We start from the raw sequence: 228,151 nt of genomic DNA on the forward strand, positions 1-228,151 counted from the left end.
CAGCCGGTAGTACGAGTGCAGCAGGAAGTACGGGGGCCGGATGATCTGCATCCGGGCGTGGTGGGTGCCGGTGGAGAGGACGAATTCCGCCTCGCCGGCCTCCAGCGCCGCGGCCAGCCGGGGCGTCATCCAGTTGTCCGGGAAGCCGCGCGCGATCTCCGGCTTGTCGAGCAGGGGGAAATGGCCCTTCGCGAGCGACTCACGGTAGATCGGAATGTCGCGTATCTGCTCGATGACCTCGGCGGTCGGCTGACCATCCATGGATTCCTCGTCCTTGGTCGAAGGAGGTGCCCCGCACGGGAATTCGGGGTGCGGTGCCCGGAGCGGCCGGTGACCGCGGCGGGCCGGCGGCCCGGGAACGGAGGGTGGTGGCCCGTTCCCGGTGATCGCCGGCCCGCCGAGGGCCCCTGAGGGCGTGAGGGTCAGGAGATACAGCCGGCCTTCGGCGCGGCGCTGATGCAGCCCGCCTTCGGTGCCGCGCTGATGCAGCCGTTCTTCGCCGCCTGCTGTGCGGAGTTGGCGGCCAGCCAGTTCTGCCAGACCTGGTCCTGGGCCATCTTCTTGATGAGCTGCTCCATGGGAACCTCCGGTGTGAATGCGGAAGACGAACCGGGCATACGGCGCTGACCTGCGCTGATGCCGCTGCACCGAAGGTAAAAGTATGACCAAGTGAATGTCAATTAAAGGCAATGTCATCGACGGCGGATGCGTGCGGGGCGCGCCAACTTTGGCGGGATTTCGTCAAGATGATCTACCGCCGGAACCAATTGACGGCCAGTCAGACGACCTGTGGGGCGGACGTTGGGCCGCCCGGCGGCCGTCGATCGGGTGACCCCGGGCGCGGCTCCGGCGCCGGACCGCCGCCCGTGGGGAACGATCACGACCGATCATCCGCCGACCGGTTCCGGCCCCAGGGGAGTCCGCAGTGCGCATTCTGCTCATCGCCGGCGCGTTCAACAGCCTGACGCAGCGCGTCTACGCGGAACTCGGCGAGCGGGGGCACCACCTGGGCGTGGAGCTGGTGACGCGCGACACGCCCCTCCTCGACGTGGTGCGCCGCCACGCCCCCGACCTGATCGTGGCGCCGATGCTCACGACGGCCGTGCCCCGCGAGGTGTGGTCGGCCTGCCCCTGCCTGATCGTGCACCCCGGCCCCGTCGGCGACCGGGGCCCCTCCTCGGTGGACTGGGCGGTGCACCTGGGCGCCGACCGGTGGGGCGTCACGGTCCTGCAGGCCAACGACGAGATGGACGCCGGCGACATCTGGGCCGCCGCCGACTTCCCCGTCCCCGCCGTGGGCAAGAGCGACCTGTACCGCAACGAGATCGCCGACGGCGCGATCGAGGCGGTGCTGACGGCCGTGGCCCGCGTCGCGTCCGGCACCCACCGGCCGCGGCCGCAGGCCACCCTGCCCGCCGCCGCACGGCCCGGCCGCCCCCGGCCGCCCTTCCGCCAGGACCTGCGCCGGATCGACTGGCACGCCGACCCCACCGACACCGTCGTGCGCAAGCTGCGCGCCGCCGACTCCCGGCCCGGCGTACGCGATGAACTCCTCGGCGTCACCTGGTACTTGCACGGCGGCCACCCCGAGGACACCCTGACCGGCAGGCCGGGCGAGCTGCTCGCCACCCGGTGCGGCGCGATCTGCCGGGCGACGGCCGACGGGGCGGTATGGATTCCGGAACTACGGGCGCCCCGTGCCCCCGGGGAGCCCGCTTCCCCCAAACTGCCCGCCACGCTGGCGCTCGGCGCGCGTCTGCCGCGGCTCCCGGAGGTGCCCGCCCCGCTGGACCCCGGCGGCGGCCCCCGTACCTGGAGCGACATCCGCTACCGCGAGGACGGCCCGGCCGGCTTCCTGGAATTCTCCTTCCCCGGCGGCGCGATGAGCACCGACCACTGCCGACGCCTGCTCGCCGCCTACCGCCACGCCTGCTCCCGCCCGACCTCCGTGCTGGTGCTCGGCGGCCGCCGGGACTTCTTCTCCAACGGCATCCATCTCCACGTCATCGAGGCCGCCGCCGACCCCGCCGAGGAGTCCTGGGCCAACATCCAGGCCATGGACGACCTGGTGCACGCCGTCCTGACCACCACCGACCGGCTGGTGGTCGCCGCGCTCGGCGGCAACGCGGCGGCGGGCGGGGCGATGCTGGCCCTCGCCGCCGACGAGGTGTGGTGCCGCTCGGCCGTGGTGCTCAACCCCCACTACCGGCTGATGGGGCTCTACGGCTCGGAGTACTGGACCTATACGCTGCCCCGCCGGGCGGGCCACGAGGCGGCCGGGCGGCTGATGGCCCGCGCCCTGCCGATGACCGCGGCGGCCGGAGCGCGGCTCGGCCTGGTCGACCGCATCATCGACAGCACCGCGCAGGACTTCACCGCACGGACCGCCCACCTCGCCCGGAGGCTGGCGTCGGCGGCCGCGACCCAGGCCCGTATCGCCACGAAGAAGGCCGCCCGGGAGCGCGACGAGGCACAGCGGCCGCTCGCCGCCTACCGGGAGGAGGAACTGGCCCGGATGCACCGCACCTTCTTCGACCCGGACGAGCCCTACCACGCCCTGCGCCGCGCCTTCGTGCGCAAGGAACCCGGGCCCGGCACCCCCGCGCACCTGAACACCCCGGCCGCCGGGGCCTGAGGTGACCGGACCCGGCCGGGTGCGTGCCCGCCGGACCGGCGGATGGACGGCGGGGGGCGCGGTCCGCAGGAGCACGGCCGGGGCCCGGCCACCGACAGGCGCCCCCCCCCGCGGCCGAGCGGTGCCGCCGGCGGTGCCTCAGCCTCGGCCGTCGCCCGGTGCGGCCGGCAGGTACTTGTAGCCGATGCCGAAGACCGTGCTGATGGTGTCGCGCAGGCCGGGCCCCAGACGCCGCCGCAGCCGGGCGATGTGGACGTCGACCGTGCGGGTGCTCGACTGGCAGTTGGGCCAGACCGCGGCCATCAGCTGCTCACGGGTGAAGGCGCGCCGGGGATGCAGCACGAGATGGGCGAGGAGATCGAATTCCAGTCGTGGCAGGTCGCGTTGGCGTCCCGCGATGAAGACCGTCCGGGCCGCGGTGTCGATACGGATCGGCTCCGGCCGGGCCTGGCCCGCCGGTGGCTCGCCGTGAGGGGGCGGCTCCTCGCCCGGCGGCGCCAGGATGATGTGGACCTCGTCGGACGGCAGCCGGTGCACCGACACGGGTTCCAGGTCGTGCAGGGTCAATTGCCACTTTCCGTCGGGTAGCCGGTCGACCGCCAGGGGTGGCCCTTCGTCGGACCCGGCTGTCGGCGTCCGGACGAAGTCGGCGTCCGGACGCAACGCAAGCGGGGTCGTCGAGGGGTTCATAAACATGATCTGGGCCCATTCCTCTTGCAAAGCAGGCGTGTACGGACAGACATGGCGGTGCTCGACGTTCACATGCGCGGTGGTGCTGTGCAGCGATCGTGGGCGGGCCGGTGGTGAGGCGGGGCGGCGGCCCGGCACTTGTGGTGCAGGTGCGCCCATCGGGGGCGATCGCTCCGCTCGTACCGCAGGAACGCGCGCTCCCGTGCCTGTACCCAGCCATGACGTGGTGTGAAGTCACGGCCTCCGGTCCAGTCGAACGCTACATGTGATCGCGTGGTTCCGGAAAGTAGCGTCCGCTAATTCGGTTGCTCTTGAGCCGACTTCGTGATTGTGCGGTCCCTACTCGGGCGGCGCACCGGCCCGTTGCCTCCGGCTGCCCGCTGTTCCGTTTCGCACGCGCGTCAGGAATTCCTTGAAAGTTGACGGTTCGGGGCGTGGGCGGTGCCCGGTAAGGGCCCGGCGGGGACGGCGGTGGTGACGGCGTCGGCGCCGCGGGGCGGGTCACGCCTCTTCGGGGCTCCGCGGGCCGGCGCCGCGTGTCCGTCCGGCCCGTCGCGCACCCCTCGAAGTCGCCCCTGGAGGGCTTGGCCGGAAAGCGCCCTGAACTGGCCGAAAGTGGTGAGCGGTGGTGAGCGGGTCCGGTTCGGCAGGTGGGGTGACGTGGGATTCCTGTCTTTCCCGGGCCGGGGCGAGCGAGATGCGGCGACCTCGGGGGCCGGGCCGCTCTCCCTCCATGGAAACGATGGATACGGAGGAGTAATCGGGGATGATGTCCGGTTGTGAAGGGCTCGTGGACGGGTGAATATGCCAAATAAATGCGCGGAGTGGAACGGGATCGCAATGTGGAGAGGTGTGGGAGGGGGTGTGCGAGAAGTTGTTTCTTTTTCAATTTCATCGAGACTAAAAGGTGCGGAACCAGATATTCCAGGCGACTTGTTTTCGCAATGAGTTGAGGGTGAGTAGGGTGTGCCCGCTGTCACTTGACCGGTGGCAGCGGCCCGGCTGAATTCGGCTCGGCTGGAATGTGGTGTGGGGGATGATGCCTTCGTGACCGGGAGGGGACCATGGCGGCCGGCTCATTCGAGGGGCAGTACGTGTGGAGTCCGGCTGCCGATGACCGGGCGCTGGCGCGCGCGTGTATGGACGTACGGGCCGGACGGTATCTGGGCGCGCACGAAGTTCTGCGGGAGGTCCGGGAGGATTTCGAGGTGCGCGCCCACCGGTCGCTGGTGCTGGCCTCCGTGGCGGCCGACTCGGACCTGGCCGAGCGCTGGCTGGACGAGGAGCCGGGGCCGGAGGCGGCGCTGCTGTGGGCCCGGGTGGCGATGCTCCGGGCCCTGCGCATGGCCGATGCCGGTGACCGGCGGCAGGGCGCCCTGGCGCGGATAGCGCAGTCGGCGTGCGAGCGGGCGGCGAAGCTGCTCCCCGGAGACCCCACGCCCTGGGTGGCGCAACTGGCGCTGACGCGCCTGGACCGCCCGCAGGACCCGGCGCCGCAGGGGTTGCTGACCGCGCCGGCCGGGCCCTGGTACCTCTTCGCCCACATCCTCCGGCTGGACCCCTGGCACCGCGAGGCGCACCACCGCTTCCTGTCCTTCTTCTTCACCCGCTACGGCGGCTCGTCCAGCGCGAGCTGGGACGTTGCCGCGTTTCTGAGCCAGCGGGCCCCCGCCGTCTCGCCGCTGCGGCTGCTGCCGCTGGTGGCCCTCGTCGAGGACTACAACCCGGCCGAACTGCTCGCCGACCACACCTGGGAGCAGCCCCAGTGGGTCACCACCGCGATGGGCATTTACCGGAACTGGCTTCCGCGGGTGGCCGGATACCGGTTCACGCCGGTGCTGGATCTGGCGTATCTCGCCCATGCGCTGTTCATGGCGAAACGTGAATTCGAGGCGCGGGAGGTCTTCACGGCCATGGGGCCGTATGCCTCGCGCATGCCCTGGAGCGCATTCGGCGATCCCGAGGAGCAATTGACCAGAGCGCGACGTTCCTGCGGACTTCCCGTGCCCTATGGCGGCTGACTTCGCAACGGTGACCGATTCCGCAGGAAGTATCGTCGCGCCGCATTCGCCACCGTAAAGACCCGCCCGTCCTTCTCCGCCCGTTCGATCAATTCGACCTGGTCCGTCCTTCCCCCGGTTTCCCCCCAGAAAGGTTGCGGTTGTGTCCGAGCGTACGTCTCCAGCTCGCTCGAAAAACCCCCACCCGGCAGACCCCGGAACACTCGACGACGACGCCACGCTCCATGCCATGGGCTACCCGCGGAAACTCACTCGCAGATTCCGCGCGTTCGACAATTTCGCCATTTCTTTCACCATCATCAACATCATCTCCGGGATCTTCTCCTCCTTCGGCTTCGGCATGAACGCCGGCGGCCCGCGGATCCTGGTCTTCGGCTGGGTCGGCGTGTCGATCATGGTGCTCTTCGTCGGCGCCGCGATGGGCGAGATCGCCTCCGCCTACCCGACCAGCGGCGCGCTCTACTTCTCGGCCGGCAAGCTGGCCAAGCGGCACCAGGGCGCCTGGTCCTGGTACACGGGCTGGCTGAACTTCGTGGGCCAGGTCGGCGGGACCGCCGCCACCAACTTCGCCGCCGCCACCTTCATCCAGGCGTTCATCGCCATGCAGTGGCCGTCCTACGAGCCGACGGCGCAGCAGACGGTCGGGATCACCGCGGCCATTCTCCTCGTGCAGGCGCTGGCCAACACGTACACGGTGCGGCTGGTCGCCGTGGTGAACCGCATTTCCGTGTGGTGGCTGCTGATCGGCATGGTGGTGATCGTCGGCGCGCTGGCCCTGGTCCCCGCTCATCACCAACCGCCGTCGTTCGCAATGCACTTCGTCAACAACACCGGCTTCACCCACGCCCTTTACGGCGGAATGCTGGGACTCCTCGTCACCAGTTGGACCTTCACGGGCTTCGACGGCAGTTTCCACATGTCTGAAGAAACGGTGAAGGCCACCGTCAACGCCCCCCGCGGCATCATGCGGGCGATCACTTACTCCGCGATCACCGGACTGATCCTCATGCTGGCGCTGGTGTACGCGATCCGCGACTACGGCCACGCCGCGAGCGCCGAGGCACCGCCGGTGCAGATTCTCGTCGACGCACTCGGCCAAAGCACCGCGAAGTTCCTGCTGTTGATCGTTATCGGCGCGATGCTCTTCTGCGGTCTGGCCAACATGACCAGCAATACCCGGCAGATCTTCGCCTTCTCCCGGGACGGTGCGATGCCCGGTTCCCAATGGTGGCATTCGGTGTCCGCACGCACCCGGACCCCCGTCAAGGCCGTCTGGCTCGCCGCGGCCTGCCCCCTGGTGCTGGTGCTGCCCGGCTGGTGGTCCCACACCGCCTTCACGGCCGTGGTGAGCGTCAACGTCGTCGGCCTGTTCCTCGCCTACGCCGTGCCCATCTTCCTGCGACTGCGGCTCGACGACTTCCAGGCCGGACCGTGGAACCTCGGCCGCTACGGCAAGCCCGTCGCGGCGATCGCCGTGGCCTGGATCCTGATCAGCAACGTGCTGTTCATGCTGCCCCAGGCGTCCCCCATCACCCCCGCCTCGTTCAACTACGCGCCCATCGCGCTGGCGGTGGTCCTGGTCATCGCCACCATCTGGTGGTTCGCCACCGCCCGCCGGCGCTTCCAGGGACCGGTCAGCTACGGCCGCCCCGATGAGGTCGCCGCGATGGACCTGATCTAGCGCACGCCCGCCCCCTGCCCCCACCAGAAGGGACGTACATCCGGCATGCCTCCCATCGGCAACGCCCCCGACCACCGGCCCGCCGCCGGCGAACTCGCCGTCACCACCGCCACGTCGGAGGAGTGGCAGCACGTCGCCCAGTGGGCCGCCGACGAGGAGTGGAACCCCGGCCTCGGCGACACCGCCTGCTTCCACCCCACCGACCCCGGAGGCTTCTTCCTCGGACGCCGCGACGGACATCTGGTCTCCGCGGTCTCGATCGTCAACTACTCGGACGCCTACGCGTTCCTCGGCTACTACCTCGTCCACCCCGACCACCGCCGCCAGGGCCTCGGACTCGCCACCTGGCGCGCCGCCTTCCCGCACGCCGGCGTCCGGACCGTGGGCCTGGACGCCGTCCCCGCCCAGGAAGCGACCTACCGGCGCGCCGGGTTCGCGCCCGCCCACGACACCGTCCGCTACGGCGGCCGCCCCCCGCGCCCCAGCACCCCGACGCCGGCCGGGGTCGTCCCCGTCACCGCGGCCCACCTCGACGCGATCGCCGACTACGACCGGCGCTGCTTCCCCGCCGACCGCCGCGCCTTCGTCACCCGCTGGCTCACGGCCCCCGGCCACACCGCGCTCGCCTTCGTGCGCGACGGCACCCTCACCGGGTACGGCGTGCTCCGCCCGGCCAGCACCGGCCACCGCATCGGGCCGCTCTTCGCCGACACCACCGAAGCGGCCGAGGCCCTCTTCGACGCCCTCGCCGCGTCCGCCGGTCCGGACGACGAGGTCTTCCTCGACGTCCCCGGGCCGCGGCACTCCGCCCACGCCCTGGCCGAGGACCGCGGCCTGACCGCGCGGTCGCACACCATCCGGATGTACACCGGCCCGGTCCCGCCGGCGGAACAGGAGCGGACCTTCGCGGTCACCAGCCTGGAACTCGGCTAGGGACACCCGCCAGGGAGTGTCATCGGCGGCCGAGGGCGCCCCTCAGGCGCCGACCGTGCCGTCGACGGCCTCCCGGAGCAAGTCCGCATGGCCGTTGTGGCGGGCGTACTCATGCATCAGGTGCAGCATCACCAGGCGCAGCGAGACATGTTCGCCCCAACGGGGCTGGTAGCCCGTGACCTCCAGGGATGCCGCCTCGCGTTCGATACGGCGGGCGTGTGCCACCTCGGTCCGCCAGGCGTCGAACGCCTCCGCACCGGTGGCCGCGGTCGCGTCGTACGCCGCCTGGAAGTCGCCGTCGGCCGACCAGACGAGCCCGATGTCCTCGCCGTTGATCACCCGGCGGAACCAGGTGCGCTCCACCTCCGCCATGTGCCGCACCAGGCCGAGCAGGGAGAGCGTGGACGGCGGGCTCGCCGGGCGCCTGAGGTCCTCGTCGGAGAGGCCCTCGGTCTTCATGGCGAGCGTGGCCCGGTGGAAGTCCAGGAAGGTCCGCAGGGTCTCGCGCTCGTCCGCGCGTACGGGCGGGGAGGGGCGTTCGGTGGTCACGGTGGGTTCCTTTCCGCGGCGAGGGGCGGGCCCCGGGACGCCGCGGTGCGTGCCGGGGCGCCGGCAGGGCGGCGTCCGGGGCCCGCTGTCGAGGGGATCTTCCTGGGCACGACGGGCCGCCGCAAGCGGTTTTGGCGGGACGCGCGGTGGGGGAGGGGCACGGACGGGCGAGGGCAGGGGCGTGGCCCAACCCTCTGGGGGCGAGGGCTGGTTGCTGCGGGGGCGAGGGCGCCGGTGGAGGCTCCGATGGCACGTCCGTGCCGCGCGAGCGGGCCGTGCTCCGTGCGACGGCCCGCGCGCGGCCGTCGGCCGTCGGCCGTTACGGCAGGTAGCGCTCGATGGCGCCGGGTCCCTCCTCGGCCATCAGGCGCCTGGCCCATTCCAGGGTGGCGGGGGTGGGTTCGCGCCCGGACGCCTTCACCAGGTCCTCCGGGTCGTAGGGCCGCTCGCTACCGGTGTACAGCTCGAACGGCTGCTGCTCGGCCGACTTGTCGCTGCCATTGGTCGTCACAGGTCCTCCTCTGTCCGCGCCCGCCGAGTCGCCGGGACCTCGTTTGATATCCATGATGGGACCGCCTGTGAACAGCCGCACGCCATGCGCCGGAACGACGGGTGTCAGACCTCCCCACCGGGCCGGCCGGCCGGGCGCGGGGCGCCGGGATAGTGCGGCGGGAAGCTCTGTTCCGTCCAGATCGTCTTGCCGTACGGCGTGTAGCGGGTGCCCCACCGCTGCACCAGTTGCGCGACGATGAAGAGACCCCGCCCGCCCTCGTCGTCGCTGGCGCTGTGCCGCAGATGGGGCGAGGTGTGCCCGGTGTCCGACACCTCGGTCAGCAGGGTCCGGTCGCGCAGCAGCCGCAGGTGCAGTGGCCCCGCCGCATGCCGTACGGCGTTGGTGACCAGCTCGCTGACCACGAGCTCCGTCACGTAGGACAGCTCCTCCAGGCCCCACTCCCGCAGCTGGCCGGTCGCCAGCTCACGGGCCCGGCCCGCCGCGGCCGGCTCGGCGGGCAGCTCCCAGGCCGCCACCTGCCGGGCGTCCAGCTCACGGGTGCGCACCAGCAGCAGGGCCGAGTCGTCGACGGCCGGACCGTCCGGCAGCAGCTCCGCCAGGGTGTGGATGCACAGCTCGTCCAGCGGCCTGCGGTGATCGCTCAGCACCCGGCCCAGGATGGCCAGCCCGTCGTCCACGTCCCGGTCAGGGCTCTCGACCAGCCCGTTCGTGAACAGCGCGAGCAGGCTGCCGACCGGCAGCTCGATCTCCAGGGACTCGAAGGGCAGGCCTCCCAGGCCCAGCGGCGGACCGGCCGGCAGGTCAGGGAAGTACAGGCCGCGCTCGGTGTCGACGACGGCCGGCGGCAGATGCCCGGCCCGCGCCATGGTGCACCGCCGCGACACCGGGTCGTAGACCGCGTAGAGGCAGGTCACACCGGTGGCCACATCGTCCGGGCCGGCGTCCGGGCCGCCGACCGTGGCGGCCTGTTCCTCGGCGGTCTGGCCCACCAGGTCGTCCAGCCGGCTCAGCAGCTCGTCGGGGGAGAGGTCCAGCCGGGCGAGGGCGCGGACGGTCGTCCGCAGCCGCCCCATGGTCGCCGCCGCCTGGAGGCCGTGGCCGACCACGTCCCCGACGACCAGGCCGACCCGGGTGCCGGAGAGGCCGATGACGTCGAACCAGTCGCCGCCGACCCCGGCCCGGTCGTCGCTCGGCAGATAGCGGTAGGCCAGGTCGACGGCGGACTGGCCGGGCAGATGCTGCGGCAGCAGGTGGCGCTGCAGGGTCAGTGCGGCGGTGTGCTCCCGGGTGTAGCGGCGGGCGTTGTCCAGGCACACCGCCGTCCGGATGACCAGCTCGTCGGCGAGTTCGATCTCTTCCTTGTCGAAGACCGCCGAGCCGGCCCGCAGGAACGTGACCAGCCCCAGCAGGGCGCCGCCGGCCCGCAGCGGCACGACCATGGTGCCCTCCTCGCGCACCATGCCGCCGGAGGACAGGCTGCGGTACTGCAGCGAGCCGGGCGGGTAGTCGACGCGGTGCGGGCCGCGCACCGGGCCGTCCGCCGTGTGATCGGCGGAGCGGGTGGCCACCCGCACCAGGCGCGGCAGGGCGCCGTCGACGGTCTCCGGCTCCCCGCCGTCCAGGACGGAGCGCACCAGGTCGACGATGACCATGGAAGCGAAGTCCGGCACCGCGACCTCGGAGACCTCCCGCGCGGTGACGGCCATGTCGAGCGTGGTGCCGATCCGGGCGCCCGCCTCCACCAGCAGGTTCAGCCGCCGCTGCGCCTGGTAGCGGCCGCTGATGTCGAAGGCGTCCTCGCACACCCCGAGCACCTGGCCGTGGGCGTCCTGCAGCCGGTAGTAGGAGCAGGACCACACATGATCGGCCCCCGGCTCGGCGGGCTTCTGGCCGACGAAGTGCAGATCGAGGACCGGTTCACCGGTGACGAGGACCTGCTGCATCACCGCTTCGAGGGTGCGCGGATACCCCTCGGTCATGAACTCGCCGTCCGGGTACAGCTCATCGGCCCGGGCGCCGAGGAACTCCTCGACCGGCAGCCCGATCTCCCGGGTGTACGCGCTGTTCGCCCAGGTCAGCCGCAGCTCGGTGTCGTAGATCCCCAGCCCCACCGGAGACTGGGTGGCCAGACCGCGCAACATCGCCTGGCGGGACTCCCACATCCGGTGCTCGGCCAGCTCGGCCGCCACCAGGACCCGGGCCGGCGGCACACCGGCGGCCTCGGACACCTCGATCAGCGGGCAGGTGGTCACGGCCATCCGCAGCATCCGGCCGTCACGGTGCCGCAGCGTGTACGCCCGGCTGCCGCTCGGCGAGGTCTCCGGTACGTGCGGGTCCTGCGCGGAACCGGCCGGCACGAGCGTCGCCACGGGATGCCCGATGATCTCTTCCGCGCGGTACCCGAAGAGCCGCTGGGCGGCCGGACTCCACCCGATGATCCGGTCCTGGGCGTCCAGGACCGCTGTGGCCGCCCTGGTGACGTCGAGGGGACCACGGAAGTCGGCGCTCTCCGCCGCGCTCCATGCGTTCATGGCATCAACCCAGCCCGGTTCAGTAATTACAGCATCGAGCCTGATCAAGAGCGGCACAACCGCGCTGCTGCCACAGGGACGCGCCCTTGGTGCGGCCCTGCCCCGTCGCTGGCAGAGTGGGAAGGGGCGCTGAGCAACTGGAGGCAGATGTCATGTCGGCCCACGGCCCGGCCACTCCCGTACGTGGCGCTCCCTGCTGGGTCAGTCTGATGGCCCGCGATCTGGATTCCGCGCAGGAGTTCTACTCCGCCGTCCTGGGCTGGCGGTTCCGCCCGGCCAGCCTCGGAGAGGAGTTCTCCGTCGCGGTGGCCGAGGGACAGCCGGTGGCCGGCATCGGCGCCCTTGCCCAGAGCTTTCAGGTGGCCGTGGCCTGGACCTCGTACTTCGCGGTGGAGAACGCCGACGAGACCGCGGACAAGATTCGCGAGCGCGGGGGGACCGTCGCCGTCGGCCCGCTCAAGCTCGGTCCCGGGCGGGCCGCCCTCGCCGCCGACCCCGACGGCGCCACGTTCGGCTTCTGGGAGGGCCAGACCCTGGCGTGGTCGGTCGGCCGGGGTGCCGCGCCCGCCCTGCTCGAACTGCGCACCCGGGACGCCTTCGCCGCCGCCATCTTCTACGCGGAGGTCTTCGGCTGGGCCTCCGGGGATCCGGACGGCTGCGATGTGACCTACGAGCACGACCAGGTCCTCGTCCGGGAGGGGACGCACACGGTCGCCACGCTCCGGGGCGGCGCGGTGGAGTCCGCCCCCGACCCGCGGGTGCGGCCGCGCTGGCACGTCCACTTCCCGGTCAACGAGATCGAGAAGGTCACGGCCGCCACGGTGGCCGCCGGAGGCACCGTCACTCCCGTGACACCGACGGCGGACGGCGAGGGCCGCCAGGCGGTCATCCGTGACCCCGATGGCGGCCTTTTCACCGTCACTTCCTACTGAGGGGTGAGGGGCGGCCCGGCCCGGTCCTGTCGAGGACCCGGCCGGCTTCGCCCTGATGCCGTCCCCTCCGGCGCTGCCGCCCCGCCGTCCGGCCGCGCTCCGCGCACCGAAGTGCCGGAGGCCGTACGGGGCTTCCCGATTCCGCACGCACCGACCCCGCCCTCCTTCGCAAGGGGAGGGCGAAGGAGGGCGGGGCCGATGACGCAGGGGATCTGGGGAATCCGGCGATGCCGGGGAGGTCAGTTCAGGCCATCACCACTGCCCGCTCCGGGGTCGCTGCTGCCGCCGGCACCCGGGTCCTGGGCACCCGGGTCCTGGGCACCCGTACCGGGGTCCTGGGCGCCCGCACCCGGGTCCTGCGCACCGGTACCGGGGTCCTGGGCACCGGCACCGGAGTCGCCCGCTCCGGCATCTCCGGCACCGGCGCTCCCGGCGCCCGCGTCGCCCGCTCCGGCGCCTCCTGCACCGGCGTCACCGGCACCGCCCGCGGCCGCGTCGCCGGCACCGCCCGCGCCGGCGTCACCGCCGCCCGCGCCGCCTCCGGCGCCGATCTCCGCGCCCGTGGCCTTCAGCGCGTCGGTGACCGGCTGGAAGAAGGTCTCGCCGCCGGAGGTGCAGTCGCCGCTGCCGCCGGAGGTCAGACCGACCGCCGAGTCGCCGGAGAACATCGCGCCGCCGCTGTCGCCGGGCTCGGCGCAGACATCCGTCTGTATGAGGCCGTTGACGATGTCGCCGTTGCCGTAGTTCACCGTCGCGTCGAGGCCGGTGACGGTGCCGTCGTGGAGGCCGGTGGTGCTGCCCGAGCGCTGCACCTTCATCCCGACGGCGGCCTCCGCGGCCTTGGTGATCTGCTTGGTGCTGCCGTTGCCGACATCGACCGCGCTCTCCGGCTTCGCGCCGGCGTCGTCGTACTTGACCAGCGCGAAGTCGGTCTTCGGGAACTTGGAGTCGGCCACCGTGCCCAGCGGCTGGCTGCCGCCCTGGTCGGCCGTCCAGGTCTTGGAGTCGTTGCCGCAGTGACCCGCCGTCAGGAACGCCGGGGCGCCCTTGACCGTGACGTTGAAGCCCAGCGAACAACGGGCGTTGCCACCGAAGATGGCGCTGCCGCCGACCGGTCCGGCGGCCTGGCCACCGCCGCCGCCACCCGCTCCGCCGTCGCCGCCGGCACCGCCCGCGGCCTGGCCGCCGTCGCCGCCGCCCGCCGCTCCGGCATCGCCGCCGCCCGCGGCCCCGGCGTCGCCGCCACCGGCCGCCCCGGCGTCGCCGCCACCGGCCGCCCCGGCGTCGCCGCCACCGGCCGCCCCGGCGTCGCCGGCACCGCCCGCCGCCTGGCCGCCGCCGGCCGCGCTCCCCGCCGCGCCGCTCGCGCTCTCGCCGTCGTACCGCTTGAACTCGCCCTGGGACCGCTTGACGGTGACCATGCCCGAGCCCATGCCACTGGTGGCCTTGTTGAGCTGGGCCATCTTTGCGCCGGTGACGGTTCTGTCGGCGAGCACCACGATCTTGTTGGTCTTCGGGTCGATCGACCACGCCGTGCCGGGCACCGAGGCGGAGTCGCGCAGGGTCTGCGCACCGGCCTTCAGCGCGGTCATGCTGTTGTGCACGACCTTGGCGACGGCGCCCTGGGCCGCGACGCTCTTGGCGTCGTCCGCCGACAGCACGTTCATGACCAGGTGGCCGTTCGCGCTGTCCAGGTACCAGCCCGCCGTCTTGTCCCCCAGGTCCGCCTTCAGGGACGCCGCCAGCTGAGTGGCCGTGTGGGCGCTGAGCGTCTTCGGGGCCGCCGGCTGGTCCGTGCTCGCGTTGGCGTTGGGGAGCAGGATCGCTGCGGCCGCGATGGCGGCCGCCGCGGCGCCGGCGATGGCGCCGGTCCGCTTGTTCACATGTCGGTGGCTCAATTCACTGACCTCCAGGGACGCACAGGAACGGGGCACACGGGCGACCGCGGTGCGTCGCGTCGGCACCCGTGTGTTGCTGCCACCCAGTCCTACGTAGCCCCGTGCGTCCGGGTCTCACGGCCACTCAAGCTGTGATGAATTCCGACGCTTGCGGTGGCGAACGTTTACACTCCCGCGCCCGCCGGCCGCCGCCCGGCACCCGTTCGGGCGACCGGCCCCGGCCGTTTCCCCGCGGCCGCCGGCGCCGCCGCCGAGCCGCGCTCGTGGCGCTCCGCCGGCCCCGGCGCGCGGGCGTGATCGCCCTCACGCGGGGGGCCGTGACCGGGGCCGCGCGCCCCCTTCCCCACGGGGTGTAAAGGGCAGCTGTGGCCGCGCTTAAGAAATCCTCGATGGACCGGGCGGCCCGGGTAGGGAAGATTTCCTGACGAAGATCGGGTGGCCGGTACGGGCCCCCGGCAGCGCACACTGACGTACGGGAGCCGTTGCGGTGAAGGCACTGGTCAAGGAGAAGGCGGAGCCGGGTCTGTGGCTCATGGACGTACCCGAGCCGGCCATCGGTCCGGGCGATGTCCTGATCAAGGTGCTGCGCACCGGTATCTGCGGCACGGACCTGCACATCCGGGCCTGGGACGGCTGGGCCCAGCAGGCCGTGGACACCCCGATGACGATCGGCCACGAATTCGTCGGCGAGGTGGTGGAGACCGGCCGCGACGTGGCCGACATCAAGGCCGGTGACCTGGTCAGCGGCGAGGGCCACCTGGTCTGCGGCAAGTGCCGCAACTGTCTGGCCGGGCGCCGCCATCTGTGCCGTGCCACCGTCGGCCTCGGCGTCGGCCGGGACGGCGCGTTCGCCGAGTACGTCGCGCTGCCCGCCGGCAACGTCTGGGTGCACCGCGTCCCCGTGGACCTCGACATCGCCGCCGTCTTCGACCCGTTCGGCAACGCCGTGCACACCGCGCTGTCGTTCCCGCTGGTCGGCGAGGACGTGCTGATCACCGGCGCGGGGCCGATCGGCATCATGGCCGCGGCCGTCGCCCGGCACGCCGGCGCCCGCAATGTCATGATCACGGACGTCAGCGAGGAGCGCCTCGCCCTGGCCCGCAAGGTCGGCGTCAGCCTCGCCCTCAACGTCGCCGAGGCGGACATCGCCGCCGGCCAGCGCGAACTGGGCCTGCGCGAGGGCTTCGACATCGGACTGGAGATGTCCGGCCGGCCCGAGGCGATGCGCGACATGATCACCAACATGACGCACGGTGGCCGGATCGCGATGCTCGGCCTGCCGTCCGAGCAGTTCCCCGTCGACTGGGCCCGGATCGTCACCTCCATGATCACCATCAAGGGCATCTACGGCCGGGAGATGTTCGAGACCTGGTACGCGATGTCGGTGCTGCTGGAGGGCGGCCTGGACCTCGGCCCCGTGATCACCGGCCGCTACCCGTACCAGGACTTCGACGCCGCCTTCGACGACGCCGCCAGCGGCCGCAGCGGCAAGATCATCCTCGACTGGACCGCCTGACTCCTCCGCCCGGCCGGCCCCGGCGCGCCCGTCCCGGCGCGGCGCGCCCCCACGGCCCACCCGTCCGCCTCACCCCGACTCCTGGAGAAAATCCCGATGTTCGACTCCGTACGCGACGAACTGCGCGGCACCCTCGACGAGATCCGCGCCGCCGGCCTGCACAAGCCCGAGCGGGTCATCGGCACCCCGCAGTCCGCCACCGTCGCGGTCACCGCGGGGGGCAACCCCGGCGAGGTCCTCAACTTCTGCGCCAACAACTACCTCGGCCTCGCCGACCACCCCGAGGTCGTCGCGGCCGCCCACGAAGCGCTCGACCGCTGGGGCTACGGCCTCGCCTCGGTCCGCTTCATCTGCGGCACCCAGGAGGTCCACAAGGAGCTGGAGCAGCGGATCTCCGGCTTCCTCGGCCAGGAGGACACCATCCTCTACTCCTCCTGCTTCGACGCCAACGGCGGCGTCTTCGAGACCCTGCTCGGCCCGGACGACGCGGTCATCTCCGACGCCCTCAACCACGCCTCCATCATCGACGGCATCCGGCTGTGCAAGGCCCGCCGCTTCCGCTACGCCAACCGTGACATGGCCGACCTGGAGCGCCAGCTGAAGGAGGCGACCGCGGGCGGCACCGGCCGTACGCTGATCGTCACCGACGGCGTGTTCTCCATGGACGGCTATGTGGCGCCGCTGGACGAGATCTGCGACCTCGCCGACCGCTACGGCGCCATGGTGATGGTCGACGACTCGCACGCGGTCGGCTTCGTCGGCCCCGGCGGCCGCGGCACCCCCGAGCTGCACGGCGTCATGGACCGCGTGGACATCATCACCGGCACCCTCGGCAAGGCCCTCGGCGGTGCCTCCGGCGGCTATGTCGCGGCCCGCGCCGAGATCGTCGCGCTGCTGCGCCAGCGCTCGCGCCCGTACCTCTTCTCCAACTCGCTCGCCCCGGTGATCGCCGCCGCCTCGCTGAAGGTGCTCGACCTGCTGGAGTCGGCCGGTGACCTGCGCGAGCGGCTGCACGCCAACACCGCGCTGTTCCGCTCGCGGATGACCGAGGAGGGTTTCGACGTCCTCCCCGGCGACCACGCCATCGCCCCCGTCATGATCGGCGACGCGGCCGAGGCGGCCCGGATGGCGGAGCTGCTCCTGGAGCGCGGGGTCTACGTCATCGGCTTCTCCTACCCTGTGGTCCCGCAGGGCCAGGCGCGCATCCGGGTACAGCTCTCCGCCGCGCACTCCACCGAGGACGTCAACCGCGCGGTCGACGCCTTCCTCGACGCGAGGGCCGCGCTCGCCGGCTGACCCGGCCGCGGGCCCGGCCCTGCGAAACTGGAAGCATGATCGAAGCACGACGGCTGCACATCCTCCGCGCGGTGGCCGACCACCGTACGGTCACCGCCGCGGCCGCCGCGCTCTACCTCACGCCCTCGGCGGTCTCCCAGCAGCTGGCCGCCCTGGAACAGGAGACCGGCCACCGCCTGGTGGAACGCGGCGCCCGCGGCGTGCGGCTGACCGCCGCGGGCGACATCCTGCTCGCCCACGCCAACGCCGTCCTCGCCCAGCTGGAGCGCGCCGAGTCCGAGCTCGCCGCGTACGGCTCGGGCGAGGCCGGCACGGTCACCGTCGCGGCGTTCGCCACCGGCATCGGCCTGGTGGTGGCGCCCGCGCTCACCGCGCTCACCCGCACCGCGCCCGGCATCAGGGTGCGCGTCCAGGACGCCGAGGGCGACGCCAGCCTGCTGATGGTCCTGGACCGGCAGGTCGATGTGGCGGTCGCCGTCGAATACCGCGGCGCGCCCCGCGCCGACGACCCGCGGCTGACCCGGGTCCCGCTCTACGCCGAGCCGTTCGACGCGGTGCTGCCGCCCGGCCACCGCCTCGCCGACGCGGCGCAGGTGGCCCTGGCCGACCTCGCCGAGGACCCCTGGATCGGCCCCTACCCCGGCAATCCCTGCCATGACGTGGTCGTCCTGGCCTGCGAGTACGCCGGTTTCGAGCCCCGGCTGGAGCACTCCTCCGACGACTTCCGAGCCGTCGTCGCCCTCGCCTCGGCCGCCGCCGGGGTGGCCCTCGTCCCCCGCTCCGCCCTGCGCGACATGGACCTCACGGGCGTGGCGGTCCGCCCCGTCGACGATGTCGCCCCCACCCGCCGGGTCTTCGCCGCCGTACGCCGCGGAGCCGAGGAACACCCCCTGCTGCACCCGGTGCTGGCCGCCCTCCGGGAGGCGGCGGCGTCCCAGGGGTGAGGCCCTCGCGCGCTCCCGGTTCACCCGGATGGCCATGCCCCCGGGGACGCGCCCGGCATGCCGGGGCGGGCCGGGCGTGACAGGCTCGGCACGGCATGCGGCGAGGGAGGCGAGGCGATGTCGGTCGGCTCCACCGGCCCGGCGGGCGAGACGCCCGCCGGTGTGCCCAAGGACCCGTACGCATTGGTGCGCACCCGCGGCTATCTGAAGCTCCTGCTGGTGGCGGCCGTGGTCGGCTTCCCGGTCTGTGCCGTCGCGTTCGGCTTCCTCGCGCTGGTGCACGAGCTGGAACCGCTGATCTACACGGACCTGCCGCGGGCGCTGGGCTTCGCCGGGACACCCCTGTGGTGGCCGGTCCCGATGCTCGTGGTCGCCGGTCTGCTGGTCGGGCTGGCCATCCGTCACCTGCCGGGCAACGGTGGCCATGAGCCGGCCGACGGGCTCGCGCTCAGTGGCGCGCCCCCGCTCTCCGCGCTCCCCGGGATCGGGTTCGCGGCGCTGGCCTCGCTCAGCTTCGGTGCGGTGCTCGGCCCCGAGGCGCCGCTCATCGCCCTCGGCGGCGGGCTGGCCGCGGGCGCCGCGCGGCTGCTGGGCCGGGGAATGAACGCGCAGAGCGTCGCCGCGGTGGGCGCTGCGGGCAGTTTCGCCGCGGTGAGCGCGCTGCTCGGCTCCCCGCTGCTGGGCGCGTTCCTCCTGATGGAGGTGGCGGGGCTGGGCGGCCCGATGCCGGTGATACTGCTGGTGCCCGGCCTGCTGGCGGCGGGGATCGGCGCGCTCGTCTTCACCGGGCTGGGGGACTGGACCGGACTCGGCACGTACTCCCTCGCGCTGCACGACGTCCCCCAGGCCGCCCAGCCGACGGTGCCGGAGTTCGGCTGGGCCCTGGTCATCGGGGTGGCCGCGGCCTTCGCCGCGACCGGCGTACGGCGGCTCTCGCTGTTCCTCAAGGGGCGGGTGGTGCGCCATCGGGTCCCGGCCACGATGGTGATGGGCCTGGTGGTGGGCGCGTTGGCGGTGGTGTTCGCCGCGGCCACCGGCAAGCCCGCCACCGAGATGCTCTATTCGGGCCAGTCGGCGCTGGGGTCGCTGTTCCAGGACAGCGCGGGCTACTCGGTGGCGGCGCTGCTGCTGCTCCTCGTGTGCAAGGGCCTGGCGTACTGCGCGTCGCTGAGCGCCTTCCGGGGCGGGCCCATCTTCCCCGCGCTGTTCCTCGGCGCGGCCGGCGGTGTCGTGCTGGCCCACCTGCCCGGCCTCGCGCTCACCCCGGCCTTCGCGATGGGCGTGGGCGCCATGTGCGTGGCGATGCTCCGGCTGCCGATGACGTCGGTGCTGCTGGCCACCCTGCTGCTGGGGAAGAGCGGCCTGACGGTGATGCCGCTGGTGATCGTCGCCGTGGTCGTCGCCTATGTCGTGGCGCTGCGGCTCACGTCCGCCACCGGCGCTCCGGCCGATGGCACTCCCGCGGCGCACACCGCCTGACGGCCCGTTCAGGACGGCCTGCTCAGGACGGTCCGTTCAGGACGGCCCGAAGGCGCGCCGCGGCGTCCGGCCCGTCCGCGTCCAGGTGGCCACCTGGCGCTCCGTCCAGGTGTTGACGATCCGTCCGGCCGGTACGCCGCACTCCTCGGCGCGGGCACAGCCGTAGATCTGCCAGTCCAGCTGGCCCGGCGCATGGGCGTCGCTGTCGATGGCGAAGAGCGTGCCGGCCTCCAGCGCCCGGCGCAGCAGCCGGCGCGGGGGATCGAAACGGTCCGGGCGGCAGTTGATCTCGACGGCCGTACCGTGCTCGGCGCAGGCCGCGAACACCTCCGCGGCGTCGAACTGCGACTCGGGCCGCAGCTTGCCGGTGATCTGCCGTCCGGTGCAGTGACCGAGCACGTCGACCAGCGGATTGCGGACCGCGGCCAGCAGCCGCCGGGTCATCGGGGCCCGGTCCATCCGCAGCTTGGAGTGCACCGAGGCGACCACCACGTCCAACTCGTCCAGCAGCTCCGGCTCCTGGTCGAGGGTGCCGTCGTCGAGGATGTCGCATTCGATCCCGGTCAGCAGCCGGAACGGCGCCAGTGTCCGGTTGACCTCCGCCACCAGCGCCAGCTGCCGGCGCAGCCGTTCGGCGGTCAGCCCGCGGGCCACCGTGAGCCTGGGGGAGTGGTCGGTCAGCACGCACCAGGCGTGCCCGAGGTCGCGGGCGGCCCGGGCCATGGCCTCGACCGGGCTGCCGCCGTCCGACCAGTCCGAGTGCAGATGGCAGTCGCCGCGCAGCGCCCGCCGCAGCCGCTGTCCCCGTTCCCCCTCGACCAGCGGTCCGCCCGCTTCCTCCGCCAGATGGGCCAGATAGGCGGGCCGCACCCCCGCGAGCGCCTCCTCGACCACCAGGGTGGTCTTGGGGCCCAGCCCTCTGACCCGCCCCAGCGAACCGTCCAGGGTGCGGCGGCGCACCTCGTCGGGGGACATCGCCGCGATGACCGTGGCGGCCGTGCGGAACGCCTGGACGCGGTAGGTCACCGCCCCCTGCCGCTCCAGCAGGAAGGCGATCCGCTCCAGCGCCTCGACGGGGTCCACGCACGACTCCTTCCCGGGGCGCCGGCCAACGCCGCGTCCTTTCACGGTGCCGCACCCGGTGGGCGGCTGCCACCGGGGTGTGGGTGGCGCACCGCGGAACCGCCCATTACCGACGGTTCGGAAGGCGCGGCGTTATGCGGGTATGTCCGTTCTCCGGCTACTCGATCCGTTTCCAGGGAATGGAGCACGTATAGTTCCGATGATTCCGTTCAATACGTTCAACTCGTGCGATGCCGCCCTTGAACTCCGGGCGAATCGGGCACATTTCATGCCCCTGCAACATTCGGAGCGGCCCGGCGAGAGTGCGCGCCGGGGTTTGGTGACGATGCCGTGCTCAGGTGCCGTAAAAATTGGCGTCCTTCAAGGAATCTGCACAACGAATGCGCAGTCGGCACCGCCTCTCCCGTGCGGTATCCCCGCGCTGACCTGCAGGTCAGCAGGTTGGTGCAGGAATGTCCAGTTCGTCGAACGAGCGGTTACCGAGGGGTTGGAACTGAAACTGGAGAAGCTGTGAAGAAGCTGCCACCAAGTCATGGATGCGCGTGCACTTCCGGTAATTCGGTGGGCCGTTGGGGTCCGGATCTGCGGTTCTCCGATTAGCAGCGCAACGCGCCAGCATGCTTTGATCCTTCGCATCGCGGGAGTCACACCATCGGTTCCCGATTTCGGGTACCCGACTGCCGCAGCCGCGGCCGGACCACCCACCGGACGGTTCGGGCGCAGCTTTTTTCTAGATATTCATCCGAAGGGAAACATCATGAACTCCACCCCCCAGGTCCAGACCCAGGAAATCTCCGACGCCGACCTGGACAACGTGTCCGGTGGCCTCCTCAACGGTGTCGTGGGCAACGCCACCAACACCGTTGACTCCATCGCCCCGGTCTCGGGTGTCGTCGGCACCGCCACCGGCCTGGTCGACGGCGCCACCGGCGCCAACGTCTCGGGCGTCGTCGGCACCGCCTCGGGCCTGGTCAACGGTCTCTGAGTCGCCCTTTGTACCGCTGAGCGGTACAGCCGGCTGAGAACGGTGACAACGGCAGGTCGGCGCCCCCTCCTTGCCGACATGCCGGGCCGAGTGCCCCGGACCCCCAGGCTCCGCCCGGGACCGGGGCGCCCGGCCGCCACCCGTCTGACAGACCATTGCAGTTGAGGGAAGAGTGTCGTGCAGTTCCGCCAACAGGCCCTTTCCAAGCTGCAGTCGCCCGAGGAGATCGACCTGCCGGTGCGCTTCGCCCGCCCCCAGGGCTGGCTGGTGCTGACCGTCACGGTCCTCTTCGTGATCGCCGCATGCGTGTGGGCGGTGACCGGCACCGTGTCGTCCACGCTCGGCGCGCCCGGAATCCTCACCCACGGCCAGGGCAGTTACATCCTCCAGAGCCCCGTCTCCGGCCAGGTCACCGCCGTGCTCGCCCAGGAGGGCAAGCGGGTGGCCGCCAACACCCCGGTGCTGAAGGTCCGCACCGCCCGGGGCACCGCCGTCGTCCGCACGCTCGCCGCGGGACGGCTGACCACGATGGTCGCCACGATCGGCTCCGTCGTCACCACCGGGGCGGACGTCGCCTCCGTGGAGCGCGTCGCCCACACCGGCGACCCCCTGACGGCCACGCTGTACGTCCCCGCCCAGAGCGGCGCCACCGTCCCCGTCGGCGCCGCCGTCGACCTCACCGTCCAGTCCGTGCCGAGCCAGAAGTACGGCGTGCTGCGCGGCCGGGTCAAGGCCGTCGGCAGGACCGCGCAGACCCGCCAGCGGATCGGCGCCTACCTGGGCAACAGCCAGCTCGGCGAACAGTTCTCCCAGCACGGCCAGCCCATCGCGGTCCTGGTGACGCTCGACGCCGACCCGCACAACGCCTCCGGCTACGCCTGGTCGGCCGCCGGCGGCCCGCCCTACGCCGTCGACTCCATGACGCCGGCCACCGGCGCCGTGCACCTGGCCGCGCAGCACCCGATCGATTGGCTGCTGCCATGACCGCCTCCCCCGACTCCGCGGCCCCGCAGGCCCAGCTGCCGCCCCCGGGCCGCGGCCGGCACCGCCCCGAGCCCGCGCCCGGCGCCCGCCGCACCCGCCGGGCCGCGCCGCCCGCCCCGAAGCCCAAGAAGACGAAGACCGTACGCACCCCCACCGTCCTCCAGATGGAGGCCGTGGAGTGCGGCGCCGCCTCGCTGGCCATGGTGCTCGCCCACTACGGGCGGCACGTACCGCTGGAGGAGCTGCGGATCGCCTGCGGCGTCTCCCGCGACGGCTCGCGCGCCAGCAACCTGCTCAAGGCCGCCCGCAGCTACGGCCTGCAGGCCAAGGGCATGCAGATGGAACCGTCCGCGCTCGCGGAGGTGCAGGCGCCGGCCATCCTCTTCTGGGAGTTCAACCACTACGTCGTCTACGACGGCACCAGCCGCCGCTTCGGCCGCCGCGGCGTCCGCATCAACGACCCCGACAAGGGCCGCCGCTTCGTGCCCATCGAGGACTTCGACACCAGCTTCACCGGTGTCGCCCTGGTCTTCGAGCCCGGCGAGGACTTCCGCAAGGGCGGCCGCAAGCCCGGCGTGCTCGGCGCCGTGCCCGCCCGGATGCGCGGCACCACCGGCACCCTGCTGGCCGCGCTGCTCGCCAGCCTGCTGCTGGTCGCGGTCGGCGCCGCGGTGCCCGCGCTGAGCCGTACCTACATCGACATGTTCCTGATCGGCAACCAGACCTCGCTGCTGGGGCCGCTCTTCGCGTCGATGGCCGCGATGGTCGCGCTGACCGCCGTCCTGACCGGCCTGCAACAGGCGAACCTGCTGCGCGGCCGCATCATCTCCTCCACCCTGACCAGCGCCCGGTTCCTGCGGCACCTGCTCAGACTCCCGGTCACCTTCTTCGCCCAGCGCAGTCCGGCCGACCTCGTCCAGCGGCTGCAGTCCAACGACGCGGTCGCCGAGACCCTGGCACGCGACCTCGCCGCCGCGGGCGTGGACGGGATCGTGGTGATCCTCTACGCCGTCCTGCTGTGGACCTACGACCCCCAGCTGACGGTCATCGGCGTGGGCATCGCGCTGCTCAACGTCGTCGCCATGCGGATCGTGATCCGGCTGCGGGCCACCCACACCCAGAAGCTGCGCGCCGACACCGCCCGGCTGACCAACACCTCCTACACCGGTCTGCAGCTCATCGAGACGATGAAGGCCACCGGCGGGGAGAACGGCTACTTCCGCCGCTGGGCCGGCCAGCACGCCACCACGCTGGAGGTGCAGCAGCGCCTCGGGGTGCCGAGCGCCTGGCTGGCCGTCGTCGCCCCCACCCTGGCCACGCTCAACAGCGCGCTGATCCTGTGGATCGGCGGTCTGCGGGCGGTCGAGGGCCATATCTCCATCGGTCTGCTGGTCGCCTTCCAGGCGCTGGTGACCCGCTTCACGGCGCCCATCACCCGGCTCAACGGAGTGGCGGGCCGCATCCAGGACTTCGCCGCCGACGTGGCCCGCCTCAAGGACGTCGAGAGCTTCCCCGTCGACAGCCTCTACTCGCGCCCCGAGCCGGACGCCGACACCCGCAGGCTGAAGGGCCATGTGACGCTGGAGGACATCACCTTCGGCTACAGCCCGCTGGACAAACCGCTGCTCACCGGCTTCTCGCTGGCCGTCGGCCCCGGGCGGCAGGTCGCCCTCGTCGGCGGCTCCGGCAGCGGCAAGTCCACCGTCTCCCGGCTGATCTCCGGCCTCTACAGCCCCTGGGAAGGCACCATCCGCATCGACGGACAGCGGCTGGAGGACCTCTCCCGCAGCGCGCTGGCCGCCTCCGTGTCCTTCGTCGACCAGGACATCTTCCTCTTCGAGGGCACGGTCAGGGACAACGTGGCGCTGTGGGACCCCTCCATCCCGGACGACGCGGTCATCACCGCGCTCCAGGACGCCGCGCTCTACGACGATGTGATCGCCCGTCGCCCCGACGGCATCCACAGCCGCGTCGAACAGGACGGCCGCAACTTCTCCGGCGGCCAGCGCCAGCGGCTGGAGATCGCCCGCGCGCTGGTCCGGCGCCCGAGCATCCTGGTCCTCGACGAGGTCACCAGCGCCCTGGACGCGCAGACCGAGCAGACCATCATGGACAACCTGCGGCGGCGCGGCTGTGCCTGCGTCGTCATCGCCCACCGGCTGAGCACGGTCCGCGACAGCGACGAGATCGTGGTCCTCGACCACGGCGTGGTCGTCGAACGCGGCCGGCACGAGGACCTGGTCGCCGCCGGGGGCCCGTACGCCGAGCTGGTCAAGGAGCACTGACGTGTCATCCATGCCCCCGCCCGCGGTCGTGGGACCGGGCGACACCGACGCGGTGACGCACGCCCTGGGCGGCCTCGGCACGCCCGTCGACTGCACCGGGCTGCGCCATGTCCCGCTGGAGGGCCCGCATGTGCTGTGGCTCGTCACCGGCGGATCGCTGGACCTCTTCGCGGTCGACGCCGCCGAGGAGGGCCACTGGCACTTCCTCGGCCGCCTCGAAGCGGGCACCCTCCTGCTGGGGCCGGTCGCCGGCCCGCACCACACCCTGCTCGGCCGCCCCACCCAGGACTGCCGGCTGCGCCGGATACCGCTGCGCGAACTGCCCCGCAACGACTACGGCGAGTACGGCGACACCGGCTCGTTCCCGCAGTACGGCACGCAGGACGGCTACGGCCACGACGCCGCGTACGGCGGCCAGGGCGAGGCGCCCTCCGCGCTGGAGCACGCCTTCGCGCTGGGCACCGCCCGCAGCCTGGGCGTGCTGTTCGAGGCACCGCTCGACGGCCGGCCCGCCGACGAGGCGGTGGCCGACGACGACATCCTGTGGATGCCCGTCCCGCCCGGCAGCGTGCAGTACGGCGCCACCTACAGCGCGGAGGCGGCCGGCGACCTGCTGGTGGACCCCGAGCTGTGGCAGCAGATGGTCAACCAGCAATACCGGCTGCTGTCCGCCGTCGACCGCTGGATCGAGCACCTGGAGCGCGCCCACGAGGACCGCACGGCGGCCGGCATCAAGGCCGGCGAGGCCGTCCGCGAGCGGGCCGACCAGGCGCTGATCGCGTCCATCGGCCGCCAGGACCGCGGCCGCGGCGGCACCGGGCCGGACCGGGCCGGCGACGACGCCACCTTCGCGGTCTGCCGCACGGTCGCCGAGGCGGCCCGGATCACCCTCACCGAACCCCCGAAGGGCGCCGCCGCCAACGACCGGATCACCCCGGTCGAACGGATCGCGGTCAGCTCCCGGATCCGCACCCGCGCCGTCCGGCTCCAGGGCAGCTGGTGGCGGACCAACACCGGGCCCCTGGTCGGCCACCGCGCCAAGTCCGGCGCCCCGGTGGCGCTGCTGTGGCGCCGGGGCCGCTACGAGGCGGTCAACCCGGCCTCCGGGCTGCGGATGCGCATCGGCAAGGACAACGCCGACGCCTTCGAGCCGCGCGCCGTGATGTTCTACCGCCCGCTGCCCGAGCGGCCCATGAGCCTGTGGCGGCTGATGCTCTTCAGCCTGCGCGGCACCCGGATGGACCTGCGGAACCTGGCCCTGGCCGGACTGGTGACGGTGGGTCTCGGTGCCCTCGTCCCGATCGCGACCGGCAAGGTGCTCGGCGAGTACGTGCCCAGCGCCGACAAGAGCCTGATCGTGCAGGTCTCCCTGGCCGTCGTCATCACCAGCGTCGTCTCCGCGGCCTTCATGCTGCTGCAGAACCTCACCGTGCTGCGGATGGAGGGCCGGATCGAGAGCGCGCTGCAGCCGGCGGTGTGGGACCGGCTGCTGCGGCTGCCGACGAAGTTCTTCACCGAACGCTCCACCGGCGAGCTGGCCAGTGCCGCGATGGGCATCAGCGGCATCCGGCGGGTGCTCTCCGGCCTCGGCCCGGTGGCCGTGCAGGCCACGACGGTCGGCGCGATGAACCTCGTGATGCTGCTGCTGTACAGCGTGCCGCTGGCGCTGGCGGCCCTGGCCATGCTGCTCGTCATCGGCGTGGTGTTCCTCGCCATGGGCCTGTGGGAGCTGCGCTGGCAGCGACGGCTGATCAAGCTCACCAACAAGCTCAACAACCAGGCGTTCCAGACCCTGCGCGGACTGCCCAAGCTGCGGGTCGCCGCGGCCGAGAGCTTCGCGTACGCGGCCTGGGCCCGCGAGTTCGCCCGCTCCCGTGAACTCCAGCAGAAGGCCGGCCGGATCAAGAACCTGACCACCGTCCTCAACGCGGTCTACCTGCCGGTCTGTTCGCTCACCATGTTCATGCTGCTGGCCGGGCCGGCCCGCGGCAGCATGTCGGCCGCCTCGTTCCTCACCTTCAACACCTCGGTGACGATGCTGCTGACCTCGGTCACCCAGATCACCGGCGCCTTCATCTCGGCGGCCGCCGCGATGCCGATGTTCGAGCAGATCAAGCCGGTGCTGGACGAGAAGCCCGAGGTGCGCGGCGCCAGCGCCCAGCCCGGCGCCCTGACCGGCGGCATCGAGGCCAAGAAGCTGTCCTTCCGCTACACCGAGGACGGCCCGCTCGTCCTCGACGACGTGTCCTTCCAGGTCCGGCCCGGCGAGTTCGTCGCCGTCGTCGGCCCCAGCGGCTGCGGCAAGTCGACCCTGCTCCGGCTCCTCATCGGCTTCGACAGGCCGACCTCGGGCCATGTGCTCTACGACGGGCAGGACCTGACCGCCCTGGACCAGGCGGCGGTGCGCCGCCAGTGCGGGGTCGTGCTGCAGAACGCCCAGCCGCTCACCGGCTCGATCCTGGACTGCATCTGCGGTGCCGAGTCCTTCACCCAGGAGGAGGCCTGGGCGGCCGCCGAGATGGCGGGCCTGGCCGAGGACATCAAGCGGATGCCGATGGGGCTGCACACCATGATCGCCGGCGGTGGCGCCATCTCCGGCGGCCAGCGGCAGCGGCTGATGATCGCCCAGGCGCTGGTCCGCCGCCCGCGGATCCTCTTCTTCGACGAGGCCACCAGCGCCCTGGACAACGAGACCCAGCGCATCGTCATCGACAGCACCCGCAAGCTCAGCGCCAGCCGCCTGGTGATCGCCCACCGGCTGTCCACGGTCATGGACGCGGACCGGGTCATCGTCATGGCGGACGGCCGGATCGTCGAGCAGGGCGCCCCCGCCGAGCTGCTCGCCGACACCGGCGGCCGGCTGCACGATCTGGTGCGGCGCCAGATGACCTGACCCCACCGGGACTCCACCGGGGTCCGCCCCCGTCAGCCGCCCGCCCGGCCGAGCCTTCCCGCAATCCCCGCGGACCTCCGCATATCGTGCAGGGAGCGAGCGGAGGACGCGATGGCCACCAGCAGACACCTGTTCCTTGCGATGCCGCCCGACCGGCGCCGGCGCCTGACCGACATCGCCGTCGAGGTGTCGCTGCCGCGCGCCACCCGCCTCTTCGAGGAAGGCCACCGGGCGGACCACTTCTGGATCATCCGCAGCGGACAGATCGTCCTCGACCAGCGGGTCCCCGGGCGCCGCGCCGCCGTCGTCGAGACGCTCGGCCGCGACGAACTGCTCGGCTGGTCCTGGCTGTTCCCGCCCTACCTGTGGCACTTCGGCGCGGAGACCGTCGGCCCGGTCGAGGCCGTGGAGTTCGACGCCAAGGTGGTCCGCGCCCTGTGCGAGTCCGACCCCATCCTCGGCCGCGCGATGTACCGCTACGTGGCCGAAACCGTCGCCGACCGCCTGCACGGCACCCGCGTCCGCCTGCTGGAGCTCTACGGGCCCCAGGGCAGCGGGCTGGACCCGTGACGGGCGCGCGGACGCGCCCTTGTGACGGATGACCGCCGACGCTGTGTCCGCTCACCATGAACAAGCGCCGCGGCCCGCACCACAATCGCCGCCATGACCACTGCGGACACCAGCGGGCCGACCGGCCCCTTCGACCAGCCGTCCGGCCCGGACGGCTCGCGGCGCGCGGTGAGGCATCGGCCGCGCCTCCGCTCCCCCGGACATCAGGCGCGGGCGGAGACTTCCGGGCGCAGCTCGCCACCGGCCGGCCTGCTCGCCGCGGGGCTCGGTGTCGCCGTGGTGGTGGCGCCGCCCGCCGCGGCCGCGCTCCGGGCGGGGCGGCCCGCGGCTCCCGCCGGCGACGGGAGCCCGGCACCGCCCCGCCCCGGCCGGGGAGCTTCGCGCAGCCGCTACCCCGCCTTCACCCGGTGACGAAGTGGCTCGGCCGCCCCCGGCGGTACACCAGCCGGCCGAGCCGTTCGGCCTCCGACCGGTGCAGCAACTCCCTTCGGCCGTCGGGGTGTTCGAGTACGCAGGAGTGCCACGGCGTCGTCCACACGTCGGGCGCGTCGAGCAGCCGGATGCCGAACTTGGCCGAGTCCCTGGGCTGCGGATGGATGGAGAGCCGGAAGGCGCCCGGGTGGTGTGCGCCGACCAGGTCGCCCCAGGCGCGGCTGCGCTGCATCACCGCGTAGGCGCGGCGGCGGCAGTCGCGCTGCAGCGCCGAGCGGGTGCCAGGGAACGCGACGGAGTCCTCGAAGAGGAAGCGGGTGAGGCCCTGGTAGAGGCGGCGCGTCGGCTCGTCGCTGCGGGTCAGGGACCGCAGGGTCTCCAGATCCGGGGCGTACTGCTCGAGGACCAGGGCCCGTCGGGCTTCGTGCGACAGCCGTCGCCCGTAGACGTCGCGCAGGTCGAAGACGTCCAGCCGGGTCAGGCCCTCGTCGTGGACCATGGCGCGCAGGGCGTCCGCGTAGGCGTCGATGTCGCGGTCGGGCACCCGGATGAGATCGCTGAAGACATGTCCGTCCGAGCAGATGACCACCCGTGCCCCGGGCGGGTGGACGGCCTCGATCCGGGCGCACAGGGCGTCCAGGAAGCGCAGCGCCAGCCGCTCGCCCTCGTCCGGCAGGCGACCGAGCACCTTGGCCGGGTTCGGCGACTTGCAGGGGAAGCCCGGGAGGGTGAGGACGACCGGCTCGCCCGCGGCCACCGGCGCGGCGAGCTGCCGCAGTTGGGCGGGGAAGGCGTCGGGGGTGTCGGCGTGGCCGGTGTCCAGGGTGCGGCGGTGGGGCAGCAGCTCGGCGAGTACCGCCTCGCCACCGTCCCGGTGGCCGGCGGGCGGTGCGGGACGCGGCCGGGGCGGGCTGGTCAGCACGCGGCATCCGGCCCGTCCGCGACCGGACACGTGGCCGGCGCGCCGTACGTCACCGGCAGCCGGTCCACCCCGCGCGCCAGGACCGCCGGGATCCAGCGCAGCTCGTCGTCCGGGACGGCCGGCCGCAGTCCCGGCAGCCGTCTGAGCAGGGTCCCCAGGGCGATCTGGAGCTCGATGCGGGCGAGGGCGGCGCCGGGGCAGAAGTGGGTGCCGTGCCCGAACGCGAGATGCGGGTTGGGGGTGCGGTCGAAGTGCAGGGTGTCGGCGTCGGGGAACTGCCGGGCATCGCGGTTGGCCGCGCACAGCGACACGATGACGGAGTCGCCCGCCGGGATGCGCGTCCCGTGCAGATCGGCGTCCTCGGCGAAGAACCGCCAGGTCGTCAGCTCGAACGCGCTGTCATATCGCAGGAGTTCCTCGACGGCACGGGGCAGCAGCTCCGGACGGCCGGCCAGCGCGGCCAGGTGGTCCGGGTGGCGCAGCAGGGTGACCAGGGCGGTGCTGATCTGGTTCGTCACGGGCTCCTGCCCGGCGACCAGCAGCTGGAAGATCATCGAATCCAGCTCCTCCTGCCCGATCCGGCCGTCGTCGCGGGCGGCCACCAGCCGGGAGAGCAGATCCTCGCCCCGCTCACCGCGCTTGTGGACGACGAGATCGGCGATGTACCGCTGCAGTCCGCGCAGCCGCGCCTCGTACGCCGGGCGGCCCGGGTCCGACGGGCCCACGGGCTGGACGACCTTGCCCCAGTCCCGGTCGAAGCGCTCCTCGAACTCCCCGGGCAGCCCGATGACATGGGCCAGCACCCGAAACGGGAAGCGCCCGGCGAAGACCTCGACCAGATCGGCCTCGCCGGCGTCCGGGAGCCCGTCGAGCAGAGCGTCGGCCATGGCCTGGAACCGGGGGCGGAGCCCCTCGACGCGCTGCGGCGCGAAGGCGTCGGTGATCAGCCGGCGCAGCGCGGTGTGCCGCGGCGGGTCCTGGTGGAGCAGATGCACCTGGAGCTGGGAGTGCTGGGGCTCGGGCATGATCGAGGCGCGGGCCCGCCAGGCCGCGTTGCCCCGTGCGTGGTCCTTGCCCAGCCGGGTGTCGGTCAGCGCCTGGTGCGCGGCCTCGTAGCCGGTCACCAGCCAGGCGCGGACCCCGCTGGGGAATCGCACGCGGTGGACCGGGCCGCGCTCGCGCAGCTCGGCGTACAGGGGATAGGGATCGCGGGTGTACTCCGTCCCGAACAGGTCGATGGGATCGGGGGGTGTGGACACGGTGTCCTCCTCAACGGGCGCCGGTGGACGGCGAACCGCGCCCGGGCGGCGCGGCGTTGAAGAGGTCGTGCGCGGGCCCCGTCGAGTTCCCGCCGGAATCGGGAAATCGGGCCCGGATTCCCGCGGACGCGCCGGTGTCCAAACCCAGTTAGTCGGTCCCGCGGGCCGGCGGGTTCCGGCGCGCGAACGGGATGAACCTCACCCTCCGCCGGGCCCCGGATCGCCCGCCCGGCGCCGCCTCCGCCTGCCACGATGACGCGATGTCCCGCTCTTCGGCCGACCGCAGTCGGCGCTCTCTCCGGCAGGCCGTCCCACGGCTGCTGCCCGCACGGTCGGTGTTCGGCTTCCTCGTGCTGCTGGCGCTGCTCGGCACCCTGGCGTACGCGGCCGGCGCCGCCGTCGGCCCGGTGGCCCCGGATCTGCACCCGGCGGGCGGCACCCGTACGGGAGACGACGCGCCCGCCCACGACGGGGACATGGGCGGGATGCACGGCATGGGCGCCGGAACTCCCCGGCCGGTGCGGGAGGGAGCGCCGCGATGACGTCTCCGTCCCGCTCCGACGCCCCGGCGTCACTCCCTTCCGAGGCACCGGCCCCGTCCCTCACCACCACCCTCACGGTCGGCGGGATGACCTGTGCCGCCTGCGTGGGCCGGGTCGAGAGGAAGCTCGGCCGGCTGGACGGCGTCGCCGCCACGGTGAACCTCGCCACCGGCCGGGCGACGGTCCGCCACCCCGCGGCGGTGTCCGTCACCGACCTCGTCACCACCGTCGAGGCGGCCGGATTCACCGCCCGGCCCCACGAACCCGCCCCGGCGCCGGACGCGGAGGACCGGCCGTCGCCCGCCGGCCGCCCGGACGACGGGGACGACGGCGACGCCGCCCGCGCGGAGCGGCACCGGCTGCTGGTGACCGCGGCGCTCTCGCTGCCCGTGCTGGTCCTGTCGATGGTGCCCGGCTGGCAGTTCCGCGACTGGCAGTGGCTGTGCTTCGTGCTCGCCGCGCCCGTCGCCGTATGGGGCTCCGCGCCCTTCCACGCCCGTGCGCTGCGCGGCCTGCGGCACGGCGCGGCCACCATGGACACCCTGGTCTCCCTCGGCGTCGTCGCCTCCTTCACCTGGTCCGCCTACGCGCTCTTCCTCGGCGGCGCCGGGGCGCCCGGCATGACCATGCCGTTCAGCCTGCTGCCCGCCGCCGGCGACGGCACCGCGCACCTCTACCTGGAAGCCGCCGTCGGCGTCCCGCTGTTCGTGCTGGCCGGGCGGCGGATGGAGGCCAGGGCCCGGCGCGGCACCGGCGCCGCGCTCCGCGCCCTGGCCGAACTCGCCGCCAAGGACGTCGAGGTGCGCACCGACGGCGACCGGGAGCGGGGCAGGCGCATCCCCGTGGACCGGCTGCGGGCCGGCGACCGCTTCCTGGTCCGGCCCGGCGAACGCGTCGCCACCGACGGCACCGTCGTCGAGGGCGGCTCGGCCCTGGACCTGTCCCTGATCAGCGGGGAGAGCCGCCCCGTGGAGGTCGGCCCGGGGGACGCGGTCGTCGGCGGCGCGCTCAACTCAGGTGGCCTGCTGGAGGTACGGGCCGACGCGGTGGGCGCCGACACCCAACTCGCCCGCATCACCCGGCTCGTCGAGGACGCCCAGACCGGCAAGACCACCGTCCAGCGGCTCGCCGACGCCGTCGCGGCCGTCTTCGTCCCCGGCGTCCTCACCGTCTCCGTCACCGTCCTGGGCTTCTGGCTCGGCGCAGGCGCCGACCCGCAGTCCGCGATCACCGCGGCGGTGGCCGTCCTCGTCGTCGCCTGCCCTTGTGCGCTGGGGCTGGCCACCCCCACCGCGCTGCTGGCCGCCACCGGCCGCGGCGCCCAGCTCGGCATCCTGGTGCGCGGGCCGGAGGCGCTGGAGCGGCTGCGCCGGATCGACACCGTCGTCCTCGACAAGACCGGCACCCTCACCACGGGCCGGATGAGCGTCACCGCCCTCACCGCGCGCACCGGCGGACTCGACGCCACGGAGGCGCTGCGACTGGCCGCCGTCGTCGAGCAGGGCTCCGAGCACCCGCTGGCCCGCGCGATCGGCGCGGACGCCGCCGCGCGGCTGCCGGACCGACCGCTGCCGCCCGTACGGGACTTCGCCGCCACCCCCGGATACGGCGTCCGGGGCACGGCCGACGGGTACCGGGTGGAGGTCACCCGGCCCGGCGACCTCACCGGCCTGCCCGCCCCGCTGCCGGAGGCGGTGCACACCGCCGAGACGGCCGGTCACACCGCTGTCCTCGTCACCGTCGACGGGACCCCGGAGGCCGTCCTCGCGGTCGGCGACACCCTCCGCCCCGACGGCTACCGCGCCGTCGACCATCTGCGCCGCCTGGGGCTGCGCCCGGTCCTGGCCACCGGCGACCGGGAGGCCACCGCCCGTGCGATCGCCGGCCACCTCGCCATCACCGAGGTCCACGCCGGGGCGAGCCCCGAGGACAAGGCCGCGCTCGTCACCACCCTCAAGGAGCAGGGCGCCCGGGTCGCCGTCGTCGGCGACGGCGTCAACGACGCGGCGGCCCTCGCCCTCGCCGACCTCGGGATCGCCATGGGCAGCGGCACCGACGCCGCGATCGGCGCCGCCGATGTCACCCTCGTACGCGAGGACCTCCAGGCGATCCCCGACGCGGTCCGGCTGGCCCGGCGCACCCTGGGCACCATCCGCGGCAACCTCGTCTGGGCCTTCGGCTACAACCTCGTCACCCTGCCGCTCGCCGCCGTCGGCCTGCTCAGCCCGATGCCGGCGGCCGCCGCCATGTCCGCCAGCTCACTGCTCGTCGTGGGCAACAGCCTCCGGCTGCGCGCCTGGCGGCCGGGCGGACCCGGCAGCCGGGACCGCCGCCCCCACGGCCGCCGCACCCGACCCCGTGGGGAGACCTCATGACCCGGCCGTCCGTCCCGTCCGTCCTCGTCCCGCTGCTCACCGCGCTGGTGACCCTCGGCACGCTCACCGCGTGGACCGCCGCCGGGAACGCCGGCCGGGCGGCGCGGCTGAGCATCCCCGAGGGCCGGGTGCTGATCCCCTCGGGGGCCGAGGCCACCGCCGCGTTCTTCACCCTGCGCAACACCGGCGGCGCCGACGACGTCCTGACGGGCGTCACCGGCCCCGCCGGCCACCGCGCGATGCTCAGCCGCACCGTCGACATCGGGCACAACGCCCGGAGCATGGCGATGGTCCGCGCCGCCACCGTCCCGGCCGGCGGCACCCTGACCATGACGCCGACGACCCTGGACGTCATGGTCAGCCCACCGCCGCGGCTCGCGCCCGGCGACCGGCTCACCTTCACGCTGCACTTCCGCGACAGCCCGCCGCGGACCGTACGGGCCCGCGCGGTACCGCCCGGCCGGTGAGCCCGCCGCGCACCGCACGCCACGAGGCCCTGGACCGGCAGCGGGGCCCCTGGCCCGGCATGCCACGGGGCTCATGGACCGGCCCTCGCCCGTCCATGAGCCCCGTCGTCACTCCCGCGGGCCGCGGCAGGTCAGGCCACGGCGTCCGCGTAGACCCGCGGCGCCTCCGCCGGCTCCGGGCACTCCGCCTCCGCCAGCAGCGCGACCAGCGTCTCGCGGGCGCGCGCCACCCGGGACCGCACGGTCCCCACGGGACAGCCCATCACCCCGGCCGCCGCCGCGTACGGCAGCCCCAGCAACTGCGTGAGCACGAACGCCTCCTGCCGCTGCGGCGCCAGCGCCGCCAGCAGTTCGGCCAGCGCGACACCCTCGTCGAACCCCGGCACACCCCGCGGCTGCACCCGCTCGGCGGCCGTCTGCCAGTCGTCCGTCGCCGCCAGCCGGGGCCGCGCCGCGACGGACCGGATGCGGTCCGCCACCACCCGCCGGGCGATGGTCAGCAGCCAGGTACGCGCCGACGACCGGCCCTCGAACCGCGGCAGGCTGCGCAGCGCCCGCACATAGGTGTCCTGCACCAGGTCGTCGGTCGCCTGCGGATCCCCGCTCAGATGCGCCACATAGCGCCGCACATCGAGCTGGGTGGCCCGCACGAACTGCTCGACGGCCCGCTCGTCCCCGGTACGGGCGGCCAGCGCCCAGCCCGTCACCGCCTCGTCATCCCGCATACCGCGACCGCCCCTCGCCGCGCAGCCGTGCGTCGGGGAGGATGGACGCATGCACTGCTCGCGCATCCGTACGGCACTCTCCGCCCGCCTCGACGGGGAGGAACCGCCCCCCGGGCTCACTCCCGGCCGGCTCGACGACCACCTGGCCGGCTGCCGGGACTGCCGACGGTGGGACGCGCGGGCACGAGCCCTCGCGGCCGGCCTCGGCCGCGCCGCCGCGCACCCCGAGGACGACCCGGCCGCCGCCGACGCGCTGCTCGCGCGGCTGCGGGCGGCCGCCGCGGGACCGGGGGCGAGCGGCGCCGACACGGGCGGCAAACGGGCCGGTTGACGCGGCGGCCGGCGGGCACCCGCCGCCGTCGGCCGGTGCGCCGGGAACGGACGCGGGCAGCGGCGCCGCCGGCATCCGGACATCGATCATCATCTGGAGTCCTTCGCATGATCCGGTCGCCGCGCACGGCGGGGACCGGTGAAGTCGGAGCCGGGACGCCGGCGGGTGCGCTCGGCACCCGCCCGTCCACCGGCTCGGGATCACGACCTGCTGTCAGCGGACAGCCGGCTCATGCGGCGGACCCCGCAACGACCTCGTATACGCCAGCAGCAACTGCCGCACCGCACGCCGCGGCTCCTGGCGGGCGGCGCGGACGGCGGGCCGCGGATCGGGCAGCAGGATCCGCAGCACGAGCACCAGCGGGGCGAACAGCCGGGCCGACACGGTCCGCACGAGCCGGAACGCGGCCCGTTCACCGCCCCACAGCCACACCGCGCTGAGCAACGCGACCAGCAGGTGGGCCGCCAGCATCCCGGCGGCGCTGCCGTGCATCCCCGGCATCTGCGCGGCGTGGTCCATACCGCCCATGGAGCCCATCGACCCCATGTGCCGCATGGACTCCATGCCGCCCGTGTCCCGCATGCCGTGCGCACGGCCCGTCGAGGACAGGGCCGCCATCTGCTGGTGCATCAGCCGCAGCAGCCGCGCGCCGTCGGGACCGGAGAGCCGCGTGCCCTCGGCCCCGCACAGCCAGCTGTCCGCCCACTGGCGCGCGAGCGAACGCTCGCCGCCACCGGCGACGGCCTGGCCGAACGAGAAGGCACTGTGCAGGGCGGCCTGGGTGCCGACGGTCAGCAATCCCACCCACAGCGGCCCGCGTTCCCGGCCCGCGCAGCACCAGCCGACGGCCGCGGTCCCCGCCCAGGCGGTGAGCAGCATCCACGCCGGCACCACGGCATCCGACATCGCCATGTGCCCCAGCGCGGCGAGCAGCACGCACACCGCCGCGAACACCGCGGCGCGTAGCCCCCTGAGAACCTGCCCCGCAACCATGACAGGCCCATCGTCGCACCCCGGCCCCTGAGTGGAGCGAGAGGGGCCCTTCCTGCGGGGCAGGGGCCGGTGCCGACGCGTCACGGGCGGGGCGCCGGGCGGGGAACCGGACACCACGACGGGGCGCGGCCCGATGCCGCGCCCCGTCGGATACCGCCGTGGCGTCCCGTACTCCCGGTGGTGCCGCTGCCGCCGCGGCTACGGCCGGGGCCCGATGACCTTCTCGCCGTCCCGGACGGTGATGGCGACGGCCGGGCAGACGTCGGCGGCGTCCAACGCCCGCTCGTCCTCGTCGATCAGCTCCCGCAACGGGCGGGCGTGCGTGCCGTCCAGGGTGAAGAGGTCCGGCGCGACGGCCGCGCAGGATCCCGACGCCATGCACTGCAGGGGGTCGATCTCCACATGCCAGGTCATCGCTTCACCACCCCACCGGCATGACCCGCGGCCCGCGCACCAGCATCTGGCTCTTCCACTCCACATCGCCGGCCAGCCGCAGTTCCGGGAACCGGGTGATCAGGGCGAGCAGCGCCTCCTGCAGCTCCAGCCGGGCCAGCGGCGCGCCCAGGCAGTGGTGCACGCCGTGGCCGAACCCGAGGTGCTGGTTCCCGCTCCGGGAGATGTCCAGCGTCCCCGGCGAGTCGAAGCGCAGCGCGTCCCGGTTGGCCGCGCCCACCGCCACCAGGACGGGGCTGCCGGCCCGCACCAGGGTCCCGCCGACCTCGACGTCCTCCGTCGCGTAGCGGGGCTGGCTCGCGCCGCTGCCGAGCGGCACGAACCGCAGCAGCTCCTCCACGGCCTTGCCGATCAGCTCAGGACGTTCGCGCAGCAGGGCGAGCTGGCCGGGGTGGTCCAGCAGCGCGAGCACGAAGTTGGGGATCTGGGTGGCGGTGGTCTCGTGTCCGGCGACCAGGATCCCGACGCACAGGTCGACGAGTTCGAGTTCGGTCAGCCGGTCGTTGACATCCCGGGCGTCGATGAGCGCCGTCATCAGGTCGTCCTGCGGCGCGCGCCGGTGCTCCTCGATCAACTGCCGCATATAGGAGCGGAGTTCCTCCTGATTGGCATCGAACTCCGCCGAGGTCAGGGAACTCGTCGACAGCGCCGCGTCGCTCCACACCCGGAACCGCGGCCGGTCCTCGGTGGGCACCCCGAGCAGCCGGCAGATCACCGCGACGGGGATCGGCAGCGCATAGCGGTCCACGAGGTCGGCGGGCGGTCCGGCCGCCTCCAGCTCGTCGAGCATCTCGTGCGCCAGCTCTTTGACCTGGGGCCGGAGCTTCTCGACCTGACGGACGGTGAAGGCCTTCGCCACCAGCGTGCGCAGCCGGGTGTGGTCGGGCGGGTCCATGCCCAGGATGCCGCTGTCGCGGCGCCCTTCGGACTGCCGGGGCTCGTCGTGCCGGACGCCCTCGGCGCGGCTGAAGCGCTGGTCGCCCAGGACGAACCGGGCCTCGGCGTACCGGGTCACGAGCCAGGCCGGCTCGCCGTACGTCATCCGCACCTTCAGCAGCCCGGGGCGGTTGCGGGCGTGTTCGTACTCTTCGGAAAGCTCAAGGCTCTCGGCGACATTGAAGGGGTAGGAGAGGGGTGCTGTGTCGGCTGTGGTCATGGTGACCTCCCTTGTGTAAGCACCTGCTTACAAAAGGTAGGCCGCTCCCCTCGGGGCGGTCAACGATGCATTGTGGCCGTCATCCTGACGGGCCAACGGAGAGGAGCGTGGCGATGGCCAAGACCCCGCAGCACGGCGCGGAGAGCACCACCCGCCGGGACGCGCAGGGCACCCGGCTGCGGTTGCTCGACGCCGCGTCGGGGCTGTTCGCGGAGCGTGGCTACGAACGGGCGACGGTGCGCGACATCGCGGACCGCGCCGGGGTCAACCAGGCCCTGCTGTTCCGCTACTTCGGCTCGAAGAAGGCGCTGTTCGGGGAGGTGATGGCACGTGGCGGCCATGAACAGCTGCGCACCACTCCGGCCGAGCGGCTGTTCGAGGTCGCGCTGCGCGGCATGCTGGCCGGGGGCCGGGAGGGCACCGACCGCTCGCTGGAGGTGTGCCTGCGCTCCATCGGCGGCAGCGACGAGATCGCGGGGGCGCTCCGGGGGCTGGGGGAGGAGTACGCGGCGGTGCTGGCCACGCTCTCCGAGTCCGATACCGGCACGCTGCGGGGCGATCTGGCCCTGTCCTGGCTGCTCGGAATTGGCCTGATGCGTGTGGTGGTCGGCAAGGAGCCCCTGGTAAGCGCCGACCCCGACACGGTGTGCCGGCTCGTCGTGGGCGCGTTGGGAGGGCTGTTGGAGGGGCTGCCGCAGACCGGGGAGGCCGGTGGGGCCGGGGGAGCCGACGGGCGGGACGGCCCGGCTCCGGGGTGAGCGGGCGGGGCGCGGCACGGCCTGTCGCCGTGTGTGCTGCGTTCCAGTGACTCTGCGGCGGGGCGCGGGGCGATGGGGGGAAATCCGCTTATTGTCACTTTTGCAGAGAATATTCCTTTTCTGCACAGTCGAGTGAAGGTGGAAACATGCTCCGTTCGATCCCTCGCGGCCTTGCAGTGGCCGGCCTGGCTGCGGCTGCCCTGGTGGTGCCGACGGCAGGCGCCGCCACCGCCGCAACTCCGGTCCCCCAAGCCGCGCAGAGCCCCAAGTGCTTCTCGCACCACCACTGCGACCACGGCCGCTACGGCGACCGGCACCACAACAGACACCACCGCCACCACGGCCGCCGCCACGGCCGCTTCGGGCACGGTGGCCACGACGGCTACGACGGCATCGGCCGCGACAACGGCAACGACAGCTTCGGCCGGGACAGCGGCTACGAGCGCGACGGCTTCGGGCGCGACGGCATGGGCCGCGACGGCATGGGCCGCGACGGTGCCCAGGGCAAGGAAGGGCTGCTCGGCCTGGGGCTGCTCGGCCTCCTCTAGGACCCGACGGCACGTCACGCGGTGGGCCCGGGATCACGATCCCGGGCCCGCTGCATGTCCTGCCACGGGTACGGATTCCGCCGGCCTTCGAGGGGAACGGGAACGTGCCGCCGGCGGTGCCGCGCACCGGGGCGGGCCGCCCGCTCAAAAGGAAGAATTCATTCCGCCATGACGGCCCCGCATTTCACCTTTCAACGTTTGTTGTTTTCCGGTGAATCATTGTCAAGGGGCTGGCGGAGTGGCAGGATTGCCCTGTCGCATCATGAATGGGGGATGTGCGACCAACGGGGACGGGGGGAAGGGTCCCTTCTGCGTAGCGCACCTGACCCGTGCGCCGACCAACAAGCCCATGGGCACCTCGCTTCTGCGAGTGCGCTTGCTGTGCGCTGCCCAATGTGACGGTTTGGATTCTGGTGATAGCGGAAGAAGTTTATGATCTCGTGCTGGATGATCTCTTCATCCGGCTCGACCAACTGGTGCCGGGGAGTTCCGTTTTCCTGAAACTGGAAGGTCTCAATCCTGCTGGTTCGGTAAAGCTCAAGACCGCCGTCGCCCTCGTGGAGGCGGCCGAGGATTCCGGGTACTGCTTTCCGCGGACCCGGCTGATCGAGTCGACGTCGGGAAATCTCGGCGTCGCCCTGGCCATGGTGTGCGCGGCAAAGGGCTATGCCCTGACCTGTGTCACGGACCCCAACGCCACCCTCCAGTCGCGACGCCTGATGGAGGTGCTCGGCGCCGAGGTGGCCGTCATCGACGTCCGGGACGCCCAGGGCGGCTATCTGCAGTCACGTATCGACTACATCCGCGAGCGCCTGCGCCGCGATCCCGGACTCCACTGGCTGAACCAGTACGCCAACCCGGCCGGGCCGCGGGCGCACCGGGACCGTACAGGCCGTGCGCTCCTGCGGGAGATCGGCCACATCGACTACGCCTTCATCGGGGCCGGCACGACGGGGACGCTGATGGGCTGCGCGGAGTACCTCCGCCGGCACAGCCCCGTCACCCGGATCATCGCGGTGGACGCCGAGGGCTCCGTGACCTTCGGCGGGCCGCCCGCCCGGCGCCACATTCCCGGTCTCGGGACCAGCAGGCGCCCGGAAATACTCGACACGCGGAACATCGACGAGGTTGTGCTCATTCCCGAAGCGGATTCCGTCGACATGTGCCGGACGCTGGCCGAAGAACGCGGACTGCTCCTGGGCGGGTCGACCGGCACGGTGCTGTGCGCCGTGCAGGACGCGGCCAAGGACATCCCGGACGGCAGTGTCGTGGCGGCGATCTCGCCGGACTTCGGCGACCGCTATCTGGAGACCATCTACAACGACGCATGGGTGGCCGAGCGCTGGCCCCGCATAACCGGCCACAAGATATCTCAGGCACCGGCCTGAGAGGGGGGAAGCTGAATGTTCGACTTCGAGATCGTGGCCGGGGAAACGGTCCGTCATACCCTCGACGGTAAACGGGGAGACGTTCTCGGTATTGTCCGCAGCGCCTATCTGGCGCACGAGTCCGGGGATTCCGTCAATCCCGACAGCTACTTCCTCCGCTTCCCGGACAAGCCGGATTCCCGGATCATCGCGCTGCCCGCGTTCCTGGGCGCCGATGTCCAGCTCGCCGGCATCAAATGGATTGCGAGCTTCCCGGGCAACACCCGTATCGGGGCCCCGCGCGCCTCGGCCGTCCTCCTGCTGAACGACTACGAGACCGGCTACCCGATCGCCTGCCTGGAAGCCGCGAGCATCAGCTCGGCGCGCACCGCCGCCTCCGCGGCCGTCGCCGCCACCGCGCTGCGCCCGGACGGCTTCGCCGGCACCCGGATCGCCGTCGTGGGCGGCGGCGTCATCGCCCGCAACATCTGCGACTACCTGGCCGTCGCGGGCTGCGTACCGGACTCCTACCTCGTCCACGACCTCGACGAGGCGTCCGGACAGGCCCTGGCCGCCCATGTGCGCGGAACCCAGCACTGTCCGGCCGACTTCACCGCCGACCTCGGTGCCGCGCTGCAGGCCGACACCGTCGTCTTCGCCACGACCGCGCTGGAGCCCTACGTCAGCACGCCGTTCAAGCCCGGACAGCTCGTGCTCCACATCTCCCTGCGCGACCTCGCCCCCGAGGTGATCCTCGCGGCGGACAACGTCCTCGACGACATCGACCACTGCCTCAAGGCCCGGACCTCGCCCCACCTCGCCGAGCAGCGCTCCGGCTCCCGCGACTTCGTCAACGGCACCCTCGCCGGTGTGCTGAACGGCGAGGTGACGCTCTCCCCGGACCGCCCGGTGATCTTCTCGCCGTTCGGACTGGGCGTACTGGACCTGGCGGTCGGCGCGTTCGTCCTGGGCGAGGCCCGCAAGGACGGCACCGCGATCGAGGTGCCCCACTTCTTCGGGGAGACCCGCCGGTGGTGAACCACATACCCCGCTCCGTCGCGATCGTGGGCGCCGGACCGCGCGGGCTCGGCCTCGTCGAGCGGCTGGTCGCGCACTGCCTCGACCGGCCCGCCCCGCTCACCGTCCACCTCATCGACCCGCAGCCCCTGGGCCCCGGATTCCACCTCCCGGAGCAGCCCGACCACCTCCTGCTCAACACCGTCTGCGCCCAGCTGACAGCCTTCGCCGACGCGGAGATGGTCGACGGCCCCGTCCCGGTGCCCGGCCCCTCGCTGCACACCTGGTGCCGGCAGCGGGACCTGCGGCTGGCGGACGACGGCTACACGGTGCGCGAGGGCGAGGGCCGGGAGATCCGGCCGAACGACTTCCTGCCGCGCAGGCTCCTGAGCGCCTACCTCGCCTGGGCGGCGGAGGAGATCACCGCCGCCGCGCCCGCGTCCTTCACGCTGGTCCGGCACCGTACGACCGCCGTCGACATCGTCCCCGGCGCGGCGGACACCGAGACGGTGGTCCTCGCCGACGGCAGCCGTCTCGACGCCGACGCCGTCTTCGTCACCGTCGGGCACCACACGCTCTACGAGCCCCCAACGCCCGCCTCCGACCCGCGGCTGGTCACCCGTCCCTACCCGCTGCCCGAGGCACTCGACGGCATCGGCCCCGGCGACCGCGTGGCCGTCCTCGGCACCGGCCTGACCGCCATGGACGTCATCGCCACGCTGACGCTCGGACGCGGCGGCCGGCACACGACGGGCGCGGACGGCATGCGCTATCTCCCCAGCGGGAGGGAGCCGTCGATCGTGCTCACCAACCGCTCCGGGCTGCCCTCGCGCAGCCGCCCCCGCCTGCATCCGGGACGGGTGCGCTTCGCGCCGCTGGTGCTGACCCCGGAACGTCTCGACGCCCTGCGCGCCCACCGCCCGCAGGGACGGCTGCACTTCGCCGACGACGTCCTGCCGCTGGTCGAGGCCGAGATGGAACTCGCCTACTACCGCACGCTGCTGGCCCGGGAGACCGGCGACGCCATGGACGCGGGCCTGGAACTCACCAGGCGCTGCGCCCGGACGGGCCACGAGAGCGTACGGGCCGGGCTGCGCGCCCGGTTCGGCCCCTGCCCGGTGCCCGGCATCCTGTCCGCGGACCTCACGGACCGGCAGTGGACGGGGTACGACGCCTACCGCGACTGGTTCCTCGGCGAGGTCGCCACCGACCTGGCCGAGGCGGAGGAGGGCCTCGGCGCGAGCCCGCTGAAGGAGGCCCTGGAGGTCCTGCGCGACCACCGCGACGTGCTGCGCGCGGTCATCGACCCGCCCGGCGTCGACGACGCCTCGTCGGCCGCGTTCTTCGGGGAGTTCGCCCCGACGGTGAACCGGCTGGTGATCGGCCCGCAGCTGGACCGGTCGGCGGAACTGCTCGCCCTGATCGACGCGGGGATCGTCCGGCTCGGCCCCGGCCCGCGCCCCAAGCTCGTCGCACCGGCCGGAGCGGGCCCGTGGCGGCTGGAATCCACCTGCCTGGCCGAGCCGTCGCGGATGGAGGCCGACCACGTGGTGCAGGCGCATCTGGCCGAGCCCGCCGCCGACCGGGTGCCCGGCTCCCTGCTGGGCACGCTCGTCGCCGCGGGCCGCCTGCGCACCCTCGCCCACCGCGGCGGAACGGTGCACGGACTCGACGTCACCCGGCAGGGCCAGGGCGTCGACCGTACGGGTACCGCGCAGCCGCGCCTGTTCCTCCTCGGCCCGCACACCGAGGGATCGAGCTACTACAACCACTACGTGCCCTCGCCCGGCGTGCCCTCCCGCGCGCTGCGCGACGCGGAACTCGCCCTGGGCACTGCCCTGCCGGACCTGATGACGAGGAAGCGATGACCCACAGCGAGACCTTCACCCCGTGGACCCAGGAGTACCGGCCCGAGACACGCGCCGCACAGGGCGACGGCTGGCGCTGCCCGACCACCGGCGCCCTCCCGCCCCCGATCGGGCTGGGGGCCACCTACGCGCGCGACGACCAGTACCGTTCGCCCGCCGGGCTGGCCTACCTCCGCGACCAGGGGACGCCGGGCTACGAGCAGGTCGAGCAGGTCGTGGCGGGCCTGGAGGGCGGCTCGGACGCGCTCGTCCTCTCGTCCGGGATGGCCGCCGCCACCGCCGTCTTCCAGGTGCTGCCCGCCGGGGCACGGGTCGTGGTCCCGCAGACTATGTACTTCGGACTCACCAAGTGGCTGCGGGAGTTCGGCCCCGCGCGGGGACTGGAGGTCGTCCAGGCGCCCATGAACGACCTGGACGCGGTGGCGGCCGCCGTGGACGCGGCCCCGACCGCGCTGGTGTGGGCGGAGTCCCCGGCGAACCCCACCTGGACGGTGACCGACCTCGCCGGGTGCGCCGAGATCGCCCACCGGGCCGGTGCCCTCTTCGGCGTCGACAACACCGTCGCCACCCCGGTGCACTCCCGGCCGTTCGCCCTCGGCGCCGACCTGATCATGCACTCCGGCACCAAGTACCTCAACGGCCATACGGACGTCGTCGCCGGACTGCTCGTCAGGGCGCCGGAGAGCACGGAGGCCAGGGACGCGATCTGGGAGCGGCTCCAGCTGCACCGCCGGCTGACCGGCCCGATACTCGGCCCGCTGGAGACCTACCTCCTCATGCGCGGCATCCGCACGCTCTTCCCGCGGATGCGGCAGATCTCGGCCACCGCGCAGACCGTGGCCGAGCACTTCGCCGGCCACCCCCTCATCCGCCGCGTCGCCTACCCCGGGCTGCCCACCGACCCCGGACACGAGATCTCCGCCCGCCAGATGACCGGGGGGTTCAGCGGCATGCTCTCCCTGCACGTCGACGGCCCCTGGCAGCAGTCCCTGCGCACCGCCAACCACTGCGAACTCTTCATCCGCGCCACGTCGTTGGGCGGCGTCGAGAGCCTCGTCGAACACCGCTACACCTTCGAAGGGCCGGGTAGTACCTCGCCGAAGGACATGCTGCGCCTGTCCATAGGTCTGGAAAGCCCCGCAGACCTCGTCGCCGACCTCGAACAGGCCCTTGAAAAGGCCGCGAAGGACAACCGTTGAGTTCCCAGACACCCACCCCCCACCCCGACGCCGCCCCGCCGGACTCCGCCCCGCCGGCGGGCGCCGCGGCCCCGGAGGGCGCCGGCGCGCCCCCCGCGGCGGCGCCGGGGCGCCGGCCCGGCCTCGTGCGCGACGCCTCGCTGTCCGCCGTGCTCGCGGGCTTCGTCGCCGTCGTCGTGTCCTACTCGGGCCCGCTCGTCATCGTGCTCGCCGCGGCGTCCGCCGGGCACCTCGACACCGCCCAGACCAGCTCCTGGGTCTGGGCCATCTCCATCGGCAGCGGCCTGACCTGCATCGGGCTGAGCCTGCGCACCAAGATGCCGGTGATCACCGCATGGTCGACACCGGGCGCCGCCCTGCTGGTGACGAGCCTGGGGGCGTACTCCTACGCGGAGGCCATCGGGGCCTTCCTCATCACCGGGCTGGTGATCACCCTGGTCGGGCTGACCGGGGTGTTCGGGTGGCTGATGCGGCAGGTGCCCACCGCCGTCGTCTCCGCCATGCTCGCCGGCATCCTGTTCTCCTTCGGCACCGGAGTCTTCACCTCCCTCAAGACCGCGCCGCTCATCGCCGGTTCGGTGCTGGTCGCCTACCTCCTGGCCAAGCGCTGGCTGCCCCGCTACGCCGTCCTCGTCGCCCTGGCGGCCGGCGTCCTGGCCAGTGCGGCGAGCTCCCGGCTGGACATCCACCTGGACCGGATCGAGCTGGCCAAGCCGGTGCTGACGACCCCGGACTTCTCGCTCGCCTCCCTCATCGGCATCGCGGTGCCCATGATCCTGGCGACCCTCGCCTCGCAGAACGCACCGGGCATGGCGGTGCTCACCGCGTCGGGCTACCGCCCCAAGGACCGCCTGCTGATCGGTTCGACGGGCCTGGTCTCCACCCTCCTCGCCCCGTTCGGCTCGCACGCCATCAACCTCGCGGCGATCACGGCCGCGATCTGCACCGGCCCCGAGTCCCACCGCGACCCCCGGCGCCGGTACGTGGCCGGGGTCTCCTGCGGCGCGTTCTACCTCCTCATCGGGGCGTTCGGCTCGACGCTGGTGGTGCTCTTCGCGGGGCTGCCCAAGGAGCTGGTGGCGGCGGTGGCCGGCGTCGCGCTGCTCGGTGCCCTGGCCGGCGGCCTGACCGGTGCGGTGAAGGAGGAGAAGGACCGCGAGGCGGCCCTGATCGCCTTCCTCGCCACCGCCTCCGGCGTCACCCTCTTCGGCATCGGCTCCGCCTTCTGGGGCCTGCTCTTCGGAGTCATCGCCCACCTCGTCCTGACCCGCCGGCGCGCCGCGTCCGAGAAGCCCGCCGCCTGACCGCCCCGCCGCTCCGGGAGGGCAGGCCGGGCCCCGCAGGGCCGCCGGACACCTCTGCCGTGTCCGGCGGCCCTGCGCCTCCCGGGCCGTGCCACGGGCGCGGTCGGGGACCGGTCAGGACGAGCCGGACCCGGCGCCGTCCCGCTTCAGGTTCGTCACCTTCTGCGGCAGCGGCCCCGTACCGTCGGCGAGCGGGGGAGCGGAACCGGATGTGCCGGTCCCGTTCTTGAGGCTGTCGAGAATGGCCAGCCCCTCGCCGACGATGCCGGAGGCGATCTCGTTGATCCCTTCGGTGCCGTTGAGGACGGTCAGCCGGGCATGGGCGAGGCCCTCGGCCGCCGCCTTGGTGAGGGCGGGGAGGTTCTCGATGGTGCGGTTGGCGGCGATCAGCTCCTGGTTGCCGTCCCGCAGCGAGCCCGCGAGGGCCGTGTTGGCGTCGGCCCGGGCCTGGGCGACGGCCCGCTCGCTGTAGGCGCGGGCGTCCGCCTCGAAGCGGACCTGGTCGCGCTGGGCCTCGGCCAGCGTGCGCAGCCGGTAGGCCTCGGCGTCCGCGGGCCGGCGCACCTCGGCCTCCAGCCGCTGCGCGGCCAGCGCGGCCTGCCGCTGGGCCAGCGAGGTCTGTTCCTCGATGACCTCCTGCGAGGCCCTGGCCTGCGACAGCGGCCCGGCCTGCGCGGCGCGGGCGTTGGACTGCTCGGTCTCGGCGAGGAAGCCCGCCCGCTTGATCGCGGTGTCCCGCTCGTACTCCGCCTTGAGCGCCGCCGCCTGCTGTTCCCGCTCGGTCGCCTCCTGGTCGGCCTTGGCCTGCGCGATCCGGGCCGCGCTGGCGACCGCGGCGGCGTGCGGGGCGGCGAGGTTGGTGATGTAGCCGGAGGTGTCGGCGATCTCCTGGATCTGCAGGGCGTCGACGACGATGCCGAGCTTCTCCATCTCGGAGTGGCTGCCGTCCTTGACCTCCTGGGCGACCCGGTCCCGCTCCCGGATGATCTGCTCGACGGTCAGCCCGCCGACGATCGAGCGCAGGTGACCGGCGAAGATCCGGCCCACCAGTTCCTCCATGGTGGCCTGCTCGTCCAGGAAGCGGCGGGCGGCGTTGGCGATCGAGGTCTGGTCGTCGCCGACCTTGAAGACGGCGACCGCCCGGACGCCGATCCGGATGCCCTGCTGGGTGACGCAGTCCTCGGAGATCTCCGCCTCCCGCAGCGACAGCGCCAGCACGCTCGCCTTCTGCTTGACGGGCATGACCCAGCAGCCATGGCCCGTGACGATACGGAATTGGGCGTCCCCGGTCCGGCGCTTCGAACCGGAGATCAACAGCGCCTCGTTCGGCGCGGGAACATGCCAGAACAACATCGAAGGCTCCTGGTCCGTTGCGACCGGTCCCGGGCCGGTGGGCGGGGACGGCCGCCGGAAGGGCGGCGACCCGGATGGCCGGCGCCGCCCTCGGGACGGCCCGGTCAGGCGGGCAGCGGCGCGACGATCACCGACCGCGCCGACGTGTGCTCCACCACGATGACCTGGGTATGGCGGGCGATGGGCTCGCGGGACCAGGCGGCGAAGGCCTCGGTCCCGCCGCGTACGGGCAGCAGCACCTCGCCGGGCCCGTCGGTCGGGATCGAGACGGTGACCCGCCCGATCACCCCGATCGGGCTGAAGTCCGTGTCATCCGTCGCGCTCACCCGGGCTCCGTCGCTGGTCAAAGCCGCTGCCGGGCGGGACCCCGGCAGCGGGACATCCTCGACAACTCAACGGTACTCCGGCCCGGCCGCCCCATCGGGCCCGCACCACGGGGCCTCGGCGTGCGGCCGGTTCAGGCGTCCAGGCGGGCCGTACGGGCCGCGGGGACCTGCTTCCTCGGCGGCGGCAGCACATCGGGCGCGCGATGGGGGCGCAGGGCCGTGAGGGCGGTCTCGGTCTCCTCCATCAGCGCGCGGTAGGAGACCAGTCGCTGCCACTCCGGATCGGCGACTCCGGGCACGGTGGCGGCGCGGTCCGTCCACTGCCGCACGAGCCCGGCGTAGACCGGGGTCTGCCGGAGGATGTCCGAGGTGATCCACCGCGGCATGCGCCCGGGGCGGGGGATCGGGGTCTGTCCGTGGCCTGCGACGGCGCCGGAAGAGGGGTCGCTCATGGCCGTAGAAACGATTCTTCCGCCCTGGGGTCACTGCGTATTTTTGCAGCGGTCCCTACTTCCACCGCGGCGGCCTGGGCGTATCTCTCTCGAATATCACCTTATGCAGTGATCTATAGCCGGGAAGCGGGCCAATCCGGACGAAGGAACGTTGTCGCAGTCATGGAACCGAGGGAGTTGTGGGAGCGCCATGCCGTACTCGCACAGGCGTTTTGCAGCAGCGATGACGAGGTCCGCCGTACACAGGGACTCCTCGACGAGGCCGAGGCCCGCCGGTCGCGGACCCTGGCCGCCTTCGCCGTGACCGTGGGCAGCGACGCGGTGGTGGCCGAGCTGCTGGGCCTGGACGAACGCGAAGTGCGCCTGGCCCGCCGCACGGTGGGCAAGGACGACGCCCGCGCGGTCGCCAAGAGCCTGCTCGCCCAGACCACGCGCGAGCAGCCGCCCGCCGCGCAGGCCGCCACACCTCCCGCGGCCCCCGCCGCGACGCCCCCCGCGAGCCCTCCCACACCCCCTCCCGCGGCGCACCCCACTCCGCCGCCCGCCTCGCACCCGGCCCCGCCGGCGGCCGCGCACCCCGTGAGCCCGGCGGCGTCGGCGCCGGTCACCGCCCCCGCCGGCCCCCTTTCCAACGAGCCGGCCTGGGCGCCGGCCCTGGACGCGGTCCTGATGAGCGGCTGGCACAACGGAGTCGACCTCACCGCCCTGGCCACCGAACTCGGACTCGACGTCCGGCTCCTTGTGGCACGCGCCCAACAGCTCTCCGCGGAGAGCCGGCCCTCCCCGGCCTCGTCGCCGGACCGCACCGGCCGCCACCGCAGGATGGTCAATCTCCCACCGACCCCGCAGCCGGAGAACTCCCCTCCGGCCTGGCGCGAACGACCACCGCAGCACCTGCGCGATCCCTACGACCAGGACCCCTGGAAGCAACAGCCGTACCAGAACTACCCCGACCAGCAGGACTACCAGGAGTACCGGATCTACGAAGAGCCTCCCCAGCACCAGCACACCCCACAGCAACAACTCCCGCACCAGCAATACCTGCAACACCCACACCACCAGCAGTACCCCCAGCCCTCCCACCCCACCTGGGACGCCAACGCCATCACCGCCGCCCAACACGACTGGGACGGCATTCTCAGTCAATGGGAAGCCACCACGTCCCCGACCCCGCCCCTCTCCGCGCCGGGGCAAGGGGGCGGGTGAGGCGCCGTCAGGATCGCGTCGGGCCCCCGATGCCCGTGCCCGGTTCGTGGTGTTCGTCCGTATGATCGCGGGGGTGGCAGGTGACCGGCTCCGGAGGTGGGAACGAGCATGGCGGAACGGCGTGTTGTCCTGGTGACGGGGGGCGGGACGGGTATCGGGGCGGCCACCGCGCGGCTGTTGCGGGCGGCCGGGCACCGGGTGGTGATCTCGGGGCGGCGGGTCGAACCGCTGCGGCGGCTCGCCGAGGAGACCGGAGCGCTGGCGCATCCCTCGGATGCCGCCGATCCCGCGGCGGTGCAGGATCTCGTCGACGCCACCGTGTCCGCGTACGGGCGGCTCGACGGGCTGGTGCTCAACGCCGGGATCGTGCGCGGCGGCGCCGTGGGTGATCTGTCCGTCGAGGACTGGGAGGCCGTGATGGCCACCAACGTCACCGGGCCGTTCCTGCTCCAGCGCGCCGCGCTGCCGCATCTGCTGGCGAGCCGGGGTGCGGTCGTCGCGGTGGCCTCGGTCGCCGCCCTGCGCAACGGCCACGGCAATGCCGCGTACGCGACGTCCAAGGCAGCCCTGCTCCAGCTCTGCCGGTCGCTCGCCGTCGACTACGGGCGGGCCGGGCTGCGCGCCAACATCGTCTGCCCCAGCTGGGTGCGTACGGAGCTGGCCGACCGGCGGATGGCGCGCTTCGCGGAGGAGACCGGGCGGGCGGCCGGCGGGGCGGACGCCGGGTACGAGGAGGCCACCCGGCTGCTGCCCGCGGGCCGCCCCGCAGAGCCGCGGGAGGTCGCGGAGGCGGTCAACTGGCTGCTCTCGCCGGCCGCGTCGTTCGTCAACGGCGCGGTGCTCACGGTCGACGGCGGGGCGACGGCGCTCGACCCCGGCGGCGCCGCGTTCTCCTTCCGTATCGAGGCCCGCGACGGTGCGAATGCCCGCGACGGTGCGAACGGCTGAGGCGGACATGACGGAGATCCTTTACCGGGACCGTTGGATCGAGTGCACCTCGGAGGTCCTGCGGGTTCGCGGCTACTACTTCCCGTGGGGGGACGAAGACCGTCCGTTATGACGCGGTGCGCGCGGTCCGGCGGGTGGCGATCGGTGCCTTCGGCGGCCGGGCCCGGATCTGGGGGACCGCGCACCCGCGCTACTGGGCGAGCCTGGACCCGGGGCGGTTCTCGAAGCGGGAGGCGCTGGTCCTCGATCTGGGCCGATTCGTGCGCCCGTTCGTCACGCCGGACGACGCCGCGGCCGTGGAGGCCATCCTGCGCGAGCGGATGCCGGCGCCTCCTCGGCCGTGACGCCGCGGGGGCGCGGGCCGGAGGTCAGGTGGTGGCCGGCTGGGCGGCGCGGGCGAGTTCGCGGCGCAGCCGCTGGAAGGGGCGTGGGCGGTTGAGGGCGAGCACCGCGGTGGTGCGCCCGTCCCGTTCGTAGCAGGCGAGGAAGCTGCGGTCGTCGGGGGAGCCCTCCAGGACGCGAGGGGTGTCGGTGGGCAGCCGGTGGCCCGCGAACTGGATGCGGACGCCGTACTGGTCGGACCAGAAGTACGGCAGGCCGTGGTGGGTCGCCACGGTGGCGCCGGCCAGCAGGTTCCGCGCCGCGACGGCGGCCTGTTCGGTGGCGCTGGTCCAGTGCTCGGCGCGGGCGCCGTCGACCCGGGCGACGTCCCCGACGGCCACGACGGCGGGCAGCGGCGTCACACAGCCCGCGTCGCAGCGCACCCCGTCGTCGAGCGGCAGCCCGGAGTCCGCGAGCCAGGCGGTGCGGGGGCGCACCCCGATGCCGGTCACGACCACGTCGGCGGGGAGCAGCCGGCCGTCGGCCAGCTCGACCCCGGTGACGCGCCGGCCGGTGCCGCCGTCGTGCAGCCGGGCGACGCCGGTCCCGGTGAGCAGGGTGACGCCGTGGTCCGCGTGCAGGGCGGCGCAGATCTCGGCCATGGCGCCGCCGAGTTGCGGGACGAGGGGGAGCGGGGCGGCCTCGACGACGGTGACGTCATGGCCGAGGGCGGCGCACGACGAGGCGACCTCGGCGCCGATGAAACCGCCGCCGATCACCACGACCCGGACCGGCCCCGACACCAGATCCGCGCGGAGCGCCTGGGCGTCGTCGAGGGTGCGCAGGGTGTGGGTCCCGGCGGGCACCGGGCCGGGGAGGCGGCGCGGGGCGGCCCCGGTGGCCAGGACGACGCCGTCGGCGGTCAGCGACCGGCCGCCGTCGAGCAGCACCGTGCGTCCCGCGGTGTCGAGACCGGTGGCCCGGGTGCCCAGCAGCCATTCGGCATCGAGTTCGGCGATCTCCTCGGCGTCGGCCAGGGCCAGTTGACCCGGGCCGGTGCCGCCGGTGAGGAAGTCCTTGGACAGCGGGGGCCGGTCGTAGGGGCCGTGGCACTCGTCCCCGACGATCACCAGCCGGCCGTCGAACCCCTGGGCGCGCAGGGCCCGCGCGGTGTACAGGCCCGCCAGCGAGGCCCCGATGACTGCGACCGACTTCATGCGGCGGTGCCCTCCTCGGCGGCGCGGTGGACGTAGATCATGCCGTCCTGGACGGTCACGGGGTGGGTGCGCACGGCGCGGCGGGCCGGCAGGCAGGTCGCCGCTCCGGTGCGCAGGTCGAAGGAGGCGGCGTGCAGCGGGCATTCGACCAGGCACCCTTCCAGCCAGCCGTCCGCCAGCGAGGCGTCCTGGTGGGTGCAGGTGTCGTCGATCGCGTAGAGCTGCCCGTCGGTGTGGAAGACGGCGATCGGCGGTGCGGTGTCGATGCGTACGGACTCGCCTGGCGGCAGGTCGGCGAGAGGGCAGACAGGAATCACGGGACCCCCCTGGTGCATTCGGAAGCATCGAGTTTCGTGGAGCGCACGATGAAGCGCTATACGCAACAGAATCCCGATGGCGGGCGGATGCGTCAAGCGCCTCGGGGAATTGCCGGAACACGGGCCGGTGCGCGGGCCGGAACGCGGTCCGGGGCGCCGGAGTTCGGTCTTTCCGGCCGTGTGCAGGGGCGTCGCGAGTCCGTTGCGGAGAGCCGGCCCGTACCTCTTGACGCTGCCGAGTCGGCGTTCCCACTATGTCTCTCATCGCGCAACCAGTCGTGCAGTACGCAACACTTGAGGGGTAGGGCATGCCACACGAAGTCCATGCCGTCGTCGCGGCGGAACACGGCGCACCCGTCGAGCTGCGGACCATCGTGGTGCCGGATCCCGGCCCGGGAGACGTGCTCGTCGCCGTGCGGGCCTGCGGCGTCTGCCACACCGATCTGCACTACCGGGACGGAGCGATCGGCGACGCGTTCCCCTTCCTGCTCGGCCACGAGGCGGCCGGCGTGATCGAGGAGGTCGGCCCCGGCGTCACCGGGCTCGCCCCCGGCGACTTCGTCGTCCTCGCCTGGCGGGCCCCCTGCGGCGCCTGCCGCTCCTGCCGCCGCGGACGGCCTTGGTACTGCTTCGACTCCGTCAACGCCGGCCGGCCGATGACCCTGCGGGACGGCACCTCCCGTACGGCGTCCGGGGGAGGCACTCCGCTCACCCCCGCGCTCGGGATCGGCGCGTTCGCCGAGAAGACCCTGGTCGCCGCCGGACAGGCGGTCAAGGTCGACCCGCACGCCCGCCCCGAGGCCGCCGGCCTCATCGGCTGCGGCGTCATGGCGGGCTATGGCGCGGCCGTGCACACCGGCGCCGTGGGCAGCGGGGACACCGTCGCCGTCATCGGCTGCGGCGGGGTGGGCAGCGCGGCCATCGCCGGTGCGTCCCTCGCCGGGGCCCGCCGGGTGATCGCGGTCGACATCGACGACCGCAAGCTCGACGGCGCCACCCGCTTCGGCGCCACCCACACCGTCAACTCCCGTGGCACGGACCCCGTCGAGGCGGTCCGCGGGCTCACCGGCGGCCATGGCGCGGACGTGGTGATCGATGCGGTCGGCCGGCCCGAGACCTGGACCCAGGGCTTCTTCATGCGCGACCTGGCCGGGACGCTGGTCCAGGTCGGCGTCCCCGACCCGGACATGCGCGTCGAGCTGCCGCTGATCGACCTGTTCTCGCGCGGCGGCGCCCTGAAGTCCTCCTGGTACGGCGACTGCCTGCCCAGCCGCGACTTCCCCGTGCTCATCGACCGCTACCTCGGCGGACGCCTCGACCTCGACGGATTCGTCACCGAGACGATCGCCCTGGACGAGGTGGAGTCCGCCTTCGACAAGATGCGCGACGGCCGGGTACTGCGCTCCGTCGTGGTCATCTGACGGCGTCCCGTCCCTCGCCGATCACCCCGACCAGCAGGAGGAGGGTCATGTCCCGTACGCCCGCACACCGTTCCCGTGTAGTGGTCATCGGTGCCGGCATCGTCGGCTGCTCGCTCGCCGACGAGCTGACCGCCCGTGGCTGGAGCGAGGTCACCGTCCTCGAACAGGGCCCGCTGCCGGCCCCCGGCGGTTCCACCTCGCACGCCCCCGGCCTGGTCTTCCGGACCGGCCCGTCCAAGACCATGACCGAGTTCGCCGCCTACACCGTCGAGAAGTTCGGCGCCCTGGAGGCGGACGGGCTGCCCTGCTTCCACCCGGTCGGCGGCCTGGAGATCGCCACCACCGAGGCCCGCTGGGCCGACCTGCACCGCAAGGCCGGGCTCGCCGCCTCCTGGGGCGTACGCGGTGCGCTGCTCTCCCCGCGGCAGTGCAAGGAGCTGTGGCCGATGCTCGACGAGACCGTGCTGTACGGCGGTTTCCACACCCCCGACGACGGCCTGGCCCGCGCGGTGCCCGCCTGCCGCGCCCAGATCGCCCGGGCCGAGAGCCGCGGCGCCCGCTTCCTGGAGCGGCACACCGTCACCGGCATCGAGCGGGCGGACGGCCGCGTCACCGGCGTCGTCACCGACCGCGGCACCTTCCCCGCCGACCACGTCGTCTCGGCCGCCGGCTTCTGGGGCCCGGTGATCGGCGCGATGGCCGGGGTGGACGTACCGCTGCTGCCGCTGGCCCACCAGTACGCCACCACCGAGCCGCTGCCCGAACTCGCCGGCGTCAACGACCCTCGTCGCGAGGCGAGCAAGCCGATCCTGCGCTTCCAGGACCGCGACCTCTACTTCCGCGAGCACCACGACCGGCTCGGCATCGGCTCCTACGCCCACCGCCCGATGCCCGTCGACCCCTTCACCGTCCCCGCCTTCGACGAAGCTCCCGTGATGCCGTCGTCGCTGCCCTTCACCGCGGACGACTTCGCCCCGAGCTGGCAGGACAGCGTCGGGCTGCTGCCCGCGCTCGGCGCCTCGCGGGTGGCCGAGGGTTTCAACGGCGTCTTCTCCTTCACCCCCGACGGGATGCCGGTCCTCGGCGAGTCCCGCGAACTGCGCGGATTCTGGCTCGCCGAGGCGGTCTGGGTCACCCACTCCGCGGGCGTCGCCAAGGCCGTCGCCGAGTGGATGACGGAGGGCCGGCCCGCCGTCGACATCCACGAATGCGACCTCTACCGCTTCGAGGACGCCCAGCGCTCGCCCGCCTACATCGCCGACCGCGGCGCCCAGAGCTTCATCGAGGTCTACGACGTCATCCACCCGCTGCAGCCCATGGAGCAGCCGCGGCCGCTGCGCACCAGCCCCTTCTACCCGCGGCAGCAGGAACTCGGCGCGTACTTCCTGGAGGCCGGCGGCTGGGAACGCCCGCACTGGTACGAGGCCAACGCCCCGCTCGCCGAAGGGCTGCACCTCCCCGAGCGGGACGCCTGGTCCGCCCGCCACTGGTCGCCGATCGCCGCCGCCGAGGCCCGGGCCACCCGCGAACGGGTCGCCCTCTACGACATGACCCCGCTGCGCAGGCTGGAGGTCACCGGCCCCGGCGCCCTCGCCTTCCTCCAGCGGATGACCAGCAACAACCTCGCCAAGAAGCCGGGCGCGGTGACCTACACCCTGCTCCTGGACGAGACCGGCGGCATCCGCTCCGACCTCACCGTCGCCCGGCTGGCCCCCGACCGCTTCCAGGTCGGCGCCAACAGCGCAGCCGACCTCGACTGGCTGCTGCGGCATGCCCCGGACGGGGAAGTACAGGTCCGTGACATCACCTCCGGCACCTGCTGCATCGGCGTCTGGGGCCCGCTCGCCCGCGACCTGGTCCAGCCGCTCACCCGCGACGACTTCTCCCACGAGACCTTCGGCTACTTCCGGGCCCGGCAGACCCACCTCGGCCATGTCCCGGTCACCGCCCTGCGCCTGAGCTACGTCGGCGAGCTGGGCTGGGAGCTGTACACCACCGCCGACCTGGGGCTGCGGCTGTGGGACACGCTCTGGGAGGCGGGCCGTGAGCACGGGGTGATCGCCGCCGGACGCAGCGCCTTCAACAGCCTCCGGCTGGAGAAGGGGTACCGCGCCTGGGGCCATGACATGACCACCGAGCACGACCCGTACGAGGCCGGCGTCGGCTTCGCCGTCCGCCCCGCCAAGGGCGACTTCCTCGGCCGCGACGCACTGGAGGGCCGCAGCGATCAGACCGCGGCCCGCAGGCTCAGCTGCCTCACGCTCGACGACCCGGACGCCCTCGTCCTGGGCAAGGAACCGGTCCTAGTCGACGGCGTCCCGGCCGGCTACGTCACCTCCGCCGCCTACGGCTACACCCTGGGCCGGGGCATCGCCTACGCCTGGCTGCCGGCCGCCGCCGCGGCCCCCGGCACCCCCGTCCACATCGAGTACTTCGGCGAGAAGATCCCCGCGACCGTCGCCCAGGAGCCCCTCTTCGACCCCCGGATGGAACGCATCCGCAGGTAGCCCGCGTCCGTCGGTCCACCGGTGATCCGCTCGTCCTCCGTACGCAGAAGGAGCAACCGCATGGCTCCCACCTACGACGTCATCGTCCTCGGCCTCGGCGGCATGGGCAGTGCCGCCGCCCACCACCTCGCCGCCCGCGGCGCCCGGGTCCTGGGCCTGGAGAAGTTCGGCCCGGTGCACCACCGCGGCTCCAGCCACGGCGGTTCCCGTATCACCCGGCAGTCCTACTTCGAGGACCCCGCCTACGTCCCGCTGCTGCTGCGCTCCTACGAGCTGTACGAGAAGCTGGAGCGGGACACCGGCCGCCAGATCGCCACCCTCTGCGGCGGGGTGATGATCGGCCGCCCCGACAGCCGCACCGTCCGCGGCAGTCTGGAATCCGCCCGCCGGTGGGACCTCCCGCACGAGATGCTCGGCCCCGAGGAGATCCGCCGCCGCTTCCCGACCCTCACACCCGCCGACGACGAGGTCGCGCTGTACGAGGCGCGGGCGGGCCTGGTCCGGCCGGAGTTCACCGTCGCCGCGCATGTCCAGCTCGCCGGCCGGGACGGCGCCGAGCTGCACTTCGAGGAACCGGTCACCCGCTGGGAGGAGCTGCCCGGCGGCTCCGGGGTCCGCGTGCACACCCCCGAGAACACCTACACCGCGGGCCAGTTGGTGATCTGCCCGGGAGCCTGGGCGCCCCAACTGCTCACCGACCTGGGGGTGCCGTTCACCATCGAACGGCAGGTCATGTACTGGTTCGCCCCCGACGGCGGCACCGCGCCCTTCGTCCCGGAGCGGCACCCGATCTACATCTGGGAGGACGACCGGGGCGTCCAGGTCTACGGCTTCCCGTCGATCGACGGCCCGGACGGCGGTGCCAAGGTCGCGTTCTTCCGCAAGGGCACCGTCTGCACCCCGGAGACCATCGAACGCACCGTGCACGACCACGAGGTGCGCGCCATGGCCGACCAGATGCGCCCCCGCATCCCCGCCCTCCCCGGCCGCTTCCTCAAGGCCGCCACCTGCATGTACTCCAACACTCCCGACGAGCACTTCGTGATCACCCGGCACCCCGCGCACCCGGAGACCGTGACCGTCGCCTGCGGGTTCTCCGGGCACGGCTTCAAGTTCGTCCCCGTGGTCGGTGAGATCGTCGCCGATCTCGCGCTGACCGGGGCCACCGCGCACCCCATCGAGCTGTTCGACCCCCGCCGGGCCGCCGCCGCGGCCGCTTGAGGAGGCCACCATGACGACCACCCCCACCGAGTCCGCCCCGGCCGCGGCCACTGTGCCCGTTGCCGGTGCCTCCCCGAGCCTGATCGCCACCCTCGCCGGCCACTACTACACCGACCCCGGCATCTTCCGGCAGGAGCAGGAGAAGATCTTCGAGCGGCTGTGGTTCTGCGCTGTCCGCAGCGCCGACCTGGAAAAGCCGGGCGCCTTCCGTACGGTCCGGATCGGCCGGGAGAGCGTGCTGATCACCCGGAACCGGGCCGGAGAGCTGCGCGCCTTCCTCAACGTCTGCCGGCACCGCGGCGCGCAGCTGTGCGCCGAGGAGTCCGGCGAGGTCCGCCGCACCCTCCAGTGCCCCTACCACGCCTGGACCTACGACCTCGACGGCCGCCTGGTGGCCGCCCCCAACCTGCAGAAGATGCCGGACATCGACCGTACGGAACGCGGCCTGGTCACCGTCCCCCTCCGCGAATGGCTGGGCTACGCCTGGGTGTGCCTGGCCGACGACCCGCCGTCCTTCGAGGACACCGTGATCGGCGCGGCCGTCGAGCGGCTCGGCGACGCCGCCTGTCTCGACCGCTACCGCACCGAGGGGCTCGCCCTCGGCCGGCGCCTGACCTATGACGTGCGCGCCAACTGGAAGCTCATCATCGAGAACTTCATGGAGTGCTACCACTGCGGCACCATCCACCCCGAACTCACCGACGTGCTTCCGGAGTTCGCCGACGGTTTCGCCGCCCAGTACTACGTCGGCCACGGCGCGGCCTTCGCCGAGGAGGCCACCGGATTCACCGTGGACGGCAGCGAGGGCTTCGGCCGGCTCCCCGGCATCGAGGACACCCAGGACCGCCGCTACTACGCGATCACCGTCCGGCCGCAGGTGTTCGTCAACCTCGTCCCCGACCATGTCATCGTCCACCGGATGTTCCCGACGGCCCCCGACCGCACCCTCGTCGAATGCGACTGGCTGTACCTCCCCGAGGTTGTCGCCTCCGGCGCCGACCTCGCCAAGTCCGTCGAACTCTTCCACCGCGTCAACACCCAGGACTTCGACGCCTGCGAACGCACCCAGCCCGCCATGAGCTCCCGCGCCTACCGCACGGGCGGGGTGCTGGTCCCCAGCGAGCACCACATCGGCGGCTTCCACCGGTGGGTCAGGGACCGGCTGGGGGAGCGGGAGGGCGCGACGGGATGACACCGAGGCGCCGGGCCGCGGGGTGTACCGCTCCGTGCCCGGCGCCTCGGTGTCGCGTCGCGGGCCGCTGCCGGGGCCGGCCGTGTAGCCTGCGCATACAGGTTGTATGCAGTGGTGGCGGTTCATGAGTGGGGGAGAGCGGGCGATGCAGTCGGGGCGTGAGAAGGCCTACGCGTATCTCAAGGACAGTGTGCTGACCGACCCGGAGATGCAGGACCGGTTCCTGTCCGAGCAGGAGATCGCGGACCGGATCGGCGTCTCCCGCACTCCGATCCGCGAGGCCCTGCTGCTGCTCGCCGCCGAGGACCTGGTGCGGCTGGTCCCCAAGCGCGGGGCGCATATCGCGCCGCTGTCCGGCCGCGAGATCAGGGACCTGATGGAGATGCGCGGCCTGATCGAGCGCTTCGCCGCGGAGCGTACGACGGATCAGGGGACCGCGCCCGTCGACGAGATGGCGGACATCCTCGCCCACCAGGACACCCTGCGGGGCGAGGAGACCACCAAGGAGTTCATCGCCGCCGACCACCGCTTCCACGCCACCCTCGTCGCGGCCGTCGGCAACACCCTGATGAGCCGTCAGTACGACGCGCTGCGCAGCCGCCAGATCCGGGCCGGGGTCCTCGCCCTCTACCGCTCGGGCAACCGCCAGGACGAGGTGCTCGCCGAGCACCGGCAGATCCTCGACGCCCTGGCGGCCGGGGACGCCGCGGCCGCCTGTGCGGCCATCGACGGCCACATCAGGGCGACCCAGCGCATCCTCCTGGCCGCCTGACCCCGGTGGGCCGGGCCTACAGCTTCCGGTTGTCCAGCACCGCCACGGCCCGCCTGACCCGCCGGGCCTCCTCGGGGTCCACTTCCCCGATCAGCAGGTCGGGAGTGCTGCCCAGCCGGCCGCGGACGGTCCCGTCGGGGCCGATCAGCGCGGTGTGCCCGACGCCGTTCGGGGCCTGGGCGGGCTCCTCGGGGTCGATCCCCGGATCCGGGGCGGCCTGGTCCACGGCCGCCACCCAGACGGTCGCGTCCAGGGCGCGGGCCCGCACCAGCAGGTCCCACTGCGCACGCTTGCCCGGCCCCGCGGCCCAGGAGGCGGGCAGCAGCGACAGCGTCGCCCCGGCGTCCGCATGCGCCCGGAACAGCTCGGGGAACCGCAGGTCGTAGCACGTCGCCAGGCCCACCCGGACGTCGTCGACGTCGATGGTGACCACGCGGTGGCCCGGGGCGACCGTGTCGGACTCCCGGAAGCCGAACGCGTCGTACAGGTGGATCTTGTCGTAGGACTCCTCGACGCCGGGGCCGGTGGCGAGCAGGGTGTTGGCCACCCGTCCGTCGGGCGCCGGGGTGAACATGCCCGCCACGACCGTCACCCCGGTCTCCCTGGCGACCGCCCGTACCCCCTCGGCCCACGGCCCGTCCAGCGGCTCGGCCACCTCCGCGAGCGGGGTCCCGAACCGCACCATGGCCGCCTCGGGAAGGACCACCAGCCGGGCCCCGGCGCGCGCGGCGCCGCGGACCTGGTCCTGGACGTCCACGAGGTTCTCCTTGGGATCGGTCGATGCCGTCATCTGGCACAGCGCGATGCGCATACGGATCTCTCTTCTCTCGTGCCGGTCGGTTCTGCGGAACGGGTGCCGGGCGGCCGCCTCAGCGGCCGGGTGCTTCTGTGATCATCCTCCCCGGCGACCGCCCGGCGCCCTTCGCCGGGTGGGCGTACTGCTCGTCCTCATCGTGCGCCGGATCCCGCCCCAGCAGCACGCCCACGAGGGTGACCACGGCGGTCCCGGCCAGGTACAGGGCCAGCGGCAGCCAGCTGCCGAAGGAGCCCAGCAGCGCGGTGAACAGCAGCGGAGCGACCGCCCCGCCGATCACCCCGGCCAGCGTGTACGCCAGCGACGACCCGGTGTAGCGCAGCCGGGGGGTGAACTGTTCGGCGACGAACGCGGCCTGCGGCCCGTACAGCAGGGAGTGGATCGCCAGGGCCACCACCACGCCCAGCACCAGCAGCCCGAAGGAACCGCTGTCCGCCATCGGGAAGAACACGAACGGCCACACCCCCGCGGCGACCGCGCCGCCGAGGTACATCCGGCGCCGGTTCCAGCGGTCCGACAGCGCCCCGGCCAGCGGGATCAGCACGATCTGCAGCGCCGAGCCGATCAGTACGGCCGCCAGCGCCTGTTCGCGGGGCAGCCTCAGGTGCTCGGTGGCGTAGGTGAGGACGAAGACGGTGAACATCGCGTAGAGCACGTCCGGCGCGACCCGGCTGAGGACCGCCGCCACCAGGGCCCGCGGCTGGGCCGTGAACACCTCGCGGACCGGCGCCTCGGGCCGGTCGCCGCTCGCCTCCATGGCCCGGAACACCGGCGTCTCCTCCAGGCGCACGCGGATCCACAGCCCGAAAGCCACCAGGACGCCGGAGAGCAGGAAGGCGATCCGCCAGCCCCACGCCAGGAACTGCTGGTCGGTCAGGAGCGAGCCGAGGGCCGCCAGCACGCCGTTGGCCATCAGGTTGCCGGCGGGCGGGCCGATCTGCGCCGCCGAGGCCCAGAAGCCGCGCCGGTGGCTGTCCGCGTACTCGCTGGTCAGCAGGACGGCGCCGCCCCACTCGCCGCCGACGCCGACGCCCTGGGCGAAACGCAGCAGCACCAGCGCCGCCGGTGCGGCCGGGCCGATGGCGGCCTGGGTGGGCAGCAGGCCGATCAGCAGCGTCGCGGTGCCGATCAGCACCAACGTCGCCACCAGCACCTTCTTGCGGCCGATGACGTCACCGAGCCGGCCGAAGAGGAACCCGCCGAGCGGCCGTGAGACATAGCCGACCGCGTAGGTGGAGAACGCCAGCAGGGTGCCGGTCAGCGGGTCGGCCGACGGGAAGAAGAGTTTGCCGAAGACCAGCGCCGAGGCGGCCGAGTAGACCGCGAAGTCGTACCACTCCAGCGAGGTGCCGGTCAGGCTGGCGACGAAGGCGCGCACCAGCGCGCCACGGTCGGGGCGGGACGCCGTGCGGAGCCGCGCCCCGCGGTGTTCTGCGTTGTCCATGGTCGGGCCACCTCGGGATCGGTTGCTGCACTGCAGGGCATACTTGCTGTATACAAGGCGTATGCGCAACCCTTCCGGGGAGCGAATTCACTTCCGCGCAACCCACTGTGACCTGGAGGAACCATGGCCGCTCTGACCTTCGAGCTCCCGGACGGAACACAGCGCAGGGTCGAGGTGTCGAGGCTGCTCAACGCCGGGTACGCCGGCCGCAGCCAAGCCGATGTGGCCGCCCACGTCGCGGAACTGGCGGAACTCGGCGTACCCGCGCCGTCCACCGTCCCCGCCCTCTACCCGGTCGCGCCCTACCTGGGCCAGCAGACCGCCGAGGTGCCGGTGCAGCACGCCCGCACCTCGGGCGAGGCGGAGTGGGCGCTCGTCGTGGACGAGACCGGGGACCTGCTGCTCACGGCGGCCTGCGACCACACCGACCGCGCTCTGGAGGCGCACGGCGTGGCCTGGAGCAAGAACGCCGGACCTGATGTGCTCGCCCGTACGGCATGGCGCCTGGCCGACGTCGCCGACCGCCTCGACACCCTGACCCTGCGCGCCTGGGTGACCCCCGTCGGCGGCGGCGCGGAGGTCCTCCTCCAGGACGGGACGGCGGGCGAGCTGCTGACGCCCGGCTACTGGACCGAGGTGCTGCGCGAGCGCGGCGAGCTGCGGCCCGGCACGGTCCTGATATCGGGGACCATCCCGATGCGGGCTGGCGTCGACCCGTTCGCGGCCCGCTGGCGCGTCGAACTCGCCGACCCGGCCACCGGGAACGTCATCGCGCTCGCCTACGACGTGCTCCCGATGCCGGAGCCGATCGGCTGACCCGGCCGGCGGCCCCGAGCGCCCGGCCCGCCGCGTCACAGCCCCTGAAGACGGCGGGCCGGGCGGGCCCCCGGGAGGTGCCCGCCCGGCCCGTACAAAACCGGATCCCGCGGCTGCCGCGGTCCGGCGAGAGGTCAGACGGCGGCCGTGTCGCGGCCCGTGCCGGCGATCTCCTCCGGGCGCAGCAGGGCGGCGAGCCGGTCGGCCGGGAGCAGCCCCTGTTCCAGGACCAGTTCGGCGACGCCGCGCCCGGTGGCGAGCGCTTCCTTGGCGATCGCGGTGGCGGCGGTGTAGCCGATGTGCGGGTTGAGGGCGGTGACCAGCCCGATGGAGTTCTCCACGCTCGCGCGCAGCGTCTCGGTGTTGGCGGTGATGCCCGCCACGCAGCGCTCGGCCAGGGTGCGGCAGGCGGCTCCCAGGTGGGTGATGCTCTCCGAGAGGGAGTGCAGGATCACCGGCTCGAAGGCGTTGAGCTGGAGCTGGCCGGCCTCCGCGGCCATGGTGATGGTGACGTCGTTGCCGATGACCTCGAAGGCGACCTGGTTGACGACCTCGGGGATCACCGGGTTGACCTTGCCGGGCATGATGCTCGAACCGGCCTGCACCGGCGGCAGGTTGATCTCCGCGAGGCCCGCCCGCGGTCCTGAGGAGAGCAGCCGCAGATCGTTGCAGCTCTTGGAGAGCTTGACGGCGACCCGCTTGAGGACGCCCGACAGGTGCACGAACGCCCCGCAGTCCTGGGTGGCCTCGACGAGGTTCGCGGCGGTGACCAGGGGCAGTCCGGTGAGGGCGGCCAGGTGCCCGCGGGCCGCCTCGGCGTAGCCCTCGGGGGCGTTGAGGCCGGTGCCGATGGCCGTGGCGCCGAGGTTGATCTCGTGGATCAGCGGCACGGCTTCCGCCAGCCGGCTCTGGTCCTCCTCCAGCATCACCGCGTACGCCGAGAACTCCTGGCCCAGGGTCATCGGCACCGCGTCCTGGAGCTGGGTGCGGCCCATCTTGAGGACGTCGCGGAACTCCTCGGCCTTGGCCGCGAACGCCTCGCGCAGCACGGTCATCGCGTCGAGCAGTTCGTGCACCGCGATGACCGTGGCGACCTTGACGGCCGTCGGGTAGACGTCGTTCGTCGACTGGCCGAGGTTGACGTGCTCGTTGGGGTGCAGATGGCGGTAGTCGCCCTTGGCGTGGCCCAGGATCTCCAGCGCCCGGTTGGCGATCACCTCGTTGGCGTTCATGTTCGTCGAGGTGCCGGCGCCGCCCTGGATGACATCGACGACGAACTGGTCGTGCAGCCGGCCGCCGGCCCGGATCTCCCGGCAGGCGGCGGCGATCGCGTCGGCCCGCCCGGAGTCGAGCAGCCCGAGGTCCTCGTTGGCCCGGGCGGCGGCCTCCTTGACGGCGGCGAGCGCGTTGATCAGGTGCGGGTAGGCGGAGATCGGCGTACCGGTGATCGGGAAGTTCTCCACGGCGCGCAGGGTGTGCACGCCCCAGTACGCGTCGGCGGGTATCTCGCGGTCGCCGAGCAGATCGTGTTCGCGGCGGTGGCCGGCGGCAGTCATGGTGCAGGTGGTCCTTCGTGAGGTGCGGGAGCGGGGGAGGGGGCGGGCAGGGGAAGTGACGTGGTGTCAGGTGCCGTGCGGGGTCAGCGCGGCCGTCGCGCGCAGCGTCCCGACCGGGGCGCCGCCGCCGATGACGGGGGCGGCGGCGAAGGGGGCGAGGACGCCGGGGTCGATGCCGCAGCGCGCCAGGGCCGCCGCCGTCACCGGCATCCGGGCGCGGTCGGCGCCGTCGGCTATCTTCACGCCGACCGCCCGCCCGTCCGGCAGCGCCGCGATCTGCACCCCCTCGAAGCCGTCCTTGGCGAGCAGGCCCGGCACCGCCCGGATCAGGCGGGCCACGTCCCGGCCGCTGCCGGAGACCAGCTCCGGGTACGTGCGCATGGCGTGGGCGACCCGGCCCTCGTCGGTGCCGGGGGCGGCCGTCGCCAGCCGGGCGGCGGCCCGGGTCAGGCCGTGCAGGGACACCGCGAACAGCGGGGCGCCGCAGCCGTCGACCGTGACCCGGGCGATGCCCTGGCCGGTGAGGTCCGCCACCGTCGCGGCGAGGTCCCGCTGGAGGGGGTGGCCGGGGTCGAGGTAGTCGTCCAGGGGCCAGTCCCGGGTGCGGGCGGTCAGCAGCATGGCCGCGTGCTTGCCCGAGCAGTTCTGCGCGAGGCGGCTCGGCCCGAGGCCGCGGCGGAGCCAGTCGTCCCGGACGGCGGGGTCGTAGGGCAGATCGGGGACGTTGCGCAGCGCGGCCTCGTCCAGCCCGGCGGCGTCCAGGATGCGCCGGGCGGTGGCCAGATGCCGTTCCTCGCCGGAGTGGCTGGCCGCGACGAGGGCCAGCGCCTCGTCGTCGAGCGGCGGCAGCCCCGCGCGCAGCAGGCCGACCGCCTGGACCGGCTTGAGCGCCGAGCGCGGGTAGAACGCGGCCTCGATGTCGCCCGCCTGGAACTCCACGCTCCCGTCGGCCGCCAGGACCACGACCGAGCCGTGGTGGACGCCTTCGACGAGTCCGCCGCGCACCACATGGGCGACGGGGACGTGCGCCGGTGCGCGGACCACGGGCGCGGCGCCCGGAGCGCGGTGCGGCGGAAGGGTGGTGCTGCTCTGACTCATGATCAGTTCTCGGTGCTTTCCGTGGGGTCGGTGCTGTGGTCGGTGTCGGTGTCGTGGGGGTCCGCGGTGTGCGGGGTGGGTGAGGTGCTGCCGGGGCGTGCCGCGGGGACGGTCCCGGAGGCGGCCTGCTGCCCCTCGCTCCGGGGGGCCGTCGCGTCCCTGAGGGCGCGGACCCGGCCCCGTACCAGGAACCAGCCGGCGACCAGCGCGGCCGCGATCGCGGGCAGGGCCAGCACGGTGGTGCGGCCGGCGCCGCCGTCGGCCCACATCAGCACCAGGACGAGGGCCAGGAAGGCCAGCGTCACGCTCTCGGTCCAGGGCGAGCCGGGGAGCCGGTAGCCGGGGCGGACGAGCAGCCCGGCCCGCGCCTTCCGCCAGAACAGCAGATGACAGATCATGATCATCGCCCAGGTGCTGAGGATGCCGATCGCCGCGAAGTTCAGCACGATCTCGAACGCCTCGCTCGGCACGACGTAGTTGAGCCCCACGCCCAGGACGCAGACCCCCGAGGTCAGCAGGATGCCGCCGTAGGGGACCTGGCTGCGGCTCATCACGCCGGTGAACCGCGGCGCGGAGCCGGACATCGCCATCGAGCGCAGGATGCGCCCGGTGGAGTAGAGGCCGGAGTTGAGGCTGGACATCGCGGCGGTGAGCACCACGAGGTTCATCACGCCGCCCGCGGCCGGCACCCCGACGCGGGACAGCACGGTGACGAAGGGGCTCTCGGCGGCCGAGTACGAGGTCCAGGGCAGCAGCATCGCCAGCAGCACCACCGAGCCGACGTAGAACAGTGCCACCCGCCACATGATGGAGTTGATCGCCTTGGGCATGACCTTCGCCGGCTCCGCGGTCTCGCCCGCCGTGACGCCGACCAGCTCGACCGAGGCGTAGGCGAACACCACGCCCTGGATGACCAGCAGCATCGCCAGGGTGCCGGCCGGGAAGACCCCGCCGTGGTCGGTGATCAGCGCGGGACCCGGGGTGTGGCCGCCGACCGGGTGCTGGGTGACCAGCAGGAAGATGCCGATCAGCAGGAAGACGACCAGCGCCCCGACCTTGACGATCGCGAACCAGAACTCCAGCTCGCCGAAGATCTTCACCGAGATCAGGTTCACGGTCAGCACGACCGCCAGGGCGATCAGGGCGATCACCCACTGCGGGACGTCGGAGAACATGCCCCAGTAGTGCGTGTACGTCGCCACCGCCGTGATGTCGGCGATCCCGGTGGTCGCCCAGTTCAGGAAGTACATCCAGCCCGCGACGAACGCCCCCTTCTCGCCGAGGAATTCGCGCGCGTACGACACGAACGCACCCGAGGACGGCCGGTGCAGCACCAGCTCGCCCAGCGCGCGCACCACCAGGAAAGCGAACAGGCCGCAGACCGCGTAGGCCACCGCCAGCGACGGTCCGGCGCCGGCGAGCCGGCCGCCCGCGCCGAGGAAGAGCCCGGTGCCGATGGCCCCGCCGATCGCGATCATGTTGATGTGCCGGGAGGTGAGGGACTTCTGGTACCCGGCGTCACCGGCGTCCACATGCCCGCCCGCCGGCCCCTGTGCGGTGTCCTGCCCCGCGTCTCGGTGGTGCTGCCGTTCCGCCTGCCGGAGGGGTTGCTCGCTCACGCGTGGTCCTCGTCTTCCGTGGAGGGGGGCGTACGGTGCGGTGGCCGCACGATGGTGGTCAGCGTCGACTCGACGCGTGCGAGGTGGTGCCGCATGGCTTCCACCGCGTCGTGCTCGGAACTGTCGACGAGCGCCTCGACGATCGCCCGGTGCTCCCGGTTCGACTGCTCGCGCCGCCCGCCGAGCTCGTTGAGGAAGGCCGACTGGCGGGCCAGCGCGTCGCGGATCTCCTCGATGACCCGGCGGAAGACCGGGTTGCGGGCCGCCTGGGCGACGGCGAGGTGGAACAGCGAGTCCATCGCCACCCATGCCGTGGTGTCGGTCTCCTGCTCCATCCGCTCCAGCAGGTGGGTCAGCTGGTCGAGGTCCTCCGGCGTACGGCGCACCGCCGCGTAACCGGCCACCGGGATCTCGACGTGCCGGCGCACCTCCAGCAGGTCGCTCGCGGCGTAGTCGCCGAAGGTCGGGTCCGCCACCGCGCCGTCGGAGACGACGAAGGTGCCCTTGCCGGTGCGCGAGACGGTCAGCCCCATGGTCTGGAGGGCGCGCAGCGCCTCCCGGAGCACGGGTCTGCTCACCTCCAGCCGGCGGCAGAGCTCCGCCTCCGAGGGGAGCTTGTCCCCGACCGCGTAGTCGCCGCGTTCGATGGCGCCGCGCAGGTGGTGGAGGACCGCTTCCATCGCGCTGATCCGCCGGGGCATGCCGCCAGCTGTCTGGCTGTCTGACAGGTTCACCCCGGAATCGTCGGTTCCGACGGGAGGGCTGTCAAGGGGGTGGGGCGGAGGGGATTTCCGCCCGCCCCACTCCGTCACTCCTCGGCTACGGACCGTGCGCCGTCGCGGCCTCGCCGGGCGGGTCCTCGCCGTTCGTGCGGAAGTCCAGCATGGAGAAGACCTTGTCGTAGCGGCGCCCGCCCATCGCCACGAAGTCGGGGAGGCGGCCGTACTCGCGAAAGCCCAGCGACCCGGTTCGGGGCCCGGCCCGCCGGGAGTCGCAGTATTCATGATCGGCAGGGTAGGGCGTGCCCGTGCGCCCCGTGCGCCCCGTGCGCCCCGTCCGGCTCGTGGGCGCATCCGGCGCGCGGCTCGCGGGGCGGCGGGCGGACGGCTCCGGCCGGACGGACGGGACGTGCGGGCACGGGGCCGGTCAGGGGGTGCGCGCCCAGCGGTAGCGGTGTTCAGGGCGGCCGGTGTCGCCGTATTTGAGGGTGAGGGTGAGGTGGCCGCCGCGTTCGAGGTGTTTGAGGTAGCGCTGGGCCGTGGAGCGGCTGACGCCGGCGCGTTCGGCGACCTCGTGGGCGGACAGCGGGTGCGCGGCCGCGTCCAGGACGCGGCGGACCAGATCGACGGTCGCCGCCGAGTGGCCTTTGGGAAGCTCCGTGTGCGGGGCGTCGGTGGTCCGGAAGGCGCCGAAGATCCGGTCCACCTGCTCCTGGCCGGCCTCGCCGCGGCCGCCCACCCGCTCCACGGTCCGGCGCAGCGCCGCATAGCCGTCGAGCTTGGCGCGCAGCCCGGCGAAGCCGAACGGCTTGACCAGGTACTGCAGCGCGCCGCTGCGCATCGCGTCCTGGACCGTGGCGACGTCCCGGGCCGCCGTCACCATGATCACGTCGGTGCGGTGGCCGAGCTGCCGCAGCCGGCGCACCAGCGCCAGGCCCGTTTCGTCGGGCAGATAGTGATCGAGCAGCACCAGGTCGACGGGGGTGCGCTCCAGGGCGGCCAGCGCCTGCGCGGCGGTGTGGGCACGCCCGGCGACCCGGAAGCCGGCCACCTGGGACACATACGCGGCGTTGATCTCGGCGACGTGGAAGTCGTCGTCCACGACCAGGACGTCGATCATCGGGCGGCTCCGCTCGGCAGGGGTCTTCGCTCCGGCGGCGCCGCGTGCGCGCGGGGCTCCGGCCGTCGTGGCACTCCGGTCATCGTCGTCCTCCGTCCGTCGTGGGTCTCCCGCCTCACCGTGGCTCTCCCGCCGCGCTGAGCCGGCGGCCGGGCGTCTCCCCGGGCCGGGCGAGGGCCTCGGGGAGGACGACGGTGAAGACCGCGCCGCCTCCCGCGCGGGCGGTCACCCGGGCCATCCCGCCGTAGCGCTCGGCGAGCCGCCGCACCAGCGCCAGGCCGATGCCCCGCCCGCGCGGGAAGGGCACCACGGACGCGGACGGTCCGGCGCCGGCGGTGGGCGGGGCGGCCTTGGTGGAGAAGCCCTCGGCGAAGATCTGCTCCCGCAGCCGAGGCGGCACCCCCGGCCCCGTGTCCGAGACCCGCAGCACGGCGGTGGTGTGCTCGGCCCGCAGCTCCACCTCCACGAACGGCGCGTCGCGGCGGAGCCCGGCGGTGGCGTCCAGCGCGTTGTCGATGAGGTTGCCCAGCACGGTCACCAGGTCGCGCGGGTCGACCACGGCGTCCGGCAGCAGGGTCTGGGGGGACACCCGCAGCGATACCCCGCGTTCGGCCGCGACGGCTGCCTTTCCGACGAGCAGGGCGGAGAGCAGTGGTTCGTGCACCCGCTCCGCGATCTGCTCCGCCGAGGCCCGCTGCGCGCTGGCCACCTCGCTGACGAACTCCACCGCCTTCTCGTGCCGGCCGAGTTCCAGCAGCCCGCGCAGGGTGTGCAACTGATTGGCGTGTTCGTGGTCCTGGGCCCGCAGTGCGTCCAACAGCCCCTGGGTGCCGTCCAGCTCGCGGCCCAGCAGCTCCAGCTCGGTGCGGTCGCGCAGGGTCACCACCGCCCCGCCGTCCGGTGTCGGCATCCGGTTGGCGACCAGCACCCGGCCGCCGCTGACCGCCAGCAGATCCGTGCCGGCCACCCGCCCGGCCAGCACGTCCGTCGTCCGCCCCGGCGGCAGCACCTCGTCCAGCGCCCGGCCCGCGGCCCCCGCGTCCAGGCCGAGCAGCCGCGCCGCCTCGTCGTTGACCAGCCGGATACGGCCGCGCCGGTCGAAGGCGACGACGCCCTCCCGGATGCCGTGCAGCATCGCCTCCCGTTCGTCGAGCAGCGCGGAGATGTCGGCGAACGCCACCCCGTGCGTACGGCGCCGCAGCCTCCGGGAGAGCGCCACCGCGGCCAGCACCCCGACGGCCAGTGCCGCACCCGCGTATCGCAGCAGCCCGGGGATGGTGCCGAACAGCCGCCCCCGGACGCTGTCGTAGGCGATACCGACCGACACCGCGCCGACGATCCGGCCGCGGTGGTCGCGCAGCGGCACCTTGGCGCGGGCCGACCGCCCCAGGGTGCCGGTGTCGATCTGCCGCACCTGCCGCCCGGCGAGGGTACGGCTCGGGTCGGTGGAGACATGCCGGCCGATCTCGTCGGGGTGGGTGTGCGACCAGCGCACTCCGCGGGTGTCCAGCACGACGATGTACAGCGCCCCCGTCGCGGCGCGGATCCGCTCCGCGTCGGCCTGCACCGGCCCGTGCGCCGTGGGTTCGGTGCCGACGAGTTCCTCGGCGAGGTCCGGATCGGCGGCGGTGGTCTGGGCGATGGACAGCGCCCGGCGCATCGCCTGGTCGTCCAGCTCGGAGCTGAGCGGGGCGAGGAACAGGCCGGTGGCGAGCACCATGACCCCGGTGGTCAGGGCGACCTGCGCGGTGAGCACCTGCGCGAAGACCCGTCGGGGCCGGCGGATCCGCATGCGCTCTCCTCCTGTCGCCGGCTCCTCCGCACCGGATCGGAACCGAATCTTCCTTGTCACCTCGCGGTGATCGCACCGTAAGCCGAGGGTGAGCGGGCGCCTACCCCTCGGACATGATCCAGCCGTTCTAGCGTGAGCAGAACGAGCACAACAGGGTTTGCGCGCAGAAAGGCGGCTTGCGCCCACAAGGCTGCCGCCGTGGCCCGGGTCGCTCCTAGCCTCCCGGCCATGAACAGCCACACGAGCCCCGCGATCGAACTGCGGGGGACGAGCAAGACCTTCCGTACGCCCTCGGGGGCGCTGCACACGGCCGTCCGGGACCTGGACCTGGTCGTCGGACGCGGCGAGTTCGTCGCGGTCGTCGGCCCCACCGGGTGCGGGAAATCCACCACGCTGACGCTGGTCAGCGGCCTGGAAGAGCCCACGGAGGGCGAGGTGCTGGTCGCCGGCGAGCCGGTGCGCGGCATCGGGGACCGGATCGGGTTCGTCTTCCAGCAGGACGCGGTCTTCCCCTGGCGCACCGTGCTGTCGAACGTGATGGCCGGTCCCCGGTTCCGCGGCGCGGCGAAGGCCGAGGCCCGGCAGCGGGCCCGGGAATGGCTCGCCCGGGTCGGGCTCGCTGCCTTCGAGGACCGCTATCCGCACCAGCTCTCCGGCGGGCAGCGCAAACGGGTCGCCCTGGCCGCGACCTTCGTCAACGACCCCGAAATCCTGCTCATGGACGAGCCGTTCTCCGCCCTCGACGTGCAGACCCGGGCGCTGATGTCGGACGAACTGCTGGAGCTGTGGTCGGGGACCGGCGCCTCGGTCGTCTTCGTCACCCACGACCTGGAGGAGTCCATCGCCCTCGCCGACAAGGTCGTGGTGATGACCGCGGGACCGGCCACCGTCAAGGAGGTCTTCGCGATCGACCTGCCGCGCCCGCGCAAGGTCGAATCGGTGCGGCTGGAGCCGCGCTTCATCGAGATCTACCGCGAGATCTGGTCCTCGCTCGGCGAAGAGGTCCGGATCACCCGAGAGAGGGGTGCCACCGATGCCGCCTGAGACCGCGACCCCGGTCGGCTCCCCGGCCGGAGCGGACCGTACGGACCGTGCGCGGGCCAGGGCCCGCGCCGCGCGCCGTCACCAGCTCCTGGTCCACGGCACCCGGGTGCTGCTGCTCGTCGCCCTGATCGGGCTGTGGGAGGGACTGGCCCGCGCCGCCGTCATCGATCCCTTCAATTTCTCCATGCCCTCCAGGATCTGGCACCAGATGAGCGAGTGGGCGCTGCGCGGAACACCGCAGGGCCCGCTGTGGGAGCAGGTCTGGTACACGCTCTACGAAGCGCTCCTGGGCTGGGTCATCGGCGTGGCCGGCGGTGTGGTGCTGGGCATCGCGCTCGGCCGGATCCGCTTCCTCGCCGATGTGCTCGGCCCGTACATCAAGGTGCTCAACGCGCTGCCCCGTATCGTCCTCGCCCCCATCTTCCTGATCTGGTTCGGCCTCGGACCGGCCTCGAAGGTGGCCTCCGCCGTGGTCCTGGTCTTCTTCCCGGTCTTCTTCAACGCCTTCCAGGGCGCACGGGAGGTCGACCGCAACCTGGTCGCCAACTCCCGCATCCTCGGGGCGAGCAACCGCCAGGTGACCCTGCGGGTGGTGATCCCCTCCGCCACCTCGTGGATCTTCACCAGCCTGCACGTCAGCTTCGGCTTCGCGCTGATCGGCGCGATCGTCGGCGAGTACATCGGGGCGACCAAGGGCCTCGGCCTGCTGGTCTCGGCGTCCCAGGGGACCTTCAACGCCGCCGGGGTGTACGCCGCCATGGTGATCCTCGCCGTCGTCGCCCTGCTCGCCGAGGGGCTGCTGGCCTTCCTCGAACGGCGGCTCTTCCGCTGGAAGCCGGCCGACGCCGGCGACGGCCGCTGACCCCGACCCCGTACGCCTTCCTCCTCATCAGCTCACAAGGACGTGATCATGCGCACCTCACGGAAAACCGCGGCCGCCGCTGTCGCCGCCGCTCTCGCCCTGACCATCCTCAGCGCCTGCGGCGGCTCCCAGGCGGCCGGCTCCGGCGACGGGAACGGCAAGATCAAGATCATGGTGGGCGGCCTCGACAAGGTCATCTACCTGCCCGCGAGACTCACCCAGCAACTCGGCTACTTCGAGGACGAGGGCGTCCATGTCACGCTGCTGACCGAACCGGCCGGCGTGCAGGCCACCACCTCGCTGGTCTCCGGCGACGTCCAGGGCGTCGTCGGCTTCTACGACCACACCCTCGATCTGCAGGTCAAGGGCAAGCAGGTGGAGTCGGTGGTCCAGCTCGCGCACGCCCCCGGCGAGGTCGAGGTCGTCTCGGACAAGGCGTCGGGCGACCTCACCTCGGCCAAGGACTTCAAGGGCAAGAAGCTCGGCGTCACCGGACTCGGCTCCTCCACCGACTTCCTGACGAAGTACCTGGCGGTGAAGAACGGGGTGCGGACCAACGAGTTCACGCCGGTGGCGGTCGGGGCCGGCCAGACCTTCCTCTCCGCCCTCCAACAGGGCTCGATCCAGGGCGGGATGACGACGGATCCGACCGTCGCCCAGATCCTGGACAAGAAGCTCGGCAAGGTCCTCATCGACATGCGCACCCCCGAGGGCTCCGAGAAGGCGCTCGGCGGCCCCTACCCCTCGTCCAGCCTCTACATGAACACCGACTGGGTGAACGGCCACAAGGACACCGTACGGAAGCTGGCCCGCGCCTTCGTGAAGACCCTCAAGTGGATGTCCACCCACACCGCCGAGCAGATCGCCGCGAAGATGCCGTCCGACTACGCCCAGGGCGGCGAGCGGCTCTACGCCCAGGCGATCAAGGACACCCTGCCGATGTTCACCAAGGACGGGGTGATGCCGGCCGACGGCCCCGCCACCGTCGAACGCGTCCTGAAGTCCTTCAACCCCAATCTCAAGAACGCCACGGTGGACTTGAAGAAGACCTACACCACCGAGTTCGTCACGAAGTAGCGCCGTTTCCGGGGGCCTTGCGCGAGGGCTCGTCACCAGCTGAGAAGGCCCCCGGCGCAGTGCCCGCGCTCCCCGCTCAGCGGTGCCGCAGCACGATGTCGTCGAGCGACCGGAGCCGCCGCCAGCGCTCCTGCGGGGTGCGGGCGGCGGGCAGCAGATCGGCGGCGGGCAGCGGCCCCAGGTCGAGCGAGGTGAGCTCGGCGACGTCCGTCACCGGCACCTGGAACGTCCGGAAGGCGCCCAGCGGCGGCGGTGCCCCCGGGGTCGCACCGGCCAGCGCCCGTTCGGCGTCCCAGATGAGGTCCGGGCTCTGGTCGAGCACGTAGGCCGTCGCCGCCGGCACGCCGTCCGGCCGCCGGAACGCCGCCACCTTCCAGAAGCGCAGGGGCACTTGGACGCCCCGGTAGGGCGGGTCCGAGTCGTGCAGCACCGGCCCGGTCAGGACGGCCAGCCGGCGATCGTGCCGGGCGGCGTGGTCGAGCAGGTGCTTCTCCAGTCCCTGCCAGACCTGTCTGGCCCGGTTGACGACGTCCGCCTGCGGGGCGGCGTTCGGGTAGTGGAAGGTGTCGGCGCGGGCCCGGTCCGCCTCCGCGGCCCCGCCCCACCCGGGCGCGAGCGGGTGCACCAGCTGACCCTTGTCCAGGGAGTTGTCGCGGTACACGGCGTCGCCTGCCTGGCGGTCCCCGGCCAGCCGCGGATCGCACCGCCAGCCGCCCTCCGGCGGCACCTCCGCCGCCGGTCCGTCCGCCGGCCGGCGGGCACCGTCGATACAGACCGCTGCGGCCGCGGCCATCCGCCGGTCCGGCCGCAGCACCACGGTGAAGTGGGTGTAGGGGAGCACCACCGTCTCCACGGCGGGGTCGACGGGCATCGGCAGCGGTACCGGCACTCCGAGGAACTGCGGGTCATAGCCCGTACGGCCGGCCAGGGCGGGCCCCGGCGCCGTCCCGGCCAGGGCTCCGGCGGCCCGTGGGGCATCTGAGGGGATCATGCCGTCACCGCTTCCCGGCGCCGTGGACCGCCGATCGGCGCCCGCGGCGAAGCCACTCGAACAGCCCGGCGGCCCGGCGGGTGGCCGCCCGCGCGGCACATCAGGGGAGGGACGACCGCACGGGACGCGGCAGTGCCGGACACGACGGACGGGACGCGGCGCCGGGCGCGCGTCCCGTCCAGGGGTATTCACATCCTTCCGCCGTCGGCGGGAACGCGGCCCCTCACTCGGAGGGGTAGATGTCTCCGCTGGCCATACCGCTTTCCTGCTCACTCTGGGACCGGAGCCTCAGGGCCTTCTCCTCCAGCCGCTTCCGCTCCTCCGGGTCGCCCGCGCGTTCCGCGGCCGCCTGCAGTTCCTGGGCCTTGTCGCGCATCTGCTGGATGCGTCCGCGTGATTCTCCTGTTGCACTCATGATCTGTCCTTGACCGGAGTATGGAGAGCTGCACATACCAGCGAATCAGGCTCGCCGGACCTTGGCATGTCGAAGAGTCACCCCCGGTGAGGGCGGATGTCCGGCAGTGACCGGCGGAGCGGACGGGCGGCGCGCCCGGGCGTACCGGCGTGTCTCCACCGTATGGCCCTCCTGAATGGCGGGAGCGCACAAAAGGGACGTTGGCTGAACCACAGCACTCTCAACGTCCGCCGAGTGTCAGCGCTTCTGGTGTTTGACGCTCCCCTCGTTCAGTGGAGTCCTCCATGACATCCGAACCAGCACTTTGTGGGGGCGACGCCGACCTGTCATCGACAGAACCCGGCGAGCATTTTCCGCCCATGACCACCGAGAAGAATTCGGCCCACACCCTTCTGTGGGAGGCAGTCACCCACCGGCCCCTGGCGGAAGTCGCCGCCCTGGTGGAACTGCTCAAGCGCAGCGGCGACGTTCCCAACCCCGGCGATGAGGCGCTGCGCATGGCCGTGGTGTCCCGGCCGGTCAGCGAGGTCGCCGCGCTCTTCGACATGCTGCGGGCCACCCCGCACACCGCCGAGTCGAGCCACGAGGCGCTGCGCGCGGTGGCCGTCGACCGGCCCGTCGAGGAGGTGGCGCAGCTGATCGAGCTGTTCGACCGTACGCAGGGCGCCGGCTCCGGTCTCCCGGGCATGGCCGATCCCTTCCCGTCCGGCCCCGACGTCTTCGGCGGACCGGGCGGACCGAGCGGACCTGGCGGTTCCGGCGGTTCCGGCGGCTTCGGTGAGCCGGAACCCACCGCGTCCCTGCACGTCCTCGACCCCGATGTACGCCCCCTGGACCGCAACGGGCAGCCGATGTCCAGCGCCCAGCGCGAGTCCGTGATGGGCCAGCCGCCCCAGCGTCCGCCCTGGTCCCAGCGGCCCGCCGGCACCATGCCGCACAGCGCCCCGCCGTGGGCCTCGTCGCCCGAGGCGAGCCCTCAGCCGGGCTACGCGGTCCCCGGCGTGCTGCGGTCCGTACTGCGCTGGCCCGCCGCCGCGGCCCTGGCCCTGTGCGGCCTGAGCCACCTGCCGGTGCACACCTCGCACCTGCAGGGCGCCCAGGCGGCCGCCGGCCTCTCGATGGCCATCGCCGTGGTCTACCTGCTGCTGGCCGGCTGGCTGGCGATGCGCGACACGGCCCTGGTCTGGACGGTGAGCGCCGCCGCCGCGATGATCATCATCGCCCTGCACGCGCTGTCCCGGGCCGGCGTCCTCGCCCCGCTCGGCAGCGGCCTGGGAGAAGCGGGCATGTGGCCCGAGCTGCTGGCCGTGGGACTGGCAGTGATCAGCGCCGGACTCGCGGGCGCGGCACTGCTCTACCGACCGCGCCGGGTGGACCCGGCCGCCGCGCGCGCCTGACGGACGGCGGCGCACCGGCCGCCAAGGGCGCGGGCCGAGACCCAGGTCAGGGTCTCGGCCCGCGCCCTTGGCGGCCGTCGGCACGCGGGGGAGGGGAGTGGCGGCCGACGGGTGCCGGAGGGGCCGGAGACTGCCGCACGGCCCCGGGAGCCCGCGGCGGGGCGGGGCCCGCCCGTCGCTCATTCCTTGGACGAATACCGGTGCAGGATCCAGGCGGGCAGCGCGAACCAGCAGACCATGAACCAGGCGACCATCCCCGCGACGACCCAGGGCACGGCCGAGTCGTGCAGGGCGATGCGCAGGATCAGCAGCAGCGCGGAGGCGACCGTGGCCAGCAGCAGGACGATCCCGAGCAGGGCCAGGCGCGAGGCCCACAGCACCGTCTCCGGCTTCAGCCGGTGCCCGGCGACCAGCCGGTGGAAGGTCACCGTGCCGATCAGCGCGCCGGTCGTGGCCGCCCCCAGCAGGACCGTCACCACGTAGATGGTCTTGTCGGTCGTCGGGAGCGTGGCGAAGCGCGGGGTGAAGACGACGGTCAGCAGGAAGGCGAAGAGGATCTGCACCCCGGTCTGGATGACCCGGACCTCCTGCAGAAGTTCGTTCCACCGCCGGTCGGCCCGCTCCTCCGGCGTCTCGTGGCGCCCCCGGGACGTGTCACGCGGGCCCAGCGCCGCCACCCGCGACCCCCTTCGGCTGCTCGGTGCGGAACGCCAGCTCCTCGTCCTTCACCTCCACGCGCACCGTCTCGCCCGCCGACAGCGCGCCGTCCAGCAACAGCCGCGACAGCGCGTTGTCGACCTCGCGCTGGATGGTGCGCCGCAGCGGCCGCGCCCCGTATTCGGGCTGGTGGCCGCGGTGGGTGAGCCAGTCCACGGCGCCGGGCGTGAACTCGACGGAGATGTCCTGGGCGCGCAGCCTGCGGGTCGTCCCGTCGAGCAGCAGGCCGGTGATCTGGCGCAGCTGGTCGTCGGTGAGCCGGCGGAAGACGATGATCTCGTCGAGCCGGTTGAGGAACTCCGGGCGGAAGTGTTCGCGCAAGGAGCCCAGCGCCCGTTCCCGCGCGCCGTCGCCCGCCTCCGCGCCCGTGACGTCCGGGCCGAAGCCGAGCACCCCGCGGCCGCCGCTGAGCGCCTCGGAGCCGAGGTTGCTCGTCATCACGATGACGGTGTTCTTGAAGTCGATCCGGCGGCCCTGGGAGTCCGTCAGATGCCCGTCGTCGAGGACCTGCAGCAGGATGTTGAAGACGTCGGGGTGCGCCTTCTCGACCTCGTCGAGCAGCAGCAGCGAGTACGGGTGGTGGCGCACCGCCTCGGTCAGCTGGCCCGCGTCCTCGTGGCCGACGTACCCCGGAGGCGCACCGACCAGCCGGCTGACCGTGTGCCGCTCCTGATACTCGCTCATGTCCAGACGCACCATCCGGTCCTCGCTGCCGAACAGCGCCTCGGCGAGCGCGCGGGCCAGCTCGGTCTTGCCCACGCCCGTCGGGCCGAGGAAGAGGAAGCTGCCGATCGGGCGGTCCGGGTCGGCCAGGCCGGCCCGCGAGCGCAGGATCGCCTCGGAGACCGCCGTGACCGCGTCGTCCTGGCCGATCACCCGGGTGTGCAGCCGGTCCTCCAGCCCCAGCAGCAGCTCCTTCTCCTCCTGGGTCAGACTGCTCACCGGCACCCCGGTCTGCCGCGACACGATCTCGGCGATGTCCTCGGCGGTGACCCGCACGATCCGGCGGTCGGTCGGCGGCTCGCCCCGGCCGGCCTCGATCCGCGCGGTCAGGGCGGTGACCCGGTCACGCAGGTCGGTGGCCCGTTCGTACTGCTCGGCGGCGACCGCCTGGTCCTTGTCCCGGATCAGCTGCTCCCGCTCGCGTTCCAGTTCGCGGACGTCGGTGGCCTTGGCGCCCGAGCGGAGCCGGACCCGTGCGCCCGCCTGGTCGAGCAGGTCGATCGCCTTGTCGGGCAGGAAGCGGTGGGCGATGTAGCGGTCGGAGAGCTCCACCGCCGCGAGCAGCGCCTCGTTGGTGTAGCGCACCTGGTGGTGGGCTTCGTAGCGGTCCTGCAGCCCGCGCAGGATCTCCACGGTGTCGGAGACGTCCGGCTCGGGCACCAGGATGGGCTGGAAGCGGCGGGCGAGGGCGGCGTCCTTCTCGATGTTGCGCCGGTACTCCTCCAGCGTGGAGGCGCCGATGACATGCATCTCGCCCCGGGCCAGGGCGGGCTTGAGCATGTTGCTCGCCTCCAGGGAGCCGCCGTCCCCGCTGCCGCCGCCGGCGCCGACGACCGTGTGCAGCTCGTCGATGAAGACGATCAGCGATTCGGGGTGCGCGCGGACCTCCTCGATGATGGCGTTCATCCGCTCCTCGAAGTCGCCGCGGTAGCGGGTGCCGGCGACGACGGACGTCAGATCCAGCGCGACGACGCGCCGGCCCGACAAGTTCTCGGGGACATCGCCGTCGGCGAGCCGCTGCGCCAGGCCCTCGACGATCGCCGTCTTGCCCACCCCCGCGTCGCCGACCAGCACCGGGTTGTTCTTCCCCCGGCGGGAGAGCACCTCGATGGTCTGCTCGATCTGCTCCTCGCGGCCGATCACCGGGTCGATCCGGCCCGCCCGCGCCAGGTCGGTCAGGTCGCGGCTGAACTTGTCCAGGGTCGGGGTGTCGTGCTTCGGCGGGGCGCCGTGCTCGGGGCCCGTGTGCGGGGCGCCGTGGCCGCTCTGCGGGGTGGCCTGCGGCTCGAAGTGGGCGAGGTTGAGAATCCGCCCCGCCGCCGAGTCCATGTTGGCCGCCAGCGCGTCCAGTACGTGTTCCGGGCCGATGTACGAGGCCCCGTTGTCCCGCGCCAGGTCGTGCGCGCCCAGCAGGGCCCGCTTGACCGCGGGGGTCACCGCGACACTGGACTGCTTCGGACCCGAACCGGCGCTGCTGTCGATCTCCGCCGCCAGCGCGTCGGGATCGGCCCCCGCCTGTTGCAGCAGGCTGCGGGTCGGCTCGGCGGCCAGGGCGGCCCGCAACAGGTGCTCGGTGCCGAGTTCCGGACTGCCGTGCTCGGCGGCGTAGGCGGCCGCGGAGGTCACCAGCTCCCGGGCGGGCCCGCTCATCATGCGGGCGATGTCCGCCTGCCGGGGCGCGGGCCGGCCCGGCTCGCCGTCCGCGGACTGCGCGGCGCCGAAGAAGCGCGCGAGGAAGTCACCGAACGAGTCCGGGCCGTAGCCCTCCGGACCCATGAATCCATTGCTCATGTGCGTCCGTTCCGCTGCCACGGCGGTACCGCGACATGCTGCCTTGTCGGGTTCCTTGTGCTGTTGGCTCGTGCTCCCGCCCGGCGGGTGCCCGGGCGATGCGACGCCACACGTCACACACGGCCCCACTGCTTCAGGATCAGGGCCCGCCACCCCATCCGCACCCGGGCGGGCCGCGGCGGGCGCCCGGCGCCGCGCCCGGTTCGCACCTGTCGCGGGCGAGGCGCGCCCGGTGCGCCGTATGGCGCTCCCGGCTGGCGCGGGCGCCCGGGAAACACTTGGCTCACACTCGGAGGGGGGCAGGTGTTCGGAGGGACGCGCGGATGCCCGTGGAGAGTGTTCCGGCCGGTGACGGCGAATACCTGCTGCAGGAATTCCTGACGGCCGTCCACACCGCGCCACCGTCCCGCTTCCCCGCCCTGGTCGAGCGCTACGCCGCCCGGATCGGCCTGCGCCGGGTGACCGTCTACCTCGTGGACCTCCAGCAGCGCCAGTTGACGCCCCTCTCCGGCGGGGAACGGCTCCCGGTGGACGCGTCGTGGGCGGGCTGGGCCTACCGCACGCTGGGGCTCCGCGTCGAGGAGAGCGCCGCCGGCCCGCTGATCGTCTGGCTGCCGCTGGTCGACGGCGCGGACCGGCTGGGGGTGGTGGGGATATGCGTCGACGCCCTGGACGGCGCCCTGCTGCGCCGCTGCCGGACGCTGGTGGCGATCCTGTCCATGGCGATCTCCTCGCAGCGGGGCGTCAGCGACCACCTGGTGCAGCAGACCCGTACGGACACCATGACGCTGCCCGCCGAGCTGGTCCGCTCCCTGCTGCCGCCGCGGACCGTCGGCAGCGCCCGCGCGGTGTCCACCGCCGTCCTGGAACCCGCCTACGAGCTGGGCGGGGACGCCTTCGACCACGCGCTGACGGAGTCGACGCTGCACGCGGTGATCCTCGACGCGATGGGGCACAACCTGGCCTCGGGGCTCACCACGTCGATCGCCATGGCCGGCTGCCGCAGCGCACGGCGGATGGGCGCCGCCCTGCCCGACCTCGTCCGGACCGTGGACGCGGTGCTCGCCGAGTGGCTGCCCGAGCAGTTCTGCACCGGCATCGCCGCCCGGCTGGACCTCCTCAGCGGGGTGCTGACCTGGTGCAACTGCGGCCATCCGCCGCCCCTGTTGATCCGTGGCCACCAGGTCCACAAGGCGCTGGAGCGCCCCGGCGAGCCTCCGATGGGCATGCCCGCCACGCTCGCCGACGCCCCGCGCACGGTCCACCGCGAGGCCCTGGAGCCGGGCGACCGGGTGCTGCTCTACACCGACGGGGTCACCGAGGCCCGAACGGCCGGCGGCGGCCGCTTCGGCCTGGCGGGCTTCACCGACTCCATCATCCGGGCCATCGCGGCCGGCGAGCTGCCCTCGGAGGCGCTCCGCCAGCTGATCCACGCCATCCTGGAGGGCCGGCAGCAGCGGCTGAGCGACGACGCCACGATCCTGCTCGTCGAGTGGCGGCCACCGGGCACGCGGTGAGCCGGCCGGCGGCTGCCCTACGCCCCGTCCGGCAGCGCCCCCGGGCGCCGTTCACATCTCCTTGCGGATCCGGTTCAGGTCGGCGGTGAGCGCGTCGAGCCAGATCACCGAGTCGACGAGCAGCGCGGCCGAGAGCGCGCGGGCCGCCCGGTCCGGGCTGTGGCGCGGCACGGCCGGGGCCACCGCCAGCAGCGCGCGGATGTCCAGCGGCCGGGCGTCCTCGCGGGGCACCGCGCTGTCCGTCCGCAGCTGCCGGGCGAGCGAGCGGTAGTCGGCCGCCGTCCGGTCGGCCGCGCGGCGCAGCCAGGCGGCGACCTCCCGCGAGGCGATCCGGCCCGGCCGGCCGGGCAGCAGCCGCTCACCGCGCCGCGCGTCCGACCCGGCGACCAGCACCGACGGCCAGTCCGGCTGTCCGGCGCTCTCGTCCCGCAGTTCGCAGTGGTACTGGGCCAGGCTCTCCCGCGCGAGGACGAGGGCCCGGTTGATCGCCACGCAGTCGGCGCCGCCGGTGTGGTCGACGACCCGGGTGGTGGTGTACCCGATGGCGTCGGCGACGGCCGAGCACAGGCCGGCCATGCTGCGGCGCACCTCGCGGCCCGCGCCCCGTGGCCAGGCCACCAGCCCGCAGGCCAGCCCGATGAGGCTGCCGACCAGCACGTCCACCAGCCGGACCGGGGCCAGTTGCCAGGTGACGGGGGAGACCTGCGCGAACAGCGTGGCCACCACCAGCGTGAACCCGCCCTGCGCCCAGGCCAGCCCGCGCAGCGGCCCCGCGATGAACGCCACCAGCATCACCACCGGCAGCACGACCGCGTAGACCGTGTCCCGGTCGTGCACCAGCACCAGCAGCCCGCCGGCCAGCACCGCGCCGACCAGCGTGCCGAGCAGCGCCTGCCGGACCGCGGACCAGGTCTCCAGGCTGGTGGTCCGGGTGAGGGTGAGCGTCGCCAGCAGCACCCAGAAGCCGTGCTGCAGGTCGAGGAGCCCGGCGACGGCCCGCGCGGTGGCCAGGCCGAGCGCGAACCGGCAGGCGTTCTGGAAGATCACCGAACGGGGGGTGAGGTGCGTGGTCAGCCGCTGCCACCACAGCTGGTGGGCGCGCGCCCGCGCATAGGCGAAGCCCTGCCCGGCGGGGCTGTTCTCGACGGACCGGTCGCCCAGCACCAGCCGGGTGGCCAGGGCGAGCACGACGGCGCAGTCCGCGGCCTGCACCACCTGGGAGCGGCGGCGCAGGTAGACCAGCCGGTCGTCGGTGCTCAACCGCTCCAGGGTGTCCACGGCCCGGTCGGCCCGTACGGGCGCCAGTTCGCTCTGCAGGACGGCGGAGGACGGCCCCTCGCCGGGCCGCAGCCGCTTGCCCCGCCGCAGCGCCCGCGCCGCCGCGCGCGCGGTGTCGCTGATGCCCTCCAGCAGCGCCACGGTCTCCGGGTGGTAGGCGTACCGCGGCCCGACCGAGGTGTGCAGGGCCTCCAGCCGGGCCAGCAGGGTGCGCACCGCCTCCGTGGCGTGCGCCATGGCCTTGTGGGCGAGGGTGGGGGAGGCGGGCAGGTCGGCCGGCGGCACGCGCGACGGACGCAGGGCGTCCCCGGTCTCCCGCGCCCGGGCGTACGCCTTCACGGGGGGCGGGCCGCCGTGGTGGTCGGCCAGCCGCGCGGCGGCGTCCGCGGCGTCGGCCAGCAGCCGGCGGAAGGACGGGGTGTCCGGTTCGGGCACCAGGAAGCGCTGGGCCAGCGCCAGCAGGACCGCGCCCAGCAGGAAGCCGGACAGCCGCTGGCCCAGCGTCTCCGGGGCGTAGGGCGGGAAGCACGGCAGGATGTAGAGCAGTTGCATCCCGGGGGCGGCCCCGGCGATCCGGGGCCCGGTGGTGCCCGCGTACGCCACGACGAACCCGATGACCAGCATGCCGAGGACGGCGGCCCAGGTCTGCACGGCGAGCAGTGTGCCCAGCGTGATGAGCACCAGCCCGGCGGGGACCGCCGTGAGCACGGTCGCGGCGCGCTGGCGTCCGGACCCCGGGATACGGGCGAGCACGCCGAGCGACACCACGGTGAACGTGGCGTAGACCGACATGACGGTCAGTCCGAGCCCGTAGCGGCAGAGGTAGAAGGCCACGCACGAGGCCACGGTGACCCGGACCGCGTTGCCGACCACGGAGCGGTGCCCGCGCAGCCCGTGCCGGGCGTGCTCCACCAGGTAGCGCGCCCGGCGCAGCACCGCCCCGGCGGGTCCGCCGGCCGGCTGCCGCGGCCCGGACCGCGGGGTGGTTCCCTCTGGCGGGCTCACCTTTCCACTATTGGCCAGCGGGTCCCGGTCCGCACCGCGCGGCGGGCGGGAACGGCCGCCGGGCGTCCCCCGAGGACGGCACGGCGGCGCGCCCCGGACCGGCCGGGGAGGCGCGGGACACGCGGGGACTCGGCACCCGAACACCTCCTGCGCGGCGGCGGGACACCGGGAATCCGGGCGCGGGGGAAGGGAGTTGACGAGGCGCCGGTCGGGCGGGCGCGGAGGCGGACCGTACACTGCGGAACGTGACGGAGAAGAAGGCGGGCGCCGTGAGCGCCGGCGACGCGGAGCGACCCGCGCTGCCGGCCACCGGTTGGGCGGTGCTGGGCCTGCTCTCCTTCGGTGAGGAGCTGTCCGGCTACGACCTGAAGAAGTGGTCGGACTGGTCGCTGCGCTTCTTCTACTGGAGCCCGTCCTTCAGCCAGATCTACGGCGAGCTCAAGCGCCTGGAGAAGGTCGGGTACGTCAGCTCCCGGATGGTCGCCCAGGAGACCGGCAACCGCGACAAGCGGGTCTATGTGATCACCGACGCGGGGATGGCGGCGGTCCGGCACTGGGCGCGCGAGGCGCCGGTGGAGCCCCCCGTCCTCAAGCACGGCGTGATGCTGCGGCTGTGGCTCGGCCATCTGCTGGAGGCCGAGCAGATGCGTGAGGTGCTGGGCCGGCACCGGGAGTACGCGGAGACGATGCGACAGCGAGCCGAGCACGACGCCCGGGACGCCCCGTCTGACGACGCCTCCGCCTACCCCGCGCTCGTCCTGAAGTGGTCGGAGCGGCACTACGCCTCCGAGCGCGATCTGGCCGACGCGATGCTGGCCGACCTGGAGGAGCTGGACCGCAGGCGCCGGTAGGGGACGGGGGTTCTCGCGGGCGGCTCGAAGGGGCCGGCCGGTCGGCCTCCGGCGGGCCGGAACCGGGCTTCACGGACGGCCCGGAGAACCCAGCGAATGGTTTATAGCGGCGATACAGGGCAATACGGCCTTGGAATCTGAGGTCCGTTACGCGGCTTTTGCGCGTTAAGCGCTAACTATGCATGACACTCACGCCACTTTTCCCGCTCCTCGATCGCCAACTGAGTGGCACTCAGTGTCATTTCAGCGAAGGGTGAGTGATTCGCGGGCTGGGGATGGTCGCTCTGAGCTGGATTAGACCATGGAAATCAAGGTTCTCCGGGGAATTCCTGTCCGTCAGATCCCTATTTCTTACGCTTTGGCTTAAGTGAGGCAAGCGCCACACTTCCGATCGAGGCACGCAGTGACCCTCGGCGCCCTGAACAGCGGATTTGCGTGATCAACTTCCGTTTTGGCCGGTTTGCCGCACGGTAGTGCCGTCCGCACGCGGTGTAGCGGTCGGGATAAGCTCTGCGAAACCTTCGGGTCGTTCGTGCTCAGTCAGCTGGGGGCGCGAACGCCTTCACGGTGCGGGACCGGTTCCCGTGTGACTGCCGCCCCGACGGGGGTGGGGGGAAGGAGACGGTCTTGAAGATCCTCTTGAGGAGCATTCGGGACCGTTGGAAGGAGCGCTGGTCTCCCGAGATCACCGCGCCGCGGGTGTCGGCATGCGTTGCCGTGGTCATGCTCGCGCTCGCGGTGGCCGACCGGGTGAGCAAGCTGCTCTGACGACGAAAGACCCCAGCTGAGGGATCAGCCAGGGCCTTTCGACAACGGTGCGAGGGGTTCCGCTGACTTCCTCCCGAGCTGCAACTCGGGAGAGCGGGGCCCCTCGTGGTGTCACATGACGGTATCACCGTAACGAATCCCGGCACCGGGCATCAACAGAGTGTTGACCCGCCCGCTGAGCCTCTTTTACGTCGCTGACCTGCGCGCTTCTCCCGCTGCAAAGTGGAATGGTGAATCCACTCACGTTGCTGACGCCGATGTCAGCCGGCCAGGACGCGCGCGCGGCAGTCGGCCGGAGTGCCCCACGCGTCCCGCAGCGGGCGGGCCTTGCGGATCCACAGCGAGAGGTCGGGTTCGTCGGTGTAACCGAGGGCGCCGTGCAACTGCAGCGCCGTGCGCGCCGCGGCACAACCCGCCTCGCCCGCCGCGACCTTGGCCGCCGCCACCTCCCGGCCTGCCGACGGCGCCCCTTCCGCCACCGCCAGGGCCGCCGCGTACACCAGCGGCTGGGCGAACTCCAGGCCGATGAGGGTGTCCGCCAGCCGGTGCTTGACCGCCTGGAACGAGCCGATGGCCACCTGGAACTGGGTGCGTTGCCTGACGTGGGACACCGTCGCCGCCAGCAGGGCCCGGCCGAGGCCCAGGCACTGGGCCGCGGTGACGAGCCGGGCGATCTCGACGGCGTGCGCGGCGGCCGAGGTCACCGCGGGGCCCTCGGCCAGGACGCCGCCGCCGAGCGGACGGGCGAGCCGCCGGGTGGGATCGAGGGAGGGCTGCACGCGGCCGTGGGCTTCGGCGCGGCGCACCGTGCCGCCCTCGATCACGAACACGGCGTCGGCGGCGTCCGCGTCCAGGGCGTACGGGCCCCCGGCGCACAGGCTGACGACGGCCTCGCCCGCGGCGATCCGCGGCAGCCAGACCTCCGCCGCGCCGGCCTCGCCGAGACGCTCCAGGAACGCGGCCGCCGCCACCGTCTCCGCCGGCGGGCCGGGCACCGCGTGCCGCCCCAACTCCACGAAGGACAGCGCAAGTTCGACGGGGAGCAGGCCCGACCCGCCGTACCGCTCCGGGACGGCGAGCGCGAACAGGCCGGTCGCCGCGAGCCGCGCCCACAGCTCGCGGCCCGGCTTCTGCTCCCCGGCGGCCCAGGCCCGCGCCACGGCCGGGGTGCCGGACGCGCCCAGCATGCCGTCCAGCGTGCGGGCGAACTCCCGCTGCTCGGCGGTCGGGAGGAAGCGCATCACCGGCGTCCCTTCGGCAGTCCGAGCAGCCGCTCGGCGATGAGGTCGCGCTGGATCTCGTTGGTGCCCGCGTAGATCGGCCCGGCCAGCGAGAAGGTGTAGCCGTCGGCCCAACTCCCGTGCGCCGGGGCCTCGTCGGCGCCGTCGGCGAGCGCGCCGTACGGGCCGAGGAGGTCCAGGGCGGTCTCGTGCAGGGCGAGGTCGAGTTCGGACCAGAAGACCTTGGTCAGGCTGGACTCGGCGCCGACCGCGCCGCCGGCTCCGAGCCGGGAGACCTGGGCGTAGCCGAACAGCTGGTACGCCCTGGCGCCGATCAGCGCGTCGGCCACCCGCTCGCCGAGCGCCGTGCCGGCCGTGCCGCCCATCTCGTGCCAGAGGGCGGCCAGCCGCCCGGCGGCCGCGGTGAAGCGGCCCGGACTGCGCAGCGTCAGGCCGCGTTCGTTGCCGGCGGTGCTCATGGCGACCCGCCAGCCCTGCCCCGGCGCGCCGATGAGGTCCGCGTCCGGTACGAAGACGTCGTCGAGGAAGAGTTCGGCGAAGGCCGGCTTGCCGTCCAGGCGGCCGAGCGGGCGGACCGTCACGCCCGGTGCGTCCAGCGGGAACATCAGATAGCTCAGCCCCTGGTGCGGGCGGGCGGCGTCCGGGTCGCTGCGGAACAGCCCGAAGGCGCGATCGGCGAACGCGGCCCGGGACGACCAGGTCTTCTGCCCGTTCAGCAGCCAGCCGCCGTCGGTGCGTACGGCGGTCGAGCGCAGCGACGCCAGGTCCGAGCCCGACTCCGGCTCCGACCACGCCTGCGCCCAGACGGCCTCGCCGCGCGCCATCGGGCCGAGGACGCGGGCGCGCTGCTCGTCGGTGCCGTGCTCGAAGAGGGTGGGGGCGAGGAGGTGGATGCCGTTCTGGCCGACCCGCCCGGGGGCACCCGCGGCGTAGTACTCCTCCTCGAAGAGCAGCCACCGCAGCAGCGAGGCGTCCCGGCCGCCGTGCTCCCGGGGCCAGGAGACCACCGACCAGCGGTCCGCGGCGAGTTGGCGCTCCCACTCCCGGTGGGCGGCGAAGCCCTCGGCGGTCTCCAGCGACGGCAGGGGAACGGCGGGTACGTGCGCGGCGAGCCAGTCGCGGGCCTCGGCCCGGAACGCCTCGTCGGCGGGGGCGATGTCGAGATCCATCAGGCCCTCGCCTCCCGGGCGGCGGGGGCGGCCGGTGTCTCCGGTGTGTCGTGCGCGGGCTCGTCGTGGCGGGCAGCGGGCATCCGCCCTCCCTTCCCTAACAAGTGTTTGGTAGATTAACGTACCGGCACGAGCGGCGTCGAGGCCCCGCCAGAGTCGGGAGCCTTCGCCCGGGAGCCGCAGCGCACTGCGGGAAGAGGAGGCTCACGCATGACAGCGCCGCCCTATGTGCCAGGCCACCATCTGCTCGACGGCCGGACCGCCGTCGTCACCGCGGCCGCCGGGGCCGGCATCGGCGGCGCCACCGCCCGCAGGTTCCTGGAGGAGGGCGCCCGGGTGGTCCTCGGCGACGCCCACGCCCGCCGGCTGCGGGCCACCGCCGAGGCACTCGCCGAGGAGTTCGGCGCCGCCAACGTGGCGTCCCTGCCCTGCGACGTCACCGACGAGGACCAGGTCAGTGCCCTCCTGGACACGGCCGAGGAGCGCCATGGGCGCCTGGACATCGTGGTCAACAACGCCGGACTCGGCGGCACCGCGGATCTCGTCGAGATGACCGACGCCCAGTGGGGCACGGTCCTCGACGTGACCCTGAACGGCACCTTCCGCTGCACCCGCGCCGCCCTGCGCCGGATGAAGGCCGCCGGCCGCGGCGGCGTGATCGTCAACAACGCCTCGGTCGTCGGCTGGCGGGCCCAGCGCGGCCAGGCCCACTACGCCGCCGCCAAGGCCGGGGTGATGGCGCTGACCCGGTGCGCCGCCCTGGAGGCCGCCGAGTTCGGGGTACGCGTCAACGCGGTCTCGCCCAGCCTCGCGATGCACCCGCACCTGGCGAAGGTGACCACGCCCGAACTGCTGGCGCAGCTCACCGAGCGGGAGGCGTTCGGCCGCTGGGCCGAACCCTGGGAGGTCGCCAACGTCATCGTCTTCCTGGCCGGCGACTACGCCTCGTACATGACCGGCGAGACGGTGTCCGTCAGCTCCCAGCACGCGTGAGCGCGGCGGGCCGGCCGCCGCGCGGCCCCGGGGGACACCGCCGGCCGCCGGCGGCGGACGGCGGCGCCTTGCGGAACCGGCCGGCACCTTCGCAGAATCTGACCAAGGAGACGCCATGCCCGAGGCCTATATCGTCGAAGCGGTCCGCACTCCGGTGGGCAGGAAGGGCGGCGGTCTGTCGGCCGTCCACCCCGCCGACCTGGGCGCGCATGTGCTGACGGCGCTGATGACGCGCAGCGGCGCCGATCCGGCCGCCGTCGAGGACGTCGTCTTCGGCTGCCTGGACGCGGTGGGCCCGCAGGCCGGGGACATCGCCCGGACCTGCTGGCTCGCCGCCGGGCTGCCCGAGGAGGTGCCCGGAGTCACCGTCGACCGCCAGTGCGGCTCCTCGCAGCAGGCCGTGCACTTCGCGGCGCAGGGGGTGCTCTCCGGCACCCAGGACCTGGTGGTCGCGGGCGGTGTGCAGAACATGTCGCAGGTCCCGATCGCCTTCGCCAGCCGGCAGGCCGCCGCCCCGCTGGGGCTGACCGACGGCCCGTTCGCCGGCTCCGAGGGCTGGCGGGCCCGCTACGGCACGGCGCCCGTCAACCAGTTCCACGGCGCCGAACTCATCGCCGACCGGTGGGGGATCTCCCGCGCGGACATGGAGGAGTTCGCGCTCCGTTCGCACCGGCGCGCCGTCCGCGCCCTCGACGAGGGGCGCTTCGACCGGGAGACCGTCCCGTTCGGGGAGGTCACCGCCGACGAGGGGCCGCGCCGGAACACCTCGCGGGAGCGGATGGCCGCGCTGGCGCCGGTCGTCGAGGGCGGCCGGCTGACGGCGGCGGTCTCCTCGCAGGTCTCCGACGGCGCGGCCGCCCTGCTGCTGGCCTCCGAGCGGGCGGTGGCCGACCACGGCCTCACCCCGCGCGCCCGTATCCACCATCTGTCGGTGCGCGGCGAGGACCCGATCCGGATGCTGTCCGCCCCGATCCCGGCGACCGCGTACGCGCTGAAGAAGACCGGGATGTCCCTCGGCGACATCGACCTGGTGGAGATCAACGAGGCGTTCGCGCCCGTGGTGCTGGCCTGGCTGAAGGAGACCGGCGCCGACCCGGAGCGGGTCAACGTCAACGGCGGCGCCATCGCCCTGGGCCATCCGCTGGGCGCGACCGGGGCGCGGCTGATGACGACGCTGCTGCACGAACTGGAGCGCACCGGCGGCCGGTTCGGGCTGCAGACCATGTGCGAGGGCGGCGGCCAGGCCAACGTCACGATCATCGAGCGGCTCTGACCGCCGGCCCTCCTCGCCGGCCGAGCCCTCCTCGCCGGCCGGGCCGTCCGTGCCCGCCGGACGGCCCGTGCCCGTTGGCCCGCCGGTCTCCCGGCGGGCCGTTCAGCGGGGCAGCGTGCCCAGCGCGGCCTGCGCCTCGGCCATGATCCGGTCGACCAGTTCCGCGCAGGCCGGCAGGTCGTCGAGCAGTCCCGCGACCTGGCCGGAGGCCATCACCCCGAGGTCGGTACGGCCGTCCACCATCGACGCCTTCAGCAGCATCGGCGTGTTGGCGGCCAGCAGGACCTGACTCCAGGTGAGGTGCCTGCCGTGCTTCATCGCCAGGCCGTCCCGCACCATCTGCGCCCAGCTCAGGCCGGACAGCTTCCGGAACGAGGCGGCGCGGCGGACCGCCGTCAGCAGCGCGGTGGCGCGCCCGGACCGCTCCAGCGCCTCGACCAGCTCGCTGCGCAGCATCCGGTGCGGCAGACCGTCCACCTTCGTGGTGACGGTGATGTCCGTGACGCCCGCCGCCAGATAGCGCTCCTGCACGGCCCGGGGCACGGTGCTGTCCGACGTCAGCAGGAAGCGGGTACCCATGGCGACACCGGACGCGCCGTAGGCGAGCGCCGCGACCAGGCCCCGGCCGTCGAAGAAGCCGCCCGCGGCGACGACCGGGATGCCGACCGCGTCCACGACCTGAGGCAGCAGCACGGTGGTGGCGACGTTCCCGGTGTGGCCGCCGCCCTCCCCGCCCTGGACGAGGACCGCGTCCGCGCCCCAGGCCGCGACCTTCTCGGCGTGCCGGCGGGCACCGACGGACGGGATGACGACGATCCCCGCGTCCTTCAGCCGGGCGATCAGCTCACGGGAGGGGGCCAGGGCGAACGAGGCGACCCGGACGCCCTCCTCCACCAGGACGCGCACCCGCTCGCCCGCGTCCCCCGCGTCCGCCCGGAGGTTGACCCCGAACGGCGCCGTGGTGCGGGAGGCCACCTCGCGGACCGCGGCGCGCAGTTGCCCGACGGTCATGGTGGCCGACGCGAGAATCCCCAGGGCGCCCGCCTCGGCCACGGCCGAGACCAGCCGCGGCCCCGCCACCCACCCCATGCCGGTCTGGACGAGGGGATGGCGCACCCCGACGAGCCGGGTCAGCGGTGTCTCGATCGTCGGCGCCGTCATGCCGCGGGCACCTCGCGCTCGCGCCGCCCCTCCGGGTCGATGACCGTGCGGATCAGCCGTAGTTCGGTGGCGGTGGGCTCCCTGGTGCGGGGCACCTCGCCGGGCAGCGCGAGCGGGAAGCCGGTGGCCGCCCGGACCTCCTCGACGCTCACGCCCGGGTGCACACCGGCCAGCCGCATGCTGTGGTCCGGGGTCGCGAAGTCGAAGACCCCGAGGTCGGAGACCACACGCGGGATGCGGTGGAAGCGGGTGGCGGACGGACCTGCGGCGGCCGCGCTGTCGTACCCGACCCCGCTGATCATGTCGACGCGCGCCACGAAGACCCGTTTCGAGTGCTTCGGCACCCAGTAACTCACCGGATTGTTGAGGGTGTTGACCGGGGCGCCGCGCACCCCGAGGAGCTGGCGGTCCGGCCGCTGCCAGTCGCCGATGCAGGAGATGTTCTGGTTGCCGAAGCGGTCGAGCTGGCTCGCGCCCATCATCACATGGCGCCGCCCGCCGGTGACCATGGCGAGGTGCTGACGGTAGGGCAGCCAGCCCTCCACCGCTCCGTCGAGCCCGACGATCAGGGCCTCGCCGTCGGTGAGCAGCAGATCGGGGGAGAAGGTGTGCTTGGCGAGCCGGGCGCCGATCGACGGGATCAGGCCCATCGGGCTCGCCAGCACCTCGCCGTTGTCGCGCCAGGCGTCGGCGCAGGCGATCACGCAGTACTCGGCCCGGGTCGTCGTGGTGGCGTTCACTGCTGCTCCTCGTGCCAGGAATGGACCGCGGACCGGTACGTCTTCTCGTCCCCCGACAGGAATCGCTCGGCGAACTGCGGCCAGGGCGTGGTCGCGTACAGCTTCTGGAAGGGCTCGTCGCGCCCGTAGTCGGGGGCGCAGGAGGTGAAGTGGGCGCCGTTCGGGGCCTCGACGACGCCGGTGACCGAGTGCCGTTTGACCAGCAGGGTCTGCGGGACGGCCGAGGCGAAGTCGTCCACGATCCGCTCGCAGGAGACGTACGCGCTGTCCGCGGCCTCGCAGAACAGGTCGTCGAAGTAGGGGTCGGGGCCCAGGTACTGGCCGTTGCCGAGCCGGTCGGCGCGGTGCAGATGGACCAGCGCCGCGTCCATCCGCAGGGCCGGCATCGCCACGAAGGTCTCGCCGTCCTCGTAGGGCGAGGTCACGGTCCGCAGCGCGGGGTTGACGCGCATCACGTCCGAGCCGAGGCCGGAGCGCACCGGCAGGAACGGCAGCCGGTGGGCGGCGGCCTGCAGCCCCCACATGAACATCGCCTCGTCGATCTCCCTCAGCTCGAACGCGCCGCGCTGGCGGGCCGCGCGGAAGTGCGGTTCGAGGGGGATGGAGTCGAGGGTCGCGAACGCCGCGACCAGGGTGCGGATGCGTCCCGCGGCGGCGAGCAGGCCGACGTCGGGACCGCCGTAGGAGATCACCGTCAGATCGGTGAGGTCGGAGCGCAGCAGCGCCCGCACCAGCGCCATCGGCTTGCGGCGCGAGCCCCAGCCGCCGATGCCGAGGGTCATGCCGCTGCGCAGCCGGGAGACGACGTCCTCGGGGGTCATGGTCTTGTCGGTCACGGATCAGCCTTCCGTCGTCGGGGTGCCGCCCGGTGCCCCGAAGGTGTCGCGGACGCGGTCGGCGACCCCGCTGAGGTTCGCCTCGAAGGTGAAGCCCTGCTCGAAGCGGTAGCTGCGCCGTACGTCGACGGGGTCGATGCCGTTGAGGGCGGCCTTGGCGAGCCGGAGGAGGAAGCCGTCCTTGCGGGCGATCTCCCGCGCCACCTCCCGTGCGGCGGCGGGGAGTCCGGCGCGCGGGACGACCTGCCAGACGGAGCCGTGCGCCCGCAGTTCGGCGGCGGTGACGGTGCGCGAGGTGTAGTACAGCGTGCGCAGCAGGTGCTGCGGGACCAGCCGGGCGAGATGGGTGGCCGCTCCGAGCGCCCCGCGGTCCAGCTCAGGAAGCCCGAACGTGGCGTCGTCGGCGGCCACGATCGCGTCCGCGTTCCCGACGAGCCCGATGCCGCCGCCCAGACAGAAGCCCTGCACCGCCGCGACGACGGGCACCTCGCACTCGTAGACCGCCGAGAACGCCTCCGCGCAGCCACGGTTGGCGCCGAGCAGGGCCCCGTGCCCGCCGGTCGCGGTGTCCCGCTGCAGCTCCTTGATGTCGACGCCCGCGTTGAAGCCCCGGCCGGTCGCGGCGAGGACGACACAGCGGACGGCGGGATCGCGGCCGGCCGCCCGCACCGCGTCGGCGAGGTCGTACCAGCCCCGCACGGGAAGGGCGTTGACCGGAGGGTAGTCGGCGGTGACCACGGCGATGCCCTCGTCCGGTTCGGAGGTGGAGACACCCATGGGCAGATCAGCTACCTTTCCACCAAGCGTTTGTTAGGTAGCGAAGTTAGCAGCGGACCGCGCGCTGCGGGAGGGTGCCCGGTGAGCGTGACTCTCGATCTGTCCGGCCGGCTGGTCGTCGTCACCGGCGGCACCCGGGGCGTCGGCGCCGGCATCGCCCGCGCCTTCCTGCGGGCCGGCGCGGAGGTGGTGGTCTGCGCCCGCCGGCCGCCGGACACCCCCGTCACCGCGGCCGGCCGCCGTGCGCACTACCGGCCCCTCGACCTGCGCGACCCGGCCGCCGTCCACGGCTTCTTCCCGCAACTCGCCGCCGACCACGGCCCGTTGGACTGCCTGGTCAACAACGCCGGAGGCACGCCCTACCGGCTGCTCGACCAGGGCGGCGCCGAGCGGCACGCCCGGGTCGTCGCGCTCAACCTCCTCGCGCCGCTGACCGCCTCGCTCGCCGCGTACGAGGTGATGCGGCAGCGCCCGGCCGGCGGCTCGGTCATCATGATCGGCAGCGTCAGCGGCACCCGGCCCTCGCCCGGCACCGCCGCCTACGGCGCGGCCAAGGCGGGCCTGGACCACCTCGCCCGCTCCATGGCCGTCGAATGGGCGCCCCGGGTCCGGGTCAACACCCTCGTCCTCGGCATGGTGCGGACCGAACTCGCCGCGGTGCACTACGGCGACGAGGCGGGCGTCGCCGCCGTCGGCGCCACCGTGCCGCTCGGCAGGCTCGCCGAACCCGGCGAGATCGGCGACGCCTGCGTCTTCCTCGCCTCCGATCGCGCCGCGTACCTGACCGGCGCCAGCCTGCTCGTCCACGGCGGCGGCGAGCGGCCCGCCTTCCTCGACGCCGCCACCGTCAACCACCCCGCCCCGCCCGACGCCACGAAGGACACCTGACGTGACCGGAACAGGAGATTCGGACATGACCGGCACCGGAATCTGCACGGGACGCGTGGCCGTGGTCACCGGCGCCGGCCGCGGCCTCGGCCGCGCGCACGCCCTGGCCCTCGCCGCCGAGGGCGCCGCGGTCGTGGTCAACGACCTCGGGGTGGCCGCCGACGGGGCCGGCGCCTCGCCCGGACCGGCCCAGCAGGTCGCCGACGAGATCCGGGCCCGCGGCGGCCGGGCCGTCGCGCACACCGGCGACATCACCACCACCGACGGCGCCGCCTCGCTCGTCGCCGCCGCGCTGGATACCTTCGGCCGCCTCGACGCCCTCGTCAACAACGCCGGGTTCCTCCGCGACCGGATGCTCGTCAACCTCGACGAGGACGACTGGGACGCCGTCATCCGCGTCCACCTCAAGGGCCACTTCCTGCCCTTGCGGCACGCCGCGGCCCACTGGCGGGCCGAGGCCAAGGCCGGCCGGACGCCCGACGCCCGGATCGTCAACACCAGTTCGGGCGCCGGACTGCTCGGCAGCGTCGGCCAGGGCAACTACGCCGCCGCCAAGGCCGGCATCCTCGGGCTCACCCTCGTCGCCGCCGCCGAACTCGCCCGCTACGGCGTCCAGATCAACGCCCTCGCACCGGCCGCCCGGACCCGGATGACGGAGCGGACCTTCGCCGGGACGATGGCGAAGCCCGCCGCGGGGGAGTTCGACGCGATGGCGCCGGAGAACGTCTCCCCGCTGGTGGTCTGGCTGTCCTCCGCCGACAGCGCCGGGGTCACCGGCCGGGTCTTCGAGGCCGAGGCGGGCCGGATCACTGTGATGGAGGGCTGGCGCCCCGGCCCCACCGCGGACCGGAAGAGCCGCTGGACGCCGGCCGAGGCCGGTCGGGCCGCCCGCGACCTGCTGGCCGCCGCCGGGACACCGCAGCCGGTGTACGGGGCGCGGTGACCCGCCGGGGCCCGGAGCGGCACCGGCTGCGGGCCCCGGCGGGTCGTCAGCCGGGTACCGCCGCGCCCTCACGCGCCCGCAACTGCGGTGCGGAGATCGCGAACAGCCCGAACGCGCCGAGGAAGGCCAGCAGGGACGTGCCGCGCAGCACCGTCTCGATGGCGCGGCCGTCGGCGGCCGCGGTCGACGGGGAGCCGCTGACCAGCTCCAGCACCGTCGCCGCGACCGCCACGCTCACCGCCCCGAACAGCACCAGCGACGTCAGCACCAGCCCCGACGCCGCGCCCGTCCGCTCCGCGGGGACATGCGCCTGCGTGGCCACGTTCGTCAGCGCCCACCCCAGCCCGATGCCCACCCCGCACACCGCGAAGACCACCGCGTACCAGCCGAGCGGCCGCACCCAGGTCAGCGCCAGCAGCGCGGTACCGCTGGTGAGCATGCCGCAGGCCATCAGCCGCTCGGCACGCCAGCGCAGGGCCAGCCGCCCCGCCCAGTAACTGGCCGCGCCCACCCCGCAGGAGAGCGCCAGGAAGACCACCCCCGCGACAAACGGCGACAGCCCCCGTGCCTGCTGGAGGTAGAGCGCCGAGAGCACCGCGACCAGGCAATACACCACGTTCGAGAGCGAGCCGGCCAGGGTGATCACATCGAACTTCCGGTTGCGGAAGAGCGACATGTCGATCAGCGGCTCGGGCCTGCGCCGCTCCACCGCCACGAACAGCGCGAGGAGGGCGAGACCCACCGCGGCGGTGGCCAGGGTCGGCACGGAGGTCCACCCCCAGCCCTGCCCCTGGTCGACGGCGACCATCAGACACGTCAGACCGAGGGCGACGGTCGCCGCGCCGGGCAGGTCGAGACGGCGGGTCGCCTGCTCGTCACGGGTCTCCGGCACGAAGCGCAGCACCAGCAGGGCCGCGGCCAGACACACCGGCACATTGATCAGGAACACCGCGCGCCAGCTGACGTGTTCGGCGAAGACGCCGCCCACGAACGGGCCCAGAGCGGTGCCCAGGGAACCGAACGCCAGCACCGTGCTGACCGCCCGCCCCTGCCGGTCGTCCCGGAAGTAACTGGTCACCACCGCCACCGAAACGGGGAAGATCATCGCCGCGCCGGTGCCCTGTACGACCCGCGCGGCGATCAGCCAGGGCGCGTTCTGCGCGGCGGCGCACACCACGGACAGGGCGGCGAACACGGACAGCCCGAGCACGATGACCCGCCGCCGCCCGTGCAGATCGGCCGCCCGGCCACCGACGATCATCAACGCGCCGATGGCCACCATGTATCCGCTGACCAGCCACTGGAGATCGGTCGACGAGGTGCCGAAATCCCTGGCGATCACCGGGAGCATCAGGTCGAGCGCGAACCAGTCCATCTGCACGATGAGGATGGACAGCGCGGCAGCGACGATCACTGCCCGGTCCCGGTGCGAGAAGGTACCGCCCGAAGCGGCCTTCGCGACCCGGTCCGCCACGTGATGGCGCACGAGCCCTCCTCGGCCGTATCCCGTATCCCCCGGTCCCCGCAGCCGCCTTGCCTCTCAGGATAGAAGTCGGCGTCCGGGGGCGCATGGCGGCGGAAAGGTGGTACCGGGGCGGCATACGGAGGCGGACCGGCGGCGGCGCGCGGAGGCCGGCCGGCGGCCCGAGGGCGTCGCGGCCCCGGGCCCGGCGACCGGCGTCAGCCCGCTCCCGGACGTCCCGGCCCCGCGAGCGCGGCGGCGCGGGCGAGCAGCTCGACGAGCATGTCGAAGGTGAGCCGGCCGGTGAACGTGTTGCGCCGGCTGGGGTGGTAGCTCCCGAACACCTGCAGTTCCCGCCGCCGTGCCGTGGCGGGCAGGGTCAGCTGTACGCCGTGACCGAACGCGGGCCGCGGCCGGGGGACCGCCCACCCCGCCTCGCCCAGTACGGGCAGCAGCGCCTGCCATCCGAAGGCGCCCAGCACCACGACCGTCCGCAGGCCGGGAGCGAGGAGTTCGAGCTCCGCCGACAGCCACGGCCGGCAGGTGCGCCGTTCGGCGGGCGTGGGCCGGTTCTCCGGCGGCGCGCAGTGGACCGGCGCGGTCACCCGCACCCCGTACAGCTCCAGGCCGTCGTCCCGGTCCGTCGCGGTGGGCCGGGAGGCGAGGCCGACCGCGTGGAGCGCGGCGAACAGGAAGTCGCCGGAGGCGTCCCCGGTGAACATCCGGCCGGTGCGGTTGCCGCCGTGCGCGGCGGGCGCCAGCCCGACGATGGCCAGGGGCGCGTCGGCCGGCCCGAACCCCGGGACCGGCCGCGCCCAGTACTCCTGGTCCCGGAACGCCGCCCGCGGATGCGCCGCGGTCTCCTCCCGCCACGCCACCAGCCGGGGACAGGCCCGGCACCGGACCACCTGCGCGTCCAGCTCCGCGAACCCACTGCACCGCACCGCCCGATACGCGGGAAAGCCGCTCTCACCCGGCCCCGGCGGCGGCCCGGCGGCCCCGGTCTCGTCCATGCCTCCAGGCTAGGGGGTGCCGCCCCGGTCCGAGACGCGCACGGGGGCGTGCGCCGCGCCCCCGGCCCCTGACCCGTCGGTTGCCCGCCGTGCCTCCGCCGTGTCGTCCCGGGCGGCACGAACCCCGCGCGCCGGACCGACCGTGCGCGGTGCGCGGAAGCACCCCGGGGCCCTCTTCCAAGTCCCCTTTTCCGGGCTTGTGTTGTGTGACATATTACTGATGTGCCCATGAGACACGGACAGTTCCTGGACGCTCCGGACGTGATCGTGGTCGGGGCCGGAGTGGTCGGTGCCGCCTGCGCCTACTACGCCGCCCGGGCCGGCCTCTCCGTCGCCGTCGTCGACCGCGGGCCCGTCGCGGGCGGCACCACCGGCGCCGGTGAGGGGAATCTGCTCGTCTCCGACAAGGAGCCCGGCCCCGAACTCGAACTCGCCCTGCTCTCCCTCCGGTTGTGGCGCGCACTCGCCGCCGAGCTGCCGCCGGAGATCGAGTACGAGACGAAGGGCGGGCTGGTCGTCGCCTCGGACGAGCCCGGCATGGCGGCGCTGCGCGCCTTCCGCGCGGCGCAGGAAAGAGCGGGCGTGCGCAGCGACCACCTGCCCGCCGACCGGCTGCGGGACGCCGAACCGCATCTGGCGCCCGGCCTCGCCGGCGGCGTCCTCTACCCGCAGGACGCGCAGGTCCAACCCGCCCTGGCCGCCGCCCATCTGCTGCGCGCCTCCGGTGCCCGGCTGCACCTGGGCGCGGAGGTCACGGCCTTCCTGCGGGGGCCCGAGGGCGCCGTCCGGGGCGTGCGCACCCCGCGGGGCGACCTGCCGGCCCCCGCGGTCGTCAACGCCACCGGCACCTGGGCGGGCCGGCTGGCCGCCCTCGCGGGGGTGACCGTTCCCGTCCTGCCCCGCCGGGGGTGCGTCCTGGTCACCGAGCCGCTGCCGCGGGTCGTACGGCGCAAGGTCTACGCCGCGGACTATGTCGCCGACGTGGCCAGCGGATCGGCCGCGCTGCAGACCTCCGCCGTTGTCGAGGGCACCCCGGCCGGACCGGTCCTGATCGGGGCCAGCCGGGAGCGGATCGGCTTCGACCGCACGCTCTCGGCCGGGGTGCTGCGCCGGCTCGCCGCCCAGGCCGCGGCCCTGTTCCCCGTCTTGGCGGGCGTCCGGGTGCTGCGCACCTACCAGGGATTCCGCCCCTACCTCCCGGACCACCTCCCGGCGATCGGCCCCGACCCCCGCCTCCCCGGCCTGCTGCACGCCTGCGGCCACGAGGGCGCCGGCATCGGCCTCGCCCCGGCCACCGGCCGGCTGATCGCGGCCGCGCTGACCGGGACGCCCGCCCCGCTGGACGCGCGGCCGTTCCGCCCGGAGCGGTTCGCCGGCGGGGCGGGGCAGGGATGAGCCCGGCCGGGCCCCGCGCCGCCCGTTCACCCACACCGAGAGGAGCCCGCGCATGACCCCTCGCCGTACCCCCGCCGACCTCGTACGGGCCGCGCCAGGACCGGCGTTCGAGATCCGCCTCGACGGGCGGCCGCTGACCGCGCTGCCCGGCCAGAGCGTCGCCGCCGCGCTCTGGGCGGCCGGTGTGCTCTCCTGGCGGACCACCCGGCGCGGCGGCCGCCCGCGCGGGGCCTTCTGCGGCATCGGCTCCTGCTTCGACTGCCTGGCCACCATCAACGGCCGGCCCAATCAGCGGGCCTGCCTGGTGCCCGCCCGGCCCGGGGACGCGGTCACCACCCAGGAGGGACACGGACGTGCCGACCTCACCGTCTGACCGCCACGACCTCGTCGTCATCGGCGCGGGACCGGCCGGGCTCGCCGCCGCCGTCACCGCCGCCGGGTTCGGGCTGCGGGTGGCGCTCGTCGACGCGGCCGCCCGGCCCGGCGGGCAGTTCTACCGGCAGCCGGCCCCCGGCCTCGGCGCCGCCCGTCCCGAGGCCCTGCACCACTCCTGGCGCGCGTTCACCCGGCGCACCGCCCGGCTGGACGAGGAGCGCGCCGCGGGCCGGGTCCAGTACTTCGCCGCCCACCACGTCTGGGCCGTCACCCGGGAGCAGGAGCACTGGACCGCGCACGCGGTCACCGGGCCCGACGGCGCGCAGGGTCGCGCCGAGGTGAGCGGGCGTCAGGTGCTCCTCGCCACCGGCGCGCACGAGCGCCACCTCCCCTTCCCCGGCTGGACGGTGCCCGGTGTCGTGGGCGCGGGCGGGGCGCAGGCCATGCTCAAGGCCGGGCTGGTGCTGCCGGCCCGGCGGATCGTGGTCGCCGGCAGCGGGCCGCTGCTGCTCGCCGTGGCCGGATCGCTGGCCGCGGCCGGTGCCACGGTGCCGGTCGTCGCCGAGGCCGGCGGTTACGCCGGATACGCCCGCGCCCCGCGCACCCTGGCCGCCAACCCCGGCAAGCTCGCCGAAGCGGCCGTTCACGGAGCTGCCCTGCTCCGCCACGGCGTACGCCTGCGCACCCGCAGCGCGGTCACCGCCGTGCACGGCACCGACCGGGTCGAGGCCGTCACCCTGGCCCGGCTCGACCGGGACTGGCGGCCGGTGCCCGGAACCGGACGGCGCGTCCCCTGCGAGGCGCTCGCCGTCGGGTACGGGCTGGTGCCGCAACTGGAGCTGGCCACCACGCTGGGCTGCGCCGTCCGCCGCGGCCCGGACGGCACCTGGGCGCTGCGGCTCGACGGCCGGCAGCGGACCTCGGTCGACGGGGTCTGGGCGGCCGGTGAGGCCGGCGGGGTGGGCGGCGCGGAACTCGCCTTCGTGGAGGGCGAGGTGGCGGCCCACGCCCTCGCGGGGCGGGCCGTCCCCGATGCCCTGCGCCGCCGCCGTGACCGGCTGCGCCGGTTCGCCCGGACCCTGGCCGCCGCCCATGCCCCGCGCCCCGGCTGGACCGGCTGGCTGCGCGAGGACACCGAGGTCTGCCGCTGCGAGGAGGTAACCGCCGGGCGGATCCGGGAGGCCGTCGCCGGACTCGGCGCCCGCGACACCCGCACCGTCAAGCTCCTCACCCGGGCCGGAATGGGCTGGTGCCAGGGGCGGATGTGCGGGCCCGCGGTGGCCCGGCTCGCGGGGGAGGCCGGGCCGCCGGCCGACCGCAGACCCCTCGCCTGCCCCGTCGTCCTGGGCGAACTGGCCGAACTGACCGAGGAACAGGGTTAGTTCGCCTCCTGGCGACCTTGGCATCCCCCGGGGGAACTCAGTAAAATGTCACACCTCATAGAAGGAGCATCGTATGGTCACGCGCACCCGCCCCTGGCACGGCATCATGGTCGCCACCACCCTCCCCTTCCGTGACGACCTCTCCATCGACCACGACGCCTACGCCGCCCAGGTCGCCCGGCTCCTCGCCGCGGGCTGCGACGGCGTCGTCCCCAACGGCTCGCTGGGGGAGTACCAGACGCTCACCGACGCCGAGCGCGCCCGCGTCGTCCGTACCGCCGTGGAGGCCGCCGGGGACGGTGACCGGGTGATGCCCGGCGTCTCCGCCTACGGCAGCGCCGCCTCGCGCCGCTGGGCCGAGCAGGCCGCCGAGGCGGGGGCCGGTTCCGTCCTGCTGCTGCCGCCCAACGGCTACCGCGCCGAACCGGCCGCCGTCCGCGCCCACTTCGCCGACGTGGCCGCGGCCGGCCTGCCCGTCGTCGCCTACAACAACCCCATCGACACCAAGGTCGACCTCACGCCCGGTCTCCTCGCCGACCTGCACGCCGACGGCAGCATCGTCGCCGTCAAGGAGTTCAGCGGCGATGTCCGACGGGCCTACGAGATCGCCGAAACCGCCCCGGAACTCGACCTGCTGATCGGCGCCGACGACGTCCTGCTCGAACTCGCCCTCGCCGGGGCCGTCGGCTGGATCGCGGGCTTCCCCAACGCCCTGCCCGCGTCCTGCGCCGCCCTCTACCGGGCCGCCGTCGCCGGGGACCTCGACACCGCGCTGCCCCTCTACCGCACCCTGCACCCGCTGCTGCGCTGGGACTCCCGGACCGAGTTCGTACAGGCCATCAAGCTCGCCACGGACCTCGCCGGACACCGCGGCGGCCCGACCCGCCCGCCCCGTACCGCGCTCACCGCCGACCAGTCGGCCGCGCTCCGCGCCGTCACCGGGAAGCTCCTCGCCGACGGCCACCACTGAGAGGGGCCCCATGCGCACCCGCCACGTCTTCCACGCCGTCGACTCGCACACCGAGGGCATGCCCACCCGGGTCATCACCGGCGGCGTCGGCACCCTGCCCGGCGCCACCATGGCCGAACGCCGGACCTACTTCGCCGAGCACCGCGACGCCGTCCGCACGCTCCTGATGAACGAGCCGCGCGGCCACGCCGCCATGAGCGGGGCGATACTCCAGCCCCCGACCCGCCCCGACGCCGACTACGGCGTCCTGTTCATCGAGGTCTCCGGCTATCTGCCGATGTGCGGCCACGGGACCATGGGGGTGGCCACCGTCCTCGTCGAGACCGGCATGGTGGAGGTCCAGGAACCCGTGACGACGGTGCGGCTGGACACCCCCGCGGGGCTGGTCACCGCCGAGGTGCGGGTGCGGGACGGGGCGGCCACGGCCGTCACCCTCACCAACGTGCCCGCCTTCTGCGCCGGACTCGACCGCAAGATCGCCGTCCCCGGCTACGGCACCCTCGGCTACGACCTGGCCTACGGCGGCAACTTCTACGCGATCCTGCCGCTGGCCGCCGTCGGCCTGCCCTTCGACCGGGCCCGCAAGGACGACATCCTCGCCGCCGGACTCGCCCTCATGGACGCGGTCAACGCCACCGACCGGCCGGTCCACCCCGAGGACGACCGGATCGGCGGCCTCAAGCACGTCTACTTCGCCGCGCCGGGGTCGGACGCCACCCGCTCCCGGCACGTGATGGCCATCCACCCCGGATGGTTCGACCGCTCGCCGTGCGGTACGGGCACCTCGGCGCGGATGGCGCAGCTGTACGCACGCGGCGAACTGCCCCTCCACCAGGACTTCGTCAATGAGTCCTTCATCGGGACGGAGTTCACCGGCCGCCTCGTCGCCACGACCGCGGTGGGGCCGTACCCGGCCGTCGTCCCCACGGTCACCGGGCGGGCCTGGGTGACCGGCACCGCGCAGTACTTCCTCGACCCGTCCGATCCGTTCCCCGCGGGGTTCGTGCTGTGACCCGGGGCCTCGGGAACCACGGCCGCGTGGCCAACGGCCATGCGCCCGTGGGCCGTCCGCCACCAGCGGGTTTGCGCAACGTGACATTGTACGCTGGCACTCCGCGTCAACTCGGAGGACCACGATGGGCGAACTCAAGCACCGCAGCCTGATCACCGCGCAGGAGCGGCTCCGCGATCAGGTGGCCCATCAGCTGCGCGCGGCCCTGATCGCGGGGGAGCTGCGCCCGGGGTCGGTCTACTCGGCCCCGGGCCTCGCCGCGGACTTCGGTGTCTCCGCCACTCCGGTGCGCGAGGCGATGCTCGACCTGGCCCGCGAGGGGCTGGTCGAACCGGTCCGCAACAAGGGCTTCCGGATCACCGAGGTGAGCGAGCGCGACCTCGACCAGTACACCGAGATCCGTGCCCTGATCGAGGTCCCGGTCGTCGGCCAGGTCACCCGCACCGCCGGCCGCGCGCAACTGGAGGCCCTCCGCCCGGCCGCCCTGGAGATCGTCGCCGCCGCCCGTGCGCACGACCTCATCGGCTATCTGGAGGCCGACCGCCGCTTCCACCTCGACCTGCTCGGCCTCAGCGGCAACGACCGCCTCGTCGAGACGGTCGGCGACCTGCGCAAGCGCTCCCGGCTGTACGGCCTCACCCGGCTCGACGAGCGCAACCAGCTGCTGCCCTCCGCCGAGGAGCACGTCGAGCTGCTCGACGTGATGCTGACGGGCGACGCCGAGGCCGCCGAGTCCTGTATGGCCCGCCACCTCGGTCATGTCCGCTCGCTGTGGGCCCAGGGCCGCGAGGAGCCGTTGGTGCCGCGGCCGCAGCGGCCGGTGGCCCGCCGGGGCTGACCGGCCGGGCGGGTCAGGGGCGTCCGGCGAGGAGCCCGTCCATCCACTCCTCCACCGCGTCGGCGGTGCGCGGCAGCGCCGACGACATCAGCCGGGCGCCGTCCGCGGTGATCACCAGGTCGTCCTCGACGCGCACCCCGATGCCGCGCAGTTCGGGCGGCAGCGTCTCGTCGTCGGGCTGGAGGTAGAGCCCCGGTTCGACCGTCAGGACCTGCCCTTCCGCGAGAACGCCGTCGAGGTACTGCGCGGCGCGGGCCCGGGCGCAGTCGTGCACGTCGAGGCCGAGCATATGGCCCGAACTGCACAGCGTGTAGCGCCGGTACAGGCCGCTGTCCGCGGCGAGCGCCTCGCGCGCCGGGACGCGCAGGACGCCCCAGTCGGCCAGCCCCTCGGCCAGGACGCCGCTGCACGCCCGGTGGAAGTCGCGGAAGCTCGCTCCCGGCTTGAGGGCGGCGATCCCCGCGTCCTGCGCGGCGAGCACCAGCTCGTACACCCGGCGCTGGACGGGGGAGAAGCGCCCGGACAGCGGCAGGGTGCGGGTGAGGTCGGCGGTGTACAGCGCGTCGGTCTCCACCCCCGCGTCCAGCAGCAGCAACTGTCGCGGGTCCAGCGGCCCGTCGTTGCGGGTCCAGTGGAGCACACAGGCATGGGCGCCGGCGGCGGCGATGGTCTCGTACCCGGTGCCGTTGCCCTCGGCACGGGCGCGCAGTTGGAAGACCCCCTCGATCCAGCGTTCGCCGCGCGGGTGGCGCAGGGCGGCGGGAAGGGCGCGGACGACGTCCTCGAAGCCGGCGGTGGTGTGCGCGACGGCCTGCTGGAGCTGGGCCACCTCCCAGTCGTCCTTGACCAGCCGCAACTCGCTGAGCGCGCAGGCGAGTTCGGTGTCCCGGGCGGCGTCCCGGCCTGGCCCGCGGCGGCGGTCGAGGTCGTCCAGGTGTGCGCAGCGCAGGCCGGTGCGCCGCTCGGCCTCCGCGAGATCGGGGCGGCGGCCCACCCAGAACTCGCCGTGCCGGCGGTCCCGGTAGAAGGCGCCGCCCTCGTCCCGCGGCGGCCGCGGCCGCAGGTACAGCACCGCCTCGCCGTCCGGCTCCAGCACCAGGACGTGCCCCGGCTGGTCCTCGCCGGTGAGGCCGGTCAGCCAGGCGTAGGCGCTGTGCGGGCGGAAGCGGTGGTCGCAGTCGTGGGAGCGGACCTTCAACTCACCGGCCGGGACGAGGAGTCGCTCGCCCGGGAAGCGCGCGGCGAGCCGGTCCCGGCGGCCGGCGAACCGGGCGAGGTCCGGCGCGGGGGGCTCGTCGGGGAGCGGGGCGGTGGCGGCCCACCCGCCGGTCATGAAGGCGGCGAGGGCGTCGGGCACCGGCAAGTCATGGCTGCCGGTGTGGAGTTGGGGGGTGCGCGAGGTCATGGACACCTCCGGCAAAGAAAGTTACCTGAAGCCTTGTCAGTGCAATTTCACATTACTATGTTACGGGTCACACCTCGTGGAGTGAAGGCCATGGCCTCAGCCCCTCAACCCCCCACCCCCTCCCGGAGGTTCAGGTGTCCCAACCCCGTGTGCCGCGCGGAATCCTGCTGGCCGCGACCCTCGCGGCCGCCCTCGCGCTGCCGGCCGTCCAGGCCGCCCAGGCGGCGCCCCCTCCGGCGGCCGCCCCGCAGCGGACCCCGGCGGCGCAGCCGGGGCACCGGCCCGCCGCCCCCGCGGCCAACCCCCTCGACCATGCCCAACGCCTCGCCACCGCCCCGAAGTCCGGCGCCGACCCCGCCCCGGCGCCCCGCGCCCTGGTCGACAGAGGCCGCATACCGGGCCCGCAGACCAAGCCCACGGGCCCGCCGCAGGGGCCCGGACCCGAGGTCGCCCCGTGCACGCTCGACGGCATCACCGGCCTGAACCCCGAACAGTTCGCGGACTTCCTCGCCGACCCGGCCGTCACGGCCGACGACTGCCTGCGCACCCTCGTGTGGACCTGGGACCGGCGGCTGATCCCGGTGATGTCCGACGCGCACGTCCAGGCCGTGGCCCGTCGCATCACCGGCCTCGCCGCCGCCCATGACGGCAAGAACAGCAGCCATCTGTACGAGATGTTCACGTACTTGCACGCGGTGGCCTACCAGGACTTCTCGCACGACGAGATCGACACCACCGACGCGCCCACCGTCGACGCCGTGCGCCGCGCCGTCGGGGCGTTCGGCACCGCGGCCCGCACCTTCGACGTCACCCGGGCCAACGCCGACACCCTGCGCGAGGCCCTGTACGCCGCGAGCGCCCCGGGCCTGCGGCAGCACCAACTCGACCTGATCCAGCGGGTCCTGGCCACCCTCGACCCGTCCCACCCCGCCACCCACAAGGACCCGGCCTGGGGCAATGCAGCCCTCGCCGCGCTGTCCGTCAACTACCTGGGCGTCTACCCCGGCAACAAGGACACCGCCTTCCAGTACGCGGCCGCCGCCGACCCCGCCTACCGCGCCGCCTTCAAGGCGTTCGCCGGATACACCCACCTCAAGGGGACGCCCAACGCCTGGGCCGCGCGCGACGCGCTCGGGGAGTACGGCCGCTTCGGCCAGATCGGCTCCCTCAAGACCCGCATCGTCACCGACCTCGGCGCCCTCCTCCCCATCACCGTGCGCAACTTCGGCGACGGCAGCGAACCCTGGGCCAAGGTCGCCGGCTGGCTCATCTTCTTCGACGCCTGCAAGCCGTACGCGGTGTGCAAGGACGACATCGAAGCCCGGATCTTCCCGCGCACCTACTCCTACGACAACGGCGCCATCAGGGTCCGCACCGCCCTCGACCGCGCCGTCGTCGACCAGCTCTACTACGCGTCGAAGCAGGTCAAGGCGCAGTTCCACCGAGTGCTCGGCACCACCGAACCGCTGGCCGGCGACCCCAACACCACCCTCACCATCGTCCTGTACGCCTCCCGCGCCGACTACGAGGTCTACCACCCGCTGCTCACCGGCATGGACACCAACAACGGCGGCGTCTACATCGAGCAGGGCGCGACCTTCTACACCTACCAGCGCCGCGTCCCCCAGGACTCCAGCCTCACCCTCGAAGAGCTCTTCCGGCACGAGTACGTCCACTACCTCAACGGCCGCTTCGCCGTCCCCGGTTCCTTCGGCGAAGGCCCCTGGTACGAGGGCGACCGCACCACCGCCATGGACGAGGGCAGCGCCGAGTTCTTCGACGGCTCGACCCGCGACAACGGCATCGCCGTCCGCCGGTCACTGGTCCGCGACATCATCGCCGACACCGCGGGCGGCGCACCCCGGATGTCCGTCAACGCGTTCCTGCACGCGACCTACGACCACGACGGCTTCCGCTTCTACTCCTACGCCGGCACGTTCTTCGAGTTCCTGTGGCGCGACCACCCCGCCATGCTCCAGGAGATGTACCGCCACCTGCGCGCCGACGACCCGGCCGGGTTCGACTCCTGGCGCAACCGCATGGGCGCCGACGCGGGGCTGCAGCAGCAGTACGACGCCTTCCTCGACGCCCAGATCGCCGTCGTCGACAGCCTCTACGTACCGGACACGAGGTTCACGCCCAACGGCTCCCTGAAGCTCGCCACCCCCGACGAGGTCCGCACCGCCTTCGCCGGGGCCACCGCCAACACCCCCGTCTGCAAGGACGAGGGCGACCGGGGCTACGGCCGGTTCACCTGCACCGGCCGGATCACCGCCAACCTCGCCGACTCCGGCGACCCCGGCCGGGTCTTCAAGGACATGTCCGAGACCGTCGACTACTTCATCCTCGACCGCACCGGCCCCGCGGCGAACAACTTCACCGACATGAACTGCTCCTTCGGCCCCACCGACATCTGGTCCTCGGGCCGGGCCGGCAGCGCGGACTACCGCTGCGAGGGCCCCCTGCGGCGCTGACGCGGCCGCCCTCCCCGGCAGTCGCACGGCCCGCCGCACCGGGCCGTGTCCGGCCGGGCGCCCGATCCCGCTCAGTCCCCGGGCAGATCGAGCCGGCGGGAGGTACCGGGCGGGAGGGAGAACGCGCGGTCGCGCAGCCTGACCCGCACCGCGGCGTTCTCGGAGGCCGGGACCGCGATCCGTACCTGCTCGGCGCGGATGCGCAGATCGATGTCCCAGTGGCGCCGGAAGCGGATGCGGACCCCGAACTTCGACAGCTCCGGCAGCGGCGCGGGATCGAGCCACAGCGCCCGGTCGCGGGTCTCCAGGCCGGTCATGCCCCGCTGGACGAAGTCCAGGGTCCCGGCCATCGCGCCCAGGTGGATGCCCTCCGCGGTGGTGCCGCCCTGCACGTCCGCCACGTCCCCGGCCAGCGCCTCCTCGCAGAACGTCCAGGCGTCGGGCCGGTGGACGCGGGCCAGGACCCAGGCGTGGACCAGGGCGCTGAGCGTCGATCCGTGGCTGGTGCGGTGCAGGTAGTGGTCGACGGTGGCGTGCCAGATGTCGTCGTCGAGGGGGTGGCCGAGCCGGCGGAAGACCGCGGCGAGTTCCGCCGGCGAGAAGAGGTAGCCCAGCATCAGCACATCGGCCTGCTTGGAGGCCTGGTAGCGGTTGACCGTGTCGCCCTCCGCCTCCAGGATCCGGTCCAGCCGGCGGATGTCGCCGTAGCGGTGCCGGTAGCCGTGCCAGTCGAGTTCGGCGAGGTCCCCGTAGCCGGCGAACTGGCTGATCACCCCGCGGTGGTAGGGCACATGGAGCCGGTGCGTGATGTCCTCCCAGCGCTCGGGCTCCTCCGGGTCGAGCTGGAGGCGTTCGTCCAGCTGCCGCCGGTTCGCCTCGGGCATCGTGCGGCAGAGCTCCAGGGCCCGCGTCAGCACCCAGGCCGCCGTGACGTTGGTGTAGGCGTTGTCGTCCACCCCCGGCCCGGCGGCGTCCGGATAGGCGTCGTGGTACTCGTCGGGTCCGACGACCCCGCGGATGCGGTACCGGCCCAGGCCGGCGTCCCAGGTCGCGGACGCGGCCCAGAAGCGGGCGATCTGCAGCAGCATCTCCGCGCCCCTGGTGTGCAGGAACTCCGTGTCGCCGCTGGCCTGTCCGTACTGCCACACGTTGTACGCGATCGCCGATCCGACGTGGTGCTGAAGCCGGGAGTAGTCGGGCAGCCAGTGCCCCGAGCGCGGGTTGAGGTGGAGCTGCTGGGTCTCCTCCCGGCCGTCGCCGGCGCTCTGCCACGGATACATCGCACCGGTGCGGCCCGCCTCCATCGCCGCGTGGCAGGCGGCGGGCAGCCGCCGGTAGCGGTAGTCGAGCAGCGCCCGGGAGACCTGCGGGAGGTGCAGGTTCAAGAACGGCAGCACGAACAGCTCGTCCCAGAAGACGTGCCCGCGGTACGCCTCGCCGTGCAGGCCCCGCGCCGGCACCCCGACGTCCAGCTCGGCGGTGTGCGGCGAGAGGGTCTGCAGGACGTGGAAGAGGTGCAGCCGCAGGATGCCGCCGGCCTCCCCGGGGACCTCCAGCTTGGCCTGCCGCCACAGGTTCTCCCAGGCACGGCGGTGCGAGGCCCGCAACTGCCGGAAGTGCGGGGCCAGGGCCACACAGTCCACCGCCGCGTGCCGCGGGCTCTCGATCGCCGGGTCGCGGGAGGTGAACAGGGCCACGGTCTTCTCGACGACGGCGGGGGAGCCGGGGACGACGGGCAGCACCAGGGTGTGGAACGCCCGCAGCGCGGTGAGCTGCGGCAGCGGCGCACCGCCCCGGCCGGAGGAGGCGCGGGTGCGTGCGGCCAGCGCGATCCGGATGTCCGAGTCGAGGGTGCGGCAGCTCAGCCACACCGTGTCCGGCAGCTCGGTCCCGGTCTCCCACCCCGTCAGATGCTGGTCCTCCAGCTCCCGGTAGCGCGCGACCCCGGCATTGCGCACCGCGCCGTCGATCCCCGACTCCACCTCCACGGTGCCCGCCCACCCGTCGGAGGCGAAGCAGGTGCGCAGCGCCGCCAGATGGGGCTCTCCCATGTGCACCAGGCGGCACTGCTCCACGGTCAGCCGGTGTCCTGCCTCGTCCTCGTAGACCGACCAGCGGGTCAGGGTGCCGTGCCGCAGGTCCAGGGTCTGCCGGTGCTCCGTCAGGTGCGGGTGGTCGGGGGAGAGCCAGGGGCCGGGGGCCGCGTCGGCGGGGCAGATCCGGTAGCGCAGCGGCAGCCAGTTGGGCAGGTTGACCATGTCCTCGTTCTCGACCGGGCGGCCCGCCACGAGCGAAGTGAGCCGGTTGTAGCAGCCGGCGGCGTAGGTGCCGGGGTAGTGCGCGGGCCCGGCCGGCAGCTCGGACGCCGCGCCGCGGGTGGCGAAGTAGCCGTTGCCGAGTGTGCAGAGCGACTCGCGCAGCCCCTCCGCCGCCGGGTCGTAGCCCTCGTACGACCAGGCCCAGGGGCGCGGCATCCGCCCGCCCCGGCCGCCGTACGACCAGGCGCCGCCGCCGGTCACTCCTCCTCCCCGGGCGTCAGCAGCTCGCCGGGGTCGGCCACGACCACATCGGCGCCGCGGCGTCGCAGGGCGGTGGCGCTGTACGGTCCCGCCGTCCGGTCCACGCCCACCACCAGGCCGAATCCGCCGCGCCGGCCCGCCTCGACGCCGGCGAGCGCGTCCTCCACCACGGCGGTGTCCTCGGCCGGGACACCGAGCCGCCGGGCCGCCTCCAGGAAGAGCGCCGGGTCCGGCTTGCCGGGCAGGCCGAGCCGCTGTGCCTCGTTGCCGTCCACCACGGCCGCGAACAGCCCGAGCACCCCGGCCGCGGACAGCAGCCCGGTGGCGTGGCGGGACGCCGAGACGGCGGCGCACGGCACTCCCGCGTCCCCCAGCACCCGCAGCAGGCGCAGGGTGCCGGGCCAGGTGGGGACGGCGGTGGTCCGCAGGCTCGCGGTGAACAGCTCGTCCTTGCGGGCCGCGACGGCCCCGACGGTGTCCGTGCCCGGCGCGTCGTCCGGTGTGCCGGGCGGCAGGTCGAGGCCCCGTGCACGCAGGAACGCGGCGGCCCCGTCCTGCCGGGACCGGCCGTCGACATGGCGCAGGTAGTCGTCCACCGGGTCGAAGGGGCGCTGCCCGCCCGCGGCCGCCAGGCACGGGTCGAAGGCGCCCTTCCAGGCGGCGGCATGCGCCGGCGCGGAGTCGATGATGACCCCGTCGGTGTCGAGGACCACGGCCCGCAGCGAGTGCAGGCAGGCGGCCAGGGACGGCGTGCCGCTCATGGTGACGTTCCGTTCGTCGGTGTCCCTTCCATGGCACCACGACCGCGGGCCGGGGGCGCGCCGCGCCCGGCCTCCCGCCCCGGCCCGCGCCCGTGGCGCGCCGCCGTCCGCTGCGGACACCGCACCACGGTGCGACGGTGGCAGTAGGGCCCGGTCGCCGGCGAGCGGAAGGAGGCGACGGCGATGGAGCATCCGCTGACCGTCGGCACCGATGGGTCGGATGCCGCGTTCCGGTCGCTGGACTGGGCGGCGGACGAGGCGGCGCGCCACGGGCTGCCGCTGCGGATCGTCCATGCCTCCCGCTGGGAGCGCTACGAGGGCACCTCGTCGGCCCCGGACCAGGAACGCCCCGGCGAGCAGGTGCTCGCCGAGAACATCGTGGCGTCCGCCGCCGCACACGCCCGCCGCCGGCACGCCGGCCTGGCGGTCTCGGGCGAGGTGCTGGCCGATGACGCGGTCACCGCCCTGCTGAACGAGGCCCTGCACGCCTCGGTGCTGGTCCTGGGGTCGCGGGGGCTCGGGGAGATCACCGGCCTGCTGCTGGGGTCGGTCAGCCTGACGGTCGCCGCCCGCGCCCGCTGCCCGGTGATCGTGGTACGCGGCGACCCGGCCGGGCTCGCGGGCACCCATGAGCGCATCCTGCTGGGCCTCACCGACCCGGCCGCCGAAAAGGCCGCCGTCCGCTTCGCCCTCCGCGAGGCGGAGGCCCGCCGGTGCACGCTGGACGCGGTGTGCGCCTGGCGCCGCACGGCATCCGACCCGCAGCCCTCCGCCGACGGCCACCGCGACCCCGAGGAGCGGGCGGCGGAGCTGCTCGACGCGGCGCTGGCGGAGGCGACCACGGCGCACCCGGAGGTGCGGGTGCGCCGCTCCCTGGTAGAGGGCCCGGCGCACAAGGTCCTGGTGCACCGCGCGGCCGCCGCCGACCTGCTGGTGGTCGCCGCCCAGCGCCGCCAGGGACACTTCGGCGCCCAGCCCGGCCGGGTGGCGCACACCGCGCTCTGCCACGCCGACTGCCCCGTGGCGGTGGTCCCCCAGCACGCCGGGCCCGCGCCGCGCACCCCTGACTGAGACGCCGCGGACGATCGCGTGACCTGCTCAGCTTGCGCTGAGGGCGGTGGTGGGGTGCAGGCGGGAGGCGCGTACGGCCGGATACAGACCGGCGACGACACCGATCACGAGCGTGGCGCCCAGACCGCCGGCCAGCGACCAGGGCGGGACCACGGCGATCCACCCCTGTGTGCGGGCGAAGGCGAACGTGGCGACGGAGCCCAGCACCGCGCCGGCGGTGCCGCCGAGCGCCGACAGCAGCAGGGATTCGGTGAGGAACTGGAGACGGATCGCGCCTCGGGTCGCGCCCAGGGCACGCCGCAGTCCGATTTCCGCCCGGCGCTCCAGTACCGAGATGACCATGGTGTTGGCCACGCCCACCCCGCCGACGAGCAGCGCCACGGTGCCCAGCCCCAGCATCAGCGTCGTCAGCCCCTTGTCGGTGGCGGCCTTGGCCGCCAGGGCGTCGGAGGGGCGGGAGACCTTCACCGCGGTCTCGTCGCCGGGGTTGACCGTACGGGCCAGGACCCCCTGGACCGCCTCCACCGAGGCGTCCGTGGACCGCTCGAAGACGGTGGTCGGGTGGCCGTCGAAGCCCAAGTAGCGTTCGGCGGACGGGAATCCGACCAGGGCGATGCGGTCCAGGGTCGGCACGAGCTCGACGGGCGCGAGGATGCCGGTCACCACGAACCACCGGTCGTTCAGCAGGATCTTGGCGCCGGGCTCGGTGATGCCGAGGCGGTCCGCGGCGATGGACCCCAGCACGACGGTGGGCAGCCGTTCACTGGCGCGGTTCAGCCAGCTCCCTTGGCTGGTACGGGCATTGAGGGCGTCGAGCAGGTCGGGGCGGGCCGCCTGGACCGTGACCCCCGATGCCAGCTCCTCCGGTACGACATCGCTGCGGCGCACCCGGGCGTTGACGGAGCCGGTGGCGGTGGCGTGCTGGACCGGGCCGATCCGCTCGACCATCGCCACCGCGCTCTTGGGGAGCTTCACGTCCTGGCCGAGGGCGTTCTTGCCCGCCTCGGCGGTGAGCAGATTGGTGCCCAGCCGGTCCAGCCGGTCGAGCAGGTCGGCGCGGCTGGACGTGGACAGTCCGACGACCGCGACCATCGTGGCGATGCCGATCGCGATGCCCAGGGCGGACAGGACGACGCGGGCGCGGCGGCTGCGCAGGCCCTCGGCGCCGGTCCGCAGCACATCGGCCGGCGAGAGCCGGGCCGCCCGGAGCGCGGGGCCGGTCATCGGGACACCTCCTCGGTGTGCGCCGCGGGGGAGCCGGCCGGGCCGGGGGCCGCGCCGGAGTCGGCGACGATCGCGCCGTCGCGAAAGCGGATCCGGCGGGGCAGCGACTCCGCGATCTCGTTGTCGTGGGTGATCACGCAGACGGTGGTACCGGCGGCGTGCAGTCCGCGGATGAGGTCCATGACCAGCTCCCCGGAGGCGGTGTCCAGGGCGCCGGTCGGCTCGTCCGCGAGCAGCAGATCCGGCTCGCCGACCAGCGCGCGGGCAATGGCCACCCGCTGCTTCTCGCCGCCCGAGAGCTGGTGGGCGAGGTGGCCGACCCGGTGTCCGAGGCCCACGTCCTCCAGGGCGGCGAGGGCCCGGGCACGGCGCTCGCGCAGCGTCGTACCGCCGTAGAGCAGGCCGTCCGCGACATTGTCCTGGGCGCTGCGGCCGGGGGCGAGGTGGAAGTGCTGGAAGACGAAGCCGATGTGCCGGGCACGCAGCGCGGAGAGCTGGGCGTCGGACAGCCGGCTCACGTCGTATCCGGCCACCCTGACCTCGCCCGAGGTGGCCCGGTCGAGGGTGCCGAGCAGATGGAGCAGGGTGGACTTACCGGAGCCGGAGGGGCCGACGATGGCGGCCAGCTCTCCTTGCGCCACCCGCAGGTCGACGCCCCGCAGGGCGTCGACGCCGCCGGGGTAGGTCTTGGTGGCGTCCCGGAGTTCGATCACGTCCGGGGGCGTGGTCCGGTCGGTCGGGGGCTGGGTCATTGCTCGGCCGCTCCGACCTTCATGCCCTCGGCCAGTCCGGCGCCGCTGACCTCGATGCGGCCGTCGGCCGTCAGACCGGTCTCGACCCGCACCAGGTGCGTCCCGCTGCCCCGGACCACCTCCAGCCCGTAGCCGCCCTCGCGCAGCGCGACGACCGCTTCGACCGGCACCGTCAGCACGTCCTTGCGGCTCTCGCTGACGAACTTCACGCTCAGCGTGCCCTGTTTGTCCTTCGGGCCGAGCTCGGTGCCGCCGTCGAGCGTGATCTCGACCTCGACGCCACCGTTGGCGGACGCGTCACCGGAGCCGGTGCCGGCCCCGCCCTCAGCGGACCCGGAGTCCTCGGGGGTGACCGTCCCGCTGACCTTGCCGCGTGCGGTGGCTCCGCTGGGCAGCGCGACCTCCACCTTGGTGCCCATGGTGGCCAGCGCCCGGTCGGCCTGGTCGAGGGAGGCCCGTACGACCGGCTTGGTGGAGGCGACCGTCAGCACCGGCTTCTCCGGGCCGATCGCATCGGCCAGGGCGGCGTCGGCGGCCACCACGCGCACGGGACCGCGCTGGAAGACGATGTCCCCCTTGCCGATCCGGCCGTCGGCATCGTCGATCCCGAGGGACTTCTGCCACGCCTCGACGGCGGCCGCGGTCGCCTCGTCGAAGCGGACATCCACATACAGCCGGGAGCCGAAGCCCAGGTCACGGAGGTTGCGCTCCAACTGGAGCACGTCCGGGCCGCGGTCTCCGGCCTTCATCGCGCGGAACATCGGTGTCGGACCGTAGAGGAGGACCACCGGCCGGGCGTCGCGCTCGTAGAGGCGCTGCCCGAGCGAGACGATCCGCCCCGGCTCCGCGGCCTTGGTGACCGTGCCGTCCACGGCGGATTTCACCACCCGGCGCTGTGCGTAGTCCAGGCGTCCGTCCACGGTCTTGCTCTGGACGAGGTCGGTCCGGGTGATCTCGGTCGTCGAGGGCGGCGACTTCTGGCGTCGGCCGTCGGCCGAGCCGCCCTCGCCGGTCTCGGTGAGGAGCATGACACCGGCCGTCGCGGCGGTCGCGGTGACCGCCGCGGCCAGTGCGACGAGCGGGCGGCGGCGCCTTGCTGCGGCGCTCACTGCATGCCGTCCAGACCGTCGAGCAGCTTGCCCTTGCACGCCTGGCGGGCCTGCTTGTACGTGGGAGAGTCCCGGGACACCTCGGGCGAGCTGGGGTTCGCGTCCCCTCCGGGGAGGACGTTGCCGTCCCGCAGCTGCGGGTTGGTGAACTTCGATACGCCGTGAGCGCGCATGCACTTGGCGTGCGCGAGCATCGACTCGTATTCCTTCTGGGTGTCGCGGCGCGGCTCCAGCTTCGAGGCGTCGAGCATGTCCTTGGTGCACACGCCGCCCTTGCCGCCCTTGCTGATCTCCTCGTTCCCCGGCTTCTGCTGGAGCTGGTCGATCTTCGACCAGTCGAGGTAGCCGCTCAGCTTGGGGTCGGGGAAGTCCTTGTCGACGTTCTTGCGCATGCACTGGACGTACTTCATCTGCGCGTCGTAGAAAGCGCTCTTGCCCTGGGCCGCGCCGCCCGCGGCCCCGGATCCGTCCTTCGACCCGCCTGCGGAGGGCGCGTCGACGACCGAGGCCACACCGTCGTCGGACGACTCGGCACCGCCGCAGGCGGAGGTCAGGAGGAGGGCGGGCACAGCGATCAGCAGCGCGAGGCGCGCTGTCCGGGAGCGGGAGGATGTCTGCTGGGTCATGCGGCCAGTTTCCGGGTCGTGGTTGGTGGCCGCTCCATGGCCGCATGATGAGAACGTAACAATGCCGCCGGATTGCTCTTCGCCCTGTGGATAAGTCCTGAGCTGCACAAACGCTCGCCCATAATCGGCTGCATGCCGCACGTGTTGCTGATCGAGGACGACATGTCCGTACGGGACGGAATGGAACTTGTGCTGCGCCGGCACGGCCACGAGGTCGATGCCGTCGCCACCGGTGAGGCCGGCCTGCAGGTGCTGTCCCGGCCCCGCGGCGGCGGCATCGAGATCGCGGTGGTCGACCTGATGCTGCCCGGCATCGACGGCTTCGAGGTCTGCCGCCGTATCCGCGCTCGCGGCCAACTGCCGATCATCATGCTCACCTCGCGCGGCGACGACCTCGACGTGGTCAGCGGCCTGGAGGCCGGCGCCGACGACTACGTGGTCAAACCGATCACCGGCCGGGTGCTGGAGGCCCGCATCCGGGCGGCCCTGCGCCGGGCCGGGCCGCTCACGCGCACGGAGCGCGACGACTTCGCCGGGCTCGTCATCGACCGGGCCGGCCTGACCGTCACCAAACACGGCACCCCGATCCCCCTCCCGCCCACCGAACTGCGGCTGCTGCTGGAGCTGTCCGCCTCCCCGGGCCGGGTCCTCAGCCGCGAACAGCTCCTCGAACTCGTCTGGGAACACGACTTCCTGGGGGACTCGCGGCTGGTGGACGCGGCCGTCGGGCGGCTGCGCGCCAAGCTGGAGGACGTCCCCGCCAAGCCGCGCTACATCCAGACGGTGCGCGGCTTCGGCTATCGCTTCGGGCCGCTGTGAGGGCCGCGAAGCAGGCGGCCGCGAAGACCGCCCCGGGGACGGTCGCCCGGCCCCCGACGACGACGGAAGGGGGCGGCGGACGGCCCCGGCGCCGGCTGCCGCGCGTGGACGGGCTGCGCGGGCGTCTCCTGATCACCGTCGTCGTGGTCGCCCTGATCAGCGCGGTCACCGCCACGGCGCTGGCGTACCGGGAATCGCGCGACGCGGTCCTCAAGCGGGCCCAGAACGCCGCCGTGGACGACTTCCGCGGCCGGGTCGAGCAGCTGGTGCCGGAGATCGACGTCCCCATCGACCCCCGGTCCATGGCCCGCTTCGCGAGCAAGGTCTCGTCCGGCCTGCGCGGCTCGCTCGTCGTCGTGCAGTACCGCGACTTCACCGTCGGCTCCGACCCGTCCGCCGACCGGACCCGGATCACTCCAGAACTCCGCGTGGCCGTACGCGCCCACCCCCGGGTCTCCCTGCAGCGGGTGCAGTACGCCGGGAAGCCCTGGCTGGTCCTCGGCGCCCCGGTCGGCCTCGGCCCGCCGTCGGGTCCGGGCGCCGCCGCGCAGCCGTCCGGTGTCGAGATATTCGCGGTCGTCTCCCTGGCGGAGGAGGAACGCGACACCGCAGAGCTGGTGCGCAGCGTCCAGGGCGGCCTGGTGCCGGTGGTGCTGCTGGCCGTTCTCCTGGCGCTGCTCGCGGCCCGTACGGTGCTGCGACCGGTCCGCCGCCTGGCGCGGGCCACGCGCCGGCTGGCCACCGGCGAGCTGAGCATCCGGGTCGAGGAGAAGGGACGCGACGAACTGGCCGAGCTGGCCCACACCTTCAACGAGACGGCCGGCACGCTGGAGCACACCGTCGGCGAGCTGCGCGAACAGGAGGCCCTGGCCCGCCGCTTCGTCGCCGACGTCTCCCACGAGCTGCGCACCCCGCTCGCCGCCATGACCATGGTCTGCGGCGTGCTGGACGAGGACGCCGACCAACTCACCCCGGACACCGCACACGCGGCCCGTACGGTCAGCGCCGAGACCGCCAAGCTGGCCCGGCTCGTCGACGACCTCATCGAGATATCCCGCTTCGACGCCCGGGCCGTGGCGCTCACCGTCCACGAACTCGACCTGGCCGAGGCGATACGCGCCTCGCTCGCCGCCCGCTGCTGGACCCACCGGGTCGAGACCGATCTGCCCCCGGGCATACGGGCCCGGCTCGACCGCCGCCGCCTGGACGTCATCGTCGCCAACCTCGTCGCCAACGCCCTGCGGCACGGCGCACCGCCGGTGACCGTCACCGTGCGGGCCGAGGACGACCGGCTGACCGTCTCGGTCGCCGACCACGGCCCCGGACTGCCCCCCGAGGCCGCCCGCCATGTGTTCGACCGCTTCTACAAGGCCGACAGCTCCCGCGCCCGCTCCGAGGGGAGCGGCCTGGGGATGGCCATCGCCCTGGAGAACGCGCGCCTGCACGGCGGCACGATAGAGATCGCGCCCCGGACGCCCGGCACCGGCGCCGTTTTCACCCTCCGCCTCCCCCTCCGGACGGACTCCGCCTCATGACCCGCCGCCGCACCGCCCTCCTCTGCGGTCTGCTCACCCTGGCCGCCACGGGCTGCGGCATCCGCCCCACCGGCGTCACCGACGGCGGTACGGCTCCCTCCGGGATCTCGAAGGGCATGCGGGTCTACTTCGCCTCCGACAACGGCCCGCGCGGAGTGTCCCGGCCCGGTGTCACCGTGGACCAACTCGACGATGTCTTCAAGCTGTTGGCCGGCGGCCCCACCGCCGGGGAGCGGGCGAACGGGCTCGCCGATCTGGTCCCCGAGAACGCGGGCTTCCACGCCACCAGCACCCGCGGCCACATCACCCTCCGTGCCACAGGTCCCTTCATCGTGTCGCCCCAGAACCAGAGCACCGGCCAACTGGTCTGCACCCTCGCCCGCGCCGAGGTCCTGATCCACGGCACCCGCCCGGACAAGGTCCAGGTGACCCTCGTCGGCGACGAAGGGCGCGCCGGCCCGTACCAGTGCCAGCAGTTCCTGCAGCGCTGAGCCGGCATCACGCAAAAGGGGCCCTTCCCCGTACGAGGAAGGGCCCCTTGGTAGAGCGCCCGGCAGGCCTTGCACCTGCATCTCCCACCGGCTGGTGGACGTCTTTCCTTGGACCACAGACGCGCGGTTCCGGCCCGAGGGCCGAAGCTGCATCATGATCATACCGCATCGGCGCACCGACGGCACACCCAGCGCCTGCCTGCCCCCTCGCGCTGAAACCGCGTCCGGGGTGGGCAGTCGCGAGGGGGGCGGTCCACGCTCCTGCCTGACTGTCCGTCTGAACTGCGCGACGTGCGGCGATATGGCCGAATGGACGGACGAGGAATGGGGGCGCGTTCATGTCAATGGGGTTTTCCCTACAAGCGCGCTGACGGTTCGGCCGTCCGGCATCGAAGGAATTAGGGTCGGAGTCAGGCGCGCCAGGGGGATGGGTATGGCCCACGCCGTGGCTCACCTTCCAGAAGAATTCCAGGAGTTCCGTGCCCCACGTATTCGTCACAGCCGCCTGAAATGGTGCGCGATTGCTGCCACCGCCAGGCGGGAACGCAGCCGCGCGCACTGCGGCCTCGCTGCTTCGGGCGCTCGACGAATGCGGTCAACACCACCCCAGGAGATCGGGATGGAAAGTTCTCAGAATCCGGCAGACCCGACCATCGGCCCTCACCACAAGGCCCACTACGACTTCCAGTTCCTGAGCGCCGGCTTCCAACTCGGGCTGTTCGAGGCCCTGGAGAAGGAGCCGGGCATCACCCGCGAAGACCTCTCCGTCCGCCTCGGCCTGGCCGTACAGCCGTGCCGCATCCTGCTGTTGGGCTGTACCGCCATGGGTGTGGTGCGCAAAGAGGGGGAGGGCTACCACAACACCCCGTTCCTTCCGCCGCTCTCCGCCCTCCCCGATCAGGAATCAGCCGCGTATCTGCATCGCATCTACCGTGCTGTCGACTGGTTCTGCGAGTCGCTCAAGGAGAACTCCAACGTCGGGCTGAAGAACGAGATTCCTGGAACGGCGTCGACGCTGTACGGACGGTTGGCGGAAAACCCCGAACTGGAATCCTCCTTCCATGTCCTGATGAGTTCCATAAGCCATCTCGTCGCCGAGGAGATCGCCGCCGAGATCGACCTGTCGGGCTATCGGCTCCTGCTCGATGTCGGTGGCGGCGCCGCCATGAACGCGGCGAATCTGGCCCGTACTTGGCCTGACCTGGAGGTGACGATCGGAGATCTGCCGTCGATCACCTCCCTGGCAAACGACAAGATCGCGGAACTGGGTCTGACCGGCCGGGTACGCGCCGTCAGCCTCGACGCCTTCCATGACGATTTCCCCGTCGGCCATGACTCCGTGCTCTTCGCCCACTTCCTCGAGATCTGGTCCCCCGACCGCATCCGCGCCCTGCTGGCCAAGGCATCCGACGCGCTGCCTCCCGGGGGTGGCGTCTTCGTGGTGACCCCCTATCAGGACGACAGGGGGACCGGACCGGAGCGCTCGGCCTACCTCTCCGCGTACTTCCACACCGTCGCTTCCGGCGAGGGCATGGTGTACACGCCCATGGAGTACGAGGAGTGGTTCGGCGAGGCGGGAATCGACCCCGTGAAGCGGGTGATGCTCGGGCCGGACACCGTGGTGATCTGCGGCCGAAAGCGCTAGGTCGCATCCGCGTCGTCCCGTCTGACGGCGTCCGGCACGCGTTCCCCCACGCCTCAAGGGCGCGGGGGAGCGCACCGGACGCCGCGAGCCCCGCCCTGCGGGCGAACGACGCGACTTTGAAGACAGGCCCTAGTCCGACAGCCCCGCCGCATGGTCGGGAACGTAGGTCTGCAGGTCCCGGGGCGGCCGCTGGTAGCCGGTGGCCGGGGGCCGCGGGGGCAGGGTGAGCCGCGGCGGGGTGACATCGCGGTACGGCACGGTCGACAGCAGGTGGGCGATCATGTTCAGCCGGGCCCGGCGCTTGTCGTCGGACTCGACGACGAACCACGGTGACTCCACGATGTCCGTGTGGACGAACATCTCGTCCTTGGCCCGCGAGTACTCCTCCCAGCGGGTCAGCGACTCCAGGTCCATGGGCGAGAGCTTCCAGCGGCGGGTGGGGTCCTGCAGCCGGCGCCGGAACCGCTGCTCCTGCATCTCGTCGCTCACCGAGAACCAGTACTTGCGCAGCAGGATGCCGTCCTCCACCAGCATCCGCTCGAAGACCGGGCACTGCCGCAGGAACCGCTGGTGCTCGGCCGGTGTGCAAAAGCCCATGACCCGCTCGACGCCGGCGCGGTTGTACCAGCTGCGGTCGAACAGCACGATCTCGCCGCCCGCGGGCAGGTGCTCGGCGTAGCGCTGGAAGTACCACTGGGTGCGTTCCCGCTCGGTGGGCCGCGGCAGCGCCGCGATCCGGGCCACCCGGGGGTTGAGGTACTGGGTGACCCGTTTGATCGTGCTGCCCTTGCCGGCCGCGTCCCGCCCCTCGAAGACCACCACGATGCGGGCGCCCTCGGTGCGCACCCACTCCTGGAGCTTGACCAGCTCCGTCTGCAGCCGGTACAGCTCCCGCTCGTACCGCGCCCGCGGCAGCTTCCTGGGGCCGTTGCCGCCCTGTTTGTCCGCCATACGACGACGGTACGGAGAAAAGCCCGCGGGGGCTCGGGCGTGCGAGCCGAACGGGGCCGGGAGCGGCCCCCGGGTCAGGCCGGGCTCGCCGGGACGCCGCCCAGCGCCTCGCGCTCGATCCGCCGCCGGACGTGCTCGGTCAGGACGGCGAGCCGCTTGGAGACCTTCGCCCGTACCGCCTGCGGCGACCGGATGGCCCGCGCGGACGCGGGCAGCTCCGCGAGGTCGGCGGCGACCCGCCGCCGGGCGTCCTCGGTACGGCCGTGCGGCGCGCCGCGCCGGCCTCCGCGCATCAGCGTCTCCAGCAGCGGCGTGCTGCCCGGCGGGACCGGCTCGTCGGCCAGCCCGATCACGTCGTGGCACCCGGGCCGGCGGAAGACCTGCTTGCCGCCCGGCGCGGTCGCCTTCGCCGACGACAGCTTCATCAGGGGCCGGCCGTCGTACGCCACGAGCTTGTACGCCGAATCCAGCGAGGGGGCATCGGCGCTGACGCCGACACGGGTGCCCACGGCGAAGACGTCGATGGGCGCTCGGGCCTGCGCCAGATCGTGCACGGCGAACTCGTCCAGCCCGCCGCTGGCGACGATGCGGACCTGCGGAAGCCCCGCGTTGTCCAGGATCGCGCGGGCGCGGAAGGCCAGTGCCGCCAGGTCGCCGCTGTCCAGCCGGACGGCCGACCCGTCGCCGCGCCCCAGCGCGTTCAGCACCCGGGCCGCCGCCGCGACGCCGGACTCGGTGGCGTAGGTGTCCACCAGCAGGGTCACCGGCCCGGGATGGCACAGCGCGAACGCGGTGAACGCCGCCTCCTCGTCGCCGAACGCCTCGACGTACGAGTGCGCCATCGTGCCGACCGCCGGCAGGTCCTCGGCGTGGGCCGCCGCCACATTGCTGGTGCCCGCGAAACCGGTCATGGCACCGAGCCGGGCCACCTGGCGGGCGGCCGCGGTCCCCGGGGCGCGGCGCAGCGAGAAGTCCACGACGGAGCGCCCCCGTGCGGCGAGCACGCACCGCACGCACTTGGACGCGACGGTCGTCTGATGGGTGAGGTGGTTGAGCACGTACGACTCGACGAGCTGGGCCTGCGGCAGCGGAGCGGTGATCTCCAGCAGCGGCTCCCCGGCCAGCACCACCCGCCCCTCCGGCACGGCCCTGACCTCCCCGGTGAAGCGCATCCCCAGCAGCGGCGCCAGATCCCTGGCCGGGCGCCGCAGTGCCTCGGCGAACACCTCGACGTCGTCGCGGCCGACGGCGAAGCCGGCGAGGAAGTCGAGGACCGTCTCGGCCCCGGCGGCGACCAGGAAGCCCCGCTCCGGGGGCAGGGCCCGGACGAAGCAGCTGAACGTCGCCGGCCCGGTCATGCCCTCCTGGAGGTACGAGAGGGCCATGGTCACTTCGTACAGGTCGGTGAGCGTCGCATCCGACATGGCCGACTCCTTCCACCCAGCGCCGTACCGCCGGCCGGCCGGGGCGGCGCCGGCACCGGACTCACGCCATCGCGTCGGCCCAGCCGTAGGCGGCGCGGTGCTCGCGCCGGGGCGGCCCGGCGCCCACGCCTTCGAGGTCGAGGTCCGCCACCCGCTGCAACTGCCCGGCGAGGTCCTTCATCGCGCGCCCGGCCGCGATCTCGTCGCCGATCTCCGGCACGTCCGGGTCCTCGGGGCTGCAGCGGGCCGTGCCGTGCCCGGTCAGCGTGGTGGTCCCGGTCCGGAGCACCACGCGCGCCTTGGTCGTGCCGTCCTCCTCGAAGAGGTAGAGACGGACGGGCCATTCGACTGTCGTTGCCATGGCTCACCTCTGCCTTCCACCGGGGGCCGCCGCCTCGGGGCCCCGGACCGGGCCGTCGTGCCCTCGGCAGCCGGCCCCGCCGGTACGAACTCTCACCGTCATCATCCGCCTTCCGCCGCGGGGCGTCCTGGCACCGGCCACCGGCCGTCTCAGAGCGTGGACGCCGTCGCGCGCTCACTCGTGCGGCACCACGGCCACCGGACACGGAGCGTGGTGGACGGCCGCCTGGACGACATGGCCGATCCGGTGACCGGGCAGCCGGTGCCGGTGGCGCCGGCCGACGATCAGCAGCCCGGCGTCCGCGGCGCTGTGCAGCAGGGCCGGCGCCGGACTCTCCATCACCACGCGTGCGTCCACCGTCAGGTCCGGATACTTCTCCTGCCACGGCCGCAGGGCCGCGGACAGCTCCTGCCGCGCGTCCTGCGCCGCCTCCTCGGCGGCGATCGGCTCCACCCCGCCGCCCCGGTTGTAGGCGTACGAGGGCAGGTGCCTGCCGTGCACGACGCGCAGCGGGGCACCACGCCGTGCGGCGCTGTCGAAGGCGAAGGCGAGCAGCGCCTCGCACGGCTCGTGCAGGCTCAGCCCCGCCATCACCTCCCCGCCCGGCTCGTCCGCCTTGGTGCCCCGCCGGGCGCGCACCAGAACCGTGGGGCAGCCGGTGTGCACCATCAGCTTCAGGCCGAGCTCGCCGAGGGCGAAGCGGGACACCGGGCCCAGGTCCCGCGAGCCCAGGACCAGCAGATCCGACTCGGCCGCGGCCTCCTGCAGGGCCTCCTGGGGGTCCTTCGCGACCAGCTCCGGATCCACCGGTAGGTCCGGGAAGCGGGTGCGGACCGCGGTGACGGCCTCGTCCATCATCCGGTACGGCCAGTAGTTCTGGTCGTCCTCCGGCACGGGACCGGGCGCCGGCTCGGGCGCGAGCAGCACCCAGGCGTGCACCAGCCGCAGGCGCGCACGCCGCAGCCGGGCTTCCTGCGCCGCCCACACGATCGCGGACAGGGATTCGGGCGTACCGTCCACACCGGCGGTGATGACATCCTTCATGGCCTCGCTCCCTTCCCGGGCGCCCGGCGCTTGCGCGCCCATATCTCCAGGGTGCTCGACCTCGCGCGCTCCGGCATCAGCCACTCGGCCCGGTTCCGCAGCGGATCAGTTCGGGCCGTGCCCGGTGCCGTCCCGTCCGGTGCCGTCGCGCCCGGCGGCACCGGCCGCGGGCCGCGTCCCGGGACCGTCGGCCGGCGCGCCGCCCATCATCCCGAGCATGGCCCGGCCACCGGTGCGCACGAAGCGGTGGACCAGTGCGGCGGCGAGGGCGAGGAAGGCGATGTTGAGCCAGGTGGTGTAGTTCCAGGAGACCCCGGCCATGGGGATCGTCGCGTCGGCCTGCCGCGGGATCAGCCCCAGCCCGCCGAAGACGCATTCGACGGCGTAGCCCGCGACGACCACGGCCGCGTAGAACGTGACCAGCAGGAACAGGGCCATCCTGGTCCCGTAGTACTTCCGGTAGATGTGCAGGATCGGCAGGATTAGCAGGTCGGCGAAGAGGAAGGCGACCACCCCGCCGAAGCTGATCCCGCCCTTCCACAGCACCACCGCCAGCGGCACGTTGCCGATGGAGCAGACGAACGAGGCGATCGCCACCAGCGGTCCGATCAGCGGCCCCCACAGCTTCGCGGCCAGCGGATGCCCGTCGAAGAAGAAGGCCCGCCAGAAGCTGTCGGGGACCCAGGCCGCGATGGCCCCGGCGATCAGCAGGCCGATCACCAGGTCCCTGAGGATCGCGGCCCACTCCATGACGAAGACGTGCGAGGTCGCGGTCCAGCCCTCGGCGGAGAACAGCCGCCGCGCGAAGGACCCCTCGCGGCGGACGGACATGTCCATCGCGGCATGCCCCTCCATGGAGCCGGCCAGCCCCCGTTCGGCCTGCGCGCGGGCCGGCCGCAGCAGCCGGCCGGTCAGGAAGAGGCGGAACAGCACGGCCAGCACGACGATCATCACCGGGCCGCCGGTGAACTCGGCCAGGGTGAACTGCCATCCCATCAACAGGGCCAGGATGACGCCGAGTTCGACCACCAGGTTGGTCGAGGCGATCTCGAACGCCATGGCGGCCGTGAAGTGCGCGCCCTTGCGGAACAGGGACCGGGCCAGGGCGACCGCCGCGTACGAGCAGGAGGACGAGGCGGCACCCAGCGCGGCGGCCAGCGTCAGGGTGCGGGGACGGTCGTCGCCGAGCAGGCCGACCACGGTGGAGGTGCGCACCACGGCCTGGACGACCGCGGACAGCGCGAAGCCGAGGATCAGCGCCCAGGTGATCTCCCAGGTCATGGATCCGGCGATGGACAGTGCGTGCAGGACCGGGTGCATCGGCTGAGGTGTTCCGTGGCGTACCGCGGCTCAAACGCCCGCCCGGCGGGGTGTCAGACCCGCCCGTGCGCCTTCTGCGCCCGCCGCGACAGCGAGTCGATGACCACGGCGATCAGCAGCACCCCGCCGGTGATCATGAACTGCACGGCCGTCCGGATGCCCATGAGGGCCACCCCGGAGGCGATCGACTGGATGACCAGGACACCGAGCAGCGCCGACCAGGTCCGGCCCCGTCCGCCGAACAGGCTGGTGCCGCCGATGACCGCGGCGGCGATGGCGTCCATCAGCAGCAGGCCGGCGCCGGACGTCTGACTGGCCGAGGTGACGCGCGAGGCCAGGAACAGGCCGCCGATCGCCGCCATCGTCCCGGACACCATGAAGACCGAGATGCGGACCAGGTCCACGTTCAGGCCGGTGCGGCGGGCGGCCTCGACGCTGCCGCCGAGCGCGAAGATCATGCGTCCGTAGCGGGTGCGGCGCAGCACGCAGTCGAGGCCGACGAGCACCACGAGGAAGAGCAACAGGGCCAGCGGGAGCCCCAGGAACTGGTTGAGGACCACGGCCGCGGCCAGGGAGATCACCGCCAGCACCCCGGTGCGCAGGAGGATCTCGCTCAGCGGCCGGGCGGGCACACCGGCGGCCCTGCGCCGCCGCACATCGCGGTACGAGACCAGGAAGTAGCCGGCGGTGCCGAGCGCCGCCAGGCCGTAGGCGGCGGCCACGTTGTTGAAGTAGTAGCCGGTCAGCATCGCGAGCAGGCCCTTGTCGTCGATGTTGATCGTGCCGTTGGCGCCCAGGATGTAGAGCATCAGCCCGTTCCAGCCCAGCAGGCCCGCCAGGGTGACCACGAACGCCGGTACCCCGACCTTGGCGAAGAAGAACCCCTGCACCGCCCCGATCGCCGTGCCGCCGAGCACCGCGACCAGCAGCGCGAGCCCCTCCGGTACGCCGTGGTTCACGGTCAGTACCGCGAAGGCGGCCGCCGCGAGGCCGCTCACCGAGCCCACCGACAGGTCGATCTCGCCCAGCAGCAGGACGAAGACGACACCGACCGCGATCATGCCGGTGCCGACAATGTCCACGGTCAGGTTGGACAGGTTGCGCGGCGAGAGGAAGTTCTCGTTGAGGCTCTCGAAGATGATCCACACCACGATCAGGCCGAGGGCCACCGGTACCGAGCCGAGCTCGCCGCTGTGGAACCTCCTCCGGAGCAGGTCGAGCGGGTTCTGCGCCCCGAAGGCGGGCGCGCGCCGTCCGGCGGCGGCCGCCGTCCCGTCCGCGGCGCCCCGCCCCGCGGGCGGTTTCTGCTTCCTGAGCGCCCAGGTCCGGCTCACGGCTGCACCTCCCACCCCGGCGTCCTGCGGCGGGTCACGGCGTTGTCCGTGGCCCCGGTGATCGAGGAGATGATCTGTTCGTGGGAGGTGGTCGTCACATCGAAGAAGCCGTTGTTCCGGCCCAGGCGCAGCACGGCGACCCAGTCCGCGACCGCCTTGATGTCCCCCATGTTGTGGCTGATGAGGAGCACCCCGAGCCCGCGTTCGCGGAGCTGGTCGACGAGGTCGAGGACCTGGGCGGTCTGCTCGATGCCCAGGGCCGCGGTGGGCTCGTCCAGGAGCACCAGCCGCGGTTCGCCGAGGAGCGAGCGGGAGATCGCGACGGTCTGGCGCTGGCCGCCGGAGAGCGAGGCGACCGGCAGGCGTACGTCGGGCATCCGGATGGCCAGCATGTCGAGCAGGTCCAGGGTGAGGCGTTCCATCTCCACCTCGTCCAGCACCCCGGCCCGGTGGATCTCGCGCCCGAGGAAGAGGTTGCCGACCACGTCGAGGTTGTCGCACAGCGCGAGGTCCTGGTAGACGGTGGCGATGCCCAGGTCCTGGGCGTCGTGGGGGCGGGTGATCTGGACGGGCCGGCCGTCCCACTCGATCATGCCCTCGTCGGCCGGGTCGACGCCCGCGACCACCCTGATCAGGGTGGACTTGCCGGCGCCGTTGTCGCCCACGAGCGCGACGACCTGACCGGCGCGCACCTCCAGTTCGACATCGGCCAGGGCCTGGACGGCGCCGTACCGCTTGGAGATGCCGCGCAGCGCCAGCAGGGGCGGCGCGGGTGCCGGTCGGCGGAGGGCTGAGCCGGGGTCCATGGGTACCTGCCTCACCTGGTGAGGCCCGCCCGCCGGCAGGCGGCCTCGAACTTGGGGGTGCAGATCTGCTCGATCGTGTACATGCCGTCCTTGACCACGGTCCCCTTGATGCGCTGCACCGTGACGGAGACCGGGGTGAGCAGAACCGCCGGGATGCCCCGGGTGGTGGGGCTGTTGACCGTGTGCGTCGTGATGCCGTCGAGCTTCTTGCCGCGGCCCAGTGCGACGGCCATGGCGGCGGCGGTGCCGGCCTCGGGCCCGAAGGGCTTGTAGACGGTCATGTACTGATCGCCCGCGACGATGCGCTGGATGGCGGCGAGTTCGGCGTCCTGGCCGGTGACGGGCGGCAGCGGAGCGATCTTCGCGGCCTCCAGGGCGGAGATGATGCCGGCCGCCAGCCCGTCGTTGGCGGAGTAGACGCCGTCGATGTGCCCGGCGCCGAGGGCCGAGATGGCCGCGGTCATGTTGCTGTTGGCGTTCTCCGGCCGCCACCCCGCGGTCTCGTACGCCTTCCCGATCTTCACCTTGCCCTGGAGCACCGCGAGCGCGCCCTGCCGGAACCAGGCGGAGTTGGGGTCCGTCGAGTCGCCGTTCATCATGACGATCTGCGCGCCGCGCGCCTTGTCGCCGAGCGCCTTGAGCAGCGCCTCGCCCTGCAGCTCGCCGACCCTCCTGCCGTTGAAGGAGACATACGCCGACACCGGCCCCTCCACGAGGCGGTCGTAGGCGACGACCGGGATCCCCGCCGCCCGCGCGCTCTCGACCGGCGAGCGCAGCGACTTGGAGTCGACGGCGTCCAGGATCAGCACCCGGACCCGCTTGGTGATCATCGCGTCCATCTGCTGCTGCTGGGTGGCCACGTCGTGCTCCGCGCTGACCACCTCCACCGTGCACTCGGGGCACAGCTGATGGATCTTCTTCTCGATCAGCGGCTTGTCGAAGTGGTAGAGGCGCGAGGTGTTGTCCGGCAGCAGCACACCGATCCTCAGCGCCCCGCCGGAGGCGGGCCCTTCCGGCTCGTGCACCCCGCCGGCCTTCCCGCAGGCCGCCGGCCCGGCCACCAGGCACAGCCCGGCCAGGAGGGCGGCAGCTCCCCGCAGACGACCACGCACCTCAGGGGACCTCCTCACCCTCGCGCGGGCCGGCCGCGCCGGCCGGGTCCCCCTCGGCGCCGAGCCGCTCGTCCGGCCGCAGGGCGATCTCGCTCCACACCTGCTTGCCGCCGCTCAGCGGCACCGAACCCCAGGACGCCGACACCGCCTCGACGAGCAGCAGCCCGCGGCCGCCGGTCGACTCCCAGTCCACGCTCGCCGGCTTGACGGGGGCCCGGGGCGAGGCGTCGTTCACCGCGATCCGCAGCCGGTCGGCGGCCAGGGTCAGATCCAGCCGCACCTCGCCCTGGGTATGCGCGACGGCGTTGGTGACCAGCTCGGACACCACCAGCAGCGCCACGTCCAACTCCTCGGCCACGGTCCACGAGCGCAGCGTGCGGGCGGTGAAGCGGCGGGCGTGCATGACCGCGTCGGGCAGCCGCCACACCGTCCAGTGCGCCCGGGTCGGGCGGACGCGCATCCCGTCGTAGCGCAGGACCAGCACCGCCACGTCGTCGTCACGCCGCTTGGTCTCGCCGAGCAGCTCATCGGCGAGCTGCCCGGCGTCGGCCGGATCGGCCCCGGCGAGCAGCTCGCGCACCCGGCGCAGGCCGTCCTCCAGGGGGAGCGCGGCCGATTCGGCCAGCCCGTCCGTGAGCAGTACGAGCACGGTGCCGGGGGTCAGCCCCACCTCGGTCAGCGGGAACTCGCCCTCCGCGGCCACCCCCAGCGGCGGACCGCCCTCGACCGGCAGTTCCTCGGTGCGGCCGTCGGGGAACCGCAGCAGCGGCGGCAGATGCCCGGCCCGGACGAACCAGGCGATGCCCTCCTCCATGTCGAGGTCCACATAGCAGCAGGTCGCGAAGAGATCGGTCTCCATGCCCAGGAGCAGCCGGTTGGCGTGGGAGAACACCACGTCGGGCGGGTGGCCCTCGACCGCGTAGGCCCGGATGGCGGTCCGCATCTGGCCCATGATCGTGGCGGCGCCGGCGCTGTGGCCCTCCACATCGCCGATGACGAGCGCGACATGGCCGTCGGACAGCGGGATGACGTCGTACCAGTCGCCGCCCACTTCGAGCCCCATCGTGGCGGGCAGATAGCGGGCGACGGCCACCCCGCCGGGCAGTGCCGGCAGCTTGCGGGGCAGCAGACTGCGCTGGAGCATCGTGGCCAGCTCGTGTCCGGCGTCCAGCGCGTGGGCGCGGACGAGGGCCTGGCCCACCAGCCCCGCCGTCGCGGTCAGCAGCGACCGCTCCTCCGGCCCGAACCGGTGCTCCTCGTCCCAGCCGACCAGGCACACCCCGACGATCCGGCCCTCGGACGGCAGCGGCAGGATCGCGAGCCCGCCGGGCCCGATCCCCGCCAGGCCGGGTTCGAGCGCCGCGTCGGGAGGCCACAGCGCCACATGGCCGGCCCGCAGCACGCTCTCCAGCGTGGGCATCGCATGGCACGACGCGTCGGGCCACTCGGAGCGCCATTCGGACCGCCACGCCGCGGGCCAGGCCCCGGGTTCCGGCGGGTCGAGGACGGACACCACGAACCGGTCGGCCTCCAGCTCCGCCACCGCCACCCGGCTCGCCCCCAGCGGCGCCCGCAGTGTGGCGACCACCACCCGGCCGACGTCGCGGATCGTCGTGGCGCCGGCCAGCGCGGCGGACAGCCGCTGCACGAGGGAGACCTCGTCCGCGCTGGGACGCAGGTAGGAGGCGTCGGCGACCACACCCAGCATCCGTTCCGGGGTCCCGGCGGCGTCGACCAGCACCCGGCAGCGCAGGCTCAGCCAGCGCAGCTCGCCGTTGGGCCGGCGGATCCGGATCGACAGCTGCTGGCCGGGAACGGGCTGCCCGCCCGGCTCGACGATCGACATCAGCGCGGGCACATCGTCCGGCGCGGTGTGTGCCAGCAGCGTCTCCACCCGCCGGTCGAACTGCTCAGGGGCGACCCCGAACAGCTCCAGCACGTGGGCGTCCGCGTCGATCCGCCCGGTGGCCAGCAGCAGCGTGAACGCGCCGCCCCGGAGGGTGTCCAGCCCCGGCCCCAGCAGCGACCGCCGCTCGGTGCGGGCCATGACCCGGGCGGCCACCGCCTCCAGCCCCGCGGACACCTGGTCGGCGTGCAGCTCCAGCAGATGGCGGCGGTCGGCGTCGAAGGCATCCGGTGCCTTGTCCATGACGACCAGGCACCCCAGCCGCTTGGCGTCCCCGCCGAGCGGCAGCACGGCCAGCGAGACATCGGACGGCAGCGTCCTGGCGCCGTCCCACGGCGGTGCGTTGGTGCCGCCCGGAGTGGTGACGCCGAAGTGCGCGAGTTCGGCCGGGCTCAGCCAGAGGGGCAGGCCGGTGCGGAAGGACGCGGCGACCGGGGAGTTGCCGGACAGCGGGAAGCCCGCCGGCAGGCCGTGGAGGCCGCCCGAGCCGCCGACCATCTCGGCCAGCTGAAGATCGCCGCCCCCTTCGGCGGGCACATAGACGGCGGTCAGCTCAGCCCCGGTGGACCCAAGGATCCGTGCGGTCACTGCCTGCACCGCCTCCGTGTGCCGGAAGCCGTCGTCGTAAGCCACGGTCGCCGTATCCGCTCTCCGGGGCCGGAGCGTTCACCCCGCCAACCGGCTCACCGGATATGTCGTCATTCACGGCCTCCCCTCCATGGTGCGGCACGCGGCAAGGGGGCAGCGACTCGGAGCGGGGGCCACGGCGGGCGGCCGCACGCTCCCGCACGGGGCGCCACAGCGGGGCCGGGGCCGGGATGATCCGCCGCCGGGCATCCCCAGCGGGGCGCCGGGGTGGCGACGCGCTCGATGATGCCCGCCGGCGTCAGTCCGGCGTCAGCACGGCGGCCCCCTGCACCCGGTCGGCGGCCAGGTCCTCCAGCGCCTGCGGCGCCCGGCTCAGCGGATAGGGGCTGACGGTGACCCGGATGCCGATCCGGGCCGCGGTCGCCAGGAACTCCCGGCCGTCCTGCCGGGTGTTGGCGGTCACGCTGCGCAGGTTCCGCTCGTAGAACAGATGCCGCTGGTAGTGGAGCGCGGGGACGTCGGAGAGATGGATACCGGCCACGGCGAGGGTACCCGCGCGGTCGAGCGCCTCCAGGGCCACCGGCACCAGATCGCCCACGGGGGCGAAGAGGATCGCCGAGTCCAGCGGTTCGGGAGGGCGGTCGTAGGCGCCGCCGGCCGAGGACGCACCGAGCGCCAGGGCGAGTTCCCGGGCCCGCGCCGACCGGGTCAGCACATGCACCCTCGCGCCCTCGGCCAGGGCGACCTGGGCGGCCAGATGCGCCGAGGCGCCGAAGCCGTAGATCCCGAGCCGGCCGCCGGCGGGCAGGGCACTGCGGCGCAGCGCGCGGTACCCGATGATCCCGGCGCACAGCAGCGGCGCCAGCAGCGTGGCGTCCTGGTCGTCGGGGAGCGGGTAGGCGTAGTCGGCGGGCACGAGAGCGGTCCGGGTGAAGCCGCCGTCGGCGTCCCAGCCGGTGTACCGCGACTTCGGGCAGAGGTTCTCGTGGCCCGCCCGGCAGTACCGGCAGACCCCGCAGGTGCCGCGCAGCCAGGCCCCGCCGGCCCGGTCACCGGCCCGGAACGCCGTCACCGCCTCGCCGGCGGCGACCACCCGGCCGACGATCTCATGGCCCGGGACGGTCGACGGGCGGTGCGGCGGCAGGTCCCCCTCCGCCAGATGCAGGTCCGTGCGGCACACCCCGCAGGCCTCCACGTCGAGCACCAGGTCCCCGGGCCCCGGCTCGGGAGCCGGACGGCTTACGGCGGCCAGCGGGCCGGAGGCGATCGGGCCGGGACGCCGGACGACCCAGCCGGACACCGTGTCCGGGCCTGCCACAGGGGCCATGTCCCCAGCATGGCGCCCCGCACCGGGTCGGACAAACGGTGCCCCGCCGGGGTCCGGCCGGGCCCCGGTCACGCCTGACCGGGCGGACACCCCTGGCCGAGGAGCGACGTCACCTTCTGCCTCATCCTGGCCAGCAGGCCCTTGCGGGGCGGGGGCACGGGCGCGGGGACGGCCTTCGGCGGCTCGGTCCGCGGGCGTGCCGGGGGGTGCGGCCGGGGCGTCGTGGCCTCGTCGGAGGGGGTGGGTGCGGGCACCTTCTTCGTACGGACGGCCTCGGCGCGGACGAGCGCGCCCAGGGCGGCAAAGACATCGAGGGGCATGCCAGATCTCCTGCGGTGGAAGTCCCGAGTGCGGATGACGGCAGACCGCGCTCGCCCCATGGCCCGCGTGCGGGGTAGGGGTGGGGGCGCGGCCGGGCTTCCTCAGCAGCGCAGGACGGCCACGCGGGGTGGCGATGCGGGGGCGGCGGCCTGGACGGCGGCCCCCGGAGGGAGGTCCCGGGACGCGGTGAGGGGCTGGGCGGCGGGGGAGTCCCCGAGCGCCTTGCCGCCGGACCCAGTGGGGACCTGATGGCGCAGATGGCAGGCGGAGGCGTCGCACAGGCGGCGGACGCCGCTGCCCGGATGCTTCCCGCCGCCGGTGGACGCCGGTACCGGACCCGCCGTGACGCAGGGGCGGGCGGCGGGGTCCGAGAGCGCGGGAGCGGCGGCGCGGGGCGGGCAGCCGTGGGCACCGGGGTCCGGTGCGTGGGAGCAGCCGGTGGTGAGCGCGGCGTGCAGCAGGGCCAGCAGCACGACGAACATCAGCACGCGCCGGCGGCCCGCGGCCGCGGAGGCGCCGGTGCCGACGGTGTCGCGCATGCGCATCTCCCACCCTTCTCCGAAGGAGGGAATCCCCGGGAAGCGGGCAGGACACTCGTGATACGCCGCAAGAGGCTACAAAACCACTCGTTCCGGCTATGTCATCGCACTCCCGGACCTCGCACACGCGCTCTTCAGCGGCGCGGTCCGCTTCCGGCCGGTGCGGCTCCGGCCGTCACCGCCCCCAGGAGGTGCCGCGCCCCGCGGAACCGCCGTCGGCGGCACCGCTCGCATAGCGGCCGTGGAAGTGCGTGAACCGCTCCAGCGGGTCGCCGTCCATGGTCCACGGCCAGACCGTCGCCACCCCGCCGGTGGCGCGCAGCGCGATCCCGGCCTCGGTCGTCCGGCCGGCCTTGACCAGCGCGTAGGCCAGCAGGTTGAGATCGGCCAGGGCCGCCGCGTGCCGGAGGAACCCGGGGCCCGGCCAGTAGTGCGCGGCCTGGTCGAGGGCCCGGGCGGCGTCGGGGCGCCGCCAGATCTCCCCGGCGCCCAGGGCCGTCATCCCGCCGTCGGCGACCGCCCGCTGGTGGCTGCGGACGAGCGAGGTGAGTTCCAGGCCGACGGCGGGCGCATCGGGCGGCATCAGGGCGCGGACGCCGTCGAGCAGGTCCAGCACCAGGGCGCTGGAGCCGCACTCCTGCGGCGAGAGGTAGCCCAGGGCCTGCAGGTGCGCCTCGCGGTTCCAGGGGTCGCGGGCCTTGATCTCGCGCCAGATCGCCGCCAGTTCCGTGGAGGGGCGCCGCTCGACGCGGAGCGTGGCCAGATGCAGGGTCCACGGGGTGGGGTCGTCGGGGAGCAGGTCGGCGGCGAGCCGGCAGGTCTCGCGGGTGGCGTCGAGGTCGACGGAGGAGTCCTGCCGGCGGGCCTGGATCAGGTCGGACCAGGCGTGCAGCAGCAGCGCGCCGTGGTCCTTGGGGCTGTGCTGGCGCCAGATGCCGGGCAGTGAACGCCCCGCGGCCGAGGCCAGCACGCCCAAGCGGTGCGCCTTGCGGTCCCAGTCCTGGCCGGCTTCGTTGATCACGTCCGCCATCAGGGCCATGACCGCGGTGTCCAGCGAGCCGCGCGACCAGCACGTCTCGACGCGCCGCCGCACCCGCCCCAGGGTCACGTCGTCGAGCTCGGGGACGAGGCGGGGAAGGCTGCCTTTGCGGCGTCTGAACGCGGGCATGTCGGTCGGCGGCCTTCCGGTCGTGGCGCGTGGGCGGAGAGGAAAGGTGCGGTGGCTAGCAGGCTAGTGGCACCGCTGTGCCGTACGGACAGCGGGTGCGGAGCACTCCGCCGGCCGTACGGCACGGCGTTCGGTGGCCGGTCGGCCACCCGTGACTAGCCGGAGATGACGGCCGGCTTCTCGGCGGCGGCGCGGCCGAGCCGGTCGCGGACCAGGGACACCCCGACCACCACAGCGGCCAGGAGAACCGAAAGCAGCACCTGGATGCGGCCGCCGCCCTCGCTGTCGTCGGTGAGCATGTAGACCAGCACGAAGGAGATCATCGCGATGGTCGCCCAGGTCAGGTACGGGAACAGCCACATCCTGACGACCAGCTTCTCCGGGTTCTCGCGCAGGATGATCCCGCGCATCCGCAGCTGGGAGAAGCAGATGACCAGCCAGACAAACAGCGCGACCGCGCCGGACGAGTTCAGCAGGAACTGGAAGACCGTGGTGGGCCACAGGTAGTTGAAGCCGACCGCGATGAAGCCGAAGAGGACGGAGGCGAGGATCGCGGCCTGCGGGACGCCCCGCGCGTTGGTCCGGGCGAAGGCCTTCGGGGCGTCGCCGCGCTGGCCGAGCGAGAAGGCCATCCGGGAGGCGGTGTAGAGGCCCGAGTTCAGGCAGGAGAGCACGGCGGTCAGCACGATGACGTTCATGATCTGGCCGGCGTGCGGGATGCCGATCGAGTCGAGGGCCGCGACGTAGGAGCCCTTCTTGACGATCGAGGGGTCGTTCCACGGCAGCAGGGAGACGACCACGAGGATCGAGCCGAGGTAGAAGATGCCGACCCGCCAGATCACGCTCTTGGTGGCCTTGGTGACCGCGCGCTCCGGGTCCTCGGACTCGCCGGCGGCGAGGGTGACGATCTCGCTGCCCATGAAGGAGAAGACCACCATCAGCACGCCGGTGAGGATCGCGGCGGGTCCGTGCGGCAGGAAGCCGCCGTGTGAGGTGAGGTTGGCGAAGCCCGTCGCCGCGTTCTGGGAGCCGGGCAGCACACCGAAGACGGCCAGTCCGCCGAGGACGATGAAGGCCGCGATGGCGACGACCTTGATGCCCGCGAACCAGAACTCGAACTCACCGAACGAGGCGACCGAGGCGAGGTTGGTGGCGGTCAGGACGGTCATCACGATCAGTGCCCAGGCCCACTGCGGGACGGCCGGGACCCAGCTGGTGAGGATCGCCGCACCGGCGGTCGCCTCCACGGCGAGCACCACGACCCAGAAGAACCAGTACAGCCAGCCGATGGAGAAGCCGGCCCAGCGGCCGAGCGCCCGGTCCGCGTAGGCGGAGAAGGAGCCGGAGGTCGGGTTGGCGGCGGCCATCTCACCGAGCATCCGCATCACGAACACGACCAGCGCGCCCACCAGGGCGTACGACAGCAGGATGCCGGGGCCGGCCGCGGCGATGCCGGAGGCGGAGCCCACGAACAGGCCGGCGCCGATGACCCCACCCACGGCGATCATGGACAGATGGCGGTTCTTGAGGCCGGACTGCAGCCCTGACTGCCCTGGATCCTGCCCGTTGCCGGGCGGTACGGGGGGTGCGGCCACGGAGCTGCGGGAAGGTGTAGTCATCTGACATCCATTGAGGGTTGGAGGGTCATCCGTGTGGTGACTGCTGGGTTCGCCTCGGTGGCCGGACGCACGACAGGACCGGGTGCCGGCAGGCGGTCATGGTCCTGGAGACGTGCGGAGGCGCGACGAGCGGGTCGCGGCCTCCGGATGTCCTGCGCGGGTGGGGGAGCGCTGATCGCACCTCCGCGCGGTGGCCCGCCTCCTTGTGGGGGGTGAGCCGCATCACGTCCGGATTGGGATTTGCGTAAGCGTATGTGGCGGTGCGCGGCGGCGTATTTGTGAGAGAGGACAAAGTCCCCCTCAAGCGCTGTCCATCAGGCCAATGAAGATTGGCGAAAAACAGGCTCGCGCTCCGGGGGTGTGCGGTGGACGAGAGACGTCGGTACCGGTCCCTCCCCAGTGTTGGCGGGGTCCCGGGCGGCCGCTGGTGCGCACGGACAACGCGGCCGGCGAACCCTTGGCCGCGGGGACGGATGCCCCGGGCCGCGCGCCCCCTAGCGTGAGTCCGGCCCTGTCACCGGCCGACGAGCAAGGGGACTCCATGGCCACGCTTCCCTCCGCCCGACAGACCCGCACCGTCCCGCCGCGCGCCGTGCCCGCCACCCCACCAGGGGCGGGCGACGGCAGCGGGTCGGGGGACGCAACAGCGGGTGAACCCCGCGCCGACGCCCCGGCAGGAGAGCCGCCGGAGCGCGTGCCGGGACCGCAGGACACGGTCGTCGGGGCCGAGGATCCGGGAGCGATTCCGGCCACGGACCCGTCCGGTCAGGACGCCAGGGTGGTGGTGATCGGCGCGACGACGCTGGCCCGCCGGGTCTGCGCCTCCCTGGGGGAGAGCGGACACCGGGTCGACCACCTCGCCGCACCGGACGACCACGACCTCCGCCGGGCGCTCGCCGCCCGGCCGGCCGGGGTGGCCGTGCTCGTCGGCGACGACCTGTCCGCACTGCGCTACGCGCTCGCGGTGCGCCACGTCCGCGGCTCCGTCCGGATCGTCGTCACCGTCTTCGACCGCACCGTCGCCCAGCAGCTCCGGCTGCTGCTGCGCGACTGTGTGCCGGTCTCGCCCGCCGACCTGCTGGCGCCGACCCTGGCCGGCCTGTGCGTGGACCCCGGCGCGCTCGCCGTCTGGGACGACGGAAACGGCGCGGTGGCGGCCCGGCGGGACGGGGCGCGCCTGGTGGAGACGTCCTGGCGGGCGAGCACGGGCGCCCGGCGGCGCGCGCTGCTCGGGCGGCTGCGGGGGCAGTTGCAGCCGCATGACGCCGACGCCCGGCTGCTGCTCATCGGGCTGCTGGGGATCGTCGCCGTCCTCGCCCTGGACTGGCTGTGGCTGGTAGCCGTCTTCCACCGGCCGGCCAGTACCGCCTTCCTGGAGGCCGCCCGGGTCGTCGCCGGGGTGGGACCCGCCGTACCGCACCCCGGCCATCCCGGATACGAGGTGGTGTCCGCGGTCGCGATGCTGGTGACGGTGGGGTTCACCGCGCTGCTGACCGCCGGCATCGTCGACCGGCTGATCGGTCCCCGGCTGGTCGGCGTCCTGGGGCCGCGGGTGCTGCCCCGGGCCGGGCACGTCATCGTGGTGGGGCTCGGGCAGGTGGGACTGCGGCTGTGCCAGACCCTGCGTCAGCTGGGGGTGCCCGTCATCGGGGTCGAGCGCGAGCCCGCCGCCCCGAACCTGCGCCTCGCACGGTCGATGGGGATACCGGTGGTGCTGGCGCACGGCGAGGACCGTGCGGTGCTGGCGCGGCTCGGACTGGGGCGGGCGCGGGCGCTCGCCGCCGTCGGCTCCCACGAGCTGGACAACATCGCGGTCGCGGTCGCCGCCCACGGGGTGGCGCCGGACGTCCGGGTGGTGCTGCGGGCCGGTGAGGACGAGGCGATCGCCGAGACCCGCTCGCTGCTGCCCCTCGGGCTGACCCGCGACATCACCAGGACGAGCGCGGCCTATGTGACCGCCCATCTCACGGCCCGCCCCGCCGGTGCCCCGCCGCGCCGGGTGGTGGCCGACACCGACTGCGACCACGTCGACCTGCCGGGACGCGGTCTCGTCGCGCGGCCCGTCGCGGCGCGCGACGACTGCGGCCATGTGTCCGGCGGGCAGGAGCGCGAGGGTGTCCGCAGCGCGCCGGGAGCCCGGTGAGACGCGGCGTGCGGAAAGCGCCGGGGCCGGGGTGAAGAACGGGGGCGGGCGTCGCACCCGGCCTCCGGCGCCCCGGGATCAGTCCGTCCCGTCGCCGGTCCCGTCCTCGGACGGCATGCTCTGCTCGGTCCAGATGACCTTGCCCGCCGGGGTGTAGCGGGTACCCCAGCGCCGGGTGAGCTGCGCGACGATGAACAGCCCGCGCCCGCTCTCGTCGGTGGTACGGGCGTGCCGCAGCCGCGGTGAGGTGCTGCTGCCGTCGGACACCTCGCAGATCAGGGCGTCCTGCCGGATCAGACGCAGTGTGATCGGGCCGGCGGCGTGCCGGATCGCGTTGGTGACCAGTTCGCTGACGATCAGCTCCGTGGTGAACAGCAGCTCGTCCATGCCCCACTCGGACAGCTGCCGGCCGGCGAGGGCGCGGGCGTTGCCGACCACGGCCGGGTCGGCGGGCAGGTCCCAGGAGGCGACGTGGCGGGCGTCCAGGACGTGGGTCCGGGCCAGCAGCAACGCGGCGTCGTCGGACGGCGGCCCGGTCAGCAGCGCCTCGACCGCCCGGCCGCCGATGTCCTTCAGGGCCGGTCCGGACACCGCGAGGGTGTCGCTCAGCCGGGACAGCCCCACGCCGATGTCCCGGTCGCGGGTCTCGATCAGGCCGTTGGTGTAGAGCGCGATCAGACTGCCCTCGGCCAGTTCCCGTTCGACGGACTCGAAGGGCAGCGTCCCGAGGCCCAGTGGCGGCCCGGCGGGCAGGTCGGCGCAGTCCACGGTCCCGTCCGGACCGACGATCAGCGGCGGCAGATGACCGGCGCGCGCCATGCTGCACCGCCTGCCGACCGGGTCGTAGACGGCGTACAGGCAGGTGGCGCCCATGAACGTCGAGGCCACGCCCGGGTCCTGGACGTCCGCCGCCGGATCGGCGCCCTGCGTCTTCACCAGGCCGATCACCAGGTCGTCCAGCCGGGCCAGCAGCTCATCGGGCGGCAGGTCCAGGTTGGCCAGCGTGCGCACGGCGGTCCGCAGCCGCCCCATGGTGGCCGCGGCGTTGATGCCGTGTCCGACGACATCGCCCACGACCAGCGCGACCCGCGCCCCGGACAGCGGGATCACATCGAACCAGTCGCCGCCCACACCGCTCGGGGCGTCCGCGGGGAAGTACCACGACGCCACCTCCAGGGCCGAGCCGCCGGTGAGTGCGTGCGGCAGCAGGTTCTGCTGCATCACCCGGGCCGCGGCCCGCTCGCGGGTGAAGCGGCGCGCGTTGTCGACGCACACGGCGGCCCGGGCCACCAGCTCCTCGGCCAGCCGCACGTCGTCCGCCACGAAGGGCCCCAGCCGGCGGGACCGGAAGAACGTCGCCGCGCCCAGGGTGATGCCCCGGGCCTGCACCGGCGCCACCATCACCGAGCGGAACCCGAACTCACGGATCACGGCGGCCCGGACCGGGTCCTCGGTCACCCAGGCACTGGTGGCGAGGTCCAGGACCGGCTCGACGAGGGACTCGCCCTTGAGCAGGCAGCGGGCGATGGGCGAGGACGGGGACCGCTGGACGGCCTCGCCCACGGCCAGTCCGGCCTCCGGGCAGCCCTCGTGCACCGACCGCTGGCCGGAGCGGCGCATGACGGGGGTGCTGTCGACCGGTCCGGGAACCGGCTCGTCGCCCCGCAGGACCGAGTCCAGCAGGTCGACGGCGACGAAATCGGCGAGCGCCGGCACGGCGACATCGGCCAGCTCCTGCGCGGTCCGGGTGACGTCCAGCGTGCTGCCGATCCGGACGCTGGCGTCGTTCAGCAGGGCCAGGCGTTCCTGGGCCCGCCAGCGTTCGGTGACGTCGATGACCATGTACCACAGGCCGATGCGCCGGCCCCGCGGGTCCTCCAGGCCGAAGAAGGACGCCGAGTAGGCGCGCTCCTGGTGAGGATCGGCGTAGGTGGGGCTGCGGAACTCGTAGTCCATCACCGGCCGCCCGGTCTCCAGGACCCGCCGCATCCGCTCCTCGAACGCCTCGGCCTCCAGCCGCGGCAGCACCTCCGCCACCGGCTTGCCCAGCCGCCGGTCGAGGGGGATCAGGTGCTCCAGCACCTCGTTCACCCAGACGTAGCGCAGATCGGTGTCGAGGACCGCCATGCCGACCGGTGCCTGCGCCAGGAACGGTTCCAGCATCAGCTGGTTCACCCCGCCGCCCGGCATCCGCCACTCCTCCAGCGCCAGGACGGACCAGCGGTCCCGGCCGGTGCTGTCGAGAAGAGGCGTGACCTGCACCGCCAGCTGCAGATCCCGGCCGTCCCGGTGGCGCGCCGCCACCGAGCCGCCCCAGCCGTCCCCCGCACGGCACCACCGGGCGACGGCGGCCGCCCGCGCCTCGTCCCCGGGGAGGGCCAGCAGCTCCGCCGCGGGACGGTGCAGGACCTCCTCGGCCGGGTATCCGAGCAGCATTTCCGCCGCCCGGGTCCATGCGACGACCCGCCCCTGTCCGTCCAGTTCGGCCGTGGCCGCCTTCGCCATGTCCCATGCGCGGCCCGACCCGCCCGGCACGGCATTCTCCGAGGTCATCATCGCCAGTCCGTCAGCTCATTGGAGCAATATCGCCCAGTTTAGGAGAATTTTGGACCAACGGCGGTGCGCGCGGTCCGGGCCCCGGGCCCGGCCCTGCCTCAGAGGGAGGACGGCAGCCGCAGCTGGAGCATCGCCAGCAGCCGCTGGTCCGGGCGGCCGAGGTCGAGGCCGGTCAGTTCCTCGGCCCGGCGGATCCGGTAGCGCAGCGTATTGGGGTGCACATGCAGCTCGGCGGCCGCGGCCCGTACGTCGCCGAAGGCGTTCAGGTAGGCGAGGACCGACTCGGCCAGCTGCCCCTGGCTCCGGCTGTCGTGGGCGACCAGCGCGGTCAGCCGGGGGTCGCGCATCTCCGGGTGCCGGGACAGCAGCCGCAGCACCTCGCTGACCAGCACCTCCGCCTGGATGTCCGGCAGCGCGGCGACCGTGGTGGCGACTCCGGCGCTCACCATCGCATCGAGGATCCGGTCCGCTTCCCGCCGGGACTCGGGCACCTCTCCGAGCCCCGGCACGATGCAGCCGACGGAACCGCGCAGCGACATGCCCAGGTGCCGGCGGGCGGCCTCGGTGATCGCCTGCCCCCAGCCGCGCAGCGTGCCGAGGTCGATGCTGCGCGGCAGCTGCGGCAGCAGTACGTAGATCCGCGCGTCGACCTGGGTGACCAGGGCGCTGCGGTGCCGGGCGGCGGTGTGCACCGAGATCAGGTTGGTCACCTCGGCGCGGGTCAGCTCCGACGGGGTGGCCCCGGCGTTCCCGTACGAGAAGCCCAGGACGGCGGCCGGGCGGGCGGCATCCAGCGCCAGGTGGCCGGCGAGCGGCTGCGGGCCGGTGCTGCCCTCCAGCAGTCCGGCCGCGAGGGTGCGGGTCAGCGTCAGATCCGCGGACAGCTCCCGGCGGCGGCGTACCAGGTGGAGTGCCGCGACCCGGGCCGCGCCCAGCAGCGCCTGGTCCGCGTGCTCGGTCAGCGGCGCCGAGCCCTCCTGCACCCAGATCGTGCCCAGCTGCCGTTCCCCGGACCGGATGGCCACCGCCAGCCGCCGGCGGATGCCCAGCTCGGGGTGGCTGTCGATACAGATCACCTCGTCGGAGGCGCGCAGCCGCTGGAACACGCCCCACTTCCGCAGCCGCGTCAGATACGCCTCCGGCCCCTGCCAGCCCAGGATGGACAGCCGCCGCAGATCGTCGACCTCGTCGGAGTCGGTGGAGCGGGAGTAGGCCAGCACGCGGTTGGCGGTGTCCTCGATGCTGACGATGCCGCCGGTCAGGACGGCGGTGGTCTGGGCGAGCGAGAACAGGTCGCCCTCCTCGGGGCCCTCGCCCGGGCGCCCGTGCGGCACGCTCTCCAGGGCCGCGCGGGCCAGCGCGTCCACCTGCTCCCAGCGCGCCTCGCTGCGGACGGACAGCAGCGCGATGCCCGCCTCGACGGCGGTCGCGCTGAGCGCCGCGGCCTGTGCCGGGGTGTCCAGCTTGACCGCCACGGCGGCGGCGCCGTCGCGCCCGCCGGCCCGCAGCGCGGGGAAGGCGGCGCGGCCGCGGGCGCCTATGGCGAGCACCAGCTCGCCGGGCTGGGTGATCGGCGGGTCCTCGGGGTCCAGCAGCGCGACGCTGCGTATCTCGACGTCCAGCCCGGCGGGCGCGGCCTGCAGCTCCACCAGGGGCTCGCCCAGCGACATCAGCAGCTGACGCAGGCTGATACCGGCCGGGGGTGGCGAGGCGGCCGCAGCGGGTTCCGGGGCCGGCGCCTCTGCCGGATCCGGCCGGCCCTGGCTCCTGGGGCTGCTGGCCATCTCGCAGGCACTTCCGATCACGTCATGTCGGGCTTCGGTCGGCCCAGGAGCGGGCCACCGCCGCACGTATGAGCCACGCCAACAGTACTGATGCTATCCGCCGGGGCCGCCGGAGCCGGGGTGGAGCCGGGCCCTGCGTCCGGGCCCCCGCGCGTGAAACCGCGAGCGCCGTGTCCACGGCGGCGTGGACACGGCGCTTGGGTCTTGGCGGCGCTCCGGCGGCGCGCGCCCGCCGCCTCGTCAGGTCGTACGGCCGGGCCGGGAGCCGGGCGGGGGCTCTTTTCTGAAGGCCCACCGCATCTTCGGCTCCATGGCGAAGCGCAGGGCGCGCTGGACCGGTGGGGTGCACAGCAGCGTCACGACCGCCGCGGCGAGCACGGTGACGGCGACGGCGCCCCACGGGGTGCGGACCCAGTCGGCGTCGTACCAGTCGAACCAGCGGGACGCCTTGGCGAGGAAGCCGTGCAGCAGGTAGCCGTAGAGCGTGCCTGCGCCCAGTACGGTGCACCACGTCCGGCGGCCGGGCACCCAGGCCAGGAAGCAGGCCGTGAGGACCAACGAGCAGCCGAACATGGCCAGTTGCATCATGATGCCGCACCACCACGGCACGCCCAGCTTCTGCGCGCTGTCGGTGTGGTAGAACCACGCGTCGTTCATCCGCGGCACGGCCCAGTACGCGAAGGCCAGCGCGGCCAGGAGGACGGGCACGGCGGCGATCCGCGCGGTCCAGCAGCGCACCAGGTTGAAGTGCTCCGCCCTCAGGCACATGCCGAGGACGAAGAACGGCAGGAACTGCAGGACCCGTTGCAGGTCCAGGTCGGTGCCGAGGCTCGGGGAGACGGAGGCCGCCAGGGCGATCGCCAGGGCCAGCGGCACCGGCCACCGCACGATCCGCCACAGCGGCGCGGTGAGCCGCCACATGAACAGCGCGGCCAGGAACCAGGTGAGGAACCACGGGTCCCACAGGTCGACCGAGAAGCTGGTGAGGTCGCCGGCCCAGTACCGGAAGACCGCATAGGCCGTCTGAAAAAGGAGGTAGGGGACGGCGACGCCGGTGACCAGCCGCTGCAGCCGGTCCCGGCGCATGTCGAAACTGCGGGAGAAGTACCCGGATATGATGGTGAAGGCGGGCATGTGGAACGCGTAGACGAAGATGTACAGCGCCGCCGCGCTCCGGCTGCCGGCGTAGAGCGGCTCCCAGGCGTGCCCCAGCGCCACCAGCACGATCGCCAGGTATTTGGCGTTGTCGAAGAAGGCGTCGCGGTGCTTTCGCGGGGGCGGTGACGCCCGCTCGGCCGGGGCGCCGGCGGGGGAGCGGGCGGCGACGGCGGGCCGCTCGGCGGGCGCGGGCCGGTCGGTGTCCGGCAGGGCGGAGGTGCGGGGGAGCGGGCTCACGAGACGGCCTCCCAGTGGTCGGTCGGCCGTCGGGTCCTTCTCGCCGTGGTGGCGGGGGCGGTCACTGCGACGATCGTGGTGAGCGGCATCCTGGCTCCTCGTGTGGCTGGTGCGGACGGGTGACGGACCCTACCGGTGCCGGGTGGTGCTCCTGGTGCGATCCGGCCGGGGCCGGTGGCCCACAATGCTGAGTGGACCGCCGCCCCCGCCCGGTGCGCCGGCGGACCGGAGGCAGGCCGGTGCCACGGCCGTGGCGCGGCTCCCCCTCCGGTCGTCTACAGTGCTGTAGACCATCTGCGGCACTCTAGACGCCGGGACGCGCGCGACGCATCCCGGCCCATCACGGGAGGGACTGACGCCATGGCCCGGTGCCCGGCCCCCGACCCTTCTGTACGTCGCCGGCCCCGCCCACCGTTCATCCGTCGCGCGTCCCGGTGGCCCACCGGGCCCTTCGCTTCGGTCCGGCGGCCCGTCCCCCAGTACAGTCGACTCCCCGACCTGTGTGCCGGGGCGTACGCGTGTGCCGGCGCGGCCGGAGCCGTCCCCGGAACCCGCCCCGGCCGGCCCGCGCGCCCCGCGGGCGCTCCCGCGCCCGTGCCGTACGCCCCGCCCCAGGACCCGACGCCCACCGCACCGCGGCGCACCCGTGCCGCACGTCCGCACCCCGCTGAGAAATGGAACCCATGAGCGCGATCAGCATCGGCCAAGCCGTCGTCCTCGGAGCCGTCGAGGGGGTGACGGAATTCCTCCCGGTCTCCTCCACCGGGCACCTCAAGATCGCCGAGGGGCTGATGGGAATCCCCGTCAACGACAAGACCGTCGTCGGCTTCTCGGCCGTCATCCAGGTCGGCGCGATCGCCGCGGCGCTCCTCTTCTTCTCCAAGGACATCGTGCGCATCGTGGGCGCGTGGTTCCGCGGGCTGCGCAACCGCGAGGAGCGCTACCACCACGACTACAAGTTCGCCTGGTGGGTGATCTACGCCACCATCCCGATCGTCGTCGTCGGCCTGGCCGCCAAGCCCCTCATCGAGGGCCCCCTCGCGTCCCTGTGGGTGGTCGCCGGGTCGCTGATCCTCGGCAGCGGGGTGATGTGGGTGGCGGACCAGATGGGCCGTCACAAGCGCGGGGAGGACGACACCTCCCTCAAGGACGCCATGTGGGTGGGCTGCTCGCAGATCCTCGCCCTGCTCTTCCCGGGCTTCTCCCGCTCCGGCGCGACGATGTCCACCGCCCTCATCCTCGACCTGGAGCGCGTCGCGGCCACCCGCCTCTCCTTCTTCCTCGGCATCCCGGCCCTCACCGGAGCGGGCATCTACGAGCTGAAGGACGCCGTCGGCAGCGGCGCCGCCGTCGCCCCCCTGGCCATCGGCACCGTCGTCTCCTTCGCCGTCGCCTACGCCTCGATCTCCTGGCTGCTGAAGTTCGTGGCCAAGCACTCCTTCAACTCCTTCGTGATCTACCGGATCCTCGTCGGCGCGCTCCTCTTCGGCCTGCTGGGCATGGGCGTCCTCTCCTGACGACCGCCGCGGGTCCCGGCGGAGCGGTCGTCGGCCCGCCGGGACCCGTGGTCCGCCCCGAGGACCGGCGCCACGCCGGGGCGGGCCCTGCGGCCGCCCGGGGCCGGTCCGGCGGATCATGGCCGGGGCGCGCAGGAGGCGGGCCGCGGTGCCCTGGGAGGTGGCCTTGTCGCACGAGAACGGCCCGACGACGGACCGGGACGCCGACCCCGCGCGTCTGACCGCCCGGCTGCGCACGGTGGAGGACGCCGCCGAATCCATCGGCACCACCCTGGACGAGCAGACCACCTGCGCCGAACTCTCCCGGTTCCTGTGCCGGCACCTGTGCGACGCCGCCGCGGTGGACCTGTGCGAGGAGGAGAGCGCCGGGACCCGCTCGCCCTCCCCAGTGGAGCTGCGGCGGGTGGCGACGGCGGGCCTGGTCAGGGTGCTCGAAGCGCGGCTCCCCGACGACGGGCCCGAGCGGCCCGGCGGCCGGTCGCTCGCCCTGCGGGCGCTGGCCGAGGAGCAGCCCGTCGCCGCGACCGCCACCCTGCCGGGCGGCCGCTCCGCCGGGGCGCTGTCGGTGCCGCTCCTCGCGCACGGCCGCCGCTACGGCGCACTGCTGGCCCTGCGCGCGGGCGGCAGCTTCACCGCCGACGAGACCGCCACCGTGCGCTTCCTGGCCCGCCTCACCGCCGTCCAGCTCGCCCACGCCCGCCGGTACACCGCGGTGCAGCGCACCGCCACGGACCTGCAGCGCGCGCTCCTCGCCGACCCGGGCGAACCGCACCCCAACCTGGAGCTCGCCACCCGCTATCTGCCCTCCGGCAGCAGCGCGCTGGTCGGCGGCGACTGGTTCGAGACGGTGCGCCTCCACTACGGCCGGACCCTGCTCGTCATGGGCGACGTCATGGGACACGGCCTCGACGCGGCCGTCGACATGCACACCTACCGCTCCCACCTGCGCTATGTCGCCTCCACCGATCTGCCGCCGCATCGCGTGCTCCGCCGGCTCGACGCCGCCGTCGCCGGGGACGAGTCCCGCCGCCCGGCGACCTGCCTGCTGGCCCAGATCGATCCGGCCCGCGGTATCGCCGCCTTCGCCAGCGCCGGCCATCTGCCTCCGGTGGTCTTCGGCGGCGAGGGCACGGCCGACCTCGTCCAGGTGCCCGTCGGCCCGCCCCTGGGTACCGGGGCCGGCGGCTACGAACTCGTCACCCGCCCCCTCACCTCCGCCGACACCCTGCTGATGTTCACCGACGGCCTCGTCGAGCGGCGCGGCGAGGACATCGACGCCTCGCTGGCCCGGCTGGCCCGGCTGCGGATGCCCGCCGGGGCGGGGGTGGCGGACGTCCTCGACGAGGTCCTGCTCCGGCTCGACGGCCCGCACGCCGAGGACGACGTCGCCGTCCTCGCCGCGCGCCCCCGCCGCCACCCGGAGGCGGAGCCCGCCGCGCCGGCGCCGGTCCGGGGCGGGCGCACGCCTCCCGGCTGAACCGGAAAGCCGGCTGAACGCGCCCGGGGTGCGATCCGTACAAAGGGGTGTGCCGCGGGATTTTCCCCGATTCCCGGCCCGGCCCGGCCTCCTGTGACCCGGGCCCCGCGGCCGCTCCGCCGGTGCTTCCCCTGGCACCGGGGAGCGGCCGCCTTCACCCCGGAGGCGCGCCCGCACCGGTCCGACGGCCCGCCACCGCCCCCGCCATGACGGCCCATCAGCCGCGGCGCGTCCCGGCCACGGGGCGTCTGTCCAGGTCAACGGCCCACTCGATACGATTCCTGCCGCCGGCGGACCAGCCGGCCGAGGCCGCTCCACGCCGACGTCACACGGGGGTTTCCACATGTTCGGAATCGTCAGGCCCTGCACCCATCGCCTGTCGCACGGGCTCAAAGCGGAGTGGATGGCCCATCTGTGCGGTCTGTGTCTCGCGCTGCGCGGCGATCACGGGCAGTTCGCGCGGGTCGTCACGAACTACGACGGACTGATCATCTCCGTGCTGACGGACGCCCAGTCCGGCCCCGGGCGGAGCCCCCGCCGCACCGCGGGACCCTGCCCGCTGCGGGGCATGCGGACCGCGTCGGTGGCGCAGGGCGAGGGCGCGCGCCTCGCGGCCTCGGTGTCCCTGGTGCTCGCCTCGGCGAAGATACGCGACCATGTCGCCGACGGGAACGGGGCGTTGCGCCGCCGGCCGGTGGCCGCCGCCGCGCGCAGGGTCGCCGCGGGCTGGGACCGGGCCGGGGCGCGCACCGGCGCCGCCCTCGGGTTCGACACCGCCGTCCTCGTCGACGCGGTCGACCGGCAACTGGGCATCGAGGAACTGGCCGGCCCCGGCACACCGCTGACGGTCGTCACCGAGCCGACCGAGACGGCGACCGCCGCGGCCTTCGCGCACACCGCGGTGCTGGCGGGCCGGCCGGGCAACGCCGCGCCGCTGGCCGAGGCGGGCCGGCTCTTCGGGCGGCTGGCCCACCTCCTCGACGCGGTGGAGGACCGGGCGTCGGACGCCGCCGAGGGCGCCTGGAACCCGCTCGCCGCCACCGGCGCCTCGCTCGCGCAGGCCCGCCGGCTGTGCGACGACGCGCTGCACGGCATCCGCCTCGCGCTGCGCGACGTGGAGTTCGCCGACTCCGCCCTGGTGCATGTGCTGCTGGTGCACGAGCTGCGCCGCTCGGTGGACCGCGCGTTCGGCACGGTCTCCTGCTCCCACCAGGGCCACGGCGCGCCGGGGCCGTACGACGGCCAGGGCGGGAACCCGTACCGGAACGGCGGTCCCGCCCCCTACGGGCAGCCTCCCCAGTACGGTCAGACGCCGGGCGGGGGCCCGTACATCCACGGACAGCAGCAGCTGAACGGGCCCCAGCACCCGTACGGCGGCGGTCCGATGGGCCCCGGCGGTCACGGCGGCGGTCACGGGGGCGGCTCCGGCGGCGGCGAGGGCGGGATGCCGCCGTTCCCGCAGCAGCCGAAGAAGCCCCGTGGCTTCCTCGCGGGCTGTGCGGTCGCCATCGGGCTGTGCTGCACCTGCAAGCTCTGCTGTGCCGAGGAGTACGAGGGGCCCTGGTCGCGCAAGAAGCGCGAGGGGTGCTGCCACACGTGCGATTGCGGCGACGGTTGTGATTGCTGCGACTGCTGCAGTTGCTGCGACTGCTGAGCGGAGCACGACCGCGCTCGTGGTCCGCCCGGTTCGCCCTGGTGACCTCCGACTGCCGGGGGAGCGGGCGGCCACGGCCCGGGCCGTGGCCGCCCGGTGGGTCAGGCGCCCGGCGGCACCCGTGAGGGGCGGCCGGAGCCGCGGGTGAACTGGTAGCCGGCGATACCGGCCAGGGCCGCGAGCAGCCCGCCCGCCGCGGTCCAGAGCCAGCGGTCGGACCACCCGCCGGAGGACCAGCCGCCGTCCGGCGCGATCAGGTCCGCGGGCTTCCCGGGTGCGGCGCTCTGCTCGTCCTCGGGGGCGGTGCTCTCCTCGTCCTCGGGGCCGGCGGTGGAGACGCCGGGCACCAGCGGGGCGCCGAGCGTGCCGTCCACGGCGTGCGCGCCGCCCATGTCGGCGACGGTGGCGCCGACCTCGGCGTGCACCGGCAGCCCGAGGTCGTCCTTGGGCAGGTCGGCGACCGTCAGGCGGACGTAGTAGCCGCCCGGCAGCGGATCGTTCGCCCAGGGCTCGGACCAGGCACGGACCGTGCGCAGCGTGCAGGACAGCTCGACGGACTCCGCGTCCTGGGCCGCCGTCCGCGTCCGGGCGCCGTACTGGCAGTCCTGGCGGCGGCGCAGCCCGTCGTAGACGTCGAGCTGCCAGGTGGCCGTGCCGTGCCGGGCGCTCCGCGGCAGTTTCACCTCGGCCTTGACGGTGGCCCGCTGGCCCGCGTCCACGGGCAGCACCCAGTAGAGGTAGTCGCCGGTGGACGCGTCGGCCGTGGCCCGCTGGTCCGGCTTGATGACGGTCGCCGTGCGGAAGGAGGTGCCGGCCTCGGTCGGGGCGGCCGCCGCGTCGTCCGAGCCGGTGCTCGGGCTCGGGGACGGGCTCTCGGCGAGGGCCGTCGCGGCCGTGCCGAAGAGGGCGGCGCCCGCCAGCGCGGCCGTCGTCAAGGTACGTAGGGTGCGCATCAGTTGGTCCTCCAGACGGTCACGCGCCAACGGGAGATCCAGCCCCACAGCAGGCCGGTGAGCAGCCCGGTGAGCGCCAGCGCGGCCAGCAGCCACCAGCCGTGTCCCAGGCCGAAGAAGGCCGCGTCGGAGGCGTCGTCGGGGCCGTCCACCACGTCGACGGCCAGCTCGACGGGCAGGCCCGGGTCGGTCTTGACCGAGGCGGGCGCCGAGAACGAGTTGCTGACCTGCAGGCAGACGGTCTCCGCCGCGGACGCGTCGTCGTCCGCGGCATCGGACGCCGCCTTCGGGTAGCGCAGCCCGGACGAGATCACGTCGGTGCGGCCGTCACCGGCCTCCGCGCCGCGGACGATCTCCCGGCCGTGCACGGTCGAGGCCCGCAGCAGGACCCCGTAGTCGTTGTTGACGGCGCGGTCGGCGGCGATGCTCACCGAGGCGCGCAGTTCCTGGCCGGGCCGGACGTCCACCCGGTACCAGCGGTGCTCGGCGAACTTCTCCCGGTCGCTGTAGAGGCCGGGCTTCAGCTTGGGGGCGCCGGCGCACTGCCGGGTTCCTTCGGTCGCCACCGGAGTGGCCACCGGACGGGCGGCGCGGTCCACCAACTGGTGCACCCGGTCGCGCAGTTCCTTGGTGTGCTGCACCGAGGTGTAGGTGCCGCCGGTGGCCTCCGCGATGCAGCTCAGCTGGTTGCGGGTCTTGGCATCCGGCAGCAGCCCGAGGGTGTCGACGGTGAGGTGGATGCCCTGGGCGGCGATGTCCCGCGCCACCTGGCAGGGGTCGAGCGGGGCGCAGGTGTCCTCGCCGTCCGTGATGAGGACGATCCTGCGGGACCCGTCGCCGCCCTTGAGGTCGTCGGCCGCGCCCAGCAGCGCCGGCCCGATGGGCGTCCAGCCGGTGGGGCTGAGCGTGGCCACCGCGGTCTTCGCCTCGGTCCGGTCCAGCGGGCCGACCGGGTAGAGCTGCCGGGTGTCCTTGCAGCCGACTTTCCGGTCCTCGCCGCGGTAGTTGGCGCCGAGGGTGCGTATGCCGAGCTGGACCTCGTCCGGTACGGCGTCCAGCACCTCGTTGAACGCCTGCTTCGCGGCGGCCATCCGGCTCTGCCCGTCGATGTCGCGGGCCCGCATCGAGCCGCTGACATCGAGCGTCAACTCGACTTTGGGGGAGGACTTCGCGTCGGGTTCACCGGCGCTGGCGGGTGTGGGGGCAAGGGCGACGGTCATCGCGGCCAGCAGGCCGCACACCCCGGCCGCCAGCCGTTTTCTTGTGATCATCGCCGGATCGTATGGAGAAACTCCCCGCAATCCAAAACGGGGCCCAAGTGGGCTGCGGACAGCGGCCGGTGACCGCCCGCCCGGCCGCGCAAGACGGCGTCGGTGTGCCGTACGGCGCGGGGCCGGGCGGGGGAAGCGCTCCGCCGCCGCGGTCAGTCCAGCGCGGCCGCCATCCGCCGTACGGCCTCCGTCAGCAGCTCGGGCGAGGTCGCCAGGTTGAGCCGGACGTGACCGGCGCCGCCGGTGCCGAAGCCGGGGCCGGAGCTGAGCGCCACCCTGCCGCGCGCGAGGAAGACCGCGGCCGGATCGTCGCCCAGACCGAGCGGGCGGCAGTCGAGCCAGGCGAGGTAGGTGCCCTCCGCGGGGCGGTAGCGGACCGCGGGGAGGTGCTCGGCCAGCAGGGCGGCGAGCAGCCTGCGATTGTCGTCGAGGCCGCCGCGCACCGCGTCGAGCCAGTCGCCGCCGTCCCGCAGGGCGGCGGTGTGGGCGATGATGCCCAGGTGGCTGGGGCCGTGGCTGACCTCCTCCGGCATCCGGGCCAGGTCTTCGGCCGCCGCGGGGCCGGCGAGGGCGAGCGCCGCCTTGAGACCGGCCAGGTTCCACGCCTTGGACGCCGACATCAGCGACAGACCGCTCTCCGCCCCGGGCACGCTCAGGTAGGGCACGAAACGGGCGTCGAGGGCCACCACGGGGGCGTGGATCTCGTCGGCGACCACCCGGACGCCGTACCGGTCCGCCAGCGCGGCGACCGCGGCCAGCTCCTCGGCGCCGTGCACGGTGCCGGTGGGGTTGTGCGGGCTGCACAGCAGGTACGCGGCCCGGCCCCCGTCCGCGACGGCCTGCCGGAACGACTCCTCCAGCGCGGCGAAGTCGATCCGCAGGTCCGCTCCCAGCGGGGCCTCCACCACCCGCCGGTCCATATGCGTCACGAACTGGTAGAACGGCCGGTACACGGGGCAGTTGACGACCACCGGGTCTCCCGGGCCGGTGACCAGTTTGAGCATCTCGACGATGCCCAGCATCACGTCGGGCACGACCGCCGTGCGCTCGACGGCGAGCCCGTCCCAGCCCCAGCGCGCCCGCGCGAAGCCGGCCAGCGCGTCGGCGTACGCCGTGCCCGCCGGGTAGCCGGTGTCGCCGCGCGCCACGGCGTCCGTGATCGCCGTGACGACCGGCGCGGGCAGCGGCACATCCATCTCCGCGACCCACAGGGGCAGCACATCGTCCGGGTAGGCGCGCCACTTCATGCTCGTCCGCCGTCGGAGTTCGCCGAGGGTGAGCCGGCGCAGCGGGTTGGTGTCGTCGGGGGTGGCACCAGGCAGGGGATCCATGGAGCCAAAATAGGCACGTCGCCCGGTGAAGGGCAGAGGGCGAGTCGGCCCGGGAGGCGGTCGGCGGCCGCGGACGGGGCCGGAGGGGCGGCGCACGGGCCCGGCGTCAGGTGGCGGTGATCACCAGAGCGGCCTGGTCATCGGGGGTGGACCGGCCGGCGAAGGCGGTCACGGCGGCGTGGACGGCCTCGATCAGACCGGCCGCGCCGCCCGCCGTGCCCGGAAGGCCGTGGAGGGCGTCGGCCAGCCGGTGTTCGTCGAAGAACTCGCCGTCGGCGGAGCGGGCCTCGGTGATGCCGTCGGTGACCAGCACCAGGCTGTCGCCCGGCGCCAGGTCGAGCCGGCACGCGGTGCCGTCGAACTCCGGGCCGACCCCCAGGAGCAGGCCGGACTGGACGAGTTGTTCGACCGTGCCGTCGCCGCGGCGCACGAACGGCGGCACATGGCCGGCCCGGATCAGCTCCAGCGCGAGGTGCGGGCCGGTGTGCCGCAGTTCGCCGTAGACGAGCGAGACGAAGTAGTCCGCGTCCAGCGCGCTGCCGGCCAGGGCGTCGTTGATGGCGATGACCACGTCCGCCGGGTCGTGCAGCAGACGCGCGGCGGCGCGGGCGGTGTGGCGGACCATGCCGGTGATGGTGGCGGCCGGCGCGCCGCGCCCGCACACATCGCCGATCATGAACGCCCAGCGGTCGTCGGGGAGCGGGAAGACGTCGTAGAAGTCGCCGCCGACCTCCAGACCCTCCCCGGCGGGGTAGTAGGACGCCGCGAGGTCGGCGCCGGGAATGCGGGGCAGCTCCGGGGGCAGCAGCCCGGCCTGCAGCTCGCGGGCCAGCTGGGCGCGGTTGCTGAACTGGTGCGCGTTGTCGGCACTGGAGGCGGCCCGGCGGGCCAGTTCCTCGGCGAGGGCGATGACATGGCCGTCCAGGGGCCGGCCGGTGGCCAGCAGGGTCAGGACGCCGAAGGTGCGGCCGCGGACCCGCAGCGGGACGCAGACGTAACCGGTGACGCCGGGCACGGCGGGGCGGCCGCCGGGCGGGACACCGGCCCGGTCCGTCCGCGTGGCGCCGGAGGCCAGGACCCGGGCCACCGCCGTGTCGATGCGCTCGCGGAGGGCGGGGGAGGCGAAGAGGTCCTCCTCGGCCGGGGTGGCGGCGGCCATGGCGATCAGCCGGGTCCGGCCGTCGTCCTCGCGCACATGGACGCTGCACAGCGGCGCCAGGGTCGGCACGGCCAGCCGGGCCAGGCACTGCAGGCAGTCGGCGAAGTGCGGCTCGCGGGTGATGGCCGTGCTGGCCTCCAGGACGAAGGCCAGGTCCTCGCGGGCCTCCTTCTCCCGTTCCTGGGCCGCGCGGCCTGCCTCCATGGCCTGGTGGCGTTCGATGGCCAGCGCGGCGATCCGGGCGAACGCGGCGCTGAGGGCCAGGTCCGTCTCCTCGGGGGCCTTGGGGGCCCGGTGGTACATGGCGAAGGTGCCCAGCAGCCGGTCGTCGGTCCCGATGATCGGGGTGGACCAGCACGCCGCGACCCCGGCCCGCGCCGCGAGCTCGCGATAGCGCTCCCACCGGTGATCGGTGGCGATATCGGTGACGATCACCGGCACCCGCAGATGCGCTGCCGTGCCGCACGACCCCTCGTCCGCCCCGATGGGTATCCCGTCGATCGCCTCGTTGTAGAAGTCGGGCAGGTCAGGGCCGGTGCCGTGCCGAAGGTGCCCGCCGTCGGCGTCGGCCAGCAGCACCGAGACGATCAGGTTCGGCGACAACTCCTCGATCGCGCGGGCCATTCCGGTCAGGATGTCGTCCAGCGGTGCGTCGCGCGCGATCTGCTCCAGCAGGATGCGCTGTTCGGCCGCGAGGAGCTGGGCGTGGTGGTACACGGTGGTCTCCACGGCGATCACGATCACCCCGTCGACCCCGCCCACCGGGTCCCGGCGCGGCTCGTAGGTGAAGTCGAAGAACCCCTCCCGCTCCGCCCCCGGCCCGCCGAGCAGCAGCCGCGCGCCGCGGGCGCGGAAGGCGGTGCCGGTGCGGTACACCGCGTCGAGCCGTTCGAGGACGCCCTGCGACGCCAGCTCGGGAACCAGCTCGCCGATCGGCGTGCCGGCATCCGTACGGCTGCCGCCGAACGCCTCGAAGAACGCCGGGTTCGCCGCCTCCAGCAGGTGGGAGGAGCCGCCCAGCGCGACGAAGATCACCGGAGCCTGGTCGAACAGGTCCCCGTACTCCTCGGTCCGCCGGGACGGGGACCGGGGAGAAGTGGTGACCGCGCCGAGGCGGTCCGGCTGTAGGGACATGACAGGCCGCCCTTTCTGGCACGCACCGACCGAGTCGCCTGTCCACCTCCACTCTGGCACACCGCCCGGAGGATTCCAGGCCGCCGCGGGAGCGGTCACCGAGCGGAGGCGCGCGGCGACACGCCGGACTCCCCGGCCCGGCCTCCGCTGCCGTGCGCCCGCGCCGTGACGGGGCCGTTCGGCGTACCCACCCCCCCTTCCCGGCGGCGACCACACCCGGCATGCCCCTTTCCTCCCCTATGGTCCTGATCGCCGGTACCGCCTGCGCCGACACCCCGACCGCCCGGCGGCCCGCCGGGCACGGCACCACCGCCTCCGCGCACGGCCGCCCCGGCGCAGGCCGCGACCACCCGAGGAACCCCGTGATCGAACTCGCCCCGGACCAACTCCCGCCGCTTTCCGGCTGGTTCACCACCGGATCCCCCGGAGCGGCCGCGCTGCCCGAGCACGTCCGGGCCGGGGGCGCCGGCCGCTGGTGGGCCGACCGGGCCGCCGCTCCCCGCGCCCTGGCCGTGACCTGCGCCGACCACGTCCTGCTCAGCGGCGACCCCCAGGTCCTGGCCCCGGACGCCCTCACCGCCTTCGCCGGGCACTACGTACAGGCCCCGGCCCGCTTCCTGCCGGCGCTGGGCGGCGCCTTCGACCGGGTCGTGCCCTGGGAACGGATGCTCTACCTCCACCGGCTTCCCGTCCCCGTGCCGCGCCTCCCGGCCGGGGTGACGGTGCGTCGGCTGGCCCCCGGGGACGCCCCGGCGCTGGGCGCCGTCACCCGGGACGCGCCGTGGGTGCATGCCAGCTGGGGCGGACCGGCCCCGCTCGCCGCCGCCGGCCTCGGCTGGGCCGCCGTCCGCGAGGAGGCCGTCCTCGCCGTCGCCTGTACGTACTTCCGCGGCACCCGGTACGAGGACATCGCCTGCTTCACCGCCCCCGCGCACCGCCGCCGGCGCCTGGCCCTGGCCTGCGCGACCGCCCTGTGCCGGGACATCGCCGCCCGCGGCCGCACCCCGAGCTGGACCTGCTCCCGCGACCACCGCCCCAGCCGCCTCCTCGCCTGGACCGCGGGCTTCCGCCTGGAGCGCGAATACGTGCACCACCTCACCGGACGACCGGCCCGCAGGGACGCCGCGCTCCCCGCCTGACCGCCCGCCGCCGTCCCGGGGACACGAACGCGCCGCGGCGCCGAACACCACGGCGACGCGGCCCGCACTCCGTACGCTGACGTGCGTCTCGTCGATGGCCGGACGCTTTCGCGGTACGACAGGAGCACACCATGGCCGCCACCGCCGGCTCTCCTCCCGGGGCCGCAGCACGGCATCGCCTGCGCGCATGGATGCTGGAGGGCCTGGCCGACATGGCCAGGAACCACCCCGGTCCGCACGCGGGGCCGCAGAGCGCCCACCGCGGACAGCGGTGGTGGCGGGTGATGTGCCTGACCGGAGTCGACTACTTCTCCACCCTCGGCTACCAGCCGGGCATCGCGGCGCTGGCCGCGGGCGCGCTGTCGCCGATCGCCACCCTCGTCCTGGTCCTGGTGACGCTGGCCGGCGCGCTGCCCGTCTACCGGCGGGTGGCCAGGGAGAGCCCGCACGGGCAGGGCTCCATCGCCATGCTGGAGCGGTTGTTGTCCTTCTGGCAGGGCAAGTTGTTCGTGCTGACGCTGCTGGGGTTCGCCGCCACCGACTTCCTCATCACCATCACCCTGTCCGCGGCCGACGCCGCCACCCACCTGGTGGAGAACCCGCACCTCACCGGTGCCCTCCACAACAGCCAGCTGGTCATCACGCTGATCCTGGTCGCGCTGCTGGGCGCGGTGTTCCTCAAGGGCTTCCTGGAGGCGATCGGGGTGGCGATCGTCCTGGTGGGTCTCTACCTGGCGCTCAACGTGGTCGTGGTCGCGGCCGGAATGTGGCACGTGGCCACCGCGCCGCATGTCGTCGCCGACTGGTCCCACGCGCTGACCACCGAGCACGGCAGCGCCCTGGCGATGATCGGCGTGGCCCTCCTGGTCTTCCCGAAGCTCGCGCTGGGCCTGTCCGGATTCGAGACCGGCGTGGCCGTCATGCCCCATATCGAGGGCGACCCCGGCGACACCGAGGAACGCCCCACCGGCCGGATCCGGGGCGCGAAGAAGCTGCTCACCACCGCCGCCGTGATCATGAGCGTCTTCCTCATCATCACCAGCTTCATCACGACCCTGCTCATCCCCGCGGAAGCGTTCCGGCCCGGCGGACCGGCCAACGGGCGCGCCCTGGCCTACCTGGCCCATATCTACCTGGGCTCCGCCTTCGGCACGGTCTACGACATCTCCACCATCACCATCCTCTGGTTCGCCGGCGCCTCCGCGATGGCCGGACTGCTGAACCTGATGCCGCAGTACCTGCCGCGCTACGGGATGGCGCCCCACTGGGCGCGGGCGGTCCGCCCGATGGTGCTGGTCTTCACCCTGGTCGCCTTCCTCGTGACCTGGCTCTTCGACGCCGATGTGGACGCCCAGGGCGGCGCCTACGCCACCGGTGTCCTGGTCCTGATCAGCTCCGCCGCGATCGCGGTGACCATCACCGCGCGGCGGGCCCGCGAGCACGGCTGGACCGTCGGCTTCGCCGTGATCTCCGTGGTGTTCCTCTACACGACCGTGGCGAACGTGGTCGAGCGCCCCGACGGGGTGAAGATCGGTGCCTGCTTCATCGCCGGGATCATCCTGCTGTCGTTCCTCTCCCGCCTCGCCCGTGCCTTCGAGCTGCGGGTGACCAGCGTCGTGCTCGACGAGAAGGCCGAGCGGTTCGTCCGCGACGCCGCCCACCGCACGATCCGCTTCATCGCCAACGAGCCCGACCAGCGCGACGTGGCGGAGTACCGCGACAAACTCCAGCAGATCCGCACCGACAACGACCTCCCGCCCGACGACGACCTCATCTTCGTCGAGGTCACCGTCGGCGACCCGTCCGAGTTCGAGAGCGAACTACGGGTGCGCGGCGAGGTCATGCACGGCCGCTTCCGGGTGCTCGCCCTCGACAGCTCCACCGTCTCCAACGCGCTGGCCGCGCTGCTGCTGCACGTACGGGACGCCACCGGGGAGCGCCCGCACATCTACTTCGAGTGGACCGAGGGCAACCCCTTCGCCCAGTTCCTGCGCTTCTTCCTCTTCGGACAGGGCGAAGTCGCCCCCGTCACCCGTGAGGTGCTGCGCGAGGCCGAACCCGACCGGGACCGCCGCCCCCGCGTCCACGTCGGCTGAACGAGCCCGGCCGTGGCGTGTGCGGGGGCGGCGGTCATGGCGGATCAGACCCGGTCGGCGGCGATCAGCAGGTACTGGAAGCTGCCGTTGCGGTAGGCGTTCAAGAACGTCTCCTCGATGCCCGTGACCAGGTGGTCGGCCTGCCGGCGCAGTTCCCAGTACGGCAGTGCGGCCTCGGTCAGGTCCTGGACGTGCACGGGGACGAGCCGGTTGCGGGCCATGGCGCTGAAGTACGCCGAACGGGGGTGGATGTCGCAGATGTAGTGCGCGTTGATCAGGGACACCTCGCGGGAGGCGCGTCCGTAGGCGTCGTTGTAGCAGCCGGTGATGGTGACGTAGCGGCCGCCGCGGCGCAGCAGCCGCGCGTGCTCCGCGAACAGCAGGTCCAGTTCGACGTACATGGTCGACTCGTTGTTCCACGACGCCGCGTAGGCACCGGCGGTGAAACCGGTGTCGAGCATGTTGCGGTGGTGGTAGCGGACCTTGTCGTCGATGCCGCGCTTGCGGGCCTGTTCGTTGGCGAAGTCGGCCTGCTTGGCGGAGATCGTGGCCCCGTCGGTGTGGCAGCCGTGGCGCAGATGCGCCACCACGCTGCCGCCGCCGCGTCCGCAGCCGGCGTCGAAGACCCGGTCGGTGGGGGAGAGGTCGCCCAGATGCGAGGCGAGCAGCTCGGCCTGGGCGTGTTCGAGACGGTGCAGTTCGCCGGTGACCCGCTCGCGGCGGCGGTCGGCGTCGGGCTCCTCCAGCACCGAGAAGTCGGCGTCCCCGATGCCGTAATGGTGGTGGTAGAGGTCGTCGATCTTACCGAGTTCGAGGTTGACCGGGTTCTCCTCGGCGTTCCAGTAGTCCGCGACGCGGGACTGGTACGTGGACTGGGTCGGCACCGGCGTGCGGGCGGTGTCGGCGTGCGCGATGGTCAACGGTGACTCCTTGCGATGGTGCGTGGATCGGTCTACCAGTAGTCGGGCAGCTGGTAGCGGTCGGTGTTGGTGGCGTGCCACTCGTGGTTGCCGGAGACCCAGTCGGACAGGCCCCGGACGTACCTCCCCAGCAGCGGCGAGAGGGCGGACAGCGGAGCCGACTCCGTCTCGAACGCCTCCATGATCTGGTTGTGGATCCCGACGCTCTTCAGGTAGGCGGCCTTCAGCCCCCGTTTGTCGTGGGCGGCCACCACCTGCGGCAGGTTCAGATGGGTCGGGTCGCTCGCCAGCTCCTTGGTGAAGGAGTACAGGTCGTTGACGAGGGTCGTGGCGTTGCAGGCCAGCGCCGTCACCCGCTGGACCTCCGGCCGGGCGTAGAGCGCTTCGGGCAGTTCGTAGCCGTCCACGGCGTCGACGATCGACAGGCAGGGGCGGAAGTTGTTGAACTGCCGCATCACCAGGTACTCCCACACCTGCGGGACGTGCCGGGTCTCCGCCCAGGACGCCTCGGCCAGATAGCCGAGGTGCAGCCGGGCGATGTCATGGACGAACCGGTCCGTCTGGCTGGGGGTGGCGAGGGCCGCGTAGTCCTTCAGGGCCCAGTGGTACGAGCGCAGCGGCCCGTCGGCCTGGACGCCCCGGCGCCACTCCTCCTCCAGTCCGGGGGTGCCGTGGAACGGGTCGAGGGCCGACTGGGCGATGACCAGCCGGCCGCCCAGGCCGCTCCGTGCGGCGCCGCGGCCCTCGTCCTCCTCGCAGTAGCAGCTGTCGACGATGTTCTCGGCCAGCAGCAACTTGCCCGCGACGGTGAGGCGTTCGAGATCGGCGGCGCCGGGATGCTGCAGGACGACGGCCCGGCCGACCTGGAACTGTGCGAAGTCCCCGGACCACCGCGCGGGGAAGAGGTCCAGCCCGCGGGCCCAGGTCTCCAGCCTGCGGTCGATCTCCGCGGCCTTCTCCGGGTCGGCGGGGGCGGCGGGCCGGTACCGCAGCCCGGGAACGGCCCCGCCGCGTCGGGCCCGCAGGGAGCGGACGAGGCTGGGCGGGCCGGGCAGCGCGTGCCCGGCGTCGGTGTGGGACGGCGTGCTCATGGTGCGTACTCCACCCGGTCAGTCGGCGCTCCGGCCGAGCTGGACGTTCTCCAGGACTCCGACGGCGTCGGGCACGAGGATGGCCATCGAGTAGTAGGCGGTGACCAGGTATTTGATGATGGCGGCCGAGTCGATGCCCATGAAGCGGACGTTCAGACCGGGCTGGAACTCCTCGGGGATGCCGGTCTGGTAGAGGCCGACGACTCCCTGGTCCGCCTCGCCGGTGCGCAGCGCGAGAATGCTGCTGGTGTGCGTGTCGCTGACCGGGATCTTGCCGCAGGGGAAGATCGGGACGCCGCGCCAGGCGGGGACCTCGTGCCCGTCGACGTTCGCCGTGCCCGGCACCAGGCCGCGCTTGTTGCACTGCCGGAAGAAGGCGGCGATCGCCTTCGGATGGGCCAGGAACAGCCGCGTCTTGCGGCGCATGGACAACAGCTCGTCCATGTCGTCGGGGGTGGGCGGGCCGGTGTAGGTGCTGATGCGCTGGCCGTAGTCGGCGTTGTGCAGCAGCCCGAACTCCCGGTTGTTGACCAGCTCCCACTCCTGGCGCTCGCGGATCTCCTCGACGGTGAGCCGGAGTTGCTGCTGCGTCTGGTCCATGGGCTCGTTGTAGAGATCGGCGACCCGGCTGTGCACCCGGAGCACGGTCTGGGTCAGGGAGAGCTCGTACTCCCGCGGGGCGAGGTCGTAGTCGACGAAGCCGCCGGACAGCGTCGGCTCGCCGGTGTGCCCGGCCTGTACCGGAACCTCCGCCTCGCCCTTGCGGTTCATGGGGCGCTGCTGCTGTTCCGCGTACGCCGCGAAGTGCGCGGCCAGGGACGGCACCCGGTCGGTGAACTCCTGGATCACGTCCCAGGGCAGCGCCATCACCACGCCGGCCGTTTCGGCCCGGACCGAGCTCCGCCACCTCGGGTCGGACCGGCCGACCGCCTCGTCCCCCATCTGGTCGCCGTCCGTGACGACGCCGATGACCTCCTCGTCGCCGTACTTGCCGACCGTGTAGCGGGCGAACCGGCCGTGCACGACGAGGTACGCCTCGGTGGCGGGCTGTCCTGCCTCGAAGAGGACCTGGCCGGCCCGGACCTCCCGGACGCGGAAGCGGCCGGCGAGCTCCTTGAGCACCTCCATGTCGTCGTAACCGCGCAGCACCGGCAGCTCGGTGAGCGTCTGCGGGATCACCCTGATGTCGTCCGCGCCGTTCTGCTCGAACTGGACCCGGCCCCGGCCGACCCGGAGCTGCAGCCGCCTGTTGACCCGGTAGGTGCCGCCCTTGACGTCCACCCACGGCAGCATCTTCACCAGCCACCGCGAGGTGATGGCCTGCATCTGGGGCTCGGACTTGGTGGTGGTCGCCAGTTGGCGTGCGGCCCGGGTACTGAGGCTGGTGAGCGCGCTGTCCCCGGGTGGTTCGAGAGCGGGCTCTTCGGCAGCGGAAGCGGTGACGCTGTCCGGTACGGACACATTCCCTCCCGGGACGTGAACAGAAGTGAGCAAAGCGGCTGGTGGTGAACAAAGTGGCCTGCGGCACCAAGCCAAACAGAACGGAGATCACGTGGGTACGGCGTGAAAGGGGGCGGCCTCGCACTCAGAGGGCACAAACCGCGGAAGGACGCGCACGGTGCATGACCGTGCAACCACGCGCCCGCCGGCCGCTGCATGATCCGGAGAAATCCGGGTCGTTACCGCCGGCGGCGTCCCCGGGAGAGTGACGGCAGGCGCCGGCTACGGCCGTACCAGGACACAGTCGCCGCAGGTGGCACCCGCGTCGTCCGGAGCGGCCCGGTAGATCAAGCAGCAACTCCGGCGCTGAAAGCGGCTGTTGGGCGAGCCCGTGACGTCGTCCAGGGTGTGGGCGTCCCGGAGCCGCGGGTGGTGCAGGAACAGCAGGGCCGCGGTGCGTGCGGGCCGCGCCAGCGCCGGTGCCGCGGACGCGATGCCCGCGGCCGCGCCGTGCACGGCCGAGGCCACATTGCCCCACAGGACGCGCCGGGACACCGAGAACGCCGCGACGGCGTCGGTCAGTTCACGGACCGGGCCGTCCAGCAGCTCCTCCGCGGCACGGGCGCCTTCGGTGTCGGCCGCGGCACCGTCTTGGGCAGGGGCCGCGGTGCGGGCCCCGTCGTCGTTTCCGGCTCCGGCTCCGGCTCCGGATCCGTGGCGGCTGGGGCGCGCGGCGACCCCCGTCACCGTCTCCCGGGGCAGCGACAGGGCGAAGGCGCCGCCGAGGCCGGAGTGCCACCGCAGGTCGTCCAGGGTGGGCGGCTGCGGCGGCGGGCCGTACAGAGCGGTCAGGCCGAGCACCGGAGAGAGGACCCGCGCCACCAGGCCCAGATGCGCGACCGACGCCGCCACGCGCAGTTCGACGGCCTCGGCCGGTCTGCCGCCGCGCGCGGCGAGCGAGGCGCGGACCGCGGCGACCCGCTCCCGCAGGACGCCGCTCTCCTCCCGCGCCACCTCGCGCAACGTCCGCCAGGGGGCGGCCGGTTGGGTGCCTGCGGCGTGCGTCTCGAAGGCGAAGAAGGGGCCGAGCACCGCCACCTGTTCCCGCCGTGCGGCGGTGGGGTCCGTCATGGCCTGCCCGTCCGGTAGAGGTCGGTCAGCAGGGCGACGGCGGCGTGGGTCGCCGGATGCGGGTCGTGGCGCCGCCAGATGAGGTGGACCGCGACGGGCGTGGCATCGCGCAGCCGCCGGAAGACGATGCCGTCGCGCCGGTACTGGTTGGCGGTGCTCTCGGGGGTGATGCCGACCCTGCGGCCGGTCGCGATCAGGGTGAGCCAGTCATCGATGTCCTGGGTGTACTCGACGCTCGGACGGGCCGATTCGGGCCAGAGGTCGGCGGTGGTGGTGCCGGTGCGCCGGTCGATGAGGAGCGTGCGGTCGCGGATGTCGGCCAGGGCGATGGCCCGGCGGGTGGCCCAGGGATCGTCGGCGGCCATGGCGCAGTAGCGGCGTTCCTGGCCGACGACGGCGCTGGCGAAGCGCGCGTCGTCGAAGGCGGTGCGGACCACGGCGAGGTCGCACAGGCCCTCCGCCAGGCCGCCGGTCGCGGAGTTGGTGCGGATCAGATGCAGTTCGACGTCGGGGTGCCGGGCGGCCCAGCGCCGCTGGTACTCGGCGGTGTGCCGGCCCATGGCCGACCAGGCGTGCCCGATCCGCAGCCGGGTGTGACCGGTGGTGGCCTCGCGGACGAGGTTGTCGGCCTCGGCGAGCACCTTCCGGGCGCGCGCCAGCACCTGGACGCCGGCGGTGGTCGGGATGACGTTCCTGCTCGTACGGTGCAACAGCCGTACGCCCAGGGCCTCTTCGAGCGAGACGAGCGTGCGGGACACCGCGGCCTGGGAGACGCCGAGCTCGATGGCGGCGTCGGTGAAGCCCCCGGCGTCGACGATCGCCACCAGGCAGCGCAGATGTCGTAGTTCCATGTCCCGATCCATAACCGCAGCGCATCGACGAGTACGTGCATGCATTTTACGTATGGATCTCTCCGGGCCGATGCTGCGGTGCATGACACGGAGCAGTCACGGCACGGGGTACCCCGCGGCCGCACGCGGGGAGAAGGCGGCGCGCGCGGGCCGCGCGGCGGGTGTGGCGATGATGTTCGGCAGCGGGCTCTCCAACCAGGCCGGCGCCGCCACCGGAGCACTGGCGTTTCCGGTGATCGGTCCGGCGGGCGTGGTGGCCGTGCGGCAGTGGGTGGCCGGGCTCGTCCTGCTGGCGGTGGGCCGGCCGCGGCTGCGCTCGTTCACCTGGCGGCAGTGGTGGCCGGTGCTGTGCCTGGCGGCGGTGTTCGCCACGATGAACCTGTCCCTCTACACCGCGATCGACCGCATCGGCCTGGGCCTGGCGGTGACCCTGGAGTTCCTCGGGCCGCTCGCCGTGGCCCTGGCGGCCTCCCGCCGCCTGGCGGACCTGCTGTGCGCCCTGGTCGCCGGGGCGGCGGTCGTCCTGCTGACCCGCCCGCAGGCGAGCACCGACTACACGGGCATCGCGCTGGGCCTGCTCGCCGCCGTGTGCTGGGCGTCCTACATCCTGCTCAACCGCCTCGTCGGCGCCCGGCTGCCGGGCGCCGAGGGCTCGGCAGCGGCGGCCGGTGTCTCCGCCCTGCTGTACGTCCCCGTCGGGCTCACCGTGCTCGCCCACCGGCCGCCGAGCGCGAGCGCCGTGGGGTACGCGGCGGTCGCGGGCATCCTCTCCTCGGCCGTCCCCTTCCTCGCCGATCTGCTCGCCCTGCGCCGGGTCCCCGCCCGCTTCTTCGGGATCTTCATGAGCGTCAACCCCGTCCTCGCGGCGCTGGTCGGCCTCGTCGTCCTGCACCAGACCCTGCAGGCCGTCGACTGGCTGGCCATCACCGTCATCGTGGCGGCCAACACCGTCAGCATCCTGGCCGCAGGCCCCCGCCCCACGGCCCCGCCCGTCGCCCGCGGCGGCCCGGCGCTCCCGGGCGCGGCCGTCGCCGGCTCCGGGACGGACCGCACGGTCACGACCGAGCCCGCCCCGGCGACCGCTCTCACCGCCGCGCACGCCCCGCGCAACGGACCGCTGCCGCCCCGCGAGACCCGCTGACCGGCGTACCCGCGCGCCACCTCCTCGGTCCGCCCCGCCTCGCCCCTGCTCCCCGTTTGCGCAGCTCAGAGGCGCGGCGGGGCAGGCCGTCGTCCACCGGACCTAACCTGGGGGAATGGGCGGTGACGTGCTCACCCTGTTCCTCTGCGGTGATGTCATGCTCGGCCGTGGCGTCGACCAGATCCTTCCCTGCCCCGGAGATCCGGTCCTGCGGGAGTGCTACGCCACCGACGCCCGGGACTATGTCGAGCTGGCGGAGACGGCGAACGGCCCGATTCCCCGCCCCGTCGACTTCTCCTGGCCCTGGGGGGAGGCGCTGGGGGTGCTGGACGACGCCGGGCCCGCCGCGCGGGTGCTCAATCTGGAAACCGGCGTCACCGGCGACGGCACCTTCGCCGGCACCAAGGACATCCACTACCGGATGAACCCGGCGAACCTGCCGTGCCTGACCGCCGCCCGCCCCGACGTCTGCGTCCTGGCCAACAACCACGTCCTGGACTTCGGCCGGCAAGGACTGGCGGACACCCTCGACGCCCTGGCGGGGGCCGGGCTGCGGACGGCGGGGGCGGGCGCGGACGCCGACGCGGCCGCCCGCCCGGCGACCGTCCCCCTGGCAGGCGGCCGCCGGCTGCTGGTGTTCGCCTGCGGGATGCCGTCCAGCGGCGTCCCCCCGTCCTGGGCGGCGACCCGGGAGCGCTCGGGGGTGGACTTCGTGGCCGGGCCGTCGGCTGCCGCCGCGAACGCGCTCGTCGACCGCGTGCGGGAGTGGCGGCGGCCGGGCGACATCGCGGTGGTCTCCGTCCACTGGGGTGCCAACTGGGGCTACCACGTCGCCCGCGCCGAGGCCGCCTTCGCGCACGCCCTGCTCGACGGCGGCGTGGACGTCGTCCACGGGCACTCCTCGCACCACCCCCGCGCCCTGGAGGCGTACCGGGGCAAGCTCGTGATCCACGGGTGCGGCGACTTCATCGATGACTACGAGGGCATCACCGGCTACGAGCAGTACCGGGACGACCTGCGGCTGCTCATCCTCGTCGTGCTGGAGCCGGACACCGGCGCGCTCCACGAGGTGCGGATCATCCCGCTGCAGGCCCGGCGCATGCGGCTGTGGCCCGCCTCGCCCGAGGACTCCCGGTGGCTGTGCGCGCTCCTGGACAAGATCGGCTCCGGCTTCCGGCCCTGCGCCCTCTCCGCCGTGGACGGCACGCTCACCCTGCGCCCCACCCGGGCCGCTCAGGGCCGGTGCCAGACCAGCGTGTAGCGCCAGAACAGCCGCCGGCGCAGCCGCGCACCGGGGAGGATCTCCCCGGCCGTCCGGGCGATCTCGTCGAAGGTCATCTCCGCCGGGCGGACGGGGGCCGTCATGGAGACGGGGCGGGGCGAGGGGCGGCCCTTGTTCTTCAGCCAGCCCGTCGCGGCGTTGGCCGGTATGGCGACGGTGCCGAGCAGGTGGTCCACGAGGGTGTGAGCGCGGCACAGGCCGACGACGATCAGGGTTCCTCCCGGCGCGAGATGGCGGCGGAAGCGGGTGAGCGCCTCCGTGCAGGGCAGGTGGTGGAGCGCGGCGACGCAGGTGATGACGTCGTAGGTGCCGGCGGGCAACCCGGCCGACGCGTCCGCGACGGTGTACGTCACGTCGAGCTCCGGCGGAGTCAGCCGCCGGGCCTGCGCGGTGATTCCCGCATCGGCGTCGACGCCGTGCACCGCGGTGGCCCGCCCGGCCAGGAGCCGTGCCAGGTCACCGCTGCCGGAGCCGATGTCCAGGGCGCGGTCGAAGCGTCCGGGCACCTGGCGCAGGATCCAGCGGTGGTAGTGGGCGTTGTGGTCCCAGGGGTAGGTGGCGTTGAACCGTTCGAGGGCGCGCAGGACGCGGGGCGGAAGGATCGTCATCCGCCCAGTCCACCAAGTCCCGGCGAGGCGCACACCCCGATTCGGCGGGAACGACCGGCCGCCGGGGCCGGCCGCCCCCCCCGGACCGCCGGGCGCGCGGTTCCGCCGTCCCGCGGCCCGAGGGAGCGCGTCGAACGCCGCGGGTTCAGGGCAGCAGCGTGTCGAGGAAGGTGTTGGAGAACACCCGCGCCGGATCGTAGGAGTTGAGGGTGTCGCGGGCGGTGCGCCAGTCCTCGAAGGCGGCCGGGACGGTGCCGCCCACCGTGGCGGGGTCCGTCCACGGCCCGCTGTCCGTATAGGCCCAGCCCTTGGACCATTCGGGACGGACGGCGGCGTACGAGCCGGTGTAGTGCTGCCAGATCCACTCCTCCAGCTCGCGGAAGAACGGCCCCGCGCCGGGCGTGCCGGGATAGGTCGCGAAGTCGAGCCACACCACGGTGTCCCACTCGGGGTGGTCCGCACGGGCCCGCGCCGGGGACAGCAGGGGGCCGTCGAGGGGGTCCGTACCGGTGATGCGCAGCTCGATCGGGCCGTTGACGGGGAAGGAGCCCCGGTTCTGATGCACCGTCAGCACGCTCTGGTAGCGGCTGTAGAAGTCCCCCACCACGCGCTGCACATTCGACCGGGAGGTCAGTACCGCCCACCCCGCCTCGACGATCCGCAGCGTCGTCGGCTCGACGTACAGCAGGCTGTTCTTCGACCAGCCCCAGACGTCCCAGGTGCCGGTGACGATCAGCCCGGATCCGACGATGGACATGGCGAGCTTGGTGAAGGCGGGCGTCTTGTCGCCCCCGCCCGCGGCGATCTGCCCCAGCAGCCCCGACATCTCCTCGGTGACGCGGTTGGCGAAGCTGTAGGCGTACGGGGAGTCGAGCTGCTTGGCGAGCAGCGGCTTGGTGGGCGCCAGGCTCCACACCTTCAGCCACGGCACATCGGTGAACGGGAACCAGATCGCCTCGACGCGTCCGGTGCGGTCCAGGTAGGAGCCGAGGGTGCGCCCGCCGGTACCGGGCGGGCCGAAGACGGTGCCCACGTTCACGTCGAACCAGTTCTGGCAGCGCAGCCGGGTGTTGGCGGCCGCCGTCATCGTCACCTCGGTGAGGAACGCGCGGCCCAGATGGACGAGGAAGGCGCGGATGTCGGGGTCGGAGCGGGTGAAGGTCTTGAGCACATAGCGGCCCTCGGCCGCGCTCCACACGACGGCGGTGAGGGAGGTGACCAGGGAGCTCAGCGTGCCGAACCCGGAGCCCGCGGACGGGTGCTCGGTGGCGGTGGGCAGGCCCGTGCCATGGCCGCCGATGGCCAGCACCCCGCCGATGGTGAGGTCGCCGGGCGCGGTGGTGGTGGCCAGGCCCAGTCCGGCCTCCTCCAGGCGGGCGAGGATGGTGTCGAGCGTCGCGCCCGTCTGCGCGGTGACGCTGCCCGGCCCGCCGCCGCGCACACTGACCGCGGTGAGGTGGGAGGTGGTGTCGACGATGACCGTGCGGTTGGTGTCGGCGCCGGCGGGCAGCACCAGCGGCGACCAGGTGTGGCCCTTGCCGCGGGCCCGTAGCCGGTAGCCGTGCTCATGGGCCCAGTTGGCGAGGGTGACCACGTCGTCGGGGGTGCGGGCCGAGGCCGTCCACACGCCTTCGATGACGATCTCCAACGACCAGTTGCGGAAGGCCTGTTGGGAGAGCGGGATGCCGGACGGAAAGTCGGGCGGCGGGGTGAGGGTGGCCGCGGCGCTGCCCGCGGGGATGCGGTGCGCGGGCTGCAGTCCCGCTGCTGCGGCGAGTCCCGCGGCGGCTCCGGTCAGCAGCGTGCGGCGGGTGAAGGATGCACTTCGAGCGCTGTCGTCGGACATGGTGTTGTCCCTCCGGCACGCGGCGCGCCGGCCCCGCTGCACCGCGCACAGGTCGTAGGGGTGGACCGTACGAGCGCCCCGGTGCGGTGGGGGTGTGCCGGAAGGGTAGGGTGACGGGCCGTCAGTTGCAATGCCCGGCGGGCAACACCGCTCCCCGGCGGGCCGCGGGGAGCGGTCCGCCGGGGAGATCGAGGGGTCGGGGGCCGGTCTACCAGCGATACCAGCGGCCACGCCGGCCGCCGGCGCCGGCCGACCGCATCAGGAAGCCGAGCAGCCAGAACGCCAGCACGACCACGGCGACGATCCACAGGGCCTTCAACGCGAAACCGGCGCCGAAGAGCAGCAGCGCGAGCAGCAGAACCAGAAGCAGCGGAACCATGTCCCTGCACCTCCGAATCGGTAGGACGGGAGAGCGCGCACGGAAGAAGCCATGGCGCCGATGACGAGATCACGAACGGGGGAGCGGCGGTCCGGTCTGTCCGGCTCCGGGCCGGGCATCGACAGGGCGGGGGATGCTCGGCGGCGGTGCGGACGGTGACCGGCTCTCCACAGTGGCCTGGGCACGCGCGCTGCGGATCGCCGCGGGGAGCGGCAGAGGACCCGGTGTGCTCTGCGGCTCTGTTATGCCGTGTTGCCGCTCAACCGGCCTTGAAACATGGGCGGGGAGGGGACCGCGGAGGCGTTCACGCGCCCTCGCCCGGCGGCAGCAGGGACCCCAGGGGGCCGAGATCGAGGTTCAGGTCGGCCATGGTGAGCCCGTACCGCTCGCAGAGTTCCGCCATCCGCTCCTGCAGCACCATGAGCGTCATGCCCACGCGCTCCTCCTGCTCCTCGCTCAGGTCGCCCTGGTCGACGCGGTGCAGCGCGGTGCGCTCCATGAGCTGTCGCAGCAGCTCCACGATCGTCAGCACCAGGCGGATGAGATCGCGCTCCACGGTCTCCGGGTCCGTCGCCAGCCGCTGCGCCATGCCGCTGCCCCTCCCCTGACCCCGGCCGCTGTCGTCGGGCCCGGCCGGCACCAGGTCGAACGCGCGGGCCGCCGCCTGGGCCACCTCGGCGAAGTCGGGGTGGGCGCGGCCGTCCTGACCGGCTCCGTCAGCCGTCACGGCGGGTTCCTCGTTCTTGCGGGGCATCTCGGACATCTCCTCGGGCGTCTCCTGGGGGCAAGGGCGGGGACGGGGCGTGCGGACCGGTTGCGGAGGCGCGGGGTGCGGGGCGAGCGCCCTCACCACGGCGCCGGGCTGTCGGGGGTGATCGAGCGGATCACCGCACGGAGATTGATATGGACCAGGTCCACATCGGCCACGGAGAGCACCACGTCCCCGGTGAGCACCGCCCCGCCGTTCAGCAACCGGTCCAGGAGGTCGATCAGCGCGATCTGCCGTCCGGCGAGCGACTCCTCCTCGGAGAGGTCCGCCGGGTACGGGGCCTGGCCGAAAGCGGCCGGCCGGGCGTCAGCGCCGCTCATGCACTCCCGCCTTCCACGGAGGGCGGCGTCGCGAAGGAGTACGGCGCCCAGGGGCCGGTGATCTCGACGTGTACGCCGGGGACGTCCCCGGCAGCTGCCGACACCGCCCGGCGGAAGTCCCGGAGGCGGTCCGCGGGGACCAGGTAGGACTCGTTGGCGATGTTCTCGCCCGGTCCGGAGGCCAGTTCCCCCTGCTGCGGCCGGTGGACGACGCGGTCCCGCGCCAGGGCGGCCGCCCGGCTCCGTACCTCCTCGGCGACCGCCCCCGCCGCGCGGTAGGCGTCGCGGTGCGTACGCCGCTGGGCGCGGCGCCGCTGGAGATAGGCCCGGCCGGGGCTGACCGGCGGCGCGGCGGGGTCCGGGGTGTCGGGCGGGGGAGGTCCGGCCGCGGCGCGCGGGTCCGCGTACACCTTCACTCCCATTTCGGCATGGCCTTCGAGCAGGGAGAGCAGTTCGTCGAACTCGGCGCCGCGCTCGTCCAGCATCGACCGCACCCGGTCGTCGTCCAGGTACACCGTGGCCAGGCGCATCGGCAGCACCGTGGCGCTGCCGACGGCGGCCTCGACGACCGCGTGGTGCGCCCGTGCGATCTCCGCCAGCTCCGTGAGGTTCCCCAGTTGCGCCTTCATCCCCTCCTCGCTGAAGGCGTCGGCCGGGACGGAGGAGACGAGTGCGGCCAGCGTGCCGGCGGTGACCGTCCGCAGGGCGCCGCCCCGGACTCCGGTGAGCCGCGCGGCCGCGCCTTCGAGGGCGGCCCCGGTCCGCCCGAGGGCGTAGACGTACGCGATGTGGGGCCCCTCCCCGGGCTCTGCCGGCGCTCCGGACCTCTCCCCGGTTTCCGTCGTGGGGTGGTTCACCGCTGCTCCTCCTCGCCGTCGGCCCGCTGTCCCTCCGAGCCCTGGCCGGGGCCGATGGCCGCGCGCAACTCGGCGAGTTCCGCGCGCAGTCGCCGGTTCTCCTCGGCCAGCGGATCACCGTCGACGGCCGTCCGGTGCCCGGCGGGGACCTGCTGCGGTGTGCGGGCCCGGGACGACAGCGAGGGGTCGTGCTCCCACCAGTCGATGCCCATCTCCTTGGCCTTGTCGACGGAGGCGACCAGCAGCCGCAGCTTGATGGTCAGCAGCTCGATGTCCAGCAGGTTGATCTGGATGTCGCCCGCGATGACGACGCCCTTGTCGAGCACGCGTTCCAGGATGTCGGCCAGGTTGGCGGAGGAAGCCCCCTGCCGGCCGTACGGGGACGGACCGGAGGAGGGCCCCATACGGCCGGCCAGTGAATCGGACATGATCAGCCTCGTCTGTGCGGTCGGGACGGGTCAGCGGGCGGCGACGGCACGGCGCCGTCGGGGTGCCTCCGGCTCGTCCTCGTCGTACGGCTCCGGCTCGTCCGGCAGCTCGTCGTCCTCGTCGAGCGGTTCCCCGTGGTCGTCGTCCTCGTCGACGGCCTCCAGGGAGTCGTCGTCCTCGTCGGCCGGCGCCGCGGCGTCGTCGTCCTCGGCCTCCGGCTCCGCCGCGAGGTCGTCCGGGTCGTCCAGATCTTCGTCCTCGTCCGCGAACTCCTCGTCCTCGACGTCGTCGTCCTCGGCGTCCGGACCCTCGTCGGCCTCGTCCTCGGGGTGCCCGGTGTCGTCGGGGCCGGACCCGGTGTCCTCCTCGTCGCGCTCCTCCTCGGCGACGGCGTCCTCGTGCGCGACCACGACCTCGCCGTCCTGGATCTCGCCGCGCCAGCCGTCGGTGGCCTCACCGCGCAGCATGATGAATTTGCGGTAGAGCTTGAGGTCCAGCCGGGCCCGCCGGCCCTGGGCACGCCAGATGTTGCCGGTCTTCTCGAAGAGGCCCTTGGGGAAGTACTCCAGAACCAGCAGCACCCGGGTCAGGTTGTCGGTGAGGCGGTGGAAGGTCACCACGCCCTTGACGGTGCCCTTCGCGCCCTCGGTGGTCCAGCTGATCCGCTCGTCGGGCACCTGCTCGGTGACGTTCGCGCGCCAACTGCGGGTGGACTTGGCGACCTTCACCTTCCAGTTGCTGCTGGTGTCGTCGGACTTGTCGACACTGACGACGCCCTTGGCGAAGGTGCTGAACTCCTGGAACTGCGTCCACTGGTCGTACGCCTCACGCACGGGCACGCCCACGTCGATGTCCTCGACGATCGCCACGCTCTTGGACTTGCCGCCACCGCCCTTGCGGCCCTTGCCGAACAGGCTCTTCACCTTGTCCTTGACGGTGTCCTTGAGATGGGAGGCGCCCGCGGCCAGTGCCGCCTGCTGCGGCGACCTGCCCTCGGAGAGGGCCTTGCCGCCCTTCGCCAGGCTGCTCACCAGCCCGCCGGGGCCCTGGCCGGGTTCGGCGAGCCTGCCGACGCTCTCGCCCAGTTTGTGGCCGAGGCTGGTGACCGCGTGCTCCGCGCGGGCCTGGAGGTAGCGCTGCAGCTCCTCCTTGAGCTGGTCGGCCGCCGGGCTGTTGGTCACCTCGTCCTTGATCTTGCCGAGGGTGGACTCAGGCACGGCGGCCTCCCTGGTCGGCGGCCGTGCGCGCCGCGCCGGACGCCTTGCCGGTGGCCTTACGGGCACCGGAGGCGGCCTTCCGGCCCGGGGCGGTGGAGGTGCGGCCGCGGGAGGACGCGGCCTTGCCGGACGCCTTGGCCGTGCTCGACGCCGTACGCCGTGCCGTGGCGGACCGGTCGCCGGCGGTCGACTTGGTGGCGGACGCCGACTTCGTGGCCTTCTTCGTGGCCGAGTCCGCCGAGGACTTGGCCGATGTCCTGCGGCGCGCGGCGGGCTTCTCGCGCTCCGCGTCCGGGGAGTCCGCCGCCTCGCCGTCCGCCGCCGCTTCGTCCCGCGGCTCGTCCTCGGGCTCCGCGTCCCGGTCGTCCGCCGCGCGCCCGGTGCCGCCCGTGCCGCCCTCGTCGAGCGCCAGGGTCCGCTCGTGCAGGGAGTCGGCGAGGCCGTTCATGCGCTGGGTGAGGGCGGCGCCGGCGGCCGACTTGGTGGCGTCGACCAGTTCCTTGCGCACCTGGTCGTTGAGGGGGGCGAGGACCGGCGAGTTGGCCACCAGGGTGCCCAGCTGTCTCGGGTCCAGGTTCAGTTTCTTGCCGGCCAGGAACAGGCCCAGGCCGATGGCCATCTTGGCTTTCTTGGTGCGCCCCAGGAGGTAGCCCCCTACCAGGGCCACCCCGATCTTGGCGTTGGTCATCATCGTGCGTACACCTCGTTCTCCCCGTGCTCAGGAGTTGGTACGTAGTCGTTGCTGGTGGGCCTCCAGCCACTCCAGCCGGTCCAACAGCTCGTCCTCGCGGGAGTCGAACTCCTCGGGACCGATGGTTCCGTCCAGCAACTGCTGTTCCAGCAGCGCCAGTTCCTCGCGGACCGGCGCCGGGTCGTAGTACTCGCGCTCCGCGGTGAGCAGCACCTGGTCCAGGACCCAGACCGTGCCCCGCACCGGTGCGACCGGCAGCGTCAGGAGCTGTGTGATGAGGCCCATGGCGGATCTCCGCTCGTGTGTCAGACGAAGCTGTACGGCGGCAGCGGGCCGTGCAGCCCGAACGTGTAGGTGTCACCGTGCTGTTCGGCCTCCGCGTGCACCGCCTCGGAGAACGCCGCGGCCTTCTCCCGCTCGACGAGGAACGACACGCTGAGGAAGTGCCGCTTCGTCGGTTCGGCGTCCGCGGTGCGGACCGCCAACGGGGCGAGCCGGTCCACGATGTCCGTACGGGCGCGGTCCTGCCGGGCCTGGACCTCCTGCGAGATCAGCTCGCCCAGGGCCACCTTGTCGTCGTACGCCTCCGGGTGCTGCCGGGTCCGCTCGTTGAGGCGTCGCACCTCCGCGGACTCCCGCACGACCTCCCGCAGCATGTCGTCCTCGTCGCGGGCGACCTTGAGGTGGTACTCACGGCAGCCGTCGACCTCTTCGAGGCGTTGGGCGTAGGTGTCGCGGTGTTCCTCCAGGGCGGAGACCACCTGCGCGTCGTCCGGCCCGATCAGCCCGAAGCGCATCGGGAGGGCGGCGCCGTCGGCGAGCAGGCGTTCCTGGACGCTCTGGTGGGCCGCCACATCGCGGCGCTTGGCCCGCAGCCCGTCCGGCGCGTCGCTGACCACCGCGCACAGCTCCTTGGTACGGACGGTGCGCAACGGGGACGCGGGGTCGCCGACGCCGGTGACGCCGGAGAGCTTCAGGGGGTGGTCGGCGCCGGTGATGGCGTAGAGGTAGGTCGCCATGGGTCAGTCCTCCCGGCGGCGGGTCGTGCGGCGGCTGCCGGATCCGGTGGATTTGCGTGCCGGGCGCTCCTCGGCCTCCTCCTCGGCGCCCTCCTTGCCCTTGCCCAGGGACTCGGTGAACGCCTCGACGGCGCCGGTCAGCGCGCCCTTCGACTTTCCTTTGGCGCCGCTCTCGGTCGCCTCACCGACCAGATCGGTGAGCTGGCTCGGCGCCTTGCGGCCCGACTCCAGGTCCAGCCGGTTGCACGCCTCGGCGAAGCGCAGATAGGTGTCCACGCTGGCGACGACGACACGTACGTCGATCTTGAGAATTTCGATGCCGACCAGGGAGACGCGCACAAAGGCGTCAATGACGAGTCCCCGGTCGAGAATCAGCTCCAGGACATCGTAGAGATTTCCCGAACCACTTCCACTGGATGATGTGTTGGATTGCTGAATGGCCGTCACGGTCGATCGTCCCTTCCACAATTCTGGAGCGGGTCATGGGGCCGGTGTCCTCTTCCGGCCGGGTGGCGCGAACAATCGATCATCTGTCGATCTGGCCGCGCCCATAGCGGCGCGTGCGCTCATAACCCGTGAGTTGGCCCTTTTCGTCGAGGTGGACCCGGTAGGAAGCCATCACGCTCGCGGTGTCCGGAACCCTCTCGATCTCCACCACTTCCACCTCCGCCAGCCAGCCGTCATCGGTGGCCCTGAGCGCCGTCACCGAGCCGGGCTCGCACTGGAGCATCTGGGCAAGTTGCCCCGAGGCGTGGCGCATTGCGATGGGGGCGGCGATCCGCTCCGGTCCGCCGTCGTGTGCTTCCTGGTGATCCGTTTTCTCCTCGGCCGCCATGATCCCGCCTGTCGTGCGTCGTAGGGTTTTGGGTCGCGGTACGGTGACTGTCCGCTGGCGATAGAGCCCGGGTGCCCCCGGCACTCGCACGTATGCGCAGCTACCTGCACGGGACGCAATTTCGCCCTACGGAAGGCGCTCTCCGACGATCAATTCGGCGCCGACTCGGCGTGCGCGCAAGGGAATTCCGATCATGGTGATGCGGAATTCAACGGCGCCTGCGCGGCTTTCGCGCGGTGCCTTGAGCCCGGGGGAAGGCCGTGCGGCAGGCCGAAAGAACCGTGCGGCGGGCCCGAAGATCGGGCCCGCCGCACGGGCGGGGAATCCGGAGGTTCCGCGGGAGGGATCCGGACGCTATGACGGAAGGACGGTGGGCCGTTCCCCGATGGTTTCCACGCCGGGGGCCGGCGGTCTGCCGGCCACGCTCACCTGCGCGGGACGCAGCAGACGGTCGCCCACCCGGTAGCCCTGGCGGAGGACCGCGGTGCAGACGGTGTCCTCCAGCCGGTCGTCGGGGGTGTAGGTGACGGCCTCATGGATCAGCGGGTCGAAGGGCGCGCCCGCCGTGCCGAAGGACTCGAGGCCCAGCGCCCCCAGCTCGGTCTGCAGGGACCGGGCGACGCGCCGGAATCCACCGGTCACCTCGCCCTGCTCCCCGGCCTCGGCCAGGGAGTCGAGGACGGGCAGGAGCCGGCCCAGCACATTGGCCACGGCGATCTCGCCGACGGCCAGCCGGTCGCGGTGGACCCGCTTGCGGTAGTTGTCGTACTCGGCCTTCAGCCGTTGCAGATCGGCCGTGCGCTCCCGGAGTTCGGCGCGCAGCGCCGCCGCCTCCTGCGCCGACGGGCGGTCGGGGCCGTGGCCGGAATCCGACGCCCGGCCGGGCCGCCGGCCCGCCTCCCGGCCCTCGCCGGACCGCGCCCCCTTCTCGTCCTGCGCGCTCGGCCCCTCCGCCCGGCCGGTGCGGGGCGGGACCGGTCCGGGGTCCGTCCCCTGGCCGTGGCCGGCGAGGGCCAGCGGCGGCCGGGGGAGGCCACGGACCCGAGTCGGACGGTTCATCGCGCGCCTCCCTCCTGTTTGTCGTCGTCGACGATCTCCGCATCGACGACATCGTCCTGGTCGCCCGCGGTGCCCGAACCACCGTCGCCCGAGCCGCCGGCCTCACCGGCTCCCGGGGCCTGGGCCTGCGCCTGGGATTCGGCGTACATGGCCTGGCCCAGCTTCTGGGAGACGGTCGCGAGCTTCTCGGTGGCGGTACGCAGCTCCGCGGTGTTGCCGCCGTCGGCGGACTCGGCGGCCTTCAGCTTCTCCTTGACCTCGCCGATCGCGGTCTCGACCTCGCCCTTGACCTCGGCGGGGATCTTCGCCTCGTTGTCCTTGAGGAACTTCTCGGTCTGGTAGACGAGCTGCTCGGCCTGGTTGCGGGTCTCCGCGGTCTCCCGCTTGCGGCGGTCCTCCTCGGCGTGCTGTTCGGCGTCGCGGACCATCCGGTCGATGTCGTCCTTCGGCAGCGAGGAGCCGCCGGTGACGGTCATCTTCTGCTCCTTGCCGGTTCCCAGGTCCTTGGCCGTGACGTGCATGATGCCGTTGGCGTCGATGTCGAAGGAGACCTCGATCTGCGGGACCCCGCGGGGCGCCGGCGGCAGGCCCGTGAGCTGGAACATCCCGAGCTTCTTGTTGTACGCCGCGATCTCGCGCTCGCCCTGGTAGACCTGGATCTGCACGGACGGCTGGTTGTCCTCGGCCGTCGTGAAGATCTCGGACCGCTTGGTCGGGATCGTGGTGTTGCGCTCCAGCAGCTTGGTCATGACGCCGCCCTTGGTCTCGATGCCCAGGGACAGCGGGGTGACGTCCAGCAGGAGGACGTCCTTGACCTCGCCCTTGAGGACACCGGCCTGGAGGGCGGCGCCCACCGCGACGACCTCGTCCGGGTTGACGCCCTTGTGCGGGTCCTTGCCGGTCAGCTCCTTGACCAGTTCGGTCACCGCGGGCATCCGGGTCGAGCCGCCGACCAGGATCACATGGTTGATGTCGGAGACCTTGATGCCGGCGTCCTTCACCGCGTTGTGGAACGGGGTCTTGCACCGCTCCAGCAGATCGGCGGTGAGCTGCTCGAACTGCGAGCGGGTGAGCTTCTCGTCCAGGTGCAGGGGCCCGTCCGCCGACGCGCTCAGATACGGCAGATTGATCGTGGTCTCGGTCGCCGCGGACAGTTCGATCTTGGCCTTCTCGGCGGCCTCCCGCAGCCGCTGGGTGGCCATCTTGTCCTTGGACAGGTCGATGCCGTAGGCGTTCTTGAACTGCTTGGTGAGGTAGTCGACGATCCGCTGGTCCCAGTCGTCGCCGCCCAGGTGGGTGTCGCCGTTGGTGGCCTTCACCTCGACGACGCCGTCACCGATCTCCAGCAGCGAGACGTCGAAGGTGCCGCCGCCGAGGTCGAAGACCAGGATGGTCTGGTCGTTCTCCTTGTCCAGGCCGTAGGCCAGCGCCGCGGCGGTCGGCTCGTTGACGATCCGGAGCACCTTCAGGCCCGCGATCTCGCCGGCCTCCTTGGTGGCGGTGCGCTGGGAGTCGTTGAAGTACGCCGGAACGGTGACGACCGCGTCCGTCACGTCCTCGCCCAGGTACTCCTCGGCGTCGCGCTTGAGCTTCTGCAGCACCCGCGCGGAGATCTCCTGGGCCGTGTACCGCTTGCCGTCGATGTCGCCGCTGTCCGGGAAGCGCCACTCCGCCTCGCCCATGTGACGCTTGACCGACCGCGCGGTGCGGTCGACGTTGGTCACGGCCTGCCGCTTGGCGACCTCGCCCACCAGCACGTCGCCGCCCTTGGAGAAACCGACCACCGACGGGGTGGTCCGGGCCCCCTCGGCATTGGTGATGACCGTGGGCTCGCCGCCCTCCAGCACACTGACCACCGAGTTCGTCGTACCAAGGTCAATACCCACTGCACGTGCCATGGTCTTCTCCTCGTCTTGCGGCCGACGCCCCGGGCGGCAGCGCCCGGCACCGGGACCCGGGACCCGCGGGGGCGGGCTCCGGACGGACCCCGGGCCGGAGGGTCCGGGCCGGCCCCGAGGCTCGCCCGGCAGGCCCTCTCACCTGCGGCGATGGAGGGCCGGCCGGCTGCCGCGTCCGTATAAAACGTGCATAAAACGCATCGATGTATCTGTCAAGATATCCCCATTCAAGGTGTATACACCGTATGCGCCAAATGCTGCCGGGCCCCCGTTGACCGCCGCAGTCGGGTGGCCCGGTGGGCGGCGAGCCGGAGGCTCCGGCCCGCCGGTCGCCCGGTCGCTCGGGTGGTCATGCGCATGCCCTTGTCGCGGGCGGGTGCGCGCCTGCCGCCCGATGCGCCCGGCGGGTCGTGGCCGGGCGCATCGGGCGGGGGCTCATGCCGCCGGCGCGGAGGCGGACGTCCAGGTGCCGAGGGCCATCTCGGCGGTGATGCCGGGACCGAAGCCGGCCAGCAGACCGCGGTGGCCGTCGAGGGCCGAGGCCTCGTCGAACATCCGGGCCAGGGCGTCGAGCACCACGCCGCTGGCGATGTTGCCGTACTCGGTCAGCGTCGCGCGGCTGAAGCGGAACGCCTCGGGCGGCACCTCCAGGAAGCGGCACAGGTCGTCGAGGATGCGCGGGCCGCCCGCGTGGACGATGTAGAAGTCCAGTTCGCCCGCGTCCCATTGGTGCTGTTCGGCGACCGCGCGCAGGGCGGGGGCGAGCGGTTCCATGGTGCCGGGCACGCGCTTGTCCAGCTGGAAGTGGAAGCCGGTGGCCCGGATCGCGTACGAGATCCAGTCCTCGGTGTTCGGTATCAGGTAGGAGCTGTTGCGCTCCAGCCGGACACCGGTGCCGCCCCGCCCGCGGACCACGGCGGCGGCGACCGCGTCGCCGAAGAGGCCGTTCGACAGCAGCGACCCCACTCCCAGGTCCGTGGGCTGGTAGCACAGCGAGCAGAACTCGCAGGCGACGATGAGCACGTTGCGGTCGGGGTACGCCGTGCAGAAGTCATGCGCCCGGTTGATCGCGGCGCCCCCCGCGGCGCAGCCGAGTTGGGCGATGGGCATCTGCCGCGTCTCCGACCGGAAGCCCAGGGTGTTGATGAGCCAGGCGGTCAGCGCCGGCATCATGAAGCCGGTGCAGGAGACGTAGACGATGAGGTCGATCTCCTGCGGCTCCACCTCGGCCTGGTCGAGCGCCTGGCGGACCACGGCGGGCACACGGGCCTTGGACTCCTCTTCGTAGACCGCGCTGCGGGCGTCGAGCCCCGGGTGCTTGAGCACCTTGTCGATCGGCTGGATCAGGTGCCGCTTGGCCACACCGGTGTTCTCGATCAGCCGCAGGATCAGCCGCAGTTGCGAATGATCCTTGTGCAGCCGTTGTGCGAGTTCGAGGGTGTCGTCTCGGGTGATGATGTACTCGGGGACCGCAATTGCTGGTTTGCACAGAACCGCCATGGGATGCACTCCTTGCAGACTGTGGCCCCCCTCGGGGAATTCCCTGACGCTGAATTCGAGCCGTTTTCCGGACGACGGTGTCCGCCGGGGGAAACTCGCCCATTGCATCGCGGGCAAGAAATCCGAGGGCGGAACCGGTGGCCGAAATAAGCGACTCCGGCAGGGAATTGAGCGGGCCAGCCGTCGAAGAATGAACTCTCCCCGTGCTGGTGGATTGATCTTTCCGAGTAGTAACCGTACGCCAGGCGGGTGGAAACTGCATTCGCTCGCGTGGCCCACAGTCACCAAGTGACCGGCAGCTCCAGCGGATAGCGCCAGATCGATGTCGTGTTCCAGCGGATCTCCTCGGCCGGCTGCGCCAGCCGCAGCTCGGGGAAACGGTCCAGGAGGGTCCGCAGGGCGACCTCCAGCTCCACGGTGGCGAGCGGGGCGCCCAGGCAGTGATGACCGCCCCAGCCGAAGGTCATGTGCGAGGTCCGGTCCTCGCGTTCCAGGTCGAGTTCGTCGGGCCGGTCGAATTTCTCGCCGTCCCGGTTGGCCGTCAGATAGGAGACGTGCACGATGTCCCCGGCCCGGATCGTCACCCCGCTCAACTCCACGTCCTCGGTGGCGACACGGGGGATGCCGACGCCCTTGCGGAACGGGATGAACCGCAGCAGCTCCTCGATCGCCTGCGGGAGCATCTCCGGCCGGGAGCGCAGCATCGCCAGCTCCTTCGGCCGGGTCAGCAGCGTGTAGGCGAGGTTGCCGATCTCGTACGTGGTGGTGTCCTGGCCGGTGATGAGCAGCACCATGGCCATGACGGTGAGTTCCTGGTCGCCCAGGATCTCGTCCCCGTCCCGCGCGGTGGCCAGGGCACTGATCAGGTCGTCCCCCGGATGCTGGCGCCGCTTGGCCGTCAGCGTCTCGAAGTAGGCCCGCATGTCGGCCTTGGAGCGGATGGCGCTCTCCCGGTTCTCGACGGTGACGTTCATCATCGTCCGGGCGTGCGCGCGCAACTGCGCCTGGTCGCGTTCGGGGATGTCGAGGACCTCGCAGATGGTCGTCAGGGGCAAGGGGGACGCCAGGCTCTCCATCAGGTCGGCGGGGGACCCCTGCGCGGCCATCCGGTCCAGCAGTTCGTCCACGACGAGCTGGGTGCGGACCCGCATGCGCTCCACCTGACGCGGCGCGAACGCCTTGGAGACCAGGCTCCGCAGCCGGCTGCTGGCGGGCGGGTCCATCACGTTGATCGCCTCGTCCTGGACGATCGGCTCCGGTGTCATCCGGGGGAAGTCCCGGCCGATGACGGCGCTGCGGCTGAACCGCCGGTCGGTCGTCACCGTGCGCACGTCGTCGTACCGGGTGACGAGCCACGCCTCGCCCTCCCCGTGGGGCAGCCGGATGCGGGCGACCGGCTCCTCGGTCAGCAGGCGTTTGAGCGTCGGGTCGAATTCCAGGCCCTCGGCATAGTCGAAGGGGCAGTTCCAGACGTGAGATCCGGGTTCCATGGTGAGCTCCCGACGTGAGAAGTGACGTGCGAATTCACCGCCTGCGGGGAAATCCGGGCGCACGCATGCGGTCATACCGGCCGTCGGCCAGAAAGGCGCCCTTTGTCCCGGCCGGCCAAAGGCGGGGACATATCGCGGCGGTCTTTGTCACTGCCGGTTCAGGCAGCCGTCTGGCGGAGGACATCGCCCTGCCGTTCCACAGTGGCTCAAGGGGAGTGCGGGTGGTCGGTGTGGTGCGCCAATCGGGTGATCTCCGGGGCCCCTGCCCGGTGTGGGACGGCGTTCGCGGGCGCGGACGACCGGCCGGGCCCGCGGCACGGCCGGCGCCCCCGGCCCGCCCGCAACCACTTGACAAAGAGTGTTGCCGGGACGGCAAATGAAGTCATGGCGGACGACGACATCCCCCGTGTCCTCAACGCGGTCGGTCCCCGGCTACGGGCCCTGCGGCGCGAGCGCGGAGCCACCCTGGCGCAGCTGAGCGAGGTCACCGGCATCTCGCTCAGCACCCTGTCGCGTCTGGAGTCCGGGCAGCGCAAACCGACCCTCGAACTCCTGCTTCCGCTGGCCAAGGCCCATGGCGTGCAGCTGGACGAGCTGGTCGGGGCGCCGGCCACCGGCGACCCCCGGGTCCATCCGCGCCCCTTCACCCGCAACGGACAGACCTTCGTGCCGCTGACCCGGCACCTCGGCGGTCTGCACGCCTACAAACACATCCTGCCCGCCAAGAAGACGACCGGTACCCGGCCCGAGCTGCGCACCCATGAGGGCTACGAGTGGCTCTACGTCCTCTCCGGCCGGCTGTGGCTGGCGATAGGGGAGCACGACCTCGTCCTCACCGCCGGGGAGGCCGCCGAATTCGACACCCACGTCCCGCACGGCTTCGCCAACGCCGGGCCGCATCCCGTCGAGTTCCTCAGCCTCTTCGGCGCCCAGGGCGAGCGGATGCACGTCCGAGCCGGCCCGCCGACAGCGGCCCCGGGCCACGCCTGACACGCCAACTCCACTGTTCCTGGGTGTGCGGCACCCGGGCACGAGCCGTCCTGGAGGCCGCGAGCCGCGCCGTGGAGGCTTGCCGGACACCGAACAACGGCAAGAGGAGCAGTCATGCAGGAGCACGGCAAGGTCGTCCTGATCACCGGTGCGAGCAGCGGCATCGGTGCGGCAACCGCCCGCCGGCTGGCCGCCGACGGACACCGTGTCTTCCTCGGCGCACGCCGCGACGAGCGCCTGGAGACGCTGTGCGGCGAGATCGGGAGCGAGGGCGGCACCGCGGCGTTCCGGCGGCTCGATGTCACCTCCGCCGCGGACCTGCGGGCCTTCGTCGAGGCCGCGCACACCACGTACGGGCGGGTGGACGTCGTCGTCAACAACGCGGGGGTGATGCCCCTCTCGCCGCTGGCGGCGCTGAAGACCGACGAATGGGACCGGATGATCGATGTGAACGTGCGCGGGGTGCTGCACGGGATCGCCGCCGCGCTGCCGGTGATGCGGGCCCAGGGCGGCGGGCACTTCATCACGGTCGCCTCGGTCGGGGCGTACGAGGTCTCGCCCACCGCCGCCGTCTACTGCGCCACCAAGTTCGCGGTACGCGCGATCTCCGAGGGGCTGCGCCAGGAGTCCGACGGCGGCATCCGGGTCAGCCTCGTCTCGCCCGGCGTCACCGAATCCGAACTCGCCGACCACATCACCGACCCGGCGGCCCGGGACGCCATGACCCGCTACCGCGCCGTCGCCCTCCCGGCGTCCGCGATCGCGGACGCCATCGCCTTCGCCGTCGCCCAGCCCCCGGAGGTCGACGTCAACGAGATCGTCGTACGCCCCGCCCGCAGCGCGCAGTAGCTCCACGGGGCACCGGGCGGCGGCGCCGTGAACCACGGGCAAACTCTTGGCATCTCTTGCGGGGAAAGCCTGTTCGGGCGCGCCGCGCTGTCTAGCATGTGCAGCGTGCCGCAGGTCCCGGTGGGTGCGCCGGGCCGCGGCTTCCCGACCCGGCACCACGGCACCACGTACCGACCGCGTGGCGCGCACGACCCCAGGAGGCGCGGAGTGCCACCATCCGGCCTCGCGAAGTTCCGCTCCCCCCGCGTCCTGGGCGTCGGGAGCGTTCTTCTGGTCGGCGGCCTGCTGGTGGCCTCCACGGTGGCCGGCGGCCGCCCGGAGGACGGCGCCCGGTCGCGACGGGCCGCGGCCGACGGGCTGCGGCACACCACCGTCGAGGTGTCGCCGGGCCACTGCGGCCGGGGCTGGGGGAGCGGCCGCCCCGGCACCCAGGTCTTCGACCTGCACAACACCTCCGATGCCGCGGCCGAGGTGTACCTCACGTCCCCGCGCGGCGGCGCGGTGTACGGCGAGGTGGAGGGCCTCGGGCCCGGCACCACCCGGCAGCTGCGGGTCCGGCTGGGCCGGGGCGCGTACGCCTTCCGCTGCCTGCCCGACGACGCCGACGCCGTCACCGGGCCCACGGTCCGTATCGACGGCGGCGGCCGCCCCGGCCCGGCGGCGGCCCCGGTCACCGAGCACGACCTGATCCCCCCGGCGCTGGACTACCAGCGGTGGGTCGCGGGCGGCCTGGACGCCCTCGCCGGCCGGACCGGGACCCTGCGCGCCGCCATCGCGCGCGGCGACCTGGCGGGAGCCCGGGACGCCTGGCTGCCCGCGCACCTCGCCTATGAGCGGCTGGGCGCGGCGTACGGCGCCTTCGGTGACGCGGACCAGCAGATCAACGGCACGACCGCGGGCCTGCCCGGCGGCGACCGGGACCCGGCGTTCAGCGGCTTCCACCGCCTCGAACACGGCCTGTGGCACGGGCAGTCCGCCGCCGCCCTGCGCGCACCGGCCGCCGCCCTCGACGGCGCCGTGCGCAAGCTGCGGGACCACTGGGCGCAGACCCGGATGGATCCGGCCGACCTCGGTCTGCGGGCGCACGAGATCCTGGAGAACACCCTGCAGTCCGAGCTGACCGGGCGGACCGACTACGGCAGCGGCACCAGCCTCGCCACCGCCCGCGCCAACCTCGACGGAACCCGGGCCGTCCTCACCCGGCTGCGCCCCCTGCTGGTCACCCGGTACCCCCAACTGCCGCACGTGGAAGCCGAGTTGGACCGGGCGCAGCGGCTGCTCGACGGCTTCCGCACGGACGGGCGGTGGACGCCGCTGCACGACCTGGACCGCGGCCGGCGGGAGCGGATCGACGCGGTGTTCGGGGACCTGGTGGAACGGCTGGCGTCGGTGGCGACGCTGTGCGACGCACGGAGAACGGTGTGAGGGACATGAACGGTGTCGGCAGGCGGGGCTTCCTGCGGGGCGCGGCGCTCGCCGGGGCCGGACTCGCGACCGGCGGCGCCGCGCCCGCCGACCCCCCGGCCCCGGGCAGCGAACCGGCCCTCCTGACCGGTCAGGGGCCGGCCACCGGAGCCGCCCCGCCCGTTCCCTTCCACGGCCGGCACCAGGCGTCGGTCCTCGCCCCGCCCCGCCGGGTCACCGCGTACACCGCGTTCGACGTCACCGCGCGAAACCGGCGGGAACTGACCGAGCTGATGCGCACCCTCACCGCCCGCGCCCGGTTCCTGACCGGCGGCGGGACACCGGAGCCGGCCGGCATCACCGGCCCGCCCACCGACTCGGGCCTGCTGGGGCCGCAGGTTCCCGCGGGCGGGCTGTCGGTGACGCTCGCCGTCGGCGCGGCGCTGTTCGACGACCGGTTCGGGCTGCACGGCCGCGCGCCGCGCCGGCTGACCACCATGCCCGCCTTCCCCGACGACGACCTGCAGACGGACTGGTGCCACGGCGACATCGGCCTCCAGTTGTGCGCCGACGACACGGACACCGTGCTGCACGCCCTGCGCGACATCGCCCGCCACACCCGGGGCGGCATGCAGGTGCGCTGGCGCCTCGACGGCTTCACCAGCCCGCCCCGGCCGTCCGGGACCCCGCGCAACCTCATGGGCTTCAAGGACGGCACGGCCAACCCCGACGCCCGGTCCGCCGGCGAGATGGACCGGCTGGTGTGGACCGGGGCGGGGGCCGGTGAGCCGGACTGGGCGGTCGGCGGCAGCTACCAGGTGGTCCGGCTGATCCGGATGCTGGTGGAGTTCTGGGACCGGGTCTCGCTGACCGAACAGGAGCGGATGTTCGGCCGCGCCAGGGAGACCGGCGCGCCGCTGGACGGCGACCGCGAACAGGACACCCCCGACTACCCCGCCGACCCCAAGGGCGAGGTGATCCCCCTGGACAGCCACATCCGGCTGGCCAACCCCCGCACCCCGTCCAGCGCGGGACAGCGCCTCCTGCGCCGGGCCTACAACTACGACCGGGGCGTGGACGGCAACGGCAACCTCGACATGGGCCTGCTGTTCTGCTGCTACCAGCGCGACCTGGCCCGCCAGTTCGAGACCGTGCAACGCCGGCTGGCCGGCGAGCCGTTGACGGACTACATCACGCCCTTCGGAGGCGGCTACTTCTTCGCGTTGCCGGGCGTACGGGACACCACGGACTGGTACGGCCGGGCGCTGCTGACCTGACCGGGGGACCGCGGCGAGCCGAAGAGTCAATACCCGGTCAAAGTTTGTCCTGGCATACCTGACTCACTGTTCACTCCAGCGTCATGATGGCTCTGCCGGACAGCCGTTCGCCCGGCAGAGCATCCCGCCGTACGCACCGACACATCCCTGCCCGGAGGGTGAACCAGCATGGCCAGTAGGGGAAGACGAGCAGCGACACGGAGCCTGGCCCTCGCGGGTGCCGCGGCCCTCGCGGTCCTGGGCGCGGGCGCGCCCTCCTGGGCCGCCGGACCGCACCACCCCGGGTCCGCCCGTACGGCCACCCCCATCAAGCACGTGGTCGTGCTCTTCGACGAGAACATCTCGTTCGACCACTACTTCGCGACCTACCCGAAGGCCGCCAACACCGACGGCACCAGGTTCACCCCGTCCCCGCACACCCCCCGGGACATCGACAACCTGCGCACCGCCGGGCTGCTGGAGCACAACCCCAACCAGTACGCGCCCAAGCGGCTCACCCCGCAGCAGGCCATGACCTGCGACCAGACCCACGACTACGGGCCCGAGCAGTACGCGTACAACGGCGGCAAGGCCGACCGGTTCGTCCAGAACACCGACTCCGGCAAGTGCTCCGGCGGCCTCTTCGGCGAACCCGGCCTGGTGATGGACTACTACGACGGCAACACCGTCACCGGCCTGTGGAACTACGCCCAGCACTACTCCCTCAACGACCGCTCCTTCAGCTCGGTCTACGGCCCCTCCACACCGGGCGCCATCAACCTGGCCTCCGGACAGACGCACGGCGTCGTCTCCATGGACCCCGCCTCCGGCACCGAGCACCCCCGGCAGACCACCACCCCCGACCCGCACGCCGTGCAGTCGCCCGACGCACACGGCGTCGGCACGATCGTCAACGACCCCGACCCGGCGTACGACGACTGCTCCAACAAGGACCACACCAGCACGAACGCGGTCGCCGCCATGACGGGGCGCAACATCGGTGACGTCCTCAACGCCCGCCGCGTCAGCTGGGGCTGGTTCCAGGGCGGCTTCCGGCCCAGCACCGGATGGGACGGCAAGCCGGACCACTACGCCAAGTGCGGCGGAACCACGCACACCAACGTCGGGGGAGCGGCGGCCGTCGACTACAGCCCGCACCACGCGCCGTTCGAGTACTACAAGTCGACCGCCAACCCGCACCACCTCCCGCCGAAGAGCATCGACGAGGTCGGCCACGCCGGACGGGCCAACCACAACTACGACCTGACCGACTTCGACGCGGTGCTCAAGGCGGGCAAGCTGCCGGCCGTCAGCTTCCTCAAGGCCCCCGAGTACCAGGACGCGCACGCCGCCTACTCCGACCCGATCGACGAACAGCACTTCCTCGTCGACCGGATCAACGCCATCCAGCAGTCACCGCAGTGGAAGGACACTGCCGTCATCGTCGCCTACGACGACTCCGACGGCTGGTACGACCACGCCTACGCCAAGCCCCGCAACGGCTCCAAGGACACCTCGACGGGCTCCAACGGCAAGGCCACCGACAGCCCGGCCTGCCAGGCGGGCCCCGCGGCCGCCGGCGGCTACGCGGACCGCTGCGGTCCGGGCACCCGGCAGCCGCTGCTGGTGATCTCCCCGTACAGCAAGGTCAACAAGATCGACCACACCCCGACCGAGCAGACCTCGGTCATCAAGTTCATCGAGCGCAACTGGCACACCGGGCAGATCGGCGACGCGTCCTTCGACGCCCGGGCCGGCTCGCTGAGCGGCATGTTCGACTTCCGGCACCCCAACAACAAGCAGGTGCTGCTGAACGCGGACGGCTCGGTCAAGTCCGTCGGCCCGATCCGCCATGTCGCACCGGTCGCCACCACCATCGACCCGGGCCCCGCGCTGGAGAACCTGGCCTCGGCCCAGGAACCGTCCGGCTTCCCCGTCCTCCCGGTGGGCATCGGCGCCGCCGTGGTGGCCGCGGGCGTCACCGGCACCTTCCTGGTACTGCGCCGCCGCAAGGAGCACCCCACCGTCTGACGTCGGGGCACAGGCGTGCGGGCCGGGACCCTGGGCGAGGGTCCCGGCCCGCGGCTCGTTCGGCGGTGTGGCTCAGTTCGCCTGCCCCAGCGCGTGCCCCTCGCTCGCGGCGAGCACGAAGGGGTGGCCCGCGGGGTCCGAGTAGCGGCGGGCGTCGTACGGCCCGCCGTTGTCCCGGGTCTGCAGCGGCCGTGCGCCCAGGCTGATCGCCTCGCGCTCCGCCTCGTCCATGTTGTCCTGCGGGACGAGGAAGTGCAGATGCGCCTGCTGCGAGTCGTCGGGGCGGGGCCAACTCGGCGGCGCGCCACCGCGGTCCCGTCGTATCGCGAGGTGGATGGTGCCGCCTTCGAAGACCTCGAAGTAGTCGGGGCTGGTCCCGGTCCGGACTTCTCCGCCGAGGAACTGCGCGTAGAAGTCCGCCAGTCCCGCCGGCTCCGCGCAATCCAGTACCAGGACGCTGGTCTTGGCTATGGCCATCCGCTTCCCTCCCTGTCCATGGACGCCCGTCCCCTCTTCGCACCGGCTACCCCGTGACGGCTCCGGCACTCCGCGGGACGGCGAATGCCCCTCGACGTCGGGCCCCGGGCGTCATACGAGTGCCGTACGGCCGGCCGCGCGGACCGTACGGCGCCGCCCCGCGAGAGCCGTACGAGTGTCAGGAGGGCCGTGCGGGGCGACAGCCCGGCCCCAGGTGTGCTGCCGAAAGCCGGTCGCGGCAGTAGAGTCTGCTCCCATGTCGAAGCCCGACGAGCTGCTTGTCGACATCGCCGCCATGGTGGAGTCGGAGCAGAGCACTCAGATGTCTCTCACTGTTGTCGTCCAAGGCGCCGTCCTCACCGGGCGGTTGGCGCCCGAGGCCGTATGGCGGCAGCGCGTGGCCGAGGTCCTGGAAGGGTCGGAACGGCTGGGACCGTTCTCCGCGCTCTTCTCCTCGGCCGGCCCCCGCGCCCGCTCGCCCCTGGGGAGCGGGCCGCCCACGCATCTGCACTTCCACGTGGCCATGATCCTGCAGGGAACCATCGGCCTGCCCGAGACCGGCGGGATGTACCGCGTCGCGATCAAGGACGTGAGTGCCTGGACGGTGGGCGACTTCCGCTACTCGGACCGCTGACCGCCGGCGCAGATGCCGGACGCCGGACGCGGTGACGGCAGATCAGCCACGTGCGTCTTCCGGCCGGGTCGTCGGCGCGACGGCAGTCCGGTCGGGGACGGGGTCAGGCTTCCGGATTCCCGTCCGGGACCGCCGGCCCGTGGAGGAGGTCCGATGCCTCTTCGAGCGGGGTGCGGGCGGGCGGAGTGGCGGCTCGGCAGGTGAAGCCGAGACGGGTCAGTGCCCGGCTGACCTCGCCGGCGGTGAAGTCCCTGCGGTCCTGCCGGGTGATGACCTCCCCGACCTGCTTGACGGGATAGTGACGACTGCCGATCAGCACGGATTCGCCCGTGATGGGTTCGGGCTTGATGCCCTTCATCGCATCCTGCACCTCGGTCTTGATCAAGTCGAAGGGGAAACGGGCGATGACGACGCGCATAGTGCCTCTACAGGGTCGAAGGGAAGCCGGATACGAGCGGGTGGAGCTGGATGACCCCTACGCCTGACCGGCAGGCCGCTGCCGGGGCGGCTTCCCCGTCGTGGCACGGGGCGATCCGCCGGACCGCCTGGCCTGGGCGGAGCGGCTGCGGCGGCCGCGGGTGGAGGAGCCGCTGCGCTTGGGGCGTTCGACGGCCGGTGCGGCGATGGTGACGGGGATCCCGGAGGGGGCCTGCGCGCCGGTGATGCGGCTCAGTTCGGCCTCCCCGGAGCGGACCTGGGTGGACTGCGGGGTGATGCCCGCGTCGGCCATCAGACGGTCCATCTCGCGGCGCTGGCTGGGCAGTACGAGGGTGACGACGCTGCCGGACTCGCCCGCGCGGGCGGTGCGTCCGCCGCGGTGCAGATAGTCCTTGTGGTCCGTGGGCGGGTCGACGTTGACGACGAGGTCGAGGTTGTCGACGTGGATGCCGCGGGCCGCCACATTGGTGGCCACCAGGACCGTGACCTGGCCGGTCTTGAACTGGGCCAGGGTGCGGGTGCGCTGCGGCTGGGACTTGCCGCCGTGCAGCGCGGCGGCGCGCACACCGCTGTTCAGCAGGTGCTTGGTGAGCTTGTCCACGGCGCGCTTGGTGTCCAGGAACATGATCGACCGGCCTTCGCGGGCGGCGATCTCCGTGGTGGTGGCGTGCTTGTCGGCGTCACGGACGTGCAGCAGGTGGTGCTCCATCGTGGTGACGGCGCCCGCCGAGGGGTCGACGGAGTGGACCACGGGGTCGGTCAGGTAGCGCCGGACCAGCAGGTCGACATTGCGGTCCAGGGTGGCCGAGAAGAGCATCCGCTGCCCCTCGGGGCGGACCTGGTCGAGCAGGGCGGTGACCTGGGGCATGAACCCCATGTCGGCCATCTGGTCGGCCTCGTCCAGCACGGTGATCGCGACCTGGTTCAGGTGGCAGTCGCCCCGGCCGATGAGGTCCTTGAGCCGTCCGGGTGTCGCGACGACCACTTCGGCGCCGGCGCGCAGCGCGCTCGCCTGCCGGCCGATCGACATCCCGCCGACGACGGTGGCCATGCGCAGCGACAGCGACCGGGCGTGCGGCGTGAGCGCGTCGGTGACCTGCTGGGCCAGCTCGCGGGTGGGCACCAGCACCAGGGCCAGCGGCCGGCCGGGCTCGGCGCGCTGACCGGCGGTACGGGCCAGCAGGGCCAGACCGAAGGCGAGCGTCTTGCCCGAGCCGGTGCGGCCCCGGCCCAGCACATCGCGCCCGGCCAGCGAGTTCGGCAGGGTGGCGGCCTGGATCGGGAAGGGGGCGGTCACCCCTTCCGCGGTCAGCGACGCCAACAGCGCGGGCGGCATGTCCAGTTCGGCGAAGCTCTCCGCCGGGGGAAGGGCCGGGGTGTGGGTGACGGGCAGCGCGAACTCCGCCGGCCGGGCGGCGGGACGGCGCCGCTTGCCGCCGGAGCGGTTCGACGCCTGCGAGCGGGAGCCGCCGCGGCCGGAGCCGGCGGAACGGTTACGGGAAGTGCGGTCGTTCGGGCGAGCTGTGCGGTTCATGAAGAACCTTCCTCGATGCGGTACGTCGAAGAATTCCCGGCAGCCGTGAGCCACACACAAAAGAATCGCAGAACGGACCGGCGAAAGCAGATGGAACGAGGCGGGACGGAATCGACCGCCGACGCGTGGAAATGTGCCACCGCACGCAACGGCGAGCACGGTGGTGGAGTGCGGGACGGAATGCCGTTCTGCCGCAGCGCGCTGCGGCCGGCACCGAACAGGCCACCCTTGTCGCTCGTGCGGCCGCAGGGGCGCGCACAGCGCATTCCGTAAAGGGCAGCGCTGCTGGGGCCCGCACCCACGGTGCGGGCCCCAGCAGCGGTGTTACGCGTCAGTGTCAGGCGGGGAGGATGTTCTCGGCCTGCGGGCCCTTCTGGCCCTGCGTGACGTCGAAGGTCACCTTCTGGCCCTCCTGCAGCTCACGGAAACCCTGGGTGGCGATGTTCGAGTAGTGGGCGAAGACGTCAGCGCCGCCACCGTCCTGCTCGATGAAGCCGAATCCCTTTTCCGAGTTGAACCACTTCACGGTGCCGGTAGCCATGTTATTTCTCCTTCGGGGCAGTGCCGGGGGCCGCACTGTGCGGACCCCGCGTCGCCGCGATGATTGCCCCTCCGGAAATTCCGGAAATACAAAAGCACTCCGACCGGCCTGGAAAGCCGGCGAGGTGGCGTGAAGTGTTTGGGAACCACAACTGCAACTGAGATCGACAGTAGCACGGCGCCAGCAGCCCTGCGCTGCCGTTGCTCCGCCCTTTCCGGCGGCCGAAAATCCCCGTCGGAGGCCGGAAATTCGCTGCTGCGGCATGAGATATGCGCCACTGACGCGCCCACGGCCCGGCGGAGCCCCCGCCGGCCACCGCGGTCACCGCTCGGCCCGGCAGGCCCCGGCACCGCGGCCCGCCGGGCCCGTACGGCCTGGCAGGCTCATGTGATCGGGGTCACGATGGAGGTTCCGGCCCGGCGGCGAGAGCAGTCGTGGCGACGGCCGGCCCGGTCCGCTTGTCCGGCCCCGAAAGGAGGACGGCCATGGAGCCGGAGGTCATCACCGTCGGACTCGACGGCTCACCGGCGAGCCTGGCGGCCGCGCGCTGGGCCGCCGACGAGGCCGACCGGCGGCAGTCGGCGCTGCGTCTTCTCCACGCATGGATCCTGCTGGCCGCTCAGGCGCCGGAAACGCCCCCTGACCGGGACCGGAACGCCGGGGCCCGGGAGGTGGTGCGCCGGGCCCGGGAAGAGATCCGGGAGCGCCATCCGCGGCTGCGGATCATCGAGGACCTGGTCGGGGCGGAGGCCGAGGGGGCGCTGCTGGGGGCGGCGGGCGAGTCGCAGATGATCGTGCTGGGATCGCGGGCGCTCGGGCCGTGGGAGAGCTATGTGCTCGGCGACGTGAGCCTGAACGTCGTGGGCCGGGCCAAGGGGCCGGTCGTCCTGGTCCGGGAGGAGGGGCCCGCGAAGGCGCCGCGTCACGAACCTCCGGGCGGCCGGCCGCCCGCCCCCGAGGCACGGGTCGTGGTCGGCCTGAGCCTCAACGGGCCGTGCGACCGGACGCTCGACTTCGCCTTCGCGGCCGCGGCGCTCCGGGGCCTCCCCCTCCAGGCCGTCCACGGGCGTCCGCTCCCCGTGCACGCCTACACCCCGTGGGGCCTGGATCCCGACGCCGTGACGGAACTCACCAAGGAGGCCGACGTCGAGCTGCGGGACGCCCTGGGCCCGTGGTGCGAACGGCTGCCCGAGGTGCCGGTGCGGCGGACCGTACTTCCGGAGAGCCCGTCCCGGGTGCTGGTCCAGGCGGTCTTCGGGGCCGAACTGCTGGTGGTGGGCCGCCGGCTGCACCGTCCCCCGCTCGCGCCCCGCCTCGGCCCGGTGGCGCACGCCGCCCTCCACCATGTGACCTGCCCGATCGCCGTGGTCGCGCACGAGTGACGGCGGCCGTGCGGCCGGGCGCGTGCCACGGCGCGCCGGACCCGTACCGCTCTGCGCACGTATCACCGGAAGGAGGCAGGCTTGTCCGTACCGGATTCCCCGCCCGCGAGGCCGATCGGATCCGGCCCGAGCACGATCCGGAGGGACTGGCCCACCATGAGGCACCGCAGCGTCGCCGACCTGATGACGCCCCAAGCCGTCGTCGTCCAACGGGGCACCCCGTTCAAGGAGATCGCGCGTCTGCTCGACGAGTACGACATCACCGCGGTCCCCGTCCTCGACGAGGACGAGCGGCCGGTGGGGGTGGTGTCCGAGGCCGATCTGCTGCGGCGGCAGATCGCGAAGCTCGGGGCGACCACCGCCGAAGCGATCATGACGAGCCCCGCCGTGGTGGCGCGGCCCGGGTGGAGCGTCGTCGAGGCCGCCAAGACGATGGAGAAGCGGAAGGTCAAGCGGCTGCCCGTGGTCGACGACGCCGGCCGGCTGATCGGCGTGATCAGCCGCAGTGACCTCGTGCAGCTGTTCCTGCGCCGGGACCGGGCCATTCAGGAGGAGGTGCTGGAGGAGGTGCTGACGCGGACGCTCGGGGTGTCCCCGTCCGCGGTCACGGTCGAGGTCGCCGACGGCACCGTGACGCTCACCGGCACCCTGGACCACAAGAGCCTGGTCCCCATCGCCGTGCGGCTGTGCGAAAGCGTCGACGGGGTGGTGGAGGTGGTCGACCGGCTCGGCTACCGGCGGGACGACACCGCCCGCGGGGAGTACGGGACGGATGCGGGGGCGGAGCCGGCGGGCGGCGGGCGGCCGGAGGGGGAGTAGGGCGCGCTCCGGCGGGCCGGTACCCGGGCAGGCGGATGCTCCGGCAGGTGGGCGGCCCGCGTCCGACAAAGGGTCAGGTTTCGCACTGTATGGGCGTTTTGCTGCCTATCGTGTCCCCATACGGCCGGGCCGAGCCACCCCGGACCCCGGATGCGACGGAGGGATGCCATGGAGCCGAGCGACCACCACGACGGGCCGCACCGCACCGCCCGCGGTCGACCCCGTCTGCCGGCCGGTCCACCGCCCGGTCCGGCGCGCCCCGCGTTCTGGCGCAGCCCGCTGCGGGGGCCGTGGCTGACGTCGGTGTTCGGGCTGGTCCTGCTCGTCGGCCTCCCGGTGCTGTTCGTGACCGGCCTGCTGTCCTACGCCGCTTACAACCCCGACCTGGCGCCGGGCAACGACCAGACGCCGGGCAAGGGGTGGCTGGGCTTCTACCTGTTCTCCTGGCCGACCAGCCCGTATTGGCTCTACCGCCTCACCCAGGGCATCCACGTCACGCTCGGGGTGGTGCTGATCCCCGTACTGCTGGCGAAGCTGTGGTCGGTCATTCCGAAGCTGTTCTCCTGGCCGCCGCTGCGTTCGCCGAGCCATGCGCTGGAGCGGCTCTCGTTGCTGCTTCTGGTGGGCGGGGCGCTGTTCGAGTTCGTCACCGGCGTGCTGAACATCCAGCTGCACTACATCTTCCCCGGCTCGTTCTACACCCTGCACTTCTACGGGGCCTGGGTGTTCATCGCCGCCTTCGTCGTCCATGTCGCCTTCCGCGTCCCCGTGATGGCGAGGGCCCTGCGCGGCCGCCGGCCGCGCACCGAACTGCGCACCCCGGCCGCCCGTACACAGAGCGAACCGCCCGACGACACCGGGCTGGTGACCCCGCACCCCGCCCCTGCCACCACCTCGCGGCGCGGTGCCCTCGGCCTGGTCGGTGCGGGGTCGCTGGGCCTGCTCGTCGTGACGGCGGGGCAGAGCATCGGGGGCCCGCTCCGCGGCACCGCGCTGCTGGCCCCGCGCGGGCAGGACCCGGGGCAGGGGCCCAACGGCTTCCAGATCAACAAGACCGCGGCGAGCGTGGGAATCCGGGCCCGTGACATCGGCCCCGACTGGCGGCTGGTCCTACGCGGCGACGGCCGGGAGCGGAGCTGCACCCGTGCCCAGCTCCTCGCCCTGCCCCAGCACACCGCCGCCCTGCCCATCGCGTGCGTCGAGGGCTGGTCCACCGACGACCAGCACTGGAGCGGGGTCCGGCTGGCGGACCTGGCCGCTCTGGTCGGGCTGCGGCACAGTCCGCCGGGCGTCTTCGTCGAGTCCGTGCAGCGCACCGGGGCCTTCCGCTCGACGCAGCTGCGCGACAACCAAGTACGCGACGCCAGATCGCTGCTGGCCCTCCGGGTCAACGGCGCCGATCTCTCCCCGGACCACGGGTACCCGGCGCGCGTCATCGTTCCCGCCAACCCCGGTGTGCACAACACCAAATGGGTCACCCGCCTCACGTTCGGGGGCACCGCGTGACCGGCTTCCGCGCACGCTACGGGGCGTCGCCGCTGCACCTCCTCCTGGTCGTGTGCTCCTTCGCCGTGACGGCGTACGCGGGCGTGCGCCTGCTCCAGGGGGACACCGTCGGCATCGTCGTCTGGTTCGTCGGCGCGGCCCTCCTGCACGACCTGGTGTTCCTGCCGCTCTACACCGTCACCGACCGCCTGGTGCAGCGCCTCGTCCGGCACCGCCGGCGGGACGGGGAGGGCGCCGGCCCGGTGGTGGCGGGCGGGATCAACTACCTCCGGGTGCCCGCCTTCGTCGCGCTCCTGCTGCTCCTGGTGTGGTACCCGCTGATCCTGCGCCGCGTCCCGGAGTTCACGCGGTACACGGCCCTGCCGTCCGGTGGGTTCTTGGGCCGCTGGCTCCTGATCACCGCCACGCTCTTCGCGGCCTCGGCGGTCTGCCTGCTGGCGGCCCTGTGGCGGCACGGGCGCACGGCCGGCGGGCGGCCGGAAGGGCTCCCGCCGCCGTCTCCGCCGCCCCCGGGCGCGCCGCCCGCTCCGCCGTCTGCTCCGGCCGCGCCCGCCGCCCCTCCACAGGCCGGGCCGCCGCCCCCGGCGCCTTCCCCGCCGCCCGCTCCCTCACCGCCGTCCCCTCCGCCGGCGCCCCAAGAGCCGGAGGAGTAGGCGCGCGGGAGCCCGGCATGCGCCCACCGGGCACCGGCCGGACCGGCCGCAGCCTTCCCCGGCGCCGTTCGCCGCGGTCCACCCGCGTCGGTCACCAGCCGGTCAGCAGCAGATGGTTGACCAGCAGCGCGAGGAGCCCCTGCGCGGCCAGCCACCAGGAGTGGAAACGGCGGGGGAGCAGCGCACTCGCGGGCAGCGTCCACACCGCGAAGGGCAGCCAGATCCGTTCGGTCTCCGCCTTGCTCATCCCGGACAGGTCCGCGACCAGCAGCATGCACACCCCGGCCGCGACCAGCACGGCGAGGGCACCACGTCCGGTCGGCGGCTCGCGCCGCAGGCCGCGCACCGCTCGCCACAGCGGACCGGCGGCGCGGCGCAGTCCGGCGACGGTGGCCAGGCCCACGCTCACCACCTGGGCCGCCAGGTTGGCCCAGACGAAGTAGCCGTACGGGCGTACTTTCGCGGCGCCCTGGTAGTAGCGCTCGACGAGGGTCGTATAGCCGTCCAGCCACCAGAAACCGGCCGAGGTGAAGGCCGCCACCCACACCAGCACGCCCAGCAGCACATACGGCAGCGGGCGGGCCGAGCGCGCGAGCAGCAGCACCGCGGCCGCGGGGACGACGAGGAGCGTCAGGCCGTAGGAGAGGTACCAGGTCCAGCCGAGCAGCAGCCCCGCGCCCAGCGCGGCCAGGCGCGGCACCCGGGTCCGCCGCGTCGCGGCCAGGGCCAGCAGGGCGAGGGCCCAGGCGGCCACCCCGGCGAAGTAGCCGTCGGCGCTGACCCCGATCCACACCGCCGCGGGGGCCAGCACCAGGAACGGGGCGGCCCGGCGGGCCAGTTCCTCACCGCCGCACGTGCGGACGGTGACCAGGACGGCCGCGGCGAAGGAGGTCCCCACGGTGAGGCACCAGGCGGCGGCCCAGGCGCCGCCGCCCAGCCCGATCCTGTCCAGGCCGACGAACGTCAGCAGGGCGCCGGGCGGATGACCGGCCACATGCGCCGGCCAGAGCGCGGGCGAGCCGACCAGGATGTGCCGGGTGAAGCCGCGCAGGAAGGCGCCCACGTCGTGCACGTCGTCGACGGACTGCAGGTACTCCAGGCTGGTGGTCAGCCGCCCGGCGACGCCACGGCCCCACCCGTCGACGAGCGCGAGCGACCACGTCCAGGCCATCGCCGCCGCCCACACCGCCGGCACCAGCGCCCGCCACGCGAGGCGCCGCGCGGTCGACGGCCCGTAGACCACCACCAGCGCGGCGACGGCCACCGCCGCCGGGGTGCCGGGACCGGCATGCGGCAGCCACCACGCGTACAGCGGGGGCAGGCCCAGCCGCAGAATCCCCTCGGAACCGTAGACCGTCCGGTTGACGACCCGCCCCACGACGGCCGCCAGCACGAACAACGCCACCGCGCCCGCCACCGCCCACAGGTCACGACGGCATGCGCGCGTGTGTGCACTTGCTGTCACCCCGCCACCGTAGGCCAGCCCGGCCCGGCCTCCCGTGGCCGACACCGGGCGATCCCGGACGGGCCGGAGCCGGGTCGCTTCCGCCTCCCGCCCGGAGGAAGCTGGAGAAGTAACCGTGTAGCCGTGAACCGAGCTGTGAGGTGCCCGATGAGCACTCTCGAAGAACACATCGACATCGGCGCTCCCATCGATACGGCCTGGGACTGCCTGCACCGGGCGGAGGTCTATCCGCGCTTCCTGGACGGCGTGCGCGAGGCCCGTTCCGAGGGCGAGCACCGGACGCATCTGGACCTCGACGCCGGCGGCCGTAGCCAGGGCGTGGACATCGAGATCACCGACCGCAGCATGGAGAACGTCATGAGGTGGCAGACCACCAGCGGCCCCGACCTGGCGGGGACCTTCTCCCTGCTGCCCATCGACCGCGAGCACACCCGGGTCCAGGCCCGCTTCGAGTACGACCCCGGCGCCGTCAAGGACGCGTTCGGCGGGCCCCGGGGATTCGCCCAGGCCGCGGCGATCGAACGGGGCATGCGGAGCGACCTGCGGCGCTTGAAGCAGCTGGTGGAACAGGAGGGCTGAACCGCGTGAGCCCGTGGAGCGGGCGTGCCCCGGCAGGCCCGCCTGTTCTACGGGCTCCGCCCGGTCACGCCGGTCACGTCGGGCGGATGCCGGTCACGTCGGTCGGATGTCGGCGGCGACGATCACGCCGTCCTCGACGGTGTACGTGCCGGCGTAGTGGCGATGGGTTCTATTGGTCAGCGAGGCGTCCAGCCGGACCGTGACCTTGTTGCCCTGCACCGATTCGATCGTGACGTCGTACTTCGACACGGTGTTGAAGGTCGCGACGAACGCGTCGTACGACGTCCCCGCGATGTGCTGTCTCCCGCCGAGCGCCCAAGCACTCACGAAATCACGGTCGTTGACGGCCTGGAAGTACGTCTGCACCACGGTGGCCGGGTCCGGCGCGGACTGTTGCCGGGCGACGGTGCGGTGGGCGTCCGCGGGCGCTGTCGGGAGAGCTGTCCATGGACGGGCGGCCGTCGTGATCGCGCCGGAAGAGGCGCTGCTCGCCCGGGCGATGCCGGTGAACGCGCCGCCGCCGGTGAGGACGGCGGCAACGGCCAGCACCAGGGCCGCGGACGCCCTCACGGCGGTCGCGAGGGACCTGCGGTGCGGGGCGCCGGGCGGGGCGGTGCCCGAGAGCGCCCGGCGGTCGTTCGTACGGTGAAGTCCTGGATGCTCTGTCATCGGTCGTCCCGAGCGGGTCGAGGATCTGGATCTTCCTAACTCCCATCCTGCGCGAGGTGTCCCGTGGCTGCATCCGCTGCTCCGTTTGCGGTACGGGGGAGCGCCCGGTCGCGGGGCGGGGGGCGCCCCTGCGGGTGCGGGAGCGCCGCCGGCGCGACGGGGAAGCCCCGTACCGCTGCAGGGCTACAGGCGGACGATGACGAGGGCGATGTCGTCGCGCGCGCCGGCACTGACGCCGAGGCGGTTGAGCAGGGCGTCCGCGAGGCGTTCGGGGCTGAACCGGCTGTAGCGGGAGAGTGCGTCGGTGAGGCGGGCGAGGCTGGCGTCGATGTCCTCGTCGCGGCGTTCGACGAGCCCGTCGGTGTAGAGGACGAGGGTGTCGCCGGGCGTGTACGGGAGGCCGACCTCGGGGCGGGGCTCGTGTTCGAGGTGGGCGCCCAGGGGCGGGTCGGTGGCCCGGTCCAGGAGCGTGTGGGTGCCGTCGGCGCGCAGCAGGACGGGGGGCGGGTGGCCGGCGCTGCTGTAGGTGACCTCGCGGCGGCCGGGGTCGATCAGCACCTGCACGACGGTGGTGGCCAGGGCCTTGTCGACGGAGCGGGCGTACAGGCCCAGCACCTTCAGCGCCTGGGCGGGGCCCTCGACCGAACGGGCGGCGGCGCTCAGGGCACTGCGGAGCATCCCCATGACGGCGGCGGCCTCCAGGCCGTGGCCGACGACATCGCCGACCGCGACGGCGAAGGCCTCCCCGGGGAGATCGACGACGTCGTACCAGTCGCCGCAGATGTTCAGGGAGCCGATGGCGGGGAGGTAGCGCACCGCGATGTTCCCGTGCCGGGCCAGGTCGGGGGAGTGCAGCATGGCCTCCTGGAGGGTGAGGGCGACCTGTCGTTCGCGGGCGTGGGCCCGGCGGAGTTCCTCGTTCAGGTGCTGCAGTGCCCGCGCACGGACGTACAGCTCGGCCTCCATCGCCTCTTCGCGCTCGCTCAGCCGGCCGCCCGGCAACTGCCGCGACCGGCGGGAGTGCACGAACGCCGTCACGTCCTCCACCCGGTGGATGATCCACGCCACGGTGCCGTCCGCCCCGGTGACGGGGGTGTTGATGGTGGACCACCAGCGTTCCTCGAACAGGCCCGGCTCGTCGGCGACGGGGATGTCGTAGCGCTGGACGGCCATCGTGTCCGGCTCTCCGGTGGCCAGCACCCGCTTCAGGGACGGGTGCAGGTTCTGCACTCCCTCGGCATCGGGGTCGGCGGGGTTGTCGGGGAAGGCGTCGAAGACGAACTGCCCGAGCAGATCGTCCCGGGTCCGCCCGGTGGCCTGCAGATACGCCTGGTTGACGTCCACGATCACCAGGTCCGGGTCCAGGACCAGGCACGCGCTCGGTGTCGCGGCGAACAGCGCCGCATGATCGAGCTCCGGTCTCCTCACGGGTTCCCTGCCCATCCTCCTGCCGCTCACGGCCCCACCCGGCCAATCTATGAGCCACCCGGCGCCCGCGCCCGCCGGGAGACCGCGGCACGGCAGGGCGGCCCGCGGCCGGTGCCCGCTCGGCAGGGCGCGCGGGCGGGTCCCGGGGCCGTGCGGGACGGTGGTGGCCGGTTTCGGCCCCCCATCCGGCCCCCTCCGCGCGCCTCACCCGAACGGCCTTGTGCCCGGTCACGCCGCCGCCCGGGACGCCGGGGAAGTCCCCGCCGCCCTCCGCGACTTCGCTGTGATTCGCCGCAAACGAGAGCTGTCCGTTTTTGTCTGCGGTTTCGTGATACCTTCCTCCAGCTCTTACGCCGTTCATGACATCCATGGGGGATCGCGGTCGCGCCGTCGCCCTGCCCGGAAGGACCCCGGTGACCTCGCGCTCCCGCAGTCGGTTACGTGTACGCACTCCTGAACTCGGATCGCGGCCTTCGGGCCGGTGTCCGGCAGGCTCACCTCGCCGTCCGCGCCCCGGCCGCTGCCGCTCGGGTGAAGCTCCCCGTCACGCGGCACTGACCGGCCCCCATCGACTCGTCGGCGGCTAGCTCTTCCCGCTCCCCGGCCCGGCGGCGCACTCGCCGGCACACCACGCCGCAGTGCGCCAACTCCCGTACAAGGCATGCCCGTTCGCCTCCGGGAGGCCGTCGGCCGGCGTACGAACCGATGTCACTTCTTCCACAGACAGGCTCATGAAACGAATACCCTGGGGGCGCGCCGCCGCCATCGGCGCCTGCGCCTCGATCGTCCTCGCCGTCCCCGTTGCCGCCGCCCCGCATCCGTCGCCGGCGGCACCGCACACGGCCACCTCCCCCACCTCCTCCCGGCCGCTGACGGGCGACCGGCCGGCACCGGACCCGGGCCCCGCCCCGGCGACCCCCGCACCGGGCGGTACCGCGAAGCGCTCCCCGGGCGTGACGCCGGACGAGGTCCGCAAGGCGCAGGAGGCGGAGCGCTACTGGACGCCCGAGCGCATCCGCTCCGCCGTCCCCGTCGACGCGGTGCGCGACGGTGAGAAGCTCACGGGCCTGCGGCTGGGCTCCGCCGCGTCGGGCAGCCGTTCGCTGTCCGAGCCCAGCCACCAGGCGAGCGCCGGAGTCGCCACCGTCGGGGTGTTCCTGATCCGCAACGACGACGGGACGCCCACGCCCAACCAGTTCTGCAGCGCCAGTGCCGTGACCTCGCCGACCAAGAGCCTGGTCCTCACCGCGGCGCACTGCCTGAAGGGCGACAAGCCCTTCCGCAACGTCGCGTTCGTGCCCGGCTACCGTGCCGGGGCGTCCCAGGCCGGGCAGAGCGGGGAGACCCCGTACGGCATCTTCCCGATGGAGCAGGGCAAGGTCTGGATCGACAGCCGGTACCTGTCCTCGTCGCCCAGCGACGACGTCGACTTCGCCGTCCTGCGCGTCGGCCCCAACACGCAGGGGCAGTTGCTGGAGGACGCCGTCGGCCGCGGCAACACCCTCACGTCCGTTCCCGCCGCGAAGCTGGCCCGCCGTGACATCACGCTCATCGGCTACCCGGGTGGCCAGAAGACGCCGCTGCAGTGCAGGAACGACACCAAGGCCTTCCAGGGCCGGTTCATGGAGATCAACTGCGCCGGTTACCGCTCCGGCGTCAGCGGCGGTCCCTTCCTGGAGGGCTTCGACGGCCGCCGCGGCAACCTCGTCGGCGCCATCGGCGGCTACAAGACCGGCGGGCCCAGCGACGACATCTCCTACTCCTCGCAGTTCGACAACGACGTCTTCCGCCTCTACGACCAGGCGGTCGGTGACGCGGCGCCGGACACCGTCAACCCCCTCGGCAGCGCCGGCACCTGGGAGCACGCCACGGCCCTGGCCACCGGCCGGTTCCACAGCGACTCGGTGCGCAACGGCACCAGCGACCTGATCGTGCGCTGGTCCGACGGGGAGGTCTCGCTCCACCCCGGCAACCGCGGGTACGGCTTCGGCAAGGACATCCAGCTCACCAAGAAGAACACGCCCTGGAAGCAGGCGAAGGTCACCGCGGGCGAGTTCACCGGCAACAGCACCGACGACCTCCTCGTCCGCTGGGACAACGGCAGGCTGAGCCTGTTCAGGGACGTCGACGAGACCAACAAGCTCAGCGACGAGATCCAGCTCAAGGCCGCCAACGACACCTGGACACACGCCTACAACCTCACCGCGGGACGCTTCGGCGGCGGCAACACCCGGCGCGACGACCTCGTGGTGCGCTGGTCCGACGGCGAGGTGACCCTCTACACCAACGTCGACGGCAAGGGCCTGCACGCGGAGAAGCAGCTCACCAAGCGCAACAAGACCTGGCCGCACGCCCGGGACGTCGCCACCGGCGACTTCCGCGGCACCACCGGCGACCAGGACCTGATCGTGGCGTGGTCCGACGGCGAGGTCACCGTCTACGAGAACCCCGCCGCCAAGGGCCTCGGCGCGGAACGCCGGCTCCGGCCCGCGAAGTCCGTGTGGCGCGACAGCAGCCTCGTCACCGTCGGCGCCTTCGGCGGCGGCACGCGCCAGGACGACCTGATCGCCCGCTGGCCCGGCGGAAAGGTCGTCCTCTACGGCGAGACCACCTCCACCTCCCTGGCCCGCGAACGGGTCCTCGTTCCGCCGCGGATCAGCTGAGTCCGTACGACACGTGTCACCGATGCCTTCCGGTTCCGTCCGCGGACCGGAAGGCATCGTGCTGTGGCACGCCGGTCCCGTGAGCGGCCCTCCCGCCGTCCGGATCCGCACAGCGAACGCCGCCGCGCACCGCGCCGCCACCGGCCGCCGGACCGCATCATTTGGTCCCGCTGAAGATGCACGGGTCAGGAACCCGATGAGACTTGGGGTATGGCAGAACAATCCCGAACGCGGCCCCGGCCGTCCACGGCTGCCCGCAAACGCGGCAGAACGACGGGCAACGATCCCGGGGCGGTGGCCCGCCAGGGCGCCGAGCTGCTGCAGAGCCTGATCAGCCAGCGCGTGGAAGGCGTTTCCGCGGTACGGCGGACCGACGACGGCTGGTGCGTCGAGGTGGATGTGCTGGAACTGGCACGCATCCCGGACACCACGAGCCTGCTCGCGACCTACGAGGTGAAGCTCGACGAGGACGGGGAGCTGCTCGAGTACTACCGCACCCACCGCTACCGCCGAGGTGCGGCCGACCAGTGAACGCCCCGCCGACCAGTTGAGAGGTGCCACAGATGCCCACGTCCACCTATTCGGGACTGTCCGGCGAGGTCATCCCCTGCCCGCCCCGGGCGGGAACGCTGTACGACGTGATGGAACTCATCCTGGACCGGGGGATGGTCATCGATGTGTTCATACGGGTGTCCCTGGTCGGGATCGAGATCCTCAAGATCGACGCCCGCATCGTGGTGGCCAGCGTCGATACGTACCTGCGCTTCGCGGAGGCGTGCAACCGGCTGGACCTGGAGCACGATTCGGGAAGCGTCACGGTACCCGAACTCTTCGGCGGCCAGGCCGCCAAGAGCGTCGGCAAGCACAAGGCCAAGAAGGCCGTCTCCTCCATCGGCGACACGGTCCGCTCGGTGGTGGGCGGGGGCGACGACTCGGACGACGACTCCGAGGAGGAGGAAGCGCAGCCGCAGCGGCGGCGGCGCAGCAGTTCCGGCCGGTCCGGCGCCGCGTCCCGCCGGCGGCGTGCAGAGGAGGAGTGACCAGTGACGGAAGACGGCATCTACGTCTACGCCATCGTCCGGGCCGACCACCCGTTGCCCTCCGGCCCGGGCGGCGTGGGGGATCCCCCGGGGGCGGTGGAGCGCCTCGACGAAGGGCGCCTCGCCGCGGTCGTGAGCCCGGCGCCGCCGAAGCTGCGCGCCCGTCGCCGTGACCTCCTGGCGCACCAGGAGCTGCTGCTGGCCCTGGCCGGCGCAGGTCCCGTCCTGCCCATGCGGTTCGGGATGGTCGCCGCGGACGAGTCGGTGGTCCGCCGGCAGCTCTCGGACTCCGAGGAGCGTCATCTGGCCGCCCTCGCGGACCTCGCGGGACGGGTCGAGATCAACGTCAAGGCGCTGCCGGCCGACGACTCGCTCGCCGCGCTCGTCCAAGGGGACGCCACCATCCGCGGCCTGCGCGAGACGGTGCGCCGGCGGCCCGGGTACGAGGCGAATCTGCGTCTCGGGGAGGCGGTGGCCACCGCGCTCTCGCGCCGGGCGGCCGAAGCGGGCCGCGAGATCGTGCGGGCGCTGACGCCCCGGGCGCGGGCGGTCGCCGCCGGCCCCGAGGTGTCCGGGTGCCAGGTCAACACCTCGTTCCTGGTGGACCGGGGCGACAGTGCCGACTTCACCGCGGAGGCGGAGCGGCTCGCCCGGCAGCACCGCGACCGCGTCGTCCTGCGGGTGGCGGGACCGCTGCCCTGCTACAGCTTCCTCGAACCGCGCGCGCTCGCCGGCCGGGCCGGAGGATGAGATGGGGCTGATCAGCGGCGTGCTCACCCTGCCGCTCGCACCCGTACGGGGCGTGGTCTGGGTGGCCGACCAACTCGCCCAGGCCGCCGACCGCGAGCTGCACGACCCGTCCGTGATCCGGGCCCGGCTCGCCGCGCTGAACCATGAATTCGAATCCGGTCACCTCGGCCGGGAGGCGTTCGAGCGTGAAGAGGAGCAGCTGCTCGACCTGTTGTACGAGCGCTGAGCACCGCCGGAGCCGGGCGCCGCGCCCCGGACGGCACACAGCACCGGAGTCCGGCCCGCCGCCGCTGCCCGCCCGCAGAGGAAGGAGTGACAGGTGACCGACATCGACACACGACGGGACGATCCTGCCGCCCACGGCCCGACCACCTCGAACCTCGCCGACATCCTCGAACGGGTCCTCGACAAGGGGATCGTCATCGCCGGCGACATCAAGATCGACCTGCTCGACATCGAACTCCTCACCATCAGGCTGCGGTTGTTCGTCGCGTCGGTGGAGACGGCCAGGAAGGCCGGCATCGACTGGTGGGAGACCGACCCCGCGCTCAGCTCCACCGCGGCCCGCGACGAGCTGCGGGACGAGAACCGCCGGCTGCGCGAGCGGGTGGAGGCACTGGAGTCCGCCGAGAACGGCGGCGCGCCCGCCGCCCGCACGCAGGACACCGCGGCGGCAGGGGCGAGGACATGACGGAGCAGCGGCCGGACGCTCCGGAGAGCGCCACCTCGACCTACGTCTTCGCCGTGTGCCGGCGGCTCGACCCGGCCGTCCTCACGGGCCTCGCCGGCCTCGCCGAGGGCTTCCCCGTGCGCGGCCTGCGCTGCGGGCCCCTCACGGCCGTCGTCCAGCACGTGCCCGCCGCCGAGTTCACCGAGGACGCCTGGCAACGGCGCCTGTCGGACCGTGCCGCGCTGGAACACTGCGCCCGCGCCCACCACGACGTGGTGACCGCGGCCGCCGCCCGCGGCCCGGCCGTACCGCTGCCGCTGGCCACCCTCTACCGCGGGGACGAGCGCGCGCGAGAGGCCCTGGGCGCGGACACGGACCGCTTCACCGCAGTCCTGGACCGCATCGCGAACCACGCCGAATGGGGGGTGAAGGTCTACGTCCCCGCCACGGTCCGCCCGCCCTCCGCACCCGCCCCCGCGGCGCCTCCCCCGGGCGGGGGAGCGGGCCGCGCCTACCTGGAACGCAAGCGCGGCCTGCACCGGGCGCGCGAGCAGCACCATGACCGGGCGCTGCGCACCGCCGAGGACATCGATACCGCCCTGACCCGTCTGGCCACCGCGACCCGCCGGCTGCGCCCGCACAGCCCGGAGATGACGGGGGAGAAGCACCGGCTGCAGATCCTCAACGCCACCTACCTGCTGCGGACCGAGCGCGCGCAGGGACTCCTCGACGCCGTGGCGGGCCTGCGACAGCGCACCGGTGCCGAGGTGGAGGTCTCCGGCCCCTGGGTCCCGTACTCCTTCGTCGGGGAGGGGTGAGCCGTGTCCGCCGTGCAGCCCGTCCCCTGGGAGACGCCGGGGCCGCTCACCGGCCCGATCGGCGTCCCGTTGGTCGACCTGCTCGACCGCGTCCTGTCCACCGGCGTCGTCATCAGCGGCGACCTGGTCATCGCCATCGCGGATGTCCCGTTGGTGCGGCTCTCCCTGCACGCGCTGCTGTCGTCGGTCAGCGAACGGGTGCCCGCGCCGTGGTCGGACTCGGGCCCGCTGTGACGGAGCGCGGCGGCCCGCGCGAGGGCAGATTCGACGTCGACCGGGAGCAGATGGGCCGCGACCTGGTCGCGCTGGTGCTCACCGTGGTGGAGCTGCTGCGGCAGCTGATGGAACGGCAGGCGATCCGCCGTGTGGAGCAGGGAGATCTGAGCGACGCGCAGGTGGAGCAGATCGGGGAGACGCTGATGCACCTGGAGGAGCGGATGACGGAACTCTGCGATCAGCACGGCCTGCGGCTCGACGACCTCAACCTCGACCTCGGCCCGCTGGGGTCGCTCCTGCCGCGCACCTGAGGGGCGTCAGCGGGCCGCCCGCCCGGAACATGCGAGCCCTTGGCCCAGGCCACCCCCGACAGCAGGGCGACGGTGAAGGCGCAGCAGCGCGTTTCCAGCCAGGCGAAGAGGAGGGCCTGCCGCAGAAGGGTGCGCACGGTGGACGTGTCCGGATCGACGCAGGGGACCCGCGCACCGAATGCCGCGGCCCCATGACCTGGGCCGTCGCCGAGGTGGTTCACTGTGCAACCATCGCGGGCCTTCGCGAGTCCTTCACATGCCACACCGTTCCATCACCATGGAGGGGATCTCCCTTGCGTATGCGCCCCGTGACCGCCACCGCCCTCATCGCCGGTGCGCTGGCCTGCATCGTCGCCACCCCGGCCCAGGCCGCCGAGTACCACTCGGCGCTGAAGGTCCGCGGAGTCCAGTACGACGCGCCCGGCCGGGACTCCAACAGCTGCTCCTCCGGCAACACCGACGAGGAGTACCTGATCATCAAGAACTACTCGTCCACGGCGACCATCAACCTCAAGGGCTATGTGGTCAAGGACGCCACCGGCAACCGCTTCACCTTCACCGCCGGCCACTACCTCCAGCCCGGTGACTATGTGAAGCTCCGCGGCGGCCACGGCACGGACTCCGACACCCGCAACGTGGTCTACCGCGACAACTGCAACTTCCTGTGGAACAACGACCGCGACACGATCTACCTGTACAAGCCCTCCGGCGGCCGCTCGGACGTCCACTCCTACACCAGGAGCGGTTCCGACCCCGACGGCAACGGTTACATCGGCTACCACTCCTGAGCCGGACGCCCGCGGGCTCCGTCTCCCCGGCGGAGGCGGGGCCCGCGCGGCAGGACCCGGGAGCCGACCCGGCCGTCCCGAATACGCTTGTCCGCCGCTCCGGCGCCGCACTACCGTGCCGAGGTGGACCTCTTCTCACGCTCCTGGACGGCGCTGCGCGCCGCGGTCGCCGCGCTCCGGGACAAGGACTTCGCGCAGCCGTCCGGCTGCACCGGCTGGCTCGTGCGGGACCTCGCGTGCCACCTGGTCATCGACGCCCAGGACGTCCTGATCACCCTCGCCACCCCCGCCGGCACGGAACCGACCGTGGACGCGGTGACCTACTGGCACGTCGCGGACCGGCCGCCTACCGGTGCGGACCCGCTCGACGCGCTGACCGTCCGGCTGGCCGCCGCGTACGAGGATCCGCGTCTGCTCCAGTTCCACCTCGACGACGTCGGCTCCGCCGCCGGCCGCGCCGCCGCGCTCGCCGACCCCGGCGCCCGGGTGAGCACCCGCGACGAGGTCCTCACCGTCGGCGACTACCTCACCGCGTACGTCCTGGAGTGGACGCTGCACCACCTCGACCTGACCGCCTCCCTCCCGGACGCGGCGAAACCGCCCACGGAGGGCCTCGCCCGGTCCCGCGCACTGCTGGAGCGGATCGCCGGGGCCGCGTTCCCCGCGTCGTTCACCGACGAGGACGCCCTCCTCGTCGGCACCGGCCGCCGGACGCCGACCGCCGGCGAGCAGGCCGAACTCGGCGACCTGGCCGCGAAACTGCCCCTCTTCCTCGGCTGAGCCACCCCCGCGGCCGGCCCCGCGCGCGGGCGGTGCGCGCGGGCTCGGCGGCGAACTCGCCGGTGCGGACGGGCCCTTCGGCCGGTGCTGCCGAGGTGCCGCCGGCCCGCCGCGCGGCCGCTCAGTCGAGGCAGAACTCGTTGCCCTCGGGGTCCGCCATGACGAGGTGACCGGCACCGAGCGGGGGAGCCGGCTCGTGGCGGCCGAGCCGGGTCGCGCCGCGCGCGACGAGCCGTTCGGCCGCCGCCTCCAGGGCCGCCATCCGGGCGTCGCCGTCGAGGCCGGGGGCGGCCCGCACATCGAGGTGCGCACGGTTCTTGGCCTGCTTGCCCTCCGGCACCCGCTGGAAGAACAGCCGCGGCCCGGAGCCGTCCGGGTCGACCACCGCCGAGGCGTCGTTGCGCCGCTCGGGCGGCACCCCCATCGCCGCCAGGGCCTGCTCCCAGGAGTCGAAGCCCGCGGGCGGGTCCTGCAACCGGTAGCCGAGGGCCTCGGCCCAGAACGCGGCCAGCCCCGCCGGGTCGGCACAGTCGAAGGTGATCTGGACGTCGCGGGCCATGTCAGCTCGCCTCCTGTCGGGTCTGCGGGCGGGTGTGCCGGTGGAGGTCGCGCAGCAGGCACACCTCGGACAGATGGTGGATCAGCTCACGGTGGATGTGCAGCACCAACGCCGCCAGTGGCCACTCGGCGTACGGCCCCTCCGCCGCCCCGCACGGGCGGGCGAGACCGGTTTCGCCGAGGGACTCGACCCCGGCCAGCCAAGTGGCGTACTCCGCGTCGAGCTGGGCCAGCGCCGCGCCCGCGGTCCCGGCGTACGCGAACGACCGGTAGTCGGTGGGCGTACGGCCGAAGTGCGCGGCGTTGCGCATCGCGAGCACGCCGACGATCACGTGCCCGAGGCGCCAGGCGATGGTGGTGAACGGCGCCGGGTCGGGCTCCGGCATCGCGAAGTCGATGGTCATCGCGCCGGACCCGGCCCGCACCGGCGCGCTGCCGGTGCCGCGCGGGCGTACGTTCCAGCAGTCGGGAACCGGCTCCCAGAAGTACTCGGCATCGGTGAGTCCGTCGAGGCGGGGGCGCAGCTGATGGGTCCAGTGCCAGGCGAGCTGGTCGCGGAGCAGGGGGTTCCAGTTCTGGTCGGTCATGGCTCCACCCTTCCCGCAAACGCGGACAGCTGCCTTCCGCGATCGTGGGACGATGACCGGGTGACCGTCGAAGCAACCACCGAGCGGGTGCTGCGGCTGCTGGCACTGCTGCAGCGCCGGCCGTCCTGGACCGCCGCCGAACTCGCCGCCGAGCTGGACGTCACCGACCGCTCGGTGCGCCGCGACGTCGAGCGGCTGCGCGCGGTCGGCTACCCCGTCCACGCGACGGCGGGCGTCGGCGGCGGCTACCAGCTCGGCGCCGGCACCCGGCTGCCGCCGCTGCTCCTCGACGACGAGGAGGCGATCGCGACCGCGGTGTCGCTGCGGCTGGCGTCCGGCGGCACGGTGGCAGGGACGGGCGAGGCGGCACTGCGCGCGCTCGCCAAGCTCGACCAGGTGATGCCGCCCCGGCTGCGCGCCGAGGTGCGGGCGGTGCACGCCGCCACCGAGACCCTCGTCGACCCCGGCGTCGAGATCGACGCGGAGCTGCTGGTGACGCTCGCGCGGGCCTGCCGTGACGCCGTGCGGGTGCGGTTCCGCTACACCGCCCGCGACGGCGCGGAGCGCGAGCGCACCGTCGAGCCGGTGCGGATGGTCGCCACCGACCGCCGCTGGTACCTGATGGCCCGGGACGTCGACCGCGACGACTGGCGCACCTTCCGGCTGGACCGGATGCGCGAGGTGGTGGCGACGACCTGGCGCTTCCGCCCGAGGGAGCACCCGGACCCGGTTGCCTACGTGCAGCGGTCGGTGACCGAGGCGCCGTACCGGTATCTCGCCCGGGTGCGGCTGCACGCACGCCCCGACCAGGTGCGGGAACTGGTGCCGCCCCAGGTGGGACGCGTCGAGGAAGCGCGCGACGGATGGTGCGTGCTCATCGCGGGCGGGAACGACCTGGACTGGCTCGCCGTGCACGTGGCCCGGCTGGGCTTCGAGGCGGAGGTGCTGGAGCCGCCGGAGCTGCGGGAGGCCGCCGCCCGGCTCGCCCGCCGCGTCGCGGCGATGGCCGGTGAGGACTGACGGCCGCGGTCGGTCCGCGCGCCGCATCCGTGGCCGTGGCACGGTCCGTCACCGGGCAGTAGGCCAACCGGACGTCGTGGGGACGAAGTTGCCCCGGCCGTCGGCGCCTCGTGGAGGAGGCGGAGGACGCTGCCTCGCTAGTCGGCGCGGGAGAGTCCCGCGATATGGGCGCGGTAGGCGGCGATCTCGGCGTCGGTGAGCGCAAGGCGGCCGGGGCCGGGCTGGTCGGCCGGCAGCGTGGTCGACTGGACCGCCGCCTGGTACATGGGGCCGGGCAGATTCAGCAGCAGCTGCCCCTGCTCGGCGGTCTCGATCACCAGCCAGGAGTCCGCGTTCTCGTCGTGGACATCGGTGACCCCGATGGTGCTGATGGCGGTAACGGTCAGAACCGGTGGGATATCGCTCATGCCACCTCCCTATCAGGCATGGCCTGCCTCGGCGAATCAGTACGCCCCGGCACCCGGCGGACGGGCGCCCGCGGGGAGACATGGGTCGGCGGGACCCCTTGTGTACGGGGTCCCGCCCACCTACGTCAGCCCATGTCAGAGGCCCGGAGTCAGTCCTTGAGAGCGTCCTTGCCCTTTTCCTTCGCGTCGCGCAGGTTCCCCTTCGACTCCCGCACCGCACCGTCCGCTTCGAGCCGCTCATTGCCGACCGCGTGGCCGACGCCCTTTTCGACCTTCCCGGTCGTCTGCTCGGCCTTGGCCTTCGCCTTCTCCGTGGCGCTCATGATCAGATCCCTTCGTCGGTGTCATCATTCCGGTGCCCGCACGATGCTCCGGGAAACGGGGAATCTTTCCGGACGGGACCGGTTCGCGGAACGATCGAGAGGAGCCGCACCAAAGACGAGCCGCTGGGGCCAGGGCAGCGCACACACGGAATTCTCCTCTCCTTTCCGGTAGACGTTTCCGTATTCGTGCCAGGTGTGCATCACGGGTTTCCTTCCGGGTATGCGACTTCGAAGTCGCCATCCCTCAGCGCTTTCTGATGGGGCATCATCGAAAATGCGGAACGACCCGTGGCCGGCCTCTGCGAGACGCTTCCGGAAACGACGGAGCGGGTGCGGCAACAGACCTGTTGCCGCACCCGCTCGGTGTCCTCTCGGGCCCGGTGCCGGGCCGCCGCGCTTTAGCGGTCGCCGTGCATCAGGGCGCCGCCGCCGGCGTGCACGCCGCCGAACGGGCGGTGGTGGTGCCTGTAGTGGTGGTGCAGGCACCTGTGGTGGTGACGTCCGTGCCAGCGGTGGTCGTGGTCACGGTCCCCACGCCGGAACCGGCAGTGGTCGTGGTCACGGTCCCCACGCCGGAACCGGTCGTGGTCGTGGTCACGGTCCCCACGCCGGAACCGGTCGTGGTCGTCGCCGTGGTGTGCCGAGGTGGCGCTGACCGTGGCGCTGTCCCCGGCCGCGGGCAGGGCCGTCGCGGTGGGCGCGCCCACCGCGAGGACCGCGGTCAGGACGGCTGAGGCGAACAGGGTGCGGGCAGTGCGCATGGGCATGTTCCTTTCGGCCTACTGCGAAGGCGGCACAGTGCCGGCCTTCTGATCGCAGTAGCGACATATGACCCGCCGTCAGCTGTCTTGTCACGGCGCATCACGTGACAGCGCCGCAAAGATGCGCTTTATGGGTGGCGCCGGCGAAGGGCCGGAGGCGCCGTGCGCCCGGTCCTCCGGATGTGCCGCGGCGCGGCGTCCGGCGGTGTCCCCATGGACCGGTGGACCGGGCGGAGGAGCGCGGACCCGGCAGGGCCGGGAGGGGGCTGCCGTCCTGCTCCCGGCGGGGCCTCAGGGGTGCCGTCCATGGGCGCGAGAGCCCGCGCGAGCACAATTCGCCGACGCTCCGGAGCACCTTCTCCGAGCGAATGCCAATACTCGAAGCTGTGCATTCTCCTGCTCTTCAAAGCTTCAATTTTTCCCCAAATTTGCGAGGCGAAAGGGTGGTCGCATGAGTAATGGGCCGATTGCATCCCGCTACCGGATCGGCCTGTGGTGCCGCTCGTCGGCGCGTCCCGCCGGAATGTCCACAGCGCTGCACTGACATTTTCGGTATGCATTCCTTCAAGGAATATAACTATTCAGCCAATGGCTCTGGGCAGGGCCGCGAATGCTCCCTACTCTGAGGCAAATTTTCAGCCAGCCCTGTCCTGAAAGGCCTCCTATGGCAAGCGTTGACGAGATCGCTCCCGAGAGGGCACGCTCCTCCGGTTCCCTCCGCAGGGACGTGGGGCTGATCGGTCTGATGTGGGCGTCGGTGGGCTCCATCATCGGATCCGGGTGGCTCTACGGTGCCCAGAAGGCCGTGGTCGTGGCGGGGCCGGCCGCGCTGATCTCCTGGATCATCGGCGCGGTCGCCGTGGTGCTGCTGGCGCTGGTGCACGCCGAGCTCGGCGGCCTGTTCCCGGTGGCCGGCGGCACGGCACGCTATCCGCACTACGCCTTCGGCGGCCTGGCCGGCATGTCGTTCGGCTGGTTCTCCTGGCTCCAGGCCGCGACGGTGGCCCCGATCGAGGTCGAGGCCATGATCGGTTACGCCGGTCACTGGTCGTGGGCCCAGGGCTTCCAGCACGCCAACGGGACCCTCACGACGAGCGGCTTCCTCGTCGCGGTCGTCCTCATGGCCGTCTTCGTCGCGGTGAACTTCCTAGGCGTGAAGGTGCTGGCCCACACGAACAGCGCGGCGACCTGGTGGAAGATCGCCGTGCCCCTCGGCGCGATCTTCATCATCGCGGCGGTCAACTTCCAGCCGCACAACTTCACCTCGCACGGCTTCGCCCCCTTCGGCGCCAAGGGCGTGCTCAGCGCCATCAGCACCAGCGGCATCATCTTCGCGCTGCTCGGCTTCGAGCAGGCCATCCAGCTCGCCGGCGAGAGCCGCAACCCCAAGCGCGACCTGCCGCGCGCCACGATCGGTTCGGTCGTGATCGGCGCGGTGATCTACATCCTGCTCCAGGTCGTCTACATCGGCGCGCTGCCGCTGGCGTCCTTCGCGCACGGGTGGGCCAAGCTGGACTACGCGGGCATCAGCGGCCCGTGGGCCGGCCTGGCCACCGTGGTGGGCCTCGGCTGGCTGGGCTGGGTCCTGTACGCGGACGCGATCATCTCGCCCGGCGGCACCGGCCTGATCTACACCACCTCCACCTCGCGCATCTCCTACGGCCTCAGCAAGAACGGCTACGCGCCCCGGCTGTTCGAGAAGACCGACGGCCGCGGTGTCCCGTGGTTCGGCCTGATCATCTCGTTCGTGACCGGAGTGATCTGCTTCCTGCCCTTCCCGAGCTGGCAGGAGCTGGTCTCCTTCATCACCTCGGCGAGCGTGCTGATGTACGCGGGCGCGCCGCTGGCGTTCGGCGTCTTCCGCAACCGCCTGCCGCACCACGAGCGCCCCTACCGCCTGCCCGGCGGCGGTGTGATCTCGCCGGTGTCCTTCGTCGTCGCGAGCCTGATCATCTACTGGGCCGGCTGGGACACCCTCCAGCGGCTGGGCTGGGCGATCGTCATCGGGTACGTGCTGCTCGGCAGCTACGCCTGGTACGCGACCAAGAAGCGGCTGCCGAACGCCCCGCGACTGGACTGGAAGGCCGCGCAGTGGCTTCCGGCGTACCTGATCGGCATGGGCCTCATCGCCTGGCAGGGCGGCTTCGGCGGCCAGGACCACCTCCCGCTGTGGTGGGACATGGCGCTCATCACGGCGTTCTCCCTGGGCATCTACTACTGGGCCCGCGCCACAGCCGTCCCGGCCGAGGCGATCGAGCAGAACATCGAGGAGGTCACGGTCGTGGACGAGGGCGGCCACTGACCACACTCCGACCCGACACCCCGAGGGGCCCCGCCGGACAACCGGCCGGGCCCCTCGGCTGTTTCGCCGGCCTGCGCCGACACCGCGAAGCAGGCGGAGGAGCGGCGACGAACAAACGACGGACCCTAGAGAAGGTCGAGCGCCGCGCGTACGGCGGTGTTCAGGTCGGCGCCCGGCAGGTCGAGGTGCAGCGCGGAATCGAGGACGTACAGGGGCTGCGACCGCCAGCCGCGGGTGTGCAGCCGGATGCCGTGGCGGGCGGTGTGACGGTGCAGGGCGCACAGGAAGTGCAGGCCCGTCACGTCCATGAACGACACCTTCTGCACGTCCAGGACCACGCTGGACAGCGTCGTGGGCAGCGCGGCGAGGACGCCGTCGCACACGGGCTCGCAGGCGCGGTCGATCTCGCCGCAGGCCATGAGCAGGACGGTGTCGTCCAGATACTGGGTGCTGATGGTGAAAGGAATAACGCCCTCAAGGAGTTGGAGTGGCAGCCACCAGCAGCCACAACGCTGCGGATACACGGCGGGCGCCGTGTGTGGTTCGGAGTTCGCGGGCCACGGCGGCAGGATCCGCGGGGGATCGCGTCCGCCGCTCCGGGGCGCGGGGTGAGCGAAGCTCACGAGCCGAACCAGGCTGTTCCGTCACTTCACTCTCCCACATCGCGCCGCCCCTTCGGAACAACGCCGATGCACGACACCGGCGTCCGACCCGTGCTGACGGTGCGTCATTTCCTCTGGATGGTCGGTTGCCCGGAGGGACGGCGAACCGGTCGGCCGGGCGGAGAGCCGTGTTCCCCGCCGGGGCATATTCCACGCTTCCTCGGGCCAAGTGCTTGCTCCTCGGCAACAAATAGGCCACCTCATTCTGCGTAACCGACCCGCGGAGCAGTTACTGGAGCGTTCGCATCGAACGCAAGGCATGGAAACCAGCCAATTAACCGGACGGCGAAAGCAAGCCACGGAGCGAGGGGCCGCCCTGGCCGACCAACGACCATGGGTGCAGGCCGCGATGGCTCATCGGCGCCGTGGCAACGGGCCTGGCCTGCCCGGCTTCTGTGCAGGCGGGTGCGCCGGCGAGCGCTGTCCGGCGTGCCGCGGGGTCCGTGGACCTGGGCCGGATCTGCTCTGAGGGGTTGCTCCGCTCGCAGTGGTTTGCCAAGGTCTGGCACTTGTCGCCGAGCGGCGATGGCATCATCGTGCGGCGGTGTTAGCGGAACCCCTCGGAGTGACCTGCCGTTCTCGGGGGAAACGCTCAATACCTGCTTCTCCGCACCGGCTCGAACGGACAGTCGAAAGTCTTTTGCCTCACCAGTAACAGGGGTCGCTTGCGACCTGCTGGCGGGCCAAGGCAAATGGGTATAAAAATCACTCTCAGTCAAACCGCAGGGGGTTGCTATTGTATGACTGGGAGTGAAGACTGTCGGTCAAGCTGAGCTGGCGTGAAAGCGCTCGGGGACGTGGATCGCTGACAACATCAAAAGGTACCTGCCGGTAGTGTTTACGCTTCTCTCGTTCTCTTTTCGGGCGCCGGTGGCTCGTGTTCGGATCGCCCACCATCCGCTTGCGCGGGGATGCCTGGCACGTGTCCTGTGTGAGGGGCTTTCAGTGGGGGATGTGTGGTAACGAGATGGTCGACGGTGGCCTCGCCGCCGTATGCCGGGGCAATGGTGAATGGCCGGCGCGGGGTTTCGCGGGCTGGTTCATCGCGCTGTGAGGCGAGCCCGACGGCATGTTCTCGATTGCCTGTTTCGTGGGGTGGGAGGGGGCTCGGTATGTGGAATGGCATGGCCGGCTCCGGCCGGAAGGTGACGGCAGTCTGTCCGCGTTGGCGTTCCGTCCGACCGCCTACGCTGCTTTATTGCTGCTGTCGCCGGTGAGCGAACCCGCGGCACTGCCCAGGCGCTGTCGACGCTGATCAGCGAGCAGCGAGGGCGGTTCCGTCGTGCCCACGACTGCAGGAAACCCGCATTCAGGGCCCTTGGGGGCGAGATGTCGCGGGAACCTGTGCTTGACCATATCGGCATGCTTCAACCGGTGTTCGGGTGCGCGCCTCTTTTCTGTGCGTTCATGTCGCCGGGCGGTCCCGGATGCCGTTTTCGGGATATCGCGACATCAACGTAAAGACCGTGCGCCGGAACCCGGCTCCGGCCATTCGCGCGCCGGTCGTGCAAAATTAATCCGAAGGCAGTCAAGAGCATGAAACGGCTGTGATAGTAAGCCTGTTGCGTCACACGGCGATCCGTCATTTCGAGGGGTGGGACCGCCGAACAGTCCAGCGCATAACCGCCGGGGAGCAACGAAGCTTCCCGGACCCGCACTTCAGGGAGTACCGGTGACCAGCAACGAACTGACAGAGGCACCTTTCGTCTTCGACGATCTGGTCGACCGCTGGAGTTCCTTGAGCGAGGCCGATCCCGTACGCCGTGACGAGGGGCAGAACCTCTGGCAGGTTCTGGACCACCGCGGTGTGGCCGCGGTGCTCGCCGACCCGGCGACCTACTCCTCGGACTTCTCCGGACTCACCCCCACCCAGCCGGACTTCGAGACCTTCCGCCAGGGCAACTTCGTCGGCATGGACCCGCCGGAGCACCGCAAGCTGCGCACCCTCGTCAGCCAGGCGTTCACCCCGCGCGTCGTCTCCGGACTCGAACCGAGGATCCACGCCCTCACGGCCGAACTCCTCGACGCCGTCGGGGACCGGGACCGCTTCGACGTGGTGGACGCGCTGGCCTACCCGCTGCCGATCCTCGTGATAGCCGAGCTGCTCGGTGTGCCGGCCAGTGACCGCGGGCTGTTCCAGGAGTGGGCGGCGACGCTCTTCGGCGGGGACGAGATCGGCGAATCGCTCGACATGAGCGACATCGAGCGCGCGCTGGACTCCATAGCGCCCACCGTCCGCGAGATGAACGGCTACATCCTCGAGCACATACGCCACCACCGGAAGAACCCCGGCGACGGCCTGACCAGCAGGCTGGTGCAGGCCGAAGTGGACGGGGTACGCCTGGCGGACCAGGAGATCGTGGGCTTCGTGGCCCTGCTGCTGGTCGCCGGGCACATCACCACCACCGCCCTGCTGGGCAACGCCGTGCTCTGTTTCGACCAGCACCCCGATGCCGCGGCGCAGGTGCGCGCGGATCCCGGCCGGCTGCCGGACGCCATCGAGGAAGTGCTGCGGTGGCTCCCGCCCTTCCCGGAACTGGGGCGCCGTACCACCCGTGAGGTCGAACTCGGCGGCCGTACCATCCCCGCGGACGCCATCCTGATGGCCAACCTGGCCGCCGCCAACCGCGACCCCGCGCGGTTCACCGATCCCGGCGCCTTCCACGTGACGCGCGACCCCAACCCGCATCTGACCTTCGGCCACGGCATCCACTTCTGCTTCGGTGCGCCCCTGGCCAGGATGGAAGCGCGCATCGCGCTGCGCCAACTGCTGGACCGCTTCTCCTGCATCACCATCCCGAGCCGCCGTGAGGTCGAGTTCCAGAACCCGGCCGTCATCGTCAGCGCGCGACGTCTGCCGCTGGAGGTGCGGAGGTCCTAGCGACGTTCGCCCAGCAGAGCGGGACCGGCGCCAAGGGCCGGGCCCGCGCGAGGAGATCGGTTGCCGAGTGCTCTCGGCGATCAGGCCCAGGGGCTGGTCCGCCCACGCCGTGAGTGGAGTACCGCCACGGCAGTCAGGCGCGTCATTCCCATGAGTTCCGAGTTCCGGGAGTTCCTTTCTCATGCCGCATCCTTCGAGTGCTCCGGTCGCGAGCCGCCAACCGACGCACATACGGGGCCTCTTACAAGAGCGTCTGGACAGACTCGCGCGTACCCACCAGGTACCAGGGGCCCAGCTCGCCGTGCAGGTCGACTCCGTCACGTACACGGTCCAGACGGGCGAGGCGGACGTCTCCACGGGCGAGGCGTTCACCGTGGACACCGCGGTGCCGCTGGGGTCCGTCACCAAGCCCTACACGGCCGCGGTCGTCCAGCTCCTCGCCGACGACGGTGACCTCGCGCTCACCGATCTCGTCGGTACGCACGTGCCGGAGCTGAGGCGGGCACCGCACCTCACCGTGCGGCAACTGCTCAGCCACACCGGGGGACTGCCGACCGGGCCCGACTCGGACGACGCGGCGGCGCTCACCGCCGCCCGCTACCTCTCCGTGCACTGCTCCGGCCGGGACGCGGTCTGCGCGCCCGGCAGCGGCTTCTCCTACTCCAACGCCGGGTACGTCGCCGCCGGCCGGCTGATCGAAGCGGTCACCGGCATGACCTGGCAGGACGCCGTCCGGGCACTGGTACTGGAACCCCTGGGCACCGTCCCGGCCTTCCTCGGCGACCCCACGCCGAAGCGCCCGGTGGCCCGCGGCCACTCCGTGCACGCGGCCCTGGGCCGGGTGCGGCCGGTGGAACAGACCCTGGCGCCCGTGGAGGCCCCGGCGGGGGCTCTGCAGGCGAGCGCGCTCGACCTGGTGGCGCTGGGCCGGGCCCTGATCGGCGGCGGCCCCCGCGCGGTGCTCACGCCCGAGGCCGCCGAGGAGATGCGCCGCCCCGTACCGGGCGCCGCTCCGGGGGTCCTCGCGGACGCGTGGGGCCTGGGCCTCGCGCTCTTCCAGCAGGGCGCCCAGCAGTGGTGCGGCCACGACGGCAACGCCCAGGGCACCTCCTGCCACCTGCGGGCAGAACCCGACAGTGGCACGGTGGTCGCCTTCACCAGCAACGCCAACAACGGCACCGCGCTGTGGCACGAACTGGCCGAGGAACTCGCCCAGTTCACCGGAGTGCAGGTCCCCTCGGCCGCGCGCCCGCCCGAGCGGGACCGCGCCGTCGCACTTCCCCAGTGCGCCGGGACCTACCACAACGGAACCATCGAGTACCGGGTCACGGCGGACGCCGAGGGCGCCCTCGCACTGACCGTGAACGGCGACACCCCCGCGCCCCTGGTCTGCTACCCGGACCTGACGTGCGACCTGGTGGACCCCGCGTCCGGCCAACGCCATCCCGGCGGACGCTTCCTGCGGGACCCGGACAGCGGCGGCATCGACCGCCTCCAGATCTCCGGCCGCACGGCCCGCCGTACCGTCACCGCCTGAATCGGGCCCGCCGCGGACGAACCGGTGCGACTCCCCGCTCTTCTCGCACCCGGCTCGCCCGAACGCTCCGGCCTGCCCCGCCCGGTACCCCTCTTCCGGGCCGCCCGATGCCCCGCCGCACTGCCCGTCCCCGCTGAGAAGGACCGACCTCCATGACGGACCAGCACGAGAGTTCAGCACCGTCGTCCCCGTCGCCGCAGGACCGGACCGTCCCCCCGGCCCCCGGGTCCGGCCCGGTCCGTCCCGGGCCCGGCACACCGCTCGGGGACCTGTTCGCCGCATGGGCGGCCCGCACCCCCGACGCCCCCGCGGTGACGGACGGCCGGCGGACCTGGACCTACCGCGAGCTCGACGGGCTGGCCAACCGCCTCGCCCACGACCTCATCCGGCGCGGGGCGGGGCCGGAGCGTACGGTGGCCGTGGTACTGCCCCGCTCGGCCGAACTCGTCGTCGCGGAACTCGCCGTGGCCAAGGCGGGCGGCGCGTTCCTCCCGGTCGATCCCGCGTACCCCGCCGAACGCCGCGCCCTGATGCTGTCCGACGCCCGGCCCGCGGTGGTGCTCGACGACCCGGCGCAGACCCGGCCCCCCACGGGCCCGGACCACGCGCCGCGGGACGCCGACCGGCTCGCGCCGCTGTGCGCCGAGCACCCCGCCTACGTCATCTACACCTCGGGGTCCACCGGGACCCCCAAGGGCGTGGTGGTGACCCACACCGGTCTCGCGTCCTTCGCCGCCGCGGCCGCCGCGCGGTACGACGTCGCGCCGGGCGCCCGCGTCCTGCAGTTCTCCTCCCCGAGCTTCGACGCCTCCGTCCTGGAGCTGTGCATCTCCCTGCTGGCGGGCGCGACCCTCGTGGTGCCGCCCGACGGGCCGTGGCTGGGCGAGGAACTCGCGGCCGTCCTGGCCGAACACCGCATCACCCACGCCCTGATCCCGCCGGCCGCGCTCGCGACCGTGCCCGCCCCGGGCGCCGGCGGCCTGCCCGACCTGCGGACCCTGATCGTGGGGGCCGAGGCATGCCCGGCCGAGCTGGTCGACCGCTGGGCGGCGGGACGCCGGATGATCAATTCCTACGGTCCCACCGAGGCCACCGTCGTCGCGTCCTGGACCGGGCCGCTGGCCGTGGGCGGCGGCACGCCGACCATCGGCAGACCGCTGCCGCACACCGAGGTCCATGTGCTGGACGCGGCCCTGCGGCCGGTGCCCGCGGGCACCGGCGGTGAGCTGTACCTCGGCGGCACCGCAGTGGCACGCGGCTACCTCGACCGGCCGGGGCTGACCGCCGCCCGCTTCGTGGCCGACCCGTACGGCCCGCCCGGCAGCCGGCTCTACCGCACCGGCGACCTGGCGCGGTGGAACCCCGACGGCGCACTCGAATTCCTCGGCCGGGCCGACCGGCAGGTCAAGGTGCGCGGCTTCCGCATCGAACCCGGCGAGATCGAGGCGGCGCTGTCCCGTCATCCCCGCGTCGGCGAAGCAGTGGTCGTCGTGCGCGAGGACGAGCCCGGACGGCAGCGGCTCGTCGCCTACGTCACCGCCGCGGACCCCCACCGGTCCCCGCAGCCCGCGGAGTTGCGCGCCGCGGTCTCCCGCAGCCTGCCCGCCCATATGGTGCCCTCGGCCGTCATGGTCCTCGACGCGTTCCCGCTGACCGCCCAGCACAAGATCGACCGGCGGGCGCTGCCCGCGCCCGACACCGCCCGCGCCCCCGAGCCCGGCCATGTCGCGCCCCGCACCCCCGCCGAGCGGACCCTCGCCGGCATCTGGTCGGACGTGCTGTCGGTGCACCCGGTCGGCACCGGCGACGACTTCTTCGCGCTCGGCGGCGACTCCGTCCTCGCCGTGCGGGTGCTGTCCCGGATCCGGGAGGAGTTCGGCGACCGGCTGTCCGTACGGGACCTGTTCACCGCCCGGACCATCGCCGGCCTGGTGCCGCTCCTCGGCGACCCGGACACCGCGGACACCGTGCCGCCGGTCACCCCGGCCCCGCGCGACCGGCCGCTGCCGCTGTCCGGCGCCCAGCAGCGGCTGTGGTTCCTCGACGACCTGACGGGCGGCGGCACCGAGTACAACACCGGCGTCGGGGTGCGTCTGGGCGGCCCGCTGGACGCCGGGGCGCTGCGCCGCGCCCTGGACCGGCTCGCGGCCCGCCACGACTCCCTGCGCACCACCTTCACCACGGTGGACGGGCGCGGTGTGCAACGCGTCGACGCCACCGCCACCCTGCCGCTGCGCACCGTCGACCTCGGCGACCTCCCGGCCGACCGCCACGAAGCGGAGGCCGAGCGGCTGCTGGCCGAGGAGCTGGAGAGCCCCTACGACCTGCGCGAGGGCCCGCTCACCCGCGCCCTGCTGATCCGGCTCGCCGACGACGACCACCTGCTGCTCCTGGCCCAGCACCACATCGTCACCGACGGCTGGTCGGTCGGCGTGCTGGTCCGCGAACTGGCCGCGCTGTACGCCGCCGAGGCGGACGGCACTCCGCTCGGCCTGGCACAACCGGCCCTGCAGTACCCCGACTTCGCCGTGTGGGAGCGCGCCCACCCCACCCCGGCCCGGCACGCCGACGACCTCGCGTACTGGAAGCGGCACCTCGCCGGGACACCGCAGCTGGACCTGCCCACGGACCGGCCCCGGCCCCCGGTGCGCACCACGGCCGGCGCGGCCCACCGCCACGAGCTGCCGGCCGACCTGGCCGAACGCCTCGCCGCCCTCGCCCGGTCCAAGGGCACCACCGTGTTCACCCTGTTCGCCGGGGCGGCCGCGGTGCTGTTCTCCCGCTACAGCGGCCAGCGCGACATCGCGTTCGGCACCGTCACGAACGGGCGCGGCCACCGGGAACTGGAGGAGGTCACCGGCTTCTTCGTCAACACCCTGGTGCTGCGCAGCGACGTCGACGGCACCGCCACCGTCGACCGCTTCCTGGACACCGTGCGGTCCACGCTGCTGGACGCCTTCAGCCACGACAGCGTGCCGTTCGACCGGGTCGTCGAGGAGCTGGCCCCGCGGCGCGACCCCAGCCGCACCCCGCTGGTGCAGGTCCTGGTCGTCCAGCAGACCGCCATGGTGCACCCGCGGGAGGCCGGCGGCGTACGGATCGAGGAGCATCCGCTGCCGCGCCCGGCCGCCCGCTTCGACCTGGTACTGGAGTTCCTGCCGCGCGGCGACGGGTCGTTCGGGCTGACCGTCGAGTACAACACCGACCTCTTCGACGCCCGGACCGTGGCCCGGATGAGCCGTCAGTTGCACCTCCTGCTGGAGGGCATGGCGGACGGCCCGCAGCGGACCGTCGCCGAACTGCCGCTGCTGACGGACGACGAGCGCCGCACCATGCTCGACGCCTGGAACGCCCCGCAGCAGGACGGCCCGGACTCCACGCTGCCCGAGCTGCTGGCGGCGCAGACCGCCCGCACACCCGACCGGACCGCCGTCGTCTGCGGCGACACCCGGTTCAGCTACGACGAGGTCAACCGGCGCGCCAACCGCCTCGCCCGGCTGCTGGCCGGCCGCGGGGTGGGTCCCGAGACGCTGGTGGCGCTGGCCCTGCCGCGCTCGGCCGACCTGGTCCCGGCCCTGTGGGCGGTGCTCAAGGCGGGCGCCGGGTATCTGCCGGTGGACCCCGGCTATCCCGCCGAGCGCATCCGCTTCATGCTCGACGACGCCGCGCCGGCCATGGTGCTGACCACCCGGGACACCGCCGGCTGCCTGCCCGAGGCCGCCGAGCGGCTGATGCTGGACGATCCGCTGACCGTGGCCGAGGCGGCCGCTCTCCCGGACGACGACCTCACCGACGCCGACCGCGCCCGGCCGCTGGACCCCGGCCACCCCGCGTACGTCATCTACACGTCCGGGTCGACCGGCCGCCCCAAGGGCGTGGTGGTCACCCACCGCAGCGTGGCGGATCTGGCGGCCTGGGCGGGCGCGCAGTTCGGCCCGGAGCGGCTGGCGCACGTGGTGGCCTCCACCTCGCTCAACTTCGACGTCTCCGTCTTCGAACTCCTCTGCCCGCTGCTGTCCGGCGGCAGCATCGAAGTGGTGGCCGACCTGCCGGCCCTCGCCGACCGGCCGGACGCCGCGCCGCGGCAGGCCGGTCTCCTCAGCGGCGTGCCGTCGGTGGTCTCCCGGCTGCTCGCCCGGGACGCCGGCACCGTCACCGCCGACACGGTGGTCCTGGCGGGCGAGGCGCTGCCCGCGCAGACGGTACGGGAGATCCGGGAGACCATGCCGTCCTCCCAGGTCGCCAACATCTACGGCCCGACCGAGGCCACCGTCTACGCCACGGCCTGGTTCGCGGGCGACGCCCCGCCCGAGCAGGCCCCGCCCATCGGCCGGCCGGTCGCCCGGACCCGCTGCTACGTCCTGGACGGCATGCTGCGGCCGCAACCGCCGGGCGTGACGGGCGAGTTGTACCTCGGCGGCAGAGGGCTGGCGCGTGGGTACCTCAAGCGCCCCGGCCTGACCGCCACCCGGTTCGTCGCCGACCCCTTCGCCGGCCCCGGCAGCCGGATGTACCGCACCGGCGACCTGGTGCGGTGGACCACCGACGGCGAGCTGGAGTACCTGGGCCGGGCCGACCAGCAGGTCAAGGTGCGCGGCTTCCGGATCGAGCTGGGCGAGGTCGAGGAGGCGCTGCTGCGCTGTGCCGGGGTGGCCCAGGCGGCCGCCGCCACCCGGGAGAGCGGCGGGCACAAGCGCCTGATCGGGTATGTCGTCCCGGCGCCCGGCGCGGAACTCGTGCCGAGCGCGATCCGCCGGCTGCTCGGCCGCAGCGTGCCCGACTACATGGTGCCCGCCTCGGTCGTCGTCCTGGACGCGATGCCGCTGAACCCCAACGGCAAGCTGGACCGCGGCCGGCTGCCCGACCCGGACTGGACGACCGCCGGGACGACGGACTACGTCGCGCCGCGCACCGCCACCGAGCGGGCGCTCGCCGCCGTGTGGGCCGACGTCCTGCGGGTCGAGCGCGTCGGCGTCGACGACAACTTCTTCTCGCTGGGCGGCGACTCGATCCTCAGCATCCAGGTGGTCGCCCAGGCGCGGCAGGCCGGCCTGGCCGTCACCTCCCGCGACGTCTACCGGCACCAGACGGTCGCCGCCCTCGCGCAGTGCGCGGACGCCGCGGACCGGCCCGCCCCCGGGCAGCCCGAGGCGGAGGCCACCGGCCGGGCACCGCTGACGCCCATTCAGCACTGGCTGTTCGAGAGCGACCCCGCGCGGGCGGGCCACTTCGGCCAGACGATGTCCGTCGAGCTGGCCGACGGCCCGGACGCCACGGCGCTGGAGGCCGCCCTCCAGGACGTGGTCGCCCACCACGACGCCCTGCGCTCGCGCTTCGTCCAGGACGCCGACGGCCGGTGGCACCAGCACATCGACGCCGGCGCCCCCGGTCCCGTCCTCCAGCATCACACCGGCCCCGACGACGACGCCCCGCACCACGGGCCGTTCGACCTGGACCGCGGCCTCCTGCTGCGCGCCGTGCTCCACGACCGGGGCACCGGTCTGCCCCCCGTCCTGCACCTGGCCGTCCACCACCTCGTCGTCGACGGCGTCTCCTGGCGGCTGCTGCTGGAGGACCTGGACCGCGCCTACCGCGCCCGCCGCGAGGGAGCGGACGGGGCGCTGCCGCCGAAGTCCTCCCCGCTGCGCCACTGGGCCAGGCGGCTGACCGCGCACGCCGACGCCGGCGGCTTCCAGGACGAGACCGGCCACTGGACGGCGCTGGCCCGCACCTGCGACCCGGCGCTGCCCACCGACCTCGACGGCGCCAACACCTACGCCTCGGCCCGCTCGGTGACCGTGCGCCTCACCCCGGACGACACCTCCGCCCTGCTCCACACCCTGCCCCGGGCCTTCCGCACCCAGGTCAACGACGTGCTGCTGAGCGCGCTGGGCCGGGTGCTGCACGAGTGGACCGGACGCGACCGGGTCCCGGTGGACCTGGAGGGCCACGGCCGCGAGGAACTCTTCGGCGACGTGGACCTCAGCCGGACCGTCGGCTGGTTCACCACCCGCTACCCGGTCGCCCTCGCCGTGGCGCGGGACGCCGACTGGGGCACCGTGCTGAAGTCGGTCAAGGAGCAGCTGCGCGCGGTGCCCGGCCGCGGCCTCGGCTACGGCGTCCAGCGGCACCTGATCCGGCCTGCGGACCTGCCCGGCACACCGACCGCCGGCCTCAGCTTCAACTACCTCGGACAGTTCGCCGCACCGGGCGGTGACGGCAGCCTCTACCGCGGGCCGCACCGCGAACTGGCGCTGGACGCCGACCCCGACGCGCCGCGCCCGCACGCCCTGGAGGTCGTCGGCCGGCTGGACGGCGACGCCCTGGAGTTCACCTGGTTCTACTCGGCGAACCTCCACCACGAGGAGACCGTCACCCGGCTGGCCGGGGACTTCGTCCGGGCGCTGGGCGGCATCGCCCGGCACGCCGCCCGGCCCGGAGCCGGCGGCCGCACCCCCTCCGACTTCCCGCTCGCCGCGCTCGACCAGCCCACCGTGGACCGGCTGGCGGGCGACGGCAGCACCGTCGAGGACATCCACCCGCTCACCCCCACCCAGGCCGGCATGCTCTTCCACCGGCTCTCCCAGGACGACCAGAGCGTCTACTTCCAGCAGCTCACCTTCGTCCTGGACGGCGTGCCCGACCCGCGGGCCCTCGCCGCGGCCTGGCAACAGGTCACGGACCGCACCCCCGTGCTGCGCGGGCGCGTCGTCTGGGAGGACGTGCCCGAACCGCTGCTGGTGGTGGAGAGCGGCGTCACCGTGCCGGTCGCCCAACTGGACTGGCGCGCCCTGTCGGACGACGAGCGCCGGGCCGAACTGGCGGAGCTGCTCGACCGCGACCGGCGGCGCGGGATCGACCTCGCCGCCGCCCCGCTGCTGCGCCTGGTCCTGGCCCGGCTCTCCGACACCCAGGTCCAGGTGGTGTGGTCCTTCCACCACCTGGTGCTGGACGGCTGGAGCCTGTTCCAGGTGCTCTCCGACGTCTTCCGCTGCCACGCCGCGCTGCGCGACCGGGCGGACGACGACGGCGCCGCGCCCGCCGGGGCGGGCCTGCCCAGCCGCCGGCCGTTCCGCGACTACGTGGCCTGGCTGCGGGGCCGCGACTGGGACCAGGCCGAACGGCACTGGCAGGACCGGCTCGACGGGTGGAGCGAGCCCACCGCGCTGCCCTTCGACCGCGAGCCCCGCGAGGCCCACCGCGCGGAGTCCACCGAGGCGGTGCGGATCTCCCTGCCCGCCGCCACCACCCGCCGCCTGGACCGCCTGGCCAAGGACGCGGGCCTGACCATGAACACGCTGGTACAGGGCGCCTGGGCGCTGCTGCTGGCCCGCCAGACGGGGCGCTCCGACGTCGTCTTCGGCACCACCGTGTCCGGCCGCCCGCCGGAGCTGCCCGGCGTCGAGGCGATGAACGGCCTGTTCATCGCGACCGTTCCGACGCGGCTGACGGTCCCCGCCGACGGCACCCTGACCGCCTGGCTGCGCCGGGTGCAGGAGATCCAGACCGAGGACCGGCGCTTCGACTTCGTCCCGCTCGCCCGGCTGAAGGCGTTCAGCGACCTGCCCGAGCGGGTCCCGCTCTTCGAGAGCATCGTGGTCTTCGAGAACTACCCCGTCGGCGGCGACCTCGCCGCCGCGCACGGCCTGCGGCTCAGCGGCCTCGACGGCATCGAGACCACCAACTATCCGCTGAGCCTGGTCGCCTACCCGGGCCGGGAACTGGCCCTGCGCCTCGGCTACGACCCGGAACTCTTCGACGCGGCCACCATCGAGCGGATGGGGGAGTACCTCACGGTCCTGCTGACGGGCCTGGCCGCGGACCCTCAGCTTCCGCCCGCCCGGCTGCCGGTCCTCGGCGCGGCACGCCGCCGCCAGGTCGTCGAGGAGTGGAACGACACCGCCGCCCCGCTGCCCGAGGGCACGGTGGCCACCCTGTTCGCCGCCCAGGTCCGCCGCACCCCCGACGCCCTCGCGCTGGACGCGGGGGACACCCGGCTGACCTATCGCGAACTCGACGCCCGCACCGACGCGTTGGCCCACCGGCTGACCGGGCTCGGGGTGCGCCCCGAGACCCCCGTCGGGGTCCTGATGGACCGGTCGGCCGCTCTGGTCATCGCCCAACTGGCCCTCGTCAAGGCGGGCGGCGTGTATGTCCCGCTGGACGGCCGCGCGCCCCGCGAGCGGCTGCGGCAGGTGCTGGCGGAGACCACCGCCGGCCTGGTGCTCACCGACGCCGCCTGGGAGGAGACCGCCCGCGCCACGGTGCCCGGCGGCCACGTCCTGCCGGTGACGGACGAGGCCGTACCGGCCGGCGCCGCCCCGCAGGGCACCTCCCTGCCCGCGCTCCACCCCGACAACGCCCTCTACCTGATGTTCACCTCCGGCTCCACCGGCCGCCCCAAGGGGGTCGCGGTGCGCCACCGGGACGTCGTGGCGCTCGCCTTCGACCGCGCCTTCGACGGACACGACCGGGTCCTGGTGCACTCGCCGCAGGCCTTCGACGCGGCCACCTACGAACTGTGGGTGCCCCTGCTGCGCGGCGGCCGGGCCGTGCTCGCCCCGCCGGCCGACGTGGACGCCACCACCGTGCGCCGGGCCATCGAGGAACAGGGCGTCACCTGCCTGTGGCTGACCGCCGGGCTGTTCCGCCTGCTGTCCCAGGAGGACCCCGGGTGCCTGCGGGGCGCCCGGGAGGTGTGGACCGGCGGCGAGGCCGTGCCGGGCGCCGCGGTGCGCCGCGTCCTCGACGCCTGCCCCGGCCTGACCGTGGTCGACGGCTACGGCCCCACCGAGACGACCACCTTCGCGACCCGGCGTGCCTTCCGCGCCGGCGACCCGCTGCCCGCCGCCCTGCCCATCGGGCGTCCCCTGGACAACATGCGGGTCTACGTTCTGGACGCCGCGCTGCAGCCCCAGCCGCCCGGCATCCCCGGAGAGCTGTACCTCGCCGGCGCCGGGCTCGCCCGCGGCTACGCCGGCCGCCCCGGCGCGACCGCCGAACGCTACCTGGCCGACCCGTTCGGACCGGCCGGGAGCCGGATGTACCGCACCGGCGACATCGTGCGCTGGAGCGCCGACGGCGAACTCCACTTCGTGGGACGCGCCGACGACCAGATCAAGATCCGGGGCTTCCGCGTCGAACCGGCCGAGATCGAGGCCGTACTCACCCGCCACGAGGCCGTCGCCGAAGCGGTGGTGACCGTCCCCGAGGACGGCGGCCGCAAGCGGCTGGTGGCCTACCTCGTCCCCGCCCCGGGCAGGGCGGTGCCGCGGTCCGCCGAGCTGCGTGCCGCGCTCGCCGCCGAACTGCCCGACTACATGGTCCCCGCCGCGTTCGTGACCCTGGACGCGCTGCCCCTGACGGGCAACGGCAAGGTGGACCGGCGCCGGCTGCCCGCCCCCGACTGGTCGGCCGCCACCGCCGGCGAACACCTCGCGCCGCGCACCGAGGCCGAGCGGATCCTCGCCGAGATCTGGTGCGCCCTGCTGGGCGTCGACCGGGTCGGCGTCGAGGACAACTTCTTCATGCTGGGCGGAGATTCGATCCTCAGCATCCAGGTCGTCTCGCGCGCCCGCCGGGCGGGCCTGACCCTGACGCCCCGGGACCTGTTCCGCCACCCCACCGTCGCCGCGCTGGCCGCCGCCACCGGCTCCGCCGCACCGGTCAGCGGCACCGGCCCGGTGACCGGGGACATCGCCCTCACCCCGATCCAGCACTGGTTCCTCGACGCCGCGCCGCAGCGCCCGGAGTACTTCAACCAGTCCCTCGTCATCGAACTGGCCGAGGAGCCCGACCCGCGGGCGCTGGAGCAGGCCCTGCACGCCCTGTGGGCCCACCACGACGCCCTGCGGGCCCGCTTCGCGCAGCGGCCGGACGGCACCTGGCACCAGCACTGCCCCGCCCCGGACGCCGCCGCACCGCCCCTGCTGCGGGTGCACGACCTGTCCGGACACGACGAGGAGGAGGGCGCCGCCGCGGCCGAGGCCGCCATGGCCGAGGCGCAGGCCGGCTTCCGGCTGGACACCGGCCCCCTGCTCGCCGCCCGCCTCTTCACCGGCGCGCCGGGCCGGCCGCCGCGGCTGTTCCTGACCGTGCACCACCTGGTGGTCGACGGGGTCTCCTGGCGGGTGCTGCTGGAGGACCTGGAGAGCGCCTACCAGCAGGCCCGCACGGGTGAGCCGAGCCCGCTCGCCCGGACCACCTCCGTACAGGAGTGGGCCCGCCGGCTCCACGAGCACACCGAGGCCGGTCTCTTCGACGGGGAACGCGCGCACTGGAGCGAGGTCGCCGCGCACTGCGCCACGGCGCTGCCCGTCGACGCCGACGGCAGCAACACCATCGCCGACCTGCGCTCGGTCACCGTCCGGCTGGACCGGCGGCGCACCGGCGACCTGCTGCAGAAGGTGCCCGGCGTCTACCGCACGCAGATCAACGACGTGCTGCTCACCGCGCTCGGCCGGGTGCTGGCCGACTGGACCGGCGAGCGCACCGTCGCCGTCGGCCTGGAGGGCCACGG

Annotated in this window: 195 protein-coding genes and 1 pseudogene (2 of these 196 only partly in view); 93 read left to right on the forward strand and 103 right to left on the reverse strand. The window is 73.2% G+C overall.

Annotated elements, in window-relative coordinates; translation table 11 throughout:
- Both K7396_RS32100 and K7396_RS32105 read right to left on the reverse strand, forming a co-directional pair.
- Positions 1 to 261, reverse strand: partial view of a phenylacetate--CoA ligase family protein gene (locus K7396_RS32100; RefSeq protein WP_086716670.1) — the 5' portion only. Its footprint begins 978 nt before the window's first position; only the first 261 of its 1,239 coding nucleotides appear in the window; the start codon lies at positions 259 to 261; its stop codon lies beyond the left edge, outside the window.
- Between the two features lie 161 nt (positions 262 to 422).
- The gene (locus K7396_RS32105; protein WP_167392723.1) at positions 423 to 578 is read right to left on the reverse strand and encodes a hypothetical protein; all 156 of its coding nucleotides are present in this window, start codon (positions 576 to 578) and stop codon (positions 423 to 425) included.
- A 347-nt stretch (positions 579 to 925) separates the two neighbouring features.
- Between K7396_RS32105 and K7396_RS32110 the strand changes: the two genes are divergently transcribed.
- Complete coding sequence (locus K7396_RS32110; RefSeq protein WP_086716669.1) at positions 926 to 2,635, forward strand: hydrogenase maturation protein; 1,710 nt, start codon at positions 926 to 928, stop codon at positions 2,633 to 2,635.
- Between the two features lie 138 nt (positions 2,636 to 2,773).
- Here K7396_RS32110 and K7396_RS32115 read toward each other — a convergent pair whose 3' ends face one another.
- Complete coding sequence (locus K7396_RS32115) at positions 2,774 to 3,397, reverse strand: winged helix-turn-helix domain-containing protein (protein ID WP_223660266.1); 624 nt, start codon at positions 3,395 to 3,397, stop codon at positions 2,774 to 2,776.
- 992 nt (positions 3,398 to 4,389) lie between these two features.
- Here K7396_RS32115 and K7396_RS32120 point away from each other — a divergent pair.
- From K7396_RS32120 to K7396_RS32130, 3 genes are all read left to right on the forward strand, one after another.
- Positions 4,390 to 5,346: a hypothetical protein gene (locus tag K7396_RS32120; RefSeq protein WP_174886898.1), complete on the forward strand. Its 957-nt coding sequence runs from the start codon at positions 4,390 to 4,392 to the stop codon at positions 5,344 to 5,346.
- Positions 5,347 to 5,575: 229 nt separating this feature from the next.
- Complete coding sequence (locus K7396_RS32125; RefSeq protein ID WP_086716667.1) at positions 5,576 to 7,027, forward strand: amino acid permease; 1,452 nt, start codon at positions 5,576 to 5,578, stop codon at positions 7,025 to 7,027.
- A gap of 45 nt (positions 7,028 to 7,072) precedes the next feature.
- Complete coding sequence (locus K7396_RS32130) at positions 7,073 to 7,960, forward strand: GNAT family N-acetyltransferase (protein WP_086716666.1); 888 nt, start codon at positions 7,073 to 7,075, stop codon at positions 7,958 to 7,960.
- Between the two features lie 42 nt (positions 7,961 to 8,002).
- On the opposite strand, the gene K7396_RS32135 is transcribed toward K7396_RS32130, so the two are convergent.
- The 3 genes from K7396_RS32135 to K7396_RS32145 all read right to left on the reverse strand — a co-directional run bounded on the left by K7396_RS32135 (position 8,003) and on the right by K7396_RS32145 (position 11,554).
- A complete protein-coding gene (locus tag K7396_RS32135; RefSeq protein ID WP_086716665.1) occupies positions 8,003 to 8,509 on the reverse strand; it encodes a DinB family protein in 507 nt (168 codons plus the stop codon).
- A gap of 319 nt (positions 8,510 to 8,828) precedes the next feature.
- Positions 8,829 to 9,020, reverse strand: coding sequence for a hypothetical protein (locus tag K7396_RS32140; protein ID WP_152104511.1), 192 nt, complete (start codon positions 9,018 to 9,020; stop codon positions 8,829 to 8,831).
- Between the two features lie 104 nt (positions 9,021 to 9,124).
- Positions 9,125 to 11,554, reverse strand: a complete 2,430-nt coding sequence (locus tag K7396_RS32145) for a SpoIIE family protein phosphatase (protein WP_152104510.1) — start codon at positions 11,552 to 11,554, stop codon at positions 9,125 to 9,127.
- A gap of 152 nt (positions 11,555 to 11,706) precedes the next feature.
- Between K7396_RS32145 and K7396_RS32150 the strand changes: the two genes are divergently transcribed.
- Positions 11,707 to 12,486 carry a VOC family protein gene (locus tag K7396_RS32150; RefSeq protein ID WP_086721652.1) on the forward strand — a complete coding sequence of 260 codons (780 nt, stop codon included), beginning with the start codon at positions 11,707 to 11,709 and terminating at the stop codon, positions 12,484 to 12,486.
- A gap of 239 nt (positions 12,487 to 12,725) precedes the next feature.
- Here the strand turns inward: K7396_RS32150 and K7396_RS32155 are convergent, their stop codons facing one another.
- Positions 12,726 to 14,369, reverse strand: a complete 1,644-nt coding sequence (locus K7396_RS32155) for a S1 family peptidase (RefSeq protein ID WP_223660267.1) — start codon at positions 14,367 to 14,369, stop codon at positions 12,726 to 12,728.
- Positions 14,370 to 14,871: 502 nt separating this feature from the next.
- Here K7396_RS32155 and tdh point away from each other — a divergent pair.
- The 4 genes from tdh (at position 14,872) to K7396_RS32175 (ending at position 19,619) form a co-directional block, all read left to right on the forward strand.
- Complete coding sequence (gene tdh, locus K7396_RS32160) at positions 14,872 to 15,900, forward strand: L-threonine 3-dehydrogenase (RefSeq protein ID WP_086721311.1); 1,029 nt, start codon at positions 14,872 to 14,874, stop codon at positions 15,898 to 15,900.
- 96 nt (positions 15,901 to 15,996) lie between these two features.
- Positions 15,997 to 17,196, forward strand: a complete 1,200-nt coding sequence (locus tag K7396_RS32165; protein WP_086721310.1) for a glycine C-acetyltransferase — start codon at positions 15,997 to 15,999, stop codon at positions 17,194 to 17,196.
- A gap of 35 nt (positions 17,197 to 17,231) precedes the next feature.
- The gene (locus tag K7396_RS32170; RefSeq protein WP_086721309.1) at positions 17,232 to 18,140 is read left to right on the forward strand and encodes a LysR family transcriptional regulator; all 909 of its coding nucleotides are present in this window, start codon (positions 17,232 to 17,234) and stop codon (positions 18,138 to 18,140) included.
- A gap of 117 nt (positions 18,141 to 18,257) precedes the next feature.
- Positions 18,258 to 19,619, forward strand: coding sequence for a chloride channel protein (locus K7396_RS32175; protein WP_086721308.1), 1,362 nt, complete (start codon positions 18,258 to 18,260; stop codon positions 19,617 to 19,619).
- 36 nt (positions 19,620 to 19,655) lie between these two features.
- On the opposite strand, the gene K7396_RS32180 is transcribed toward K7396_RS32175, so the two are convergent.
- Positions 19,656 to 20,702 carry a PHP domain-containing protein gene (locus K7396_RS32180; protein ID WP_086721307.1) on the reverse strand — a complete coding sequence of 349 codons (1,047 nt, stop codon included), beginning with the start codon at positions 20,700 to 20,702 and terminating at the stop codon, positions 19,656 to 19,658.
- Positions 20,703 to 21,459: 757 nt separating this feature from the next.
- On the opposite strand from K7396_RS32180, the gene K7396_RS32185 reads away from it, so the two are divergent.
- The 6 genes from K7396_RS32185 to K7396_RS32210 all read left to right on the forward strand — a co-directional run bounded on the left by K7396_RS32185 (position 21,460) and on the right by K7396_RS32210 (position 28,830).
- Positions 21,460 to 21,687 (forward strand): type A2 lantipeptide, encoded by a 228-nt coding sequence (locus tag K7396_RS32185; protein WP_086721306.1) that lies wholly within the window; start codon positions 21,460 to 21,462, stop codon positions 21,685 to 21,687.
- Between the two features lie 177 nt (positions 21,688 to 21,864).
- Positions 21,865 to 22,671 (forward strand): HlyD family efflux transporter periplasmic adaptor subunit, encoded by an 807-nt coding sequence (locus K7396_RS32190; protein ID WP_086721305.1) that lies wholly within the window; start codon positions 21,865 to 21,867, stop codon positions 22,669 to 22,671.
- Complete coding sequence (locus K7396_RS32195) at positions 22,668 to 24,956, forward strand: NHLP family bacteriocin export ABC transporter peptidase/permease/ATPase subunit (protein WP_152104508.1); 2,289 nt, start codon at positions 22,668 to 22,670, stop codon at positions 24,954 to 24,956. Before K7396_RS32190 ends, K7396_RS32195 begins: the two co-directional genes overlap by 4 nt.
- Positions 24,957 to 24,966: 10 nt before the next feature.
- Positions 24,967 to 27,849: an NHLP bacteriocin export ABC transporter permease/ATPase subunit gene (locus K7396_RS32200; protein ID WP_086721785.1), complete on the forward strand. Its 2,883-nt coding sequence runs from the start codon at positions 24,967 to 24,969 to the stop codon at positions 27,847 to 27,849.
- A 111-nt stretch (positions 27,850 to 27,960) separates the two neighbouring features.
- The gene (locus tag K7396_RS32205; RefSeq protein WP_086721784.1) at positions 27,961 to 28,419 is read left to right on the forward strand and encodes a cyclic nucleotide-binding domain-containing protein; all 459 of its coding nucleotides are present in this window, start codon (positions 27,961 to 27,963) and stop codon (positions 28,417 to 28,419) included.
- Positions 28,420 to 28,512: 93 nt separating this feature from the next.
- Positions 28,513 to 28,830, forward strand: coding sequence for a hypothetical protein (locus tag K7396_RS32210; protein ID WP_086721783.1), 318 nt, complete (start codon positions 28,513 to 28,515; stop codon positions 28,828 to 28,830).
- On the opposite strand, the gene K7396_RS32215 is transcribed toward K7396_RS32210, so the two are convergent.
- Positions 28,820 to 29,770, reverse strand: a complete 951-nt coding sequence (locus K7396_RS32215) for an L-tyrosine/L-tryptophan isonitrile synthase family protein (protein WP_086721786.1) — start codon at positions 29,768 to 29,770, stop codon at positions 28,820 to 28,822. The genes K7396_RS32210 and K7396_RS32215 overlap by 11 nt on opposite strands.
- Positions 29,767 to 31,032, reverse strand: a complete 1,266-nt coding sequence (locus K7396_RS32220; protein ID WP_086721782.1) for a cytochrome P450 family protein — start codon at positions 31,030 to 31,032, stop codon at positions 29,767 to 29,769. Before K7396_RS32220 ends, K7396_RS32215 begins: the two co-directional genes overlap by 4 nt.
- 260 nt (positions 31,033 to 31,292) lie before the next feature.
- On the opposite strand from K7396_RS32220, the gene K7396_RS32225 reads away from it, so the two are divergent.
- The 3 genes from K7396_RS32225 to K7396_RS32235 are packed head-to-tail and all read left to right on the forward strand — an operon-like array spanning position 31,293 to position 34,416.
- Positions 31,293 to 31,574: a hypothetical protein gene (locus tag K7396_RS32225; RefSeq protein WP_223660268.1), complete on the forward strand. Its 282-nt coding sequence runs from the start codon at positions 31,293 to 31,295 to the stop codon at positions 31,572 to 31,574.
- Positions 31,571 to 33,949 carry a heavy metal translocating P-type ATPase gene (locus tag K7396_RS32230; RefSeq protein WP_086721780.1) on the forward strand — a complete coding sequence of 793 codons (2,379 nt, stop codon included), beginning with the start codon at positions 31,571 to 31,573 and terminating at the stop codon, positions 33,947 to 33,949. Before K7396_RS32225 ends, K7396_RS32230 begins: the two co-directional genes overlap by 4 nt.
- The gene (locus tag K7396_RS32235) at positions 33,946 to 34,416 is read left to right on the forward strand and encodes a copper chaperone PCu(A)C (RefSeq protein ID WP_086721779.1); all 471 of its coding nucleotides are present in this window, start codon (positions 33,946 to 33,948) and stop codon (positions 34,414 to 34,416) included. The genes K7396_RS32230 and K7396_RS32235 overlap by 4 nt, the downstream gene beginning before the upstream one ends.
- A 131-nt stretch (positions 34,417 to 34,547) precedes the next feature.
- On the opposite strand, the gene K7396_RS32240 is transcribed toward K7396_RS32235, so the two are convergent.
- Positions 34,548 to 35,141 carry a sigma-70 family RNA polymerase sigma factor gene (locus K7396_RS32240; protein WP_086721778.1) on the reverse strand — a complete coding sequence of 198 codons (594 nt, stop codon included), beginning with the start codon at positions 35,139 to 35,141 and terminating at the stop codon, positions 34,548 to 34,550.
- A gap of 49 nt (positions 35,142 to 35,190) precedes the next feature.
- On the opposite strand from K7396_RS32240, the gene K7396_RS32245 reads away from it, so the two are divergent.
- Positions 35,191 to 35,472 (forward strand): zf-HC2 domain-containing protein, encoded by a 282-nt coding sequence (locus K7396_RS32245; RefSeq protein ID WP_086721777.1) that lies wholly within the window; start codon positions 35,191 to 35,193, stop codon positions 35,470 to 35,472.
- A 213-nt stretch (positions 35,473 to 35,685) separates the two neighbouring features.
- On the opposite strand, the gene K7396_RS32250 is transcribed toward K7396_RS32245, so the two are convergent.
- From K7396_RS32250 to K7396_RS32260, 3 genes are all read right to left on the reverse strand, one after another.
- Positions 35,686 to 36,465, reverse strand: coding sequence for a PE-PGRS family protein (locus tag K7396_RS32250; protein ID WP_152104507.1), 780 nt, complete (start codon positions 36,463 to 36,465; stop codon positions 35,686 to 35,688).
- 198 nt (positions 36,466 to 36,663) lie between these two features.
- A complete protein-coding gene (locus tag K7396_RS32255; protein ID WP_152104506.1) occupies positions 36,664 to 36,879 on the reverse strand; it encodes a ferredoxin in 216 nt (71 codons plus the stop codon).
- A gap of 4 nt (positions 36,880 to 36,883) precedes the next feature.
- On the reverse strand, positions 36,884 to 38,074 hold the full coding sequence (locus K7396_RS32260; protein WP_152104505.1) for a cytochrome P450: 1,191 nt from the start codon (positions 38,072 to 38,074) through the stop codon (positions 36,884 to 36,886).
- Positions 38,075 to 38,187: 113 nt separating this feature from the next.
- Between K7396_RS32260 and K7396_RS32265 the strand changes: the two genes are divergently transcribed.
- The 7 genes from K7396_RS32265 to K7396_RS32295 all read left to right on the forward strand — a co-directional run bounded on the left by K7396_RS32265 (position 38,188) and on the right by K7396_RS32295 (position 46,135).
- Positions 38,188 to 38,832, forward strand: a complete 645-nt coding sequence (locus K7396_RS32265) for a TetR/AcrR family transcriptional regulator (protein WP_152104504.1) — start codon at positions 38,188 to 38,190, stop codon at positions 38,830 to 38,832.
- 146 nt (positions 38,833 to 38,978) lie between these two features.
- A complete protein-coding gene (locus tag K7396_RS32270) occupies positions 38,979 to 39,380 on the forward strand; it encodes a hypothetical protein (RefSeq protein WP_170314270.1) in 402 nt (133 codons plus the stop codon).
- Between the two features lie 440 nt (positions 39,381 to 39,820).
- Positions 39,821 to 40,768: a 2,3-diaminopropionate biosynthesis protein SbnA gene (gene sbnA / locus K7396_RS32275; RefSeq protein WP_086720295.1), complete on the forward strand. Its 948-nt coding sequence runs from the start codon at positions 39,821 to 39,823 to the stop codon at positions 40,766 to 40,768.
- Positions 40,769 to 40,783: 15 nt separating this feature from the next.
- Positions 40,784 to 41,785, forward strand: a complete 1,002-nt coding sequence (sbnB, locus tag K7396_RS32280; RefSeq protein ID WP_086720294.1) for a 2,3-diaminopropionate biosynthesis protein SbnB — start codon at positions 40,784 to 40,786, stop codon at positions 41,783 to 41,785.
- Positions 41,782 to 43,632, forward strand: a complete 1,851-nt coding sequence (locus K7396_RS32285; RefSeq protein WP_223660269.1) for an FAD/NAD(P)-binding protein — start codon at positions 41,782 to 41,784, stop codon at positions 43,630 to 43,632. Before sbnB ends, K7396_RS32285 begins: the two co-directional genes overlap by 4 nt.
- Positions 43,629 to 44,831, forward strand: a complete 1,203-nt coding sequence (locus K7396_RS32290) for a trans-sulfuration enzyme family protein (protein ID WP_086720292.1) — start codon at positions 43,629 to 43,631, stop codon at positions 44,829 to 44,831. The genes K7396_RS32285 and K7396_RS32290 overlap by 4 nt, the downstream gene beginning before the upstream one ends.
- Complete coding sequence (locus tag K7396_RS32295) at positions 44,828 to 46,135, forward strand: benzoate/H(+) symporter BenE family transporter (RefSeq protein ID WP_152104503.1); 1,308 nt, start codon at positions 44,828 to 44,830, stop codon at positions 46,133 to 46,135. The genes K7396_RS32290 and K7396_RS32295 overlap by 4 nt, the downstream gene beginning before the upstream one ends.
- Before the next feature lie 114 nt (positions 46,136 to 46,249).
- On the opposite strand, the gene K7396_RS32300 is transcribed toward K7396_RS32295, so the two are convergent.
- The 3 genes from K7396_RS32300 to K7396_RS32310 form a co-directional block, all read right to left on the reverse strand.
- A complete protein-coding gene (locus tag K7396_RS32300) occupies positions 46,250 to 47,488 on the reverse strand; it encodes an SPFH domain-containing protein (protein WP_086721448.1) in 1,239 nt (412 codons plus the stop codon).
- 104 nt (positions 47,489 to 47,592) lie between these two features.
- Complete coding sequence (locus K7396_RS32305) at positions 47,593 to 47,814, reverse strand: hypothetical protein (protein ID WP_086721449.1); 222 nt, start codon at positions 47,812 to 47,814, stop codon at positions 47,593 to 47,595.
- Positions 47,815 to 47,945: 131 nt separating this feature from the next.
- The gene (locus K7396_RS32310; RefSeq protein WP_086721450.1) at positions 47,946 to 48,266 is read right to left on the reverse strand and encodes a hypothetical protein; all 321 of its coding nucleotides are present in this window, start codon (positions 48,264 to 48,266) and stop codon (positions 47,946 to 47,948) included.
- 162 nt (positions 48,267 to 48,428) lie between these two features.
- On the opposite strand from K7396_RS32310, the gene K7396_RS32315 reads away from it, so the two are divergent.
- From K7396_RS32315 to K7396_RS32325, 3 genes are all read left to right on the forward strand, one after another.
- Complete coding sequence (locus K7396_RS32315) at positions 48,429 to 49,472, forward strand: hypothetical protein (protein ID WP_170314269.1); 1,044 nt, start codon at positions 48,429 to 48,431, stop codon at positions 49,470 to 49,472.
- A gap of 108 nt (positions 49,473 to 49,580) precedes the next feature.
- Positions 49,581 to 50,420, forward strand: a complete 840-nt coding sequence (locus K7396_RS32320; RefSeq protein WP_086721066.1) for an SDR family NAD(P)-dependent oxidoreductase — start codon at positions 49,581 to 49,583, stop codon at positions 50,418 to 50,420.
- Positions 50,421 to 50,536: 116 nt separating this feature from the next.
- Positions 50,537 to 50,764 carry a hypothetical protein gene (locus tag K7396_RS32325; RefSeq protein WP_223660270.1) on the forward strand — a complete coding sequence of 76 codons (228 nt, stop codon included), beginning with the start codon at positions 50,537 to 50,539 and terminating at the stop codon, positions 50,762 to 50,764.
- 24 nt (positions 50,765 to 50,788) lie between these two features.
- Here the strand turns inward: K7396_RS32325 and K7396_RS32330 are convergent, their stop codons facing one another.
- Both K7396_RS32330 and K7396_RS32335 read right to left on the reverse strand, forming a co-directional pair.
- Positions 50,789 to 51,958, reverse strand: a complete 1,170-nt coding sequence (locus tag K7396_RS32330; protein ID WP_086721065.1) for an NAD(P)/FAD-dependent oxidoreductase — start codon at positions 51,956 to 51,958, stop codon at positions 50,789 to 50,791.
- Positions 51,955 to 52,275 carry a bifunctional 3-phenylpropionate/cinnamic acid dioxygenase ferredoxin subunit gene (locus K7396_RS32335; protein ID WP_086721068.1) on the reverse strand — a complete coding sequence of 107 codons (321 nt, stop codon included), beginning with the start codon at positions 52,273 to 52,275 and terminating at the stop codon, positions 51,955 to 51,957. The genes K7396_RS32330 and K7396_RS32335 overlap by 4 nt, the downstream gene beginning before the upstream one ends.
- 308 nt (positions 52,276 to 52,583) lie before the next feature.
- Here K7396_RS32335 and K7396_RS32340 point away from each other — a divergent pair, with 308 nt between their 5' ends.
- From K7396_RS32340 to K7396_RS32360, 5 genes are all read left to right on the forward strand, one after another.
- On the forward strand, positions 52,584 to 53,696 hold the full coding sequence (locus K7396_RS32340) for an S-(hydroxymethyl)mycothiol dehydrogenase (RefSeq protein ID WP_086721064.1): 1,113 nt from the start codon (positions 52,584 to 52,586) through the stop codon (positions 53,694 to 53,696).
- 47 nt (positions 53,697 to 53,743) lie between these two features.
- Positions 53,744 to 56,203 carry a GcvT family protein gene (locus K7396_RS32345; protein WP_086721063.1) on the forward strand — a complete coding sequence of 820 codons (2,460 nt, stop codon included), beginning with the start codon at positions 53,744 to 53,746 and terminating at the stop codon, positions 56,201 to 56,203.
- Between the two features lie 60 nt (positions 56,204 to 56,263).
- Complete coding sequence (solA, locus tag K7396_RS32350) at positions 56,264 to 57,424, forward strand: N-methyl-L-tryptophan oxidase (protein WP_086721062.1); 1,161 nt, start codon at positions 56,264 to 56,266, stop codon at positions 57,422 to 57,424.
- 10 nt (positions 57,425 to 57,434) lie between these two features.
- Positions 57,435 to 58,616 carry an aromatic ring-hydroxylating oxygenase subunit alpha gene (locus K7396_RS32355; RefSeq protein WP_086721061.1) on the forward strand — a complete coding sequence of 394 codons (1,182 nt, stop codon included), beginning with the start codon at positions 57,435 to 57,437 and terminating at the stop codon, positions 58,614 to 58,616.
- A gap of 145 nt (positions 58,617 to 58,761) precedes the next feature.
- A complete protein-coding gene (locus K7396_RS32360; protein WP_086721060.1) occupies positions 58,762 to 59,388 on the forward strand; it encodes a GntR family transcriptional regulator in 627 nt (208 codons plus the stop codon).
- Positions 59,389 to 59,404: 16 nt separating this feature from the next.
- On the opposite strand, the gene K7396_RS32365 is transcribed toward K7396_RS32360, so the two are convergent.
- Positions 59,405 to 60,199: a carbon-nitrogen hydrolase family protein gene (locus tag K7396_RS32365; RefSeq protein ID WP_086721059.1), complete on the reverse strand. Its 795-nt coding sequence runs from the start codon at positions 60,197 to 60,199 to the stop codon at positions 59,405 to 59,407.
- Positions 60,200 to 60,257: 58 nt separating this feature from the next.
- Positions 60,258 to 61,580 (reverse strand): MFS transporter, encoded by a 1,323-nt coding sequence (locus K7396_RS32370; protein WP_086721067.1) that lies wholly within the window; start codon positions 61,578 to 61,580, stop codon positions 60,258 to 60,260.
- 189 nt (positions 61,581 to 61,769) lie between these two features.
- Between K7396_RS32370 and K7396_RS32375 the strand changes: the two genes are divergently transcribed.
- Entirely contained in the window at positions 61,770 to 62,462 is a 693-nt protein-coding gene (locus K7396_RS32375) for a DUF2848 domain-containing protein (RefSeq protein ID WP_086721058.1), read from the forward strand.
- Between the two features lie 134 nt (positions 62,463 to 62,596).
- Here the strand turns inward: K7396_RS32375 and aspA are convergent, their stop codons facing one another.
- From aspA to K7396_RS32405, 6 genes are all read right to left on the reverse strand, one after another.
- Positions 62,597 to 64,018 carry an aspartate ammonia-lyase gene (gene aspA, locus K7396_RS32380; protein WP_086721057.1) on the reverse strand — a complete coding sequence of 474 codons (1,422 nt, stop codon included), beginning with the start codon at positions 64,016 to 64,018 and terminating at the stop codon, positions 62,597 to 62,599.
- 66 nt (positions 64,019 to 64,084) lie between these two features.
- On the reverse strand, positions 64,085 to 65,116 hold the full coding sequence (locus K7396_RS32385; protein WP_152104501.1) for an asparaginase: 1,032 nt from the start codon (positions 65,114 to 65,116) through the stop codon (positions 64,085 to 64,087).
- Between the two features lie 2 nt (positions 65,117 to 65,118).
- A complete protein-coding gene (locus K7396_RS32390) occupies positions 65,119 to 66,594 on the reverse strand; it encodes an amino acid permease (protein WP_308686901.1) in 1,476 nt (491 codons plus the stop codon).
- Positions 66,595 to 66,731: 137 nt separating this feature from the next.
- Complete coding sequence (locus tag K7396_RS32395) at positions 66,732 to 67,469, reverse strand: FadR/GntR family transcriptional regulator (RefSeq protein ID WP_086720894.1); 738 nt, start codon at positions 67,467 to 67,469, stop codon at positions 66,732 to 66,734.
- Positions 67,470 to 67,881: 412 nt separating this feature from the next.
- Entirely contained in the window at positions 67,882 to 68,574 is a 693-nt protein-coding gene (locus K7396_RS32400) for a response regulator (protein WP_086720895.1), read from the reverse strand.
- Between the two features lie 115 nt (positions 68,575 to 68,689).
- On the reverse strand, positions 68,690 to 70,366 hold the full coding sequence (locus K7396_RS32405) for a sensor histidine kinase (RefSeq protein ID WP_086720896.1): 1,677 nt from the start codon (positions 70,364 to 70,366) through the stop codon (positions 68,690 to 68,692).
- 228 nt (positions 70,367 to 70,594) lie between these two features.
- Here K7396_RS32405 and K7396_RS32410 point away from each other — a divergent pair, with 228 nt between their 5' ends.
- The 3 genes from K7396_RS32410 to K7396_RS32420 are packed head-to-tail and all read left to right on the forward strand — an operon-like array spanning position 70,595 to position 73,349.
- On the forward strand, positions 70,595 to 71,410 hold the full coding sequence (locus K7396_RS32410; RefSeq protein WP_086720897.1) for an ABC transporter ATP-binding protein: 816 nt from the start codon (positions 70,595 to 70,597) through the stop codon (positions 71,408 to 71,410).
- A complete protein-coding gene (locus K7396_RS32415) occupies positions 71,400 to 72,272 on the forward strand; it encodes an ABC transporter permease (RefSeq protein ID WP_086720898.1) in 873 nt (290 codons plus the stop codon). Before K7396_RS32410 ends, K7396_RS32415 begins: the two co-directional genes overlap by 11 nt.
- 48 nt (positions 72,273 to 72,320) lie before the next feature.
- A complete protein-coding gene (locus tag K7396_RS32420; protein WP_086720899.1) occupies positions 72,321 to 73,349 on the forward strand; it encodes an ABC transporter substrate-binding protein in 1,029 nt (342 codons plus the stop codon).
- Positions 73,350 to 73,425: 76 nt separating this feature from the next.
- Here K7396_RS32420 and K7396_RS32425 read toward each other — a convergent pair whose 3' ends face one another.
- Both K7396_RS32425 and K7396_RS32430 read right to left on the reverse strand, forming a co-directional pair.
- Complete coding sequence (locus K7396_RS32425) at positions 73,426 to 74,340, reverse strand: DNA/RNA non-specific endonuclease (protein ID WP_086720900.1); 915 nt, start codon at positions 74,338 to 74,340, stop codon at positions 73,426 to 73,428.
- Positions 74,341 to 74,563: 223 nt separating this feature from the next.
- Positions 74,564 to 74,755: a DUF6381 family protein gene (locus K7396_RS32430; RefSeq protein WP_086720901.1), complete on the reverse strand. Its 192-nt coding sequence runs from the start codon at positions 74,753 to 74,755 to the stop codon at positions 74,564 to 74,566.
- Between the two features lie 359 nt (positions 74,756 to 75,114).
- Here K7396_RS32430 and K7396_RS32435 point away from each other — a divergent pair, with 359 nt between their 5' ends.
- Positions 75,115 to 76,152, forward strand: coding sequence for a hypothetical protein (locus K7396_RS32435; RefSeq protein ID WP_223660271.1), 1,038 nt, complete (start codon positions 75,115 to 75,117; stop codon positions 76,150 to 76,152).
- A 179-nt stretch (positions 76,153 to 76,331) separates the two neighbouring features.
- On the opposite strand, the gene K7396_RS32440 is transcribed toward K7396_RS32435, so the two are convergent.
- Positions 76,332 to 76,829: a DUF6328 family protein gene (locus K7396_RS32440; RefSeq protein ID WP_086718142.1), complete on the reverse strand. Its 498-nt coding sequence runs from the start codon at positions 76,827 to 76,829 to the stop codon at positions 76,332 to 76,334.
- Positions 76,807 to 79,383 carry an ATP-dependent Clp protease ATP-binding subunit gene (locus K7396_RS32445; RefSeq protein WP_086718143.1) on the reverse strand — a complete coding sequence of 859 codons (2,577 nt, stop codon included), beginning with the start codon at positions 79,381 to 79,383 and terminating at the stop codon, positions 76,807 to 76,809. The genes K7396_RS32440 and K7396_RS32445 overlap by 23 nt, the downstream gene beginning before the upstream one ends.
- A gap of 323 nt (positions 79,384 to 79,706) precedes the next feature.
- On the opposite strand from K7396_RS32445, the gene K7396_RS32450 reads away from it, so the two are divergent.
- On the forward strand, positions 79,707 to 80,900 hold the full coding sequence (locus K7396_RS32450; RefSeq protein ID WP_086718144.1) for a PP2C family protein-serine/threonine phosphatase: 1,194 nt from the start codon (positions 79,707 to 79,709) through the stop codon (positions 80,898 to 80,900).
- Positions 80,901 to 80,951: 51 nt separating this feature from the next.
- Here K7396_RS32450 and K7396_RS32455 read toward each other — a convergent pair whose 3' ends face one another.
- Complete coding sequence (locus K7396_RS32455) at positions 80,952 to 83,183, reverse strand: FUSC family protein (RefSeq protein ID WP_143589092.1); 2,232 nt, start codon at positions 83,181 to 83,183, stop codon at positions 80,952 to 80,954.
- Between the two features lie 245 nt (positions 83,184 to 83,428).
- On the opposite strand from K7396_RS32455, the gene K7396_RS32460 reads away from it, so the two are divergent.
- Positions 83,429 to 84,034 (forward strand): helix-turn-helix transcriptional regulator, encoded by a 606-nt coding sequence (locus K7396_RS32460; protein WP_086718146.1) that lies wholly within the window; start codon positions 83,429 to 83,431, stop codon positions 84,032 to 84,034.
- Between the two features lie 627 nt (positions 84,035 to 84,661).
- Positions 84,662 to 84,802, forward strand: a complete 141-nt coding sequence (locus K7396_RS32465) for a hypothetical protein (protein WP_158101123.1) — start codon at positions 84,662 to 84,664, stop codon at positions 84,800 to 84,802.
- 260 nt (positions 84,803 to 85,062) lie between these two features.
- Here the strand turns inward: K7396_RS32465 and K7396_RS32470 are convergent, their stop codons facing one another.
- Positions 85,063 to 86,043, reverse strand: coding sequence for an acyl-CoA dehydrogenase family protein (locus K7396_RS32470; protein ID WP_086718147.1), 981 nt, complete (start codon positions 86,041 to 86,043; stop codon positions 85,063 to 85,065).
- Positions 86,043 to 87,212, reverse strand: a complete 1,170-nt coding sequence (locus tag K7396_RS32475; RefSeq protein ID WP_086718148.1) for an acyl-CoA dehydrogenase family protein — start codon at positions 87,210 to 87,212, stop codon at positions 86,043 to 86,045. Before K7396_RS32475 ends, K7396_RS32470 begins: the two co-directional genes overlap by 1 nt.
- Positions 87,213 to 87,422: 210 nt before the next feature.
- Between K7396_RS32475 and K7396_RS32480 the strand changes: the two genes are divergently transcribed.
- On the forward strand, positions 87,423 to 88,205 hold the full coding sequence (locus K7396_RS32480; RefSeq protein ID WP_086718149.1) for an SDR family oxidoreductase: 783 nt from the start codon (positions 87,423 to 87,425) through the stop codon (positions 88,203 to 88,205).
- A gap of 115 nt (positions 88,206 to 88,320) precedes the next feature.
- A complete protein-coding gene (locus K7396_RS32485) occupies positions 88,321 to 89,478 on the forward strand; it encodes an acetyl-CoA C-acetyltransferase (protein ID WP_086718150.1) in 1,158 nt (385 codons plus the stop codon).
- Between the two features lie 102 nt (positions 89,479 to 89,580).
- Here K7396_RS32485 and K7396_RS32490 read toward each other — a convergent pair whose 3' ends face one another.
- The 4 genes from K7396_RS32490 to K7396_RS32505 are packed head-to-tail and all read right to left on the reverse strand — an operon-like array spanning position 89,581 to position 92,992.
- Positions 89,581 to 90,639, reverse strand: coding sequence for an NAD(P)H-dependent flavin oxidoreductase (locus tag K7396_RS32490; protein ID WP_086718151.1), 1,059 nt, complete (start codon positions 90,637 to 90,639; stop codon positions 89,581 to 89,583).
- A complete protein-coding gene (locus K7396_RS32495) occupies positions 90,636 to 91,379 on the reverse strand; it encodes a CoA-transferase subunit beta (RefSeq protein WP_086718152.1) in 744 nt (247 codons plus the stop codon). Before K7396_RS32495 ends, K7396_RS32490 begins: the two co-directional genes overlap by 4 nt.
- A complete protein-coding gene (locus K7396_RS32500) occupies positions 91,376 to 92,215 on the reverse strand; it encodes a CoA transferase subunit A (RefSeq protein WP_086718153.1) in 840 nt (279 codons plus the stop codon). Before K7396_RS32500 ends, K7396_RS32495 begins: the two co-directional genes overlap by 4 nt.
- 3 nt (positions 92,216 to 92,218) lie before the next feature.
- On the reverse strand, positions 92,219 to 92,992 hold the full coding sequence (locus K7396_RS32505; RefSeq protein WP_086718154.1) for an enoyl-CoA hydratase family protein: 774 nt from the start codon (positions 92,990 to 92,992) through the stop codon (positions 92,219 to 92,221).
- Positions 92,993 to 93,073: 81 nt separating this feature from the next.
- Between K7396_RS32505 and K7396_RS32510 the strand changes: the two genes are divergently transcribed.
- Both K7396_RS32510 and K7396_RS32515 read left to right on the forward strand, forming a co-directional pair.
- Positions 93,074 to 93,880 carry an SDR family oxidoreductase gene (locus K7396_RS32510; RefSeq protein ID WP_086718155.1) on the forward strand — a complete coding sequence of 269 codons (807 nt, stop codon included), beginning with the start codon at positions 93,074 to 93,076 and terminating at the stop codon, positions 93,878 to 93,880.
- Between the two features lie 25 nt (positions 93,881 to 93,905).
- Positions 93,906 to 94,823 (forward strand): SDR family oxidoreductase, encoded by a 918-nt coding sequence (locus K7396_RS32515; RefSeq protein WP_086718156.1) that lies wholly within the window; start codon positions 93,906 to 93,908, stop codon positions 94,821 to 94,823.
- 46 nt (positions 94,824 to 94,869) lie between these two features.
- Here K7396_RS32515 and K7396_RS32520 read toward each other — a convergent pair whose 3' ends face one another.
- Positions 94,870 to 96,309, reverse strand: a complete 1,440-nt coding sequence (locus tag K7396_RS32520) for an MFS transporter (RefSeq protein WP_086718157.1) — start codon at positions 96,307 to 96,309, stop codon at positions 94,870 to 94,872.
- A 194-nt stretch (positions 96,310 to 96,503) separates the two neighbouring features.
- The gene (locus K7396_RS32525; RefSeq protein WP_086718158.1) at positions 96,504 to 97,298 is read right to left on the reverse strand and encodes a uracil-DNA glycosylase; all 795 of its coding nucleotides are present in this window, start codon (positions 97,296 to 97,298) and stop codon (positions 96,504 to 96,506) included.
- A 228-nt stretch (positions 97,299 to 97,526) separates the two neighbouring features.
- On the opposite strand from K7396_RS32525, the gene K7396_RS32530 reads away from it, so the two are divergent.
- The 6 genes from K7396_RS32530 to K7396_RS32555 all read left to right on the forward strand — a co-directional run bounded on the left by K7396_RS32530 (position 97,527) and on the right by K7396_RS32555 (position 103,270).
- A complete protein-coding gene (locus K7396_RS32530) occupies positions 97,527 to 98,693 on the forward strand; it encodes an NAD(P)/FAD-dependent oxidoreductase (RefSeq protein WP_086718159.1) in 1,167 nt (388 codons plus the stop codon).
- 52 nt (positions 98,694 to 98,745) lie between these two features.
- Entirely contained in the window at positions 98,746 to 99,066 is a 321-nt protein-coding gene (locus K7396_RS32535) for a (2Fe-2S)-binding protein (RefSeq protein WP_086718160.1), read from the forward strand.
- A complete protein-coding gene (locus K7396_RS32540; RefSeq protein WP_086718161.1) occupies positions 99,047 to 100,450 on the forward strand; it encodes an FAD/NAD(P)-dependent oxidoreductase in 1,404 nt (467 codons plus the stop codon). The genes K7396_RS32535 and K7396_RS32540 overlap by 20 nt, the downstream gene beginning before the upstream one ends.
- 73 nt (positions 100,451 to 100,523) lie before the next feature.
- The gene (locus tag K7396_RS32545; RefSeq protein WP_152104499.1) at positions 100,524 to 101,420 is read left to right on the forward strand and encodes a dihydrodipicolinate synthase family protein; all 897 of its coding nucleotides are present in this window, start codon (positions 100,524 to 100,526) and stop codon (positions 101,418 to 101,420) included.
- 10 nt (positions 101,421 to 101,430) lie between these two features.
- Positions 101,431 to 102,432 (forward strand): proline racemase family protein, encoded by a 1,002-nt coding sequence (locus tag K7396_RS32550; protein ID WP_152104498.1) that lies wholly within the window; start codon positions 101,431 to 101,433, stop codon positions 102,430 to 102,432.
- A gap of 124 nt (positions 102,433 to 102,556) precedes the next feature.
- Positions 102,557 to 103,270: a GntR family transcriptional regulator gene (locus K7396_RS32555; RefSeq protein ID WP_086721038.1), complete on the forward strand. Its 714-nt coding sequence runs from the start codon at positions 102,557 to 102,559 to the stop codon at positions 103,268 to 103,270.
- 13 nt (positions 103,271 to 103,283) lie between these two features.
- Here K7396_RS32555 and K7396_RS32560 read toward each other — a convergent pair whose 3' ends face one another.
- On the reverse strand, positions 103,284 to 104,675 hold the full coding sequence (locus tag K7396_RS32560) for an aminopeptidase P family protein (RefSeq protein ID WP_152104497.1): 1,392 nt from the start codon (positions 104,673 to 104,675) through the stop codon (positions 103,284 to 103,286).
- A gap of 134 nt (positions 104,676 to 104,809) precedes the next feature.
- On the opposite strand from K7396_RS32560, the gene K7396_RS32565 reads away from it, so the two are divergent.
- On the forward strand, positions 104,810 to 107,149 hold the full coding sequence (locus tag K7396_RS32565) for a collagenase (protein WP_223660272.1): 2,340 nt from the start codon (positions 104,810 to 104,812) through the stop codon (positions 107,147 to 107,149).
- 71 nt (positions 107,150 to 107,220) lie between these two features.
- On the opposite strand, the gene K7396_RS32570 is transcribed toward K7396_RS32565, so the two are convergent.
- The gene (locus K7396_RS32570; protein ID WP_152104531.1) at positions 107,221 to 109,623 is read right to left on the reverse strand and encodes a glycoside hydrolase family 65 protein; all 2,403 of its coding nucleotides are present in this window, start codon (positions 109,621 to 109,623) and stop codon (positions 107,221 to 107,223) included.
- Positions 109,624 to 109,664: 41 nt separating this feature from the next.
- The gene (locus K7396_RS32575; RefSeq protein ID WP_086720165.1) at positions 109,665 to 110,429 is read right to left on the reverse strand and encodes an HAD family hydrolase; all 765 of its coding nucleotides are present in this window, start codon (positions 110,427 to 110,429) and stop codon (positions 109,665 to 109,667) included.
- Between the two features lie 183 nt (positions 110,430 to 110,612).
- Here K7396_RS32575 and K7396_RS32580 point away from each other — a divergent pair, with 183 nt between their 5' ends.
- Positions 110,613 to 111,500 (forward strand): universal stress protein, encoded by an 888-nt coding sequence (locus tag K7396_RS32580; protein ID WP_086720166.1) that lies wholly within the window; start codon positions 110,613 to 110,615, stop codon positions 111,498 to 111,500.
- A gap of 27 nt (positions 111,501 to 111,527) precedes the next feature.
- On the opposite strand, the gene K7396_RS32585 is transcribed toward K7396_RS32580, so the two are convergent.
- The 4 genes from K7396_RS32585 to K7396_RS32600 are packed head-to-tail and all read right to left on the reverse strand — an operon-like array spanning position 111,528 to position 115,211.
- Complete coding sequence (locus K7396_RS32585) at positions 111,528 to 112,724, reverse strand: ABC transporter permease (protein ID WP_086720167.1); 1,197 nt, start codon at positions 112,722 to 112,724, stop codon at positions 111,528 to 111,530.
- Positions 112,721 to 113,476, reverse strand: coding sequence for an ABC transporter ATP-binding protein (locus tag K7396_RS32590; RefSeq protein ID WP_086720168.1), 756 nt, complete (start codon positions 113,474 to 113,476; stop codon positions 112,721 to 112,723). Before K7396_RS32590 ends, K7396_RS32585 begins: the two co-directional genes overlap by 4 nt.
- On the reverse strand, positions 113,473 to 114,585 hold the full coding sequence (locus K7396_RS32595; RefSeq protein WP_223660273.1) for a peptidoglycan-binding protein: 1,113 nt from the start codon (positions 114,583 to 114,585) through the stop codon (positions 113,473 to 113,475). The genes K7396_RS32590 and K7396_RS32595 overlap by 4 nt, the downstream gene beginning before the upstream one ends.
- Positions 114,582 to 115,211 (reverse strand): hypothetical protein, encoded by a 630-nt coding sequence (locus tag K7396_RS32600; protein WP_223660274.1) that lies wholly within the window; start codon positions 115,209 to 115,211, stop codon positions 114,582 to 114,584. Before K7396_RS32600 ends, K7396_RS32595 begins: the two co-directional genes overlap by 4 nt.
- Positions 115,212 to 115,343: 132 nt before the next feature.
- Here K7396_RS32600 and K7396_RS32605 point away from each other — a divergent pair, with 132 nt between their 5' ends.
- The 4 genes from K7396_RS32605 (at position 115,344) to K7396_RS32620 (ending at position 119,701) form a co-directional block, all read left to right on the forward strand.
- Positions 115,344 to 116,030: a response regulator transcription factor gene (locus tag K7396_RS32605; protein WP_086720170.1), complete on the forward strand. Its 687-nt coding sequence runs from the start codon at positions 115,344 to 115,346 to the stop codon at positions 116,028 to 116,030.
- Positions 116,027 to 117,565, forward strand: a complete 1,539-nt coding sequence (locus K7396_RS32610) for a sensor histidine kinase (protein WP_373866904.1) — start codon at positions 116,027 to 116,029, stop codon at positions 117,563 to 117,565. Before K7396_RS32605 ends, K7396_RS32610 begins: the two co-directional genes overlap by 4 nt.
- Positions 117,562 to 118,056: a hypothetical protein gene (locus tag K7396_RS32615; protein WP_086720171.1), complete on the forward strand. Its 495-nt coding sequence runs from the start codon at positions 117,562 to 117,564 to the stop codon at positions 118,054 to 118,056. The genes K7396_RS32610 and K7396_RS32615 overlap by 4 nt, the downstream gene beginning before the upstream one ends.
- A gap of 619 nt (positions 118,057 to 118,675) precedes the next feature.
- Positions 118,676 to 119,701 carry a methyltransferase gene (locus K7396_RS32620; RefSeq protein ID WP_086720172.1) on the forward strand — a complete coding sequence of 342 codons (1,026 nt, stop codon included), beginning with the start codon at positions 118,676 to 118,678 and terminating at the stop codon, positions 119,699 to 119,701.
- A 129-nt stretch (positions 119,702 to 119,830) separates the two neighbouring features.
- On the opposite strand, the gene ppk2 is transcribed toward K7396_RS32620, so the two are convergent.
- The 14 genes from ppk2 to K7396_RS32690 form a co-directional block, all read right to left on the reverse strand.
- A complete protein-coding gene (ppk2, locus tag K7396_RS32625; protein WP_086720173.1) occupies positions 119,831 to 120,652 on the reverse strand; it encodes a polyphosphate kinase 2 in 822 nt (273 codons plus the stop codon).
- Between the two features lie 74 nt (positions 120,653 to 120,726).
- Positions 120,727 to 122,076: a nicotinate phosphoribosyltransferase gene (locus K7396_RS32630; RefSeq protein ID WP_086720174.1), complete on the reverse strand. Its 1,350-nt coding sequence runs from the start codon at positions 122,074 to 122,076 to the stop codon at positions 120,727 to 120,729.
- Positions 122,077 to 122,137: 61 nt separating this feature from the next.
- Positions 122,138 to 122,437: a dsRBD fold-containing protein gene (locus tag K7396_RS32635; protein WP_086720175.1), complete on the reverse strand. Its 300-nt coding sequence runs from the start codon at positions 122,435 to 122,437 to the stop codon at positions 122,138 to 122,140.
- 174 nt (positions 122,438 to 122,611) lie between these two features.
- On the reverse strand, positions 122,612 to 123,481 hold the full coding sequence (locus K7396_RS32640; protein WP_086720176.1) for a universal stress protein: 870 nt from the start codon (positions 123,479 to 123,481) through the stop codon (positions 122,612 to 122,614).
- A gap of 105 nt (positions 123,482 to 123,586) precedes the next feature.
- Positions 123,587 to 124,801, reverse strand: coding sequence for a permease (locus K7396_RS32645; protein WP_086720177.1), 1,215 nt, complete (start codon positions 124,799 to 124,801; stop codon positions 123,587 to 123,589).
- A gap of 53 nt (positions 124,802 to 124,854) precedes the next feature.
- Entirely contained in the window at positions 124,855 to 126,135 is a 1,281-nt protein-coding gene (locus K7396_RS32650; RefSeq protein ID WP_086720178.1) for a sugar ABC transporter permease, read from the reverse strand.
- Positions 126,132 to 126,941 carry an ATP-binding cassette domain-containing protein gene (locus K7396_RS32655; protein ID WP_086720179.1) on the reverse strand — a complete coding sequence of 270 codons (810 nt, stop codon included), beginning with the start codon at positions 126,939 to 126,941 and terminating at the stop codon, positions 126,132 to 126,134. Before K7396_RS32655 ends, K7396_RS32650 begins: the two co-directional genes overlap by 4 nt.
- Before the next feature lie 11 nt (positions 126,942 to 126,952).
- Positions 126,953 to 128,053 carry a sugar ABC transporter substrate-binding protein gene (locus tag K7396_RS32660; RefSeq protein WP_086720180.1) on the reverse strand — a complete coding sequence of 367 codons (1,101 nt, stop codon included), beginning with the start codon at positions 128,051 to 128,053 and terminating at the stop codon, positions 126,953 to 126,955.
- A 1-nt stretch (position 128,054) separates the two neighbouring features.
- Positions 128,055 to 130,592: a SpoIIE family protein phosphatase gene (locus K7396_RS32665; protein ID WP_174886896.1), complete on the reverse strand. Its 2,538-nt coding sequence runs from the start codon at positions 130,590 to 130,592 to the stop codon at positions 128,055 to 128,057.
- Positions 130,593 to 130,845: 253 nt separating this feature from the next.
- Positions 130,846 to 131,874: a zinc-dependent alcohol dehydrogenase family protein gene (locus tag K7396_RS32670; RefSeq protein WP_174886895.1), complete on the reverse strand. Its 1,029-nt coding sequence runs from the start codon at positions 131,872 to 131,874 to the stop codon at positions 130,846 to 130,848.
- A 68-nt stretch (positions 131,875 to 131,942) separates the two neighbouring features.
- Positions 131,943 to 132,194: a hypothetical protein gene (locus K7396_RS32675; RefSeq protein WP_152104496.1), complete on the reverse strand. Its 252-nt coding sequence runs from the start codon at positions 132,192 to 132,194 to the stop codon at positions 131,943 to 131,945.
- 102 nt (positions 132,195 to 132,296) lie between these two features.
- A complete protein-coding gene (locus K7396_RS32680) occupies positions 132,297 to 132,734 on the reverse strand; it encodes a hypothetical protein (protein WP_152104495.1) in 438 nt (145 codons plus the stop codon).
- 175 nt (positions 132,735 to 132,909) lie between these two features.
- On the reverse strand, positions 132,910 to 133,902 hold the full coding sequence (locus K7396_RS32685) for a hypothetical protein (RefSeq protein WP_086719968.1): 993 nt from the start codon (positions 133,900 to 133,902) through the stop codon (positions 132,910 to 132,912).
- Between the two features lie 155 nt (positions 133,903 to 134,057).
- Positions 134,058 to 135,521 carry an amino acid permease gene (locus tag K7396_RS32690; RefSeq protein WP_086719967.1) on the reverse strand — a complete coding sequence of 488 codons (1,464 nt, stop codon included), beginning with the start codon at positions 135,519 to 135,521 and terminating at the stop codon, positions 134,058 to 134,060.
- A 541-nt stretch (positions 135,522 to 136,062) separates the two neighbouring features.
- Here K7396_RS32690 and K7396_RS32695 point away from each other — a divergent pair.
- Positions 136,063 to 137,664 (forward strand): NAD-binding protein, encoded by a 1,602-nt coding sequence (locus tag K7396_RS32695; RefSeq protein ID WP_223660275.1) that lies wholly within the window; start codon positions 136,063 to 136,065, stop codon positions 137,662 to 137,664.
- A 78-nt stretch (positions 137,665 to 137,742) separates the two neighbouring features.
- Here K7396_RS32695 and K7396_RS32700 read toward each other — a convergent pair whose 3' ends face one another.
- The 3 genes from K7396_RS32700 to K7396_RS32710 all read right to left on the reverse strand — a co-directional run bounded on the left by K7396_RS32700 (position 137,743) and on the right by K7396_RS32710 (position 143,399).
- Positions 137,743 to 140,220 carry a SpoIIE family protein phosphatase gene (locus K7396_RS32700; protein WP_086721586.1) on the reverse strand — a complete coding sequence of 826 codons (2,478 nt, stop codon included), beginning with the start codon at positions 140,218 to 140,220 and terminating at the stop codon, positions 137,743 to 137,745.
- 98 nt (positions 140,221 to 140,318) lie between these two features.
- Positions 140,319 to 142,004: a PucR family transcriptional regulator gene (locus K7396_RS32705; protein WP_223660276.1), complete on the reverse strand. Its 1,686-nt coding sequence runs from the start codon at positions 142,002 to 142,004 to the stop codon at positions 140,319 to 140,321.
- A gap of 240 nt (positions 142,005 to 142,244) precedes the next feature.
- Positions 142,245 to 143,399 carry an acyltransferase family protein gene (locus K7396_RS32710; protein ID WP_223660277.1) on the reverse strand — a complete coding sequence of 385 codons (1,155 nt, stop codon included), beginning with the start codon at positions 143,397 to 143,399 and terminating at the stop codon, positions 142,245 to 142,247.
- 683 nt (positions 143,400 to 144,082) lie between these two features.
- Here K7396_RS32710 and K7396_RS32715 point away from each other — a divergent pair.
- The 3 genes from K7396_RS32715 to K7396_RS32725 all read left to right on the forward strand — a co-directional run bounded on the left by K7396_RS32715 (position 144,083) and on the right by K7396_RS32725 (position 148,047).
- Complete coding sequence (locus K7396_RS32715; protein ID WP_152104493.1) at positions 144,083 to 144,916, forward strand: undecaprenyl-diphosphate phosphatase; 834 nt, start codon at positions 144,083 to 144,085, stop codon at positions 144,914 to 144,916.
- A gap of 166 nt (positions 144,917 to 145,082) precedes the next feature.
- Positions 145,083 to 146,393 (forward strand): PP2C family protein-serine/threonine phosphatase, encoded by a 1,311-nt coding sequence (locus tag K7396_RS32720; RefSeq protein WP_223660278.1) that lies wholly within the window; start codon positions 145,083 to 145,085, stop codon positions 146,391 to 146,393.
- A 343-nt stretch (positions 146,394 to 146,736) separates the two neighbouring features.
- Positions 146,737 to 148,047 (forward strand): DUF5685 family protein, encoded by a 1,311-nt coding sequence (locus K7396_RS32725; RefSeq protein ID WP_152104491.1) that lies wholly within the window; start codon positions 146,737 to 146,739, stop codon positions 148,045 to 148,047.
- A gap of 101 nt (positions 148,048 to 148,148) precedes the next feature.
- Here K7396_RS32725 and K7396_RS32730 read toward each other — a convergent pair whose 3' ends face one another.
- The 4 genes from K7396_RS32730 to K7396_RS32745 form a co-directional block, all read right to left on the reverse strand.
- The gene (locus tag K7396_RS32730; RefSeq protein WP_086721601.1) at positions 148,149 to 149,000 is read right to left on the reverse strand and encodes a hypothetical protein; all 852 of its coding nucleotides are present in this window, start codon (positions 148,998 to 149,000) and stop codon (positions 148,149 to 148,151) included.
- Positions 149,000 to 150,271, reverse strand: coding sequence for a VWA domain-containing protein (locus K7396_RS32735; RefSeq protein ID WP_086721600.1), 1,272 nt, complete (start codon positions 150,269 to 150,271; stop codon positions 149,000 to 149,002). The genes K7396_RS32730 and K7396_RS32735 overlap by 1 nt, the downstream gene beginning before the upstream one ends.
- A gap of 152 nt (positions 150,272 to 150,423) precedes the next feature.
- Entirely contained in the window at positions 150,424 to 151,602 is a 1,179-nt protein-coding gene (locus K7396_RS32740; protein ID WP_086721599.1) for a MalY/PatB family protein, read from the reverse strand.
- 106 nt (positions 151,603 to 151,708) lie between these two features.
- Positions 151,709 to 153,895 carry a SpoIIE family protein phosphatase gene (locus tag K7396_RS32745; protein WP_086721598.1) on the reverse strand — a complete coding sequence of 729 codons (2,187 nt, stop codon included), beginning with the start codon at positions 153,893 to 153,895 and terminating at the stop codon, positions 151,709 to 151,711.
- 221 nt (positions 153,896 to 154,116) lie between these two features.
- Here K7396_RS32745 and K7396_RS32750 point away from each other — a divergent pair, with 221 nt between their 5' ends.
- Positions 154,117 to 155,034 (forward strand): GNAT family N-acetyltransferase, encoded by a 918-nt coding sequence (locus K7396_RS32750; RefSeq protein WP_308686899.1) that lies wholly within the window; start codon positions 154,117 to 154,119, stop codon positions 155,032 to 155,034.
- A 131-nt stretch (positions 155,035 to 155,165) separates the two neighbouring features.
- On the forward strand, positions 155,166 to 157,130 hold the full coding sequence (locus K7396_RS32755; protein ID WP_086717975.1) for an APC family permease: 1,965 nt from the start codon (positions 155,166 to 155,168) through the stop codon (positions 157,128 to 157,130).
- A gap of 44 nt (positions 157,131 to 157,174) precedes the next feature.
- On the opposite strand, the gene K7396_RS32760 is transcribed toward K7396_RS32755, so the two are convergent.
- The 5 genes from K7396_RS32760 to K7396_RS32780 all read right to left on the reverse strand — a co-directional run bounded on the left by K7396_RS32760 (position 157,175) and on the right by K7396_RS32780 (position 162,563).
- Complete coding sequence (locus K7396_RS32760) at positions 157,175 to 158,050, reverse strand: geranyl diphosphate 2-C-methyltransferase (RefSeq protein WP_086717973.1); 876 nt, start codon at positions 158,048 to 158,050, stop codon at positions 157,175 to 157,177.
- 32 nt (positions 158,051 to 158,082) lie between these two features.
- Complete coding sequence (locus tag K7396_RS32765; protein WP_086717970.1) at positions 158,083 to 159,141, reverse strand: family 2 encapsulin nanocompartment cargo protein terpene cyclase; 1,059 nt, start codon at positions 159,139 to 159,141, stop codon at positions 158,083 to 158,085.
- 18 nt (positions 159,142 to 159,159) lie between these two features.
- Positions 159,160 to 160,602: a family 2B encapsulin nanocompartment shell protein gene (locus K7396_RS32770; RefSeq protein ID WP_086717968.1), complete on the reverse strand. Its 1,443-nt coding sequence runs from the start codon at positions 160,600 to 160,602 to the stop codon at positions 159,160 to 159,162.
- A gap of 261 nt (positions 160,603 to 160,863) precedes the next feature.
- A complete protein-coding gene (locus K7396_RS32775; protein ID WP_086717966.1) occupies positions 160,864 to 161,712 on the reverse strand; it encodes a (2Fe-2S)-binding protein in 849 nt (282 codons plus the stop codon).
- Positions 161,709 to 162,563: a LysR family transcriptional regulator gene (locus K7396_RS32780; protein ID WP_174886894.1), complete on the reverse strand. Its 855-nt coding sequence runs from the start codon at positions 162,561 to 162,563 to the stop codon at positions 161,709 to 161,711. Before K7396_RS32780 ends, K7396_RS32775 begins: the two co-directional genes overlap by 4 nt.
- Positions 162,564 to 162,633: 70 nt before the next feature.
- On the opposite strand from K7396_RS32780, the pseudogene K7396_RS32785 reads away from it, so the two are divergent.
- Together K7396_RS32785 and K7396_RS32790 are read left to right on the forward strand one after the other, a co-directional pair.
- A pseudogene (locus K7396_RS32785) lies at positions 162,634 to 163,524 on the forward strand (EamA family transporter); the annotation flags it as partial.
- 295 nt (positions 163,525 to 163,819) lie between these two features.
- A complete protein-coding gene (locus tag K7396_RS32790) occupies positions 163,820 to 164,965 on the forward strand; it encodes a CapA family protein (protein WP_086717962.1) in 1,146 nt (381 codons plus the stop codon).
- Here K7396_RS32790 and K7396_RS32795 read toward each other — a convergent pair.
- From K7396_RS32795 to K7396_RS32875, 17 genes are all read right to left on the reverse strand, one after another.
- Complete coding sequence (locus K7396_RS32795) at positions 164,938 to 165,594, reverse strand: class I SAM-dependent methyltransferase (protein ID WP_086717960.1); 657 nt, start codon at positions 165,592 to 165,594, stop codon at positions 164,938 to 164,940. The two genes, K7396_RS32790 and K7396_RS32795, sit on opposite strands and share 28 nt — an antisense overlap.
- Positions 165,595 to 165,739: 145 nt before the next feature.
- On the reverse strand, positions 165,740 to 167,440 hold the full coding sequence (locus tag K7396_RS32800) for a cholesterol oxidase substrate-binding domain-containing protein (protein WP_086717958.1): 1,701 nt from the start codon (positions 167,438 to 167,440) through the stop codon (positions 165,740 to 165,742).
- Positions 167,441 to 167,648: 208 nt separating this feature from the next.
- On the reverse strand, positions 167,649 to 167,819 hold the full coding sequence (locus tag K7396_RS32805; RefSeq protein WP_086717956.1) for a hydrophobic protein: 171 nt from the start codon (positions 167,817 to 167,819) through the stop codon (positions 167,649 to 167,651).
- Positions 167,820 to 168,123: 304 nt separating this feature from the next.
- Positions 168,124 to 168,582, reverse strand: a complete 459-nt coding sequence (locus K7396_RS32810; protein ID WP_223660279.1) for a gas vesicle protein K — start codon at positions 168,580 to 168,582, stop codon at positions 168,124 to 168,126.
- 83 nt (positions 168,583 to 168,665) lie between these two features.
- On the reverse strand, positions 168,666 to 168,908 hold the full coding sequence (locus K7396_RS32815; protein ID WP_086717954.1) for a gas vesicle protein: 243 nt from the start codon (positions 168,906 to 168,908) through the stop codon (positions 168,666 to 168,668).
- Positions 168,905 to 169,765 (reverse strand): GvpL/GvpF family gas vesicle protein, encoded by an 861-nt coding sequence (locus K7396_RS32820; RefSeq protein ID WP_086717952.1) that lies wholly within the window; start codon positions 169,763 to 169,765, stop codon positions 168,905 to 168,907. Before K7396_RS32820 ends, K7396_RS32815 begins: the two co-directional genes overlap by 4 nt.
- Complete coding sequence (gene gvpJ, locus K7396_RS32825; protein WP_086717950.1) at positions 169,762 to 170,193, reverse strand: gas vesicle protein; 432 nt, start codon at positions 170,191 to 170,193, stop codon at positions 169,762 to 169,764. Before gvpJ ends, K7396_RS32820 begins: the two co-directional genes overlap by 4 nt.
- 30 nt (positions 170,194 to 170,223) lie before the next feature.
- Entirely contained in the window at positions 170,224 to 171,411 is a 1,188-nt protein-coding gene (locus K7396_RS32830) for an SRPBCC family protein (RefSeq protein ID WP_086717948.1), read from the reverse strand.
- Positions 171,404 to 172,102 (reverse strand): hypothetical protein, encoded by a 699-nt coding sequence (locus K7396_RS32835; protein ID WP_174886892.1) that lies wholly within the window; start codon positions 172,100 to 172,102, stop codon positions 171,404 to 171,406. Before K7396_RS32835 ends, K7396_RS32830 begins: the two co-directional genes overlap by 8 nt.
- 27 nt (positions 172,103 to 172,129) lie before the next feature.
- A complete protein-coding gene (locus K7396_RS32840; protein ID WP_086717946.1) occupies positions 172,130 to 172,387 on the reverse strand; it encodes a gas vesicle protein GvpG in 258 nt (85 codons plus the stop codon).
- A gap of 20 nt (positions 172,388 to 172,407) precedes the next feature.
- Entirely contained in the window at positions 172,408 to 173,121 is a 714-nt protein-coding gene (locus K7396_RS32845) for a GvpL/GvpF family gas vesicle protein (protein ID WP_086717945.1), read from the reverse strand.
- 3 nt (positions 173,122 to 173,124) lie between these two features.
- Positions 173,125 to 173,568, reverse strand: coding sequence for a gas vesicle structural protein GvpA (locus K7396_RS32850; protein ID WP_086717943.1), 444 nt, complete (start codon positions 173,566 to 173,568; stop codon positions 173,125 to 173,127).
- 79 nt (positions 173,569 to 173,647) lie between these two features.
- Positions 173,648 to 173,956, reverse strand: coding sequence for a gas vesicle protein GvpO (locus K7396_RS32855; RefSeq protein WP_086717941.1), 309 nt, complete (start codon positions 173,954 to 173,956; stop codon positions 173,648 to 173,650).
- 354 nt (positions 173,957 to 174,310) lie between these two features.
- Positions 174,311 to 175,015 carry a nucleotide exchange factor GrpE gene (gene grpE / locus K7396_RS32860; protein WP_086717939.1) on the reverse strand — a complete coding sequence of 235 codons (705 nt, stop codon included), beginning with the start codon at positions 175,013 to 175,015 and terminating at the stop codon, positions 174,311 to 174,313.
- Positions 175,012 to 176,913, reverse strand: a complete 1,902-nt coding sequence (gene dnaK / locus K7396_RS32865) for a molecular chaperone DnaK (RefSeq protein WP_086717937.1) — start codon at positions 176,911 to 176,913, stop codon at positions 175,012 to 175,014. Before dnaK ends, grpE begins: the two co-directional genes overlap by 4 nt.
- A 435-nt stretch (positions 176,914 to 177,348) precedes the next feature.
- Positions 177,349 to 178,413: a type III polyketide synthase gene (locus tag K7396_RS32870; RefSeq protein WP_086715910.1), complete on the reverse strand. Its 1,065-nt coding sequence runs from the start codon at positions 178,411 to 178,413 to the stop codon at positions 177,349 to 177,351.
- Between the two features lie 281 nt (positions 178,414 to 178,694).
- Positions 178,695 to 179,903, reverse strand: a complete 1,209-nt coding sequence (locus K7396_RS32875) for a cytochrome P450 (RefSeq protein WP_086715908.1) — start codon at positions 179,901 to 179,903, stop codon at positions 178,695 to 178,697.
- 384 nt (positions 179,904 to 180,287) lie between these two features.
- Here K7396_RS32875 and K7396_RS32880 point away from each other — a divergent pair, with 384 nt between their 5' ends.
- The 5 genes from K7396_RS32880 to K7396_RS32900 all read left to right on the forward strand — a co-directional run bounded on the left by K7396_RS32880 (position 180,288) and on the right by K7396_RS32900 (position 186,433).
- Entirely contained in the window at positions 180,288 to 180,893 is a 606-nt protein-coding gene (locus tag K7396_RS32880) for a helix-turn-helix domain-containing protein (protein ID WP_086715907.1), read from the forward strand.
- Positions 180,894 to 181,007: 114 nt separating this feature from the next.
- Positions 181,008 to 181,742, forward strand: coding sequence for an SDR family oxidoreductase (locus K7396_RS32885; RefSeq protein ID WP_086715906.1), 735 nt, complete (start codon positions 181,008 to 181,010; stop codon positions 181,740 to 181,742).
- Between the two features lie 207 nt (positions 181,743 to 181,949).
- On the forward strand, positions 181,950 to 183,167 hold the full coding sequence (locus K7396_RS32890; RefSeq protein ID WP_223660280.1) for an EfeM/EfeO family lipoprotein: 1,218 nt from the start codon (positions 181,950 to 181,952) through the stop codon (positions 183,165 to 183,167).
- Positions 183,168 to 183,172: 5 nt separating this feature from the next.
- Positions 183,173 to 184,423 (forward strand): iron uptake transporter deferrochelatase/peroxidase subunit, encoded by a 1,251-nt coding sequence (efeB, locus tag K7396_RS32895; protein WP_086715902.1) that lies wholly within the window; start codon positions 183,173 to 183,175, stop codon positions 184,421 to 184,423.
- A 168-nt stretch (positions 184,424 to 184,591) separates the two neighbouring features.
- Positions 184,592 to 186,433, forward strand: a complete 1,842-nt coding sequence (locus K7396_RS32900) for a phospholipase C (protein ID WP_086715900.1) — start codon at positions 184,592 to 184,594, stop codon at positions 186,431 to 186,433.
- A 72-nt stretch (positions 186,434 to 186,505) separates the two neighbouring features.
- On the opposite strand, the gene K7396_RS32905 is transcribed toward K7396_RS32900, so the two are convergent.
- On the reverse strand, positions 186,506 to 186,910 hold the full coding sequence (locus K7396_RS32905; RefSeq protein ID WP_086715898.1) for a VOC family protein: 405 nt from the start codon (positions 186,908 to 186,910) through the stop codon (positions 186,506 to 186,508).
- A gap of 256 nt (positions 186,911 to 187,166) precedes the next feature.
- On the opposite strand from K7396_RS32905, the gene K7396_RS32910 reads away from it, so the two are divergent.
- Positions 187,167 to 187,544, forward strand: coding sequence for a hypothetical protein (locus K7396_RS32910; RefSeq protein WP_086715896.1), 378 nt, complete (start codon positions 187,167 to 187,169; stop codon positions 187,542 to 187,544).
- 103 nt (positions 187,545 to 187,647) lie between these two features.
- On the opposite strand, the gene K7396_RS32915 is transcribed toward K7396_RS32910, so the two are convergent.
- The 3 genes from K7396_RS32915 to K7396_RS32925 all read right to left on the reverse strand — a co-directional run bounded on the left by K7396_RS32915 (position 187,648) and on the right by K7396_RS32925 (position 190,057).
- The gene (locus K7396_RS32915; protein ID WP_086715894.1) at positions 187,648 to 187,962 is read right to left on the reverse strand and encodes an SCO5918 family protein; all 315 of its coding nucleotides are present in this window, start codon (positions 187,960 to 187,962) and stop codon (positions 187,648 to 187,650) included.
- Between the two features lie 57 nt (positions 187,963 to 188,019).
- Positions 188,020 to 189,516, reverse strand: coding sequence for a DEAD/DEAH box helicase (locus K7396_RS32920; protein WP_086715891.1), 1,497 nt, complete (start codon positions 189,514 to 189,516; stop codon positions 188,020 to 188,022).
- 337 nt (positions 189,517 to 189,853) lie between these two features.
- Positions 189,854 to 190,057, reverse strand: a complete 204-nt coding sequence (locus K7396_RS32925) for a cold-shock protein (RefSeq protein ID WP_042152846.1) — start codon at positions 190,055 to 190,057, stop codon at positions 189,854 to 189,856.
- Positions 190,058 to 190,542: 485 nt separating this feature from the next.
- Between K7396_RS32925 and K7396_RS32930 the strand changes: the two genes are divergently transcribed.
- The 4 genes from K7396_RS32930 (at position 190,543) to K7396_RS32945 (ending at position 194,417) form a co-directional block, all read left to right on the forward strand.
- On the forward strand, positions 190,543 to 191,439 hold the full coding sequence (locus tag K7396_RS32930; protein ID WP_152104490.1) for a universal stress protein: 897 nt from the start codon (positions 190,543 to 190,545) through the stop codon (positions 191,437 to 191,439).
- A 156-nt stretch (positions 191,440 to 191,595) separates the two neighbouring features.
- A complete protein-coding gene (locus K7396_RS32935) occupies positions 191,596 to 192,258 on the forward strand; it encodes a CBS domain-containing protein (protein WP_152104489.1) in 663 nt (220 codons plus the stop codon).
- 168 nt (positions 192,259 to 192,426) lie between these two features.
- Complete coding sequence (locus K7396_RS32940) at positions 192,427 to 193,764, forward strand: molybdopterin-dependent oxidoreductase (RefSeq protein WP_174886891.1); 1,338 nt, start codon at positions 192,427 to 192,429, stop codon at positions 193,762 to 193,764.
- Complete coding sequence (locus tag K7396_RS32945) at positions 193,761 to 194,417, forward strand: hypothetical protein (protein WP_308686898.1); 657 nt, start codon at positions 193,761 to 193,763, stop codon at positions 194,415 to 194,417. Before K7396_RS32940 ends, K7396_RS32945 begins: the two co-directional genes overlap by 4 nt.
- Positions 194,418 to 194,508: 91 nt before the next feature.
- Here K7396_RS32945 and K7396_RS32950 read toward each other — a convergent pair whose 3' ends face one another.
- Positions 194,509 to 195,882 (reverse strand): hypothetical protein, encoded by a 1,374-nt coding sequence (locus K7396_RS32950; protein ID WP_223660281.1) that lies wholly within the window; start codon positions 195,880 to 195,882, stop codon positions 194,509 to 194,511.
- Between the two features lie 147 nt (positions 195,883 to 196,029).
- Here K7396_RS32950 and K7396_RS32955 point away from each other — a divergent pair, with 147 nt between their 5' ends.
- The gene (locus K7396_RS32955) at positions 196,030 to 196,461 is read left to right on the forward strand and encodes an SRPBCC family protein (protein WP_086721141.1); all 432 of its coding nucleotides are present in this window, start codon (positions 196,030 to 196,032) and stop codon (positions 196,459 to 196,461) included.
- A 93-nt stretch (positions 196,462 to 196,554) separates the two neighbouring features.
- Here the strand turns inward: K7396_RS32955 and K7396_RS32960 are convergent, their stop codons facing one another.
- Together K7396_RS32960 and K7396_RS32965 are read right to left on the reverse strand one after the other, a co-directional pair.
- A complete protein-coding gene (locus K7396_RS32960; protein ID WP_143589245.1) occupies positions 196,555 to 197,130 on the reverse strand; it encodes a hypothetical protein in 576 nt (191 codons plus the stop codon).
- 183 nt (positions 197,131 to 197,313) lie between these two features.
- On the reverse strand, positions 197,314 to 198,573 hold the full coding sequence (locus tag K7396_RS32965; protein ID WP_086721139.1) for a PP2C family protein-serine/threonine phosphatase: 1,260 nt from the start codon (positions 198,571 to 198,573) through the stop codon (positions 197,314 to 197,316).
- 716 nt (positions 198,574 to 199,289) lie between these two features.
- Between K7396_RS32965 and K7396_RS32970 the strand changes: the two genes are divergently transcribed.
- The 11 genes from K7396_RS32970 (at position 199,290) to K7396_RS33020 (ending at position 206,594) form a co-directional block, all read left to right on the forward strand.
- Positions 199,290 to 201,221 carry a trypsin-like serine peptidase gene (locus tag K7396_RS32970; protein WP_086721138.1) on the forward strand — a complete coding sequence of 644 codons (1,932 nt, stop codon included), beginning with the start codon at positions 199,290 to 199,292 and terminating at the stop codon, positions 201,219 to 201,221.
- Positions 201,222 to 201,431: 210 nt separating this feature from the next.
- On the forward strand, positions 201,432 to 201,752 hold the full coding sequence (locus K7396_RS32975; protein ID WP_086721137.1) for a gas vesicle protein GvpO: 321 nt from the start codon (positions 201,432 to 201,434) through the stop codon (positions 201,750 to 201,752).
- 32 nt (positions 201,753 to 201,784) lie between these two features.
- Positions 201,785 to 202,261: a gas vesicle structural protein GvpA gene (locus K7396_RS32980; RefSeq protein WP_086721136.1), complete on the forward strand. Its 477-nt coding sequence runs from the start codon at positions 201,785 to 201,787 to the stop codon at positions 202,259 to 202,261.
- Positions 202,262 to 202,264: 3 nt separating this feature from the next.
- Complete coding sequence (locus K7396_RS32985; protein WP_086721135.1) at positions 202,265 to 203,011, forward strand: GvpL/GvpF family gas vesicle protein; 747 nt, start codon at positions 202,265 to 202,267, stop codon at positions 203,009 to 203,011.
- Position 203,012: 1 nt separating this feature from the next.
- A complete protein-coding gene (locus tag K7396_RS32990; RefSeq protein WP_086721134.1) occupies positions 203,013 to 203,237 on the forward strand; it encodes a gas vesicle protein GvpG in 225 nt (74 codons plus the stop codon).
- A 93-nt stretch (positions 203,238 to 203,330) separates the two neighbouring features.
- Positions 203,331 to 203,702 carry a gas vesicle protein gene (locus K7396_RS32995; protein ID WP_086721133.1) on the forward strand — a complete coding sequence of 124 codons (372 nt, stop codon included), beginning with the start codon at positions 203,331 to 203,333 and terminating at the stop codon, positions 203,700 to 203,702.
- A complete protein-coding gene (locus tag K7396_RS33000; protein ID WP_152104487.1) occupies positions 203,699 to 204,499 on the forward strand; it encodes a GvpL/GvpF family gas vesicle protein in 801 nt (266 codons plus the stop codon). Before K7396_RS32995 ends, K7396_RS33000 begins: the two co-directional genes overlap by 4 nt.
- 3 nt (positions 204,500 to 204,502) lie before the next feature.
- Positions 204,503 to 204,733: a gas vesicle protein gene (locus K7396_RS33005; RefSeq protein WP_174886889.1), complete on the forward strand. Its 231-nt coding sequence runs from the start codon at positions 204,503 to 204,505 to the stop codon at positions 204,731 to 204,733.
- A complete protein-coding gene (locus K7396_RS33010) occupies positions 204,730 to 205,026 on the forward strand; it encodes a gas vesicle protein K (protein WP_086721575.1) in 297 nt (98 codons plus the stop codon). Before K7396_RS33005 ends, K7396_RS33010 begins: the two co-directional genes overlap by 4 nt.
- Before the next feature lie 299 nt (positions 205,027 to 205,325).
- Positions 205,326 to 205,814 carry a lamin tail domain-containing protein gene (locus K7396_RS33015; RefSeq protein ID WP_373866909.1) on the forward strand — a complete coding sequence of 163 codons (489 nt, stop codon included), beginning with the start codon at positions 205,326 to 205,328 and terminating at the stop codon, positions 205,812 to 205,814.
- A 123-nt stretch (positions 205,815 to 205,937) separates the two neighbouring features.
- Complete coding sequence (locus K7396_RS33020) at positions 205,938 to 206,594, forward strand: maleylpyruvate isomerase N-terminal domain-containing protein (protein ID WP_086721576.1); 657 nt, start codon at positions 205,938 to 205,940, stop codon at positions 206,592 to 206,594.
- Positions 206,595 to 206,715: 121 nt separating this feature from the next.
- Here the strand turns inward: K7396_RS33020 and K7396_RS33025 are convergent, their stop codons facing one another.
- The gene (locus tag K7396_RS33025) at positions 206,716 to 207,153 is read right to left on the reverse strand and encodes a VOC family protein (protein ID WP_086721573.1); all 438 of its coding nucleotides are present in this window, start codon (positions 207,151 to 207,153) and stop codon (positions 206,716 to 206,718) included.
- Position 207,154: 1 nt separating this feature from the next.
- Positions 207,155 to 207,739, reverse strand: coding sequence for a DinB family protein (locus K7396_RS33030; RefSeq protein ID WP_086721572.1), 585 nt, complete (start codon positions 207,737 to 207,739; stop codon positions 207,155 to 207,157).
- Positions 207,740 to 207,799: 60 nt separating this feature from the next.
- Here K7396_RS33030 and K7396_RS33035 point away from each other — a divergent pair, with 60 nt between their 5' ends.
- A complete protein-coding gene (locus K7396_RS33035; RefSeq protein ID WP_086721571.1) occupies positions 207,800 to 208,759 on the forward strand; it encodes a helix-turn-helix transcriptional regulator in 960 nt (319 codons plus the stop codon).
- 137 nt (positions 208,760 to 208,896) lie between these two features.
- Here the strand turns inward: K7396_RS33035 and K7396_RS33040 are convergent, their stop codons facing one another.
- From K7396_RS33040 to K7396_RS33050, 3 genes are all read right to left on the reverse strand, one after another.
- Positions 208,897 to 209,166, reverse strand: a complete 270-nt coding sequence (locus tag K7396_RS33040) for a hypothetical protein (RefSeq protein ID WP_086721570.1) — start codon at positions 209,164 to 209,166, stop codon at positions 208,897 to 208,899.
- Positions 209,167 to 209,315: 149 nt separating this feature from the next.
- Complete coding sequence (locus K7396_RS33045) at positions 209,316 to 209,489, reverse strand: CsbD family protein (RefSeq protein ID WP_086721569.1); 174 nt, start codon at positions 209,487 to 209,489, stop codon at positions 209,316 to 209,318.
- Between the two features lie 398 nt (positions 209,490 to 209,887).
- Entirely contained in the window at positions 209,888 to 210,250 is a 363-nt protein-coding gene (locus K7396_RS33050; RefSeq protein WP_152104486.1) for a hypothetical protein, read from the reverse strand.
- A 664-nt stretch (positions 210,251 to 210,914) separates the two neighbouring features.
- Here K7396_RS33050 and K7396_RS33055 point away from each other — a divergent pair.
- Positions 210,915 to 212,552 (forward strand): APC family permease, encoded by a 1,638-nt coding sequence (locus tag K7396_RS33055; protein WP_167392755.1) that lies wholly within the window; start codon positions 210,915 to 210,917, stop codon positions 212,550 to 212,552.
- A 125-nt stretch (positions 212,553 to 212,677) separates the two neighbouring features.
- Here the strand turns inward: K7396_RS33055 and K7396_RS33060 are convergent, their stop codons facing one another.
- Complete coding sequence (locus K7396_RS33060) at positions 212,678 to 213,076, reverse strand: STAS domain-containing protein (RefSeq protein ID WP_143589087.1); 399 nt, start codon at positions 213,074 to 213,076, stop codon at positions 212,678 to 212,680.
- 1,810 nt (positions 213,077 to 214,886) lie between these two features.
- Here K7396_RS33060 and K7396_RS33065 point away from each other — a divergent pair.
- The 3 genes from K7396_RS33065 to K7396_RS33075 all read left to right on the forward strand — a co-directional run.
- Positions 214,887 to 216,095 (forward strand): cytochrome P450, encoded by a 1,209-nt coding sequence (locus K7396_RS33065; RefSeq protein WP_086717863.1) that lies wholly within the window; start codon positions 214,887 to 214,889, stop codon positions 216,093 to 216,095.
- 181 nt (positions 216,096 to 216,276) lie between these two features.
- Positions 216,277 to 217,632 (forward strand): serine hydrolase domain-containing protein, encoded by a 1,356-nt coding sequence (locus tag K7396_RS33070; RefSeq protein ID WP_086717861.1) that lies wholly within the window; start codon positions 216,277 to 216,279, stop codon positions 217,630 to 217,632.
- Between the two features lie 152 nt (positions 217,633 to 217,784).
- A protein-coding gene (locus K7396_RS33075) for a non-ribosomal peptide synthetase (RefSeq protein WP_152104485.1) crosses the window boundary here: on the forward strand, positions 217,785 to 228,151 show its 5' portion. 8,263 nt of this gene lie beyond the right edge of the window; only the first 10,367 of its 18,630 coding nucleotides appear in the window; the start codon lies at positions 217,785 to 217,787; its stop codon lies off the right edge, out of view.

The organism is Streptomyces angustmyceticus, from assembly GCF_019933235.1.
GTDB classification, from domain to species: Bacteria; Actinomycetota; Actinomycetes; order Streptomycetales; family Streptomycetaceae; genus Streptomyces; species Streptomyces angustmyceticus.

What these genes read in the sequence shown, in the direction of transcription:
- K7396_RS32105 (WP_167392723.1), bottom strand. Translation starts at nt 578, where the DNA reads ATGGAGCAGCTCATCAAGAAGATGGCCCAGGACCAGGTCTGGCAGAAC.
- K7396_RS32120 (WP_174886898.1), top strand. Translation starts at nt 4,390, where the DNA reads ATGGCGGCCGGCTCATTCGAGGGGCAGTACGTGTGGAGTCCGGCTGCC.
- K7396_RS32125 (WP_086716667.1), top strand. Translation starts at nt 5,576, where the DNA reads ATGGGCTACCCGCGGAAACTCACTCGCAGATTCCGCGCGTTCGACAAT.
- K7396_RS32130 (WP_086716666.1), top strand. Translation starts at nt 7,073, where the DNA reads ATGCCTCCCATCGGCAACGCCCCCGACCACCGGCCCGCCGCCGGCGAA.
- K7396_RS32145 (WP_152104510.1), bottom strand. Translation starts at nt 11,554, where the DNA reads ATGAACGCATGGAGCGCGGCGGAGAGCGCCGACTTCCGTGGTCCCCTC.
- K7396_RS32150 (WP_086721652.1), top strand. Translation starts at nt 11,707, where the DNA reads ATGTCGGCCCACGGCCCGGCCACTCCCGTACGTGGCGCTCCCTGCTGG.
- K7396_RS32165 (WP_086721310.1), top strand. Translation starts at nt 15,997, where the DNA reads ATGTTCGACTCCGTACGCGACGAACTGCGCGGCACCCTCGACGAGATC.
- K7396_RS32170 (WP_086721309.1), top strand. Translation starts at nt 17,232, where the DNA reads ATGATCGAAGCACGACGGCTGCACATCCTCCGCGCGGTGGCCGACCAC.
- K7396_RS32175 (WP_086721308.1), top strand. Translation starts at nt 18,258, where the DNA reads ATGTCGGTCGGCTCCACCGGCCCGGCGGGCGAGACGCCCGCCGGTGTG.
- K7396_RS32185 (WP_086721306.1), top strand. Translation starts at nt 21,460, where the DNA reads ATGAACTCCACCCCCCAGGTCCAGACCCAGGAAATCTCCGACGCCGAC.
- K7396_RS32195 (WP_152104508.1), top strand. Translation starts at nt 22,668, where the DNA reads ATGACCGCCTCCCCCGACTCCGCGGCCCCGCAGGCCCAGCTGCCGCCC.
- K7396_RS32200 (WP_086721785.1), top strand. Translation starts at nt 24,967, where the DNA reads ATGCCCCCGCCCGCGGTCGTGGGACCGGGCGACACCGACGCGGTGACG.
- K7396_RS32205 (WP_086721784.1), top strand. Translation starts at nt 27,961, where the DNA reads ATGGCCACCAGCAGACACCTGTTCCTTGCGATGCCGCCCGACCGGCGC.
- K7396_RS32210 (WP_086721783.1), top strand. Translation starts at nt 28,513, where the DNA reads ATGACCACTGCGGACACCAGCGGGCCGACCGGCCCCTTCGACCAGCCG.
- K7396_RS32225 (WP_223660268.1), top strand. Translation starts at nt 31,293, where the DNA reads ATGTCCCGCTCTTCGGCCGACCGCAGTCGGCGCTCTCTCCGGCAGGCC.
- K7396_RS32230 (WP_086721780.1), top strand. Translation starts at nt 31,571, where the DNA reads ATGACGTCTCCGTCCCGCTCCGACGCCCCGGCGTCACTCCCTTCCGAG.
- K7396_RS32235 (WP_086721779.1), top strand. Translation starts at nt 33,946, where the DNA reads ATGACCCGGCCGTCCGTCCCGTCCGTCCTCGTCCCGCTGCTCACCGCG.
- K7396_RS32240 (WP_086721778.1), bottom strand. Translation starts at nt 35,141, where the DNA reads ATGCGGGATGACGAGGCGGTGACGGGCTGGGCGCTGGCCGCCCGTACC.
- K7396_RS32245 (WP_086721777.1), top strand. Translation starts at nt 35,191, where the DNA reads ATGCACTGCTCGCGCATCCGTACGGCACTCTCCGCCCGCCTCGACGGG.
- K7396_RS32250 (WP_152104507.1), bottom strand. Translation starts at nt 36,465, where the DNA reads ATGGTTGCGGGGCAGGTTCTCAGGGGGCTACGCGCCGCGGTGTTCGCG.
- K7396_RS32255 (WP_152104506.1), bottom strand. Translation starts at nt 36,879, where the DNA reads ATGACCTGGCATGTGGAGATCGACCCCCTGCAGTGCATGGCGTCGGGA.
- K7396_RS32260 (WP_152104505.1), bottom strand. Translation starts at nt 38,074, where the DNA reads ATGACCACAGCCGACACAGCACCCCTCTCCTACCCCTTCAATGTCGCC.
- K7396_RS32265 (WP_152104504.1), top strand. Translation starts at nt 38,188, where the DNA reads ATGGCCAAGACCCCGCAGCACGGCGCGGAGAGCACCACCCGCCGGGAC.
- K7396_RS32270 (WP_170314270.1), top strand. Translation starts at nt 38,979, where the DNA reads ATGCTCCGTTCGATCCCTCGCGGCCTTGCAGTGGCCGGCCTGGCTGCG.
- sbnB (WP_086720294.1), top strand. Translation starts at nt 40,784, where the DNA reads ATGTTCGACTTCGAGATCGTGGCCGGGGAAACGGTCCGTCATACCCTC.
- K7396_RS32290 (WP_086720292.1), top strand. Translation starts at nt 43,629, where the DNA reads ATGACCCACAGCGAGACCTTCACCCCGTGGACCCAGGAGTACCGGCCC.
- K7396_RS32300 (WP_086721448.1), bottom strand. Translation starts at nt 47,488, where the DNA reads ATGTTGTTCTGGCATGTTCCCGCGCCGAACGAGGCGCTGTTGATCTCC.
- K7396_RS32310 (WP_086721450.1), bottom strand. Translation starts at nt 48,266, where the DNA reads ATGAGCGACCCCTCTTCCGGCGCCGTCGCAGGCCACGGACAGACCCCG.
- K7396_RS32315 (WP_170314269.1), top strand. Translation starts at nt 48,429, where the DNA reads ATGGAACCGAGGGAGTTGTGGGAGCGCCATGCCGTACTCGCACAGGCG.
- K7396_RS32320 (WP_086721066.1), top strand. Translation starts at nt 49,581, where the DNA reads ATGGCGGAACGGCGTGTTGTCCTGGTGACGGGGGGCGGGACGGGTATC.
- K7396_RS32330 (WP_086721065.1), bottom strand. Translation starts at nt 51,958, where the DNA reads ATGAAGTCGGTCGCAGTCATCGGGGCCTCGCTGGCGGGCCTGTACACC.
- K7396_RS32340 (WP_086721064.1), top strand. Translation starts at nt 52,584, where the DNA reads ATGCCACACGAAGTCCATGCCGTCGTCGCGGCGGAACACGGCGCACCC.
- K7396_RS32345 (WP_086721063.1), top strand. Translation starts at nt 53,744, where the DNA reads ATGTCCCGTACGCCCGCACACCGTTCCCGTGTAGTGGTCATCGGTGCC.
- solA (WP_086721062.1), top strand. Translation starts at nt 56,264, where the DNA reads ATGGCTCCCACCTACGACGTCATCGTCCTCGGCCTCGGCGGCATGGGC.
- K7396_RS32355 (WP_086721061.1), top strand. Translation starts at nt 57,435, where the DNA reads ATGACGACCACCCCCACCGAGTCCGCCCCGGCCGCGGCCACTGTGCCC.
- K7396_RS32360 (WP_086721060.1), top strand. Translation starts at nt 58,762, where the DNA reads ATGCAGTCGGGGCGTGAGAAGGCCTACGCGTATCTCAAGGACAGTGTG.
- K7396_RS32365 (WP_086721059.1), bottom strand. Translation starts at nt 60,199, where the DNA reads ATGCGCATCGCGCTGTGCCAGATGACGGCATCGACCGATCCCAAGGAG.
- K7396_RS32375 (WP_086721058.1), top strand. Translation starts at nt 61,770, where the DNA reads ATGGCCGCTCTGACCTTCGAGCTCCCGGACGGAACACAGCGCAGGGTC.
- aspA (WP_086721057.1), bottom strand. Translation starts at nt 64,018, where the DNA reads ATGACTGCCGCCGGCCACCGCCGCGAACACGATCTGCTCGGCGACCGC.
- K7396_RS32385 (WP_152104501.1), bottom strand. Translation starts at nt 65,116, where the DNA reads ATGAGTCAGAGCAGCACCACCCTTCCGCCGCACCGCGCTCCGGGCGCC.
- K7396_RS32390 (WP_308686901.1), bottom strand. Translation starts at nt 66,594, where the DNA reads ATGATCGCGATCGGCGGGGCCATCGGCACCGGGCTCTTCCTCGGCGCG.
- K7396_RS32400 (WP_086720895.1), bottom strand. Translation starts at nt 68,574, where the DNA reads ATGATCGACGTCCTGGTCGTGGACGACGACTTCCACGTCGCCGAGATC.
- K7396_RS32405 (WP_086720896.1), bottom strand. Translation starts at nt 70,366, where the DNA reads ATGCGGATCCGCCGGCCCCGACGGGTCTTCGCGCAGGTGCTCACCGCG.
- K7396_RS32410 (WP_086720897.1), top strand. Translation starts at nt 70,595, where the DNA reads ATGAACAGCCACACGAGCCCCGCGATCGAACTGCGGGGGACGAGCAAG.
- K7396_RS32415 (WP_086720898.1), top strand. Translation starts at nt 71,400, where the DNA reads ATGCCGCCTGAGACCGCGACCCCGGTCGGCTCCCCGGCCGGAGCGGAC.
- K7396_RS32420 (WP_086720899.1), top strand. Translation starts at nt 72,321, where the DNA reads ATGCGCACCTCACGGAAAACCGCGGCCGCCGCTGTCGCCGCCGCTCTC.
- K7396_RS32425 (WP_086720900.1), bottom strand. Translation starts at nt 74,340, where the DNA reads ATGATCCCCTCAGATGCCCCACGGGCCGCCGGAGCCCTGGCCGGGACG.
- K7396_RS32430 (WP_086720901.1), bottom strand. Translation starts at nt 74,755, where the DNA reads ATGAGTGCAACAGGAGAATCACGCGGACGCATCCAGCAGATGCGCGAC.
- K7396_RS32435 (WP_223660271.1), top strand. Translation starts at nt 75,115, where the DNA reads ATGACCACCGAGAAGAATTCGGCCCACACCCTTCTGTGGGAGGCAGTC.
- K7396_RS32445 (WP_086718143.1), bottom strand. Translation starts at nt 79,383, where the DNA reads ATGAGCAATGGATTCATGGGTCCGGAGGGCTACGGCCCGGACTCGTTC.
- K7396_RS32450 (WP_086718144.1), top strand. Translation starts at nt 79,707, where the DNA reads ATGCCCGTGGAGAGTGTTCCGGCCGGTGACGGCGAATACCTGCTGCAG.
- K7396_RS32470 (WP_086718147.1), bottom strand. Translation starts at nt 86,043, where the DNA reads ATGCGCTTCCTCCCGACCGCCGAGCAGCGGGAGTTCGCCCGCACGCTG.
- K7396_RS32475 (WP_086718148.1), bottom strand. Translation starts at nt 87,212, where the DNA reads ATGGATCTCGACATCGCCCCCGCCGACGAGGCGTTCCGGGCCGAGGCC.
- K7396_RS32480 (WP_086718149.1), top strand. Translation starts at nt 87,423, where the DNA reads ATGACAGCGCCGCCCTATGTGCCAGGCCACCATCTGCTCGACGGCCGG.
- K7396_RS32485 (WP_086718150.1), top strand. Translation starts at nt 88,321, where the DNA reads ATGCCCGAGGCCTATATCGTCGAAGCGGTCCGCACTCCGGTGGGCAGG.
- K7396_RS32490 (WP_086718151.1), bottom strand. Translation starts at nt 90,639, where the DNA reads ATGACGGCGCCGACGATCGAGACACCGCTGACCCGGCTCGTCGGGGTG.
- K7396_RS32505 (WP_086718154.1), bottom strand. Translation starts at nt 92,992, where the DNA reads ATGGGTGTCTCCACCTCCGAACCGGACGAGGGCATCGCCGTGGTCACC.
- K7396_RS32515 (WP_086718156.1), top strand. Translation starts at nt 93,906, where the DNA reads ATGACCGGCACCGGAATCTGCACGGGACGCGTGGCCGTGGTCACCGGC.
- K7396_RS32525 (WP_086718158.1), bottom strand. Translation starts at nt 97,298, where the DNA reads ATGGACGAGACCGGGGCCGCCGGGCCGCCGCCGGGGCCGGGTGAGAGC.
- K7396_RS32530 (WP_086718159.1), top strand. Translation starts at nt 97,527, where the DNA reads ATGAGACACGGACAGTTCCTGGACGCTCCGGACGTGATCGTGGTCGGG.
- K7396_RS32535 (WP_086718160.1), top strand. Translation starts at nt 98,746, where the DNA reads ATGACCCCTCGCCGTACCCCCGCCGACCTCGTACGGGCCGCGCCAGGA.
- K7396_RS32545 (WP_152104499.1), top strand. Translation starts at nt 100,524, where the DNA reads ATGGTCACGCGCACCCGCCCCTGGCACGGCATCATGGTCGCCACCACC.
- K7396_RS32550 (WP_152104498.1), top strand. Translation starts at nt 101,431, where the DNA reads ATGCGCACCCGCCACGTCTTCCACGCCGTCGACTCGCACACCGAGGGC.
- K7396_RS32555 (WP_086721038.1), top strand. Translation starts at nt 102,557, where the DNA reads ATGGGCGAACTCAAGCACCGCAGCCTGATCACCGCGCAGGAGCGGCTC.
- K7396_RS32560 (WP_152104497.1), bottom strand. Translation starts at nt 104,675, where the DNA reads ATGACCTCGCGCACCCCCCAACTCCACACCGGCAGCCATGACTTGCCG.
- K7396_RS32570 (WP_152104531.1), bottom strand. Translation starts at nt 109,623, where the DNA reads ATGCCGCGCCCCTGGGCCTGGTCGTACGAGGGCTACGACCCGGCGGCG.
- K7396_RS32575 (WP_086720165.1), bottom strand. Translation starts at nt 110,429, where the DNA reads ATGAGCGGCACGCCGTCCCTGGCCGCCTGCCTGCACTCGCTGCGGGCC.
- K7396_RS32580 (WP_086720166.1), top strand. Translation starts at nt 110,613, where the DNA reads ATGGAGCATCCGCTGACCGTCGGCACCGATGGGTCGGATGCCGCGTTC.
- K7396_RS32585 (WP_086720167.1), bottom strand. Translation starts at nt 112,724, where the DNA reads ATGACCGGCCCCGCGCTCCGGGCGGCCCGGCTCTCGCCGGCCGATGTG.
- K7396_RS32590 (WP_086720168.1), bottom strand. Translation starts at nt 113,476, where the DNA reads ATGACCCAGCCCCCGACCGACCGGACCACGCCCCCGGACGTGATCGAA.
- K7396_RS32600 (WP_223660274.1), bottom strand. Translation starts at nt 115,211, where the DNA reads ATGACCCAGCAGACATCCTCCCGCTCCCGGACAGCGCGCCTCGCGCTG.
- K7396_RS32605 (WP_086720170.1), top strand. Translation starts at nt 115,344, where the DNA reads ATGCCGCACGTGTTGCTGATCGAGGACGACATGTCCGTACGGGACGGA.
- K7396_RS32615 (WP_086720171.1), top strand. Translation starts at nt 117,562, where the DNA reads ATGACCCGCCGCCGCACCGCCCTCCTCTGCGGTCTGCTCACCCTGGCC.
- K7396_RS32620 (WP_086720172.1), top strand. Translation starts at nt 118,676, where the DNA reads ATGGAAAGTTCTCAGAATCCGGCAGACCCGACCATCGGCCCTCACCAC.
- ppk2 (WP_086720173.1), bottom strand. Translation starts at nt 120,652, where the DNA reads ATGGCGGACAAACAGGGCGGCAACGGCCCCAGGAAGCTGCCGCGGGCG.
- K7396_RS32630 (WP_086720174.1), bottom strand. Translation starts at nt 122,076, where the DNA reads ATGTCGGATGCGACGCTCACCGACCTGTACGAAGTGACCATGGCCCTC.
- K7396_RS32635 (WP_086720175.1), bottom strand. Translation starts at nt 122,437, where the DNA reads ATGGCAACGACAGTCGAATGGCCCGTCCGTCTCTACCTCTTCGAGGAG.
- K7396_RS32640 (WP_086720176.1), bottom strand. Translation starts at nt 123,481, where the DNA reads ATGAAGGATGTCATCACCGCCGGTGTGGACGGTACGCCCGAATCCCTG.
- K7396_RS32645 (WP_086720177.1), bottom strand. Translation starts at nt 124,801, where the DNA reads ATGCACCCGGTCCTGCACGCACTGTCCATCGCCGGATCCATGACCTGG.
- K7396_RS32655 (WP_086720179.1), bottom strand. Translation starts at nt 126,941, where the DNA reads ATGGACCCCGGCTCAGCCCTCCGCCGACCGGCACCCGCGCCGCCCCTG.
- K7396_RS32670 (WP_174886895.1), bottom strand. Translation starts at nt 131,874, where the DNA reads ATGGCCCCTGTGGCAGGCCCGGACACGGTGTCCGGCTGGGTCGTCCGG.
- K7396_RS32675 (WP_152104496.1), bottom strand. Translation starts at nt 132,194, where the DNA reads ATGCCCCTCGATGTCTTTGCCGCCCTGGGCGCGCTCGTCCGCGCCGAG.
- K7396_RS32680 (WP_152104495.1), bottom strand. Translation starts at nt 132,734, where the DNA reads ATGCGCGACACCGTCGGCACCGGCGCCTCCGCGGCCGCGGGCCGCCGG.
- K7396_RS32685 (WP_086719968.1), bottom strand. Translation starts at nt 133,902, where the DNA reads ATGCCCGCGTTCAGACGCCGCAAAGGCAGCCTTCCCCGCCTCGTCCCC.
- K7396_RS32690 (WP_086719967.1), bottom strand. Translation starts at nt 135,521, where the DNA reads ATGACTACACCTTCCCGCAGCTCCGTGGCCGCACCCCCCGTACCGCCC.
- K7396_RS32695 (WP_223660275.1), top strand. Translation starts at nt 136,063, where the DNA reads ATGGCCACGCTTCCCTCCGCCCGACAGACCCGCACCGTCCCGCCGCGC.
- K7396_RS32700 (WP_086721586.1), bottom strand. Translation starts at nt 140,220, where the DNA reads ATGATGACCTCGGAGAATGCCGTGCCGGGCGGGTCGGGCCGCGCATGG.
- K7396_RS32705 (WP_223660276.1), bottom strand. Translation starts at nt 142,004, where the DNA reads ATGGCCAGCAGCCCCAGGAGCCAGGGCCGGCCGGATCCGGCAGAGGCG.
- K7396_RS32715 (WP_152104493.1), top strand. Translation starts at nt 144,083, where the DNA reads ATGAGCGCGATCAGCATCGGCCAAGCCGTCGTCCTCGGAGCCGTCGAG.
- K7396_RS32725 (WP_152104491.1), top strand. Translation starts at nt 146,737, where the DNA reads ATGTTCGGAATCGTCAGGCCCTGCACCCATCGCCTGTCGCACGGGCTC.
- K7396_RS32730 (WP_086721601.1), bottom strand. Translation starts at nt 149,000, where the DNA reads ATGCGCACCCTACGTACCTTGACGACGGCCGCGCTGGCGGGCGCCGCC.
- K7396_RS32735 (WP_086721600.1), bottom strand. Translation starts at nt 150,271, where the DNA reads ATGATCACAAGAAAACGGCTGGCGGCCGGGGTGTGCGGCCTGCTGGCC.
- K7396_RS32740 (WP_086721599.1), bottom strand. Translation starts at nt 151,602, where the DNA reads ATGGATCCCCTGCCTGGTGCCACCCCCGACGACACCAACCCGCTGCGC.
- K7396_RS32745 (WP_086721598.1), bottom strand. Translation starts at nt 153,895, where the DNA reads ATGTCCCTACAGCCGGACCGCCTCGGCGCGGTCACCACTTCTCCCCGG.
- K7396_RS32750 (WP_308686899.1), top strand. Translation starts at nt 154,117, where the DNA reads ATGCCCCTTTCCTCCCCTATGGTCCTGATCGCCGGTACCGCCTGCGCC.
- K7396_RS32755 (WP_086717975.1), top strand. Translation starts at nt 155,166, where the DNA reads ATGGCCGCCACCGCCGGCTCTCCTCCCGGGGCCGCAGCACGGCATCGC.
- K7396_RS32765 (WP_086717970.1), bottom strand. Translation starts at nt 159,141, where the DNA reads ATGAGCACGCCGTCCCACACCGACGCCGGGCACGCGCTGCCCGGCCCG.
- K7396_RS32775 (WP_086717966.1), bottom strand. Translation starts at nt 161,712, where the DNA reads ATGACGGACCCCACCGCCGCACGGCGGGAACAGGTGGCGGTGCTCGGC.
- K7396_RS32780 (WP_174886894.1), bottom strand. Translation starts at nt 162,563, where the DNA reads ATGGAACTACGACATCTGCGCTGCCTGGTGGCGATCGTCGACGCCGGG.
- K7396_RS32790 (WP_086717962.1), top strand. Translation starts at nt 163,820, where the DNA reads ATGGGCGGTGACGTGCTCACCCTGTTCCTCTGCGGTGATGTCATGCTC.
- K7396_RS32795 (WP_086717960.1), bottom strand. Translation starts at nt 165,594, where the DNA reads ATGACGATCCTTCCGCCCCGCGTCCTGCGCGCCCTCGAACGGTTCAAC.
- K7396_RS32800 (WP_086717958.1), bottom strand. Translation starts at nt 167,440, where the DNA reads ATGTCCGACGACAGCGCTCGAAGTGCATCCTTCACCCGCCGCACGCTG.
- K7396_RS32805 (WP_086717956.1), bottom strand. Translation starts at nt 167,819, where the DNA reads ATGGTTCCGCTGCTTCTGGTTCTGCTGCTCGCGCTGCTGCTCTTCGGC.
- K7396_RS32810 (WP_223660279.1), bottom strand. Translation starts at nt 168,582, where the DNA reads ATGTCCGAGATGCCCCGCAAGAACGAGGAACCCGCCGTGACGGCTGAC.
- K7396_RS32815 (WP_086717954.1), bottom strand. Translation starts at nt 168,908, where the DNA reads ATGAGCGGCGCTGACGCCCGGCCGGCCGCTTTCGGCCAGGCCCCGTAC.
- gvpJ (WP_086717950.1), bottom strand. Translation starts at nt 170,193, where the DNA reads ATGTCCGATTCACTGGCCGGCCGTATGGGGCCCTCCTCCGGTCCGTCC.
- K7396_RS32835 (WP_174886892.1), bottom strand. Translation starts at nt 172,102, where the DNA reads ATGATGACCAACGCCAAGATCGGGGTGGCCCTGGTAGGGGGCTACCTC.
- K7396_RS32840 (WP_086717946.1), bottom strand. Translation starts at nt 172,387, where the DNA reads ATGGGCCTCATCACACAGCTCCTGACGCTGCCGGTCGCACCGGTGCGG.
- K7396_RS32845 (WP_086717945.1), bottom strand. Translation starts at nt 173,121, where the DNA reads ATGGCGACCTACCTCTACGCCATCACCGGCGCCGACCACCCCCTGAAG.
- K7396_RS32855 (WP_086717941.1), bottom strand. Translation starts at nt 173,956, where the DNA reads ATGGCGGCCGAGGAGAAAACGGATCACCAGGAAGCACACGACGGCGGA.
- grpE (WP_086717939.1), bottom strand. Translation starts at nt 175,015, where the DNA reads ATGAACCGTCCGACTCGGGTCCGTGGCCTCCCCCGGCCGCCGCTGGCC.
- dnaK (WP_086717937.1), bottom strand. Translation starts at nt 176,913, where the DNA reads ATGGCACGTGCAGTGGGTATTGACCTTGGTACGACGAACTCGGTGGTC.
- K7396_RS32870 (WP_086715910.1), bottom strand. Translation starts at nt 178,413, where the DNA reads ATGGCGGTTCTGTGCAAACCAGCAATTGCGGTCCCCGAGTACATCATC.
- K7396_RS32875 (WP_086715908.1), bottom strand. Translation starts at nt 179,903, where the DNA reads ATGGAACCCGGATCTCACGTCTGGAACTGCCCCTTCGACTATGCCGAG.
- K7396_RS32880 (WP_086715907.1), top strand. Translation starts at nt 180,288, where the DNA reads ATGGCGGACGACGACATCCCCCGTGTCCTCAACGCGGTCGGTCCCCGG.
- K7396_RS32885 (WP_086715906.1), top strand. Translation starts at nt 181,008, where the DNA reads ATGCAGGAGCACGGCAAGGTCGTCCTGATCACCGGTGCGAGCAGCGGC.
- efeB (WP_086715902.1), top strand. Translation starts at nt 183,173, where the DNA reads ATGAACGGTGTCGGCAGGCGGGGCTTCCTGCGGGGCGCGGCGCTCGCC.
- K7396_RS32900 (WP_086715900.1), top strand. Translation starts at nt 184,592, where the DNA reads ATGGCCAGTAGGGGAAGACGAGCAGCGACACGGAGCCTGGCCCTCGCG.
- K7396_RS32905 (WP_086715898.1), bottom strand. Translation starts at nt 186,910, where the DNA reads ATGGCCATAGCCAAGACCAGCGTCCTGGTACTGGATTGCGCGGAGCCG.
- K7396_RS32910 (WP_086715896.1), top strand. Translation starts at nt 187,167, where the DNA reads ATGTCGAAGCCCGACGAGCTGCTTGTCGACATCGCCGCCATGGTGGAG.
- K7396_RS32915 (WP_086715894.1), bottom strand. Translation starts at nt 187,962, where the DNA reads ATGCGCGTCGTCATCGCCCGTTTCCCCTTCGACTTGATCAAGACCGAG.
- K7396_RS32920 (WP_086715891.1), bottom strand. Translation starts at nt 189,516, where the DNA reads ATGAACCGCACAGCTCGCCCGAACGACCGCACTTCCCGTAACCGTTCC.
- K7396_RS32925 (WP_042152846.1), bottom strand. Translation starts at nt 190,057, where the DNA reads ATGGCTACCGGCACCGTGAAGTGGTTCAACTCGGAAAAGGGATTCGGC.
- K7396_RS32930 (WP_152104490.1), top strand. Translation starts at nt 190,543, where the DNA reads ATGGAGCCGGAGGTCATCACCGTCGGACTCGACGGCTCACCGGCGAGC.
- K7396_RS32935 (WP_152104489.1), top strand. Translation starts at nt 191,596, where the DNA reads ATGAGGCACCGCAGCGTCGCCGACCTGATGACGCCCCAAGCCGTCGTC.
- K7396_RS32940 (WP_174886891.1), top strand. Translation starts at nt 192,427, where the DNA reads ATGGAGCCGAGCGACCACCACGACGGGCCGCACCGCACCGCCCGCGGT.
- K7396_RS32955 (WP_086721141.1), top strand. Translation starts at nt 196,030, where the DNA reads ATGAGCACTCTCGAAGAACACATCGACATCGGCGCTCCCATCGATACG.
- K7396_RS32960 (WP_143589245.1), bottom strand. Translation starts at nt 197,130, where the DNA reads ATGACAGAGCATCCAGGACTTCACCGTACGAACGACCGCCGGGCGCTC.
- K7396_RS32965 (WP_086721139.1), bottom strand. Translation starts at nt 198,573, where the DNA reads ATGGGCAGGGAACCCGTGAGGAGACCGGAGCTCGATCATGCGGCGCTG.
- K7396_RS32970 (WP_086721138.1), top strand. Translation starts at nt 199,290, where the DNA reads ATGAAACGAATACCCTGGGGGCGCGCCGCCGCCATCGGCGCCTGCGCC.
- K7396_RS32975 (WP_086721137.1), top strand. Translation starts at nt 201,432, where the DNA reads ATGGCAGAACAATCCCGAACGCGGCCCCGGCCGTCCACGGCTGCCCGC.
- K7396_RS32980 (WP_086721136.1), top strand. Translation starts at nt 201,785, where the DNA reads ATGCCCACGTCCACCTATTCGGGACTGTCCGGCGAGGTCATCCCCTGC.
- K7396_RS32990 (WP_086721134.1), top strand. Translation starts at nt 203,013, where the DNA reads ATGGGGCTGATCAGCGGCGTGCTCACCCTGCCGCTCGCACCCGTACGG.
- K7396_RS33000 (WP_152104487.1), top strand. Translation starts at nt 203,699, where the DNA reads ATGACGGAGCAGCGGCCGGACGCTCCGGAGAGCGCCACCTCGACCTAC.
- K7396_RS33015 (WP_373866909.1), top strand. Translation starts at nt 205,326, where the DNA reads ATGCGCCCCGTGACCGCCACCGCCCTCATCGCCGGTGCGCTGGCCTGC.
- K7396_RS33025 (WP_086721573.1), bottom strand. Translation starts at nt 207,153, where the DNA reads ATGGCCCGCGACGTCCAGATCACCTTCGACTGTGCCGACCCGGCGGGG.
- K7396_RS33030 (WP_086721572.1), bottom strand. Translation starts at nt 207,739, where the DNA reads ATGACCGACCAGAACTGGAACCCCCTGCTCCGCGACCAGCTCGCCTGG.
- K7396_RS33040 (WP_086721570.1), bottom strand. Translation starts at nt 209,166, where the DNA reads ATGAGCGATATCCCACCGGTTCTGACCGTTACCGCCATCAGCACCATC.
- K7396_RS33045 (WP_086721569.1), bottom strand. Translation starts at nt 209,489, where the DNA reads ATGAGCGCCACGGAGAAGGCGAAGGCCAAGGCCGAGCAGACGACCGGG.
- K7396_RS33050 (WP_152104486.1), bottom strand. Translation starts at nt 210,250, where the DNA reads ATGCGCACTGCCCGCACCCTGTTCGCCTCAGCCGTCCTGACCGCGGTC.
- K7396_RS33055 (WP_167392755.1), top strand. Translation starts at nt 210,915, where the DNA reads ATGGCAAGCGTTGACGAGATCGCTCCCGAGAGGGCACGCTCCTCCGGT.
- K7396_RS33070 (WP_086717861.1), top strand. Translation starts at nt 216,277, where the DNA reads ATGCCGCATCCTTCGAGTGCTCCGGTCGCGAGCCGCCAACCGACGCAC.